Below are 179595 nucleotides of genomic sequence, written 5' to 3'. Positions count from 1 at the left end.
TGCCCGTCACGCCCAGCAGGTCCACATGCCATTGCGACGCCAGACGGCGCGCCAGCGGGCTGGCGAACAGGCGTCCGCCAGGAACGGCGGCGGTGGAGGATGGCACGCCAGCCGACGCTGCGGCAGGCGCTCCTGCGGCAGGCGTTCCTGCGGCAGGCGCTCCTGCGGCGGGCGGCGTAGCGGCAACCGTCGACGCGGTCGCTGCCGCAGGTTCGGTCGTGGCGGCCGTGGCCGCCCCGCCGTGTTCGGCCAATGCGCGATCAATCGCCGAGGCATCATCGCCGTCGGCCAGCAGCACGCCGATCACGGTGTTGATTGGCACCGACGCGGCGCCGGCCTGGACCACGATGCGGCCCAGCACGCCGGCGTGTTCGGCGTTGATTTCGACGATGGCCTTTTCGGTTTCGATTTCCGCCAGCGCATCGCCGACGGCGACTTTGTCGCCTTCTTTCTTCAGCCACTGGTGCAGGTTGCCGCCCGACGTGTCGGCGGCAACGGAGGGGAGCTTGATAAGGTGTGCCACGATGTTCGTCCTAGTTTGCGGCGGCGGCCAGATCGGGCCGGTAGGCGGCGGGGTCGTCGTACTCGACCAGTTCCAGCACATTGCCTTCGGGGTCGCGGAAGAACGCCAGCCAGGTGCCGGGGCGCACTTCCATCGGCGCGGGCGCGCTGTCGAACACGACGCCCTTGGATTCCAGGTTGCGCACCGCGCCGGCCAGATCGCGCACGATGAAGGTCAGGTAGGTGGTGCCCTGGCGGTCCAGGATCGCGGCGCCGCGCACGGCGGATTCCGGCGCCACGCCGGGCTGCAGCAGCTTGATGCGCTCGCCGTAGGAAGTCTGCAGACGCGCCACGCTGTAGCCGTGCTCCGTCAGGCCGGTCGCGCGGGCCATGTCGGCGGGCACGCTCACCCGGTTGACGAGCGTCAGGCCGACGACGTCGGTATAGAACGCCAGCAGCGCGTCCAGGTCCTTGCAGCAGATGCCGATTTCCATCGGCACGGTCATTTGCAGCGCGCTCATGCTTGTTCTCCCAGGTCGGCCAGCACGTCGGCCAGGCCGGCCAGCACTTCCTCGGTATCCGCGAACGCCGCGCGTTCCAGCACCTTCGAGATGCTGGGCGAGGCCTCGCCGCCGGTGACGCGCTTGATCGGCTGGTCCAGCCAATCGAAGTAGCGGCGCTGGATCTCGTCGGACAGCATGGCGCCGTAGGACGTGCCACGCACGCCCTGCTCGACGATCAGCACGTTGTTGGTCTTCTGGATGCTGGCGCCGATGGTCTCCCAGTCCAGGCTGGCCCGATCCAGCGTACGCAGATCGATCACTTCGGCGTCCACGCCTGCCTCTTCAGCAGCCTTGAGCGCGCGGCTGACCATCGACAGATAGGTCAGGATGGTGACTTTGCCGCCGGTACGGCGCACGCGGGCCTTGCCGAAGGGGATGGCGTAGTCCAGATCGCCTGCCGGCATCTCGCCCGACGACGCATACAGGTCCACGTGCTCGATGACGAGCACCGGGTCCTTGGAGGCAAGGGCGGTGTTCATCAAGCCCACGTACTCGAAGGGTGTGGACGGGGCCACGATGCGCCAGCCCGGCGCCGTGGCGAAGATGCCAGCCGGGTCCATCGAGTGCTGCGAGCCGTAGCCCGTGCCCATCGCGACCTTGGTGCGCAGCACGAAGGGCACGTCGATGTCGCCGCCGAACATGTGGCGGGCCTTGCCGATCTGGTTGAAGATCTGGTCGGCCGCGACCCACATGAAATCGGGATACATGAATTCGACGACGGGCTTGTAGCGGCCGTCCATCGCCAAGCCGCCGCCCAGGCCGGCGAAGGCGTTTTCCGAAATCGGGGTGCCCAGCACGCGGTCGGGATACTTGTCTTTCAGGCCGCGCGTGGCGCCGTTGGTGCCGCCCTTCAGGCGGTGCACGTCTTCGCCCAGCACGACCACGCCGTCATCGGTTTCCATGCGGCGGTCCAGCACGTCGGCGACGGCGTCGACGAACTTGCGTTCGGCCTTCTCGCCCGTGTAGCCGTCGACGTCCTGGTAGCGCAACCCGGCCAGTTCAGCGCCGTCGCTGCGCAGGCCCACGTCGCGGAAGTCGGGGCTGGGCCAGAGGTCGGCGCGCACGCGGCGCTTGCCGCCTTCGACGGCTTCGGTCAGGCGGCCGGACACGTCCTTCATGACGTCCTTGCAGCGTTGGCGCAGCGTGTCCACCTCAGCTTGCGTGATCAGCGCGCGGCCGATCATTTCGGACGCGATCTTGTCCAGCGGATCGCGGCGGCGCCATTGCGCTTCTTCGTCCTTGGTGCGGTAACCGAAGGCGCTGCCCGGGAACGGGCCGTTCTGGTGGAAGAAGCGGTACACGTCCACTTCCACGATGGTCGGGCCATGGCCGGCGCGCATGTGCGCCACGGCTTCCGACATGGCCAGGTGCACGGCCAGCGGGTCCATGCCGTCCACTTTCCACGACGGGATGTTGAACGCCAGGCCGCGTGCCGACAGGCGGGGTTCCGCCGTGGACTCTTCCACCGTGGTCGACACGGCGTAGCGGTTGTTCTCGATGAAGAAGCACAGCGGCGTCTTCCATGCGGCGGTCAGGTTCATCGTTTCCAGCACGGAACCGATGTTTACCGCGCCGTCGCCGAAGTACGTCACCGCCACCCGGTCGGTGCCGGCGTGCTTGTGCGCCCAGCCCGCGCCAGCCGCCAACGGCACGCCGCCGCCCACGATGGCGTTGGTGCCCAGCGCGCCTGCTTCCAGCCAGCGCAAGTGCATGCTGCCCCCACGGCCGCGGCAATAGCCCTGGGCCAGACCCATGATCTCGGCCAGCGTCTTCTGCAGGACGTCATCGATGGCGGGGGTAAGCGGGTTGCGCGGATCCAGGCCCAGCGGGGCGACGTGCTGCAGCGCCTTGGCCAGGAACTGGTGGTGGCCGCGGTGCGAACCGTTGATCTGGTCGCCGGCGCCCAAGGCCAGCACCGAACCGACGGCGCCGCCTTCCTGGCCCACGGACGAATGCGCGGGGCCGTGCACCAGGCCTTCGGCGGCCAGGTCCAGCACGGCCTCTTCAAAGGCGCGGATCCAGTGCAACTGGGTGAGCATGGTGTCCAGCAGGGCGGGGTCCGCCTGCTGCCAGTCCTTTGCCTCGACCGTCAGTTGCCGCCAGGGCGCTTGGGGCTCAAGCGGTTGGTAGGTGGCCATGAGTGAATCTCCAGAATGTTTTAAGCGTCGATGCGGTTAAAGGTAGCTGTAGCGGCTCCAACCGCCGTCGGCCACCAGGGTGTGTCCGGTGATGTAGGCGGCCTGGCGCGAGGCCAGGAAGACCGCCAGGTCGGCCATTTCGGCCGGCTGCGCCATGCGGCGCAGCGGGGTGCGTTGTTTCAGGCGTTCGGGGTCCAGTCGGCCGCGTGCGGCCAGGTCGCGCACCAAATCGGTTTCGACATAGCCGGGCGCCAGCGCGTTGACGCGCACGCCCATCGGGCCCCATTCCACCGCCAGCGTTTCCGTCAGCAGCACCACCGCGCCTTTGGTCGCGCAGTAGGCGGCGCGGTCGGGCGCCGCCACCACGCCATACATGGAGGCCAGGTTGATGATGCTGCCCGAGCCCGCAGGCACCATGCGGCGGCCGGCGGCCTGCGCGCACAGGAAGACGCCGGTCAGGTTGATGTCGACCGCGCGGCGCCATTCGTCGATGGTCACTTCCAGCGTGGGCTTGTTGGCCGAGATGCCGGCGTTGTTGACCAGCACGTCGATGCGGCCCCAGGTCTGTTCGACCTGGGCGAAGGCGCGTTCGACGGCGTCTGCGTCGGTGACGGAAGCCTGCACCGCGATGGCTTGGCCGCCGTCGGATGTCAGCTCGGCCACGGCGGCGGCGAGGGCGGCGGCGTCCATGTCCAGCAGCGCGATGCGGGCGCCTTGGCGCACGAATGCCTGCGCGGTGGAAAAGCCGATGCCTTTGGCGCCGCCGGTGATCACGACGGTCTGGCCGCGCAGGTCGCTGTGGATGACTTCAGTAGGGTTGTCCAAGGTGTTTGCCTGTAGAAGAGGTTGCGTGGCGGCGCGTCAGACGGCCAGCCATTCCTGCACGATGTCCTGGCGCTCATGCAACTGCGCGGGCGGCCCTTCGAACACGATGCGGCCGTGGCCCATGACGCTGATGCGGGTCGACACTTTCAGCGCGATGGTCAGCTTCTGCTCGACCAGCACGACCGACACGCCGCGCTTGTGGATGTCGCGGATCACGTCGGCGATCACTTCCACGATCTTCGGCGCCAACCCTTCGGTGGGCTCGTCGATCAGCATGACCTTGGGGTTGCCCAAGAGCGATCGGCACATGGTCAGCATCTGCTGTTCGCCGCCCGACAGGTTGCCAGCCTTGGTATTGCTGCGTTCCTTCAAACGCGGGAAGTAGTCGAACATCTGCGCCACGGTCCAGAAGGGCGCGTCCTCGCGCTTGGGCTGTTCACCCATGCGCAGGTTCTCGTCCACCGTCAGGTTGGCGAACACCTCGCGCTCTTCCGGCACGAAGCCCAGGCCGGCGCGTGCGATCTCGAAGGGGCGCTTGTTGGTGATGTCGCGGCCTTCGATAGCGATGCGCCCGCCGGTCACATCCACCAGGCCCATGATGCTTTTCATGGTGGTGGAGCGGCCCGCGCCGTTGCGGCCCAGCAGGCTCACGACTTCGCCGCGCCCGATGGACAGGTCGATGCCGTGCAGGATGTGGCTCTTGCCGTAGTGCGCGTGCACGCCTTGCAGGCTGAGCAGGGGGGATTGCGTCGTCATACCGTTTCCTCTCCCAGGTAGGCTTCGCGCACGCGGGCGTCGCCGCGGATCTCGGCGGGCGTGCCGGTGGCCAGTATTTCGCCGTATACCAGCACGCTGATGCGGTCGGCCAGCGAGAACACCACCTGCATGTCGTGCTCGACGATCAGCAGGGTGCAGTCGCGCGTCACGTCCTTGATCAGTTCGACCGTGTAGTCGACCTCGTGCTGCGACATGCCGGCCATCGGCTCGTCCAGCAAGATGACTTTCGGGCGCGAGGCCAGCGTCATGCCGATTTCCAGCGAGCGCTGTTCGGAGTAGTTCAGGTCGCCGGCGGCCGTGCCTTGCTTGGCCGTCAGGCGAACTTTCTCCAGCAGGCGGTCCACGTCTTCGTTGACGGCGCGGTGGCGTGCGATGGGCCGCCAGAAGTTGTAGACCAGCCCGTGCATGCGCAGCACGGCCAGGCGCAGGTTCTCGCGTACGGACAGGCGCGGGAACACATTGGTGATCTGGAACGAGCGTGCCAGCCCCAGGCGGTTGATGGCTTCGGGCGCCAGGCCGCCGATGGAACGGGACCGCAGGCTGATGTCGCCAGACGTGGGCGCGAACGAGCCCGACATCAGGTGGAACAGGGTGGACTTGCCGGCGCCGTTGGGGCCGATGACCGCATGCCGTTCGCCAGCGTCGATCGCCAGGTTCACGCCGCGGATGATTTGCGCTTCGCCAAAGGACTTGCGCACGTCGGTCAGGGTCAGGATGTCGTGGCTCATTTTGCGGGCTCCAGCACAGGGGCGGTGGCGCCGTCGTCGCGCCACAGGGCCAGCGCCCAGCGGCAGGCCGCCAGGCCCACGGCGAACAGCGCCAGCGGGATCAGCCAGGTGGACAGCGCAAGCGGCGCCCACGCCTGGCCGAAGAGCGGGATGGGCGGCCACCCGGCTTCGGGATTCATGGCCAGCAGCGAGCGGTAGTCGCGGGCGAACATGCGTTGCAGCAGTTCCACCGAGAAGACGGTGGCGGCGGTCAAGAGCAGGCCGCCCGCCACCGACAACGCGGCGCGCGGCAGCCAGTTGGCCAGCCCGCGCTCGCGCAGCGACTTGGCGGCGCGTTGCACCAGGCCCACCAGGCCATCCGGCACGAACAGCATCACCAGCACGAACAGGATGCCCTGGTACAGCAGCCACGACCGGGTGATGTCGGCCAGCGTCTGCGACAGGAACGTCAGGATGGATGCGCCCAGCACCGGGCCCAGGAAGGCGTTGACGCCGCCGATGTAGGCGAACAGCACCGCGTCGGTGGACAGTTTCACCTCGAACAGCACGTAGTTGCCGGCCTCGATGTTCAAGGCCTGCAAGCCGCCCGCGATGCCGGCGAACATGGCCGACAGCGCGAACACCATCGTCTTCAACGCATGCGGGCGGTAGCCCAGGTAGCGCAGCCGGTTGGCGTTTTCGCGCAGGCCCAGAGTTAACCGGCCCAGCGGCGTGCGGGTCAGGCCGTACAGGGCAGCCAGCGAGATCAGCACCCAGGCCAGCACCAGGAAGTACACCTCGATGTCCGACCCGAAGGTGAAGCCCCACGCCGGCATGCGCATGGCCGACACGCCGGCCTCGCCGCCGAACACGCCTTTCAAGTGCGGCGCCAGCGCGTGCAGCAGTTCCGCCAGCGCCAGGGTGATCATCGAAAAGTACACGCCGGAACGCATGGTGGCGAACCAGCCCGCGACCACGCCGAACAGCAGGCCGGCCACGCCGCCCGCCAGCGGCATCAGCGGCGTAGGCAACAAGCCCGCGCCGCCCAGCGCGTTCATGGCGTGGATGGTGGCGAAGGTGCCCACGCCGAAGTACGCGGCGTGGCCGAAGGACAGCATGCCGCCCTGGCCCGCCAGCAGATTGAAGGCGCAGGCAAAGAGCGCCGCGATCAGCATCTGCACGGCCGCCACCAGCTGGCCCGGAGGCAGCAGCCAGGGCAGCGCGCACAGGAGGCCCACGCAGACGATCAGCAGCAGGGCGCCCGAGGCGATACGGGTAGGATTCATGCCTGTTCTCCCTTCAGGCCGGACGGCTTGACCAGCAGCACGACCAGCATCAGCAGGAAGGGCAGGGTCGCCGCCAGGCTGGAAATCTTCACGGTCATCAGGCCGCCCACGCTTTCGGCCCACTCGCCCGCGCCGAACAGGCCGAACAGGGACGCCAGGCTGGCGTCGATGCCAACCGAGAACGAACTGATCAGGCCGATCAGCAGCGACGCGATCATCGCGCCCTCAAGCGAGCCCAGGCCGCCCACGACGACCACCACGAACACCAGCACGCCCAGCTCCAGCGCCATGTTGGGGTTGGTGGTGTAGAAGGCGCCGGCCACGGCGCCCGCCAGGCCCGCCATCGCCGCGCCCACGCCGAATACGCTCATGAAAACCAGCGGCACGTTGTGGCCCAGGGCTTCGGCCATGCGCGGGCGGTAGATGGCCGACCGCACCACGATACCGACGCGGGTGCGCGACAGCAGCAGGTAGATCACGGCGAACATCGCCAGCGACACGCCGCCCATCAACAGGCGGTAAAAGGGGTAGTCCGCGTCGAACACGCGGAAGGCCGCGAAATTCAGGAACGGCGGCACGCGGTAATCCACGGGAAAGTCGCCATAGAACAGCTTGATCAGCTCGGCCACGATGAACGCCAGGCCGAACGTCACCAGCAGTTCCTGCGCGTGGCCGAACTTGTGGACGCGACGCAGGAAGAAACGCTCGACGCCCATGCCCAGCACGCCCGCGATGACCGTGGCCAGCACCAGCGCCGTCCAGAATCCGGTGACGGGCGTCAGCGTGTAGGCGGCGTACGCGCCAATCATGTAGAACGAGGCGTGCGCGAAATTCAGCACGCCCATCATTCCGAAAATCAAAGTCAGGCCTGCCGACACCATGAATAGCAGCAGGCCGTAAATCACGCCGTTCAACAGCGAGACGGTAAAGAATTCCATGTCCGCTCCATATTTCTTGCGCTAGGACGCGTGGCGTCCCGCGAGCGATCGCGCACGTTGTTTTTCCGGCCCGCGCCGGTGTGCGCGTGTTCTTGCGGTGGACGACGACGGGTTGCGCGCGCGGGACGCCAGCGCGCGCAACCCATCACCCTTCCATCAATCCGGCCGCTGCATCTTGCACGTGGCCTGCACCGGCGCCGACACGTCCGCCGCCGCCAGCACCTTCACCGGCTCGAAGCCCATGTCGGTGCCGTCGGCTTTGTACTTGGCGTTCTTGCTTACCTTGGACACGACCATCGGCAATTGCACCTGATGGTCTTCGGCGCGCATCGTGTAGGTGCCCAGCGTCGAGGTGTAGGTGACCTTTTCCAGCGCCTTTGCCAGCGCCGGCACGGAGAGCTTGCCGTCCTGAGGCGGCACCTGCTTGAGCGCTTCGCCCAGGAAGCGCACGCCGATGACGGTCTGCGGTTCCGTGTAGCTGGGGTAGTGGCCGGTCTTCGCCTTGTAGTCTTCGGCGAACTTGGCGCCTTCGTCGCCCGCGGCTTCGATGTTGTACGGGTGCGCGATGTAATGGCCCAGGGCCACTTCACCCGCGTTGGCCAGGTTGCCCACCTGGTCCAGGAACACCGTGGCGAAGCGCACCTTCAGGCCGGCGGCCTGCGTGGCCTTCATCAGCAGCAACAGGTCGTTGGACCAGTTGCCCGTGATGACGGTGTCGGGCGTGGCTGAGCGGATACGCGCGACGTAGGGGGCGAAATCCTGGATCTTGTTGACTTCGTGCAGCGTCTTGCCCACCACTTCATAGCCGTACTGCTTGGCGAAGCGCTCGGTGGCGCCTTCCATGTCCTGGCCCCAGGAATAGTTCTGGTTGATGGCGTACACGCGCTTGCCCAGCGTGCCGTCGGCCGACATCACCGAGGCCAGCGACTTCACGCGCAGGTCGGCGTTGGTGGCGAAACGGAAATGGTAGAAGTGGCACTTCTGGCCCGTCAGCTCCAGCGCTTCGCCGCCCACGTTCAGGAAGACGACTTCCTTGCCCGGGTTGCGCAGATTGTGCTTGCGCACGTCTTCGGTCAACTGGCCCGAGATGGCGGAAGACGAGCCCTGCACCAGGACCTGCACGCCTTCGGCGGCGGCGGCGCGGAAGCGGTCGGACGCGCCCACAGGGCCGCCCTGGTTGTCGAATTCGACCAGTTCCAGCGGCTGGCCGTTCCAGCCACCGGCCGCGTTGATGCGGTCCAGTTCATATTTGACGGCGGCCCGGAAAATCAGGCCTGTCGAGGCCTGCGGGCCCGACAGCGTTTCGATCAGGCCGATCTTGACGGGCGCGGCGTGCGCCGATGCGGCCATGCCGGCCAGGCACAGCAGGCCGGTGGTGAAAGCCAATTTCATGTGTGTCTCCTCCGTGGGACGGGAGTGGTAAGTCCGTGAATCAAGCAAGCGCGCTTTGCTGCGGCTCTTCTACGCCCAGAAAGCGGGCAATTTCGGTGAGTTGTCCTTCCAGCATGTACAGGCCGGGATGCGTGCGGCAGCCTTGCGCGGCGGCGGCGCGCAGCAAGGGGGTGTCGACGCGGCTCATCACGGCGTCGGCCACGACCGTGCCGGGGGCCAGGGCGTCTACGGGGAAGGGCAGGGGATCGGTGTCTTGAAGGCCCAGCGAGGTCGCGTTGATAGCGATGTCGCAGGGTTCGGGCTCGGAATCCGCCACGCGGATGTCCAGGTCGGGGTATTGACGGGCCAGGTGCGCGGCGAAGGCGCGCGCCTTGTCGGCCGACCGGTTGTACAGGCGCAGGCTGGCGGGGCCGGCGTCGGCCAGGGCACAGGCGATGGCCTTGCCGGCGCCGCCCAGGCCGGCCAGGTAGACGTGGCGGCCGGCGGGGTCATGCCCCTGGCTGCGCAAGCCGGCCACAAAGCCCAGCCCGTCGAAGTTGCCGCCGGTCAGCACGCCGTCTTGCAGGCGCACGGCATTGACCGCACCGATCAGCTGGGCTGCCGGGGTCAGGGCGTCGCACAGGGTGGCGGCATGTTCCTTGTGGGGCACCGTGACCACGATGCCGCCCAGGTTGGCCAGGCCGCGCAGGCCGGTGAACAGGCCGGGCAGGGCGTCGACGGACACATGGAAGGGGACCATGACGGCGTCGATCGCACGTTCACGCAGCAGGGCGTTCAGCCGCTGGGGCGTCTTGACGTGCGCGATCGGGTCCGCCGCGATTGCGAATACGGTAGTGCTGCCGGTGATTTCCACCTGGTTGTCCCCTGCCTGTTTGTCATGCGGCCTGCGGCCGTGTTTTTCCGACCCTTCTTGCCTGAAAGCGCGACTTGATTTACGCTTTCGGAATAAGTTGTCAGGCAACTTTATTAAGTTGTCCGATAAATCATAGGGCATGCGTTTTTCTCGTGTCAAGCAGCGGATTCAGGAGTTCAATCCAGGAAGCCGCTGGCGCTTGACAGGCCGCCGGCCCGCCCATAGAGAGCTTTGGAGACAGGATGATTTCGTTCGAAGGACAGGTGGCCGTCATCACCGGCGCAGGCAATGGCATTGGTTTGGCGACGGCGCGGCTGATGGCCGCCCACGGCGCCCGGCTGGTGCTGACCGACATCGACAACGCGCGCCTGGAGGCGATCGCGGCCGAGCTGGATCCCAGCGGCCAGCGGGTCTACACCCACGCGCTGGATGTGTCCGTGTCGCACGATTGCGAACGCGTGTTCGAGTCGGCAGCCAAGCATTTCGGCGGGCTGGACCATCTGGTCCACTGCGCCGGCATCTACCCGGAACAACTGGTCAAGGACACCAGCGACGAGGCTTGGCGCACGCTGATGCGCGTGAATCTGGACGGCACGTTCTACGTGTGCCGCGCGGCCCAGCGCCACCTGCGCCACAATGGGTCGGTCGTGTTGTTGACGTCCTTGGCCGCCCAGCGCGGCAGCTACGCGCACGCCGCCTATTCGGCGTCCAAGGGCGCCGTGCAGAGTTTCACGCGCAGCCTGGCGCTGGAGCTTGCGCCGCAAATCCGCGTGAATGCGGTGGCGCCCGGCATCATCGCCACGTCCATGACGCATGACCTGATTGGCCAAAAGGGCGCGCAGCTGCTGGAAAGCACGCCCTTGCGCCGTTTCGGCACGGCCGAGGAAATCGCCGGATCGATCGCGTTCCTGTGTTCGCCGCTGGCGGGCTTCGTGACCGGCGAAGTCATGCAGGTCAACGGCGGCATCTATATCGCTTAAAGTGCAGGACGCCGCCATCACGATCCGACGATTTTCCATGCAACCTACCCAAGAACAGGACCCGCCGCGCGCCGCGCCCAAGAGTTCGCTTTCCGCGGCCTTGGGCGACGCGCTGGCCGAGCAGATACGCCAAGGGGTGCTGGCCCCGGGGGACCGCCTGCCCACCGAAAAGCAGCTGACCGAAACCTATTCCGTCAGCCGCGCGGTCGTGCGCGAAGCCCTGGCACGCCTGAAGTCGGAAGGGCTGATCACGTCGCAGCAAGGCAGCGGCGTGTTCGTCGATCCGAATTTCCAGCGCAACGCGTTCCGCATCGCCGCGCCCACGCCGGGCGACACCGAGGACCTGGAGCACATCCTGGAACTGATGCTGTCCATCGAAGTCACCGCCGCGCGCTACGCGGCGCAGCGCCGCACCGAGCAAGACCTGAAGAAGATCCGCCAGGCGCTGGTGGGCATGGAATACGCGCTGATCAACGACAAGCTGGGCGACGAAGAGGACTACCAGTTCCATCAGGCCATCGTGCAGGCCACGCACAACCCGCATCTGGTCGCGCTGAACGACTACCTGGAAGCCAACGTGCGCCGGGTGATCCGCAGCGCCCGCCACAACACGGCGCGCCGGTACGCCGAACGCATGGCTGCGGTGCAAAGCGAACACCAGGCCATCTTCGCCGCGATCGAAGGGTCGGATCCGGATGCCGCCGGCCGCGCGGCCGAACAGCACCTGCGCAACGCGGCGGACCGCCTGCGCCTGTTCCAGGCCGAACGCCCCGCGCCGGTCTAGGCGGGCGGGGCGGGCCTTGGCCTACGCGAAGGTCTGTTCCATCTCACGGCGGAATTGCACGGCCGTCGAGCGCTCGTCGTATTCCACGTCGCGCCAGCGTATCGCCTGCGATTGGCGCACCGGGTTCTTCAGCTTGACCTGGTGCGACAGGCCCAGCGGTAGATAGCCTTCTTCGACCGAATCCGGCGCCGGCATCAGCCGGCCGTACACCGTGTAGCCGCCTTCGCCGTCCAGCAACTGGCCCGCTTGCAGGTCGCGCTTGGCGGTGGCCACCACGTCGCCATGCCAGCCGGCCGGCGCGCCGGTGGGCTCGCGGCGCAGGCCGACGCTGGCCACGCTGATGCCCAGCTCCAGCCCGATCAGGTGATAAGGCTTGTACATGGCGGTGAAGTTCCCGCTGGGATCCGTGACCAGCCCGTACTCCTGGAAGCAGCGCCGCACGTAATCGCTGTCGGCGGCCAGCGTCACGTAGACGCCCCAGCGCAGGTCGCGAAAGACCGGCCGGCCGTCGCGTTCCAGGGACGAGATCACTTCCACCTGCCCGCGATGGTGCAGGATGCCGCCGTCTTCGCGCGGGCGCAGCACGCGGGCCAGATCGTCCACGCCGCACGGCGGGAAATGCAGGCCCGACGGTGACGGCAAAAGGCCCGTGGCGTTCGACACCGCCGCCATTTCGATGGCGCTCTTGGTGCCGTCCAGGAAGCTGTTGAACATCTGCGCATTGAAGTCGCCGGCGGCGACCATTTCGGCGGTGAACCCGTAGTAGGGCCACACCGTGTCTGGCGTGGACGTATGGAATTCGGGCAGGTACTTGGTGCCTTTTCCCGCCGCCATCACTTCAAAGCCGGCGGCGCGCGCCCAGTCCACCATTTCGCAGATCAGGGCAGGCTGGTCGCCGTAGGCCAGCGAATACACGATGCCCGCCTCGCGCGCGCGGCGCGCCAGCAGCGGGCCGGCCAGCGCATCGGCCTCGACGTTGACCATGATGATGTCTTTGCCGTGTTCGCAGCAGGCCAGCACGTGGCCGATGCCGGCGGCGGCCTGGCCAGTGGCGTCGATGACGATGTCGACGTCGGGGCTGGCGATGATGGCGTAGGGGTCGTCGCTGAAATAGACCTTGCCGTTCTTGAACGCGTCATTGGTGCTGGCGGCGTTCAGCGCGCTGGCCGGCCAGCCTACGCGGGTCAGCGCGGCGCGGGCGCGGGCGGGCGCCAGATCCGCCACGGCCACCAGCCGCATCCCCGGGGTGCGGGGGGCCTGGCTCATGAACATCGCGCCGAACTTTCCGGCGCCCAGCAATGCAACTCGCAAAGGCTTGTGGTCGGCTTCTCGCTGCTTGAGCAGACGGTGCAGATTCATGGTGCGGGCTCCTCCGGGGTGGGGGTACAGCCAGCACAGAATAGTCCTAAACCATGACCGCTGAACAGGACCCGCACGGACTCATTCGTCTGCCGTATAGAGCTCGCCCGCCAGCACATTGCGCCAGTTCGCCCAGGTGATGCGGGGGCGATCTGCGACCTGCCGGTTGTAGGGCGCGTCAAACAAAATGTGCTTCCAGCGCGGCTTGGTCGCGCCTTCGATCAGTGGCTTGTCGTCGATCAGCAGATGGCCGTGCACCAGGGTCTTGTCCTTGGTCAGGATCAGCCGGTTGGTGGCCTCGCGTCCCAGGTGTTTTTCCACCCACAGGTACTTTTCGGCCACGCAGTTCTCGAACTGCGATAGCGGCGACGTGCAGATCCGCACGTCCATCCCCAAGGCCAGCAATTCGTGCACGGCGTCCAGCGCGCCCGGCACGGGCGGCAGGTTGCGGATGAATCCCGGGGCGGTATAGATGGCTTCGGCCATGCCGCGCAGTTCCGGCGCGTAGTCCTGGCGGATATAGAAGGATTTCCGGTCTTCGAATTCGACGGGGGCGATGTCCGGGTGGCGGGTGCGCCAGGCGTCGATGAACGCGTGCTCGAAATCCGCCAGCACGCCGTCTTGGTCCAGCAGGATGATCATGGTGATCCCTGGTCGTTGCAACCGGGTGATTGTGCCAGAGCGGGGCTATCTGTCGGCGGGGCGCGATTGCGCGACGATGCGGTAGCGGCTGCCGCCCGTCAGGGATTCAGATGCCACCAGGACCATGCGGTCGTAGCGCCAGACAAGCGGCGCTGGCGTGGCGTCGGGCGGCGGCGCATGTTCGATGTTGCGCAGTAATGTCACGTGCGGACGGAAGGGCTGGGGCGGGGCGGCCAGGCCGAAACCGGCCAGCCATTGCCACAGGCCGTCGTGCGCGGCCTGCAGGCCGGCGGGCGTCTGGCGCGGGCCCGCCCAGAGGATGCGCTGGCGGGTGAAGACACCGTAGTGGTCCAGCGCCACCTCGTCCGCGGGCAACCGGTGTTCTGGCGTGGCGGCTGCCAGCACGTCCGCCAGTTGCACGTCGACCGGTCCCAGGAAGGCCAGGGTCAGGTGCAGCGTTTCGGTGCGCATGACGCGTCCGCCGGTGGTCGGCCGGGCCTGTTCCGCCCAGCCGGCCAGCGATGCGGCAAGCGCGGGCGACGGCCACAGGGCGAAGAAGAGACGGACGGTGGACATGCGCCGATTGTAGGCGCGGCACACGCCCTATGCGTAGTGCTCGTCGCCCAACAGCATGTCTTCGAAGAAGGCGCCGAAACGGCCGGCCGGATCGCGCAAGTGGATCTCCAGGATCCAGCGCATCTCCGACGGGGTAGCGGCCAGTTCCGCCAGCGAACCGGTGTGGATCGCGGCATGCGGAAAATCGGAAACGCGGTGGCCCGGCAGGTCGAAGTTCAGTTCCCATCCCAGCGAGCGCGCCTGGCGGTCGGCGTAGGCGTAGAGTTCCTGTCCGGTCAGCTGCTCGCGCCGCCATACGCCGCGAACGTCGTGGAACAGCGCTTCGGCGTCGCGGGCGCAGCGCGCATGGTCGGCATTGCCGCCCACGGTGAAGGACTTGCCGCCGTCGCCTTCCCAGGCGTCCAGGCGCGGCGCGATGTCCAGGAAGAATATGTCGTCGTCGCCCAGCACCACGCCGGGTTCGGACGGCTGGCGCATGGATTTCAAAGTGTTGGCGCCGAAGCGGACGCGCGTGGGGTGCCAACTGAGCGCCATGCCGGCGTCGATCAGCGTCTGCCGGGCAAGTTGCACGGCGTCTTCCTCGACCATGCCGGGCCGGATGCGGGCGGCGACGTCGGCGATGGCCTGGCGGGTCTTGTTGCGGGCGGCCAGCATGCCGTCCACGGAAAAGGCGGGGCCGACGCGTTCGCTGGCGAGGGTTGGGGGCATCGTCATGGCAAGGATCCTGGGGGGGTAAGGGTTGGGAGGGTTTGCAGGGCGCGTGGCGGGCGCGACGGCGCGCCGGGTACGACAGGGAGATCTTGCCGGTGGGGCGGGCTGCGGGACAGGGCCGGCATGAACGCAATCGCGCCAGCGTGGCGCGGTTGGCGGCCAAGCGCGCAGGCAGGGGCGGTTTCGGGCCGCGTTGCCACGCTTTCGGGCCAGGCTTGCCCGTGGGGGCGCGCCGGGGCCGCAGCGGTCGGCTAAGGTAGCGTTTTGCCGTCCGGCGCCGCGTCGCCTGCCTTGAAGCCCATGAAAACCGTCGCCATCGTCGTCTTTCCCGGCGTGCAATCGCTGGATGTCAGCGGACCGCTGGACGTGTTTGCCGAAGCCAACCGCTTCTTGTTGCCGGCGCAGCACTACCAACTGGCGCTGATCGGCCTGACGCGCGGCACGGTCCCGTGTTCCAACGGCATGGTGCTCGCGCCGCAGCGCTACTACGCGGACGTGGCCGATCCGCCTGACCTGCTGCTGGTGGCGGGCGGCCCCGCGTTGCCGGGCCAGCGCGAACCCGACGACACGCTGGCCTGGCTGCGCGCGATGTGCCAACGGGCGCCGCGCTACGGGTCGATCTGCAACGGCACCTTCCTCTTGGCGCGCGCCGGCCTGTTGCAGGACGCCACCGTCACCACGCATTGGAACGATGCGCCGGCGTTGGCGGCGCGTTACCCGGCGCTGCGCGTCGATGCCGACCGGCTATATGTGCAGGACGGCCGATTGCATACGTCGGCGGGCGTGACGGCGGGCATCGACCTGGCGCTGTATCTGCTGGCGCAGGACGTCGGGCAGGATGTCGCCCTGAATGTGGCCAAGCGGCTGGTGGTGTTCACGCAGCGCGCCGGCGGGCAATCGCAGTTCAGCCCGTTCCTGACGCCGTTCGTGGAAGAGACATCGGCCGTGGCGCAAGTGCAGCAGCACGTGTTGGGCCACCTGGATGCAGACCTTGGATTGGATGCGCTGGCCGCCGTGGCCAACATGAGCCGCCGCAACTTTTCCCGGGTGTTCCTGCGCGACGCGGGCGTGACGCCGGCCGAGTTCGTCGAGCGCGTGCGGGTGGATGCGGCGCGGGCGCGCCTGGAGCGCGAGGCGCGTCCGCTGAAAACCGTGGCCTACGAGTGCGGCTTTCGCGACGCCCGCCACTTGCGCGAAGTGTTCATGCGCCGGCTGGGCGTATCGCCCAGCCAGTACCGCGCCAGCTTCGGGTTCTGAGGCAGCGCGGGATTCAGCTGTCGGTGGTTTCCGATTTGCGCAAGCGGCTCAGCGCGGTGTCGAAGCGTTCGACGCCAGGCCGGGCGGGCCGGTCGAAGCGTTCCACGCCGGGGCGCGCCGGCTTGTCGAACCGTTCCACGCCAGGCCGGGTGAAGCGTTCGACGCGCGGGGGGCTTTGCGTCTTGGCCTGCACGCTCTGGGCCGCCGCCTGCTCGCGCTTGGCGATGATTTCTTCTGCACGCTGGTGGTGCGGCGCCATCTTGCGCACCATCACGCGGCCGTCACGCGGGAAGTAATTGATGCGGCGGGCGTGCACATCGCCCAAGTCTTGCGCCTTGACCGGAATGCCCTCGGTCCTGAGGTAGTTCAGGACGAATGCGCCGTTGCGCTCGCCGATGTTCATCTGCTGCATGGCGCTCAGCACCGCGCCGCCGCCGAACACCTTGGCTTCCAGGCGGTCGCGCACGGCGCCCGCCTTTAGCAGCTCGTTGATCAGCACTTCCATCGCGAAGGCGCCATAGCGCATCGTGGCGGACGCGGGCGACTGCATGTCGCCTTCCGGCAACATGAAATGGTTCATGCCGCCCACGCCCTTGACCGGATCGTGGATACAGGCGGCGACGCACGACCCGAGTACGGTCGAGATCATCAGGTCTTCGTCGGTGACGTAGTACTCGTTGGGGAGTACTTTCACCGCCTGACACTGGAACGCGCTATCGAAATAGTGGCGCGTTGCACGGGCTTCAAGACGGGCGACCATGGGACTTAAGGGGCAAGAACAGCGATTGGGACACGAAGGGCGGCGCTCGGCAAAACAACGAATGTTTCAAAAAGTGTAAAAAAATGTCGCTTTATTCTTGCATATCCCGGCAGACAACGGGAGAAATGCTTGTAACGGCGACAACGCAATGCGTCCCTGATTTCCATCCAGCATTCTCGCTTTTTCCTTTCCTGGCAGGGCGCCCAGCCGGTTGGGCAAGCGTCCGCAGGCCCGAACGGCCGCGTTCATCAAGACGGCTTGCAACCATCGTAGCCGGGCGGATGGCGCGCCTTTCCCCGGATCACGGGGAGGATCGGGCTTTATACGTGGCTTTAGGCGCGGCGTTTGGGGTGGCGTTTGGGGTGGCGTTTGCCGGGGCATCTGGGGCGGCGGCGGCGCCGCTCAGGGCCCGGCCGCTCGCCATTCGCCCACCCAAGGTCAGAACCGCGTGCTGCGCGTGACCGACCAGCGGGCCGACAGTGCGCCCAGGGCGGCCGAGGCGACGACTGCTCCGATCAGCACCGATGCGCCAGGCAGGTGCAGCGCGAATTCGGCGCCATAGCTGCGGGCGAGTCCCAGCAGCGCGTCGTTCAGCGGCGACAGCGCAATGGCCGCCACCCCGATGGCCAGCAAGGAAGCCAGGGCCCCCGACAGGGCGCCCAGATACAGGAACGGCCGGCGGACGAAGGATTCCGTGGCGCCCACCAGACGGGCTACGCCAATTTCCTCGCGTTGCGACAGCGCTTGCATGCGCACGGTGTTGAACACGGTGGCCAGCACCACGACTGCCACGCAAGCGGCCAGGAAACCCAGGCCGATGCGGGCGAACCGCAGGATGGCCTCCAGCCGCTGCACCCAGGCGCTGTCCAGCTGCACCAGGTCTACGTGATTCCATTGCTTCCAGGCGCCGGCCAGCTTGTCGGCGCGTCCGGCAAGGTCCTCGCCGTCGGCCAGCGTCACCACGACGGCGTCCGGCAGCGGGTTGCCGGGCAAAACGGCCAGCGCTTGCTGCCAGGCGGGGTTGGCGCGCAGGTCGGCCAGGGCGGCGTCACGCCCCACGACGCGCACTGCGCGCACGTCTTGCGAATAATCGTCCTTGATGCGCTTGGCCACGTCGGCGGCGGCGCCGGCGGGGGCGTCCACGCGCATGAACACGGTCACTTCGGGAGTGACGGACATCTCGCGCGCCACGGGCTGCACGGACACCAGGATGGCGCTGCCCAGCAGGGGCAGGGCCAGGGCCAGCGCCATCACCAGCAGGTTGGCCAGCGACGAGAACGGCTGCTTGGCCAGTCGGCGCAGGGTCACCAGGAGCGCATAGCGGTGTTGCCGCAACCAGGCGTTCATGCCGATTCTCCCGGGTGGCCGAAGCCAGGTTCGGCGCGGGCGCCGCTAGCGCGGGCCGGGGCGGACTGAGGTTGCCCGGCGTCCGGCGGCGAGGCCGGGCCGTTGGAATCGGCGAACTTGCCCGGATCGATGCGCAAGGTGCGGCTGGCGTAGCGCGCCATGAGGTCCTGGTCGTGCGAGGCGATCAGCGTCGTGACGCCCACGCGGTTGAAGTCGCGGAACACGTTCATGATGCGTTGCGCGTTGTCGTGGTCAAGGTTGGCGGTAGGCTCGTCGGCGATCAGGATGGCAGGCCGGTTCACGATGGCCCGCGCGATCGCCAGGCGCTGTTGTTCGCCGCCCGACAGTTCGATGGGGTTCATGTCTTCCTTGCCCGACAGCCCCACCTTGTCCAGCGCGGCACGGGCGCGGGAGGCGGCCGAATCCCAGGGGTGTCCCTGGACGGCCAGCGGCAGCATCACGTTTTCGAACGCGCTTCGATCGAACAACAGGTGGGTGTCTTGCAGGATGACGCCGACCGCGCGGCGCAGATACGGCCGGGCGCGCGCGGGCAGCTTGTCCAGCCGCTGGCCATTGACCTGGATGGATCCGCGGCTGGCGGGCTCCAGCCCGCCGATCAGCTTGAGCAGCGTGGACTTGCCGGCGCCGGACGGCCCGGATACGAAAACGAATTCTCCCGCGCTGACGCGGAAGTTGATGTCGGCCAGAATATTGCGGCCGCGACCATATGATTTGAATACGTGTTGGAATTCGATCATGGCGGCTGTCAGATGAAGCCGCCATAGTAACTCGGGGACAGTAAGGTGGCCTAAGCCTCTTGGTGGGCAGGCTGTGAAAAAGCGTATCCATGTGACCAGTTGGACACGTTTTCGCCAGAACGAAATGAATGCGTCTTGGGACAAATCGCTCGCGCTAAAACACGTCCCCGTTTTCTTGAGAAAACAACGTTTGATTTCGCCAGTGTCCCTATATTTCAAGGGAATTCCCGGATGCGCCGCGTGCTGCGTGGACGCTACCATCCGCCCCATGCGTCGGCCTGATCCGGCCCGCGTACGGCTCGATTTATCCCACACGGAGATCACGATGAAAGTACTGAAACTCGCTGCTATTGGCGCGGCATTGTTCGCTGCATCCGCGGCTGCCAATGCGGGCGCGACCTTCGATAACGTTAAGAAGAAAGGGTTTGTCCAGTGCGGGGTTTCGACCGGCATTCCGGGGTTCTCGATCGCCGATAGCAAGGGTGAATACAAGGGCATCGACGTGGACCTGTGCCGCGCCATCGCCTCGACGATGTTCGGCGACGCCACCAAGGTCAAATTCACCCCGCTGAACACGCAGCAACGCTTTACCGCGCTGCAGTCCGGCGAAGTGGACGTGCTGACCCGCAACACCACCGTGACGCTGACCCGCGACACGACGCTGGGCCTGATCGGCGTAGGCGTGAATTACTACGATTCGCAGGGCGTCATGGTCTCCAAGGACCTGAACGTCAAGAGCGCGAAGGAACTGAACGGCGCCACCATTTGCGTGCAGCCGGGCACCACCACCGAACTGAACCTGGCCGACTGGTTCCGTGGCCAGAAGATCGAATTCAAGCCTGTCGTGATCGACAAGTACGACGAAATCATCCGCGCCTTCTCGGCCGGCCGCTGCGACGCCTTCACGACCGACAAGTCGCAACTGGCCTCCACCCGCACCACGCTCGAGAACCCGGACAAGTTCGTCATCCTGCCGGAGGACTTTTCCAAGGAGCCGCTGGGCCCCATGGTCCGCCAGGGCGACGAGCAATGGTTCAACGTGGTCCGCTGGTCGCTGAACGCCATGCTGGAAGCTGAGGAATACGGCATCACCAAGGCGAACGTCGAAGAAATGGCCAAGAGCCCCAACCCCAACATCCAGCGCATCCTGGGCGTGACCCCGGGCATGGGCAAGAACCTGGGCGTGGACGACAAGTGGGCATTCAACATCATCAAGAACGTGGGCAACTACGGTGAAAGCTTCGAAAACACGCTGGGCAAGAACAGCGCGATGAAGCTGGAGCGCGGTTTGAACGCGTCGTATAAGCAAGGCGGTTTGATGTACGGCTGGCCGGTGCGCTAACACACGGCTGCCTGGCAAAACGGAGCCTCGGGCTCCGTTTTGCCTACCCCGCCGAAGAGCGGGCGGCAGGAGTGGGGGGCGTGGCCTTGCCGGCGTTGCCACCCGGTGTACGACTTCTGTAGATTCAACATGACGACTTCCAATAAAAACGCCCCGATTTCGGCGCCCCGCCGGCGGCTGAACTGGAACGACCCCGGCGTGCGCTCCGTGGTCTACCAGGTGCTAGCGCTGGCTGCGGTCGCCTGGGCCGTGTGGTTCCTGGTTTCGAACACGCTTCACAACCTGTCCGTGCGCAATATCGCCACGGGCTTCGGGTTCCTGAGCCGCGAAGCCGGGTTTGCGATTGGCGAAACGCCCATCGCCTACACCCCCGCAAACGATTACGGCCGCGCCATTCTGGTCGGCCTGCTCAACACCCTGCGCGTCGCCGTCATCGGCATCGTGGTGGCCACCATCCTCGGCACCCTGATCGGCATCGGCCGCCTGTCCAAGAACTGGCTGGTGGCGAAGATCACGTCGGTCTATGTCGAGGTGATGCGCAACGTGCCGCTCTTGCTGCAGTTGTTCTTCTGGTACGCGCTGATCACCGAGAACATGCCGGGTCCGCGCCAGGCGCACAACCCGTTGCCGGGCGTCTTCATTTCCAACCGCGGCCTGAAAGTGCCCGGCCTGGAAGGCAATTCGCTGGATTGGATGCTGGCCGGGCTGGGGCTGGCCATCGTGGCCATCATCTTCCTGGGCCACTACGGCAAGAAGCGCCATGAGGCCACCGGCCAAATGTTCCCGCTGGGCCGCTGGGCCATTGGCCTCTTGATCGGACTGCCGGTCATCGGCTGGCTCGTCAGCGGCGCGTCGCTGACGCTGGACATGCCGGAATTGAAGGGCTTCAACTTCTCGGGCGGCCTGACGCTGTCGCCGGAATTCGCCGCGTTGCTGGCGGGTCTGGTGATCTACACGTCGGCGTTCATCGCCGAAGTGGTGCGCTCGGGCATCCAGGCCGTGAACAACGGCCAGTGGGAAGCCGCCGGGTCGCTGGGCTTGCGCCGCAAGCAGGTGCTGCGCCTGGTCATCCTGCCGCAGGCGCTGCGGGTGATCATCCCGCCGATGACCAGCCAGTACCTGAACCTGACGAAGAACAGCTCGCTGGCGGTCGCCATCGGCTATCCGGACATCGTGTCGGTGGTCAACACCACGCTGAACCAGACGGGCCAGGCGATCGAGGGCATCCTCATCATCATGGGCGCGTACCTCACGGTCAGCCTGTCGATCTCGATATTCATGAACTGGTACAACAAGCGCATCGCGCTGGTGGAGCGTTGAGATGAGCAGCACTACGCATACCCCCAGCGAAGGCCTGCCGCCGCCCAGCACGCACGTGGGCGCATGGGCATGGCTTAAATCCCGCCTGTTCTCGTCGCCGCTGAACATCCTCATCACAGTACTGCTTGCGTGGTTCCTGTTGATGGCGGTGCCGGCGCTGCTGGAATGGGCCTTCTTCAAAGCGGACTTCAACGCGGCCAACGCGCAGGAATGCCGTGCCTCGGGGGGCGCCTGCTGGGCGTTCATCATCGAGAAGCACCGGCTGATCCTGTTCGGCACCTATCCGTTCGATGAACAGTGGCGTCCGCTGATCGCCACCATCATCCTGGTGGCGGTGATCGTCTGCAGCGGCATCCGCCGTTTCTGGAACTGGAAGCTGGCCGTCATCTGGACCGTGGGCCTGACCGCCGTGGCGCTGCTGATGTGGGGCGGCGTGTTCGGCCTGACCTACGTGGAGAACGCGCGCTGGGGCGGCCTGCCGCTGACGCTGATCCTGTCCACGTTCGGCATTGCCTTCGCGTTCCCCATCGGCGTGCTGCTGGCCTTGGGCCGGCGTTCGAAAATGCCCGCCATCAAGGCGCTGTGCGTCGTGTACATCGAGCTGATCCGAGGCGTGCCGCTGATCAGCCTGCTGTTCATGTCGTCGGTGATGCTGCCGCTGTTCCTGCCGGAAGGCTTCTCGATCGACAAGCTCTTGCGCGCGCAGATCGCCATCATCATGTTCGCCGCGGCCTACATCGCGGAAACGGTGCGCGGCGGTTTGCAGGCCATCCCGAAGGGGCAGTACGAAGGCGCGGATTCGCTGGGCCTGAACTACTGGCAGCAGATGCGCAAGATCATCCTGCCGCAGGCGCTGAAGATCGTGATTCCGCCGCTGGTCAGCATTTTCATCGCGCTGTTCAAGGACACGTCGCTGGTGGTGATCATCGGCATCTTCGACCTGACCCTGGCGGCCAAGGCGGCCTTGTCCGACGCGGCATGGCGCGGATTCGGCGTAGAGGCGTATCTCTTCATCTCGCTGATCTACTTCGTGTTCTGCTTTTCCATGTCCAAGTACAGTCAGGCGCTTGAAAAACGTCTTGCGACTGATCACAAACGCTAGCCAATGCCGCACGTCCGCCGCAAGGCGGGCGCGCACAGCGATATTTACGGGAGTACAGGCATGTCCGATGCCATTATTCGTTTGCAGGACGTGAACAAGTGGTATGGCCAGTTCCACGTGTTGCGCAATATCAACCTGGACGTGGCGCAAGGCGAGCGCATTGTGGTGTGCGGCCCCTCGGGGTCGGGCAAGTCCACGATGATCCGCTGCATCAATCGTCTGGAAGAGCACCAGAAAGGCCACATCATCGTGGACGGCACGGAGCTCACCAACGACCTGAAGCACATCGAGACGATCCGCAAGGACGTCGGCATGGTGTTCCAGCACTTCAACCTGTTCCCGCATCTGACCGTGCTGGAAAACCTGACGCTGGGTCCCATGTGGGTGCTGAAGAAGCCTCGCTCGGAAGCCGAGGCGACGGCCATGAAATATCTGGAGCGCGTGCGCATTCCGGAGCAGGCCAAGAAGTTTCCCGGCCAGTTGTCGGGAGGCCAGCAGCAGCGCGTGGCGATCGCGCGTTCGCTGTGCATGAACCCCAAGATCATGCTGTTCGATGAGCCGACGTCCGCGCTTGACCCGGAAATGGTCAAGGAAGTGCTGGACGTGATGGTCAGCCTGGCCCAGGAAAGCGGCATGACGATGATCTGCGTGACCCACGAAATGGGCTTCGCACGCAAGGTCGCCAACCGTGTGATCTTCATGGACCGCGGCGAGATCATCGAGCAGAACAGCCCGGACGAATTCTTCGACAACCCGCAGAACGACCGGACCAAGCTCTTCCTGAGTCAGATCCTGCACTGATCGCGGGAATCCCGCATTCTCAAGCACCTCAAGCGTTGGACACAGGTCCGGCGCTTGGGGTGTTTTTCATGGGTGTTGTTCTGAATGTGCCTTTTGAGCGACAATCCGGTATGTTCAGATTTCGAGAAACCGAGGAATTTTCCCGTTGGCTTGAATCATTGCGAGACGCCCGAGCGCGCGCTCAAATCCTGCGCCGTTTATCCCGTGCAACAAAGGGAAATTTCGGGGACGCTGAACCCGTGGGGCAAGGCATTAGTGAAATGCGGGTGGACATCGGCACCGGCTACCGCGTGTACTACGCCCGGGCGGGAAGGGTCGTGTATGTATTGCTTTGCGGTGGCGACAAAGGCAGCCAAGCCAGAGATATCGCGCTTGCGAAACGCCTCTGGACGCAAATAAAACGGAGTACCGATCATGACGAAATACCGTGACTTCGACGCAGCGAACTATCTGAAAGATGATGAAACGATCGCGCATTATCTTGCGGACGCAGCGGCCGAAGAGGATCCCGATGCGTTTCTTGAAGCGCTGGGCGATGTGGCCCGCGCTCGCGGCATTACCGAAATCTCGCGTGAAACGGGACTCGCGCGAACGAATCTTTATCGAGTCCTCGCCCCAGGGGCGAATCCCAGCTATCACACATTGCGCAAGGTGATGAACGCGCTTGGCGTGTCCTTGACTGCGCTTGTCAAAACCAAACGTGAACCCACTCCGCAGGGGTAAGGTCGGGAAGTATCTCTTTGTTACGTCAGTTTGCTTCCTGCGGTATGCTACTGACCGCAATCGATCCGGAGTGAGGAGAACAACATGATGACGAAAACCCCCCGCCGCGCTATGCGCCGCGCATTGCTGCAAGGCGCTGTGGCGCTTGCCGCGACCCTGCCTTTCGGTGCGCCCGCCCTGGCGCAAGCCACGGATTTCCCGACGAAGCCGATCCGCTTCGTCGTGCCTTACCCGCCCGGCGGCCCGCTGGACACCATGGCCCGCATGCTGGCGGAAAAGGTGCGCGGTTCGCTCGGCCAGGCCGTGATCGTGGAAAACCGCTCTGGCGCAGGCGGCAACATCGGCGCCGACCTGGTGGCCAAGGCGCCGGCCGACGGCTACACGCTGGTGATGGGCGCGGTGGCGACGCACGCGATCAACCCCTGGCTGTTTGCCAACCTGCCGTATGACCCGGTGAAGGATTTTGCGCCGGTCACGATCGTCGCAGCGGTGCCGAACGTGCTGGTGATGAACGTGGAATTCGCCGACAAGAACAACATCAAGACGCTGGCCGACCTGGTCGAGTACGCGAAGACGAACCCAGGCAAACTGAACTACGGTTCGGGCGGCAACGGCAGCGCCGGCCATTTGTCGGGTGAGCTGCTGAAGGCACGCGCCGGTATCAATGTGGAGCACATTCCTTACCAGGGCGCGGCGCCGGCGCAGTTGGCGCTGCTGTCGGGCCAGTCCGATTTCATGTTCGACAATCTGGCGGCGTCGGCGCCCTTGATCAAGGACGGCAAGGTGAAGGCTCTGGCCGTGACGACGGCGAAGCGTTCGTCGTTGTTGGCGGATGTGCCGACGGTCGAAGAATCGGGGATCAAGGGATTCGACCTGGGAACCTGGTTCGGCGTGTTCACGACCGGCGGCACGCCGGCGCCGGTGGTGGCGAAGCTGAACAAAGCCTACTCGGAAGCGATGCAGCAACCTGATGTGAAGCAGCGTTTGCTGACCATGGGGTCCGAGGCGGCGCCGATGACGCCTGAAGCATTTGCCGAATTCGTCAAGGGCGAGAAGGCGAAGTATCAGGAGATCGTCAAGATTTCTGGGGCGAGTTTGAATTGATTTTTGCTTGATCGATTGATTGGTTGATGTGCGGCGACGCGGATTTTTAAGACGCCCGTCGCGTCGGTGGCCCCTCGCACCCCGGGCCACCGACGCGACGGGCTTTGTCGTCTGCAATCTTCCGTCAGCGGGAGAGGCCTGCTTCCTAAGGGTGCTTGTCACCGGCGGAGCGGATAGGGAAGATTTGCGAGGCCCGCCCCATGCCGGCCGCGCGGGCGGCCTTGTGGGGCTTACGCGGTGTCTTGCGTCGCGGCGTTGACCGCTACGCGCCGGTTCTGTTGTGCCGGCGTCACTGCCCATTTTTCCTACATCTTGCATTCCGCTGCGTGCACATCGGTGTGGTCGCGGGCGAGAACCTTTTGGTTCTTGTAGACGAGCTTGCCGTCGGCGCCGGCTTCGATGTGCAGCAGGTACCAGTCCTGGATCGGGTGTTGATTGGGGCCGAACTTGAATTTGCCGCGTACGGTGGGGAAGCCGGCTTTCCGTAATGCGTTGCGGAAGTCGTCGGCCCGGCCGGTGACGTCGCCGTTGACGGCTTTGAGCGCCGAGGCGATCAAGTTGGCGGTGTCGTAGGCCTGCGCGGCGTAGGCGGTGGGCGGGCGCTGGTAGGCCTTGGTGAAGGCGTCGACGAAGTGCCTGTTCTGCGCGTTGTCCAGGTCGGCGCTCCAGAGTGAACTCAGATAAAAGCCCTTGCTTGCGGTGCCGGTTGCGGCCAGCATGCGGTCGTCCATCGAGTAGATGGGCGTGATCATCCGGATCTTGTCTGACAGGCCCGAGTTGGCGAATTGCTTGGTCAGGTTGATGCCGGCGCCGCCCGGGTGGAACTGGAAGATGGCGTCGGGGTTCAGCGAACGGATGCGGGCGAGTTCCACCGAGAAATCGGCCTGATCCAGCTTGGTGTAGATCTCCTCGGCGATCTCGCCCTTGTAGGCGCGTTTGAAGCCGGCGACGGCGTCGCGGCCGGCCTGGTAGTTCGGGGCCATGACGACGACGCGCTTGGCGCCCAGTTCGTTGGCCGCGATGCCGGCGGTGTCCGCATAGGAATCGTTCTGGAAGGCGACCGCGAAATAGTTGGGGTTGCACGCCTTGCCGGCGTAGTTGGAGGGGCCGGCGTTCAGGCTGACGTAGAAGCCGCCGGCGTTCAGCACCGTGGGGCCGACGGCTGCCATGACGTTCGAGAAGTTGACGCCCGTGAAGAGCCGCACGCCGTCCTGCACCATCTTGTCGGCGATCTGCTTGGCGTTGGCGGGTTTGAGCGCATCGTCTTCGACGCGCACGTTGACGGGCACGCCGCCCAGCTTGCCGCCGCCTTCTTTCACGGCCAGCATGAAGGCGTCGCGCTCGTCTTCGCCGATGTAGCCGGCGGGGGTGGAAAGCGTGCCGATGAAGCCGATGTCGACCGGCTTTTGCTGCGCGTGGGCCGCGGAAGCCGCCAACGCCAGCAGGATGGCGGCGGTGCCGCCGATAGCGCTCTTCTTCATGTTGTCTCCTCTTGTGCTTTTGTTATGCGGCCGCGAGGCAGTTCTCCACCTTCCAACCGTACAGCCACTGCAACGCGTCATAGAACTGGGACTGGCTGCGGCCGGTCCACAGTTGGTTGCGCACGGTGCGTTCCACGCCCCGCGCGTGATACAGGCGGCCCATTTCCCGGGTGGACCAGACCACGCGCGCGCTGCGCGGGATGCGGACCGACTCGTACAGGCGGAAGGCTTCCTCCAGATCATGGCCGCAATGGCGCACGGCTTGGCCCAGCGTCACGGCGTCTTCCAGCGCCATGCACGCGCCCTGGGCCATGTATTGCGTCATGGGATGGGCGGCGTCGCCCACCAGCGTCACGCGGCCCTGGCCCCAGTGCTCGACGGGTTCGCGGTCGGCGGTGGCCCAGCGCTTCCACGACGTGGGGCGGTCCAGCATCTGGTGCGGGCGCGGATGGATGCCCTGGAAGTACGACAGCACTTCTTCCTTGCTGCCTTCGCGCACGCCCCATTCTTCTTGTTCGCGGCTATGGAAGGTGACGACCAGGTTGTATTGTTGGCCGCCGCGCAAGGGGTAGTGCACCAGGTGGCAGTGCGGGCCGGCCCACAGCACGGGTGCGTTGATGCGTAGTTCTTCGGGCATGTTGTCGCGTTCGACCACCGCGCGGTAGACGACGTGGCCGGTCACGCGTGCGGGGTCGCCGACCGTGCGTTCGCGGATCACCGACTTGACGCCGTCGGCACCCACGACGGCATCCGCCCGATAGCGGTTTCCCTCCGTGTCCACGACCTCGACGCCGTTGCCGTCTTGCGCCATGCCGGCGATCTGGGTGGACGTGCGAAAGCGGATCAGCGGGTTCTGCTGCACGGCTTCCAGGATGGACAGGTGGATGTCAGCGCGATGGATCACGGCATACGGGCCGCCGAAGCGCGCGCGGAACGCGTCGCCCGTGTCGATGCGCACCACTTCCCGGGCATCCACCGCGTCCATCATGATGATGTGGTCGGTGAAGACCGCGCGCGTGCGCGCCGTCTGGCCCACGCCCAGGGCGTCCAGCGCGGCGAAGGCGTTCGGGCCCAGTTGGATGCCGGCGCCGATCTCGCCGATGTGCGCGGCCTGTTCCAGCAGTTGCACTGCGATGCCTTGGCGGGTCAACGCCAGCGCGGCGGCCAGGCCGCCGATGCCGCCGCCCACCACGATGACGGATCGGGCGGGCTGAGTAGATGTCTGGGATGTATTCATGGTTGTTGTCCGCGCCCCGTCATTCCTGGCCGCCAAGGAAGGAGCCTTGGCGCTTCAACTGGGCCTGCAAGGCCGCCACGGACACGTCGGCGGGGGCGATGCCGGCGCGCAGTGCCATGGCCGCGGCGGTGCCTGCGGCCTCGCCCATCACGAAGCAGCTACCGCTGACGCGCGCGGCTGACTGGCCTTCGTGCGTCATGGAGGCGCAGCGGCCGGCCACCAGCACGTTGTCCGCGACGCCAGGGCCGCGCTTGGGCACCATCATCCGGAACGGCAGCTGGTTGTAGCCACGCGATTCGGGAATGGGCGGCCACATCCATTGCACGTCGCCCGCCGTGTGCATTTCCAATGGCCAGCCGTTCACGCCGATGCTGTCTTCGAAATCGGCGCAGCCCAGCACGTGGTCCTTGGTCAGCACGGCTTCGCCCACGATGCGGCGGGTTTCGCGGATGCCCAACTGCGGCGCGATGTCCAGCACATACGCGTTCTCAAAGCCCGGCACCTTGGCACGCAGGAAACCCAGGTATTGCATGATCTGTCGGCGGCCTTCCAGTTCGCCCGCTGACAGCGATCCGGCATCGGTGCCGTCGGCCGCGCTGCCGTCGGCGTTGGCCAGCTGCGTGACGTTCACGCGCCATTCGTAATCGTGCTTTTGCGGACGGACGATGGCGCCCCGGCGTGGGAACGAGAATTCGCCACTGGCCGCGGCCTGGTCCATCAAGAGGGGAATGGTCTTCCAGGCTTCCTGGGCGCGCGCGCCGTCCACGTTGCCCACCTTGAACATCAGGGTGGGGTAGAGCATGTGGCCGTGCTCGTCGCCTTTTTCAAACGGCAGGCCGCCCCATTTCGCGATGTCGGCATCGCCCGAGCAGTCGATGAATACCTTGGCGCGCACCGCGCAGCGGCCGGACTTGGTTTCCAGGAACAACGCGTCCACGCGGCCGTCTTCGGCGCGCGCAAGGCCGGTGGCCAGGGCATGGAACAGCACGTGGGCCCCGCTGTCCTGCACCAGGCCGTCGGCCGCGCACTTGAACGCCGAGATGTCGTAGGCCTGGGCATGGATTTTGCCCAGGATCAGATGGGGATCGTTCAAGCCGTCCATGGCGCGCATGCGGTCAAGCAGGTCGTCGGTCATGCCGTGCACCACTTGCCGGATGTCGCCGTGGATGTTGGCGTGCAGCCCGCAGAAGTTCGACACGCCTGCCGCCGTGCCCATGCCGCCCAGGAAGCCGTAGCGTTCCGCCAGCAGCACGCGGGCGCCGTTGCGTGCGGCGCTGGCAGCGGCCAGCACGCCGGCCGGGCCGCCGCCCAGCACCACGACGTCATACTCGCCGTAGAGCGGGACCTGGCGCGCGGGTTCGTTGATGACCATCTGATTTTCCTTGCTTGTCATGCGTCGCTTGCTTGGCTGGCGCGTCACTGGCCCTTGATGCCCAGTTTCTTGATCAGGGGCTCCCAGCGCTTGAGTTCCTCGTCCATGTAGGCGCGGAACTCCGCGGGCGTGCCGCCGACAGGGTCCATGAATTGGGCTTGCAGCCGCTTGGTGACGTCCGGGTCGTGGATCGCCTGGATCAGCGCATCGGACAGCTTCTTCTGGATATCGGCGGGCACCTTGGACGACACGACGAAGCCGATCCACGCGGATCCCTCGATGCCCGGCACGCCGACTTCGGCCAAGGTCGGGATGTCCGGCAGCAGCGCGGAACGCTTGGACGAGGTGACGGCCAAGGCCTTCAGCCGCCCGTCCTTGACCATCGGCATGACAGCGATCGGGGGCAGTGCTGCGAATTGCGTATCGCCCGACAGCAACGAGGTCAGCGCGGCGGGCGACGAGGGGTAAGGCACATGCGTGGCGCGCGCGCCGATCTGCTGCAGCAGCAGCTCGACGGCAAGGTGCGATACGGTGCCTGCGCCGGGTGACGGGAAGTTGTACTTGTCCGGGTTCCGCTTCAGCGCATCCAGCAATTGGCCGACATTGCCGATGCCGGCGGATGCCGGCACGACCAGCACGTTGGGTTGGTGCACGGCCAGCGTCAGCGGCGACAGGTCGGTCGCGGGTGCGTACGGCAGCTTATCGAACAGCAGCGTGTTGTTCACCAGCGGACCGGTGATGGATACGCCGAAGGTATAGCCGTCGGGTTTGGCGTTGGCGATGGCGAAGGTGCCGATGTTGCCGCTGGCGCCCGGCTTGTTTTCAATGACGATGGTCTGGCCCAGGATGGCGCCGGCCTTTTCGCCGACGATGCGGGCGACCTGGTCGGGGCTGGAGCCGGGCCCGAAGGGCACGATGGCCTTGAGCGGTTGCGTGGGCCAGGCATCGGCGGCCTGGGCTGCCGATAGCGGTGCGGCGGCGGCCAGCGCCAGCATCAGGGCGCGCGCTGCGGCGTGGCGGGCCAGCGTCAGCGGACGGGACTTATTCATGCGTGTCTCCCACGTCTTTCATGGTGGCGAAATAGGTTTGCTCGTTGGCGATGAAGGCAGCGACCATCGCCCGGTAGGTAGCGTCCACCACCTGCTCAAGATTGGCGAAGCCCCGGTTATGCCGTTCGGCCAGCGCGCGGGCTTTGTCGAACACCTGGGCCTGGCGCGCGGGCGCACTCACCTGGAAGGCGTCGCGCTTGAACCGCGCCGCGTCCTTGACGTACATGGCGCGCTCGGCGATCAGGCGCACGATCTCGTCGTCCAGCCGGTCGATATTGGCGCGTACGTCGGCCAGGTTGGCGCACAGGGGCCGATAAGCCGGATCGGTGTATTCGCGCAGCGGCGCGCCGTGGGTGTCGGGTTCTTGCATGGGCGTCGTCATTGGGTGTAGTCGGGCTGGCGCGCGGGCGCGGCGGCCTGGAACGCGGGCTGCGCGTTGCAGTGGTCGAAGATCCGCAGAATGCGCGGGTAGGCGGACAGGTCGCAGCCCATCCGCTGCGCGTTGGCCACTTGCGGCACCAGGCAGCAATCGGCCAGCGTGGGCGCGTCGCCGAAGCAATACGGGCCATGTCCGTGGCGCGCCAGCAGTTCCTCGACGGCGCTCAGGCCCTCGCGGATCCAGTGGTGGTACCAGGCGGTCTTTTGTTCCTCGGTCGCGCCCAGCACGTCCTGCAGATACCGCAGGATGCGCATGTTGTTGACGGGATGGATGTCGCAGGAAATGGCGTCGGACAGCTCCAGCACGCGGGCGCGCGCCAGCGTATCGGCCGGAATCAGGCGGGGCTCGGGATGCGTGGCATCCAGGTAGTCGACGATGGCGAGCGATTGCGACAACTGCGTGTCGCCATCGATCAGCAGCGGCACGCCGGCGGACGGGTTCCGTGCCACATAGCCGGCGGCGCGCTGCTCCTGCTTGCGCAGGTTCACGGGCAGGTATTCGTAGGGCAGGTCCTTGAGCGCGAGCGCGATGCGTACGCGGTAGGACGTGGAGCTATTGAAGAAGCTGTGGAGTTGCATACGGGTTCCTGGAAGGTCAGACCATGCGCACGCTGAGCGTGCCCAGGCCATCGACACCGCCGACCATGGTGTCGCCGCGCACCACGGGCCCCACGCCCTCGGGCGTGCCGGTGTAGATCAGGTCGCCCGCTTCCAGGCGGAAATACCTGGACAGGTAGGAGATGGTTTCGGCGATGGACCAGATCAGCTTGCCGATATCGCTGCGTTGCTTGTCGACGCCGTTGACCTGCAGCCAGATGGCGGCCTGGCCGATGCCAGGGACGGACCCGGCAGGGTGCAGCGGGCCGATGGGCGCGCTCTGGTCGAAGGCCTTGCCCAGTTCCCACGGGCGGCCGGCTTGGCGCATCTTCATCTGCAGGTCGCGCCGCGTCATGTCCAGGCCCACGGCATAGCCCCAGACGTGTGTCGGCGCGTCGTCCACCGCGATATTGGCGCCGCCCTTGCCGATGGCCGCGACCAGTTCGATCTCGTAATGCAGGTTGGCAGTCTCGGGCGGGTACGGCAGGTCCAGCGTCTGGCCGTCGGCGACCGGCATGATCGCGTCCGCGGGCTTGCAGAAGAAGAAGGGCGGTTCGCGGTCGGGGTCGAAGCCCATTTCACGGGCGTGGGCGGCATAGTTCCGGCCCACGCAGTACACGCGGCGGACGGGGAAGGCATCCTGGCTGCCGGCGACGGGCACGGCGACCGGAGCGGCTGGAGCAAATACGAAAGGCATGGATCACCCTTGGGATACGGAGGGGAAAGAAAGACGAACGGGTGCGGGCGCCGGGTCAGGCGACGCGTTCTTCGCGCCACAGGCCCAGCGCGTCCTGGACCGGGCGGTCCGAATAGCTGAATAGCGTGGCGTCTTCCAGCGCGGCCAGTTGCACGGGAAGCCAGGACGGCGCCACGAAGATGTCGCGCGGGCCGAAGTGAAATTCCTGGTCGCCGATACGCGCCGTGCCGCGGCCTTCCACCACGCTGTAGACCGTGGAATCGGTACTGCGGTGGGTCTTGCCCTGGAAACCGGCGGGCAGCAATTGCATGAACGTCGCCATCGTCGGCATGGGGTAGCCGCCCGTGGCGGGGTTCAGGTAGCGCAGCTTCACGCCGTCCCAGGGGTCCAGTTCACCGTGCCGGTACAGCGCGTCCAGCGCCTCGCGGCTGCGTTCGTAGGGGTAGTTGAAGATGGGCGACGTGCCGCTGGTGGTTTTGTGGCGCACGGGCGCCATGTTGTGTCCGAAGCGCGCCATGCTGTCGCCCTCGGGCCGCGTGACGGGTTGGGTGGCCTGGGGATAGTTTTCGGCGAAGCCGGCGTCCAGGAACCGCAGCAGCGGGATGTCCAGGCCGTCCAGCCACACGACGGGTTCGCCGCCTTCGGCGGTTTCCGCGTTGCCGTGGTCGTGCCAGGTCCAGGACGGCGTGATGATGAAGTCGCCCGGGTGCATGGTGGTGCGCTCGCCGTTTACCGCCGTGTAGGCGCCCCGGCCTTCGACGATGAAGCGCAGCGCCGACTGCGTGTGGCGGTGGCTGGGCGCGATCTCGCCAGGCAGGATCAATTGCAGGCCCGCGTACAGGCTTTGCGTGATGCTCGCCTGGCCGGGCAGGCCCGGATTCTCCAGGATCAGGACGCGGCGCACGGCTTCTTCGGCGGTGATCAGCGAGCCGGACGCCATGACGTCGTCGCGCACGTCGTCGTACTTCCAGAGGGCGGCAACGCAGCGCGGGGCGGGCTGGCGGGGCACCAGATTGTGCAAGGACTCCCACAGGGGAGCCATGTGCTTTTTGGCGATGCGCGCGTAATAGGCAGCGCGATCAGCGCTGCGGTCAGCAGCCTGATCGGCGCCGGCGGTGTGGCCGTCGGGCATTGTTGTCTCCAGTATGTCCGGCTGATGCCGGCTTCTACGGGTGGCCGCCGCGTGGTTCGCGGCTGGTCCGGATATGGAGACGATTATGCGTAAGCAGCTATGTGTTTAATAATGAAATTATCTTATTATCCATACGAATAACAATATACATACGAGACAATCTCCATCCGACGAGGGCGCGCATGGACTGGACCCACCGCCTGCGGCTGCGCAATCTGAAAATGCTGCTGAGCCTGGCGCAGACCCGCAACATCAGCCATTCGGCCGCGATGCTCAACACCACGCAGCCGGGCCTGTCCAAATGGCTGAAAGACCTGGAAGACGATATCGGCCTGCCGCTGTTCGAGCGCCATGCGCGCGGCCTGCGTCCCACCCCGCACGGCGACGTGCTGATCGCCCATGCCCAGCGGGTCGAGTCGCAGCTGGACCGCGCCAGCGCCGACATGGCCGCGTTGCGTGAAGGCGGTGGCGGCCGGGTGGTGATCGGGGCGTCGGGCGCGTCGGCGTCCGACACGGTGCCGTTGGCGGTGATGAAGCTGCTGGAGCGGATGCCGCAGGCGCGTGTGAAGCTGGTCGAAGGCACGACGGACCGCCTCCTGGCGCAACTGGCGCAAGGCGACCTGGACATCGTGGTGGGCCGCTCGGCGCCTGAACATCACGACCCGGCGATCCGCTTCGAGGCACTGTATCTGGAACCCATTCATCTGGTGGCGCGTCCGCGGCACCCCTTGTTCGCGATCGAGCAGCCCACCTGGCAGGACCTGCTGTCGTACCGCTGGATCCTGTGGCCCAAGGGCACGCCCATCCGCAATGCGGTGGACGCCGCGCTGGCGGCCGCAGGGCAGGCGCCGCCGCCGGATCACGTCGAATCGAATTCAGTGACGATCAATCTTACGTTGATCAACAACAGCGACATGATCGGCGTGGCTTCGCACCGCGCGGCGCTGCGGTTTTCGCAGATGCGGGCGATGCAGATCATCCCGGTACGGCTTTCCGGCTTCGGTTCCGTGGCGATGTATTGGCGCGAAGACGCCTTCAGACCGCTGGCGGTGCAGGAAGCGATGGCGTCTTTGCGCAATACGGTGGCGGAACATGCGCCGGGCGTGACGAGGCTGTGATGCCATCCTCCGGCGCGGGCCTGAATGCGTTGATCGCGCAGTGCCGCCGGGTGGAGGCGGCGTTGGCCGGAAGCCCGGACCCGTCCGCGTCCGTGGCCATGCATCGGTTCGTGGCGGATATGGACGCCCGGCGGATCCCGCCGGGGATGTGGTCGCCGTTGGCGTTGTCGGTGCTGGTGATGACGGGCGGGTTGGGCGTCGGCATCGAAGTGCTTAGCCTGGTGCTGCGCGCCGTGGGCTCGGCCTGGGCGGCGTTTGCGCTGGTGGCGGTGTGCGCGGGGACAGCGCTGGCCTTGTCGATCGCGGTAGTGATGCTGATGGCGGGACGGTCGGCGGGGCTGGTGATCGTGAAGTGGCTGGCGATCGGGTTGGTGGTGGTGGGCGGTCTGGGCGTGATCGCCTGGACGCAGGGGGATGTGAGGGCGGTGGGGCCTGTCGTGGCGTTGCTGGGCGGGTTGGGGGCTTGGCTGGTGGCCAATAGTGGGGGGTTTTTTGTGTTTGTGGGGTATCGGGTGGCGAGGCGGTATCTGGATCTTCGGAGATAGGTTTTGGGTTCTTGAGGCGCCCGGCGCGGCGGTGGCCTGCGGTGCGCGGGTCAACGATTGCGGTCCGGAGCCTTCGCTCCGGACTGCCCCTGCGTCATCTTCGTTGTTGCCTGCGGCAACTGCCTTCAGATTCCCTCGGGCGCATCGACTCCCCGCGCACCGCAGGCCACCGCCGCGCCGGGCTCGGTCAGCTGCCATCTACTGATTGCCGGGGAGAGCGGGGTGCTTGCGGTTCCTGGTACCGGCGGGGTGGGGTGGAGGGGCTTGCGGGGCCCGCCGCCCGGCCGGCCGCGCGGGCGGCCTTCGGGGGCTTACGCGGTGTCTTGCGTCCGCGGGTGACGCTGCGCGTGTGGGTGCGGTCCGGGGGGCTGTCGCGCGCTACACCCGTCCTACTTGGCTGCTACCGCTTCCGGCGGGACGGGGTTTTCCCAGCCGCCGCCGATGGCGCGGATCAGGCCGACTGCCGAGCGTGCCTGTTCGCCGCTTAGCTGCACGGCCACGCGTTGTTGCAGCAGGACGCTGCGGTCGGCTTCGATCACGTCGAGGTAGCTGATCGACCCTTCGCGGTATTGCGTGTGCGACAGCTTGGCGGCGCGGGCCGAGGCTTCGACGGCGGCGTCCTGGGCCTTGGTCTGGTCTGCCAGGATGCGCAGGTTGGCCAGGTTGTCTTCGACTTCGCGGAAGGCGTTCAGCACGGTTTGGCGGTAGACGGCGACGTCTTCCTCGTAGACGGCGCGGGCGCGGTCCAGGCCGGCCTGGCGACGGCCGCCGTCGAAGATGGGCATCGACAGCGCGGCGCCGACCAGCGGGCCCAGCAGGAAGGTGCGGCTGGACCACTGGAACAGGTTGCCCAGGTCGGACGACTCGTAGCCAAACGCCCCGGTGATGTCCAGGCGCGGGAAGAACGCGGACTTGGCCGCGCCGACGCGCGAGTTGGCGGCGGCCATGGCGCGTTCCGCGGCGGCGATGTCGGGGCGGCGTTCAAGCAGCGTCGACGGCAAGCCGGCGGGGATCGACAGTGCGACCTTCTGGATCGGCTGCGGCGGCATCGTGAAGTCGGACGGGGCGCGGCCCAGCAGCACGGCCAACGCGTGTTCGGTCGTGGCACGGCGGCGGTCGATGCCAAGTGCTTCCGATTGCGCGGACGCCAGTTCCGCCTTGGCGCGGGCCAGGTCCAGTTCGCTGATGTCGCCGGCGTCGTAACGGCGCTGGATCAGTTGCAGGGTGTCCGTGCGCAGCTTGACCGTCTGGTTATACAGCTGCGATTCCGCGTCCTGCTCACGCACCAGGAAGTACGTGGTGGCCACGTCGGCCTGCAGGGCCAGCAGCACCGACCGGTACAGGGCCTCGCTTTGCTGGGCGTCGGCGGTGGCGGCGTCGGCGGTGGACGCCACGCGGCCGAACAGGTCGGCTTCATACGATACCGCGCCTTGGGCGCGCCACGTCGTCACCGGGTTGGTGGACGTGCCGTCCGGCAGGCCTTGCGACACGGCCGACGGCCGTTGGCGGTTGGGGCCGAAGGCCGCATCCAGCGAGGGGAAGAAGCCGGCGCGGGCCTCGCGCTGCAGGGCGCGCGATTGCGCCAGGCGGGCGGCAGCGGCCTGCAGGTTCTGGTTGGCGTGTTGCGCTTCGTCTTCCAGCTGGTTCAGGCCTTCGTCGCCGAAGACCTTCCACCAGGCGCCGCGCAGCGCGTCTTCCGACGGTTCGGCGGGCTTCCAGGTGCCGGCTTCGGAAGCGGGCAGGGCGGCTTCCTTGAATGCCGCCGGCGCGGCGGCAGACGGCTTTTCGTAAGTGGGGCCCACCGCGCAGCCGGCCAGCACGAGCAGGACGGCAAGCAAGGCGGAACCGCGGGTCAGTCTTTGGATCATGATGAAATCTCTTTGACGCGCGCCCCGCCTGCTTGGGCGGGACGCGCTGGCTTCTCTTTTGTCTGCCGGCCTTACGCGTGAGTCTGCGGGGCAGGCGGTGCGTGCGGGTCGATGTGCGGCGCGCACTCCGGCGCTTCATGCGGGGCCGCCGAGTGCAGCGGCTTGCCGCCCAGCGAACGCAGCAGCACGTAGAACACCGGCGTCAGGAACAGGCCGAACAAGGTCACGCCCAACATCCCGAAGAACACGGCCACCCCCATGGCATGGCGCATTTCCGAACCGGCGCCAGACGACAGCACCAGCGGCACCACACCCATGATGAACGCGATAGACGTCATCAGGATCGGGCGCAGACGCAGGCGGCTGGCTTCGATGGCGGCTTCCAGCGGTGTGCGGCCGCTCATTTCTAGTTCGCGGGCGAACTCCACGATCAGGATCGCGTTCTTCGCCGACAAGCCCACCAGCACCATCAAGCCGATCTGCGTGAAGATGTTGTTGTCGTTGCCGGTCAGGTAGACGCCCGTCAGCGCGGCCAGGATGCTCATCGGCACGATCAGGATCACGGCCAGCGGCAGCGTCAGGCTTTCATACAGCGCGGCCAGCACCAGGAACACCAGCAGCACGCTGATGGGGAACACCCACAAGCCGGCATTGCCCGCCAGGATCTGCTGATACGTCAGGTCGGTCCATTCGAACTTCACCCCGCGCGGCAGCGTTTCGGCGGCGACGCGTTCGGCCGCGGCCTGCGCCTGGTCGGACGAGAAGCCGGGGGCCGGGCCGCCGTTGATGTCGGCGGCGGTATAGCCGTTGTAGCGCACCACCATTTCAGGCCCGAAGGTCTGCTTGACGGTCACCAGCGACGACAGCGGCACCATATCGCCCGCGGCATTGCGGGTCTTCAGCTGCAGGATGTCGTCGGCGTGCGCCCGGAACGGCGCATCGGCTTGCGCACGCACCTGGAACACCCGGCCGAAGCGGTTGAAGTCGTTCACATACATCGAACCCAGGTAGATCTGCATGGTGTCGAAGACTTCGGTCACCGGCACGCCCAACTGCTTGGCCTTCACGCGGTCCAGGTCCACGTCCAGCTGCGGCACGTTGATCTCGTAGCTGGAGAACGACGGGCCCAGTTCAGGCGTCTGGCGCGCTTTTTCCAGGAAGGCCTGCTTGGCCTTGTCCAGTTCGGCATAGCCGAGTGCGGCGCGGTCTTCCAGTTGCAGCTTGAAGCCGCCCAGCGTGCCCAGGCCCATCACGGGCGGGGGCGGGAACACGGCGATGAACGAATCCTGGATCGTGGCGAACTTCTGGTTCAGCGATGCGGCGATGGCGTTGCCGGACAGCGCGGCGTCCTTGCGTTCACCAAAGGGCTTGAGCGTCACGAACACGATGCCGGCGCTGGAGCTGTTGGTGAAGCCGTTGATCGACAGGCCCGGGAACGCGATGGCGGATTGCACGCCGGGTTCCTTCAGGGCGATGTCGCTCATGCGGCGGATCACCGCTTCCGTGCGGTCCAGCGAGGCGCCGTTGGGCAACTGCGTGAAGCCGATCAGGTACTGCTTGTCTTGCGCCGGCACGAAGCCGCCGGGCACTAGGTACGACACGCCGATGGTCGCGGCCACCAGCACCGCGTACACGCCCATCGCACCGGCCTTGCGGCGGATCACGCCGGACACGCCCGAGCCGTAGGACTCGGAGGCGCGGCCGAACATGTTGTTGAACCAGTTGAAGAAGCGGCCGAAGACGCGGTTCATGCCACGGGTCAGCCAGTCCTGCTTGTCGTGATGGCTTTTCAGCAGCAGGGCCGACAGGGCGGGCGACAGGGTCAGCGAATTGAAGGCCGAGATCACCGTCGAGATGGCGATGGTCATGGCGAACTGCTTGTAGAACTGACCCGTCAGGCCCGTCATGAAGGCCAGCGGCACGAACACGGCGCACAGCGTCAGCGCGATGGCGATGATGGGGCCGCTGACTTCACGCATGGCGCGGTAGGTCGCGTCGCGTGGACTCAAGCCCGCCGCGATGTTGCGCTCGACGTTTTCCACCACCACGATCGCATCGTCCACCACGATCCCGATGGCAAGCACCATCCCGAACAGCGACAGGGCGTTGATGGAATAGCCGAACACCAGCAGCAGCGCGAACGTGCCCACGATGGAAACCGGCACTGCCAGCAGCGGGATGATGGACGCGCGCCAGGTCTGCAGGAACAGGATCACCACCAGCACGACCAGCGCAATGGCTTCCAGCAGCGTGTGCACCACGGCTTCAATACTGGACCGCACGAACTGCGTGGGGTCGTATTCGATGCGGTATTCCACGCCCGGCGGGAAGTCCTGCTCCAGTTCGGCCATCGCGGCGCGCACCTTGCTGGACACGTCCAGCGCGTTCGCGCCCGGCGATTGCATGATGCCCATGCCCACCGCCTGCTTATTGTCCAGGAGCGAGCGCAGACCATATTCCTGGGCGTCCAGTTCCACGCGGGCGACGTCGGACAGGTGCGTCACGGCGCCGTCGGGCGAGGTCTTCAGGATGATGTCGCGGAACTCTTCTTCGGTTTGCAGGCGGCCGCGCGCATTCACGTTCAGCTGCAGCGGCACGTCGCCTTGCGTGGGCGATGCGCCGATCACGCCGGCGGCGACCTGCACGTTCTGTTCGCGGATGGCGGCGACCACTTCGGACGCGGTCATGCCGCGCTGCGCGACCTTTTGCGGGTCCAGCCAGACGCGCATCGAGTAGTTGCCCGAGCCCCACACCGTCACTTCGCCCACGCCCGTGATGCGGGCCAGGCGGTCCTTGACGTTCAGGATGGCGTAGTTGCGCAGGTAGGTGATGTCGTAGCGGTCATTGGGCGAGATCAAGTGCACGACCAGCGTCAGCGTGGGCGAGCTCTTGGCGGTGGTTACGCCCAGGCGCTGTACGTCCGGCGGCAGGCGCGGCAGCGCTTGCGACACGCGGTTCTGCACCAGTTGCTGCGCCTTGTCCGGGTCCACGCCCAGCTTGAAGTTGACCGTCAGCGTCAGGTTGCCGTCGCTGTTGGCCTGCGACTGCATGTACAGCATGTCTTCCACGCCGTTGATGGATTCTTCCAGCGGCGAGGCGACGGTTTCGGCGATGACCTTGGGGTTGGCGCCCGGATACTGTGCGCGCACCACCACCGACGGCGGCACGACTTCCGGGTATTCGGAAATGGGCAGCTGGAACATGGCCAGCAAGCCCGCCAGCAGCACCAGGATGGACAACACGCCGGCGAAAATCGGCCGGTCGATGAAGAACTTTGAGATATTCATGAACGTTCTCTGTAGACGCGCCAGGCCTTACTTCAGGTCGGCTGCGGCGGTCTTGACCGGGGCGGCCTTGGCGGCAACCATGGGTACGACGGTCGGGGCCACGGCGTCGCCGGGGCGGATTCGTTGCAGGCCGTTGACGACAATGCGTTCACCGGCGGCAAGGCCGGAATCGACGACGCGCAGGCCTTCCTGGTTGGCGCCCAGCTTCACCTGGCGGTAGACGGCGTGGCTCTTGTCGTCCAGCACCAGTACGTAGCGCTTGTCCTGGTCGGTGCCGATGGCGCGTTCGTCGATCAGCACGGCCGAACGCGGGTCGCTGCCGCCCAGGCGGACGCGGGCGTACAGGCCGGGCAGGAGCGAACCGTCGGCGTTATCGAACTCGGCGCGCACGCGGATCGTGCCGGAGGTCGCGTCCAGGCGGTTGTCGACCGACTGCACGAAGCCGGTGCGCGAATAGCCGTCCTCGTTCGCCAGGCCCAGTTCGACCGGCACCGAACCCGCGCGGCCGTTGCGGGCCGGGTTCACGTACTTGAGGAAGGTTTGTTCGTCCACGTCGAACGATGCGTACATCTTCGACACCGACACCAGCGTCGTCAGCGGTACCGACGTGGCGCCGGCGGCGACCACGTTGCCCACAGTGACTTCAGCGCGCGAGACGCGGCCGGCCACCGGCGCTTCAATGCGCGTATAGCCCAGGTTCAGCTTGGCGTAGTCCAGGGCGGCTTGCGCGCCCTGCAGGTTGGCGGCGGCTTCGCGCGAGGCGTTCTGCTTTTCCTCGAAGTCGCGGCGGGCGATGGCGTTGTCCGTCAGCAGGCGCTGGCCGCGGGCCAGTTCCGTGGCGGTGTACGACGCCCGGGCCTTCGCGGCCGTCAGGGCGGCGGCGGCGCGGTCCACTTCGGCCGCGTAGGGGCGCGGGTCGATGGTGAACAGCACGTCGCCCTTTTTGACGATGCTGCCGTCCTGGAAGTGCACGGCGGTCAGGGTGCCGGATACCAGCGGGCGGATGTCGACGCGGTCGATGGCTTCCAGGCGGCCGGAATAGCGTTGCCAGTCGACGATGGTCTTGGTGACGACTTCGGCCACCTCTACGGGCGTGGCGGTGGGGGCGCCTTGCGCCATGGCGACGTTGCCGCCGGCGGGGCCCCGGGTCAGGGCGTAGCCGCCTCCGGCCGCGAGGACGGCGGCAAAGACGACGAGCATAGCGATACGATTGCGCGAAACCATGATGTTTCCTTGAGTGGTATAGGGGCGAAAGCGCGCTTGTTTGAGCCTGGGGCGGAGGCGGCTCCGGCGGTCCGGGGCATGGCAGTCCTTAGCGTCCGCTGGATATATGCATATGCTGCAATGCAACATGCAACGGGGTTGCGTTTCCTGGGCAGGGCGCCTTGGCGGGGCGGGATCACTGCGGTGTCGGAAGCTGAGGATTGACATGCCCTATGGAGGCGCCGGGAGGCAAGGGCACTTCAAGATGGTTTGCATTCTGAGTGTTTTGTGGGGCCGGATAAACACGTCTATCTCGGCAACACTGTTCGCCAGAAATGACTAATCAGCGGCAAAATCGGGTTATGCTCCGTTCACCCCGACTTATTTGCCCAAAAGGACACCGTCGCCATGGACCGTTTTCAGGCTATGCAGGTGTTTGTGCGCGTCGTGGACGCCAATAGCTTCACCCGGGCGGCCGACAGCCTTTCGCTTCCGCGCACCACCGTCACCACCATCATCCAGAACCTCGAACGCCTTCTGGGCGTGCGCCTGCTCAACCGCACCACGCGCCGTATCGGCCTGACGCCGGACGGCGCGGGCTATTACCAGCATTGCGTGCGCATCCTGGCGGACGTCGAAGAAACCGAGGCCTGTTTCCAGGAAGCCGCGCTGCGCCTGAAAGGGCGGCTGCGCATCGACGTCCCGACCTGCATCGGGCGGCTGATCCTGATTCCCTCATTGTGTGATTTCCACGACAAATACCCCGACGTCGAGCTGGTGCTCGGCCTGGGCGACCGTCCCGTGGATATGGTGCAAGAGGCCGTGGATTGCGTGATCCGCGGGGGCGACCTGGAAGATTCCAGCCTGGTCGCGCGCCGCATCGGCACGCTGCAGACGGTCACCTGCGCTTCGCCCACCTATATTGCCCGCCACGGCATGCCGCAAACGATCGAGTCGTTGCGCGACCACCACGCGGTGCATTACTTCATGAGCCGCACGGGCCGCAACTGCGCCTGGGACTTCAAGGTGGACGGCAAGCACCAGGAAGTGGACATGAAGGGTACGGTGGCCGTGAACGAAGCCGGCGCCTACCTGGATTGCGGCCTGAAGGGCTTCGGCCTGATCCAGGTCGCCCGCTACATGGCGCTGCCGCACCTGCAATCCGGCGAACTGATCGAAATCCTGCCCCAGTGGAAGCCCAGCTCCACGGCGATCTCCGTGCTGTATCCGCAAAGCCGCCAGTTGTCGCCCAAGGTGCGCGCCTTCACCGATTGGGTGGCCGAATTGTTCGCGGGTTGCCCGTTGCTTAGCGGCCGCGACGAAACCGATCCGGCCGCCGGGGCGTGCGGCGTCTTCCAGCGCCAACTGGGCATGCCCAGCGCGATGGCTCTTGCGCAGCCCCAGCCTCGGACCGAACCCGCGCTGGTTCAAACGACGCCGCCGCGCCGCCGCAGCGCGCGCGAAGAGGCGGCCGAATACGCCTTGTAAGCGGATTGCGTGGCGGGCCGGCCGGTCCGCCACGTTGAAAAACCACGGGAAACCCCGTAGTAAATACAGGGCTTGCGTCCCTCGTATTTCTTGAAACGTCTGTATAGTCCGACAGTCAAAGCCTACAACGCCCTTACTGTCGATCCGCTCTATGCAGCCTGTTCTACCCGCTTACCTGATCGCCCGTTGGCTGCTGCTGCTTGTCCTGTTGGCAGGGGTTTACTTTCTTAGCGGCTTTCTTGTTCCCGCGCTTGCGGCGCTGATCATTGGGTTGGCCAGCTGGCCGCTTTACCAGCGCCTGGTCAGGCGTTGCGGCGGCCGCACGGCCGTGGCCGCGTCACTGGCATTGCTGGTGGTGATCGTCGTGCTGATCGTGCCGATGACGCTGGCGCTGTCCTATGCCATCAAGGAAGCCAGCACCTTTTTCGCCTGGGCCATCGCGGCCAACCGCCACGGCGTGTCCGTGCCGAACTGGATCACGTCGATGCCGGTCGTGGGCGAGCGCCTGGGCCAGTACTGGGAATCGTATATCGGCCAGCCCCACGCGCTGGGCGCGCTGGTCGAAGCGGTCAGTGGCGAACACCTGGGCAATATCTACCGCATGGTGCTGGCGGCCACGGGTAACGTGTTCCAGCTGCTGCTGACTGTGCTGTTCATGCTGATCACGCTGTTCTTCGTCTATAAGGACGGCATCCGCATGGTTGCCCAGCTGGACGTGCTGGGCGAACGCATCCTGCCGGCGCGCTGGCAGCGTTTTTCGCGCGTGGTGCCGGCCACCATCAATTCCACCGTCACGGGCATGGGCCTGATCGCCCTGGGCGAAGGCCTGGTGCTGGGCATCGCGTACTGGGTGGCGGGTGTGCCGTCGCCGGTGCTGCTGGGCGTGGTCACGGGCTTCATGGCGCTGATCCCCGGGGGCGCGCCCTTGTCGTTCACGTTGGTGTCGTTGTATCTGGTGGGCTCCGGCCATCTGGTCGCGGGCATCGCGCTGATGGTCTGGGGCAGCGTCGAACTGTTCATCGTCGACAAGACCCTGCGTCCCCGTCTGGTGGGGGGGCCGGTCAAGCTGCCGTTCCTGCCGACGTTCTTCGGGCTGGTGGGCGGCGTGAAGACCATGGGCATCGTGGGGCTGTTCGTGGGCCCGGTGCTGATGGCCTTGCTGGTGGCGGTGTGGCGTGAATGGGTACACCACGAGGTGCAGGAACGCGACGCGGCCCGGCTGCATCCCCCGATTCCCCCGCCAGTCGAAAAAACACCGTCCACCTGACGCCGGCACGCCCGGCGCTTTGGTAATCTAGCCATCCCCGCGTATACCGGTGCCTGACCGGTACGCGCCTGCCCTGCACGCAGACGCTTCGCAACCGCCGCGGGGTGTGAGGATCGAGATGTCCGGGTTATTGCCTGATGATCAGATAGCCGTCCTGCGCAAGCAGGGGTTTGTGGTGGCGCGCCAATTCGTGGACGCCGACCGGGTGGCGGCGCTGCGGGCGCTGGCCGAACGCCATTTGCGCGAGCACGTGGCCCCCATTGAGTACGAAGCCGACCTGCGCTACCCCGGCGCGCCCGAGTCACGCGCCGCGGAAGGCGGCCTGACCGTGCGGCGCCTGCTCAGCGCCTATGCGCGCGACCCGCTGTTCGCCCGATGGGCGACCGACCCTGGCATCGGCCAGTGGCTGGCCCAGTACTTCGGCGGGCCGGCTGTGCTGTCGACGGTGCACCACAATTGCGTGATGACCAAGCATCCGGCCTACGGCAGCTTGACGGGCTGGCATCAGGACATCCGCTATTGGGCGTTTTCCGATACGGACCTGGTGTCCTGTTGGCTCGCCCTGGGGCCGGAAAAGCGCGAGAACGGCGGGCTGTCTTTCATTCCGGGTTCGCATGCGGCGGCGTTCACGCCCGATCAGTTCGACGATAAGAAATTCTTCCGCGACGACGCGCCCCAGAATGCCGATTGGATCGCGCAGGCGGTCTGCCCCGAGCTCGAGGCCGGCGATGTGGTCTTCTTCCATTGCCGGACGTTGCATGCGGCGCAAGGCAACCGCAGCGATCGCGTCAAACTGTCGGTGGTGCATACCTATCACCCCCAGTCCTGCTATCCGCTGCCCGGCACGCGGTCGGCCTCGCAGCCCGGGGTCACGCTGGAAAAAACGGGGGGCGAAAGCGCCTGAAGTAATTGATATTTGCTATTAATAATTGAATTACAATTACATTAAGCGCAATACGCGATGAGAGGCCGGCATATACCTCCGTCGCGGTGATTCTTGCGCGGCATCCCTAGAACTCAATAGGCTGTTCCCTGTGCGCAAAGCTACCCCCGACGACACGGAAAAACCGCAGGCGCCGACCGAGACCCGGTCTTCGCTGTTTGTCGGTTCCACTGAAAAAGCCTTTCAGGTGCTGCACGCGTTCGATGGTTCGAAACGCCACATGACGCTGGCTGATATCGCGCGTGCCTCCGGGCTGGACCGCAGCGCGACGCAACGCCTGGTCTATACGCTGGAGACGCTGGGTTACCTGCGCCGGATTCCGGATACGCGCAACTATGGCCTGACCCCGAAGGTGCTGCAGTTTTCGTACAACTACGTGCGCGCGAACGAGCTGATCGACAAGGCATCGCCGTATCTGCTGGACATCAGCCGGACGCTGGGTGAAACCACCAACCTGCAAGAGCTGGACGGCCACGAGATCGTTTTCGTGGCGCGCTTTCCGGGCCACCATCTGGTGAATGTGGATATCGCCGTGGGCAGCCGCCTGCCGGCATTCTTCACGGCGTCGGGCACGGCGATCCTGTCTCGGCTGTCGGACGAGCACCGGCGCGAGATCCTGGCGCAGACGCGGCTGGAAGCGATCACGCCATACACCGAGGTGAACCCCGAGAAGCTGCTGGACCGCGTGCAACGCGTGGCCGAGAAAGGCTACGCGATCATCGTGAACGAGACGGTGTTGGGGGATATTTCAGTGGCGGCGCCGGTGATTGATCATCGGGGGTTGGCGGTGGCGGCAATCAATATCTCTGTGCCGACGACGCGGTGGACCGTGGCGAGAGTAGAAGCAGAATTGGCGCCGCATGTGCAGGTGGCGGCGACTTCGATTTCCAAGTCTAAGTTTTCGGCTTATTCGAGGTAGGTCACTGGGGGCTTCTTGAGGAGTGTGCTGTAGATCTTCGTGGGACGCTCGGCGCCGGGGTCGGGTGGGTGGCGCGCGCCCACGATTGCGGTCCGGAGCCTTCGCTCCGGACTGCCCTCTCGTCATCTTCGTTGCGGCCTGAGGCCGCGGCCTTCAGATTCCCTCGGGCGCATCAAGGTTGCGCGCCACCCACCCGACCCCGGCGACGAGCTGCGCCGTCTGGGTTCGCGCGCTGCTAGAGCGGCGTTTACTGACGAGATTTTCGGGGCCCGCCGAATGCGGCCGCGCAGGCGGCCGCATTCGGCATACGCGTCGGTGATGCGTGGGTGCGATGGTCGCTTGCGCGCTTTCCGTGATGGATTTTCTATTGAGCCCCGCCGTCAGGTGGGGGAGGTGGAGCGACGGGTGGCGCGCGACAGACAGCTGCGTGCTGATTGAGACCCGTACGCGCGCCACCCGTCTAATAGGGAGACCGTCGTGTGCTTCAGCACCATCGCTTGTCCGACGAGCCTGCCCATACGAACAACGCCACCCACGCGCGAAGCGAAATCCAACACGACGCAAGACGACGCGTAAGCTCCCAAAGGCCGCCCGCGCGGCCGGCCGGGAGCGGGCACCGCAAGATTCTCCACCATCCACCACGGATGGAGGGAACCCTAAGCACGCCGTCCTACCCGGCCGACGTGAGATTGCCATTGCCCGAGCCCGTCGTGGTGGTCCCCTGGGGGTGCGGGGAGTCGATAAGCCCGAGGGAATCTGAAGGAACTGCCGCAGGCAGTGACGAAGATGACGATGGGGCCGTCCGGAGCGAAGGCTCCGGACCGCAATCGTTGACCCGCACCCCCAGGGGACCACCACGACGGGCGTCTGAAGAACCAATAACAAAGAAAAAGGACCGCCAAAAAGCAGTCCTTCCCCAAAAACCAAAAACCAAAAAACCGAAACCCTCGCCCTAAACCACTCCCTCGAACTCCGCCAGCAACGGCGCCAACTCCGCCCGCAACGCCGCCTGTAAGTTATCGGCCGGCGCCACCAACGGATCCAGCACTTCGGGCGCGTTCACGCCGATCATATCCATCACTGACTTCATCGGTCCCGGATTCGTTTCCGCAAACGCCAGATTCATCAGCGGAATCAACCGGCGATGCAACGCCATCGACTCGCGCGTGCGCCCTTCGGCCGCCAGCGCGTAGACCTTCCGCCACGCCGTCGGCAACAGGCTTGCCGTCACCACGATGCCGCCGCGCGCGCCGGCGGCCATATGTACCGGCAGCAGCGTGTCTTCGCCGCTGAACACCGCGAACGATTCGTCAACGCCCGCCACCGTACGCAAGAAATGGTACATGTCGGTGTTGCACGCCTTCATCCCGATGATGTTCTCGTGGCGCGACAGTTCGTGCAGCACTTCCGGCGCGATCGCGATGCGGGTGCGGTACGGGATCTCGTAGATCATCACGGGCAGCGGCGAAGCGTCCGCGTAGCGCAGGAAATAGTCGCGGATGCCGGCTTGCGTCGGCGTCGTGTAGTAGGGGGTCAGCACCATCAGCGCGTCGGCGCCGGCCTCGGCAAATTCGCGGCCGGCCTGCAGGGCGTCGTGGAAGCCGGGGTCCAGCACGCCGGGGATCACCGGCACGCGGCCTTCGACGGCTTCCACCGTCAACTTGCACATGCGGATGCGTTCGGCGCGCGGCAGGGCGCCGTATTCGCCCGTTCCGCCCAGCGGCACGATGCCGTCGATGCCTTGCTTGAGCAGGTAGGCGATCAGCGCGCGGGCGGCCGGGACGTTGATGGTGTCGTCCGCATTGACCGGGGTCGGGATGGCGGGGAAGACACCGTGAAGATGGGTTGCGTTCAGCATGTTGCGAATCCTAAGAGGTAAAACAAGCGCGCATGGGATCAGTTGGCCAAGCTGCGGCGGCGCAGCCGGTCGGCCAGCCAGATCAGCGCGGCAATGAAGATGAACAGGCACGTGGAGACGGCGGCGATCACCGGAGAAATCTGCAGTGTCACTTCGTCCCAGAACTGCTTGGGCAAGGTGGCGTTCAGGCCGCCCGAGGCGAACAGCGCAATCGTCAGTTCATCGAACGAGGTCGCGAACGCGAACAGGAACGACGACATCAGGCCGGCCCCCAGGATGGGGAAGGTCACGAAGCGCAGCGTGGCCCAGGGGCCTGCGCCCAGGCTTTGCGCGGCCAGGTCCAGGCGCGTGTCGTAGTTGCGCAGCACCGCCATCATGGTGATTACCACGTAAGGCACGGCGACGACCGTGTGCGCCAGGATCAGGCCGATGGTGGAGCCCACGAGGCCGACGCGGGCGAAGAAATAGAACATGCCCACGGCGATGATCATGCGGGGCACGACAATGGGCGACAGCACGAAAGCCAGCATCGCCGACTTGCCGCGCATGTTGGCGCGCACCAGCAGGAAGGCGGCGGGCGTGCCGATCAGCATGGCCAGCAGGCCGGTGCCCACGCCCACGATCAACGAACGGGTGATCGCCTGCATCCACACGGGCGAGGTGAACATCTGTTCGTACCACTGCAGCGAAAAGCCCTTGGGCGGCCACGTCAGGCCGGAGCCCGAATCGAACGACAGCGGGATCATCAGGAACGCGGGGGCGCTCAGGAAGGCCAGCACGCCAAGCACGATCCACCACAAGGTGCGGGACTGCCCGGTGCCTGACACCGAGCGGCGCAGCCGCTTGGGCAGCAGCGCGAACAGCGCGTCGGATACGTTGGCCAGCACGGTCAGCACCGCGTCGCCCGCGCGGCGCGACAGGCTTTCGCGGCCGGACGCACGCACGCGGGTGGACGCGCCGCCCGTCATGGTGGACAGGCCCAGCACCTTGTCGTAGATGGCGAAGACCACCAGCACCACTACCAGCAGCAACACCGACACCGCGCCTGCGAACTCCCAGTTCATGGTCTGCTGGATCTGGTCGATGATGATCTGCGTGATCATCGTTTCCTTGCGTCCGCCTAGCAGCGCGGGCGTGATGAAGAAGCCGATAGCCGTCACGAACACCATGATGGCGGCGGCCGCCACGCCCGGCATCGATAGCGGGAAGTAGATCTTCCAGAACGCCGTGCCGGGGCGCGCGCCCAGCGTGGACGCGGCGCGCGGCAGGTTGCGGTCGATGTTCTCCATGACGGACAGCATCGTCAGTACCGCCAGCGGCATCAGCGCATGCACCATGCCGACCAGCACGCTGCCGAAGTTGTAGAGCAGGTTGGCCGGCGCATCCAGGATGCCGAGTGCCTGCAGCAGCTGGTTGACCACGCCGTTGCGGCCCAGCAGCACTACCCAGGCGAAGGTGCGCACCAGGAAGCTGGTCCAGAACGACAGCAACACCCAGAACAGCAGCGACGTCTTGCGCTTGGCCGACAGGCTGGAGATCAGGTAGGCCACGGGGTAGCCCGCCACCACCGAGAAGAACGTCGTCCACAACGAGATCTTCAACGTGATTAGCAGCACGTTCACGTACACCGACGATTCGAACAGCCGGTGGTATTGCGCCAGGCTGAAGCCTTGTTCGCCGACGAAACTTAGCAACAGCAGCTGGCCGACCGGGTAGATCAGCAGCACCAGCAGCAGTACGACCAGCGGGGCCGCCATCAGGAAATGGCGGCGGCCCGCGCTCATGCGCTTGCGGGGATGGGCAAGGGTTGTCATGCGTTCACTCCGCAATGGCCACCGCGTCCGCGGCTTGCCAACTGACCGTCAGCGGCTGGCCGATCGCGTATTGCTCGGCCTGGCGCTGCGTGGGGTAGGCCACGACGATCGGCGCGGCATCCGTCACGCCCGAATCCAGATACAGCTTGGTCAGGCTGCCCGTCACCATCACGTCCAGCAGCTTGCCGGTCAGGCCCGGGCCGGCGGTGCCCACGCGCAGGTTCTGCGGGCGCAGCATTACCGTGACTTTCTGGCCGGCCTGGATAGGGGCGCCGTTGGACAGCGCCTGTCCGGTCACGCCCTGGTGGGCCAGTTTGACCGTCAGCGTGTCGCCGTCCACCGATGCGACTTCGCCTTGCAGCAGGTTCGATTCGCCCAGGAAGTCGGCGACGAACAGCGTGCGGGGGCGGAAGTACAGGTCGGCCGGCGTGCCCAGCTGTTCGATCGCGCCGCCGTTCATCAGGCAGATGCGGTCGGACATGGTCATGGCCTCTTCCTGGTCGTGCGTCACGTACACGATGGTGGTGCCCAGTTCGCGGTGGATGCGCTTGATCTCAAGCTGCATCTGGTCGCGCAGCTTCTTGTCCAGCGCGCCCAGCGGCTCGTCCATCAGGATGATGGCCGGGCGATAGACCATGCAGCGCGCCAGTGCGATGCGCTGCTGCTGGCCGCCGGAGAGTTCGCGCGGCAGGCGCGACGCCACATGCGGCAGGCGCACCATCTCCAGCGCTTCGTGGGCGCGGCGACGCGCCTCAGCCGCCGGCACCTTGCGCATCTTCAAGGGGAACGCGATGTTCTCCTCGATGCTCATGTGCGGGAACAGCGCATAGTTCTGGAACACCATGCCGATATCCCGTTCATACGGCGCGCCGTAGGTGACGTCGGCGCCGTCGATCAGCACGCGGCCCTCGTCGGGCTGCGCCAGGCCTGCGATCAGGCTCAGCAGGGTGGTCTTGCCGGAGCCTGACGGACCCAGCAGGGTCAGGAACTCGCCGCGGGCGACGTCCAGGTGCGTGGGCGCCAGGGCGACGAAGTCGCCGTAGCGTTTGCCCAGGCCCGAGATTTGCAGATTGGAAGAAGACATGGTGTTCATTCAGGAAAGAATTACTTCAGGACCCAGCCGTTGAAGCGCTCGAGCACGTCGCGCTGCTTGTCCAGCCAGTACGCCGCGTTGATGTGCAGGCCGGTCTTGATATTGTCGGGGTGGGTCGGGCAGTTGCGCGCCACGTCGGCCTTGATGTAGTCGAAGGCGGCGGGTTGCGTGACGCCGGCGGCGAAGAATTCGATCAGCGCAGCCTGGCGCTTGGGGTCGGATGCGAACTTGATGAATTCGCGGCAGGCGTCGGCGTTGGGCGTGCCTTTCAGGATGGACCAGTTGTCGCAGCCCCAGATGTTCTGGTCCCAGACGATCTGCACCGGCGCGCCGTTGGCAATCGCCGATTGCGCGCGCGACACCCACGTCGCGATCATGTCGACTTCGCCCGAACCCAGCATCTGTTCGACCTGCGCGCCCGTGTTCCACCACACGTCCACGGACGGCTTGACCTTGTCCAGGCTGGCCAGCGCGCGGTCGATGTCGCAGGGGTAGACCTTGTCTGTCGGCACGCCGTCGGCCATCAGCGCCTCTTCGATGGTGTCGAACGGGTGCTTGCGCAGGCCGCGGCGGCCGGGGATGTCCTTCACGTTCCAGAAGTCGGCCCACGAGGCCGGAGCGCGGCGGCCCTTGAACGCGTCCGTGCGGTAGGCCAGCACGGTGCTGTAGACGTTGTTGCCCACGCCGTAAGGCGACATGTATTGCTTGGGAATGGTGGCCACGACCGGATCGGATTCCAGGCCGTGCTTTTCCAGGTACACCTTGCCGCCTTCGGTCAGCATCAGGATGGCGGGCTGGCTGATCTTGGCCATGTCCCAGGTGTAGTTGCCGGTGTCCACCATGCTGCGGATCTGCGCCGTGGGCTCGGCGTTGGCCTGCACGCCCACGACCTGGATGCCGGTGGCTTCCGTGAATGGCTTATAGAACACGGCGCCATACGCCTTGCTATAGATGCCGCCGTCGTCGCGCACGACGATGCGCTTGGACGCCGCGCGCGACGGCGTCCAGATCATGGGCATCGCCAGCGCGGCGGCGCCGGCGGCAACGGTCTTGAGCGCGCTGCGGCGCGAAGCGTTGTGGGAGGTCGATTTCATGGAAGACTCCTGCGGGTCGGGTCAGGGACGACGGATCAAGAACGACGGCTCAAGGCAGCAAGCGGCCGGGGTTGAAAAGGTTGGCGGGATCGAAGGTGGACTTCAGGGTGCGCATCATCGCCAGTTCGACGGGCGACTTGTAGTGCGCCATTTCGGCCAGCGACGTGCGGCCCACGCCGTGTTCGGCGCTGAAGGTGCCGCCCAGCGCGTCGGCCACGTCGTTGACGGCGCGGCGGATATCGGCGGCCATCGCGTCGCGCTCGGGCACGGCGTTCCAGGCGTCGAACGTGAAGAACGGGATGAAGTGCACGTTGCCGTCGCCCAGGTGGGCCACGATCAGCACAGGCAGGCCCGGCACCAGGCGGCGCACGGCGGCAGTGGCCGCTTCAATGAAATGCGGCACGCTGGCGACCGGCACGGCGCTGTCGGTGGTGAGGCCCACGCCGGCCTTCTTGTTGCCTTCGGACACGCTGTGGCGCACTTCCCAGAGCGCGGCGCGCTGGGTGTCATTGCTGGCCACGACGGCGTCGTGCAGCAGGCCCAGCTCGGAAGCTTGTTCCAGGATCTGCTGCAGCAGGTCTTGCAGTTCAGGGCCGTTGCCGGTGTCGGACAGTTCCACCAGCACATGCCAGGGATGCGCGCCGGCCAGCGGATTCTTGCGATCCGGCACGTGCGCCATCACGATGTCCAGCTGGTTGCTGTCGATCATTTCAAAGGCCGACAGGCGTGAGCCGCAAGCGCGCTGGAACAGGCCCAGGATCTCGAGTGCCGCCTGCGGGCTGTCCGGCGCCAGCCAGGCCACGGCGTGCGCCGTGGGCAGCGGGTGCAGCTTCAGCACGGCGGCGGTGACGATGCCCATCGTGCCTTCGGCGCCGATGAACAGGTGCTTAAGGTCGAAGCCCGTGTTGTTCTTGCGCAGCGCCGTCAGGCCATTCCAGATGGTGCCGTCGGGCAGCACCACTTCCAGGCCCAGGATGTTGTCGCGCGTGTTGCCGTAGCGCAGCACGCCCGTGCCGCCGGCGTTGGTGGCGATGGTGCCGCCGATCTGGCAAGAGCCTTCGGCGCCCAGGCTGATGGGGTACAGGCGGCCAACGTCGGCCGCGGCCTGCTGCACCGTGGCCAGCACGCAACCGGCCTCGACTTCCATGGAGTTGTTGGCGGCGTCGACGCGGCGGATCTTGCGCATGCGCGCCAGGTTCACGATGACCGGTGGCTTGCCGTCGGCGTCAGGCACCGCGCCGCCGCACAGGCTGGTGTTGCCGCCCTGCGGCAGCACCGGCGTGGCGTGCGTATTGCACAGGCGGACGATATCGGCGACCTGCTGCGTGTTGCCCGGCAAGGCGACACACAGCGCGGGGCCCTTGTACCGGCCGCGCCAGTCTTCCGTATAGCCGGCCGTATCGGCATCGGAATGAAGGATGGCGTCCGCGCCCAGGGCCTGGGTCAACGCGTCTAGCAGGGTCGTGCCGTTGGTCATGTCTGTGGTCCCCGATGGGGCTCGAAGATGGATGGAAATCCGAGCGCATTGAGGCACAGCATACGATTACTTAAATCTCTTTTCGATTTGATTAATCGTATTTCAATTGATTCTAGGGTATGTACTAGGGATGAATCCGTCTGATACGAGACGACGCGGGGGGTGAACGGATTGCCTTGAACGCTGCGGACCCGCATTCTGCCAAGCTTTGCCGGCCAGGGCTCGTCGCATGTCCACCCTTTGCCACTCCGAATTCGCCCCTAGTGGCTGTCCCGGATTGCGATTTTCAAAATGATCGAAATACAATCATATCGTGTGAAATGCAATTCTATTCGGCTCCTGCAAATCAAGGAAGGACATGCTTCCCAGCGTGATGGATTACCGGCGGCAGGCGCAAAGGCGGCTGCCCCGGCTGGCGTTTGATTACCTGGAGGGCGGAGCGGAAGACGGTCTGACCCTTGCCCGCAACCGGGCGGCTTACGCCGATCTGGAATTCCGCCCCGACGTGCTGGTGGACGTGACGGATTGCCGCCTGGACGCCACGGTGCTGGGGGCCTCAGCCGCCATGCCCGCCATCGTGGGGCCGACGGGCCTGAATGGGCTCTTCTGGCCGCAAGCCGACGTGCATCTGGCGCGCGCCGCGCATCAGGCGGGCTTGCCGTTTGTGCTGTCGACCGCGTCGACCTCGCTGCTGGAAGACGTACGCGCCGCCACGCCCGGCGAATTGTGGCTGCAACTGTATGTGCAGCGCGACCGCCGCATCGCCGAACACCTGATGGACCGCGCCTGGCAGAACGGCTACACGGTGCTGTTCTTGACCGTGGACGTGCCGGTGCATGGCAACCGCGACCACGACAAGCGCAATGGCTTCAAGCTGCCGCTGCGGCCGTCGCGCCAACTGCTGCTGGATCTGGCGGCGCATCCGGGCTGGTGCTGGCAAATGCTGCGCCACGGCGGGCCGCAGTTGAAGAACCTGGCCGTCAGCTCCAATGCGCGCGAGAACATCACTGAACAGGCCTCTGCGCTAAGCCGGCAGATGGATCTGGCGCTAAGCTGGAACGACGTGGCCTGGCTGCGGCGCCACTGGCGCGGCCGCATCGTGATCAAGGGCATTCAGGGCCTGGCCGACGCGCGGCGCGCGCAGGCGCACGGCGTGGACGGCATCGTGCTGTCCAACCACGGCGGCCGTCAACTGGAAAGCGCGCCGTGCCCCCTGGAAGTGCTGCCCGAGGTGGCTGCGGAACTCGGGCACTCGCTAGAGGTCCTGGTGGACGGCGGCGTGCGTCGCGGCAGCGATATCGCCAAGGCGGTGGCGCTGGGTGCGCGCGCCGTGCTGCTGGGCCGTGCGCCGCTATATGGCCTGGCGGGTCGCGGGCCGGCCGGGGCGAACGAAGTCCTGGCGATCCTGCGCACCGAGCTCGACAATACCCTCAGGCTGCTGGGCCGCAACCGCATCGGCGCGCTGGACGCCGCCGCGGTGCGAAAGCGCTGAACCTGTCTTGTCACCCATTCTTTTAAAAGCACAGCAACATGCGAGAAAAGATCGTTTTCATCGGCGGCGGCAACATGGCCTCCGCCATCATCGACGGCCTGCTACGGCAGGGCCGCGAACCGGCCGACTTCCTCGTGATCGAGCCCTACGCGCCCACGCGCGACGCGCTGTTCGAGCGCGGCCTGAACTGCCGCGAAAGCGTCGGTCCGGAAATCGCCGATGCCGCGTTGTGCGTGCTGGCCACCAAGCCGCAGGCGTTGCGCGAGGCTTGCGGCCAGGTGCATCAGCATCTGTCAGCGGCGGCCACCGTGGTCAGCATCGCCGCGGGGGTTGAACTAGGGGCGCTGTCGGCATGGCTGGGCGGCCATGCGCGCATCGTGCGCGCCATGCCGAACACGCCCGCCAAGGTGGGGTTGGGCATGACGGGGCTTTACGCCACGCAGGCCTGCAGCGACGCCGAACGCGGCCAGGTGGACGCCTTGTTCGCCGCGGTGGGCGAACGCATCTGGACAGACAGCGAAGCCATGATCGACGCCGTGACCGCCGTGACGGGAAGCGGTCCGGGCTACGTCTTCCACTTCATGGCCGCCTTGGAACACGGCGCGTTGGAGCTTGGCTTTTCTGCGGCCGATGCGCGCCGGCTGGCGGTGTCCGCGTTTCAGGGCGCGGCGGGGCTGGCCGCCAGCGAAGACGTGTCGCTGACCGAATTGCAGGACCGCGTCACCTCCAAGGGCGGCACCACCTACGCCGCGTTATCGCACATGCGTGAGGCCGGTGTCGCCGACGCGATTACGCAGGCGGTACATCAGGCTGAACGGCGCGCCCGCGAACTGTCGGCAGGGTAGTTCCCGCTGTGCGCGGACAAGCCGCCGCGCAGGGCCGGTTCAACGCCGCCGGCCCAGCCACCACAGCAGCATGGTCGCCGCCGCAATCGCCGCCACGTTGAACCGCATGGCCGACGCGAACGCCTGGGCATAACGCTCGGGGGCACTGGCGTCGGCATGCGCGTGCAGCGCGCCGCCAAACAGCATGCCCGCCGCCGACACGCCTAACGCGGCGCCCACCTGTTGCAAGGTCGACACCACGCCTGCCGCCATGCCGGCCTGGCGGTCTTCAACCAGGCCCAGCACCAGGTTCACCAGGGGCGTGTTCACCGCGCCTTGCGCCGCGCCCAGCCAGACCAGCGCCGGCACCAGCGACCATGGCGCCAAGGCCGCGCCTGCCGTCCCCACGTGCACCATCAGCGCGGCCGTGGCCCCGCCATACAACAGCGCCGCCAGCGCGATCGCGCCCGTGCCAAAACGCGCCACCAGCCGCGGCGCGATCATCGACCCCGCCACGAAGCCCACGCTGGCCGGCGCGAAAATCAGGCCGGCGGTCAGGGCGTCCAGGCCGAAGCCGGTTTGCACCAGCAGGGCATAGCACAGGAACATCGCGCTGGCGGTCGAGAAGACAAACATCACCAGCAGGCAGCCGGCCGCAAAGCGCGGTTGCGCCAGCAAAGCCATGTCGACCAGCGGCGCGCCGCCTTGGGCGCGCACGCGGCGTTGCATGCGCACGAACTGCGCCAGCAACACGGCCGATGTGGCGCCGCTTGCGATCGCCCAAACCGGCCACTGCCGCGCTGGCCCTTCGATCAATGCCAGCAACAGCAAGGCCAGCCCCGTGCCCGAGAGCGCTGCGCCGGGCCAGTCCATTGCCGCGCCCGACGCCTCGCGGGACTCGGGAATGTGGCGAGCCAGGCGCCACGCCAACAGGCCCAGCGGCACGTTGATCAGGAAGATGGTGCGCCACGCCAGGCCGAACACGTCCGCATGCACGATCCAGCCGCCCAGCACCTGCCCGGCAATGGCAGCCAGCCCCAGCGTCATGCCCATCAGGCCGAACGCGCGCCGCCGCGCATGGCCTTCGTAGCTGACGCGGATCAGCGCATACACCTGCGGGAACAGCATGGCGGCCGCCACACCTTGCAGGATGCGCGCGCCGATCAGCGTATCGGCCGTGGGGGCCAGTCCGCAAAGCGCGGACGCCAACGCAAAGCCGGCCATGCCCAGCATGAACAAACGGCGGCGTCCGTGGCGGTCGCCCAACCGGCTGCCGGCGATCAGCAGCACGCCATAGGCCAATTCGTAGGCGGCGATGATGAAGTTGATTTGCGCAAAGCTGGCCGACAACGTGGTTTGCATGCTGGGGATGGCCACGTTCACCACGAACAGGTCGAAGATCGTGATGAAGCCTCCCGACAGCAGCACGGCCAGGCCCAGCGGGCTGAGCGCAGGGGCGTCGGGGGCGCGTGGCGCGCAAGGGGCGAGCAAGGAGGTCGAGGTCATGAACACGCCATCGGAAACAGGATTGGCGCTATTCTGGGCGGGCCTTCAGCCTTATACAATTTAGCTGTTTATGCTATTACTGCTTGCAATAGCCTGCCCGCCAGGATGCTTATTCTCTTCACTTGATGACTGACGCTTCCATCCCCCACCGTCTGGACCGCACGCGCGCGGACCTGTCTGAATTCCTGCGCCTGCGCCGCGAACGGCTTCGGCCGACAGACCTGGGCCTGCCCGCCGGCGGTCGTCGCCGAACACCCGGACTGCGCCGCGAGGAAGTGGCGGCGTTGGCGGGCGTGGGGCTGGCCTGGTACACGTGGTTCGAACAGGGCCGCAACATCAGCGTGTCAGCGACCTTCCTGGAAAACCTGGCGCGCGTACTGAAACTGGACCCCGCCGAGCGCCGCCACCTGTATCTGCTGGCCCATCAACGCCCGCCTGCCGAACCGGGCCGCACCGTGTGCACCGTGCCGCCTCAGGTGCGCCGGCTGATGGACGACTTGCCCGCGCGGCCGGCCTACATCCTCAATCTGCGTTGGGACGTCGTGGTGTGGAATGCCGCCGCCGACCACGTCTTCGGCTTCTCGGCGCAAGCGCCCGGCCGCCGGAACCTGTTGTGGATGCTGTTCGTGGCGCCCGCGATGCGGCAGGTGTTCGTCGACTGGCAAGCGCAAGCGCCCGCCATGCTGTCCACCTTCCGGCGCGATTTCGCCAGCGCGGCGGGCGTGCCCGACATCGCCGAACTGGTCGACGAATTGGAAGGCGTGTCGCCGGATTTCAAGGCCTGGTGGCGCGAACACGACGTGCACGGCACGTGCCTGGGCGTGCGCAAGCTGCATATCGAGCCGCTGGGAGAGGTGGCTTTCGAGCACGCGACCTTGTCCGTGGACGAAAGCCGCCATTTGCGGCTGGTGGTGTACGCACCGGCGCCGGACGAACCGCGGGCAGAGGACTTTGCGCGATGGGTGCAGGGGCGTACTACGCCCATGGATTGCAGTCTGACAACGTTAACTGACAACGTTAACTGAAGCCGTGTCCCGATGCGCGCGGTTCGGCAGGTCGCCAGAAGGCGGGGGGCTACGCATTCACGATTGCTGATTGGTTTCGTTGCGCCGGAATGCCGGTCAAGAGGTCAGCGAATTCGACGCGATTGCGTCCTGCTGCCTTTCCTCTGTAGAGCGCCGCGTCGGCTTCTCGAAGCGCATCCTCCAGGCCATGCGCGCCATGGAAGGGGGGTGAAATTCCAATGGTGACCGTACAGTGCAGCGAATGACCAGAACCCGTCACGTTGATGGCGTGGCTTTCAACGCGGATACGTAGACGCTCTGCCAAGGTGTTTACCGCGTCACCGTCCGTCTCCAGGAAGATTGCCACGAATTCCTCTCCCCCGATACGACCTGTCAGGTCGCCACGACGAACGGTGGAGCGAAGCAGTTCCGCCACCTGGCATATGACTTCATCCCCGGCTTGGTGGCCATAGGTGTCGTTGATCCGCTTGAAATGGTCGACATCCAGCAGCAGCAGGCGAACGGGCGCGGAATGCCGAGAATTGAAATATCGTTTCAACGCATCCAGAAGCCCTCTGCGATTAAGCAGGTCTGTCATGGGGTCGCGTGCCGCGATGTCGCGCAGACTATCCGTCAGCCGTCGCAGTACCAGCCAGACAATGGAGGGCGGCACGATAGTAGCCAGGGTCGACATGTAGATGTAGAAGATCATTTGAAAGCGGCTGTCCATGTGCAGCGCATCCAAACCGTCATCTACGATTTTCAAAAACTTCAGCGCGTTGAGAACACAGATTCCGCCAATCAACAGGGCAAAGAAAACCATCTCTCCGTACAAGTCTTTTGCGAAAGTGCGCACACCGTAGATCACGGTGATGGTCATTGCAAAGAAAAGCAGGCTCGCCGTCGCCGCCAGCATTGCATAACGCGCTGTGGGCCCTGCGTTCCATTGCACCAATAACTGCGCTATGCCATAGGCCACGGAAAATATGATCAACGGGCGCCACAATCGAACTTGACGTCCAAAAAAACGCATGGCGCCAAGCCAGTAGGCGATGGGGGCAGCCAGCGTGAGGGTGTGGTTGACGACGCTCGTCACGCTCCACGCGGGTCCCCCCTCAAGCAGTTGCAGGATGTAGGCCAACGCCAGCAACAGATTGCCCACCGCAAAGAAATCCATGCCCATCCTGTTGCCGGGCAAGCGGCGACTGATAAGCAAAAACATGACCGAAAAGCACAACAAGTGTGCACACAGCATGGCGACGAGCGTGGAGGCAACCATAGTAGGACGTGGAGATAGGGCGAGAATTGCCTACATTCGTGAGGCTAGGCTCTAGGCAGCGACATTAAGTGGTGGAACTCGATCCAAGTCAAGTTTTATAGTCCCAACCCGGGGTGGCTCCAGGAAATCGGCGCGCCGTGGGTCTACGGGCAGGACACGGGGGGCTCCTATAGTCGGGACTTCCGACAACCCCTCCCGTCTCGCGGACTTTCGCCGCAGCACCGCACCGATGCCTTCTATTCCGCTGTCCCGTCGCAACGCCTTGCTACTGCTGGGCGTCGTGGTCCTGGCCTGGGGCTTCACCTGGGTCGTCAGCAAACTGCTGCTGCAATACATGACGCCGATCTGGGCCGTGGCCGCGCGCAGCGCGGTGGGTACGGCCGCGTTGTTGATATTGGGAATCGCGTTGCGGCGGATCGCGTGGCCGGTCAAGGCCGACCTGCCCGTGATCTTGAGCGTGGGTTTGCTGCACATGGGCGCATTCGCCGCACTGGTCAGCCTGGGCCTGCAGACGGTGCCGGCAGGCCGCTCGGTGGTGCTGGCCTACACCACGCCGCTCTGGGTCATCCCTGGCGCATGGCTGTTCCTGCGTGAACCCATCGGCCGCGCGCGCCAACTGGGGCTGGCATTGGGTGTGCTGGGGCTGCTTGTCATCTTCAATCCGCTGGCGTTCGACTGGACGCGCCGCGACGCGCTGCTGGGCAATGGCCTGGTGCTGCTGGCGGCGTTGTGCTGGGCCGCCAACATCGTCTATGTGCGTGCGCACCGCTGGGTGACGCCGCCCTTTGAATTGGCGTTCTGGCAGGCCCTGCTGGCCTCGGGGGTGCTGGCAGCGGTCGCGTTCGCGGCCGAAGGTCCGCCCGTTGTCGTCTGGACGCCGGACCTGGGCTGGCTGCTGGGATATGGCGGTGTCTTCGGCATCGCGGTAGCGTACTGGGCGGCGGTGAATGTGAACCGGTCGCTGCCGGCGGGCGTGACGTCGATCGGCTTGTTGGGGGTACCCGTCTTCGGCTTGCTGTGTTCGGCAGCGATCCTGCACGAACCGCTTGAGGCCTCGTTGCTGGTGGGCATGGCGCTGATCGTGGGAGGGATCGCGGCAGGGGTGTTCGATCGCGGCGCCTGACGGCAGCAGGCGTGCGCCAGCCGCCGCCGTCAGGCGTATGATTTCAGGCAGAGGATCAGTCTCGGCCTGGCCCGGGCCGCAGCCCGCGCGCCAGCTTTGCAGGTCACTGCTTCGCGTTGTTCGTCCCGCTCCGCGCGCGGAAGGGCGTAAAAGCGTCGCGCCATGGACCATCTACTGCTTGCTGCCTGCCCGAATGCCCCGGGCGGTACCGGGTCTGGGATCGCCGCCCGTTTATCGGCGCGTGATCACGATCTCAAGGTATTCACTGGGCACCACCATCCCGGCGTCGCCAGAGCGATTGAACCGGTCTATTTGCGCTATCAGATCGCTTTCCAGCGCGGCTTGCGCCGTGGGTTCCAACGCAGAAAACGCTTTAAGGAGCGGCCCGTAATAGGTCTTGAAGACCTGCAGCCAATGTTCGGGCGAACGATAGCGGAACACGAAGTGACGGGGTTCGGCCTGGATGGCGGAGGCGTGGCCTCCGAACATCTCGTCGATGCGCGCCCGGGTGCCCCACAGCGCGGGCGATTTGACGCCGGCCGGCGGGGGCAGATGCTTGCCGAGGGTCTTGAAGATTTGGCCGATGAAGCCCTCGGGCGTCCAGTTGGCCATGCCGATCTTGCCACCGGGGCGGCAGACGCGGACCAGTTCGGCGGCTGCCTTGTCCTGGTCGGCCGTGAACATCACGCCAAAGGTGGATACGACGGCGTCGAAGCTGGCGGGTGCAAAGGGCAGGGCTTCGGCATCGGCTTCCTGGAATTCGATCTTCAGCCGTTCGGCCGCGGCGCGTTCACGAGCGCGTCCCAGCAGCGCGGGCACGTAGTCGGTCGCGACCACCTCGCACCAGCGGCGGGCCGCGGCCAGCGAGGCATTGCCGTTGCCGGCTGCGACATCAAGCACCTTCTGTCCGGCGCGCAGGTCGAGGGATTCGCACAGCTGCTCGCCGACGATCTGCAACGTGGTGCCGACGACGGCATAGTCTCCGGAAGACCAGGTGGCTTGCTGGCGAGTCTTCAGGGCGGCCAGATCGGGCTGCGCGGGGGCTTGAGGTTGCGCAACGGCGGTGGCGGATATGGACATGGTCTGTCTCCATTAGTACGGGGGGTAGGCGTCGGCGGACATCGCCCGCGCCGAGCGGCATCACAGACAAGTGCGCGTTGGCATATGCGTGTCGTGCGATCCGAAGTCAACCGTAGTTCCCGTGCGTGGAGCGGGCCGTGGTAGCCGGCGTGGAATCTGCGGCCGCAAGGCATCCGGATTTTCCCCAGGATGCGGCCGCCATCCGTGTCCACATGCTTGGGCCGATGGCAATCTTCCGGGAAGGCGTCGGCTTGGCGTTGCCACCCTCGCGCAAGCTCCGCGCGTTGATCGCCTATCTTGCGCTTGCCCCGCATGCGGTGACGCGCACGCATCTGTGCGAGTTGCTTTGGGACGTTCCGAACGATCCCCGCGGCGAACTGCGCTGGTGTCTCAGCAAGGCAAGAACCTTGCTCGACGGGCCGGACCACCGACGCATACAGGCAACGCCGGAGACGGTGACGCTCGACCTGCACGACTGCGTTGCCGACGTCCTGGATATCGAGCAGGCGATGCGTCAGGGCATCGGCAGCGTCGGCGTGGAGCGGCTACGCAGGCTGGCCGGGCTATTCGTGGGCGAGTTCCTGGATGGCCTGCAGCTCAGGGCGTGCCCGGTTTTCGACAGCTGGATGGTGGCGCAACGGCGGCGATTGAGGGCCTGCCAGGCGGTGGTGCTGGAGCACCTGGCCGCGAGCCTGCCAACCGAGTCCGACGAGCGCTACGGCTGCCTGGACAATTGGTTGAGGCTTGCCCCGTTCGACCGGCGCGCCCACGCGTTGATGCTGCAGTCGCTAAGCGACCGGGGGCGGCTTCGCGAGGGTGAAGAACACCTGGCTGCCGCGATACGCGCCTTCGAGGACGAGGGGCTGGATTGGCGGCCCCTGCGCGATACCTGGCGGCAGCTTCGGCTATCGCCGGGCGACCCGCCTGAACCGGCGGCTGAGGCCGCGATGGCGCCGATCGCCGGCCCGCCCGACGGCGGCAGGGAAAGAACTGGACGGGCCTCGATCGCGGTCATGCCATTCGCGAACGCCGCGGCGCGCAGCGGCGTGCGGGGCGGGTTGGGGGACGGACTGGCCTTCGACATCATCACCCGGTTGGCCAAGCTGCGCAGCCTGTTCGTCATTGCGCAGGGCACGGTATTCGCCCTGGACCAGCGCAGCGTGGGGCCGGAAGAGGCCGGGCGGACGCTGAATGTGGACTTCGTGGTGAGCGGCTCGCTGCGCCAGCACGCCAAGCGGATCATCGTGGACGTGGCGCTCGTCGAGTCGCGAACGGCGCGCATCGTGTGGGCAGAGACCTTCGACCATACGCTGGACGATGCCTTCGTCGCGCTGGACGAGATCGGCAACCGGATCGTGGCATCGATCGACATCGAAGTCGAATCCGCCGAGCGTAACCGGGCCATTCTCACGCCGCCGAATTCGCTGGATGCGTGGTCGGCCCATCACCGCGGCCTGTGGCACATGTACCGGTTCAACCAGGCGGACAACGCACTGGCGCGGCATTTTTTCGAGATGGCGGTGCGGCTGGACCCCACGTATTCCCGGGCCTACGCGGGGCTGTCCTTTACCCACTGGCAGGACGCGTTCCAGCGATGGGGTGAGCAACAGACCGCGATGGACCTGGCGTTCAAGACCGCCGGCCAGAGCCTGATCGCCGATGACCGCGACCCCGCGGCGCATTGGGCCATGGGCCGGGCGCTGTGGCTGCGCGGCAGTCAGGTCCCATCGCTGGCGGAATTGCAGCGTGCCGTCGACCTGAGCCCCAATTTCGCCCTGGGGCACTACACGCTGGGGTTCGTCCATTGCCAATCGGGGGACGCCCTGGCGGCCATCGGGTCGGCGGACCATTCGCGCCATCTGAGTCCCTTCGACCCCCTGATGTTCGGCATGCTGGCCGTCCGCGCGCTGGCGCTGGTCCGATTGGGACGGATTGAGGAAGCGGCCGACTGGGCGGTCAAGGCGGCGATGCGCCCCAACGCCCATGTGCATATCTTGGCGATTGCCGCCCACTGCCTGGCCATTGCCGACCGGGTGGATGAGGCGCTGGGCTTTCTAGCCCTGATCCGCAAGTCGCATCCCGCCTATCGCGTGGGAGATTTCCTGGCTGCGTTCCGGCTGACGCCCGATGCGCAGGCCTTGTTCAGAGCGGGCGCCAGACGGATCGGGTCGGAGTAAAGCCCGCTGCGCACGGGGTTGAACGTCGCACTTGACGGCTGGATTTTCGTGGGTGTATCGTAAGATATATATCTAAAGATACATCTAAAGAGCGAAACGATGCGACATTCCCACTTTCAAGACGACCGCCATGGTCACCACGGTCACCACGGTCACCACGGCCATCACGGCCATCACGGTCATCACGGCCACCACGGCCATCACGGCCACCACGACCATCACGGCCACCACGACCATCATGGCCTTCATCCCCGCCATGCGGCCGCAGGCGGCGACTGGTTTTCGGGCACGCCCGACGGCCGGGGCGATGCCGACGGCTTTGGCGGCGACGGGCGCGGCTTCACGCGCGGCCGCCGCGTGTCCGCCGACGATCTGCAATTGATGCTGCTGGGCCTGCTTGAGCAAAGCCCCAGCCATGGCTACGAACTCATCAAGGCCCTGGGCACGCTCAGCAACGGCTTCTATACGCCCAGCCCGGGCATGGTCTACCCCGCGTTGACCTATCTGGAAGAGCTGGGCTATGCCACCGTGGAACCAGACGGCGCCAAGAAGCGCTACCACCTGGCGGAGCCGGGCAAGGCGCATCTGGAGGCCAACCGCAGCCGCCTGACCCTGATGTTCAACCGCTTCAAGCACATCGCCCGCAAAATGGACTGGATGCGCCAGGCCTGGAGCGGCGAGCCCCGCAACCTGGGCCCGGAAGGCGAAGACGTGCGCACCGGCTGGGTTCCGGAATTTGTGGAGGCCCGTCAGGCGATCCGGCAAGCGCTGCTGGATCGCACCGACGCATCGCCCGCCGAGCAACGGCGCATCGCCGCCATCCTGGCGCGCGCCACCGACGAGATCAACGGCAAGCCCTGTGCTTGACCCGTCCCCCCGATTTGGAGTTTTGATGACCCGTACCGATTTGAACGTGGAGCGCGTGCGCCACAACCTGAAGATGCGCGTGCTGACTGTCGCGCGCACCGAACGCATCGCGGGCCTGCTGGCCCGCATCACCTTCACCGGCGACGACCTGCAGGACTTCGTGTCCGCCTCATTCGACGACCATGTGAAGCTCTTCTTTCCCGCCGACCCGTCCCTGCCGCCGGTGGTCCCCTCCGTCGGCCCTGATGGCGTCAAGTTTCCTGACGGCGCGCCCAAGCCGGCCGCGCGCGACTACACGCCCCGCCAATTCGACGCCGCCCGTCGCGAACTGGTCATCGACTTCGTGCTGCACGGCGACGGCCCCGCGTCCACCTGGGCCGAGCAGGCCGAACCCGGCCAGACGCTGGGCATCGGCGGTCCGCGCGGCTCCTTCGTGGTACCCAAGGCCTTCGACTGGCACGTGCTGATTGGCGACGAAACCGCGCTGCCGGCAATGGCGCGCCGCTTGGAAGAGCTGCCCGCCGCCGCCCAGGCGCTGGTGTTGATTGAAGTGCCGTCCGCCGCCAACCAGATCCCGCTGCCGTCGGCAGCCAAAGCGTCCGTGCGCTGGCTGCACCGCGACGGCACCGCGGCGGGCTACAGCACCTTGCTGCTGGAAGCGGCGCGCGAATTGACGCTGCCCTCGGGCGAAGGCTATGTGTGGGTGGCGGCCGAATCCGCCGTGGCCAAGGCCGTGCGTGAAATCATGGTGTCGCAGCATGGCATCGACAAGGGCCGCATCCGCGCCGCCAGCTATTGGAAACGCGGCGCCGTGGCGGTGCACGAGTCGCACGAAGATTGACGCGATAGCGCGGGGCAATTCACGCGTCGCGAGGCTGTCGGGGCCGCCACCGTGTCACGCCTTGCGCGCCAGGCGAAGCAGGTTCTCCACTTTGCCACCGGCCCTGTCTTGGCGTACGGCCAGGCCCAGAACGGCGCGCGGCCAGTCCAGCGCGAAAGGGCGGTAGACCACGCCGTCGGGGCGCAGGTGGCGCAACGACGCGGGCACCACCGCCACGCCCATGCCTGCCGCCACCAGGTTCACCGCCGATGACAACTGCGGCGCGCGTTGGCCAATCAGCGGATTCAGGCCGTGCTGCCGGCACGCCGCCATGATGTCGGCGCTGAGGCCGTACCCCGACTTGCGGGAATACAGGATGAAGCGCTCCTGCGTCAGGTCCCCGGGCGCCAGCCGTTTCTTCCTCGCCAGCGCGTGGCCCAGCGGCAAGGCCACCACCAGGGGTTCTTCCGCCAGCTGCGTGAACGTCAGGCCGCCATCCAGCGCGAAGGGCGGCCGCACGAAGGCGGCGTCGATGGTGCCTTCGCGCAACTGCGCCACCAGCGTCTCGCTATCGCCTTGCGACAGCGTCATCTCCACATCGGGATATTGCTGTCGGTACTGGCGGATCAGCTCGGTCACGACACCGTTGAACGACGCGGACTCGGTGAAACCCAGCGTCAGCTCTCCCACCTCGCCGCGCGCGGCGCGCTGCGCCGTCTGCACGGCCGCTTGCGCACGTTGCAGGATGTCTTGCGCGCAGGCGAGGAAGGCGCGGCCGGCGTCATTCAGCACGACCCCGCGTCCCGTCCGATCGAACAGCGGCGTGCCGACTTCGTGCTCCAGCTGACGGATCTGCTGGCTGAGCGGAGGCTGCGCCATGCCCAGCAGTTCCGCGGCACGCGTGAAGTGCTGGGCCTCGGCCGTCACGACGAAATAACGCAAATGACGCAGTTCCATTTTAATATCTAAAAAATACTAATTATCAATTTTCCATATATTGGACATTCTATTGCATCGGGCCGATGATGGACGCATCGACGACTCGCCATCAAGGAACCCACATGGACACCCGCATCAAACCCAGCACGCTATTGCGCCAGCATCTGGCCCAGGACATCGTCGTGGCGCCCGGCGCCTACGACGGCATGTCTGCCCGGCTGGTGGCTGCCGCGGGGTTCAACGCCGTCTACGCCAGCGGCGGCGCCATCGCGCGTGCGGCAGGCTATCCGGATATCGGCCTGCTGAGCTTCACCGAAGTGATGGACCGGGTCGAGAAGATCGTCGACGCCAGCGGGCTGCCGGTCGTGGCGGACGCGGACACCGGTTTCGGCGGGTCGGCCAACGTCGAGCGCACGGTGCGCATCATGGAGCGCGCGGGCGTGGCCGCCTTCCATATCGAAGACCAGTCCTTTCCCAAGCGCTGCGGCCATCTGGACGACAAGACCCTGGTAGACGCCGACGAGATGTGCCGCAAGGTGCACATCGCGCGCCAGACGCTTTCGGATGCCGACGCGCTGGTCATCGCGCGCACGGATGCCATCGCGGTCGAAGGTTTCGACGCCGCGATCGCGCGCGCTGAACGCTATGTGAAGGCGGGCGCAGACATGGTGTTCGTGGAGGCGCCCGAAACGCTGGAGCAGATCCGCGCCATCGCCGAGCGCCTGCCGGGATTGAAGCTCATCAACATGTTCTACGGCGGCAAGACCCCGCTGGTGCCGTTGCCCGAGCTGGCGGCGATGGGCTATCGCCTGGCCATCATCCCGTCGGACCTGCAGCGCGCCGCCATCCATGCCATGCAGGCCACGCTGGCCGCCATCCGGCAGACCGGCGACAGCAGCGCGCTAGCGGACCGCCTGACGAGCTTCAAGGAACGCGAAGCCATCGTGCAGACCCAACGCTATCTGGCGTTGGACGCGCAATAGGCGCCCAACGCCAAGACGCGGGCGCTAGCGGCGGCAGCGCGCCGGCAGGGACAGCGGCCACAGGCGCTGGCCGGCACTGCCGTACAGGGTACGCATGCCGCACACCATTTCGACGCGGGCGAGCGCATTGCCCGCGGGGTCGATGATCTTCGACAGGTCCATCGTGGACACGACGGCGCGCTGATCGGCGAATGGCGTGACGGCGCTGTAGGCGGTCGGGATGATGAACTTGCCCTGGCTGTCCACATAGCCGAAGTCGAGGTCGGTGCGGGCGGGCGCCAAGCCGTCGTGCATCGTGCCCAGCGCGTCGAATGCCGGTCCGCTCAACGTGCCCTTGGCGTCGACCGCGCGCACCGCGCGGGTGGACAGCAGCGTGACCGCGCGGCCCTCCGAGAACGCAGATGCCGTGCCTTCCACTTTCATCCGCGGCTTGCCGTCCAGCCCGGCGTAATCGGTCATGGTCTTGCCGTTCGCGACGTAATGCCGCAGCAGCAAGTCGGAGCCCTGGGGCCAGCGCCAATCGCCGTCCGGCAAGGTGGCGACGGTCTTGCCCGTGGCGTCGATCAGCCGCGAACCGGAGTCGTCGGCGGACAGTGCGCGCGCGGGCGTGCCATGGAAGACCGAACCGATGGAGGCCGAAGGGGCAATTTGCCACGCGCCCTGGGCGTTCAGATAGCCGTAGCGCACGGCACGGCGGATCTCCAGCCAGTCGCCGATGCGGGAGTAGGTGGCATCCTGCAGGTCCAGCGCGCTGCTGCCGTCGGCCGACACGATCCAACGGTTCTGTTCGCTGTCGGCCGAGATGGATCCGCCCTGTGCGGCAGAGATCTGCAGGTGGGGCTGGAACGACGTCAGTGCGCGGCCCTGGTCGTTGAACACCGCGGCGGCGCGTTCGTAGTCTTCCGCTTGCCCGCCCGCCTGCAGCACCTTCCACAGCTTGTCGTTGACGCGGGCGACGCCGTGATGCTTTGCCGGCACGATCCAGCGCCCCTGCAGATCGATCACGCCCACGCGGTCCGCGCCCATCGAGGCGACGGCCTGGCCGTTCTGGAAGTGCCCGATCTGGTGGAAAGCGGGCGCGGCCAGTTCCTTGCCAGCCACGAAATCGTACAGGCCCCATCGCGCATCTTCGCTGGCGCTTGTCAGGAACCGGACCACGCCGGGCGCGACGATGTCGGTCTGGAAGGCGTCGGGCAGGTCATAGGTCTTGCCGTCGCGGTCGATCATGCGGCTGACGCCGATGGCGTAGATCAGCGCATAGCCATGGCGGAATGTGCCGATATGCTGTTGCACCGGCAGCTTCAACGGCTGCCCCCGGGCGTCCAGCAGTTGCAGGCCGCGCGGGGTCTCGGCGGCGTAGCGCAATTGTTCCGGCTTCAGCGCGTCCGGGCCATCCTGGTACTCCGGATCGTCGCTGCGGTAGTCATCGGAGCCGTCCAGCGCGATCAGGTCCGTCCACGACGGATCGGTGACCATGCTGCCGTCGGCCAGCAACAGGCCGGCGCCTGTCGCGCCGCATTGGCAATGCCCTTGGCCCAGCATGCCCAGCGGCCCGCCCGCGAGGTTCAACGGCAGGGCCTTCAGTTCCATGCTTTGCGTCGCTTCCACCGCTTCGGGCTTGAGCAGCACGCGGCCATCGGCGTCCACCACGTTCAGCAGTCCGCCTTCCTGCTTCCTGATCCATAGCCTGCCCTGGTGCACCTCGATCTGTCCGGCCTGGGGCAGCCAGGCCGGCGCGGTGTCGCCGCTCAGCCAGGCGCCCTTGGGCGTGAGCACGCCGGCGGGCGCGCCCGACGAATCGGTGAACATCACGAAGCCTTCTTCGTCCCGGCTGGGGGCCAATGCGCCGCCCAGCTTGATCGGCGCGGGCTGCCCCGGCACCAGGGCCATGAGCGTTTCGCCGACGGGATAGACGATGGTGTCCTGAAATCGCTGGGATGCCTGGGCTTCGTCCGGCTTCATGGTCGTGACGACCGCGCCCGTCGCGTCCAGCACGGCATAGCCCTTGCGGCCGTCCAGCTCGGCGCTCCAGAACGCGCGGCCCACCGGCTGCAGGCTGTTGTAATGCTGGTCCGCGCCGGCCACCTTGCCGTCCAGGCCGATCAGCACGGCGCCCTCGCGACCGTAGGCGACGGCCGGCCGGCCGTCGCGCTGCGTCAGGATGTCTTCGTAGGTCGGTTCGACCACCCAGTTCCAGTCGCCGTCCACAACGCCATAGCGGTGTTCGTCGTTGGTGGCGATGTACAAGCCCTGGCCATAGGTCTGCGTGACGGTGATGCCGGGCTTGGCGAAACGGCGCTCGCCATTGACGCCGCGGTATTCCTGCTTGTATTGCACGGCGGCGCGCGCCGGCACGCCGTCGGCCAGGAACAGGTTCTGAATGCCGGCGTCCAGCGGTTCGCCCACCGGCTCGCCCTGGCGGTCGATCAATTGCTGGCGCCCGTCCAGCGTGGCCACCGCCAGGCCGATCTCGGCGTAGTCCTGGACGCTGTCATAACGCGGCGGCACGGCCATCCGGCCCCGCGTGTCGATAAAGCCCCATTTTCCCTGCCATTGGACGGCGGCCAGACCGTGGCGGAAATCGCGCACATCCTCGAACAGCGGGCGGATCGCCAGCCGGCCGTTCTGGTCCAGAAAGCCCCAGGCGTGGCGACGCAGCGACTGGTCCATGGGCACGCGGTTGATGTTCTCCAGGGCCGAGGGCAGCAGCACCGCGGCACGACCATCCGACAGCGCGCGGATGCAGCCGTTGCTGAAGGGACTGCTGCTGGTGATGTCGTCGGCGTAGGCATCGGTACGGTAGCTGCCTTCTTCCAGGCAATATTGATGGCCGCTTTGCGCATGCGCGGACAGGGATGCGCCCAGCGCGGCAATGGCGCAGGCGAGTCGGGTGGTGCGGATCACGCGTGACGTCATGGTTATTCTGCTTTGGCGTTGTCGAGGGCAGGGGGAGGCACTTGCGTGGCTTCGGGGCAGGTCAGCGCCTCGTGCGGCCACGTGAGGTTTTCCTCCGCGTCAAAGATCACCACTTTGTCGCACAGCACGCCGAACAGGGCGGCCATCTTGCCGCGGGTGTCGATGAATTCGACCAGCCCGTCGCGGCGGACCATCGCACGCCCGTCATGGAAATCGTCGGCCCACGTGAAGGCTGGCGCAATCGCGTAGCGCCCGCTCAAATCGATGAAGCCATACAACTTGCCGGTGCGCTCCAGGCGGCGTGCGCGTGCCAGGCCATCTTTCATCGGGCCCAGTTCGCTGAAGTGCGTGCCGACGACGCGCTTGCCGTCCGCGTTCACGAAGCCCGAGCGGCCGCTTTCGTCGCTGTAGGGCGCGACGCCTTCGCTGGCGCGGCTGTACTCCACGGAATAGCGTCCTGCGAAACGCGTGATTTCCCGGCCTTGCAGGTCGGTCATGATGGTGCTGGATTCCGACGCGTCGGTGAACAGCAGGCGCTGCATCGACGCCAGCGGGAAGCCGTCCCCGCGTTTTTCCAGCACCGTCTTGCCATGTTGGTCGATCACGCGGTAACCCGTACCCAGATTGACGCGCGCCAGGCCTTCGGGCTGCACGAAGAACGGATTGAATTCGCCATACAGCGCGGGAACGGCGAAATTGCCCCGGGCGTCGATCGCGCCTTCGCGTTCGTCGTTGCGCATGATGATCCAGTCGCCGTACTGGTCCCGGCTTTCCGGCTTGCCCTCCGAGAGGCGGGTGGCGCGGCCCTGCGCGTCGAACAGCACGGCGCTGCCGTCAGCCAGTTCACCGACATAGCGTCCGTCCTTGATCTTGTCGGGCTTGCCGTAGATCGTGTCGCTGGCCTTGCCGGTGCGAAGGTTGATCAGACGGTAGGGGCTCTGCGCGTAGCGGTTGGCGGTGTCCTTGGCGTCGGGGTCGTCCACCAGCGTGAAGCCGTTGCCCAGATACTCCATCTTGTAGGCGCTATCGTGCGTGGGACGCACGACCCACTGGCCTTCGCGGTTGACGATGCCCCAGTGGTCCTTGTCCTGGACGCGGGTCCAGTCGTCTTCGAATTCCTCGATGTGCTCGTAGACGGGTTTCAGCGCCGGCGCGGCCAGGCGGATGTTCCAGATGCCCCAGCGGCGCGCGCGGTTCTCGTCCGGCGCGCGGTAAAGCAGCAGGTCGCCGTCAAGGTGCGTGGCGTCGGCCGCGACGTCGGCGGGGATCGGCACTGTCTTGCCGCGCGCGTCGATCAGCAGGGCGTCGTCGCGGCTCATCCCCGGCGTGCGGGCCCAGGTGTAGGCGCCGCTGAATTTGCGTATGCCGCTGTACTTGGGCGGCACCGCCCAGTCGCCCTTGCCGTCGATGGCGCCGAACTTGCCGCCGGTCGTGCGTACGATCAGCGGCATCGTCGCGTCATAGGCGTCGATGGCATCCCATTCCGGGTTCGAGACCACGTTGCCTTCCGCCGTCAGGATCGACGGGGGCTGCTGATAGTCATCGGTTCGCAGCAGCGCCAGCGGCATGGCCGCCGCGGCCCCTCCACGCAGGGCTGCCTTGCCAGGCGAAAAGGCGGTGATCTGGTAGGCGCGCAATTGCGCGACGGCGTCCGCGTTCAGCAGCGGCTTGCCGTCCTGGGCGTAGACCTGGACCAGGACTTCGACCCCCGGCGCGGCCATGGATGTCGTCTGGCTGTCGTCGTCGATCTGGAGCGTGGAGATGGTCGCGTCCGCAGCGGCGGCGGTTGCGGCAACCGGTTCGGAAGCCGCCTGCGAGCTGTCCACGGCGGGCGCGGGCGTCGCGACGTCCGTCATGACGGTCGCGGCGGTATCGGCGGCCGCGGATATGGCGGCGTCCTCGGCGGGGCCGGCTTCGACGGCGATGCCCGCCGCGTCGGCGGCCTCGGCAGCCTCGGCTTCGCCCGGGACGTCTTCCTTCGCGGCATCCGCCAGACCGGTCGCGCGGGCGGCGTCATCCGCCGCACCAGCCGCTGCTGACGACGCCGGCACGCCGTAAACCCAGGCACGCCCTTGATTGATCTCGACACGGCCATTGCCCAGCGCCAGCTGCTCGAGCGTGCCGGCGGGACTGATCAGCAGCGTCATCGAGACATCGGGCAGGTAGCGCCAGCCCTCGCGCTCCTGAAAGCCTACGTAAGGATTCGAGAAGGTGTGCACGGTCTGGAGCTTGGCGTCCAGCAACGACGGCTTGCCGTTTTCGGGCGTGACCAGCCACAGGCCGTCAGCCACCCGATCCACGCGTTGGTAGCGCGTCTGCGACAAGGCCGTGCCGCGCGGATCCACGAATTCCCATTTTTCGTCGCGGCGCACGGCCAGCACGCCGCCATCGCGGATCGGCGCCGCTTGCGAGCGCAGCACGTCCGGCGGCACGGCCCAGCGGCCGTTGTCATCCAGCAGGCCCCACCAGCCGTTGTAGCGGGATTCACGCAATTGGGCGGGCAGATAGCCGTCCGTGGGGGCGGCCAGCGTCATCACGCCCGCCGGCAGGGTGGCGGCCTTGCCCGTTGCAATATTGAACAGGCGCGGCGGCGTGGGCACTTCGATCGACGCGAGTTTCTGCCCTGGCTGGAAACCCCAGGTGCGCGTGCCCAGTTCGAACGTCTTGATGGCCTTGCCCTGGCGATTGATCAGTACGTCGCGTTCGTCTTCTTCGACCAGGGCCGTGCCTTCAGCATTGAAGCCCGACGCGCTGCCGAAGCGGGGCTTGATGACCCACTGGCCCTTGGTGTCGATATAGCCCCACCGGCCGTCCTGGCTGACCGCGGCCAGGCCGTTCTGAAACGGCGAGGCCTCGGTGTAGGCCGGGGCGATGGCCATGCGGCCTTGCTTGTCGATGTAGCCCCAGGCGCCTGCGCCGTCGTCGCGCGATCCGGTCAGCACGGCGGCCAGGCCTTCACTGTAGGCCTGATGGCAGTACGTGTCGGAGCCTTGGCCGTAGTAGCTGGTGGTGCACCGGTCGATCCACGAATCGGCTTGCGCCGCGTCGGGCAGGCTGGGCAGGGCAAGCGCCAACGCCAGCGTCAGGGGCTTGATCGCGGCCCTCATTGCACGAGGGCGCGGGAGGGGGCCGCGGGGAGGAATGCGCCAAGCCGGACGTGCCACATGTCAGGTGCCTGTCAAAAATGGGGAAGGCAGCACTGTAACCAGCAGTAGCAGTCAATGAAACGACAAATGTAACGATAAAGCAGGAAACGTTAATGCGCCGCCAGCAGCGCCAGCACCTGTTCGCCGGTGGCGGCCTCGTCCACGGCGCCGATGGGGGCCTCAACGCCTGCAAGCAGCATCCTCAAGCCCTCGCGCATGATGCCGTGGTCGTCGGCCAAGCAGGATGCGCAGCGGGGCAGGCTTGGGGATGAAGCTACTCGGGAAGGGGGCAGTATTTGTGTCAAAATGATGCTTCATTATAGGGACTCATCAGGCGCATGATCGCCCCAGCCGCGCTCTCCCCGCCCTCTGCGCTTTCCTCCCAGGACGCCGGCACGTCCCATCGGGCCGAATTGGCCCGCCTGCTTTACCGGCAGTCCTACGGCGTGCTGTTCGCCAACTTCGCCATCGTCATCCCCGTCGCCTACGTGATGCGCGCCAGCGTGCCCGTCTGGCTGCTGGCCGCCTGGGCTGCCGCGTTGTACCTGCTGACGGCGTTGCGGGTGGTCGTGAACCGCCGTTTCCTGCGGCGCCAGATCGCGGCAACGGACGTGCAGGGCTGGGTCTCGGCGTTTTGTGTGCTGTCGTGGTTGTCCGGCGTGCTATGGGGCCTGGCTGGCCTGGCGGCGGTGCTGTCGAACGATGACATGATGCTGGCGTTCGGCTGCGTGATGCTGGCCGGCATGTGCAGCGGTGCGGTGCCGTCGCTATCGGCCTACCCGCCCGCCTACGCGGGTTCGGCGCTGGGCATGCTGGCGCCGTTCACCGTGGCCTGCCTGATCCAGGCAGACACGCTGCATCTGGTGTATGCCGCATTCGCGTTCTGCCTGCTGGGCGTGAACATGTATTTCAGCGCCATCACCTACCGCAGCCTGAAGACCACCGTGTCGCTGCGGTTCGAGAACCTGGGCCTGATCGGCGACCTGCAGCGTGAACGCGACCGCGTGGCGGCCGCCGACCAGGCCAAGACGCGTTTCCTGGCAGCCGCCGGCCATGACCTGCGCCAACCCGTGCATGCGCTGGGCCTGTTCACCGACATCCTTGCCAGCCGTGCCCAGCAGGGCGACGCCACGCCGCAGGACGTGCTGCACGTCGCGCAGCGCCAGCAAACCGTTCTGGCCAGCCTGAACCGGCTGCTGGACGGCTTGCTGGACGTGTCCCGCATGGACGCGCACCTGCTGCGCATCGAACGCCGCCCCGTCAGCCTGGACGCGCTGTTCGACGAGATGCGGCAGGATTTCGAACCCCAGGCGCAGGCGCAAGGCTTGCGTCTGTCCGTGCTGCCCACGCATCTGGTGCTGGAGACCGATCCCACCTTGTTGCGCCGCATCCTGCATAACCTGCTGAGCAACGCGATGTCGTATACGCCCCGGGGCGGCGTGCTGCTGTGCGCCCGCCCGCGGCAGGGGGGCGCGCTGATCCAGGTGTGGGACACGGGCGTCGGCATCGCACCCGACGCGCAAGACGCCGTCTTCAATGAATTCACGCGGGTCGGCAACACGCCGGCGGGGCAGGGCCTGGGCCTGGGGTTAGGGCTGGCCATCGTGCGGCGGCTGACCGGGTTGCTGGGCTTTGAGATCCGGCTACGGTCCACGCCGGGCAAAGGCTCGGTGTTTTCGGTCCATGCGCCCGCGCAGGTGGGGGGTCACATTCCCCCGGCGCATGCAGCGAACAAAAAATAATCGGTTGAAGTCCGGGCCCGGCCCTTCTGTAATGGACGCCAGGCGCCATTGAATCCCGGGCGCAGCGCCAGACAGGAGCTTCGCCATGCCGTCCCCGCTTGCCAAGTCTTACCCGGAGGCCTCGCGGCTATGGCTGCTGGTGCTTGCCGGCGGCATCGTCATGGGCCTGGCCCTGGGCGTGCGCCACGTGCAGGGGCTGTTTCTGCTCCCGGTTTCGATGGACCGGGGCTGGAGCCGCGAAACCTTCGCCATGGCGATGGCCGTGCAGAACCTGACCTGGGGCGTCGCCCAGCCCTTCACCGGCATGATCGCCGACCGGTACGGGTCGGCCAAGGTCATTGGCGGGGGGCTGGTGTGCTACGTGCTGGGACTGGTCGGCATGGCGTACGCGGCGACGCCTGCCGCCTTCCTGTTGACGGCGGGCGTGTGCATCGGCATCGCGCTATCCGGCACCGCGTTCGCCGCCATCTTCGGCGCGCTGAGCCGGCTGGTGCCGCCCGAACGCCGGGGCTGGGCGCTTGGCGTGGCGGGCGCCGTGGGCGGGCTGGGCCAGTTCATCATGGTGCCAGCCGCGCAATCGCTAATCGGGGGTTGGGGGTGGGTCAGCGCCTTGCTGGTGTTCGCGGTGCTGCTCGCCATCGTGCTGCCATTGGCCCGGCCCTTGCGCGAACCGGCCCGCGCCGCGCACGAGCCGGACGCGCCGGATGCCGATCTGTCCATGCGCGCATCCATCCGCGAAGCGTTCGCCCAGCCTGGATTCTGGTTGTTGAACCTGGGATTCCTGGCTTGCGGCTTCCAGTTGGCGTTCATCGGCACGCATTTGCCCGCGTATCTGATGGACAAGGGTCTGCGCGCGTCCGACGCGGTAGGGGCGCTGGCGATCATCGCGCTGACCAACGTAATGGGAACGTACGTCTGCGGCATCCTGGGCGCGCGCCATCGCCGCAAGTACCTGCTGGCCGGCATCTATCTGGTGCGCACCGCGGCCATCGCGCTGTTCGTGTTGCTGCCGCTATCCACTTGGACCGTCTATGCCTTCGCGGCCGTCATGGGCTTCATCTGGCTGGGCACGGTGCCCCTGACCAACGGGTTGATCGCGCAGGTATTCGGTGTGCGCTACCTCACCACGCTGTTCGGCTTCGTGTTTTTCGGACATCAGCTGGGTTCGTTCCTGGGCGTGTGGCTGGGTGGCATCGTGTTCGAGGCCACCCGGTCCTATGACCTGATCTGGCTGGTCGCGATGGCGCTGGGCGTCTTGTCGGCCATGCTGCACTGGCCCATAGACGACCGCGAAATCACGCGTGCGCGGACCGCCGGCGCGCCCGGTTGACCGCTACAGCGGCCGATGCTGCGTGCCTGCGCCCATGGTGATGTGCAGCATGCGACAGGGCTCGATCACCTTCACCGTGTGCCAGGCGCCTTTCGGGATCACGTAGGCGTCGCCGCCCAGCATTTTCACCGCCTGGATGCCCGTCGGCCATTCCAGATGCAGTTCGGCCGCGCCCGACATCAGGCGCACGACCTCGTCCGCTTCAGGGTGCATCTCCCATTGCGGCCAGTCGGCGGCGAAGGTGTATTCCGACACCAGCCAGCCGCGGCCGTAGCGGTCCAGTTCTTCGGGGGGCTGGGACCAGAACGCCTTCCCGCCGTTGACGGTGGAAGCCGCGCCGGAGGCGTCCAGCAAGACATAGTGCGACGACAGATCGGTAGCCATGTTGCGCATCCTTTTGTGGGTGGGCGTGCCGCCATAGTAACGAAGCGATATCATGTCGCCCATCAGCAACCACAACGGGAACGGCGATGAGCCAGGGGTTCGATGGGGTCAGGCCCGCGTCCGAATCGTCCATCGAGATCGGCTTCTTCCATGACGGCAGGCACTGCGTTGAACGCATCCGCGTCAAGCCCACCGCCGCCAACCTGAAACGCGCCGCCGATCGCCGGTTGGCCATCCTGGAGGCCATCGCGCGCGGCGATTTCGATTACGACGCCGAATTCCCCAAACGCAGCGCGCTTCCGAAGCCATCACAGGGTTCCGCATGACAAGCAACTCGCAATTGGTCGTCAATGACCTGACGCCGCAGGCCTTTTCGGGTTATGGCTGGATGCTGGGCAAGCCCATGCCCGACGGCAATGGCGTGCCGCTGTTTTCCAATCCGGCCACGGATTTTTGGCAGGAGCACGTGTTCAACACGGGGGCGGGCGGCGACGCCGAACTGCTTTGGGTCAACTACCGCAGCCCGTCCGTGGAAATCGCCAACCTGGAAAAGCATCTGCTGACGCAACAGGCCATCGTGCCGCTGACGGGCCAGATCATCCAGGTGGTGGCCAAAAGCGCTGCCGACGGCAGCCCGGACCTGGCGACGCTTGCCGCCTTTCGCGTGCCGCAAGGGCAAGGCATCTGCATGCGGCCGGGTTGCTGGCATGCGACCCGCGTCGTCGCAGAGGAAGTCACCTGCCTGATGCTGACGCGGCGGTCCACCACGGTGGACCTGATCCAGCATCTGACCACCGATGCGCGTGCCACGGAAAGCGCCATTGTGGAGATTCCGCTGCAGCGTCTGGAAAGCCCGGGTGAATGGGGGCAGCAAGCTGCCGAACCGTAAGCGCGATGGTGGCCGCGGCGAAATCCGCCACCGTCATTCCACCGCGTTCATTCCGCTTCGCTGCACGCTACGCCCAGGCGCTTGAACAGTGGCCATTTGTTGCGGTAGCCGTCCGTCCAGCACATGGCGGTAAACGCCGCCAGCGGTTCATCCACTGCCTGCACCGCGATCTCTGCCGCCGCCGCATCGTCCTTGGGGCAGAAGGGCTGGCCTGGCGTCGGGTATAGCGCGCCTTCCCACACGGCGCTGCCGCAATGTTCGCAGAAGTTCGTCCATTCGCCATTGCGGTCGGGGTTCTGCCGCACGGTGGGGGCCAGTGCGTGCAAGGTGCGCACGACCGGCGCCGACAGGATTCCGACTTGCGACAGCAGCGCCGGCCCCTCGATGCGCTGCCATTGCGCCGGGCTGAACAGCCATTCGTGGAAGGCGCCGGCGTCTAGCCCGGTGCTGTCACCGTCCTCATCCCGCTCAATGTCGCCTTCCGTGCTTTCGTGGTCGGGCGGTACCGCCAGCGCGAACACGGGCGTAGATGCTCCGCAGTGGGCGCAGCGGTGCGAGGCCTGCAGCACGTAGTACGACGATGCTCGCAGATTTGCGCCCGATTCGTTCTCGTCGTCCGTATTTCCATTCCGCGTGTCCATGCCTGTTATGTTGCTCCTGTGCGAATGGGTGCTGAACTTGCCGCACCGGTTCTTTTTGATCACCGGGAAATATGCCAGAATCACTTCCGGATTTCCTGCTTAGCCCGCGACGCTGCCGCCATCAGGGCGTTGCCAACATCACCCATGTGTTGGAGCCAACCATGCGCGACCGCCAGAGTAGCACTGGATTTTCCACCGTCCTGCGCGGCAAGCCGGCGCGATGGTGCATCGCGGCGCTGCTGGCGGGCGGCCTGGCCGGCTGCAGCTTCACATCGCCAGACGAGGCGACGGGGTCGCAATCGGTGGGCATCCACGGTGTCACCGGGCAGCAGGCGCGCAGCATCGCCCGCGAGGCCTATCTGTACGGCACGCCCATGGTTGCCAGCTACCAGGCCATGTACGCGTTCAGCATCGACAAGAGCAACCCGCAGTACAAGGGGCCACCCAACACGGTCACCCACATCGCTCGCGCCTTCACGCCCGAAGACACCGCATTCCTCACCCCCAACGCCGACACGCCGTATTCCTTCGCCATCCTGGACTTGCGCGCCGAACCCGTCGTCATTTCCGTGCCTCCCATGGAAAAGCGCCGTTACTTCGTCCTGCAATTGATGGACCTGTACACGTATAACTTCGCCTATATCGGCAGCCGCACCACAGGCAACGGCGGCGGCAACTACCTGATCGCCGGCCCGCGATGGAAGGGCAGCGTGCCCAAGGGCATCACCAAGGTGATCAAGTCGGAAACCGAACTGGTCAACATGGTGGGCCGCACCCAGCTGTTCAACGCCTCGGACCTTGAAAACGTCAAGCGCATCCAGGCACGCTACAAGATCCAGCCCCTGTCGGCCTTCGCCAAGCGTCCTGCGCCGCCCGCGCCGCCAGCGGTGGACTGGATTGCGCCGGTGCCGGCAGGGGAAATGCGCTCGTCGCTGGAGTTCTACAACCAGCTAGCATTCCTGCTGCAATTTGCGCCCACCCACCCGACCGAGAAATGGCTGCGCGACCGTTTCGCCAGCATCGGCTTGAAACCGGGGCAGCCCTTCAAGACCGAGGGCATGAACCCCGCGTTGCGACGCGCGTTGCAGGAAGGCATGCACACGGCGCAGAACGACATCGACAAGAACCGCGCGGCGCTGGCCGGCAAGACCGACACGCTATTCGGCGACCGTAATACGCTGAAGAACGACTATCTGTCGCGCGCCACCGGCACGCAGGTCGGCATTGGCACCAACAGCCGCGAGGAAGCGCTGTATCCGGTGCTGGAAAAGGACAGCCGCGGCCAGGAGCTGGACGGTAAATACGCCTACACGCTGCGCTTCGCGCCGCGCAGCCTGCCGCCCGTCAACGCCTTCTGGTCCATGACCATGTACCGGCTGCCCGAGCAGTTGCTGGCGCCTAACCCCATCAATCGCTACCTGATCAATTCGTCCATGCTGCCGTCTTTGAAGAAGGACGCGGACGGCGGGCTGACGCTCTACATCCAGGCGAAATCCCCTGGCAAGGGCAAGGAATCCAACTGGCTGCCCGCGCCGGAAGGCCCATTCATGGTGACGATGCGGTACTACTGGCCGAAGCCGGCCATGCTGGAAGGCAAGTGGGAGTCGCCGGAAATACAGCGCGTGGCGCAATAGGCACATCCGCGCGCAGGGCCTAGAATCAGGCTCCGGAGAGCGACTGGCGCAAAGCCGGCCGCTTCTTCCATGGAGAGGGCTCAGGGGCATGAAGCGCAACTTCAACATCCACGATCTGCGGATCTTCTATACGGTCGTCATGACCGGATCGACGCGCCAGGCGGCGCAGGTGATGAACCTGACGCAGCCGGCGATCAGCCACGGGGTGTCGCGCCTGGAAAGCGCTACGGGCGTGCAGCTGTTCGACCGTTCGCACAAGACCCTGCGGCCCACCGAGGCAGGCCAGTACCTGTACACCGAAGCCAAGTTCGTGCTGGACGAACTGGTGCGCATCGACGAAGCCCTGCACAGCATCGAGCAGTTCGGCGGCCGTGGCTTGCGCATCGCGTCGTCGCCGGCGCTGGCGCTCTGCTATGCGCCCGAAGCGGTAAAGCGCTACCTGGACGAGCACGGGACGCGGCCGTTTTCGGTCGACGTGGAATCGTCAGTGCAACTGATCAGCGCGGTAGAGACCATGCGCGCGGATTTCGGCCTGGGCGCGGTCGGGGGCGATAGCCCGCGCCTGAACTTCACGCCATTCCTGCGCACCGACGTCATGGCCATCGCCCATCGCGACCATCCGCTGGCCGGGCGCGGCGTGGTGGCGGTGGCGGATATCGCGCCTGACACGTTCGTCAAGCCGCTATGGTCCGACTACGTGGTGGCGCAAGGCGACACCGGCGATTCGACGCAGTTGGAATTCGGCATGCAGGCGCACATGACGCTGGTGCCGGGCACCGTCCGGGCCGTGAAGGGCATCAGCCTGGTCAACGCGCTTTCGGCATCCGACATCGCGTCTGTCTACCCCGACCTGGTGGCGCTGCCGCTGGCGTCGCGACAGTGGTTCGAGTTCGTGCTGATCACCCGCAAGGATGGGCAGAACCAGGAGCTGACCGAGCGGCTCCTGGGGGCGCTGCATGCCACGGCCCAGGCGCGCCGCACGGGTGTCTATGCGGACACGATCCAGCTGATCGGCTAGCGCATCAGTCGGCTGGCGGTTGCCATGGCAAGGACTGCAGGTCGCCGTCGATGCTGATGGCCTGCCCGCTGATCATTGCACCGTAAGGGCTGGCCAGGAACAGCGCCATGTTTGCAATGTCGGCGGCGCGCACGAACTGGTGCAGGCTGACGCCGGCCAGCTCCAGCTTGGTTTCCTCTTCCACCGTCAGCCCCATGTTGCGGGCGCGGGCGGCGATCACGCGGTCGATGCGCGGGCCCGCCACCAGCCCCGGCAGCAGGGCGTTCACGCGGATGCCATATCCGCCCAGCTCCACCGCCAGCGACCGTGTCAGCCCGACCACGCCCCATTTGGTCGCGGTATACGGCGTGCGCATCGGGATGCCCATGCGGCCGGCTACCGAACTGATGTTGATAATGGTGCCGCCGCCCGCCTGGCGTAGCGCGGGCACCGCGTGGCGCACGGTATGGAATTGCGAGGCCAGGTTGATGTCCAGCGTGGCGCTCAGGTCGTCGGGCTGGATATCGGTAATGCTGGCCGTGGGGCCGGCGATGCCGGCGTTGTTCACCAGCACGTCCAGCCCGCCCAGATGCGCCAGCGCGGTCTCCATGTAGCGGTCGATGTCTTCGCGGCGGCTGACGTCGGCGTGGTCGCAGGCGTGGCGGCTGGCCGCCAGGGCGGCCTTGTCCACGTCGCACAGGTGGACGCGGGCACCGCGGTCGGCGAAGGCGTCGGCCAGGGCCGCGCCGATGCCCGCCGCACCGGCGGTGATGATGACGCGGCGGCCGCTCAGGTCCACCGGCAGGGCGGTAAGGTCTTGCTGGTTCATGAGGTTTTCCCGGGATGCGATTGGATCAGGGTTTCATCAGGCGGCAGGTGGACGCCTGCGGCGACGTGTAGATCTGGTCGCCGGGAATCTGCGCGATCAGCTTGTAGTAGTCCCACGGACCCTTGGATTCAGACGGCTTCTTCACCTGCATCAGGTACATGTCGTGCACCATCAGGCCATCGGCGCGGATGTGGGCGTCCTTGGCGAAGAAGTCGTTCACGGGGTTGGCTTTCAGCCATTTCATGATCGTGTCGCCATCGGTGGTGCCGGTGGCCTGCACCGCCTTCAGGTAGGTGGTCGTCACGGAGTAGTCGCCCGCCTGCAGCATGGATGGCTTCTTCTTCATGCGTTCTTCAAAGCGCGCGGCCCATTTGCGCGACGCGTCGTCCTGGTCCCAGTACCACGCCGTGGTCAGGTACATGTCTTGCGCCGCGGCCAGGCCCAACGCGTGGATATCGGTGATCAGCACCAGCAGGCCGGCGATCTTCATCCTGGGCGTCAGGCCGAATTCCGCCGCAGCCTTGACTGCGTTGCTGGTGTCGTTGGCCGAATTGGCCAGCCCCAGCACGGTCGCGCCGGATGCCTGCGCCTGCAGGATGAACGACGAGAAATCCGCCGAGTTCAACGGGTGCCGCACGCGGCCCTTCACCTGGCCGCCATCGGCCTGCACGACTGCCGACGCATCGCGCTCCAGCGCGTGGCCGAAGGCGTGGTCCACCGTCAGGAAGAACCAGTCCTTGTTGCCTTCCTTCAGCATCGCGCGGGCCGTGCCGCGCGACAGCGACACCGTGTCGTAAACGTAATGCACCGTGTAGGGCGTGCATTGTGCATTGGTCAGTTCTGACGCGCCGGCGCTGACCACGAAGAACGGCGTCTTCTTCTCTTCGGCCACCTTCGCCATCGCAAGCGCGGCCGCGGAGTTGGCGCCAGCGATCAGCATGTCGACGCCTTTCTGGTCCAGCCATTCCCGGGCGCGGGACGAGGCGATGTCGGCGCGGTTCTGGTGGTCGGCCACCAGCACTTCGATCTTCTTGCCCGCCACGGCGCCGCCCATGTCGGCCACCGCCATCTTGATGGCCTCGGCGCCTCCGGGGCCATCGGCATCCGCCGACAGGCCCGACATGTCGGTGATGAAACCGATGCGGATCACGCCGTCATCGGCGCTGGCGGCGCCACCCAGGCTCAGCAATGCGGCGGCCACGGCCGCGTTCAAGGTCTTCTTCATGATGTGTCTCCCCGCGAGGGTTTTGGTGTGGTTCCGGCACCGCGTCAGAACGCGACGTTGTCCCGGCCTTTCAGTTGCAGGATCTCGCGCGCGTCGTCCGGCGTGGCGATGGTCAGCGACAGGTCTTCAAGAATGCGGCGGATGCGCCGCACCTGATCCGCGTTTGAATGCGCCAGTTCGCCCGGCCCGTCCCACAACGAATCCTCCAGGCCCACGCGCACATAGCCGCCCATCGTCGCGGCTTGAGTGGCCAGCGGCGTCTGTTTGCGTCCGGCGGCCAGCACCGACCACCGGTAGTCGTCGCCGAACAGGCGGTCGGCCGTGCGGCGCATCATCATCACGTCTTCGGGGTGCGTGCCGATGCCGCCGCGGATGCCGAAGACGGACTGGATCAGGAAGGGCGGCTTCAGCAGGCCCTTGTCCACGAAGTGCGCCGCCGTGTACAGGTGGCCGATGTCGTAGCACTCGATCTCGAAGCGGGTGCCGTTGTCGCTGCAAGCCGTCAGGATGTGCTCGATGTCCTTGAACGTGTTCTTGAAGATCAGGTCGTTGCTGCCTTCCAGATACGGGCGTTCCCAGTCGTGCTTGAATTCCTTGAAGCGTTCCAGCAATTCATACATGCCGAAGTTCATCGACCCCATGTTCAACGACGCCACTTCGGGCTTGAACGTGGTGGCGGGCAGCATGCGTTCGCTGACCGGCAGCACGGGCGAACCGCCGGTGGTGATGTTGATGACCACATCGCTGGCGGCCTTGATGCGCGGCAGGAACTGCGCGTACAGCGCAGGGTCCTGGGTGGGCCTGCCGGTCTGGGGATCACGTGCATGCAGATGCACGATTGCCGCGCCGGCCTCGGCCGCCTCCAGCGCCGACTGCGCGATCTGGTCGGGCGTCACCGGCAGGTACGGCGACATCGACGGCGTGTGCACCGAGCCGGTAATGGCGCAGGTGATGATCACATTGTTTTTGCGTTTCTTCATGGGCCTTGGACGATTCGTGTTTTCTTATGGGCCCCGGCTGTCTCCTCCGGGTGCGGCCCATTCTGTCGCACGGTCCTGGCCTTGTCACCTGAACAGAAATTATCAACTGATAGGCTTTACGGTGCTGCGGCGCAACGTGAGCGTCAGGCGTTGTCGCCGCCCGATAGAAAGCCGCCGCCCATGGCGGGCGGCGGCCGTGATCGAAAACGCCGTCAGGTCTGGTCTTTGGTCGGCGACTTGGGGCCGTTCGTCTTGACGGACTCGATGCCTTTGTCCCGCGCCTGGGCCGTCGAATACATTTCGCTGCGCCCGACTGATTCGCCGTTCGCCGCCACCAGCGTGAAGTAGTGCGAGCCGTCTTTCGCCGTCTTGCGCATGTAGCGCGCCTCGTCGGACGAATATTTCTGCACCGCGGCAATGCCGCCTTCGGCCGAGGCCTTGGTCGTGTATGGCTCGCTGGTCAGGATCACCTCGTGATTACCCGCGTGCAGATTGAACATGAACTGCGTCCCGCTGCGCTTCAGTACAAAGTAACCGCTCATCGTCGTCTCCGTTCTTGTTGAAGGGGTAACGCTTGGGCAACTTGCAACACGCCGGGTGGCGTCTGCCGAGAATACTTGATGCGGGCGACTTTGGAACAGCAGGCTGAAATACAATCGGCCGCTATGTCCGACAGCACGATTTCCCTCCCGTCTTCCCCTCAAACGCCCCGCAGGGGATACGTCCTGGCGGTGGACCTGGGCGGTACCCGTTTTCGCGCGGCGCTCGTGGACGAACGCGGCGGCATTGCCCATTCCTGCGCCATCGACAGCCCTGCCGGTGCGGGGCCGCGACCGGGTTGGGACGATATCGATGCCGACGCCTGGTGGCGCGGCCTGCAATCGCTGTCCGACGCCTTGGCCGCCCAGGCCGGCGCTGCCTTCGACGCCGTGCAGGCGATTGCCATCTGCGGCGTCACGCGGACACAGGTCTTCGTCGACGCGCAAGGCGCCGCTATCCGCCCCGCCATCACCTGGCGCGATACGCGCGCGGCCGCCAACGTGGCCGAATGGTTGGCGGCCATGCCGTCTGGTCATCCCGAAAGCCAGCAGATCAACGCCTTCCACCCGTGGGCGCGCCTGGCGTGGCTGCTGCGCGCCGAGCCGCAGCATGCGGCGCGGGTACACGCCGTGCTGGAACCCAAGGACTACCTGAACTTCCGCCTGACGGGCAGGGCGGCCAGCGATACCGTCTCGATGGCGCGCCTGGCTGCCGCGGCCCGGGGGCACACGGCAGGGCCCGATCTGCTGACGGCCCTGGGCGCCGATCCCGCCTGGGTGCCCCCCTTGCTGAGCCCCCTGGATATCGTCGGCCCCGTGCAAGACGGCCTGCCGGGCGCACTGGCCCGTCTGGCGGGCCGCAGCGTCGTCGCTTGCGCGAACGACACCTGGGCCGCAGTGGCCGGCTTGGGCGCCTTGCGGGCGGGCTACGCCTACAACATTTCGGGCACGACTGAAGTCTTTGGCGCGGTCGGCGCCGAACCCGTGCAGGCCCAGGGCCTGATGACCGTGGACTGGGGCAACGGCCGCCACCAGATCGGCGGCCCCGGCCAGAACGGCGCGGACACGGTGGCCTGGCTGCTGCCGCTGCTGGGCCGTCTGGGCGCCGAGGGCATGGCGGGCGTGGGCACCGCCATGGATGCCTTGTTGAACGCACCCCGCGACCCGCAGCCCGCCTTGTTCCTGCCATACCTGCAGGGCGAGCGTGTCCCGTACTGGGATCCGCACCTGCGTGGGGCGTTCCTTGGCCTGAACCGGCGGCATGGCGCGGGCGACCTGGCGTGGGCTGTGCTGGAGGGCGTGGCTTTCCTGAACCGCACCGTCCTGGAGCGCGCCGAGGCCGCCCTGGGCGCGCCGGTTGGAGAAATCCGCTTTGGCGGCGGTGCGGCGTCCAGTCCGCAGTGGTGCCAGGTCAAGGCCGACATCTGCAAACGCGCTGTCGTCGTCGGCCAAGCGGAACAACCCGGTGTCGTCGGCGCGGCCGTGGCCGGCTGGACGGCGCTGGGGCGCTACGGCAGCTTCGCCCAGGCGCAGGACGCGCTGGTCCGCACCGCGCACCGCTACGAACCCCAGGCCGACCGCAGCGCCGTTTATCGCCAGCTATACGCCCAGTTCCGCGCAGCGGAAGCGGCGCTGACGCCGGTGTCGCACGCCCTGGCCGGAATGCGGTTGCCGTAGAAACCCTAGGTGCGCTGGCGCGGGCTGACGGCCCGGTGGCGCACCGCCCGGGTATAAACTCCTACGCCATCAGGGCGCGAACGCCCGGCAGGCGGTGGATAACCCTTGCACTACAACGAATACCAACGCAGCAAGGGTTGAGTCGATGCGCGGCATCCTGGAAAAGTACGGCACGGCAATCGCGGGATTGGTCCTGGTGGGCTTCTTCGCAATCGCCGCCCCGAATTTCGCGGCACCGAACAATCTGTTGAACATCGCCAAGGAAACCAGCTTCCTGGCCATCATCGCCATCGGCTTCACGCTGGCGCTGGTGACCGCCGAACTGGACCTGTCGGTGGCTGACGTCGCCAGTCTTGCGGCCGTCGTCACGGGCGCCCTGGTGCACACGGGTCAGCCGGTGTTGATCGCCATCGCGGCGGGCCTGGGCGTCGGCCTGCTTTGCGGCCTGGTCAACGGCATCGCCGTCACCCGCCTGCGCGTCCCGTCCTTGATCGCCACCCTGGGCATGGCCGCCATGGCGCGCGGCTTCGCCTTCATGCTGACCGACGGCGTGTCCTACGTCGGCCGTTGGCCCGCCACCTTCACAGACTTGGCGCGCGCCAAGCCCTTCGGCGTTCCTGCGCTGGTGTTGTGGATGCTGGGCGCGGTGCTGGTGGCCTATTTCCTGATCAAGTGGACCCGCACCGGCGCCCGCATGACGGCCACCGGCGAAGCGGGCGAATCCGCGCGGCTCGCCGGCATCAACATCCGGGCCATGAAAAGCATTGGCCTGGCGCTGTCCGGCCTTTGCGCGGGCCTGGCCGCCGTGCTGCTGACCTCCAGCCTGTCGTCCGCCGCGCCCAACATGGCCGGCGACTACTTCCTGTATGCGATCGCCGCCGTGTTGCTGGGCATGACCATGTTCAACCCTGGCCATGCCAACATCCCCGGCACGCTCGTCGCCGCCCTGATCCTGAAAGTGCTGGGCAATGGCCTGGTCCTGATGGGCGCGCCGTACTACGTGCAGGACATCGTGCTGGGCTTCATCATGATCGCGTCCGTCGCGGTGTCATCGGCCGTGCTGAAGAAAGCGGCCTTCAAATTCTGATCCGAAGGGGAAAACACCATGACCAAAACCTTGAAGCGCACGCTGCTGGCCAGCGCGTTCGCCCTGCAATCGCTGGTGGCCAGCGCTGCCTACGCCTTTGACGTTGGCATCGTCGCCTTCCAGATGTCGTCCGAAACGCACGCCCGCGTGGCCAATGCCGCCGCCGAGGCTGCCCGCGCCAAAGGCTGGACCGTCACGCAACTGAACGCCGAAGGCTCGCTGCCCAAACTGGCCGAACAGCTGGACACCCTGGTCAACAAGAAGGTCGACGCCATTGTCATTGCCATGGGCAAACCGGTGGAAACCGATGCCCAATTGCAAGCCGCCAAAGAGAAAGGCATCCCCGTCGTGGGCGTGATGTCCGGCGCCAGCCCGCACATGCTGTTCGACGTCGAAGTCAACGAATACGCAACCGGCGCGCAGTCGGTGCTGTATCTGCTGGGCAAGATGGGCTACCAGGGCAATATCCTGTCCGCCCGCTTCGACGGCAACTCCGGCACGCGCATCCGCGGCAAGATGCTGGACGCCGTCCTGACGGAAAACACCGCCGTCAAAGACCTGGCCAAGTTCAGCATGGCCCGCACGCAAAGCTGGCGCGACGACGTGCGCAACGGCATGCAAGCCCTGTTCCTGCGCCATCAAGGCCAGTTCAAAGGCGTCTGGGCCTCGTTCGACGGCCAGGCCTACGTCATCGACGACCTGCTGCAATCCCAGGGCATGAAAAAGGGCGACATCACCTTGGTGTCGGTCGACGGCGGCCCGGAAACCTACCGCCGCATCGCCGATCCCGACAGCCTGATCACCGCCACCATGATGATCCCGTTCGAACAGCTGGGCACAAGCGCCATCGACGCCATCGACCGCATCGTGGTGAAGAAGGAGCCCAAAGACAAGGTCGCCGCCGGCCCGTACCTGTTCATGGATTCGGTGCTGGTGGACGCCACCAACGTCCAGAAATTCCTGCAACCCGCAGCCAAGTAATTGTCGTGACCGCCGTGACCACCATGACCGCCGCGTTGTCGCTACGCCAGATCCGCAAGTCCTATGGGGCGGTCGAGGCCTTGAAGGGCGTCGATCTGGACGTGCCCGAAGGCCGCGTCATGGCCATCTGCGGCGACAACGGCGCGGGCAAGTCCACGCTGATCCGCATCATCTCCGGCGCGCAAGCACCCACGGGCGGCGAACTGAGCCTGAATGGCCAGAAAGTCGTGTTCGGGTCCCCTCACGACGCGCTGGTGCAAGGCATCGCGACGATCTATCAGGACCTGGCGCTGGCGCCGCGTCTGTCCATTTGGGAAAACGTCTTCATGGGCGCCGAACTGGTGCGTCGGGTGGGGCCGCTCGGCGTCCTGGACAAGCGCCGCATGGCATTGGATGCGCGCGGCTATTTGCAACGCCTGTCCGTGCCCATCGAAGACATGGACCGCCCGGTCGAACGCATGTCGGGTGGCCAACGCCAGGCCGTCGCCATCGCCCGTGCGCTGCGCTGGGACGCGCGCGTCGTCATCATGGACGAACCGACCGCGGCGCTGGGCGTCAAGGAAACGGCGCTGGTGCTGAACCTGGTGCGCAAGCTGCGCGAAGAAGGGCGCACTGTGATCCTGATCAGCCACAACATGGCCGACGTGGTGGCGCTGGCGGACCGCGTGGCGATCCTGAAGAGCGGCGTGAAAGTCATCGAACGCGACGTGGCCGGGCTGAATGCGGACGCCCTGGCGCACATGGTGATGACGGGGAAGGAATGACGGGGCGGGTCCGGCCCTGATTGACCCAAAAAAGGCCGCCGCCGGGTTTCCCCTGGCGGCGGCCTTTTCGTGTGCAGCAGCGGGACTTAGTCCTTGCGGCTGGTCACTTCAACCAGGTGATAACCGAACTGGGTCTTCACCGGGCCCTGGACCACGCCAACCGGGGCGCTGAACACGACGGTGTCGAATTCCTTGACCATCTGGCCCGGGCCGAAGGTACCCAGGTTGCCACCGTCACGGCTCGACGGGCAGCTGGAGTTTTCCTTGGCGACTTGTGCGAAGTCAGCGCCGTTTTCAATGGCGGTCTTGAGTTCGTTGCACTTGTCTTCGGTGGAAACGAGGATGTGACGGGCGGAGGCTTGTGCCATGGGGGCTCCTTGCGGGGAATGATTGGGGAGGGGGAGAGTAACGCATTCGGCGTTGCTCGCTACCCTGCAATGATAAACGGGCAGGACCGCAGCGCGTTGCGGCCCCATCCAGCAATGATTAAAATGCAGTCATTGACTAATGGAGGCTTCCCATGGCGACCATGACCATCCGCAATATTGATGACCAGCTCAAGGCTCGCCTGCGAGTCCAGGCGGCGCAGCACGGGCGTTCGATGGAAGACGAGGCTCGTGACATCCTGCGGGCGGCCCTTTCTACAGAACCTCCCCGTGGCCTTTCGCTCGTCGGGGCGATCCGTGCACGCGTTGCGCCGTTGGGGGGCCTGGAGCTGGATCTTCCGGCGCGTGACCCCATACGCACGCCGCCGGAGCTGGCATGATCATCCTGGATACCAACGTCATTTCAGAAATTTTGCGGCCAGCGCCCGAGACCCGCGTCATCAATTGGCTTGAGACGCAGCCGCGAGCGGCGCTGTTCACCACGACCATCACGCGGGGCGAATTGCTCTATGGCGTCCGGTTGTTGCCTGAAGGGCAGCGCAGGGGCTTGCTTCTGCAAGCCGTGCTGGCGATCTTTGCGTCAGATATGGTGGGTCAGGTACTTAGCTTTGATGGTGATGCCGCCGATGCGTATGCGGAAATTGCCGCCGAGCGCCGAGCGGCAGGAAGACCCGTCAGCCAGTTTGACGCAATGATCGCAGCCATTGCTCGATCGCGGGGAGCGAGCCTGGCGACACGTAACGTCAAAGACTTTATCGACTGCGGAATCAACGTGATCGATCCCTGGCGTCACTGACAGAAACCTCGTGGCTTTTTCCACCGATAGCGGCAGACACATACTGGCCCACCGCATCAGTCCCTGATGATCAATCTGCGAACCACTGCCTGAAGGGCTCCGGGTCCAGGTTGGCGGGCACATACCAGACCTTCCTGGTCTTATCCCACTGTGCTCCCAGCGCCTTCACCACATCCTTATTCTCATACGCGACCCGAAGATCCCGGTGTCCAACCGCCTGCGCAGGGGCCGCCGTATTTCGACGCACAGCGGTGTCCGCCCGCTTCTGAATCGCCGCCAGCTGCATCCGTTCGATAAACACGCTCCGCCGCGCAACCTCTTCCGACGAAACGAGCGTCAATCGCGTTTTCGTCCGTGTCGCCGCCACGTAGAACAGATTCTCTTCTTCCCCTGATTCCCGCAGCGGATTCGGAAATTCGCCTGCGTCCAGGAACGGCAGGACGACGTGTTCGAATTCCTTGCCTTTCACATTCACGATGCAGTCCATCAAGACCGCGTTTTTCCCGGGACGTCCACCGGCAAAGGCTTCGGCCGCGCCGATCCATTCGGAGAATTGATTCAGCGTCTTTGCGGAATCCCGGGCGGTGGTGATGAACCCGTTGACCGACTTGGTCACGACCGATGCTTCGTAGGGATGGATGTAGAGGCGTTTGGCCAATTTCTCCATGTCCATGATGTCGCAGACTTTCTCCAGCGCGGCGTGAGCCAGCGAGTCGGCGGGCAGGCCGCGCAGGTATGACACGGCATCCGCGATGCGGGTACGGGCCGAGAGGCTGCCTACGCGCTGGATCTGGCCGTCGAAGAAATGCTTCAGCGCCGACGGTTCCTTGGCCAGGGTGGCTTTGGCTTCGCGGAGTTCGTCCGGTTCCAGCGGGACTTCCGCGAACGTGGCCAGCGCTTCCACGATGGCCTCGCGCGTCTTCGGAGACGCGACGTGATGGAAGTCGTCCAGCGCAATGGCGATCATGCCGCGCAGGAACAGGATCTCTTCGCGCAACAAGTAGCTGTCCATCGTCAGCGTGCGGTATTGCACGCCGGCGTTCATCAGCGCGTTTTCTATTTCGATGGACTGGTGGGCATCGCGGAACAGGATGCAGCAGTTTTCCAGTTTCTCGCCATCCTGCTTCCATTGAATAACCGCTTTGACGACTTCGGCGCCGCAGGCGCCCGGCGTGCCGGCGTACGTCCGTTCGTGGATATCCGTGCGGACAGGCAGATTCGAGTCGACGGGTTTCTGTTTGAACGCTTCCATGGCGTAGGCCAGATGCGGCCCATGGCGGTAGGTCATCGTCAACGGAAAGCTGGCGCAGTCCGCAAAGCTGGATGCGATGCGATATTGCAGAAACGCTTCGTCGGCGCCCAAATGGGAATAGATGACCTGGTCCTTGTCGCCCACGCCGACGAAGTAGGTGGTGTCGATGCTGACCAGGGCTTCAACAATGCAGAACGAGGCTTCGTTCATGTCATGCAATTCGTCGCACACCACCAGCTTGTAGCGAGGCAGATCAAGACGAGAATCCGGGTTGGACCGCAGCCGGCAGGCCAGGTCATAAGTCGCGTCGAAAAAGCCGCGGGCGTCGACATAGCCGAACACGTCCACGCGCTGCTTCTCGTATTCGACGGCCCACAGGTAGTCCGTCAGCGGCAGCCTCAAGGTTTCTGCCGCGTAGATGGGATCGTCGCCGCCGTCCGGCGCGAGCGTCATCGTGGCTTTGAGCTTCAGCAGGTTGTCCAGGAACTGGCTGACGGCTGTGTTGTGGGTGCGGATATCCAGCAGGTCGACGTACTGCGGATGGTTGTTCGCCACGTTCTCCAGCACGGACAGCGCATAGTCTTGCTGTTGGCGCGTGGAGGGCAACGGTTCAGGCTTGCCGTCCTCGATGCCGGACAGGACGCGGCGCGAGAAATCTTCAACGGTTTGCACGTTGACCCGCTTGGCCGTGTTGTAGGCGATGCCGACTTCCGTCAGGCGCGCTTGCAGCACCTGCCGGGCTTCGTCGGTGAAGGTCAGGGCAAGGATGTCTTCGGGCGGCAACCCCCTGGCCAGCGCTTCGCCGATGCGCAAGGCCAGGGTCGTCGTCTTGGCGGCCCCCGCGTTGGCGATCACAAGGCTGGTCCGGTTCCGCGAGGCCTGGATCCTTTTCTGTTCCTCGGTGGGAACGAAGCCGGCAGGGAGGAACTGGGTGGAAGGGGAGGTTGTCGTCATCAGGGCGGTGAAGGCGCGAGCAGGAATGTCGCAGGGGTCAGACGCCAGTGTAACGATTCCCAAAACAGGCCCGCCCAATGCAAACGGCCGGCGGTCGCGCAGGGCGACCGCCGGCCGTTCAGGCCCCCGTTTCAGGCCTTCAGGCCGCGCTTAGCGCACCGGCCAGCCGTACATCAGGCCACCGTCGCGATACGACGCGTTCAGGCCGCGCGACAGCTTCAGCGGGCTGCTCGGGCCCAGGTTCTTTTCAAAGCTCTCGCCGTAGTTGCCGATGTGTTTGATGATGTTGTAGGCCCACTTGTCGTCCACGCCCAGGTTCTTGCCCATGCCCGGGGTCACGCCCAGCAGGCGCTGCACGTTGGGGTTGGTGCTTTTGAGCATCTCGTCCACGTTCTTCGACGTGATGCCGTATTCCTCGGCTTCCAGCATGGCGAACATCGTCCAGCGGACCACGTTGAACCATTGCTCGTCGCCCTGGCGCACCATGGGGCCCAACGGCTCCTTCGAGAAGTTCTCGGGCAGGATGTCGTACTTTTCCGGGTTCTCCAGGTTGGTGCGGGCCGCGGCCAGCTGGGACTTGTCGCCGGTGAACGCATCGCAGCGACCCACCGCGAAGGCGCGGATGATCTCGTCCAGGCGTTCCACGACAACCGGCTTGAACACGATGTTCTGCGAACGGAACCAGTCCGACAGGTTCAACTCGGTGGTCGTGCCCGGCTGCACGCACACCGTCGCGCCGTCCAGTTCCTTGGCGCTCTTCACGTTCAGGGACTTGTTCACCATGATGCCCTGGCTGTCGTAGTAGTTCACGCCGACGCCGATCAGGCCCAGGGTGGTGTCGCGCGTGAGCGACAGGGTGGTGTTGCGCGGCAGGACGTCGACTTCACCGGACTGCAGCGCGGTGAAACGTTGCACGGCGCTGACCGCCATGATCTTGGCTTTGGAGGCGTCGCCAAACATGGTGATGGCAAGCGCGCGGCACAGGTCGACGTCCAGTCCGATCCATCCGCCCTTGCTGTCGTTCACGGAGAAGCCCGCGACGCCGGTCGAGACGCCGCATTGGACGAAGCCCTTGTTCTTCACGCTATCGAAAGTCACGCCGGCGTTGGCAGCGGCCCAGGACGAGAGGAATAAGGCGGTGCCTGCCGCAACATGTTTGAGTGCTTTCATGGTGTCTCCGCGCTGGGCGCATAGGTATTCTGTCGGCGGGTAAGCCGAGGTGCGCGGAATGGTAGCCATGCGGCCTGGGCAGGAATATCAGGGAATTCCCGTTAAGTCCACTAGGCGGAATTTTGGGGGGATAATCCTTGCCAGGCCGAAATAGGGGCGATGGATGAACCAGCAAGAGCAACCGGAAGAGGCAGACGGCGAGCGGCCGCGACGTGGCTTCGTCAAGCAGCAGGTGCAAGGCACTTGGCGCGAGCTGACCCGGGTCAACACCAGCGACCGGCGTTGGGAGATGCCGTTTGCGGCGGCGCTGTCGTCCGGCCTGCCCTTGATGGTGGGCGCGTACTTTGGCCGCATGGACTATGGCCTGATGTCCAGCCTGGGCGGCATGGTGTTTCTCAGCTTGCCCAATTCGTCCTTGCAGCAACGCATGATGATGCTGCTGGCCGCCTCGTTCGGCATGGTCGCCTGTTATGCCGTCGGCGCGCTGACGCAATTCTGGCCTACCGCCATGATCGCCGCGCTGACCCTCATCGCCATCCTGGTGAACATGGTGTGCCGCTGCTATCGGCTGGGGCCGCCCGGCAGCCTGTTTTTCATCATGGCCACTGCGATCGCCGCCTATACGCCCGGCCGCATCGACGACGTGCCCTTGCGGGTGGGGATGGTGGCGCTCGGTTGCCTTGTTGCGTGCCTGGTGGCCTTTGCCTACAGCTTGCACATGACGCGCGTGGCGCCGCCCGCGCCGGATGCGCCGCCGCCCAGACCCACGTTCGATTTTGTTGTGTACGACTCGATCATCATCGGCTTGTTCGTCGGCATTTCATTGCTGGTGGCCGAATTGCTGGACCTGCCGCGCCCGTATTGGGTGCCGGTCAGTTGCCTGGCGATCATCCAGGGGGCCAGCCTGTGGGCGGCGTGGAACCGCCAACTGCATCGGATATTGGGTACGGCGATGGGCTTGTGCGTGGCGTGGGCGTTGTTGAGCCTGCCGTTGAATGTCTGGACGCTGAGTCTGGTGATGATGGCGCTGTCGTTCGGTATCGAGACGCTGGTGGTCCGGCACTACGCCAGCGCGGTCGCGCTGATCACGCCCCTGACCATATTCCTGGCCGAAGCGCCGCATCTGGGCCAGGGCTATCCCGCCGATGTGATCGGGGCGCGCTTCGTGGACACCGTCATCGGCGCGTTCATCGGCGTCCTGGGTGCGGTGCTGCTGCACAACCAGCGTATCCGGCCACGTCTGACCCGCTGGATGCGCGCCGTGCTGCCCACGCGCGTCAATTGAATCCAGGGCGGGGGCGGCGTCAAGCTGCTGGGATCAGCCCCGCTGCGCAATAGGGACAATCCGGTTCGGGTTGGCGCGTGTCGGGGACGCCTGGGCCGGACCCATGCAAGCATTCGTGCGACAGCCATTGGCTCAGGCGGTCGTAACTTTCCATATTGCTGCGCCAGTTTGGCGCACACAGGTAATACCCCAGCGGGCTTTCGAAACTGCGGTCGAATACGTCGACCAGTTGCCCGGTGGCCAATTCCTTCTCGATCAGGCAATGCGGCATCAGCGCCACGCCGAAGCCGGACGAGGCCGCCTGGATAACCATTGAAAACAGATTGAAGCCAGGGCCGAAGCGCGCGCGTTCATAATCGCCGAGATAGGTGGAAAACCAATATTCCCACGACAGCGGAATCTCGATGTGCTGCAACAGCGTGCACTGCTTGATGTCTTCCAGGCTGCTGATGGGATGCTGTTCCAGATAATCGGGCGAACACACCAGGCGGGTTTCGCGCCCCGTCAGGTACTTGGCGTCGCCGTCATGCCAATCGCCATAGCCATATTGGATCGATGCGTCGAAATCCAACTCGGTGCTTTTGTAATCCGCGACGCTGTAGCGCACAAAATTGACCGATATATCGGGATTGAATGCGCGAAAGGTCTTCAGCCGGGGAAACAGCCACTGCGCCGCAAAGGTGGGCGCGGCCGATACGTTCAATGATTTTGCCGACTGCTGTGTGGCCATGACCTGAGAGGTGGCGCTTTCCAGCGTATGCAGCGCCGGCCGGACCAGGCTGAGATAGGTGGCGCCCATGCGCGTCAGTTGCAGCCCGTTCGTCGCGCGGATGAACAGCGCATGGCCAAGATAGCTTTCCAGCGTGGCGATGTGCCGGCTGATGGCGCTTTGCGTCACGAACAATTCCTTGCCCGCCTTGGAAAACGACAGGTGGCGCGCCGCCGCAGTGAACGCATTCAATTCAGAGAGAGTGGGGCAGCGACGTCTCATAGCGGTATGAGGAAAGCGGGCAGGAAAAAATGCGAAAGGGGGAATCGCAGGGGGTATGAGTATTGCTCATAAGGCTGTTCGAATTTGTGTCGAACGCCTAAGGGGAGACCCGGTATCGGACGTTTGGATTGTACCGGTAGAGTTCGCCATGCTGAATTTCCTGCATGTTGAACGGATAGCGTGATTTATTTATGAAGCCGGTTGTTGTTAAGAATTGCAAGATCTTGAACACGCGCACGTTGGTCCTCGAAAAGGCCGCCAATGTGTTGATCGAAGAAGGGATGATTACCCGCATCAGCGCCGATGCACTGACGGCGCCGGACGCCGAAGTGGTCGATGCCCAGGGCATGACCTTGATGCCCGGCATGATCGACTGCCACGTGCACGTGGTGGCCTCATCCTTCAACCTGGGCCGCGTGGCGGCGCTGCCGAACGCCTTGGCGCTGCTGCGCGCGCTGCCCATCATGCAGGGCATGCTGGATCGTGGCTTCACGTCGGTGCGCGACGCAGGCGGCGCGGATTGGGCCCTGGCGCAAGCCGTGCTGGATGGCGTGATCGACGGGCCGCGCCTGTTTTGCTCGGGCAAGGCGCTGTCGCAGACCGGTGGGCACGGCGATTTCCGTCAACGCAATGATGAGCTTGATCCCTGCCCGTGCTCGGTCAAGATCGGCAATATCGGCCGTGTGGTCGATGGCGTGGACAACTGCCGCCTGGCGGTGCGCGAAGAAATCCTGAAGGGCGCTACGCAGATCAAGGTCATGGCTTCTGGCGGCGTGGCCTCGCCCAATGATCCGATCCAGAACCTGGGCTTCTCCGAGGCGGAACTGATCGCCATCGTGGAAGAGGCCAGCAACGCCAATACCTACGTGATGGCGCATGCCTACACGCCGCGGGCGATCTCGCGCGCCGTGCGCTGTGGCGTACGCACCATCGAACACGGCAACCTGGTCGACCGCGAGGCGGCGCTCGTCATGAAGGAACACGGCGCCTATATGGTGCCCACGCTGATCACCTATGAAGGCCTGGCCAACGACGGCGAGCGCTATGGCCTGCCATCGGACTCCGTCAAGAAAATCGCCACGGTGCGCACGCACGGGCTGAAGGCGCTTGAGATCCTGGATGAGGTGGGCGTGAAGATGGGCTACGGCAGCGACCTGCTGGGCGAAACCCACTACATGCAGGCCGACGAATTGGTGCTGCGCGCCCGTGTGCTGGGCAATGCCAAAGTCATCCAGCAAGCGACGCTGATCGGCGCCGAGATCCTGAACCAGGAAGGCTTGCTGGGCGAGGTCTGCGAAGGCGCCTACGCCGACTTGCTGCTCGTCGACGGCAATCCGCTGGACGACATCGCGCTCTTGACCCGACCCGATTCGATCAAGCTGATCATGAATCGCGGCCTGCTGCATAAGAACGCCTGCTGACGTTCACCACTTTCCTTTCTCCGGAACTCCTCCACCATGTATTCCGTATCAGACCGCCTGGAGCGGCTGCCGTTCTCAAGCTTCCATTTCAGGCTGCTGATGATCGGCGGCCTGGGGCTTGCCTTTGAAGCGCTGGACGCCGGCATCATCGCGTTCATCATCCCCTCGCTGCGCGTGCAGTGGGGTCTGTCCACCGGTCAGATCGGCTGGATCGCCAGCAGTACCTACGTGGGCTTTCTGGTCGGTGCGCTGTTCTCGGGGATCCTGGGCGACCGCTACGGCCGCAAGAAGATCATGATGTGGGCGCTGCTGCTGTTCTGCGTGGCGACCTTCTTCAACGCCTTCGCCCGCAACTATCACGAGTTCTACATCCTGCGCATGATCGCGGGCATCGGCATGGGGGCGGAAGGCGCCATCATCGCGCCGTATCTGGCGGAGTTCGTCAGCAGCAAGTATCGCGGCCGCTTCACGGGCGCGCTGGCCGGCTTCTTCTCGTTCGGCTTCGTGATGTCGGCCTTGCTGGGCTATTTCATTGTGCCGATGAGCGATGACGGCTGGCGCTGGATCATGATCATCGCGTCGGTGCCCGTCGTGTTCCTGCTGTGGTGGCGCAAGTCGCTGTTCGAGTCGCCCCGGTGGCTTGAGCATACGGGGCAGACCGTCGAGGCCGACCGCATCTGCTCGGCGATCGAAGCCGAAGTGCAGCAGAAGCTGGGCCGTCCGTTGCCCACGCCGATCGCTACCCGCAAAGCCGCTTCCGCCGCTGCCGAGCCGCAAGGCGCGATGGCCAAGCTGGCCTCGCTGTTCTCGAAGACCTATCTGGGAACGACTGTCCTGGTCTGGGTCTTCTGGATCACCGTGCTGTTCTGCTATTACGCCTTCCTGGTGTGGATTCCCAGCTTGCTGGTCGAGCGCGGCTTCACCATCACCAAGAGCTTCTCGTACACCATCCTGATCTACCTGTCGCAGATTCCGGGCTATTTCTCGGCCGCGTACTTCAACGACAAGATCGGCCGCAAGTACACGATCCTGATCTACATGCTGCTGTCGTGCCTGTCGGCCCTGGGCCTGGCGCTGGCCAGTGGCGAACATCAGATCATCATGTTGAGCATGCTGCTGTCCTTCGGCATGAATGGCGTGATCGCGGGCCAATACACGTACACGGCCGAGATCTATCCCACGTCGATCCGGGCGACTGGCATGGGCGCGGCGTCCGCCTTTGCACGGATCGGCTCGATCGCTTCGCCGACCATCGTGGGCGTGGCGTATCCGGTGCTGGGCTTTGCGGGCGTGTTCGCGATGATGACGGCGATTCTGCTGGTGGGCGGCCTGGGCATCCTGTTCTTCGGCAAGAACACGCGCGGCGTGGTGCTTGAGGAGATCAACGCATGACGGCGGCATCCGTGTTTTCGCCGTGGGCCGGGTATGCGCGCGCCTTGGGTCTGGCAAGCGGCCGCGAAGCGCAGTGGGACGTGGTGTCCGGGTTGCTGGAAGCCGCCTTCGGGCATCGGCTCTTCACCGCGCTGCTGTACCTGGAGGAACATCGTCTGATGAAGCGGCTGTACACGTCTGACGAGCGCATCAGCCCCTTGGGCGGCTTCAAGGCGACCGGAAACGGTCCGTGGTCACGCCATGTGCTGGAGCAAGGGCGCCTGTACGTGGCCAGTAACGAAGACGATGTGCGCTCGGTGTTTTCCGAAGCGCCGATGCTGATTGATCGCGGACTGCACTCGGCATTGAATATTCCGGTGCGCCACGAAGGCCGGGTGATCGGATCGCTGAACCTGCTGGCGCACCGCCATGCCTACGACGCGGCCGATCAAGACTTGGCGGCGGTGATCGCCGGCCTGTGCGCGCCGGTCTTCCTTGAGGAAATGCGGGCGGCGCAGTCGGTGGCCGCGCAGGTGGACCGGTCTCAGCTCGATAGCGTCTGAACCGGTTCTGCCAGTACGGCGCGGACCGCGTCGGGCGTGAAGGGCGCTTGGTAGAAGCGCCGCCCCGTGGCGTCGAAGAGGGCGTTTGCGATGGCGGCGGGGCCTGGAACAGAGGCGGATTCGCCCGCGCCCATGGGCGGTTCGTCCTGGCGCGGCATCAGCAGCACGTCGATGGGCGGCAGGTCCTTGAAGCCGATGATGGGATAGCCGCCCCATTCGCGGCTGGCCACGCCCGCCGTATCGAATTCCACTTTTTCCAGCAGGCTGCGGCTTAGCGTCTGGTTCACGTTGCCATGGATCTGGTGGCGAACGCCATCGGGGTTGACGACCATGCCGGTGTCTTGGCCGACGACGATGCGCTCGACGGTGATGCGGCCGGTGGCTGGGTCAACGCGCAGGTCGATGACCCACGCCGCCCACGCAGCGCCGAATCCGGGGAACTTGCTGTGCACATAACGGGCGTACGCGACGCCGCGCCCATGCAACTGGCCGTCGGCGTCGGGCGTGCCGCGGCTGCCTGGCGTAAACGGACGCCAGCGTGCGCGCTGGGCCGTGGCGTCGATCAGCGCGACGGCACGCGCGTCATCCAGATGGCGAACGCGGTATTCGACGGGATCCGCGCCGGCTGCGTGGGCGAGTTCGTCGATCATGCATTCATGCGCGAAGGAATTCGGCAGCGCCGACACGCCGCGCAGCCACGATGCGCGCACCAGCGGCGCCATGTCGTGGCAGACGACGCGCCGGTTCTGGTAGCGATAGGGCGGTGCCGCCGTGCGGTCGCCCATTTCCAGTGTGCGCGGTTCGCTGGAGATCGCACCCGTCAGCAGCAGCGCCAGGATGGGCGCGTCATTGGAGGGGTATCGCACGGCGAAGTCGTAGGCCAGCAGGTCGCCATTGGCATTGATGGCGGCGCCCACGTCCATCAATTGGCCGGTGCCCTTGGGTTCCCACTGATGTTCCTGTTCGCGCGTGAGCTGCACGCGCACTGGCGCGCCCACGGCCATGGACAGCAACGCCGCGTCGGCGCAGACGTCGTCGGCACAGTTGCGGCCGTAGCAGCCGGCGGCTTCCAGCCGGATCAGTTCGATCTGCCCTTCGCCCAGTTTCAGCAGGCGGTCCAGATCGGTGCGCAACATGTGCGGGTTCTGCGAACCCGTCCAGACCGTCAGGCGGCCCTCGCGGAAATCGGCGACGGCGCACGAGGGGCCGATGGAGGCATGCATTTGATACGGCCAGACGTAACTGCGGCGCAGATGCGTGGCGGCCTCGGCGCACGCGGTGTCGACGTCGCCATCTTCAATCAACGGCCGGGCGTGCGCCGGCTGGGCGCGGATGGCGTCGGCAAGGTGGTCCAGACGGAGCGCGGGCGGAATGGGCTTCCAGCGGACTTTCAGGGCGCGCATCGCCGCGATGGCTTGTTCTTCGCGATCTGCCACGACGCCGATGAAGTCGCCCTGCGCCACGACCTGCACGTTGCCCGGCAGGTGGGCCACGGACTCGCGGTCCACGGCTATCAGGCTATGGCCGATGAAATCGCCGGCGTCGCGTCCCGGGTGGGGCGGGCGGATGACCCGCCCATGGCGCATGCCGGGCACGCGCACGTCGTGCACGAAGCTGAGTTCTCCGGTGGCCTTGGCCGGGATGTCGACCCGAGCCACGCCTTGTCCGACGATCCGGTAGTCTTCGGCGGGTTTCAGGCGGACGGGCTGGTCGGGCGGCGGCAGCGTCAGCCGCGTGTGCTGGCCGCGCACCAGTTGGCCGTAATGCAGTTGGCGCGGATCGCTGTCGTCCCGGGGTTGGATCACGCCGTCGCGCACCCGTAGCGCGTCTCGCGGCAGGTTCCACTGCTGCGCCGCCATGGCAAGCAGATGCTCGCGGGCCTGGGCCGCCGCGCGGCGCAAGGGAACCGCCGATATCTGGATGGTGGCGCTGGCGATCGTCGGCCCCTGGTTGGGGGCGGCGTTGGTATGGCCCAGCACCATGTCCAGGCGTGCCATGGGAACATCCAGTTCTTCGGCGACGATCTGGGCCAATGACGTCTTGATGCCGGTGCCCAGATCCACGTGGCCGTTGAAGGCAAGCACGCGCCAGGCGGAAGGGTCTGCCCCTTCGGGGGGCAGACCGCTGCCGCCCAGCACCGCGATGAAGATTTCCGGTGTTTCCTGGACGTAATCGGTTGCGGTTCCGGGCTGGCCCGGCGCGGGGCGTGGGGGCGCCGAAGGCTCGCGCACGACCAGCAGCGCGTCGGGGTGGGCGAGCAGCGTGCCAACCAATGCTTGAGGCTGAGGCAGGGTCATGGGGCAGAGAGCATTCGGAGCCAGGGAAATGATTATGCCGGCATTACCTGGCGCCAGACAGCGGGGTTTGCGCCAGGGCGTCGGTATCGGAGATGGCCTGAGCCAGCGGCATGACGGCGGCGTACTTCTGCGCCATGTCGAACAGGTTGGCGTCGTGCGGCCCCAAGGCGCGGTCGCCGCAGCAGTCGGACACGACCAGTGGCCGGAAACCCGCTTGCATCGCGTCCACCACGCTGGCCCGCACGCAACCGCTGGTGACGCAGCCGGCCACCACCAGGGTCTGCACGCCGCGTTGCGCCAGCCAGGGCGCCAGCATGGTGCCGAAGAAGGCGGACGGGGTGCTCTTGCGCACCACGTATTCGCCGGCGGCGGGCGCCAGTTCGGGCACGATGGCGCTGTTGTGGCTGTGTTCCTTCAGGGCCAGCATGGCGGGCACTTTCAGGCAGAAAATGTTGCTGTCGGCGTCGTCGTCCGAGAACACGATGCGGCTATGCGCGACCGGCCAGCCGCGCGCACGGGCGTGGGCCAGCAGACGACGCGTTTGCGCAATGGCATCGGGGATGTTGCCGCCGCCCAGCACGGCGGGGTCGGCAAAGCCGTTGACGAAGTCGACGATCAGCAGGCCGAACGGGGCCTTCAGCGGCAACGGGGTACCGAAGCCTTGCCGAGAATAAGCGGAAACGTCGCCGTCGGTGCCTTGGGCGGGAATGGTCTGAGTGGAGGGGATCATTTGCTTTCCTTGCGGCGGGCGGCGCGGGCCAATCCCGATTCGTCCTGGACGACGCCGTTGATCACGACCGGGTGGTCGTCCAGCGCCACGCTGCAATGGCGCATCGGAATGTCGATGTGGCAGGCAGTGCTGCGGCTGCCGCCGGCTTCGTTGTTGGGGCCCATGGACCACAGGAAGTTGCCTTCGAAGGCGCGGGCGTCCATGCCGATGTGGGCTTCCTTGTTGTAGTGGGCCAGCATGGACCACTGGGCGCGCGGTTGCAGGCCCCAGCCAATGTGGGACACGGCATAGGCCTCGGGGTCTTCGTAGGCGGCCATGTATTCGTTCAGGATGTCGGCCTGCAGGCCGCCGTTGATGCGGGTGACGTAGCCTTTTTCGATGACGAGTTCGATCGGCTCGGTCACGTAGTCTTTCATGGGCAGCAGGATGTCCCCGCGGTCCAGCACGACGCGCCCTTCGCTTTGGCCTTCGTTGGGCCAGGTCAGCACGAAGCCGCTGGGCCAGTGGTCCCAGCGGCCGGGCTGGTCCACGAAACCGTATTCGGAGATCGCCGGAAAATCCCCCAGTTGGCAACGCAGGTCGGTGCCGGCCGCGGATGTGATGCGCATCTGGCGCGAGGCCTCGATCCGGCGTGCGGCGGCCTGCACGCGTGTGCGGTCCGCTTCGGTGGGCACCAGCCGGCACAGCACTTCGGGCGGCTCGATCGCCAGCAGGATCTTGGTGCCGGTCTGCAGGATCTGGTGCTGTTCCGGTGAAAACAGCAGCGTCATCAGGTCCAGCACCAGGTCGCTGGCCGTCAGCGCCGCGATGGCGGCGGGGTTGCCGGTCAGCGGCGTGGTGCCCAGATAGGCGAGGGCGTCGCGGCTGATGGACTTGTCGGCGTTGACGGGCGGCAGGTCCAGCCTGTTGACGCGGGCGCCCATGTCGGTGGCGGCGGCGATGGCGCAGCGCAAGGTTTGCGGATGCGTGTCGGCGCCGGTAAGCACGGTGACAGTCTGGCCGGCTTCAAGCCGGGAGAGCGCAAGCACCTGCTTCCAGGCGTGGATCAGGTCGATATCGCTGACGGACATGGGCGTTCCTTTAGGGCGGCGGAGTGGGGGGCGGGTGGCGGTGGTTCAGTCCACCGGGTGGCCGAGGAAGTCGCCGAAGGCGGCGTAGAACCCGGCTTCGTTGTCCCAGGGAATCATGTGGCCCGCGCCGGGCACCCGCAGGTGCTCGGTCTGCGGCGCCAGGCTTTGCCATTCGGCGACGTCGTCGTCGCCCACGACGCCGCCCTTTTCCGCGGTCATCAGCAGCAGGGGCACGGCGATGCCGGGCAGGTCCGCATGGATGTCGTCACGCCCGAAATCCTCGAAGCTCTGGACGATGGCCGGCTCATGGCAGGTGTGCAGCCACTGGGCGCGCAGTTGGCGCTGCGTGTCCGTCCAGGTGGGGCAGAACGCCAGCATGTCTTCGGCGGTCATGCCATGGGTGGCCTGGCGGATGGAATCCACGTACCAGGCCAGGTTGGCGGGGTAGGCGCGGCGCCCCGGGCCGGATACCGGCGGGTCGACGATGACCAGGCGCGCCAGGCCCTCGGGCTTCTTGCTGGCGGCGCGGACGGCGATGCGCCCACCCATGGAGTGGCCGACCAGCGCGTACTGTTCCAGCCCCAGCGCCTGGGCGAAGCCCGTCACGTCGGCCGCTTGCGCGTCCAGGCCGTAGTCCAGGCCGGGGCCGGACGCCGACAGCCCGCGTCCGCGCACGTCCAGCACATAGGTATCGAATTGGCGGCCCAGGTGTTCGGCCACGAAACCCCACGTCACGGCGGGGCTGGTGATGCCGGGGATGACGATGACGGCCAGGCGTTTGGCGCGTTCGCCGGCGTTACCGCCATAGCGTAGATAGTGCTGGCGGATGCCGTTGGCGTGGACGTGGCCGCCGTAGAGGTAGGTACTGGCGGGGTAGGTGCTGGCTGCGTGGTTCATTGCGGGTTCCTGGAATAGGGGTATGCGCCGGAGAGCAGGGCGCCCGCGCCGGGCACGACAGGGTCCAGGCCCAGCGCTTTCAGGATGGCGTAGGTGGTGGCGATGGAGGCCGTCAACACGGGCTTGCCGGTTTCGGCCTCGACTTGCGACACGGCGGGCAGCGACGGCATTTGCACGCAGGCGGACAGCACGATCACGTCGGCGTCGGCCACGTTCATGCCGGCGACGATGCCGGGCAGGCGGGCGGGATCGTGGCGGCCCACCTCCAGGTTGTCGGGGATTTCCAGCGCGCGCCAGTCGACGATCTCGAAGCCTTCAGCGGCGATGTAGTCCATGACCAGTTCGGTCAGCGGCACCATGTAGGGGGCGACCAGCGCGATCTTTTTCGCGCCCATGACGTGCAGCGCGTCGACCAGGGCGCCGGCGCTGGTGATGACGGGCGCGGCCGCGCCGTTTTCGGCGGTGCGTTCAGACAGGCGCTTCTGCGAGACGCGGTGGTAGCCCCGACCCATGGCCATGATGGCCACCAGGCAGGCGTAGCCCAGCACGTCGACCCGCGCGTCGCTGAGTTCCAGCGCGCAGCGGTCGCTTTCGGCATCCATGGCCGCCAGCTCTTCCTTTTGCACCTTCTTCATGCGCATCCGGCTGGAGTGGAAGGTGAAGCGGTCCTCGGGCCGAAGCGACGAATGCGCCTGCAGCATCGCGGGGACTTCGGTTTCCATGGTCGTGTTGGAACTGGGGACGATCTGGCCGATTCGAAAATTCTTCGTCATGGGGTGCCTTGGGGGTGGGACTAGGGTTTCCGATAAATTCAAAAGAAGCGTATACGCTCTATTCTTGCAAAGAGCGAGGCAGATAGCCAGCCTGGTTTTCGTAGTGGTTTTCACCTAATGCGGTGAAAAACATGCACTATTTTGGCGCTCTGCCTTCGGGTTTACGCGAGGATTGAAAATTTTGATATCAAAAAATGAAGTGTGTACTTCATAATTTTTCAAATTCCCAGGCCGTGGCCGTGTATCGGCCGAGCGGGGCCCGCAGCGTGTTCAAGCATTCACTTATTCAGTCATTCACCATCCAGCAAGGAGAAGCCCCGTGTCCACATCCCCCCGTATCGCCATCGTCGGCGCCGGTCTTGGCGGCGCCGCAACCGCGGCGCTGTTGCTCAAAGAAGGATTGAATGTCCGCGTCTACGAGCAGGCGCCGGGCTTTTCGCGGCTAGGGGCCGGCATCCATGTGGGACCCAACGTCATGAAGATCCTGCGCCGCATCGGCGTGGAAGATGCGCTGAACGCCCAGGGCTCCCATCCCGACTACTGGTACAGCCGTCACTGGCAAACGGGCGACATCCTGGCGCAGATTCCGCTGGGCGATTACGCCGTCAAGCACTACGGCGCGTCCTACCTCACGGTGCATCGCGGCGACTTCCACGCCTTGCTGATCGACGCCCTGCCGAAAAGCGCCGTCGCCTACGACAAGTCGTTGACCAAGGTAGAGGACCGGGGCGACGTGGTGGTGATGCACTTTGCCGACGGCACGTCCGAAGAGGCCGACATCGTGATCGGCGCCGACGGCGTGAACTCGCGGATTCGCGAAGAACTGCTGGGGCCGGAGCTGCCGAAGTACGCGGGGTATCTGGCGCACCGCGCGGTATTCCCGACGCCGCAGGTCAAGGGCGGCATGTTGCCCTTCGATGCCTGCGTGAAGTGGTGGAGCGACGACCGCCACATGATGACCTACTTCGTGACCGGCAAGGCCGACGAGCTTTACTACGTCACCGGTGTGCCCGTCGAACATTGGGACCTGAACGACCGCTGGCTGCCCAGCAGCAAGGACGAAATGCGCGAGGCCTTCAGCGGCTGGCATCCCACGGTGCAGGCGTTGATCGACGCTACGGTGGAAGTGACCAAGTGGTCGCTGCTGGAGCGCGATCCGCTGCCGCTGTGGAGCCGCGGCCGCCTGGTGCTGCTGGGCGACGCCTGCCATCCGATGAAGCCCCACATGGCGCAGGGCGCGGCCATGGCCATCGAAGATGGCGCGATGCTGGCGCGGTGCTTCAAGGAAGTGGGCGTGAACAACCATGAACTGGCGTTTGCGTTGTATGAGGCCAACCGCGCCGAACGCGCCAGCAAGGTGCAGCGCATCTCTCATGACAACACCTGGCTGCGCACCAACGAGGATCCCTCCTGGTGCTTCGGCTACGACGTGTTCAGCGAGCCGCTGGTCGAGCCCAAGTCGCGGGCGGCGGCGTGATGTTTTCCGCTGCGCCGGCCGGAAACGGGCTTCCGAAAAAGAAGGGGCTTGCTCCCCGGCCCGCGTAGCGGCAACCTTTCACCCTTTCAACCTGCAGCCACGCGTCACGCCCATGGGATCCTCAGTCACTCCAAGCAACGCCCCGCCTCCGATCCGCTTGACGGTCAACGGATGCGCACACGACGTGCCGGCAGCGCCCGATACGGCGCTGCTGCATGTGCTGCGCAATGACCTGGAGCTCAACGGCCCCAAGTACGGCTGTGGCCTGGGCGAATGCGGCGCTTGCACGGTGCTGATCGACGGCGTGGCGGCGCGCTCTTGCGTGATCCCGGTCAGGGCGGCGCAGGGGCGGGCCGTGACCACGCTGGAAGGGCTGGGCACGCGGCAGCATCCAGGGCCGACCCAGCAAGCGTTCATCGACTGCCAGGCGGCGCAGTGCGGCTATTGCCTGAACGGAATGATCATGACGGTGGAAGCCCTGCTGCGCCGCGATCCCTGCCCCACGGAACAAGTCCTGCGCAGCGAACTGCACCACAACTTGTGCCGCTGCGGCACGCACGTGGAAATCATGCAAGCGGCGTTGCGGGCCGTGCAATTGCGCGCGGCGCGCGCTGCGGAAGATTCCCCACGATGAGCGCGAACGCTTTCGACGCGGCCTTGGCAAACGCCGGCCCGACGCTTGCTCTGCCTGCTGATCTGCTGCACGGCATCGCCCTGCGTCCCCCCGAATTGGCCTGGGACGGCACGCGCTATCGCGGAAGCCGGTTGCTGAGCGTGCGCCTGGCTGAAGTCCGCGCCTTGGCCGGCGTGGTCGCGACGGTGCGGCATGACCACTTCGCGGGCGTCGTGGCGGTCACGCCGCTGTATGCCCGGCAAGCGGCAGTGGAATTGGCCCCGGTCTGGCAAGCGTTGGATCCGACCGAGGCACCGCGCGTGTCTGCGTCCGGGGCTGATCAACGTCGCTACAGCTTGCGCCTGCCGTCGGGCGAATCCAACGGGCGCGCGCGGGTCACGGCATGGAGCGTGAACGGGCATACCGGCGTGTGGCTGCCGGCCTGCACGCAAGAGGTTCAACAACAACTGCGGCGCGAGCTGTCCGCGTTGCTGCACCAACCCGAGGCGGCGATACGGCTGACGGTCATGGGGGCCGGCGGCACCGCCGCAACCGAACCCAACCCGCCGCATCCGCTGGACTTGCTGGATGCCGCGGCCGACGCGGCGCTGCTTTCGCAGGCGGCAGGCCGGCCGGTCTGCGTGGCCTGCGATGCCGGGGCGGCGGATGAACTGGTGCTGCATGTGTCGCAGTCGGCGGCGCCCTCGGAAGCCGCCTTGGATTCAGCCACCCAGGTGTCTGGGGTTGATCCCAATCAGGCGCCGTCCACGGGGTTGTGGTCGGAGGCGCCCTGGGCGATGCGGCCCAGCCTGGCGCGGCTGTTGAGCCAGCCCGGACACGCCCGCGCATCCGCGCAGGCGACGGTGCGCAGTGAGGTGGCGGTGCAGGCCAGCAAGGGGCCGTCCCGGCCGCTGCACGCCAGCGTGGACGAGTTGAATGCGGCGCAGGTGTTCGCCGAGGAAAGCCTGTGGCACGAACAGGCCTTGGCCCAGGGTGAAGATCCGGTGGCGTGGCGGTTGCGGCACATGCCCGAGGGGCAAGGGCTGGCGCTGGCGCGTCAAGTGGTGGCAAGGGCGGATCTGCCCGCTGCGGACGATGAGGACGTGCCAGGAATCGGCACGTTGCGGGGGGCCGGGTTCGCCGCCGCCCAAGTGCAGTGCATGGACGAAGCCGGCGCTACCCGCATGGTGTGGAGCGCCTGGGTGGCCGAAGTCGCCGTGCAGCCTCAGACGGGCCGGGTCGAGGTGACGCGAGTGGTGGCGGGGCACGACAGTCAGCAGTTGCAGCCGGCGCAGAGCGCCCCGGTCCTGCCTCAAATCGAGCAACAGACCCCGTGGTTGCTGGCCAACGCGCGCCGCCTGTTGGCAGGGCCGCCCGCGTTCGATGACTGGACCCGCCCGGGGGCGAACGCCGTCGACGAACACGGCGGTACGCTAAGCAGGCACGAGGGGCAAAAGGGACTGTCCCGCAACGCTCCCGCCGACGGCGTGGTGACGCAGGGGCAGTTGGGCTTGGACGGCGTCGTGACGCTGCCCGCCGCGGCCGCCATCGCCAACGCCATCCAGGACGCCACCGGTGTGCGCCTGCGGCAAGCGCCGTTTGACACGGAACAGCTGCGGCTGGCGCTGGCAGGCCGTCGTGCCGGGCGGCCGCGCAATCCGTTGGCGCGGAGTTGGGGTTGGCTGGCGGCCGGCATGGCGGGCGTGGCAGGAATGGCCGTTGCGCTGTGGCCAATGAAGCCCGCGCTGCCGCTGACGGCGGGTCCGGATGTATCGCTGTATTCCATGCGCGCAATCGAGCGCGGGCGCCTGGTGGCGGCTGCCGGCGATTGCATCGCGTGCCATACCGCGCCTGGCGGCAAGGCCAACGCGGGCGGGTTGGCGTTGGACACGCCATTCGGCACGATCTACACCACCAACATCACGCCCGACAACGATACCGGCATCGGCCGGTGGTCGTACCCCGCGTTCGAACGCGCCATGCGCCAAGGCGTCCATCAGGACGGGCGGCAGCTGTACCCGGCGTTTCCGTACACGGCCTACGCCAAGCTGAGTGACGCGGACATGCAGGCGTTGTACGGCTATCTGATGTCGCAACCCGCCGTGCGCGCCGAAGCGCCCAAGACGCAGCTGGCGTTCCCCTTCAATTTCCGTCCGCTACTAGCGGGTTGGAATGCGTTGTTCCATGATGCTCGACCGTTCACGCCGGATCCGTCGCGCAGCGCGGAATGGTTGCGTGGCGCGTATCTGGTGCAAGGCGCCGGCCATTGCGCGGCGTGCCACTCGCCCCGCAACCGCCTGGGCGCAGAGAAGACGGGCGTGAACTACCTGGCGGGCGGCGAGGCCGAAGGCTGGAGCGCGCCCGCGCTGAACCAGTTGGCCACGGGCGCCCGCGCCTGGACGGGCGACGAATTGTTCCAGTACCTGCGCACGGGCTACTCGCCCCGTCACGGCGTGGCGGCCGGCCCGATGGCGCCGGTGATCCACGGCTTGGCCGAATTGCCCGACAGCGACGTGAAGGCCATCACCACGTATTTGCTGGACCTGCCGCAAGCGGCGGATGCTGCCGTGGCCAGGCCGGAATCGTCGGCACCCGCCCCGGCTGCGCAATCGGTGCCAGCCGCCACGATCCAGTCTCTTCAGGGCCGCCGCGCGAACGGCGAGCGCGTCTATCAGAACGCGTGCGCCGTCTGCCACGAAGCCGGTAGCGGTCCCACGCTGTTCGGCGTGAAGCCCCTGTTGAGCTCGAACACCAATTTGCATGCCGCAACGCCCGACAACCTGATCCAGGTGATCCTCAACGGCATCCAGACGCCCGCCAATGACGAGCTGGGCTACATGCCGGGGTTCAAGGACGCGCTGGACGACAGGCAGATTGCGGATTTGGTCGGCTATTTGCGGGAACGCCATGCGCCAGGCAAAGACCCCTGGCCAGACCCGACGGACACGATTAGCAGGCTGCGCGAGCACGCGGAGCTGAACTAAAGGAAGCGCGGCCACAACGCGTGCAGCAGTTTGTGTTGATCACAACAAGGGGTTTTTCATCTATGTCAGCTTCATTGGTTTCAGTGGACAAGGCCATTCAGGTGGCAGGTGTCGGCAAGTTCCAGTACCGGTTGTTCGTGATATTCGGCCTGGTCTGGATGGCGGACGCCATGCAGGTGCTGTCGATCGGGTTCAGTGCGCCCTCTATCGCCAAGACCTTCGGCATCACCGTGCCGCAGGCATTGCAGAGCGGCACGTTCTTCTTCATCGGCATGTTGATCGGCGCGTTCGTCTTTGGCCGGATGGCCGACCGCATCGGGCGCCGTCCGGTCCTGATGATCGCCGTGGTCATCGACGCCTGCGCCGGCGTGGCATCGGCTTTCGCGCCGGAGTTCACATGGTTGCTGTTCCTGCGTTTCCTGACGGGCATCGGCGTGGGCGGCACGCTGCCTGTGGATTACACGATGATGGCGGAATTCCTGCCCAGCGACCGTCGCGGCCGCTGGCTGGTGCTGCTGGAATCGTTCTGGGCCGTGGGCACCATTTTCCTGGCGCTGCTGGCGCTTGCCGCAGCCTCCTGGGGCGATGACGCATGGCGCGTGATCTTCTTCGTGACCGGGCTGCCCGCCCTGATCGGCGTGGTGCTGCGCTTCTATATTCCGGAATCACCGATGTATCTGAACCGGAACGGCAAGTCGGATCAGGCGCGCAAAGTGTTGGAGCGCGTGGCGCGGGTCAACCGCCGCGACGTCGATCTTCCCCACCTGCAGCCGGAAGTTCCGGTGCACAAATCGATGTTCGCGCTGTTCTCGCCGAGTTACCGCCGCCGCAGCATCGGGCTGTTCCTGGCATGGGCGCTGATCTCCATCGCCTACTACGGCGTCTTCGTCTATCTGCCCGTCAAGCTCAGCACCGAAGGCTTCGCTTTCATGCGAGGCCAGGAATTCCTGGTGCTGCTGGCGCTGGTGCAGTTGCCCGGCTTCGCGCTGTCGGCCTATGGGGTGGAACGGTGGGGCCGCAAGCCCACGCTGGTTGGCTTCCTGATCCTGAGCGCCGTGGGGTGCATGCTGTACAGCCTGGGCACGTCGCCGGCGGTCGTGATCGGTTCCACCTTGTTGATGAGCTTCTCGTTGCTGGGCACGTGGGGCGCCTTGTACGCCTTCACGCCCGAGGTGTACCCGACCGACCTGCGCGCAAGCGGCATGGGCATGGCGGGCGCCGTGGCGCGTTTTGGCGGGTTGTTTGCGCCGGCCATCATCGCACCCATCATGAGCAGCCACTTCACGCTGTCGCTGGTCGTGCTGTCCAGCATGCTGGTGGCGGGTGCCGTCGCCATCTGGTCGGTGGACGTGGAATCGCGCAACCGCGCGCTGGAGTGATCCGGGCTTGATTGATCGCCTGGCGCATTGCCAGGCTGAATGCGCAACGGCGGCGAACGGGCCTTAAGCCTGTTCGTCGCCGTTCAGCATTTTGGTCAGCAGAAAATCCAGCGCCAGGCGCTCGGCGGGGTTCAGGTTGCCGTACGTGCTTTCGGTGATCTGCTTGGCGAACGGCTCCATCTGCGCAACCAGTTCCTGCCCGATGGGCGTCAGATTGATGACGACCTTACGGCGGTCGATGGGGTCGTGGTCCACCTGGACCAGTTCGCGCTGCTTCAACCGGTCGACCACGCCGCGCACGGTGGCCTGGTCGATGACCGTTGCCTTGACCAGATCAGCCAGCGAGCTCGCGCCATGGTCCCGCACCGAACACAGCACGACGAACTGCGCCGCGGTGAGTTGGGAGTCGGGAATGTACTGCTGGAATAGGGCGGTATGCCGCTGATAGACCCGCCGCAGCAGGTGACCTATCTGATCAGAAAACAAATAGCCATCCTTCGTGGACGAGGACTTGCCTTTCATAGTGCGCATAAGCCTATCTGAAGTGCTGCGTTGAATATCATGACTTTTATCAACGGTACACGGTTTGAGCGGTAGCGGGTTTTGCCAGAACCGAAAATTAGTCAGCCAGCAGCTTCACCGTTTGTGGATTGAACGCACTGAAGGCGCCGCCGCAGCCGGCATAAGCGGCCGCCCGCGCGGGCACGCCGGTCGCGCGTATGGCCAACTGATTGCGAGACTGGCGGACCTCGACAAAACGTTCGCCCTCGACGGTGCCGTCCGGCAGGAAATAGAGTTGGACACGCAGTAGCGTCGATTCCCCGTCGATCCGTCCAGGTTGGCGGAATGCGGGAACCTGCAACGTGGCCGTCTGCCAGATCTGCGGCGCATCCACCGTTTGCCAGCGCACGGTCAACGGTTGGTCCAGATCCATGAATGCCTCGCCCACCGGGTAGGCGTAGTCGTGGCAGGTGGCGGGTAGCGGCGCAACCGACGCGAGTGCGCGTTCACCGACATCCAGCGTCCGCCCATTGATCTCCAGCCGGGCGATACCGTTTGGCGTGTAGTTCTGGGCCTTGAACAACACCAGCCCTTTCAGCTTCTTGCCGTCCAACTGTTGCTCCGTCATACCCGCCAGACGTTGCAGCGCGGGCGCAACCTCCACATGGTCGGGGTAGTGGAAATAGAGGTGCCTGAGCATCGTCGCTTCCCTTTTCCCAAGGATCGGAAAGAACGGCGATACGTCGGGATAGGGCAGACGGGTCAACGGTAGCGAATCGCCGGTTTCGCCGGACGCCACACGATAGGTGTATCGCTCCAGGTTGTCGTTCAGGCGCGCGCCCGTATAGGGAAACGTATTGGAAGCACTGTAGTTCGTTTCAGGGCTGGGATAGCGGATGAAGGCGGCGAAACGCTCGGGCTGGGTGGCTGCAAGCGGCATGTTCGGGCCCGCTCCCGACGCCGAGCTGGCATAGGGCTTCGTATCGATCCACAGGTCCTTGCCGCTCAGGTTCACATGCGTTTCGGCAATGGGGGGATGAGCGGCGCTGAACGAATCGTACTTTCCCCGCTCGATGGATTCGCTGATGGGATAAATCAGCAACGCCGCCAAGGTCGGCAGGAAAAGCACCGCATGCACGCGTCCCGGCATCTGCCCACGGTCGCGCGCCAGGTAGGCGAACCAGGTGATCACGAGCACGATCGCAAGCGGCCCACCCACCCAGATCGCCGCCGTGATCAGCGCCACGATGCCCCAGCCCAGGTCGGGCGAGGTGACGGCGACGATGCCCAGCGCGGCAAGCCAACCCGCCAACGCGATCGAGATAATGATGCCGAAGAGGTAGTGCCGGTAGGTTTTTGTCGTCATCGCGCAGGGAGCGGAATGTCTGGGGCATGCGCCACATTACGGTACTGGAACTGTACCTGACACTACGGGGATGTCGTGCGGCGCAACGCTCGGGATCGGCCCGCGCTCTTCGCGGCATACAGGGCGGCATCTGCCTCCGCGAGGAGCGAATCCAGGTTTTCCCCGTCTATCGGAAAGACCGAGATACCGACGGACGCACTCACTTTGGCAGTCACTCCCGGGTACTGTTCGGACAGTATCTTGACCAAGCCGTCTCCTGCGGATAGCGCAATCTCCGCGTTGGCGTCGTCCATCAACACGAAGAACTCGTCGCCACCAAATCGGGCGATGACGTCCGATGCACGGAATGCGCTCTTCATGCGTTGCGCGACAGCCTTCAGCACGGCATCGCCCATGGCGTGCCCCTGGGTATCGTTGACGTCCTTGAAGTGGTCCAGATCAATGGCAAGGATAGCTACCGGGCGGTTTGCCCTGGCCGCAGCCGCCAACACCTGATTCGCGACCTCCTGGAACAGAACGCGGTTGCACAGCCCCGTAAGGGGGTCGTGATAAGCCATCTGTTGCGCGCGCGCCAACATATGCGACGTTTCTGTCAGGGCTGCCCCGAGTGCAGCGGTTTCCACAAAGTGCGTAGGCGGGGCGACAAAGGCCGCCCCGCGGCCAAGGTCCACGGCTGGCTCGATAAGCGCCGTGATGGACCGTTCGATTGCACGTGCCATCCAAGCTGCCAGCGCCACGCCCAGACCGATGAGGGCGGCGCCAGCCAGGATGATTTTGAGCAAAGAGGCAGTAAGTTCTTCTGACAGAACGTTCGACGGCGCGCCAACAGCGACCGCCCACTTGCCGTCCGACGTATGCGTGAATGCCGTAAAAACCGGGGTGCCCTCTTTGGTAGTGCTTTCCAACGTGTCTTCCGCTCTTGCTATGACGGCGCGTCGGAGCGATGAAACTGCCGGTTGCCCTATGAACTGAGCCCCATCGCGTGTTCGGCCCGCGATAATGCCTTGCGAGTCGAGCAATGCTGCAACCCAACCTTCCCCCAGCGCCTGACGCCCCAATATCTTTCCGATGGCGTCGGGGCTGATGCCCGCCTGTAAGCTGTAGCGCACCTCGCCGTCGAGGACAACAGGCACGCTGATAGCAATCAAGTAGCGGTTTGTGGTGGTTTTGAATAAATCCGTTTGCTCCACGGTGCGGTACGAGAACACCCGGTTTAGCGCCTCTTCGGGCGCGGATGCGCGTACTGCGGGACGCGTGGAGTCGTGCGCGGTATTCAGTATTTGCATACGGCGACCGTCAACGAGCACGTAGCTATCGACGTTCTGCAATTGAGCTATCTGGCGCGCCTTCGCGTGAAAAGCGCGCAGGTCGCCGCGAGACAGTTCTTCAGAAGCGGTCAGCACTTGCAGACCGGCCGTCACACCATGAATCTCCCGCTCCCAGTCGACGGTAATACTCCGAGCAATCGACACGGTGGCGTGGTAGATCCGTTCCTTGTGCAGACGATAGTCTTCATACACAGTCAGAGACGCAACAAGCACCGCCGGGAGAGAGCACGCAAAGCCGAGTAGTACGAGCGCTTGGCGCAGAGACAACCGTCTCAAGGGGCGGGTAGGGATCGTGCGTGTGGCGGCCAATCATGCGCTCCACAGAGTGGCGTGTGTATATAAACGTATTGTAACGATGGCCGGGCGCCGCCGTCGCTTTTTATCGATGTTCGTACTACACGCCGCAATGTCTTGACCGTCGTCCGCCGTGTGCGGTGTCGCCTTCGCGCGGCTTCCACGGGGTCTCTGATTAGAGCTGTGTAGCCTTGCCCTCGATGCCTCTGAAGGTCATGTAGCGTATCGGCAACCTGGCAAGACCGGACCAGTTCTCGCGCGTCACGCTGGGCGTCGGGCAGGACGAGGTAGTTTTCGACACGGGTTCGGCTGAAATGGACGCTGGCGGCGATTTCGGTTCTGTCCAGACCCGGGCCTCGGAAGCGCTTGAACCCGCGCGCGGCCTCCAGGGGGCGCAGCTGCGAATTCTTGTTGCTGGTATATACGCGCGCCATGCGATCAATCTTGTTGCTCTGGAAGGCCACGATCGAGACCCAGTTGATCGGGAAGCCTTGGGCGATGGCGCGTCCCATGGCGTCGATGCGTCGATGCCTGTCTACAAGCTTTACGCCAGAGCCGTCAGCCGTTGCAACGACCTCCAGCGGCGGCAGCAGGCCCCCGGCCCCGATGTGGGCGGCGGAACTGAAATGCGGCCGGTCTACGTTTCTGATTTAACCTAAGCTGGCGCGTCAAGATTGAGCGATACCCCAAGGAGACTATATGTCTTTAGAGTTCGCTAGAGTGATGCTTGTCTTTATGCTAGCTCCGTTTTCCAGCTATATCGTCTGGGCGGTTTACGCATTGACGTGGTATTGGGGCAAGCAGCCCGGTACGGAGCCATGGGTTTCTTCTGCTGTCCTGACGTCTGCCACCGTTATCATTTATCTTCCCATGGCCGTCGTTGTTCTCGGACTGTGGGTTTATTGGACGCGAAAGGCCGTGAACACGTTTCCACGGCTGATAATCAGTGGGTTGGTGTGTGGCGGGCTGGCGGGCCTTGCATTTGCAAGACACTATGGCGTGCTTCTGCTGTATCTGGGGTTATCTGTCGGTGCCATTGTTGGCATTACGCTGGCGCTGGGCACTTGGTGGGTTCAGCGTCACCCCGCGCGCGGGGCATGAGCCGGGATAAGGTGTGACCGGGATAAGGTGTCAGACTGCAATTTCAACGCGATAGATTCGAAATTGCAGTCTGACACTGAGGTTTGAATTCCATTCTGCTACCTCTGGAATGCATGGCGCAGCCTTTAACGGCCCGCCCCACCTTTTGCTGCGGTGTTTCTGGCACCGCTGGCGCCCGCTCGAAAAATGAAGACAGCAAGCGGCTGTCAAGGCGGTTTGTATCAGGACCTTTGCCACTCGCCCGGCCTTCAACCTGGTCCAGACACTCACCCCTCGGTTACGTCGGTAGCGGACTCCCAAAGCGCTTCGGCCGCGCGCCCAATCATTGCCCGATCTCGGTACAGGCGAATCTCCAAGTCCACCATCCAGTCTGTGCTTGCTGCGACGACGAGCCGCTGCGCGTCAAGGTCCTCTTGGATCAACGATTTTGGCAACCAGGCAATGCCGCGTCCGTCCAGGGCCATTGAGCGAAGGACAGACGCCAGATGGGCGGTGAGCACGATGTGAACCGGGATGGATTCCAGTCGTCGGCCTTGCACAGCGCGCAAGATCCTCCCCAATCCTGACTCATCGGTATAGGCCAGCACCGGAACGGGGTCACGTTCCGTTTTGTCCAAACGGTGCTGGGGATGCCCCTTCAGCGTAGGCTTGGACACAGGAAGCAATTGGTCATGACCAACCACCGCCGACAGGTATGTATCGGAATCCATCTCACCATACATACGACTGTGCGCGTGACTCAAAAGGAAATGAACCTTGCCTTGCTGCATTTGAAACTCGCAGCGCGCCAGTACATCTGACATCAGTTCCACGGCGCCCAACGTCAGCCTCGACTCAAGACTTCTAAGCCAGCGCGGCAGGAAGGTGAAGGAAAGAGCGTGCGTGCTCGCGATGCGCAAGGTTGTCGAACTGGCTTCGGCCACCTGCTTGGCCTCCCCGGGCATTCGGGCGGTTCTGGCCACCAGATCCTCCGCAACTCCCTTGAACCACTCACCGACTTCGGTGAGCTGGGCAGGCTGGCTGCTGCGATCCACCAAGGGAGCGCCGATCCATGCCTCCAGTGCGCGAATTCGCCGGCTAAACGCGGGCTGCGAGCTATGCCGTTCCTCCGCCGCACGGGAGAAGTTACCGCTGGCAGCGAGCGCGAGAAAATCACCGAGCCAGATGAAGTTCATCGGCGGTTCTTCCACTGCATAGAAGTAGCCAAAATGAACATTGGGGTAGGAGGCTCCAGAGGTAGAAAATCAAAGCCTCAACATCGTTAGTACAGAGGCAACATGAAGATCGTCGAAATCCGCGAAAAAACCGTCCCGATCAGTTCGGCTATCCGCAACGCCTATATTGATTTTAGCAAAATGAATCTCAGCCTCGTGGCCGTCATCACTGACGTTATCCGCGATGGCAAGCCTGTGGTCGGCTACGGATTTAATTCCAACGGCCGCTACGGCCAGGGCACGTTGATGCGCGAGCGGTTCATTCCCCGCATTCTCGAAGCGAAGCCCGAATCGCTGGTGGACAGCACCGGCAACAACCTGGATCCGCACAAAGTCTGGCAGACGATGTTCACGAACGAGAAGCCCGGTGGGCATGGCGAACGTTCTGTGGCCATCGGGACCATCGACATGGCTATCTGGGATGCGGTTTCGAAGATCGAAGATAAACCGCTGTTCCAACTTCTAGCCGACCGTTATGGCGATGGCAATCCCAATCGCAAGATCTTCGTCTACGCCGCTGGCGGCTACTACTACCCTGGCCAGGACTACCGCAAGTTGCAGGACGAGATGCGCAGCTACATCGATCGCGGCTATACGGTAGTGAAGAAGAAGATCGGCGGTGCGTCGCTAGACGAGGACTTGCGCCGGATCGACGCAATCATGGAGGTTTTGCAGGACGGTCAGAAGCTGTGTGTGGACGCAAACGGTCGCTTCGACCTGGACACTGCCGTCGCTTACGCCAAGGCGCTTTCGCAGTACGACCTGTTCTGGTACGAAGAGCCGGGCGACCCGCTCGACTTCGAGTTGCAGGCGACGCTACGCAATTACTACAAGAACCCGATGGCAACTGGCGAAGATCTGTTCTCAATGCAGGATGCGCGCAATTTGATCCGCTACGGCGGCATGCGTCCTGACCGCGATTGGTTGCAGTTCGACTGCGCTTTGAGTTACGGATTGGTGGAATACCTGCGCACTCTGGAGATGCTCAAGGAGCACGGTTGGTCATCCAGTCGCTGCATCCCCCATGGTGGGCACCAGATGTCGCTCAACATTGCGGCTGGGCTGGGGCTGGGGGGCAACGAGTCGTACCCGGATCTTTTCCAGCCCTATGGCGGGTTCCCTGATGGCGTCAAAGTCGAAAACAGCTACGTCACGTTGCCCGACTTACCCGGCATTGGCTTCGAGGGGAAGGCCGATCTTTACCGTGAGATGCAGACATTGTCTGCATGAAGCTCAAGTCAACGTCAACAATAGAGGGGACACAAGCCATGAAGAAGCTTTGGTACGTTGCTGCGGGCATTACTCTGCTTGGAAGCACAGTTGCCGCTCATGCCGATTTTCCGAACAAGCCCATCACGTTGGTCGTTCCGTTTGCAGCGGGGGGGCCGACCGACAAAATTGCGCGGGACCTGGCCGAGGCGTTACGCAAGCCGCTGGGCGGCACGACTGTGGTTGTCGAAAACGCTAGCGGCGCGGGAGGCACAATCGGCGCCGCCAAGGTTGCCCGGGCCAACCCGGACGGTTATACGCTCCTTGTACATCACATCGGCATGGCTACCGCGCCATCCCTGTATCGCAAGCTGAGTTTTAAGGTGCCGGACGACTTCGAGACGCTTGGCCTGATCAACGAGGCGCCGTCGGTCATCATTGGACGGCCTGGCGTGCCGGCCAATACGTTTGCGGAACTCAGACAATGGATCAACGCGAGCGGCGGCAAAGTCAACCTTGCCAATGCCGGCCTGGGCTCTGCATCCCACTTGTGCGGACTGATGCTTCAGAGCACGTTGAAGGCCAGCATGACGACTGTTCCATACAAAGGAACTGGGCCAGCTATGAACGATCTGCTTGGCGGGCAGGTCGATATCATGTGTGAGCAGGCGACCAATGCTGTTCCACAGATAGAGGGCAAAAGGGTAAAGGTCTTTGGCGTGACTAGTCTGCAACGTCTCTCACTACCTGCTCTCAAGGACACGCCAACGCTGGATGAGGCTGGACTCACCGGCTTCAATGTGCAAATCTGGCACGGGTTGTACGCACCGAAAGGCACCCCGCCGGAGGCTATCGCCACGCTGAACACAGCACTTCGCACCGCCTTGAAGGACCCGGCATTCATCAAGCGCCAGGAGAGTCTGGGCGTGACGATAGTGACCGATGAGCGCCTGGAGCCTGCGCAACATCGGAAGTTCCTTGAAGGCGAGAAGACGCGCTGGGCTAAAGTCTTCAAGGACGCAGGCGAATATGCCGATTAGAGCGGAAACGGACCGCTTCGTTATTTGAAGATGTGTCTGGCGAAGCGGCCCCCCACGCAGATCGCCGCCGTGATCAACGCCACGATGCCCAAACCCAAGTTCGACGAGATCACCATAATGATCCCGAGCGCGCCAAGTCAGCCCGCCAAAGCGATCGAGAGAATGATGTCGAAGAGGTATTGCCGGTGGGTTTTTGTCGTCATCGCGCAGGGAGCGGAGTCCCTTCAGGGCGTGTGCCATATTGCGGTACTGGAACGGTACCCGACACTACGCTGAGGATCTCCCCGATACGGGGTTTGTGCGTTTGAGCTGCGTGCGATGACTTCCAGCGACGTGCATGCTGAAAGCTATTTGATGGTGCCCGGGGCCGGAATCGAACCGGCACGCCTTGCGGTGGGGGATTTTGAGTTGGGGATCTACAGTGTTTCTACAGGGGAATGGGGCGAATTCTAGCGTAGGTTGAAATAGGTAAAACCAGTTCCAAATCAGTAGGTTAGCGTATTTTAGCCAAATTGGTGAAAACTGGTTACTGTACCTGTACTGTACCTCGATTCGGTACAGAGTTAAGCCGACACGTGATCTTCAGGCTGCATGGTCATTGGTCATTTTTAGCCAACCAGTCCTCGAAGCTCTCTCGCGCTGAGATTGTCAATATACTTTCAAATGATTGTCTGTCACCTAGAAAAAGGCAATGCCGTATTATGGTGTATGGATTCAGTCTATCATTTTGGTTTGAGCTTTCGAATGCCTCTTGGTAGCGCTTAGCTTTTGCAATGTTTTCCTTCATATAAAAGTTGAACTTTCCCCTGCTGATGCCCGACTTGAGTCTAACGATTTCTTGAGTAAATCCGTCAACCTTATGTGGTTCGAACTCAAAGTCTTTAAAGAAGTGTTGTGCAATTTTCAGAAAACTGAAGGCATTTAGTTTCGAATGCTGGGGCTTTCCTTCGCTGGGGTTGATTTGGATCTCATCTGTCTCCTGCTTCAGAAGTTCATCCGAAATCTCTTCTTTTTCGATTTCTTCTACCGTAGATTTTCTGATCTCGCGAAACTCTCGGTCAGCAAGTTCAAACAGCGCGGCGAGTGTATTAATACGTCGTTTTAGTCCTATAGGGATTGATTTTTTATACTTAATCTTGTGATCAAGCACGCTCCATGAGTCTTGGATGATTGTTCTAACCTGAATCTCGAATCTGAACTCAGAGTACTTGGCATACTCTGGCATAGCTTTTCTGTTTTCGTTGAGTCGCACGTCTAGATGCAGACCTTTATAACCAAAAGAACCCTCTGTGTTTTCTATCTGTGCGCTCTTGTCTGTTTTATCAATTATTTCAAAGTGTTCTGAGAGACATTTTTCGACTTTTTCAACATCGTCTTCGTAAAGGCATACGACTCGCAAACCTATAAGGTCGGTAATATGATCCCGTATCGTGTAGGGGGTTGAGTTTGATTCGAGATCCGTGCGGTATTTTAAGTTGAACTTCTTGATGCACTCTTCCCGATCTTTAACACGGCCCTCTATTTTCGATACAGCTATAGCGCCAGCATGAATCAGGAGCGAGTTCGTAAGCGCTATAAAAGATTTCTTTGCATCTTCAAGTAGATCACGGTTTGAATTGTGAAAATCCCTAAATTGCGCTTTCTCTGATTCGAAATCCAAAGTGGGCATAAATAATCCTTGTTTTTATAGAGGGCGTCAAAACTAAGCCGCTCCGTGACGGAGCAGTCTTTTCAAATCCAAACTTAATCCGAGGCGGGCTAAATGTTGTGATTGATGGTTTCTAGTCCTTTTGACCCTAACTGACCCTAACCCCGAATTAGTCCGGATCAGAAGTAGAGATTTCCGGCTCATGACCCTAACCCCGAATTAGTCCGGATCAGAAGTAGAGATTTCCGGCTCATTGAGGTTGGTACTTTGGCCGCTGGCCAAGTGCTGGCGCGCGTATTCAGCAGGTGCCTGCCACTTCAGCGCGGAGTGGGGACGAACCTCGTTATAGTACGTCCGCCAGGCATCGATTTTCTCCTTGGCATCAGCAAATGACAAGAACCAGTGGCTATTCAGGCATTCCTGACGGAAGCGGCCGTTGAAGGATTCGCACTGCGCATTGTCTGTCGGCTTGCCGGGCCGGCTGAAGTCGATTTCCACCCCATTTTCGTATGCCCATTTGTCCATGGCTTTGGAGATGAACTCGCTGCCGTTATCGGTTTTGATGACGCGCGGCAAGCCGCGCAGTGCGCATACGCGACCGAGCGTCGCCACCACATCGTTACCCCGCAGGTTTTGCCCAATGTCAATGGCCAGACACTCTCTGGTGTAATTGTCGACCAGAGTCAATGCACGCAGGCGGCGACCATCGAACAATTGGTCCATGACGAAGTCCATGCTCCAGATGTCATTGATCGCTTGTGCGACCGCTTTGGGCTGGCGACGTTGCGCCGACTTATTGCGCTTGGGGCGCTGGTGCCGCAAGGACAAGCCTTGTTCGCGATACAAACGGTAGACCCGTTTGTGATTGTCTCGATAGCCTTCGCGGCGCAGCATCACGTGTACACGCCGGTATCCGTAGTGAACGCGCGTATGCGCTATCTCGTGGATTCGCATGACCAGCGCGCCACTGTCGCGTCGACACGATTCGTAGCGATACAACGACCGGGAAATCATGACTGCGGCGCATGCCTTGGTCACGCCGACGCCGTAGCGCTTCATCAGATCATCCACGAGTACGCGACGCCGCGAAGGCTTCAGAGCTTTTTTGCCAGAACGTCCTGCAACATAGCCTTGTCCAACGACAGGTCCGCGACCAGGCGCTTAAGGCGATTGCATTCCTCTTCAAGCTGGCGAAGTCGTCGCAACTCCGAGGGGCCAAGCCCGCCGAATTTCTTCTTCCAGTTGTAGAAGGTGGCTTCGCTCACGCCCATCTTGCGGCAGACCTCAGGTACGGCCGTTCCTAGTTCGGCCTGCTTCAGCGCAAAGGCGATTTGCTCTTCGGTGTATTTCGATCTCTTCACGGCATGGCTCCTATTCCATATGGTGAAATCATGCCGGATTTCTCTAATTTAGATCGGTACTAAAAACTGGGTTAGGGTCACATGCCGGATTTCTCTAATTTAGATCGGTACTAAAAACTGGGTTAGGGTCAAGGGTCAAAAACTCCATGAAGAATGCCATTCTCAAATTAAAGTTGAGAAGAGCTTTTTCAGATAGGTGCTGGCACCATCCTCCATGAACAACACGTTGCGACTTTCGAGATCGGCTTTCTTTGCCGGGTCGCCCACGTTAAGCAGGTCAGAGAATTTCGTCGGCGACAACACGAAGGCATTCAAGACCAGCGGCGCTTCGCCAGCCTTAGCTTGCGCTGCCAACGTTGCTTCCAGCGTCTTCACTTCTTTGTAGAGGCCCAGCTTGGGGTGAGACATATCGAGATTGCGCAAACCCTTCGGATCGACGAAGGTCAGCCATTGTTTGCCGCTGGTATCGTCCACCAGCCAAAGCAGGAAGTCCGGGTAGAAGTTGCCCGCCAACGCGAAGCCCAGACCTTTATCTTCCCGGTCTGCATTGCGCAATAGATAGAGGCTGCGCTGGCCAACCGCTTCCTTGCCTTCTGCCGAGTTATAGAACGTTTCCAAGTCACGAACAAACTCCCACTCGCTGGGCGCGTCAAAGGCAAGCGGACGCAGTTTCAGCGGCACTGCATCCTTGTCCTCCAATGCCAGCAGCGGGTAGTACAAGTGGCGGTCGAAGCTGATGGCGACCATGTGCGGCGCGTTCCATTTACTGGCCTCGCCGATCTTGCCGTCCGCCACCAGCTTCTTCAGCACCTCCAGCTTCGCCTGATACTCCAGTCCGTCGTCGCTGTTATCGATCTCGAATTGGTACAGCTTGAGCATCGACCCATGCTCTTCATCGATGTGGGTAATGTCGTAGAACTGGCCTTCATAGCCTTTTTTCAAGGCGTTATAAAAGCGGTCGGTGTAGTCGGTCAGTAGGCGTAGCAGGATATCTTCCTGCTTGCGGATATCGACGAAAGTCGTGACGGCCAATTCCGCTGCCGGTATGAACAACGTGTACCAATCCTGCGCGCCTGAGCAGAAGTCGATCAGCCGCTGTCGTTCCAGCCGCAGATTGCTCCAGCTTCGTTGAATTTTGTACTCCTGCAACGCCAGATAGATGTGATCCCAGTTGAAAGTGGCAAACAGCGCCTGATTTAGCTTGGCTTTGTTGCGCGCTTCCGTTGTAGAGACGGCGACCCCGCCCTTACTGGATAGCGCTTCCACACGTGGGTACAGGTCAAGCGCCACGTGGGGTGGCTTGATCTTCCCTTGAAACTCGGCGGGAATCTCGTACAGCCAAGGGAAGTGCGTGCGCTTAAAGCCTTGCTTCTGGTTGTCTTTGTAGCCGTCCTTTAGCGCCAAGGTCTTGAGCTTGCCCTTGGGCAGGTTGGCCCGTGTCGGGAAGTCCAGCTCCAGCACTTCGTCACTGGGCGTAATGCCTTCCTCGCGCAGGTAATCCTTGAACGCCGCCATGTAGCTGGCACGCACGCCGAAGATGTTCAGCGCTTCCAGTTTGTCTAGGTGTACGCCTTTAGGCCTGTCCTGCGGCAAAGTGCGCTGGAGCGAAAAACCCTTGCCCTTGAGGCGTACTCCGCGCCCAAACAACTGGATAATCTGCGAGCCTTCGCCCTGGCCCATGTTCAGTAAGCCCATGGTAGACACGCGCCAACTGCTCCAGCCTTCGGTGAATTTGCGTGAGCCGATGAGCACGTTGAGGCGGCTGTCCTTGTTGTTCAACGTGCCGAAGAGCGCGCCGCCGAAGTCATCGCGTTCACTGTCAAAAGTATCAGCGCTCTCCGCCATGCTGAAGAAGCCCGCGTCATCGCCAATGTTGATCAGGCCGAAGGGCTCCGCATCGCCCACGCGCAGGGCAAGCTCACCCTTACTGCTGCGGATGTTGACCAGTTTCAAACGTTGGCGGGCCGAAGCATTAAACACACGCTGCAGAATGTCGGCGTACAGTGCGTCCACGCGACCATTGAATCCCATCAAGGGCGTGAAGCGCCCGGCGAAGATGTTGTTGCCCTTGGCGTCCAATATTTGAGCCTTGTCGGCAATCAGGTCGGCCAGCCAGGTTTTGATCTGAGCATCGCTGTTCAGGAAGTCGGCAAGAAAATTCACCACTTCCAGAATGTCCGACTCCTCCCCGGACACTGTGTTGCCCACGAACACCCATAGTGGCTTCTCGATGTTGAAATCGGCCAACTTGTCGCGGTGCGTGCTCCACAACCAAAGCTGCTGGTAGTAGGCCAGCAGGCAGGCGGTGAAATACTTGCGCGCATTGTCCGCCTGCTCATAGGCCTCGCCATTCATGTTGAGGATCAGCGACTCTTTGCCGTAGCCGTCCTCATAGAAGAACTTGTACGAGTAGTCGAAGAGGATGCACTTGGCGTAAATCTCGCGGGTGGCGATGATCCGCGCGCGACGCTTGTCCTCTGCGCTCAAGGCAAGGGCTGTGTCCGCTTTTGCTGACGCAAGGTTGAAGCGCTGCCCAGGGTAAGCCAGCTTCCATTTGGACTTGAGCTGTTCTTCTTCCGCTTTTTCAACTATCAGTCCCTTGGCTACCGCCTGCCCGAACGTGGCCGAGTACTCAAAGGCAAAACCGCCGCGTACCAGCGCATCACGCCGCGCCATCCACGCGCCCGCTGCCGTTCCCGTACCACGATGGCCTTCGTCCACTAGCACCAGGTTGTTGCCCTCGAAGGCACCCACGGCGACGGTTTTATCGCCCATTTCATCGCCCAGCTTGTTGATGTCGATGATTTCAATGGTGCCGCGCGGCGGCGTCTGAGCCTTGTTGAAGAACTGCGAGAAGCCGAAGCCCGATAGCTCCAGCTCCTCCAGGTGCTGACGGCTCAAGCCTTCATTGGGTGTCAGCAGGATGATCTTGTCGGGATAGCTGCCGCTGCGCCCTGCCCGGAAATAGTGCAGATACTGGTGAATATTGACGTGCAACAGTAGGGTCTTGCCGCTGCCGGTGGCATTCCAGAAGGCGATCTTATTCAGGTCGTCCGCCTCGAAATCGCGGAACGGTTCCGCGCTCGTCTCGGCGCGGTAGCGCGTCATTTCCTCGTTCAGGCCGTCGAGCAAATCCTGACGGTGGTTGAAGTACCAATCCAGATACAGCTCGGTGAACAGCAGCGAGAGGTACTGGAAGTACTTCATCTGCAACTCATGGCCTTCCAGCTTGTTGCGCTGGGCGGTGATGGACTGCCAGTGGGCGACGACGTTCAAGTCATAGCGCCGCAGGTCAGCCTCCGGCACCTTGTTGGGATCGAACAAGCCTCGGATCAGTTCGTGGAAGAACTTGGTCTGGCCGTCCTCGTCAACGCCCTCGAAGCGGTCATCGCCCAAGCGCATCTTGAGTGCCGCCAGCGTGCCGCCCTGAAAGAACCCCAGCACCCATCTATTGAGCACCAGTTCCTGATGGAAACTGCGCTTTTTAGGTTTCGGTTTTGCTGCCCGCGCCATCAGATGTCCTCCACCGAGAACATACGCTCCAGAAACTCCGGTTCGATCTGACGCAGCTTGAGCACGCGAGTAGCACCGCCCTCTTCCGCCGTTTGCGTCAGCACGGTAGGGATGTTGTGGTCGCCGTTGAGGTAGACCACGTCGAACTCGTTGTCCGCCGGATTGATGGCCAGCTTGTCGCAGAGCTTGCTGATGCCCTCGTAGTCCAGCATATCGCAATCGCGCCACAGAACAAGGCAGCTTTCACCGCTGGGCAGCGTGCCGGTGACGGTGACGAAGCCGCGCTGCGGCTGGGCATCGATGTGCTTCACACGCAGGCCGATCAGATAGTTGAAGGTTTCGACCAGATCGATCTTGCGCGGCTCGAACGCGCCCGCCGAATCCACGGCCACGTTGAGGGTGTAGTCGAGGGGCCTCCTGAAATCCTCTACCGACAGCAACGAGCCCCGGCTTTCCACGTCCAGCTGGTAGTTGAGCAGGTAGTCGTCCTTAGCCTGCTGCGGTAGCGCGTTCAGCAGATCACCCTGCGCGGACGTGCGGCGCAATTGCAGGTTGTTCAGTGTGTCTTCGTAGCTTTCGAGCTTGAGGACTTTGAAGCAGTGGGAAATACCAGTTTCAGGAGAAGTTGGTTTGCCATCCTTCCAGTCAACGGAATATACGGCTTTCAGAATACGTGGCTTTATGACCGTATCAAAGTAGGTTCCTTGCTCAATGAGAATATAGCGATGATTCGCTTTCGTTTCTCGCCCAATTTTTAGCACTGCTTCCCCTGTGGTGCCTGAGCCAGCGAAAAAATCCAATGTAATGCTTTCCGGCTCTGCAGCACCGCAGGCGCGAATTGAGTCCTCTACCAGCTTCTTTGCCTTCGGAAAATCGAATAGCTTCTCTCCAAAGAGTTCCTTTTGCTCAGGAGCTCCGTAATTTGCAGAGGCATACTCTCCCTTATCCCACCAGGTTACAGGTGGTGCTTCGTCGTCCATTCTGGTCTTGAAGTCAATGCTGATATCTCCGTCTGCACTACGGCGAACGCGATACTCCTGATACTCACCACTGACCCGAATATGGCCACGCTGCCAGTTTTTTTCAACAAGGAGCCCGTCCACCTCTCGATTGGGATAGACAAGAGTTTCGTCGCCGCTTGGTTGTTCTAGCAAGTCATAGGCCTGCTTCTCCTCACTCCACTCCATCTTCAGTATTCTTATCTTGCCAGCAGCATCAACTGCGATCGGGTAATAAAGCCTTGGGCGATCAGTCCGCAAATCGTTGCTGCCTGCACGGATGAAGTTCATCCATGAATATCTTCCTTGTTCGTCCTCCAATGGATATCTAGCGGCTTTGCTGGCACCGTACCCAATGGTGTAAGGCACGGCCTTGTCGCCTTTCCCATAAAAGAACGCGTACTCATGCACAGGCGAAAATTTGCCCTTTGTTTTTCGGCTTTGAGGGTTTGACTTGACTACGGCAACACCCACTTGCTTCTCGAATGTTGAGTTAAGCAATTGAACTAGCGGTGATGCTTCTTGATCATCAATCGCAACGCTAATCAGGGAGTCCCCGCCCATGAGGCGCTTTGCTAGATCAAGCCTTGTCTGAATCAAGGAGAGCCAAGAAGAGTCTTTGTACCCGTTCTTGTAGGTTATTGCTGATGCATCGGTGTTGTAAGGTGGATCAATGTAAATACAACTTACACACTCACGGTACTTTGCCTGTAGCAGGGATAAGCCTTGAAAGTTGTCACTATTGATAAGCAGGCCGCATGCAGTCGCATCAATGTTCTCAATGCCCGCCACTAGCTTCTGTGCAACTTCAGTATCAAACAGACTTGTATCCACCATCAGAGATGGCACAGCTTTCAAGTCCTCCACTGCCCCTTGCGCATCGCTATCCCAAACGCCAAGTTGTTTCCATTGTTCCCACTGCCGCTCGTTCGCCGCCACTTCGGGCCATAGCGCATCCGGCACCCGATCCAGTGTGATGCAGTAATGGCTTGAGACAACGAACTTCTTTTTCAGCCACAGCTTCTTCTGGAAATCCTCCAACTGCGCCAGAAAGGCGATCAGCTTCAATGCGATGCTGCGTAGGCACTGGATCATGCGCAGGTTTTTCTCAATGTCGGCAAACGCGCCTGCGTTCTGCACGTCGTCGAGATGCATGACTTCGTTCTTTACGTAGAAGTCCAGCTCGCGCCGAAGAAAGCCACCCAGATCCTTGTGGATGAAGTAGTCCGCCGTATTCTTGGTGGTGTAGTCGCTCAGGTGCTTTTCCAGCAGGGTACGTTGCGGGCTCTTCTCCGTAGGAGCGCGGTTGCCCAGGGCCAGCCAGCGGGCCTTAACAGTTGAGTCCCCCAACACGGCTTCTACTGCCTTGGTAACCAGCGCATCCTGCTTGGTGCCTTTGGGCTGGGCGGCATACTCGAAGCGGATGATTAGCTCCTGGTTGCCGTCACTGCCCGATGCTTCCTCCACTGGCACCAGCTCTTCTTCGTATTCGTCGCCGTTTTCATCCAGTCGGGTGACGGTCTTCGCCGCCACTAGGGCAAATCGACGTTCCTTGTCGTTGTCCTTGCGATTGTCCTTGGCGGTGTCGGCGGCGGCGAGGCGGAAATGCACCGTACGGCCGTCTTCAAGCTTGAAGCTGTAGTTGCTGAAGTTTTCGCCGCTCTTTGTGTAGTACTGATCCTTGTTGGCCCAGTGCAGCATTACCTCCTCGCCAGCGTAGGGGATGGCGTAGGTGTCGCCCTTGTATCGGCGCTGGCTAATAAAGTCGCCGTCTTGGTAATAGCGTGAGAAGAAGGCCAACAGGTGGGAGAACACGGCGTTTTCGTGTTCATTGGCACCGGCGCTGTACTGAGCCAGTTTCTGCCGAAGCTCCAGTACTTTGGGCACGGTATCCGGGTTGATGCCATCGGCCTGGTACTGGGCTTCCTTTTCCTTGAGCTCACGCACCACTTGCTCACGTTGCGACTCATTACCATTGCTCAGGGCTGCCTGTACCTTTTCGGCCAATCGGTTTTCCAGATAGTCGTTGATCTCGCCTGCGCGGGCGTTGAGGATGCGGTAGATGCCGAAGTCGAGTTCCGGGCGGTCGATTTGGAAGATCTCGCGCAGCTTGGCGACGAGCTCCTGGAATTTGGGGTTCTGTTTATTGGTCATGGCTTGCCCTGGTTTCGGGATACTTGAATCGGGTTAGAGCACCTGCCAGCGCACGCTGAACAGGGTCTCGTTGCTTGTTTTTTCTTGCAGGCGCTGCTGGAGCAAGACAATTAATTCGTCGCGCTTGGCAATGATCTCGTCCTCGACGGCGAAAATTTCCTGCCGCAGACGTCGTTGCTTGCGCTCCAGTTCAGACAGTTCGCGCTGGATGCCGTCTTGCTCCTGCAAGGTGCAAGCCTTGCGAGCGTCGCGCTTCAACTGCGCGATGCGTGCCTTGGTGTTCTTCAGGGCTTCCTCTGAGGCCAGCAGCTTGTCGTCAGCCCAGCGTTCCAGCTTGTCGCGTTCTTCATTGAACAGGCGTTGGTTGGCTTCCAGCACCTGGACAATGGTGGCGGCGACCGCGCGCTGGCTGTTGGCCAGCAGGCCCTCGGGCACGGTGGCGCTCAAAGGCGTGGGTTTGCCCGCTGCTGGAATGGTCATCAGCTTTTCGCAGGTCTCCTGATCCAGTACCTGACCATCGTCAATGAGGCCGGAGAACAACAGTGCCTCTGTGGTCTCGAAGGCGGTCACTTCCAGTCGAGCCAGCGTCAGCCAGCCGGACTTGCCGCGCAATTTCTCGATCACGGAGACGCGCGCGCCGTGTTTGTCGTAGTCGAGCTTCAATGTGGCGACGGGCGTAGCCGCATTAAGGCTGGCTTCAATACTCCACTCCCCAAGCGGGTGGTTGAGGCGGTAGGCGTGCGCCAGCATGTCCGGCTGCGCCGCCCCACGGATGAGCTGATAGCGACCTGTGGCAATTCCAGTTGGCGGCGCGTTCAGAGAGAAGGCGTAGGACTGCTCGTCGAAACGTGCCCGCTCGCTCAATGCATAGCGGGTGACACCCCAAAACCAGCGGCCCAGCTTGTCGAGTCGGGCTTCGGTTTCATCCAATCGCAGCTTGAGGCGGTCGTGAACGTCTTCGTCGAAGTGCTCCAGCAGCTCGGACTGGGTGTCTTTGATGCGGTCGGCGATAACTTCTTCCAGCTCCGCTTGCAGGGCGTTGAAGGCAGCTTCGATCTGATCGGGCTGGCGGCAGGTGTCGTAAATCTGGAGGATGCGCTTCTCGAAGTCGAGGCCGCCTTCAATGCGGCCCAGCACTTCATCGCTCGCACCGAACACGCCGGAAAACAAGTTGAACTTATCGGTGAGCAGTTCCAGCACGCGATGGTCGGCCTGATTTCGGGTGTTGAGGAAGTTGATGACGACCACGTCGAAACGCTGGCCGTAGCGGTGGCAGCGGCCAATGCGCTGCTCGACGCGCTGCGGGTTCCACGGCAGGTCATAGTTAATGATCAGTGCACAGAACTGCAGGTTGACACCTTCGGCCGCCGCTTCGGTAGCGATCATGATTTCCGCGCCGGTACCGTCGTCCTTGCGGAAGTGGTCGATCAGCGCGGTGCGGCGATCTACTTGCGGTGAGCCGGTAACACTATCCGTGCCTTTGTGCTCTTCCAGCCAGCGCTGGTAGATGGCCGTGGAGTCTTCATGGTTGTTGGCACCGCTGAACAACACCAGCTTGCCTGCATGACCGTTGGCGGAAAGAAAGCGGTGCAGGTACTCCTGCGTGCGCCTGGACTCCGTGAAGATGATGGCTTTGCGTGGCGCGCCCAGCTCGGCCATTTTGTTGAAGCCCAGAGTGAGCGCCTTCAGTAGTGCCTGCGCCTTGGTGTCAATTTGCAGCGCTTGCGCGGCATCGATGAGCGCGGTCAGTTCCGCAATCTCGGCGGTGATGACGGCGCGCGCGGCATAGGCATCTTTTGCAGTGCCCGGCTTGCCGTCTTCGGATGGCTCAGTCGTGGGTGTTTCGGTGTCTTCGTCGGCCTCGATGGCTTCCTCTTCCAGATAGTCCTGCTCCCAGTCGTCCTCGGCGATAAGCCGTTCGACCAGTTGGCTGCCATCGTCTTCCGTTTTGTCTGCCGTGAGCAAGCCGTGCAGGCGCTCGCGGATGGCGACCAACGTGGCAGCGACGGCGGGCGCACTGGACGCCAGCAGCTTGCGCAAGATCAACCCCGTGAGATGGCGCTGCTGTCTGGGTAGGGCGTAGGAGTTTTCCTTTTGCAGAAATTCCGAGATGCGCTCGTACAGCACCTGCTCATCGTCAGTGGGATTGAACGGCTGGGTTAGGGCCTTGCGCTCGGTGTACTTGATGTACTCCAGTACGTCACGGCGCAGCGTGCGCTTGGCGAAGCTGGCAAGTCGCTCACGCAGCTCATCCAGGCCCGTTCCGCTGTTCATGAATTGCTTGCGGAAGGCGGTTTCGCCGCCGAACAGGTGCTCGTCAATCAGCGTGGACAGGCCGTAAAGTTCTATCAATGAATTCTGCAGCGGCGTGGCGGTGAGCAGCAGCTTCTTGCGACCTTGCAGTGCACGCTTGAGCGCCTGCCCGGTACGGTTGCTGGCGCGGTGCGCATTGCGCAGCTTATGCGCTTCATCGATGACCACCACATCCCAAGGCACGGCGCGCAGCTCAGCTTCCAGCTTGGCGGCAAACTGGTAGGACATGATCACGACCGCCTTGCCAACCTGCCGTTGCAAGGTGGCGAGCATGTCACCAGCGGACTGCTTGCGCAGCGAAACCGCATCGACCACGGTGGTGGGCACAGCGAACTTGTCGTGCAGCTCCTGCGCCCATTGCTTGCGCAGGCTTGGCGGGCAGATGACCAGGAGCCGACGGCGGCGCTCAGCCCAGTATTGGCAAACCACCAGCGCAGCTTCGATGGTCTTGCCCAGCCCCACCTCGTCAGCCAGCAGTACACCTTCCTGCAATGGGTTCCGAAGGGCGAACAGCGCCGCCTCGATCTGATGCGGGTTCAAATCGACGCTGGCATCGAACAGCGATTGGGAAAGGCGATCTATGCCATCGGCGGCGTGTCGCCGTGTCAGCTCGTGGGCGTAGTACTTGGCGTGGTAGGCTGAATACATCGTCAGCTGTCTCGCTTATTCGGCGTGACTACACCTACGTACTTATAGAGCGTTGTCCGAGAAACGCCATAACGGCGCGCCACATCAGCCACTTTGATGTCAGGTGAATTCAGGAGTGCTTTGATTTCTCGCACATCCTTTTCCCCCAGCTTTGGCTTGCGTCCACCCGACCGGCCACGGGCACGAGCAGCAGCCAAACCGGCTTGTGTCCGCTCACGGATCAAGCCACGCTCAAATTCGGCCAGCGCTGCGAATACATGAAAAATCAGCTTGCCTGCCGCGCTGCCGGTTTCGATCTTTTCTGTCAAACTCTCAAACCCGACGCCACGCTGCTCAAGATCGGTCACGATCTGCACTAGGTCGGGCAAGCTCCGGCCAAGGCGATCCAGCCGCCAGACGACTAGGGTGTCCCCAGCCCGGAGCGCCTTTCGGCATTGCCCGAGCTCGGGGCGAGCCGCATTCTTTCCGCTGGCCGCTTCCTCGTAGATCGCGCCGCACCCCGCCTGCTGGAGCGCATCACGCTGCAGGTCAAGGTGCTGATCATCGGTCGATACGCGGGCGTAGCCTATGCGTTGATTCATGGACGCATCCAGGACATTGAAAACTTGACGCCGATATTAACACTCATAGGCGGCTTTCACGGACACAAGTGCGCCACTTTGATCTGTTCAGAAAACCACCGTTTGATGGACACATTCCGAGCTGCACGGAAGCCTGCAAGCGAATAACAAGAAGTTGACCATGAGTGGAAAGAAAGCCGAGCACTCGTTTTTAAACAGCGCGCCTGCCGTGCCTCCGCACTGCTCGGTTCCCCTGATGGGTAGTGGGCCTTGAACTTGGGGCATAACCACGTGTGGTCGTGGCCTCCGTATGCCTACTTCCGACTCCTGATCGGTCATAGCAAACCGTTTCACCCCATTGACCGCGATGGGTCGTTATCGGCCGGTCGGCGAGGGCAGTTCGCGGCCAGGCGCCGACATTCACTTTCGTTGCCAAGGTCCCATTGAAGATCGCCTGCGGTCGCTCAGTTTTGGTAGGTGGTTATCAGCATTGACCGAAAGCCAATTTCTATGCGGCTACATCTCCCGAGCTACTCGAGGTAACATACTGTTTCTTATCGTAGGCTGGCATGGTTTTGAAGCGGCTTTTGGAAGGACAACAGTCAGGCGCCAGGAGTTGAGACCTGTGGAAGTTGGCATTGCTAGCTTTGCATACATAGGATCCTATAAGGGATGATTCTCATTGGAATCCAGATATGGGCCGAGAATCGACCAGCCTGGCAACATATACGGTTGTTGTGCTCCACGCCTACATGGTTTAAGGGGAGACATTCGTGCTGCCAGAATTCAATGCTTCCGGCGTGCTGCCACCATTTGTTGGTGAAAACCCGGGCATGGAGCGAAATCTCGCGTCGCCATACGAGACGACGATGCGTGGTTTCGTCAACCAATTCGGTCAGTCGCCGCCAAGGCGAAACATCCTGCGACGGCTGCTGGCATATCGCCAGGCCCTGCGGAACATTGGCATCATCACAGGATTCCAAATGTTCGATGGCAGTTTCGTGGAAGACTGCGAGCGCCTGCGCGCCCGCCCGCCATCTGACCTTGACGTCGTCACCTTTTCGCACCTGCCTGTGCTCCCGCACCAAGTCATGGAGTTTGTCCAGCAGAATGCAGCGCTGTTTGATCGGGACACCGTGAAGGAAGAGTATTGCTGTGACTCTTTCTTCATTGACCTTACCAAGGACGCAAGATACGTGGTTGCAGACACCATGTATTGGTATGGTCTCTTCTCGCACCAGCGTGACACTTTCATGTGGAAAGGGCTTGTCACCGTACCCCTGATGAGCGACGACGCTGACGCGCTTGTCTTGCTTGACACAGTCGAGGCAGGCCATGCTCAAGAAACTTGAACTTCAGTCACTGCGAGCGGACATCAGTTCCTTGGATCGACTCTTGCAAGGCCGCACTGCGGAGAACGACCCCATCGGCTTTCTGCAGTTAAACAAGAGACGAGCCGCCCTGGCGGCAAAGTTGGCTGAGGTCGAAATGGCAGCCCAACACAAAGCGGCGGTGGCACTGTTCTTTGCCGGTGGGCCTGTAGTTGGCTCTAGGGGTATCGACGCGACGTTCGCAGGCAAGACGGTTGCCCTCTTCCAGGACTTAGTGTCCAAGCAGTTCGCGATGGAGGAGGTTGGGGAGGTTGGCCGTCGGGGGCCGGTGGCGATGCAGGCGAACTCCGACTTGCTCGTTACCAATGTTGTTCGTGGCTCTGTAGGCCTGTTGCTCGAGGAAGCGGATCAGAACGCCGCCTTCGCAGACACGCAATTGAAAGTCGTCGTTGATCATGTCATTGATACCTTGGCCGCCGCCACTGCGCCAGCAATGGATGCTTTCGAGCAGGCGCTCGATGGCATGGCGCCGCGCTTTCTCACTGCGCTGGGAGACTTCTTTGAAGTCATGGACGAGAGGCGTGCATTGCTCAGGGTAGTTGAAAGTGACCGTGAGATTGAATTCAATAGCGAAGCTATCCAGCGAGGTCGAGAACGCGCTCGCGCCGCTGATATTGACGAGCAAGAGCACGAGGAATTCGTCGGTAAGGTCTTTATCCTGCCGGATTCGCGACGATTCGAGTTGCGCATCATCGACGGTGAGCCGCCGATAACCGGCATGGTTGCGCGGGAGTTTGCTCGCCGTGACTTGGAGGCTCTGCTTGCTGCCGGCAATGCCATCGGTGAACGTTGGCGCGTGCGGATCAGGACCCGCACCCTCACCCGCCCTGCGAGACCAATGAAGATTACCTATACCCTTCTCGGGATGATCGAGCGCGTGGATTGAGCCAAAAAGGCCGCCGTTGATTGAATTTTGAGCTTGGGCAGTCACTTTGCAATCTTCATTGTCTCTAATCTGACAGCGACGACGGGCAGGGATAGCTCCAACAGATGGTTTGGATTGCTCATCGTCTCAACCACCCAGTCATTGATGTCATTGACGACACGTTGGCAATACGGCCCGTACCGACCGCTCTTTGTTGCAAACTTGTTGACCGCTATGACACCGGGGGGTGTTCATTGGGTACTCGGGGTGAGTGGCCAGAATCCGCAGCAAAGCAATCGGGCATTTAGTTGTCGAACTTCCGATTCGGGTCGTTCTGCGACCCTTCAACCCCCAAGATGGCGTAGAACCAAAGAAAAGGCCCTTCACTCATAGGTGAAAGGCCTTTCGTTTAGAACTGACTCAGCGTCGTTTATCCGCGCTTGAACAGGCGCTCGTGCATCCATCCATCGTTGGTCAGGATGACAGCCGCCTTACCCTGGATATCTCCCTGCGTCTGTTCCGCAAAGTTCTTGTAATTGGCACGCATGCTTTCCGATTTGGCCCAGTCATCTGCACCTTCTACCTTGTAGCGGTAGTTCACCTGCGACAGCTTTACGCCCATCATGTCGCTGGGTTCAGTGAAGTTGCTCACTTCCACAACGGTGTACTTGCCGGTGCAGAAGGCATCTTGTCCAGCCATCGTATTGGCACCATTGGCGACGAGGAATTTCTTGCCGGTGTCAGTGATTTGGTACTCGGTGGCCGGCTCCATCTTGTTGCCAAACATGGCTTTGACTTCGGTGTCGCGCTTCGTCAGCAGCCCGGCATCGACCAGGGCGTCGGCGCGCTTCTTGCTCTGACCGCCCAGCATGTCTTGATTCGCCAGGGTGAACGGCAAGCCCTTAGCAGGAATCGCAGCGCATAGGCCCTTTTGAGTGTCCAGGTATGCCTGTATGGCCTTGCTGAAGTTGCTCTTGTTGGCGTCCTTGGCGCTGCCGCACGCGGTAAGGGTAAGGGCAAGGCTGCTGATGGCGACGATCTTGATAGCGGTATGCAAAACTAGCTTCCTCTGTAGGTTAAGACAATCGGTTGTTCATTATGGCAACGCGATGGAGCGATTATGCGTTGTTCTCTGTTTGGGAGTCGGCTTCACCTCGTTGTTTAGAAGCGGACGGCGCGCGCCGCGCGATGCGGTCCAGCTTCTGCACCAGGTCTTCGGCGCGAAGATGCGTATAGCGCTTGAGCATCTGCATCGATTTGTGGACGCTGATGGCCGACACCTCCTGATCGCTCAAGCCGGCTTCCACGAACCGGCTGACAGCCTCGTGCCGCAGGTCGTGAAAGCGGAAGTCTTCAAGGCCCGCTGCTCGCTTGGCATCGGTCCATGCTTTGTCGAACAGGTAGGGGCGTCGTATGCCATCCCGGCCGGGTTCGCCGAAGAACACCAGTTCGGTTTCGGCTGGGCGCACGGGGTTGGCAAGGGCTTCGGTGAACACGCGCGTTGCCTCGGCAGTCAGAGGAACGGTGCGGGGCGAAGAGTTCTTGGTGTGCTCCAGCCGCACGACGCGCCGCTCGATGTCCACTTGCCGAATACGCAGCGTCGCAATCTCGGACAGCCGCATGCCGGTTTGAACGGCAATGCGGACGATCCATCCGAACATCGGGTTCGAGTGCTTATCGACGGCTTGTAGCAGGCGGGTCTGTTCTTCGGGAGTCAATCGCCGGTTGCGGCCCGAGCCCGGGGCCGGGCGGCGAATGTTGGACACGGGATTGAAGAGCAGGCCGATGCCCCATTCTTTGATCGCGACGGTGAACAGGTGGCCCAGCAGTGCCAGTTCCAAGCGTACCGTGTTGTTACTGCGAGGCCGTAGCTTGCCATTCTTGTCCGGCTCGCCGGCCAGTCGCATGTCACGGAACTGCGCCACGATCTCGGCGTTCAGAGCTGCCAGCGAGTACTTGCCAAGATGCCGGATGATGACCTGCGCCTTCTTGTGTTCGCCGGCTTGGGTCGATTCCCGCTTGGTGGGCGTGACTTCCTTGAGGTAGCGGGTCAACGCCGCTTCGACGGTCATGCGCTCGGCCGGCGCCCGCTGGATGTATACGCCGCGCACCATTTCGTCTTCGGTACGGCGCGCCCAGTCTTCGGCGTCCCGCTTGGTGCGGAACGTCTTGGCCGTGGCCGGCCAGCCTGTCTTGCGAATGAGGGCTTTCCAAGTGCCCGAGGACGTCTTAACAATCGTAGCCATGAGTACTCCGTATGAGGCTAGCGCCGCATCACTGTACCGAAACTGTACCTGACCACAATTTTAGGAAAATCCCCCGGTGCGGGGTTTGTACTGAGAAATCTTCTAACGGCTTGAATTGGCAGAAGATTTGGAGATGGTGCCCGGGGCCGGAATCGAACCGGCACGCCTTGCGGCGGGGGATTTTGAGTCCCCTGCGTCTACCAATTTCACCACCCGGGCAAGGGGGTCGCGAACACGTCCAGATGACGGCTGCGGGAGAACGAAGACAGCGATTATATGCGGACTTTCGTAAATTGTCAGGCGGCCCGGAATCGGGGCCTTCCGACGGGGCCGATTTGGGTGCTGCCCGCAGGCGGCAACCCGGATCGGCCCCTTCAAAAACTTACTTCTTCTCGGGAAGGAACCAGTTCATCACCAGGGCGCAGATGCCGCCGGTAGCTACGCCCGACTCCAGCACGCTTTTGACCGCATGCGGCAGGTGCGACAGGATTTCCGGCACTTGCGACACGCCCAGGCCCAGGGCCAGGGACACGGCGATGATCAGCAGCGCGCGGCGGTCCAGATGGATGCCGGCCAGGATGTTGATGCCGGAGGCGGCCACGGCGCCGAACATGACCATGGCGGCGCCGCCCAGGACGGGTTCGGGCACGGCTTGCAGCACGCCGGCCACGCCCGGAAACAGGCCCAGCAGGATGAGCATGCCGGCGATCCACACGCCAACATGGCGGCTGGCGATGCCGGTCAGCTGGATCACGCCGTTGTTCTGCGCGAAGACCGAGCTGGGGAAGGTGTTGAAGACGCCGGCCAGGAGCGAATTCGCGCCGTTGACAAGGACGCCGCCCTTGATGCGCTGCATCCACAACGGGCCTTCGACGGGCTGCTTGGACACCTTGCTGGTGGCGGTCACGTCGCCGATGGCTTCCAGGGACGTGACCAGGTAGATGATCAGCATCGGCACGAACAGGGCCCACGAGAAGCCCAGGCCGAAGTGCAGCGGCACGGGGATCTGGAAGAGCGCGGCTTCGCGGGCGCCGGTGAAGTCCAGGCGGCCCATGTAAGCGGCGGCGATGTAGCCGACGGCCAGCGCCAGGACGAGTGCGGTGCTGCGGATCCAGACGACCGGCACGCGGTTCAGCAGGATGATGGTGCCCAGCACCAGACCCGACAGGGTCAGGTTTTCTGCGCTGGCGAAGGTGCCGTTGGCCATGGCGCCGAAGCCGCCGCCCATGCTGATCAGGCCGACCTTGATCAGCGTCAGGCCGATCAGCAGCACGACGATGCCGGTGACGAGCGGGGTGATCAGGCGTTTGACGAAGGGCAGGATGCGGCTGATGCCCATCTCGACGAACGAGCCGGCGATGACGACGCCGAAGATCGCGGCCATGACGGCTTCGACCGGGATGCCTTGCTTGACCATGACCGAGCCGCCCGCGATCAGCGGTCCGACGAAGTTGAAGCTGGTGCCCTGCACGATGAGCAGCCCCGCGCCCAGGGGGCCGAAGCGCTTGCACTGCACGTAGGTGGCGATGCCGGAGATGACCAGCGACATCGACACGATCAGCGTGGTGTCGCGCGTGCTCACGCCAAGCGCCTGGCAGATCAAGAGGCCGGGGGTGACGATGGGGACCAGGATGGCCAGCAGGTGCTGAAGCGCGGCGACGAAGGCGACGGGAGGCGCGGGGCGATCGTCGGGGCCGTAGACCAGGTCATGGCTGGGCGCGTCGTCGGCGGCGCTATGGGGGGCGGGTTGGGAGAGGGAGGCGGGTTGCATGGCGGAGGGCCGGCCGGGTGGGGTAGGAGGGGAAAGTGCGGGATTTTAGCGGGGAAGGCTCGGGCCCGCCCGGGGAAAGGGACCGCGCGAGCCTCTGGGCACGCCTGCTTGCTAGAATTTGTGCCGCCAACTTCATGCCGCCAGGCGCCCGCCGGGCCGAATTGTGATGCAGAAACCGTAATGCAGAAACGCACGAGATGGATCGGGATCGTTTTGGCTTTGGTCATCGCCGGTTTGCCGATGTCGCTGCTGATATTCGTCTTGGACGACGATCCGTACGCCGCGGCCGATAAGGGCGAATCGTATCGGGCCAGCATCTATAAGCACTATCAGGGCGGGGTCTACGCCGCCGTGCCCAGCAACGGCTATTACCGGATGGACGAGGCGCACCCGGAGAGCTTCAGGCCGTTCGACACGCCGGTCTACGACGGCCGCCAAGCGGCAAAAGACGCCCGTCACGTGTATTGCGGCAACCGGATCCTGCCGGGCATGTCGCCGGCATCCACGCAATACCTGGGCAACAGTTATTTCGGCGACGGGTCGACGACCTATTACTGCTCGCTGTTCTCGGTGGTGAACCCCGACTTGAGTTCGGTCCAAGAGGTCTGGCAAACGATCCTCTTCGGGATGGGGCGCGGCGCCAAGCCGCAGAACTATCTGTATCCCTTTGCCGCGTTGCCGGCCAGCGCGCGGCCATACCGGGCGCTGTTGGACCGTGACCTGGCGACCGACGGCGCCAAGGTGTTCTACCGGGGCCGCGAAGTCCCGCAGGCGAATCCGGACACGTTGCGGCGGTTGCCCGCGTCCCGTGATGGCAGGGAGCTACTAAGCGATGATTTCTTTGGTGACGGGCGCCGGGTCTATTTCCATGAGTCGTTGCTGCCGCTGTCGGATGACCCGGCGCTCCGCGCGTTCAAGGTGGGGGACCTGGATCGCGAGCCGTATCTCTACGACCCACGCGACGGCATGGTGTACGTGGGCACCCACGCGTTTGACGCGGCGCACGCGCCATACCGGTTGCTTAGCAAGGACGGGCAGCACGTGAAGCAGGCGCTGTTTGCCGGCCGCGATGGCATTTATTTCTATAACGGCCAAAAGCGGCGGATGGAGCGGGCCGGCGATGACCCGTTCGCCTCCGGCGGGTTTACCGCGCTGTCGCCCTTCGTGTTCTGGGACGGCAAGCAGGTGCTGTTTTTGAAGGGGGCGGAATCCTGGCGTTCGTCCCGAGGCGGCGGCGGGCTGATTTCCCGGTCTACGCTGATCAAGCGCTTGAAGGATGCACCGAGCGGCGAATGGAAGAAACTGGGCGACGTCTATCACCAGTTCGGTTCGGTCTGGCAGAACGGCGACCAGCGCTATTACCTGGACCAGACGGGTAGCAGCCAATTGGTCTTCAGCCCCATTTACCGGATCATGGATCGCGAAACGGCGGATTTCCTGCTGCGCTCTCAGCAGACCCTGGATATCCGGATGGACGATATCCGCAAGCTGCTTCGAAGCGGAAAACTGGCGGTGCCGGCCAGTGACGAGGTGCTGGAGGCGAAGGTCCGGTATCGAGGGTTCCTGTCATGGTTTTGACCCGTCTTGAAAAGTGCCCGATAGCCCCCACAACTGTAGGGTTTCCGGGATGCCGCGCAGCATTGCCGCCCCGGAACTTGCATCGTTATTTGTCCCTAATTTTTTCGACCTTCCCGTAAAACTATGAGCCAAACCGCCACGTCTTCCACGTCCGAAACCCTGGGGTTCCAGGCCGAGGTGAAGCAACTGCTGCACCTGATGATCCATTCGCTGTACAGCAACAAGGAAATCTTCCTGCGCGAGCTGGTGTCGAACGCGTCGGACGCCTGCGACAAGCTGCGCTTTGAAGCCATCGACCAGCCCGAGCTGCTGGAAGGCAATGGCGAACTGGCCATCACGGTCAGCTACGACAAGGACGCCCGCACGATCACGATTTCGGACAACGGCATTGGCCTGTCGCGGGACGAGGCCGTGGCCAACCTGGGCACGATCGCGCGTTCCGGCACGCGGGAATTCTTTTCCCAGCTGACGGGCGACAAGCAGAAGGATGCGCAGCTGATCGGCCAGTTCGGCGTAGGCTTCTATTCGTCGTTCATCGTGGCGGACAAAGTCACGGTGGTCAGCCGCCGCGCTGGCGCCACGGACGCGATCCAGTGGGAATCGGACGGCCAGGGCGAATTCACGATTGCCGCCGCCGAGAAGGCCTCGCGCGGCACGGACGTCACGCTGCATCTGCGCGCCGACGAAGACGAACTGCTGAACGGTTGGAAGCTGCGCGAGATCCTGCGCCGCTACTCCGACCACATCTCCTTGCCGATCCGCATGGCCAAGGAAGAGTGGGACCAGGAGAAGGGCGAACAGGTCAAGACCGACGAACTGGAAACGGTGAACCAGGCGAACGCGCTGTGGGCCCGCAGCAAATCGGACGTGACGGAAGAGCAGTACCGCGAGTTCTACAAGACGGTATCGCATGACTACGACGCCCCGTTGGCCTGGACGCACAACCGCGTGGAAGGCCGCAGCGAATACACGCAGTTGTTGTATGTGCCCAAGCATGCCCCGATGGACATGTGGGACCGCGACGGCCGCCATGGCGTGAAGCTGTACGTGAAGCGCGTTTTCATCATGGACGACGCCGACCAGCTGTTGCCGTCGTACCTGCGCTTTGTGCGCGGCGTGATCGATTCCGCCGACCTGCCGTTGAACGTGTCGCGTGAAATCCTGCAGGAAAGCCGCGACGTGCGCGCGATCCGCGAAGGCTCTGCCAAGCGCATCCTGTCGCTGCTGGAAGACCTGGCCGAGAACAAGCCGGAAGACTACGCCACGTTCTGGTCGGAATTCGGCCAGGTGCTGAAGGAAGGCGCGGGCGAAGACTCGGGCAACCTTGAGCGCATCGCCAAGCTGATGCGTTTCGCCTCCACGCATTCGGGCGATCAGGCGCAGACGGTGTCGTTCGCCGACTACGTGTCGCGCATGAAGGAAGGCCAGGACAAGATCTACTACGTGACGGCGGATACGTTCGCCGCGGCCAGCAACAGCCCGCATCTGGAAATCTTCCGCAAGAAGGGCATCGAAGTGCTGCTGCTGTCGGACCGCGTGGATGAATGGATGCTGTCCTACCTGCGCGAATTCGACGGCAAGTCGCTGGTGTCGGTGGCCAAGGGCGGCCTGGACCTGGCCGAACTGGCTGACGAAGAAGAGAAGAAGCACCAGGCCGAAGTGGCCGAAGACTTCAAGCCCTTGGTCGAGCGCTTGCAGAAGACGCTGGAAGAGCAGGTCAAGGAAGTGCGCGTGACCTTGCGCCTGGTGGATTCGCCGGCGTGCGTGGTGGTGGGCCAGAACGAACTCAGCCCGCACCTGCTGCGCATGCTGAAGGCCGCCGGCCAGGAAGCGCCGAATGTGAAGCCGGTGCTGGAAATCAATCCGGAACACCCGCTGCTGGCGCGCATCCGCGCGGCCGAAGACGGCGAGTTCGACCAATGGGCGCGTCTGCTGCTGGACCAGGCCTTGCTGGCCGAAGGCGCCCAGATCGCGGACCCGGCCGCCTTCGTGAAACGCTTGAACGCGCTGCTGCTGAAGTAAGCGGCACGCGGAGTGAAGAAATGGGCGCCTGTGAGGGCGCCCTTTTCGTTGGGTAGGGAATTAGAAGTGCAAGTGGTGCACAAGCCTCCCCGCCTTCCATGACACGCTAAGCGGTGGGAATAAGCACCGCGTCCAGGGCCAACGCGCCGCTGCCTTCCGGCAAGGCCAGCAGCGGGTTGATCTCGACCGAGCTGAAGTCGTTGCGCCGCGCGTAGGAGAAGCGCGACAGCGCGACCAGCGCATCGGCCAGCGCCTCGATATCGCACGGCGGCGTGCCGCGTGCCCCTTGCAGCAAGGCATAGCCTTTTATTTCGCGGATCATCGACAGCGCCTGCTGGCGGCCAAACGGCGCCAGGCGGAAGCTGACGTCTTTCAGCACTTCCACGAACACGCCGCCCAGCCCGAACATGACCACCGGTCCGAACACCGGGTCGCAATGCACGCCGGCGATGCACTCCACGCCCTTTTTTGCCATCGGCGCGACCAACACGCCGTCGATGCGCGCGTCGGGGCGGTGGGTACGGACGCTGTCCAGGATGGCGGCATGGGCGCCGCGCACGGCATCGTCGCCGGACAGGCCCAGCTTCACGCCGCCCACATCGCTTTTGTGAAGGATGTCGGGCGACACCACTTTCAGCACGACCGGGCCTCCCATTCCGGCGGCGGCGCGCGCGGCCGCGTCGGCGTCGGCAGCCAGCGTGCAATCGGGCACCGGCAGGCCGGCTTGGCGCAGTACGTCCATGGCTTGCACTTCGTTGTAGGACGCCAGCAACGGCGCTGTGGGTTGAGCAGAGGGGATGGCGTGATCCGGGTCGGCATCCGACTGCGCAGCCAGGCCCGCTACCGCGCCGATCGTACGGATCGCGGCGCTGGGGTCCGTGAACACCAGGGTGCCCAGCTTTTCCAGTTCGCGGCGGCGTTCGGGCGGGAACAGCGCGCTGATGGCCAGCGGCACGTCCGGCCGGCGGGCCCGCATTTCCCTAGCAAAGGTTTCAAAGGTGGGCCACAGGGCGTCGGAAGATCCCGCCGCGGCCAGGAAGACCGCCAGCGCGTCATAGCGGCCATCGGCCAGCATGTCTTCGGCGGTGGCCAACAGCAGCCCGGGTTCGGAAACGACCTGGCCGGTGACGTCGACCGGGTTGCGGCCGCTGGCGAACGGTACCCGTTCCAGCAGTCTGGCCTGGGCGTCCGCGGCGGGTTCGGGCAGCGACAGCCCCGCGTCCTGGGCGTCGTCCGCCATTAGCGCGCCCACGCCGCCGGATATGGTGAAGATGCCCAGGCGTTTGCCTTGGGGTCGTTGCTTCCAGGTGTCCAGCGCATAGCCCAGGTTGAAGAATTCTTCGATGGTGCGAGCCCGCACCGCGCCGTATTGGCGGAACAAGGCGTCGTAGACGGCGTCGTCGCCCGCCAGCGCGGCGGTGTGCGAGGCGGCGGCCTGTGCGCCGGCCTGGGTGCGGCCGATCTTGGTGACGACCACAGGTTTGCCGGCGTCGCGCGCTGCGGACAGGGCGCGGCGCAGCTTGTCGCCGTCGCGGCAGCCTTCCATGTACGTCATGATGACTCGCGTGTCGGCATCGCGGGCCAGCCATTCAATGCAGTCTGCCACGTCGACGTCGGCCTCGTTGCCCGTGCTGATCCAGTGCGACAGCCCTAAGCCCCGGTCGCGCGCCATGCAGTAGGCATAGGCGCCGAACGCGCCGCTTTGCGACACCATCCCGATGCCGCCGGGGGCGACCGTGCCGTTGGCGGGGGCGGGGGAGAACGTGGCGTAGATGTTGCGCCGGATGTTCATGTAGCCCAGGCAATTGGGGCCCAGCAGCCGGATGCCGCGTTCGCGGGCGATGGTGCACAGCTGTTCTTGCAGGGCGGCGCCGGCGGCGCCCGTCTCCGAAAACCCGGAGGTGAACACCACCGCGCCGCCGACCTGGCCAGGCCGCGCCTGTTCCAGCGCCTGCGCGGCAAGTGCCGCGGGCACGGCCAGGATGACCAGATCGGCCTCGGTGTCCAGCGCCGCCAGGTCAGGCGCGGCAGCCAGGCCCTGGATGGATTCCGCGCGCGGGTTGATGGGCAGGATGCGGCCGTCGTAGCCATGCTGGCGCAGCAGGCTGACCGGCATGGCGCCGATCTTGCCGGGCGTGGCGGAGGCGCCCACGACGGCGATGCTGCTGGGGTTGAACAGGCGGGTCAGCGAGGAATCGGGATTCTGGGTCATGGTCTGGGCAAGAAGGTTCAGCGAACGCAAGCGGGAGGCGCGTTCAGGAAAAGCGCACGACGCTGCGGCCGGTGCTGCCGCGTTCAAGCATGGCGGCCAGCGCCTGGGGCAGGTCGCGGGGTTCGATCACGCGCGAGGCAAGATCCAGGCGCGCAGGGCGGTAGTCGGCGGCCAGCTTTTGCCATAGCGCGCGGCGCAATGGCATCGGGCTGTTGGCGTTGATGCCCAGCAGCTTGACGCCGCGCAGGATGAACGGGATGACCGAGGTGGGCAGGTCGGCCCCACCGGCGTTGCCGAAGGCGGCGGCGACGCCGTCAGGCCGTAGGCTGGCCAGGGCGTGGGCCAGGAGCTTGCCTCCCACGGAATCGATGATGCCAGCCCAACGGGCGCTCATCAGCGGCTTCTGCGGACCCGACAGATCGGGCGGCGCGATGACCTCGGAGGCGCCGAGCGACCGCAGATAATCGCCGGCATCTGGTTTGCCGGACATGGCGCACACCGTGTAGCCGCGCTGGCTGAGGATGTCGATGGCAATGCCGGCGACGCCACCTGTGGCGCCCGTCACAAGCACTTCGCCTTGTTCGGGTGTCAGCCCGCAGTGCTCCATCCAGTGCAGCGACAGGGCGGCGGTGTAGCCGGCGGCGCCCAGCACGGCAGCGTCGCGCAAGCTGATGCCGGGCGGCAGCGGTAGCACCCAGTCGTGGCGTACGCGCGCATATTCCGCGTAGCCGCCGTCGCAATCCACGCCGATGCCAAAGCCGTGCACCACGACTTCCTGCCCGGGTGGCAGCGATGGGTCTGCGGAATGCACGACGGTGCCCGAGAGGTCAATGCCGCCGATGCGCGGATAGTCCCGGACGACGTTGCCGCGCCCCGCTTGCGCCAGCGCGTCCTTGTAGTTCAGGCCGGCGTAGGCCACCTTGATCAAGGTATCGCCGCCGGACAATTGATCTACCGTCAGCGTGTCGAAGCGGCCTTGCGGGGCCTCGCCGGCCGGGCCGGCATGCAGGCGATAAGCCTGGAATTCTGGAATGCTCATGGGGGTCTCCCTCAGACGGTCAGGCGCGCGCCAATAGTCGGCGCGCCAGCGTGGCGCGGTGCAGCTCGTTGGCGCCGTCGTAGATGCGGAAAGGGCGCATTTCCTGCCAGATCATGGCCACGGGGGTATCGTCCGACAGCCCGGATGCGCCCATCATCTGCACGGCGCGGTCGGCCACGCGGTTGACGGCTTCGGACACGAACACCTTCGTCATGGCGCTGTGCTGTTTCACGGACAGGCCTTCGTCCATGCGTCGCGCACAGTCCAACGTCATCAGCCGGCTGGCGTGCAGGTCGATGTGCGAGTCGGCGACCATGGCCTGGATCTGCTGCAGATCGGCCAGCCGCGAGCCGAAGGACTCACGTTGCGCGACATAGGCCTGCGCGGCGTCCAGCGCGCGGCGGGCGCGGCCGATGTAGCGCATGCAATGCGACAGGCGCGCGGGCTCCAGCCGCAACTGGGCATATTCCAGGCCCCGGCCGGGTTCGCCCAGCACGGCGTCGTCGCCCACGTCGCAGCCGTCCAATTCGATCTCGGCGTGGCCGCCGATCTGATAGCCCGTGACCATGCCGATATCGCGCACGACGCGATAGCCCGGAGTGTTTGCGGGAACGACGAACAGGGTGACGCCCGCGTCTGCCTGCGCCAGCACCAGCGCGAAGTCCGCGCCCACGCCGCCGCTGATGAACTGCTTGTGGCCGTTCAGCACCCATCGCTGGCCGCGCCGTTCGGCGCGCGTGCGCAGCATGGACGGGTCCGAGCCCGCGCCTGGCGCGGGTTCGGTCATGGCGAAGCAGGCGCGCTGTTGCGCCCGGACCAAGGGCCGAAGGAAGCGCTCCTGCTGGGCGGGCGTGCCCAAGCGCAGCAACGTCAACATGTTGGGCTGGTCGGGCGCCGCGCAGTTCAGGGCGGCCGGGCCCAGGAATCCGCGTCCCGCCTCTTCCAGCACGTGGGCCAGGGCGTGCCAGCCCAAACCCAGCCCACCCCATTCGACGGGCAACTGCGGGGCATACAGGCCGGCCTGGCGGGCCTGATCGCGCAGGCTTGCCACGCAGCGGTCCAAGGCGGCCACGTCTCGGGCGATGGCGGGGGACTCCGCGGGGATGGCGATATCGTCCACGAACTGGCGCACGCGGGCGCACAGGTCTTGCAGCGCGGCGTCGCCGCTGGGTTGCTTGTCGGGTCGCATGGGGGTTATTCCTCGATCTTCACGCCGGCCTGACGGACCACGGCGCGCCATTTGTCGGTCTCGGTGGCGATATGCCGGCCGAACGCGTCCGGCGTGCCGCCGACGGCTCGCATGCCCAGCCCGGCGAAGTAGCGGCGGACTTCGGGATCCGCCAGCACGGCATTGATCTGGCTGTTCAGCAAGGTGATGGTGGCGGGCGGGGTGCCGGCAGGGGCCATCACGCCCCACCAGGACGAGGCGACCAGCGGCACGCCTAGTTCCGTCAACGTGGGCACGTCTGGCTGTTCCGGGTTGCGTGCCGCCGCGGCGATGGCGACGGGCCGCAGGCGGCCGGCTTGCACCTGCGCATAGACCGGGGCCAGGTTGTCGAAGCTTAGTTGCACCTGTCCACCGACGAGCGCCGTCGCGGCTTCGCTGCTGCCCTTGTATGGAATGTGCCGCAACGGGATGCCGGTCTGATGGGCGAACTGCTCGCCGGCCAGGTGCGGGATGCTGCCGGTGCCCGCCGTCGCGAAGGTCAGTCCCTGCTCTTGTGCGGCTGCCACCTTGAGCGCGTCCAGGCTGCGATGGGGGCTGGCGGCCGGCAGTAACAGATAGACCGGCACGTCGGTGGCCCACACGACCGGCGTCAGTCGCTTTTGCGTGTCGTACGGCAGTTTCTTGTAGAGCACGCTATTGGTGGCCAGATTGGCGGTGCCCATCAGCAAGGTGTAGCCGTCGGGGGCGGCCGCGGCGACATAGGCGGTGCCGATCTGCGTGGCGCCGCCGGGCTTGTTCTCGACCACCACGGTCTGGCCGATCAGCGGCGCCAGTTTGCGGGCGATCATGCGGGCGGCGGTGTCGGCGCCACCGCCCGCGGCGTAGGGCACGATCAGCCGGATGGGCTTGTCCGGGTAGGCCGCGGCGGCCACGGGGACGCCGGTCGCCCCGGTCAGCGCGATGACGGACAGGGCTCGCAGCATAAAGGCGAAGGGATGCATGGCGTTCTCCGTCCGGCGCTATTGGATTTTGGTGCCGGTGGACTGCACCAGCTTGCCCCACCACACGGTCTCGTCCGCGATCTGCTTGGCGAATTCAGCGGGCGAACTGCCCAGCGGTTCGGCGCCCAGTTCCTGGAAACGGGTCCGCAGCTGCGGATCCTGCAAGGCCTTGACCACCGCGGCGTGCAGGCGGTCGACCACGGCGGGCGGGGTGCCGGCCGGGGCCATCAGGCCTTTCCAGGCCATGACCACGAATCCGGCCTGGCCGGCTTCGTCGAAGGTCGGGATGTCGGGGGCTGCGGACGCCCGCTGGTCGCTGGGCACGGCCAAGGCGCGGATGGTGCCCGCCTTCACCTGCGGCAACAGCGCCGGCATGTTGTCGATCATGAAGTCGATGTGGCCGGCCACCAGATCGGTGACGGCCGGGCCGGTGCCCTTGTAGGGCACATGCTCGGCTTGCAGCCCGGCTTTTTGCTTGAGCAGTTCGCCTGCCAGTTGCGCGGGCGACCCGTTGCCTGGCGACCCGAAAGAGAGCTTGCCGGGATTGGCGCGGGCGTATTGCAGGAATTCCTGTAGCGTTTTGGCGGGCAGGGACTTCGTCACCACCATCAGGTTGTGCTCTTTTTCTAGGCAGGTGATTGCCACCAGGTCCTTGGCCGGGTTGAACGGCATGTTGGCGTACAGGCTGGGATTGATGACGGTGGGGCCGGCTGCGGCCAGCAGCAGCGTATAGCCGTCGGGGGCGGACCGGGCGACGAAGTCGCCGCCGATGTTGCCGCCGGCGCCGGGCTTGTTCTCGACGATGACGGGCTGGCCCAGGATGGGGTGCAGCGCTTCGGCCAGCAGGCGCCCAAGGATGTCGGTGGAGCCGCCCGGGGCAAACGGGATGATCAGCCGGACGGGCTTGTCGGGATAGGCGGCCGCGGCGTGGGGGGCCACTGCGGTGAACGCCAACGCGGCCGCTGTGGCGGCGATCCATTTGGGCAGGTGCTTATGCAGCATGTCAGTCTCTCCTTTGGTTCAAGGCCTGCTTCGTTGAACAGGCCGGGTGGGCCGCGCGCTTCTACTGGCTGCGGTCCCGGGGTTCGCCCAGGCCTAGCGGCCGGGCGCGTAGCCCGCCTGGGTCAGCGTATGGCGGGCGATGGTCAGTTGATGGATCTGGCTGGTGCCTTCGTACAGGCGGAACAGGCGCACGTCGCGGTAGAAGCGTTCAATGCCCTGGTCGGCGATGTAGCCGTATCCGCCGTGCATCTGCACACAGCGGTCCGCCACGCGGCCGCACATTTCCGACGCGAAGTACTTGCAGATCGAGGCGTTCAGCGTCACGTCCTGACCGGCGTCGCGTTCGCGCGCGGTTTGCAGCACCAGCGCCAGTGCCGCCTGGATTTCCGTCTGGCAGTCGGCCAGCATCGCCTGGATCAGTTGGAAGTCCATTAGCGGCTTGCCGAATTGTTGACGCTCGGCCACGAACCGCATGGTGTCGTCCAGCATGCGGATGGCCGGCCCGATGCACAGCGCCGCCAAATGAATGCGCTGCTTGTTCAGCACCTTCATGGCCGTCTTGAAGCCCATGCCTTCCTGGCCGCCGATGATGTTGGCGGCGGGCACGCGGCAGTTGTCGAAATGCACGGACGACACGGGCGACCCGGCCTGGCCCATCTTGTCGTAGGGCTGGCCGGTGGACAGCCCGGGCGTGCCGCGTTCCACAATGAAGGCCGAGATGCCGCGCGCGCCCGGCGCGTTCGCATCGGTGCGCGCCATGACGGTGAACAGGCCAGCCAGCGGCGCGTTCGTGATGAAGCACTTTTCGCCGTTCAGCACGAAGCTGTCGCCGTCGCGCACGGCGGTGGTGCGTAGCGCCGTGGCGTCGGATCCCGCCTGCGGTTCGGTCAGCGCGAAGCATCCCGTCAACTCGCCGGACGCCATCCGGGGCAGGTAACGTTCCTTTTGCTGCTCGGTGCCGTCAGCCACCAGGGCCTCGGAACCGATGCCGGTATTGGTGCCGACCCGGGCGCGGAACGCCACGGAACATTGGGACAGCTCGAGCGCGGCCCGGATCAGTTCTTCGGTGCTCATGCCGGCGCCGCCGTAGGCTTCGGGGATCGAATAACCGAACATGCCCTGGCCGGCCATGGCGCGCACCAGATCATCCGGCACCTCGTCCAACCGGGCCACTTCGGCCTCTCGCGGCACCAGCTGTTCGCGGACGAAGCGGCGCAGCGAATCGAGAAAGGCGGGAAAGCCGTCGGGGTCTCTGATCATGAAGTGTCTCCATTTTTCTAATTGCGGCGCCTGCCGGATCGGGAAGCCTGGTCCGGGGCGACTGATGATTCAGGCTAGCAAAGCGCCGCCGAATGCGAGACAAGTGTTTCGCTATCTTGAACGCGCGGCATGCCGGAACCGCGTGACCTTGCTCTATCATCGGCAGCAAAGGCCCCGCGTATCCGACGTGGCGCCGACTTCCGGATTGCGACCATGACCACGCCCCTGGGCGGCCGCCACCCTGACCCCGCATTCGCCACGACGCTGGCCCACGGCCTGTCGCTGTTGCAGACGTTCCGGCATGGCGAACCGGCGCTCAGCAACCGCGAACTGTCCGACCGCACCGGCTTGTCCAAAGCGACGATCTCGCGGCTGACCTCGACGCTGGTCCAGCGCGGCCTGCTGCGATACGACAGCAGCCTGCGCCGCTACCGGTTGGGCACGGCGCTGTTGTCGTTGAGCTACCCGTTGCTGGCCAGCATCAAGCTGCGCCAGCTGGCGCGCCCGCTGATGACGCGTCTGGCGAATACGGCGGGCGGATCGGCGTCGCTAGGCATGCACCACGGCATGCACATGGTGTATCTGGAGACTTGCCGCGGCCATGACGCCGTGGCGTTCCGGCCGGATATCGGGGCCATGCTGCCCATGCTTCAGTCCGCCATGGGGCGCGCCTGGCTGGCGCAGGCCGAGGCTGCAGAAGCCGACGCGCTGCTGGACGCGTTGCGCGCCCAGGATCCCGCCGCGTGGCAGCGGAATGCGGCGGGATGGGAGCAGGCGCGCCAGGATTACGCACAGCACGGCTATTGCCTGGCCGAAGGCGATTGGCACACCGATGTGCACGCCGTGGCGGTGCCGATGCGCCGGCGCGTGGACGGGCAGGTCTTCGTGTTCAATTGCGGCGTGCCGCTACGGCGACTGCGCGGACGCGACCTGCGCCAGCGCATCGCGCCACGTTTGCTGAGCCTGGTGGCGCGCGTTGAAAAATTGCTGGAGCGTCAGGATGGCGCCTGACCGGGACCGCGATTTCGCCACCACCCTGGCGCACGGCATCGACATCCTGGCGTGTTTCCGGGCGGATCGACCCGAGCTGGCCAACAAGGATTTCGCGCAGCAGACCGGCCTGTCCAAGAGCGCCGTGGCGCGCTTGACGCACACGTTGGTCGAACTGGGTTTTTTGCAGCGGTCGGGGCCGCCCGCCCGATATCGGCTGGGCGCGTCCGTGCTGGCGCTGAGCTATCCCTTGCTGGCCAGCATGCAGATCCGCCAACTGGCGCGGCCCTTGATGAAGCAATTGGCCGACCATGCCTGTGGCGCGGTGTCGCTGGTCGTGCGCGACCGGCTGCAGATGGTGTTCGTGGAAACCGCCCGGTCCAACGACGCCTTGCAGACGCGTCCGGACATCGGCGGGTCGTTGCCGCTGCTGGCCAGCGCCGCCGGCAAGGCCTGGCTGTGCCGGGCGCCGGATAGCGAGCGGGCGGCCGTGCTGAACCAGTTGCGCGTGGCCGACGCCCGCTACTACGCGGAACATTTCCCCAGCCTGGAGACGGCTGGCCGCGATCTGGAGCGCAAAGGCTATTGCGGCAACAACATGCAGTGGCGTCCTGATGCCTACGGGTTTGCGGCGCCGCTGTGCCGCCCCTATCAGTCGCTGTTGTACGTGTTCAACTGCGGCGTGCCGTCAGGCGATGGACCCTACCGGGAACGCGCGGCGGATATCGGGCCCCGATTGGTGGCCCTGGCGCGGGAAACGGAACAACTTCTGGGGCTTTCCTGACCGGATTCGTGACCCCAAGTCAAAAGTGTTTACCCGTCAGACGGCTTTTTCCGCAAGGATACGGCCGTCATACTGCACGCCTGTCTAGCCGATATGCCCGCCAATTCTGGCCGGCCACGCCTCAGGGACACCCTGCCGGCGCCATCGAACCCGAGGAATCCGCATGAACCCGCAAGATACCCAACCGGTGAAAGCCGGCCTGCCGTTGTTGGCGCTCGCCGTCGGTGCGTTCGGCATCGGCGTGACCGAGTTTTCCCCCATGGGCCTGCTGCCCGTCATCGCCGAGGGCGTGAATGTGTCCATTCCCAGCGCGGGCATGCTGATCAGCGCCTACGCGATCGGCGTGATGGTCGGCGCCCCGCTCATGACCTTGGCGTTTTCGCGCTGGTCGCGGCGCAAGGCGCTGATCCTGCTGATGGCGATCTTCACCATCGGCAATATCCTGTCTGCCCTGTCCCCGAATTACACGACGCTGCTGCTGGCGCGTCTGGTCACCAGCCTGAACCATGGGGCGTTCTTTGGCCTGGGTTCGCTGGTAGCGGCCAGCGTGGTGCCGCGGCACAAGCAGGCGAGTGCGGTGGCAACCATGTTCATGGGCCTGACCATCGCCAACGTGGGCGGCGTGCCTGCCGCGACGTGGCTGGGGCAGGTGATCGGCTGGCGCATGTCGTTTGCGGCCACGGCGGTGCTGGGCCTGGTCGCCATGCTGTCCCTGTGGTTCGCGTTGCCGGCGGGCGAAGCCGGACGCCGGCCCAACGTGCGCCATGAACTGGCCGTGCTGAAGAGCCCCGTCGTGCTGTTGGCCCTGCTGACCACGGTGCTGGGCGCGGGCGCCATGTTTACGCTGTACACCTATATTGCGCCGACCCTGGCGGACATCACCGGCGCATCGCCCGCTTTCATTACCGGCATGCTGGTGCTGATCGGCCTGGGCTTCACGCTGGGCAACGGCCTGGGCGGCCGCATGGCCGACCGCTCGCTGGACGGCACGCTGATCACGTTCCTGGTCATCGTCATCATCGATCTGCTGGCGTTCCCGTGGATCGGTTCCACCCCTGTCGGCGCGGCGATTTCGCTGCTGATCTTCGGTGTGGCGACGTTCGCCGTGGTGCCGCCCTTGCAGATGGGCGTGATGCGTGCCGCGACCGACGCGCCGGGCTTGGCATCGTCGGTGAACGTGGGCGCCTTCAACCTGGGCAATGCGGTCGGCGCCGCAGCGGGTGGCGCGGTGATTTCGGCCGGCATGGGCTATGCCGCCGTGCCGATCGCCGGTGCGGTCATCGCCATGGCCGGCCTGGCCCTGGTGTTGGTCCAGCGCGCCGCCAATCAGCGTCGCAGGCTGGCGGTGCAGGGCTGCTGAACAAGCGGCCCCCGGGCTGCGTATTGAAAAGCCCCGGTAGCGGATCCGCTGCCGGGGCTTTTCCATGGACGCCGTCTACAGCTTGAACACGTCTTCCAGGTCGACCGACTCTTCCACGGATTCCAGCTTCACGCTCTGTTCGATGTGGTCCAGGTGGTGCAGCGTCAGTTCCGCCGCACGCTGGCCATCTTGGGCGGCAATGGCTTCGGTGATGAGCTCATGTTCATCATCGCGGCAACTGGTGGCAGTGGGGAGGTTGTACAGGAAGATGACCAGGCAGGTCAGGGTGGACAGTTCGCGCATGGTGCGCGCCAGTTCGCCGTTGCCCGCCAGTTCGCTCAGCAGAATGTGGAACTCTCCAGCCAGCCGGATGATGGCGCGCTTGTCGTCCCGTTTGCGGGCGTCGTGTTCCAGAATGACGTGCTCACGCAGGCGGGCGAGCTTTTCGGGCGTCAGGTTCTGTGTCAGGCGACGCACCACCGCAGGTTCGATCAGCCGGCGGGCCTCGAAGACGTCGCGTGCCTTTTCAATGGAAGGCTTGGCCACATAGGCGCCACGCTGGGGGAACAGTTCCACGATCTGTTCATGCGCCAGGCGCGCCAGCACCTCGCGGATGCGGGGGCGGCTGACCTCGAAGATCTCGGCCAGGCGCTCTTCGACCAGTTTGGTTCCGGGCTTGAGGCGGTTGTCCAGAATGGCGCGATAGATGCGCTCGTAGATGCCGGTGACCGTGTTTTCGCGTTTGTCTGATGCCATGGGCTCGTTGTTGGTTTGCGCGTGTAGTGCCAGGGCGGGATCACCGCCTTGGGAAATGAGCGGTTCTTTGCCGCCTGTAGACGTCACGTTGACGACAACCTGATCGTTGAACGTGAAGATACCCGATTGGCTGCCGTGATTGCCAGACGGTGCGTTGGATCGTCAAAAATAATGTTAACAATTTAAAGTTGAAATGTATATTTTAGGGTAATCACTGACGTAATCATTTTTGTATTCCGCCTAGAATCCGCTCACAACTTGCCCTTCCGGAACGCGATGCTGCCCGGAAAAACGGGCGGATCAGACAGGCTGACGCATATGACGAAGCAGGGTTTTGATCTGGTGCTGCGTGACGCAGTGCTGGCGACGGCCGGTGATACTTGCCGGGCGGATCTGGGGATTTCGGACGGCCGGATCGTGCAGATCGGCCTGGGGCTGGCCCGGGGCGAGCGCGAAATCGACGTGGCCGGACGCGTGGTGACGCCGGGCGGCATCGATGCGCACTGCCACCTGGATCAACCGATGGCGCCGCCCGTGAAGCTGGCCGACGACTTCCATACGGGCACGCGCTCGGCGGCCTGCGGCGGCACCACCACCGTGATTCCTTTCGCGGCGCAACGCAAGGGCGGCACGCTGCAGGCCGCCATCGACGACTATCACCAACGGGCCGACGGCCGCGCCTGCGTGGACTATGCCTTCCACCTGATCTTGACCGATCCGACGGCAGCCGTGCTGAACGAAGAACTGCCGCGGCTGATCGCGGCCGGCTATACCTCGTTCAAGCTGTACATGACCTACGACGCGCTGAAGCTGTCCGATGGCCAGATCCTGGATGTGCTGGAGGTGGCGCGCACGCATGGCGGCATGACGATGATCCATGCCGAGAATACGGACTGCATCGCCTGGCTTACCCGTCGCCTGGAGGCCGCAGGCCGTACCGCGCCGCGCTTTCACGCGCTTTCTCGCCCGAGCCTGGTGGAGCGCGAGGGCGCGCACCGTGCGATCGCGCTGTCCGAACTCATCGACGTGCCGATCCTGCTGGTGCATATCTCTGGCGGGGAAGCCGTGACGCAGATCCGCGAGGCGCGCGCCAAGGGGCTGAACGTCTACGCCGAAACCTGTCCGCAATACATCCTGCTGACGGCGGCGGACCTGGGCACGGACGACAGCTACTTCGGCGCGCGATGCGTGTGCAGCCCGCCGCCGCGCGACAAATCCAGCCAGGAAGACATCTGGCAGGGACTGGCGGACGGCCTGTTCACCGTGTTCTCGTCAGACCACTCACCCTTCAACCTCACCGGCGAAGATGGCAAGACGCCCGGCGGCAAGGAAGTGGCGTTCAGGCATATCCCGAACGGCATCCCGGGTATCGAGACGCGCATGCCCTTGCTGTATTCCGAAGGCGTGCTGGGCGGGCGCATCAGCCTGAACCGCTTCGTCGAACTGACGGCGACACAGCCGGCCCGCGCCTACGGTCTGTATCCGAAAAAGGGAACGCTGGCCATCGGCAGCGACGCCGACCTGGTGATCTGGGAAGAGCGCGAATTCACCCTGGCCAACGAACACCTGCATCACGCGGTCGACTACACGCCATACGCCGGCATGACGCTGCGGGCCTGGCCCGCGATGACCCTGCTGCGCGGACAGATCGTTTGGGACGGCGCGCGCTTTGCGGGCACGCCGGGGCAAGGACAGTTTCTGCCGCGCGGCTTGCCGAACGTGGCGCCACCCAGCGCCCGCAAGGGTGCGCAGCCCGCTTGGCGCTGACATGCGCCGCACGGATACCAGTGACTCATTTCGGAGGAAATTGCGTTGAAAACTACCCTGATCAAGAACGCCGATGTCGTGGTTGCCTGGGACGAGGCGCGTAAGCGCCACGTCTACATGAAGAATGCCGATGTGGCGTTCGCGGATGGGCGCATCACGCATGTCGGACCCGGCGCGCAAGCCGCTGTGCCGGACGCGGACATCGTCAGCGGCCAGGGCATGATGGTGATGCCTGGCCTGGTGGATATCCACAGCCATCTTGTGCATGAGCCCATCAACAAGGGTTACACGGACGAGACGGGATCGGCCGGCCTGTATAACTCGAACCTGTACGAGTACATGCCCACGATGGAAGGCGACGACGAGGCCGCGCCCGCCCAACTGACGCTGGCCGCCGCCGAGCTGCTGATGTCCGGTGTGACGACAGTGGTCGATATGTCGGTCGCGCACGAGCAGTGGATCGACATCATGGTGCAAAGCGGGCTGCGCGCCTACATCGCGCCCATGTTCCGCTCGGCGCGCTGGTACACGCGCAACGGCCACGTCGTCGAGTACGACTGGAATGAGAAGGCCGGCGAAGCCGGCATGGAGCGCGCACTGGCGCTCATCGACCGCGCCGAGGCGCATGAGTGCGGCCGTTTGACGGGGATGCTGGTGCCGGCGCAGATCGACACCTGCACACCGGAACTGCTGAAGGCGAGCCACCAGGAAGCCAAGCGCCGGAGCATCGGCTGGCAGACGCATGCCGCCCAATCCCTGCCCGAGTTCCACGAAATCACGCGCCGTCATGGCCTGACGCCGATCCAGTGGTTGCATAGCCTGGGTGTGCTGGACCCCGGCAGCATCGTCGGCCATGGCATTTTCGTGGACGATCACCCGAACACGCACTGGAGCACCGCCACCGATCTGACCATCCTGGCCGAGACGGGCGCCAGCGTGGCGCATTGCCCCACGGTGTTCATGCGTCGGGGCATGGCGTTGCGCGACTTCGGGCGCTATCGCCGGGCCGGCATCAACCTGGGCATCGGCACCGACACCTATCCGCACAACATGATCGAGGAAATGCGCCACGTCGGCTATCTGGCGCGCCTCATGGCGCAGACGCCGCGCGCCGTCAGCACGGGCGAAGTCTTCCATGCCGCCACCGTCGGGGGCGCCACCGCATTGGGGCGAGAGGACCTGGGCCGTATTGCGGTAGGCGCGCGCGCCGACCTGGTGCTGGTGGACATGACCCATCATTTGATGCGCCCGTCGCGCGACCCCGTGCGCAGCCTGGTTTACGCCGCGGCTGACCGCGCCGTGCACACCGTGTACATCGATGGCCAGCGCGTGGTGCATGCAGGTCAGGTGCAATCGCTGGACTACCGCAAGGCAGCCGAGCAGGTGGACGAGGCCCAGCGTCGCGCCGAAGCGCTGGTGCCTTCGCGCGACCTGGTGGCGGGCCGCACGGCCGAACAGATGTCGCCGCTCTCGTTCGACATCGTCTGACCCGGTTCAACCTCAGGGGCCGGCGACAGGCCCCGTTCATCCATAAAAAACTCAAGGGAATGAAATGGCTTATCTCAATGAAGAAAGACTCGAAGCCCGTTTCGGGCTGAGCCGCGTTGGCGCCATGCTGGCTTGCGCCGCTGCGATGGCCTGGGCGCCCGTGCAGGCCGAAACGCTGACCGTGGTGATGGCCAGCAAATTGACCGTGCTGGATCCGGTGTTGACCGCGTCTCACCAGACGCGCAACCACGCCTACATGATCTACGACACCTTGCTGGCCACCGACGCCGACAACAAGATCCAGCCCCAGATGGCCGACAAATGGGACATCTCGGCCGACGGCAAGACTTATACCTTCACCCTGCGTGACGGCCTGAAGTGGCACGACGGCGCGCCGGTAAAGGCCGAGGATTGCGTGGCATCCATCCAGCGGTGGGCGCAGTCCGACAAGACGGGCCGCCAGCTGATGCCGCTTGTGGCGTCGATGAACGTCATCGATGACAAGACGTTCAGTATCGTGCTGAACGCGCCGGCCGATTTGCTGTCGGCATTGGGCAAGCCCAGTGGCCTGCCCAGTTTCATGATGCCCAAGCGGGTGGCGCAAACGCCGGTAGCGCAAGCCATCACCGACTACACCGGTTCAGGCCCATTCAAGTTCGTGCAGAAGGAATTCCAGCCGGGCGTGAAGACGGTGTACGAGAAGAACACGGATTATGTGCCGCGTAAGGAAGCGCCAAGCTGGACGGCGGGCGGCAAGGTCGTCAACGTGGATCGCGTGGAATGGGTGGCCATGGCCGACCCGATGACGACCGTGAACGCGCTGCTGGGCGGAGAAGTCGACTATATCGAGACGGTGCCGTTCGACCTGGTGCCCATGGTCAAGGGGGCGCCCGACCTTACGCTGCGCGTGCTGGACAAGATGGGATATCAGCCCATGTATCGCTTCAACCAGTTGAATGCGCCGTTCGACAACAAGCTGGTCCGCCAGGCCGCCATGTACGCGGTGGGCCAGGATGACATCCTGAAGGCGCAGGTGGGGGATCCCGAGTTCTACAAGACCTGCGGAGCGGTGTTCGGCTGCAACCTGCCGTATTCCAGCAACACGCGCGCGGACATGATCGTGCCGTCCAACATCGAAAAGGCCAAGGCGCTGCTGAAGGAAGCGAAGTACGACGGGGCGCCGGTGGTGATCCTTCACGCCACGGATATCGCGATGGCCTCGGCCATCCCTGTCGTGATGGCGCAGCAGTTGCGTCAGGCAGGCTTCAACGTGCAACTGCAGGCCATGGACTTCATGACCATGCTGTCGCGCCGCGCCAACCGCGATGTGCCGGCCAAAGGCGGCTGGAGCATTTTCGTGACCACGTGGCATAACAGCGAGATCATGGATCCGCTGCGCAACTATGGCGTATCGGCCAACGGCGAGAAGGCCTGGTTCGGCTGGCCGACCGTGCCCCAAGTGGAAACCCTGCGCGATAAGTTCCTGGTGGCGGGTTCCGAAGCGGAGCGCAAGCAGTTGGCCGAACAGCTTCAGGACGTGATGCTGGACGAAGGCGTGGCGATCACGCTGGGCCAGATCGAAACGGCGGCGGCCTACAGCAAGAAATTGTCGGGCGTGCTGGATTCGCCCGCGCCGGTGTTCTGGAACATCAAGAAAGCCAGCCGGTAAGCCAGTATGTTCAGCTACCTACTCAGACGCGTCCTGGCCACGGTTCCCGTAGTGCTGACGGTGGCGGTGCTGGTGTTCTGCTTGCTGCGCCTGACGCCGGGGGATCCCGCGCTGATCCTGGCGGGCGACGCCGCCACCGAGACGCAGCTTGCCCAGATCCGCGAGCACATGGGGCTGGACCGGTCCCTGGTCACGCAATTCCTGTTGTGGGGCGGGCAGGTGCTGCGGGGCGACCTGGGCGTGTCGCTGCATTCGGGCACGCCGGTCACGGCCATGATCGGCAACCGCGTCGGCCCGTCGCTGGCCCTGGCGCTGTCGACGATCTTGCTATCGACGTTGATCGCCGTGCCGCTCGGCGTGTTCTCGGCGTGGCGCCGGGGCACCCGCGCCGACCGGGCCGTGATGGCGTTTTCAGTGCTGGGATTCTCGGTGCCCATCTTCGTCACGGGCTACGCGCTGATCTTGCTGTTCGCGATGACGCTGGGCTGGCTGCCGGTGCAGGGCTATAAGTCGCCGTCGGCGGGATTGCTGGCCTTCGGCCTGCACCTGCTGCTGCCGACGATCGCCCTCAGCACGGGGTTCGTCGCGTTGATCGCGCGCATCGCCCGCAGCAGCGTACTGGAAGTGATGGGCGAAGACTTCATCCGCACGGCACGCGCCAAGGGCATCACCGAGCGCGCCGTGATGATGGCGCACGCGCTGCGCAACGCCGCCGTGCCCATCATCACCGTGATCGGCGTCAGTATCGCGTTGCTGATCAGCGGGGTTGTGGTCACGGAATCGGTATTCAACCTGCCCGGCCTGGGCAGGCTGGTGGTCGAGTCCGTGCTGGCTCGCGACTATCCGCTGATCCAGGGCCTGATCCTGCTGTTCTCGCTGGTCTACATCGGCGTGAACCTGACCATCGACGTCCTGTACTCGGTGTTCGACCCGCGCATCCGTTATTGAAGGAATCCGAATGTCGTCCTCTATACACTCCATGGCGGGAGCGGCCGTGGCTGCGCCCGTGCCACGCAGGCGTCCGCGACCGGCGCTGGTCCGTGCGCTGTCCTCCTGGCCGGTCATGGCCGCCCTGGTGATGCTTGCCGTCATCGTTCTGGCGGCCATCGCCGCCAATCTACTGGGGCTGGCCGACCCCATGGCCATCAACCCCATGCAGCGGTTGAAGGGATTCTCGGCCGAACACTGGTTCGGAACCGACGCCTACGGTCGTGACGTGCTGTCGCGCGTTGTCCACGGCGCACGCGTGTCGCTGATGATCGGCGCCGGCACCGCCGTGGCGGCGCTGGTGCCCGGGCTGGTGCTGGGCGTGATCGCCGGCTATTTCCGAGCGGCGGACATGGTCATCATGCGGATCATGGACGGCATCATGTCCGTGCCCACCATCCTGCTGGCCATCGCCCTGGTCGCCGTGACCGGCGCAAGCATGCTGACAGTGCTGATCGCCATCGCCGTGCCGGAGTTTCCGCGGGTGGTACGGCTGGTGCGCGGCCTGATCCTGAGCTTGCGCGACGAGCCCTACGTGGAAGCTGCAATATCGTTGGGTACTCCCACGCACACCTTGATGATGCGTCATCTGGTGCCCAACACGCTGGCGCCGCTGATCGTGCAGGGCACGTTCATTTTCGCGTCCGCCATGCTGTCAGAGGCGGTCATGAGCTTTCTGGGCGTGGGCATGCCACCCGAGTTCCCGTCATGGGGCAACGTCATTGCCGAGGGGAGGATGTACTTCCAGATCAAACCGGGGCTGATTCTGCTGCCGGGACTGTTCCTGGCGCTGACTGTGCTTAGTGTGAACATGCTGGGCGACGCCATGCGCGACGCGCTGGATCCGAAGATGGCGCGGAGGATTTGAGATGACCGATTCCACAATGCCCGTACTGCAAGTGCAAAACCTGACGGTGCAGTTGGTGGGCGCGCCCGGGGAAGAGGAGCGCGCGGTCGTGGAGGGCATCAGCTTTGATATCCACGCCGGCGAAACCTTGTGCGTGGTGGGCGAGTCCGGCTCGGGCAAGTCCGTCACGTCCTTTTCGGTGATGGGGCTGTTGGCGCCCGACGCGCTCCGGCCTGCTGCCGGCCGCATTCTGCTGGATGGGGAAGACGTGCTCGCGTGTTCGCCGGAGCGCTTGCGCGAACTGCGCGCCACCCGCATGTCCATGGTCTTTCAGGAGCCCATGACGGCGCTGAACCCGGTGCGCACCGTGGGCTGGCAGATCGACGAGGTGCTGCGCACCCATTGCGCCATGGATGCCGCAGCGCGCAAGCGCAAGATCCTGGACATGATGGAATCGGTGCGCCTGCCGGAGGTGGAGCGCATCTACCATTCCTACCCGCACCAGTTGTCGGGCGGGCAGCGCCAGCGCATCGTCATTTGCATGGCGTTGATCCTGAATCCCAAGCTGCTCATCGCCGACGAGCCCACCACCGCCTTGGACGTCACGACCCAAAAGCAGATCCTGGCGCTGATCCGGGAATTGCAACGGTCGCACAATACGGCGGTGTTGTTCATCACGCACGATTTCGGTGTGGTGGCAGAGATTGCCGACCGCATCGCGGTGATGAACCGTGGGCGGCTGGTGGAGGTGGGGTCGCGCGACGACATCCTGGCGCGCCCGAAAGAAGCCTACACCCGCATGCTGGTGTCCTCTGTTCCCGGCCTGGCGCCGCAGGCGAGGCAAGCGCCCACGGGCGAGCCAGTCCTGGTTGTGAATGGCCTGGAAAAGACCTATGCCGAGCGCGGCTTCTTCAAGGCTAAACGCACGGTGCATGCGGTGCGCGATGTCAGCTTTACCCTGCGCAAGAAGGAGATCGTGGGCATCGTGGGTGAATCCGGCTCGGGCAAGTCCACCCTGGCCCGCTGCATCGCGCGCTTGATCGACCCCAGCGCTGGCAGTGTGCGCCTGGACGGCACCGAGATCGCCACGGCCACCAAGCGTGAGTTCCAGCCGGTGCGCAAGCGGATCCAGGTGGTGTTCCAGGATCCGTACCGCTCTTTGAATGCGCGCATCCGCGTGGGGGACTCCATCGTCGAGGGCATGCGCAATTTCGGCGTGCCGGAAGGGGAAGCCCGGGCGCGCGCCGTCGAACTGCTGGATATCGTGGGATTGGGGGCGGACACCATGGACCGCTACCCGCATCAGTTCTCGGGTGGCCAGCGCCAGCGCATCTGCATCGCGCGGGCGTTGGCCCTACGGCCCGATATCCTGATTGCCGACGAGGCGGTGTCGGCGCTTGATGTGTCGGTGCAGGCGCAGGTGCTGGAACTGATCGAGGACATCCGTACCCGCACCGACACGGCTGTGCTGTTCATCACCCACGATCTGCGGGTGGCCGCACAGATCTGCAATTCCATTGTTGTGATGAAGTCCGGGCGGATCGTGGAGGCGGGGCAGGCGGTCGAGGTGCTGACGCGGCCGCAGGATGGGTATACGCGCCAATTGCTCGACGCCGCACCCGGAAGACATTGGGACTTCAAACGGTTCCGGCCGGTCCAGGCCGCGCCGCACTAGGGGGACCTGGCTCGTTGGCCGGAAAAAAGGGCGTCCGTTCATTGGACGCCCTTTCCATTCCGATCGTAATCGGCAGGTAAGACTGCATGCCCCCGTCAGGCTTCGATCCGCTCCACTTTCCCCACCAGCAGGATGTACGACAGCGCGCCCAGCAAGGCCAGCGACGACACGTATACGATGGCCGGCGCGAAGCTGTCTTTCGACACCAGGAAACCGATCACGATCGGCGTGCAGATCGAGGACAGGTTGCCGACGAAATTGAATACGCCGCCCGTCAGGCCCAAGAGGCGCACGGGCGCCAGCGTCGACACCAAAGACCACGTGATCGACGCCAGTCCGTTGCCGAAGAAGGCCACGGCCAGAAAGAAGATCACCCACGGCGTGGAATCGGTGAAGTTGGCACCGATCATCGACGTCGAGATCAACAGGCCCAGGATGATCGGCAGTTTGCGCGCCAGGCCGACCGTGGCGCCGCGGCGGATCAGGAAGTCGGACAGCACGCCCGAGCACAGCACGCCGACGAACGCCGCCAGGAAGGGCACCGACGCCAGGAAGCCCGACTTGATGAAATCCATGCCGCGGTACTTCACCAGATAGGTGGGGAACCACGTCAGGAAGAACCACAGCGTGGACGTCAGGCAGAACTGGCCCAGGTACACGCCCCACAGCTTGCGCTTGGTCATGACCAGCGCCAGGTCATTCCAGTCGAACGGCGCCTTCTTGGCTTTGGCGTTGCGGTCCAGATCGATGACGCCGCCGCCTTTCTGGATCAGCTCAAGCTCGGCCGCATTGGCGCCTTTGAACTGGCGCGGTTCGCGGTAGATCAGATACCACAGCACCCCCCAGACGATGCCGAGCAAGCCGGTGCTGACGAACACCATGTGCCAGCCGTAGTGGTGCTGCAGCCAGGCCAGCACGGGCGTCAGGAAAGCCAGGCCGACGAACTGCCCCGACGTGTAGAAGCCGATGGCGGTGGCGCGTTCCTTTTCCGGGAACCAGGTGGTGACGACGCGGTTGTTGATCGGGTAGGCGGGCGCTTCCAGCGCGCCGACCGCCAGGCGCAGCACGAACAGGATGACGAAGCTGCCGGCAAATCCCATGAAGAAGGTGGCGGCTGACCACAGGATCAGCGCCGCGGCATAGAGCACGCGGGGCGACACACGGTCCACCAGCCATCCTCCCGGGATCTGCATGGCGGCGTAGGTCCAGCCGAAGGCGGACAGGATCAGGCCTTCATGCACCGTGTCCAGGCCGAACTCGTCCTTGAGCGCGGGCGCGGCGATGGACAGGTTGCTGCGGTCCAGGTAGTTGATGACGACGGTGATGAACAGCATCACCATGATGAGGTAGCGGCTGCGGGTGGGCCGCTGGGTACTTTGCAGGCCCGCGTGGGTGGCGGTGGACAAGGGTGTCTCCTCTCTCTTTTATCCGATTACCACTCGGCGAAGCTGCCGTCGGCATGGCGCCAGACGGGGTTGCGCCAGCGGTGGCCCACGGCGGCGCGCTCCTTCACGTATTCCTCGTTGACCTCGATGCCCAGGCCAGGGCCTTGGGGAATCGCGACCATGCCGTCTTCGTACGCGAACACCTCGCGGTTGCTGACATAGTCCAGCAGATCGTTGGCGGCGTTGTAGTGGATGCCCAGGCTCTGTTCCTGGATGAACGCGTTGTAGCAGCCCGCATCGATCTGCAGGCAGGTGGCCAGCGCGATCGGGCCCAGCGGGCAGTGCAGCGCCAGTGCCACGTCGTAGGCCTCGGCCATGGCGGCGATCTTGCGGGTTTCGGTGATGCCGCCCGCATGCGAGGGGTCGGGCTGGATGATGTCCACGTAGCCTTCGGACAGCACGCGCTTGAAGTCCCAGCGCGAGAACAGGCGTTCGCCCAGCGCGATCGGCGTGGACGTCAGCGGCGCCAGTTCCTTCAGCGCTTCGTAGTGTTCGCTCAGCACGGGCTCTTCAATGAACATCAGCTTGAACGGGTCCAGCTCTTTCATCAGCACCTTGGCCATGGGCTTGTGGACGCGGCCGTGGAAGTCCACGCCGATGCCCACGTTGGGGCCCACCGCGTCGCGTACGGCGGCCACGTTCGCAAGGCACTTTTCAACCTTGTCGAACGAATCGATGTACTGCAGCTCTTCGGTGCCGTTCATCTTCACGGCGGTAAAGCCGCGGTCGACGGCGCTCTTGGCGGCGGCGGCGGTGTCGGCCGGCCGGTCGCCGCCGATCCACGAATACACGCGGATGCGGTCGCGCACGTTGCCGCCCAGCAATTGCGATACCGGCACGCCCAGATGCTTGCCCTTGATGTCCCACAGCGCCTGGTCGATGCCGGCCAGCGCGCTCATGTGGATGGCGCCGCCGCGGTAGAAGCCGCCGCGGTACAGCACCGTCCAGTGGTCTTCGATGTTGCGCGGGTCTTTGCCGATCAGGTAGTCGGACAACTCGTCAACGGCGGCAGCCACCGAGTGGGCGCGGCCTTCGACGACGGGTTCGCCCCAGCCGACGATGCCTTCGTCCGTTTCGATTTTCAGGAAGCACCACCGAGGCGGCACGATGTAGGTAGTGAGCTTGGTGATCTTCATGCTTGGGTCTCCTGGACGGGATAGGCGCGTTGCCAGGCCGCGATGAATGCGCGGGCGTTCTGGCCGACTTCGGTGGCCGACAGGCCGGGCTTGTACAGGGCGGAGCCCAGGCCGAAGCCGGTGGCGCCCGCCTGGGCATAAATGGAAAGGTTGTCGGGCGTAATGCCGCCGACCGGGACCAGCGCGATGGGCGGGCGCATCACGGCGCGCCAGGCTTTCAGCACGACGGGGCCCAGCTGTTCAGCGGGGAACATCTTCAGCACGTCGGCGCCGGCGGCAAGCGCGGCGAAGGCTTCCGTTGGGGTGGCGACGCCGGGGCAAGACGCCATGCCCAGCTGCTTGGCGGCGCGGATCACGGCGGCATCGCTGTGCGGCATGACGATCAGTTCGCCGCCTGCGTCCTGGACGCGGGCGCAATCGTCGGGATTCAGCACCGTGCCCGCGCCGATCAGGCAATCGGTGGGCAGCGCCGCGCGCATCGCGCGGATGCTGGTGAGCGGGTCGGGTGAATTCAGCGGCACTTCGATCAGGCGGAAGCCCGCGCCATAGAGTTCAAGGCCGATGCCTTCCGCTTCGGCGGGCTTGATGCCGCGCAGGATGGCGATCAGGCCACAGTGGGCCATGGCGGTGTGCAGACCAGGGTGATTCATGTTGGGTTCCTAGACGGAGGCCGAAGAAGGGGTTTCTGCCGCGACCAGCCCGGCGCAGACGGCCAGATGCCACAGGCCGCGCTCGGTGGCGTTCTGCGCTTGTTCAGGCGTGCCCAGGCCGTAGTGCTGCATGGCCAGGATGTAGCGCTGGCACAGGGCGGGTTCGCCGCACAGCACGATGCGGGGCGGCTCGCCTTGTTGACGCAGCATCTCGGCAAGGGCGGCGACTTCATGGCCGATCAACAGGCCGGACAGGTAGTCGGCTTGCGAGGCGGATGGCAGTTCGCCGGTCAGGCCCAGGGCGCGGGTGCTGAAGATGGTGGACAGCACGCCGGCGCGTCCTGCGGGGGCGCCAGCCACTTTCACGCCGCGCTCGAATGCGGCCATGTCGGCGGCGGGTGCTTCGCTCATGGTGCGACCCAGGATGGTGTGGCCACGCAGCGCGGCGTAGACCTCGCCGGTCATGAAGGTGTCGAAATGCGTGACGCGGCCACGGCGGGCATTGACCCATTTGGAGTGCGTACCGGGCAGGCCGATCAGGACGCTGTCGGCCGCGTGCGGGTCGGAAGTACGGGCTTGGTCGAACATCACGCCGAAGACCTGCGTCTCTTCGCCGCGCATGACGTTGGGCAGGCCGTGGCGCTGGATCAGGCCGGGCACGATGTGCACCGGCGTCGCGTCGCCGCGTTCGACTTTCGTCAGCAGCGTGCCGATGCGCTCCAGGTCGACGGGCACATCCAGATAAGCCGCTTCTTTCCAGCCTTGCGCGCTGCCGACCATGCCGCAGGCGATGACCGGCAGCGTCGGTTCAGCGCGCAGCCAATCGCCGCAGGCTTGCTCGAACGCCAGGTCGAAGCCGGACAGTGCGGTGCTGGCGGCGCCGTCCTGCAAGGGCTGCGGCAGGCGCATGATGCCCCAGGGCAAATGGCGGGTATCCAGCGTGCGGCCCTTGGCATCCAGGCGGTAGGCGCGCAACGATGAGGTGCCCCAGTCCAGCGCGATAAGCGCCGCGCGGGCGGGCGATCCGGTAGTCATCTGATCTGTCTCGTCTCCGGCCCCAACGCCGGCCGCCGGACCGCGCGGGGGCGGGGAGCGGGGCGTTGCGGACCTTGTTGTCGGACGCGCCCGCTGCAACAACGCGAGCGGCGCGTATTGCAAAAAATTCTAGATCAGCGCTTGAAAAATCTCAAAATATAGAATTAAATCCCACATACAGGGAATTTGTTGTTTGAACGGATTCCGCCGCTTTTGCTGCTTTTGCCCACGCTTCATGACTTCCGCCACTCAGTCTTCCGCTCGTTCCCCCTCGCTGGATCCCGACGCCGCCGCGCCCGCGGGCACGCAAACCCTGATGCGCGGCCTGGCCGTGGTGCAGGCCGTGGCCGACGGCGCGCGCGACTTGAAAGAGATCTGCGCCCGCATCGGCGTGGCGCGCAGCACCACGCACCGGCTGGCCAGTTGCCTGGTGCAAGAGCGCTATCTGCGCGCCTTGCCTGGCGTGGGCTATGTGCTGGGGCCAAAGCTGATCGAACTGGGCTTCCAGGCGCGCGAAGCGTTTCCGATGGCGACGCTGGCGCGGCCGTACCTGGATAGCCTGGCCGAACTGACGGGCGACACCATCCACCTGGCGGTGCGCGACAACGACGAAGTGCTGTACCTGGAAAAGATCCCCGGCAAGAAGGGGCTGGAGATGCGCTCGCGCGTAGGCCATCGCATGCCGCTGGCTGCAACGGGCGTGGGCAAGGCGCTGCTGCTGGATACCGAAGAGCCGCAATGGAAGGCGCTGCATCGCATCGGCGCGCCGGTGTCGTCGCGTGCGCCCGGCGGGCAGCAGACGTGGGAGGCGTTTCGCGACCGCATGCGCGAGTACGCGGCGCAGGGCTATGCGTTCGATCTGGAAGACAACGAACCCTCGATCCGCTGCGTGGCCGCGCCGGTGCGCGATGCGTCCAGCGGCATCGTGGCGGCGATCAGCGTGTCCAGCACCGTGCCCTACATGTCGCTGGAACGCATGCGTGAAATGGTCGCGGTGGTGCAGGGCGCAGCGGCGGGCATTTCCGCGGAGATGGGCTGGAAGGTGGACCGCGGCTGACGCCGCCTAGCGGGCCGGGGGCAGCGGCGGCAACGGCAGCAGTTGCGGCGCGATGCCGGCAATGACCGTCTCAAGTTGCGCCACCAGCGCCTGCGCGGCGGGCGACAGCGAACGGTCACGCCGATGCAGCAGGCCGATGTGCCGGCGTGCCGAGGCGTCGCCCAGCGGGGTGCAGCGCAGGCCCGTCAGGTTCAGTTCGGGCAGGGCCAGCCGAGGCAACACGCTGACGCCCAGCCCCTGGCGCACCATGCCCGCGGCTGTGCCCATGTTCGTGACGTCGTAGCGCAGCGCCGTGGCCGGTGCGCCGACTTCGTCCCGCACCGCGCGGTCGAATTGCTGGCGCGCATTGGACCCCTGCGACAGCAGGATCAAGTCATAGCGCAGCACGTCGCGCCAATGCAGCGTGCGCCGCTGCTTGCCCAGCGGATGGCCTGCGGGGTAGATCGCGCAAAAACAATCTTCGGTCAGCGGCGTGAAGGTCAGGTCGGGCGCCGGTTCGGCCAAGGCGCCTACCGCGAATTCGATCTGGTTGGTGCGCAGCAAGGCCACCAGCTCGTCGTTGTGCGCTTCCACTACGCGTACCTTCAAGGCCGGATGCGCCTTGCGCAACGCCCCTACGGCGGCGGGCAGCAGCGTCAGCGCGGTCGACGGCAAGGCGCCCAGCGCGACGTTGCCCCGGCGCATGGCGGCCAGGTCGGCCAGGCCGCGGTACGCCTCTTCCAGGTCGGCGATGGGGCGCTGCACGCGGGAATGGAAATCCTGTCCGGCAGAGGTCAGGCTGATGCTGCGCGTGGTGCGCTCAAACAGGCGCAGGCCCAGCACGTCCTCCAGGTCCTGGATCAACGCGGTGAAAGACGGTTGCGTCACGCCCAGCTGATTGGCGGCATGCGTGAACGAGCCGCTGTCCACCGCCAGCAGGAAGGCCTTGAGCGGTCGGTATTTGATATTCATAGCCATAGGCAAAGAATAGGGCAGAAATATCGATTTGTGTCTAAGAATTGTCCAGACCATGATGGCGTCTACCGATGAACCTCCCGGATTCGAGAGACGCCATGGACGCATCTAGCCATAAGCCATTCCGACTGGGCGCCAACTGGCGCCGCAGCCAAGACGGCGACGCCGTCATCACCTCCATCAACCCGGCCGACGGCAGCATTGCCGGCATCGTCACGCGCGCCCTGCCGCAAGACGTGGATACGGCCGTTGCCATCGCCGAGGACGCCTTCTTGCGCCAGCCGTGGCGCAAGCTGCGTCCGGACCAGCGCGCGGCCACCTTGTACGAGATCGGGCGCCGGCTGTCGGCCGAGCGCGAACCGCTGGCGCGGCTGCAGATGCAAGACAGCGGCAAGCCCTGGAAAGAATGCCTGAACATGGTGGATAGTGCCGCGGGGCACTTCCGCTATTACGCCGCCGTGTGCGAGACCTGGCAGAACGAAATGACCTCGCCGCGCGGCGAGTACTTTTCGATGGCGCTGGCGGAGCCGTTCGGCGTGGTCGCGGCGATCACGCCGTGGAATTCGCCCATCATGAACGAGGCCCAGAAGGCCGCGCCGGCCTTGGCCGCGGGCAACGCGGTATTGATCAAGCCGTCTGAAGAAACGCCCCAGTTGGCGTTGGAACTGGCGCGCATCTGCACGGAGGCCGGCCTGCCCGATGGCCTGTTGACCGTGTTGCCGGGCCATGGCGAAGACGTGGGCGCGGCGCTGGTCAAGCACCCCGGCGTGCGTATGGTGTCTTTCACCGGCGGAACGGAAACCGGGCGCGCCATCGGCGGCATCGCCGGCCAGCGCCTGATCCCGGTGGGCTTGGAGTTGGGCGGCAAATCACCGCACATCGTGTTCGACGACGCGGACCTGGACCGCGCCGTGGCCGGCGTGATTTCGGGGATCTTCGGGTCGGCCGGGCAGAGCTGCGTCGCCGGGTCCCGCTTGTTCGTGCAGAAATCCATCTACAAGCGCTTCATGGAAACGCTGGTGGCGCGCACGGCGCAAGTGCGCGTCGGCCTGCCCGACGACCCGGCCACCCAGATGGGGCCGCTGGTGTCCCGGGCGCATCGCGACAAGGTCGCGGGCTATGTGGACATCGGCCGCGCCGAAGGCGGCCATGTGCTGGTCGGCGGCGCGGCGCCGGCGCAGCCGGAATTGGCCAATGGCTGGTTCTACCTGCCCACGGTGATCGACGGCCTGGGCAACCAGGCGCGCGTTTGCCAGGAAGAGATCTTCGGACCGGTGCTGGTGGCGCTGCCCTTCGATGACGAAGAAGACGTGATCGGCCAGGCCAACGACACGCCCTTCGGCCTGGCCGCCGGCATGTGGACGGGCGACTACACCCGCGCCTGGCGCGTGGCGCGCGAGATCGAGGCCGGCTCCGTCTGGATCAACACCTACAAGCAATCGCATATCGCAACGCCGTTCGGCGGCTTCAAGGCCAGCGGCATCGGCCGCGAAAAGGGCCTGCACGGCCTGCGCCTCTACAGCCAGGTCAAGAGCCTGTACTGGGGCATGCACGACAAACCCATGGGACTGTGAACCACATGACGACCGACAAGAAAAGCGCGGCCCTGCCGCTGAACGAATCCCGCATCCTGATCGCCGGCGCGGCCAGCCTGGTGGGTTCGCACACCGCCGATGCGCTGCTCGCCGCCGGCGTGCGCGAAGTGATCCTGCTGGACAACTTCGCATTCGGCACGCCCGAGGCCATCGCCCATTTGCAAGATAATCCGCGCGTGAAAGTCGTGCGCGGGGACCTGATGCGCCTGCCGGACCTGCTGGCGGCGACCGAAGGCGTGGACGGCGTGCTGCATCTGGCGGCCTACATGACGCTGGGCTTTTCCCAGACCCCGTGGCAGGCGGTCGACGTGAATATCCGCGGCGCGCAGAACATGCTGGAAGCCTGCCGCGCGAACAAGGTGAAGAAGATCGTTTTCGCGTCGTCCAACGCGGTCTACGGCTACGGCACCGGCATCGCGGGCGCGCTGGTAGAAAGCGGCCCCTTCCATTCGGTGGGCGCGCCGCCGGCCGCCATCCTGTACGGCGCGTCCAAGATCATGGGCGAACAGCTGTGCCGGCAGTATTACCAGAAGGCGGGATTGGACTACGTGGTGCTGCGGTATTCCACGGTGTACGGCGAACGCCAGCACTATCGCGCGGCCAACTCCCTGTACATCATGGAAACCTATGACCGCGTGCGCAAAGGCGAACGGCCCGTGCTGCCCGGAGACGGCACGGACACCAAGCATTTCGTGCATGTGTCGGACGTGGCGCGGGCCAATGTGGCCGCGTTCCAGAGCGCGGCTACGGACGTGGCGGTGAACGTGTCGGGCCCCGCGCCCATCACCACCGGCGAACTGGTGCGGCTGGTGCTGGACTATTGCAAGAGCGACCTGCAACCCGAGATCAAGCCGGACCCGCCGGGCACCGTGCGCCTGACCTCCGGGGGCGCGTTCCACATTCCGCATGACCTGGCCGGACAGCACATCGGCTGGGAACCCAAGGTGGGCATGGTGGAGGGCGTGGCCCGCCTGCTGGCCTGGCGCGAGGCGCAGGCGTCCGCTTGAGCCGCCGCGGCACTTGAAAAACAAATAACGAGGAGACAACCATGTTCTTGATACGCAAGGCGGCCGTTTGCGCCGCGCTGACCGTGACCGGCCTGTGCGCCGCATTGCCGGCGTGGGCCTGGCCCGATCATCCCATCGAGCTGATCGTCGGGTTCGCGCCGGGCGGCGGTACGGATCTTACGGCCCGTTCGCTGGCGGTGTTCCTGGAGAAGGAACTGGGCGCGACGGTGGTGGTGCAGAACAAGCCGGGCGCGTCCAGCGCCATCGCCTTGTCCTATGTGGCGCGCGCCAAGCCCGACGGCTACACGCTGGCCATGACGAACATGCCGGGGCTGGTGTCCCTGCCCATCGAACGCAAGGCGGGCTTCGCCACCGATGATTTCACGTATCTGGCCAATCTGGTGCGCGACCCCAGCGCGTTCAGCGTCGCCAACAATAGCCCCTATCAAACCTTGGAGTCGCTGATCGCCGTCGCCCGCGAAAAGCCGGGTTCGATCAGCTACGGATCCACCGGGGTCGGCACCGACGATCATCTGGCGCTGGTGCTGTTCCAGTCGCTGACGGGCACCCGTCTGAACCACGTGCCCTATAACGGCGCCGGGCCGCTGCGCAGTTCCGTGCTGGGCGGGCACACCGTCATTGGCGGGTTGAACCTGGGCGAGGTCATGCCGTATCACGGCAAGAACATGCGCGTTTTGGCGCAGGCCAGCGACAAGCGGTCGCCGTTGGCCCCCGATGTGCCGACGTTCAAGGAGTTGGGCGTGGATCTGGTGTTCGCGTCTGAGCGCGGCATCGTCGCGCCGAAGGGCTTGCCGCCCGAGGTCTCCGACAAGTTGCGCCGCGCGCTGGGCAAGGTCGCCGCCAACCCGGATTTCCAAGCTCAGATGAAGCAGCAATTCACCGAGATGGACTACGTGGACGGGCCGCAGTGGCAAGCGCGGCTGAAGGGCGACGACGCGCGCCTGCGGCAGATCTGGGCGAAGACGCCTTGGGTTGAATAGGGCGGTTATTCCAGGGGCAGCGTCAGCACGCCTTGCGGAGCGGGGCGCATCATGACGCGGCGGTACCAGGCGGACAGCGCCGGCGTGTCCGGCCGTTGGATCGGCAGGGCCAGCCAGCGGTGCGCCGAACCGACCAGCGCGATGTCGCCGATGGTCAGGTGGCGGCCGGCGATGAATTCACGGCCCTGCAGGGCTTGATCCAGGATCAGCGCGCGGGCGTTGGACCGTTTGACCGAGTTGTCGATCGCGGCGTGATCGCGCTTGTCTTCCGGCGTGCGGATCAGGCCCAGGAAAGCCGGGACCATCGCGCCCTGCCATTCCGTCGTCTGCCAATCCATCCAGCGGTCGGCGTCCGCGCGCATGCACGCGTCTTCGGGCCATAGCGTGCCCACGCCGTAGCGCGCGGCCAGGTAGCGGACGATGGCGTTGGATTCCCACAGCACGAAGCCGCCGTCATCGATGACCGGCACGGTGCGGTTGGGATTCAGTTTGGCGAATTCGGGCGTGTCCACGACGCCGAACGGCCCGCCGGCCTGGATAAAGGTGTGCGGCAGCGCCAGCTCGCGCACGGCCAGCATCACTTTCTGCACGTTGACGGAAGTCAGGCGTCCCCAGATCTTCAACATATCCAGTCCTTGAGTTGTGTGTCAGGCGGGCGGCAATTGCCGCCGCGCAAAGCCGCTGTCGCGCGAAAAGCGCGTCCAGTTGAAAGCGGGTCCGGGGTCGGTCTTGCGCCCCGGGGCAATGTGTTCGTGGCCCCAGGCCGCGGCCAGGGGGTAGCGCGTGCGCAGCACCGGCGCCAGCCTGCGCAGCGCCAGGTATTGTTCGTCGGCGTAGGGCAGCGTGTCGGTACCTTCCAGTTCAATGCCGATGGAGAAGTCGTTGCAGCGTTCGCGCCCGCCAAAGCGTGACACCCCGGCGTGCCAGGCGCGCTGATCGGTGGACACGAACTGGATGATGCGCCCGTCGCGGCGAATGAAGAAATGGGCCGACACGCGCAAGCCGCGCAGGCGTTCCAGCCAGGGGTGCGAAGAATAGTCCAGCGTGTTCAGGAACAGCCCTGCCACCTCGGGGCCGCCGAACCGGCCGGGTGGCAAGCTGATGTTGTGCAGCACCAAAAGCGATACCTGCGCGCCAGCGGGACGCGCGTCGCGGTTGGGCGAAGGCAGGAGGGTGACACCCGGGGCCGGCGCCAGCCAGCCATGTCGATCCAGAAGCAGAGCCATGGGAGAGAACATGCGTGGTGAATCCAACAGGCATTATGCCGTGGTCGCCGCCGCCTCCCAAATCCGGAGTGGGGGCTTACTTTTTGCCTAAGGCTGCGTGTTCGGCGCTGCACCACGTCAGGCCGTTCTGCAGCACGGCTTCGGAGCGCGGCAGGTGAATGCCGCAGTGCGCGCAACGCACCATGGACTCCGGCGCGGCCGGCGCAGGCTGGCTGCGGCGGGCGCTCGTTTGCGCGCCCGCCTGCCTGGCCGCGGCCATGCGCGCGGCGATACGGGCGACAAACAGCACCGCGATGATCAGAACCACCCAAAACAGCAACTTGCCCACGTCAGCCTCGATGCAAAATCATTTCCAGCACGAAACGGCTGCCGGTATACGCCAGGATCAGGAAACCAAAACCCGTCAGCGTCCAGCGCAGGGCCACACGCCCGCGCCAGCCCCAGACGTGGCGGCCAACCAGCAGCACGCCGAACGTCAGCCAGGACAACAGGGTGAAGACGGTCTTGTGGTCGAACGGCAGGATCTTGCCGGTCAGTTTCATGGACGCGACCGACCCCGAGCCCACGGCCAGGGTCAGCACGATGAAACCGATCCAGATGATACGGAACAGCAATTGCTCTTGCACTAGCAGCGGCGGCTGGGAGTCCAGCACGCGGCCGATGATGCTGCGTTCGGTGGGCGCGTCCAGCGGGCGGTGCAGGTGGCGGTCCAGCAGGGCCATCATCATGGCGTGCAGAGCGGCGATGGTGATCAGGCCGTAGGCGGCCAGGGCGATCAGCAGGTGGACGCGCAGCCAGGCATCGTCGGCGTGGGGCACGAATTGCCCCTGCGGGAACAAGGCCGCCAGGGCGCTGGCGATGGCGGCGGCGGGCAAAAGCAGCAATTGCAGGCCGTCGATGCGTACCAGCAGGCTTTCCAGCCAGAACACCACCATGCCCAGCCAGATGGCCGCTGACAGGGCGAGTGCCCACCCAATGAACAGATGCTGGGCGCCCAACATGGCCTGTTGCAAGCCGATTCCATGGAGAACCAGGGCCCCCAGCAGGCACAGACGGGCGATTTTGCCCGTCTTTTCCACTTCCCCGGCGCCGGCCAGTCGGATCCAAAGTGACCCCCCTAGCACTGCGTACGCCAAGGCAGCCGCTGTGTGAAATACAATGCCTAGTGACATAGAAACCGTTGTCTGGATGGGGCCTTGGGGTGCATGTCACCCGAAAGCGCAGAATCCGCGCCTGCGGCCACCGTTCAATCAACTAGTTTAAGCGGAAACGCCTCTCATGCTCGATAACCTAACTACACGCCTGTCGCGCGTCGTCAAGACGCTGCGTGGTGAAGCCCGCCTGACCGAGGCCAACACCCAGGAGATGCTGCGCGAAGTGCGCATGGCGCTGCTGGAAGCCGACGTGGCGCTGCCCGTCGTGCGCGAGTTCGTCGCCCGCGTGAAAGACAAGGCGCTGGGCGAAGAAGTCGCCGGCAGCCTCAGCCCGGGCCAGGCCCTGGTGGGCGTCGTCCACAAGGAACTGACCGCCTTGATGGGCGGCGACCTGGGCGCCGATTCCAACGAATTGTCGCTGGCCGTGCAGCCGCCCGCCGTCATCCTGATGGCCGGCTTGCAAGGCGCCGGTAAAACCACCACCACCGGCAAGCTGGCCCGCTGGCTGTCCGAAGGCCAGCACACGCAGCACGGCCGCAAGACAGGCAAGAAGAAGGTGCTGGTGGTGTCCGCCGACGTCTACCGCCCGGCCGCTATCGACCAGTTGAAGAGCGTCGCGGCGCAGGTCGGCGTGGATTTCCTGCCGTCCGACCCCAGCCAGAAGCCCGAAGACATCGCGCGCGGCGCGGTGGACCATGCCAAGCGCCATCACTACGACGTGCTGATCCTGGACACGGCCGGCCGCTTGGGCATCGACGAGGCCATGATGCGCGAAATCCGCGCACTGCATGACCTGGTCAAGCCCGTTGAAACGCTGTTCGTCGTCGACGCCATGCAGGGGCAGGACGCGGTCAACACCGCCCGCGCCTTTGCCGATGCGCTGCCGCTGACCGGCGTGGTGCTGACCAAGCTGGACGGCGACGCTCGCGGCGGTGCGGCCTTGTCGGTGCGCCACGTGACCGGCAAGCCGCTGAAGTTCGTCGGCGTCTCGGAAAAGCTGGACGGGCTGGAACCGTTCTATCCCGACCGCATGGCGCAGCGCGTGCTGGGCATGGGCGACATCGTGTCGCTGGTCGAACAGGCGCAGAAGAACATTGATATCGCCGAAGCCCAGAAGCTGGCGGCGAAGATCAAGTCGGGCAACAAGTTCGACCTGAACGATTTCCGCGACCAGCTCGGCCAGGTGAAGAAGCTGGGCGACATGGGGTCGCTGCTTGAAAAGCTGCCGGCCCAGTTTCAGCAGGCCGCCGGCCAGCTGCAAGGCGGCCAGGCGGAAAAGCAGCTGCGCCGCACGGAAGGCATCCTGAATTCCATGACGGCAGCCGAACGCGCCAAGCCCGAACTGATCAAGGCCTCGCGCAAGCGTCGTATCGCGACCGGTTCCGGCGTGCCGGTGCAAGAGGTCAACCGCCTGCTGGCCCAGTTCGAACAGATGCAGGGCATGATGAAGCAGATGAAGAAGGGCGGCATGGCAAAGATGATGCGCGCCATGGGTGGCATGAAAGGATTGGGCCGCTTCGGCATGAAGTGAGGCCCCCCCGCGCACGCATTGCGTGCGCTTGCTGCCAAAAAAATGGCCAGACGTTGCGTCTGGCCAAGCAATCGCGGCAGGCAGGGGGCGCCTCGCCGCGACACAAGCCGGAAAACGCATGGGTGTTTTCCGGGTTGTTGGATTCTCGGGGCGGTTTACGCCAAGGGCGGGATGCGCAGCACCTGGCCCGGGTAGATCTTGTCGGGGCTGGTCAGCATCGGCTTGTTGGCTTCGAAGATCAGCGAGTTCTTGGCGCCCTGGCCCTTGCCATATTGCGCTTCGGCGATCTTCCACAGGTTGTCGCCCTTTTGCACCGTGTACATCTTGGCTTCGGGCGTGGCCTGCTTCACTTTCAGCTGATTGTCCACCGCGGCCACGCCGACGGTATTGCCTAGCGCCAGGGAAATTTTCTCGGCGGCTTCGGTGCTGAGGGCTTCGCCCGCCACCGTGACCTTGTCGCCATCCACCGTGATTTGCAGGCCGTCCGCGTTCAGGCCGTGCTTATCCAGCTCTTTCTTCAACTCGTCTGCCGTCGCGGCCTTGGCCTCGCTGGCGCCGAAGAGCTTTTCCCCAACGTCCTTGATGAAATTGAGCAGACCCATAGTGTTTCCTTTATCTATGTTGCGGTGAGAAAACCAGTAGTGCCTTCAGGGCGCGCGGCCCACAAACATCTTGCGCACGATCCCGACGATAAGGGTAAGCACGGCGCCACCGACGCCGCCGCCCACCACGTCACCGGCGATCGCTGAAAGATCCAGTCCGGTATTGCCTGCCGTTGCCGCCGCGCCTGCGCCGGCCGTGATCATGGGTGCCAGCCACGAGCCGCCGGCCAGGCCGCCGATGGCCCCTGCGATGGTGTTGCCGAGTGGGCCAAGGTTGAACTGCTGGAGCATTTTCCCCAGTCCATTGCCAGCGGCTGCGCCAGCGACGAGCTGGATGAGAAGATTGATGATGACCGCGGTGTTCATGATGCCTCCTTGCCCCGTGGGGCGATGTGCAACGCTAGAACAACAACACGACAACGTAACAACGCCAGCAGCAACGATTATGACTCGCGGACTTGCCGGCAGACGAGGGGTTAACGTGTAACAGGTTGCTATTGCCGCGGCAGACTACGCAAGAATGCTCGTCAGTTTGCAGGCAGCGTAGCGCGGCAGTCGCAAACCCCATCACGCGCATGGTGCCGTGCGTCAGAATCTGATGGAAAACGCATAAGCAAAAGGGCCGCTCAATCAAGCGGCCCTTCGTCTTGAAAACGCCTGTTTGCGGCGCGATAAATGCGGCGCAGACACGTCGCAGAATCAGCCGCCGCCCACCGCGACGACGATCTCGATCTGGTCGCCGTCGCTCAGCGTGGTCTGTTCGTGCTGGCTCTTGGGCACGATTTCCCCATTGCGCTCCACGGCCACGCGTTTGCCGGCGTAGCCCAGCGTTTGCAGCAGTTCGATGACGGTGGTGTCCAGGGGGAACTCCCGCGCGTCGCCGTTCAGGGTGATGTGCATATCAGGTCTCCTCACTGTTTCGCATAGGCGTCGGTGGCGCCGATCAGGCGCGCCAGCGTGCCGGGTTCGTCAAACGCATGCCCTGCGTCGGGCACCAGATGGAAATCGGCTTCCGGCCAGGCGCGGTGCAGGTCCCACGCGGTGCGCGCGGGCGTGCAGACATCGTAGCGGCCCTGGACGATGGTGCCGGGGATGCCCCGCAGCTTGTGTGCGTCGCGGATCAACTGGCCCTCTTCCATGAAGCCGGCATTCACGAAGTAATGGTTCTCGATGCGGGCAAAAGCCAGCGCGGCGCGGTCGGCGGCGTGGCTTTGTTGGTGGCGCGGGCTGGGCAGCAGCGTGATGGTGCTGTCTTCCCACTTGCTCCACGCCTTGGCGGCGCGCAGCTGCTCGGCGGCATCATCGCCCGTCAGGCGCTTGTGGTAGGCCGTCACCAGGTCGCCGCGCTCGGCTTCGGGGATGGGCGCAAGATATTCTTCCCAGCGGTCCGGGAACAGCCACGACGCGCCTTCCTGATAGAACCATTGGATTTCCGCGCGGCGCAGGCCGAAGATGCCGCGCAGCACCAGTTCGCTGACGTGCGATGGATGCGTTTCCGCATAAGCCAGCGCCAAGGTCGACCCCCAGGATCCGCCGAACACCAGCCACTTGTCCGCGCCCATGATCTCGGTGCGCAGGCGCTCGATGTCCGACACCAGGTGCCAGGTCGTATTGTTGTCCAGGCTGGCGTGCGGCTTGGAACGGCCGCACCCGCGCTGGTCGAACAGCAGCACGTTGTAGCGCTGCGGGTCGAACAACTGGCGATGCACGGGCGAACAACCGCTGCCCGGGCCGCCATGCAGGAAGACGGCGGGCTTGCCGTTCGGATTGCCCGACATTTCCCAATAGATCTGGTGGCCATCGCCGGTATCCAGGATGCCGTGGCGGTAGGGTTCGATTGGCGGATATAGCATCAGGCGACTCGCTTGAAGATCAGGTCCCAGACGCCGTGGCCCAGACGCAGGCCGCGGTTCTCGAATTTGGTCAGGGGGCGGTAATCGGGGCGGGGCGCGTAGCCGTCCGCCGTGTTGGCCAGTAACGGTTCGCCGCTAAGCACTTCCAGCATTTGCACCGCGTAGTCTTCCCAGTCGGTGGCGCAATGGATGTAGCCGCCCGGCGCGATCCGGCTGGCCAGCAACGACACGAACGCGGGTTGCAGCAGGCGGCGCTTGTGATGGCGCTTCTTGGGCCACGGGTCCGGGAAGTACACGTGCACGCCAGCCAGCGAATCCGGAGCGATCATGTCACGCACCACTTCAACGGCGTCGTGCTGGATGATGCGCAGGTTCGGGATGCTGGAATCTTCAATGCGGCGCAGCAGCGAGCCGACACCGGCATTGAACACCTCCA

At 64.6% G+C, this 179595-nt stretch carries 155 protein-coding genes and 1 tRNA gene (1 of these 156 cut by a window edge); 66 read left to right on the top strand and 90 right to left on the bottom strand.

Annotation, left to right across the window (positions count from 1 at the left end; genetic code table 11):
• The 10 genes from HG262_RS03625 to HG262_RS03580 all read right to left on the bottom strand — a co-directional run.
• The coding region (locus tag HG262_RS03625; protein ID WP_169269737.1) for a biotin/lipoyl-containing protein at positions 1–523 on the bottom strand (523 nt) is incomplete at its 3' end.
• A gap of 10 nt (positions 524–533) precedes the next feature.
• Positions 534–1022, bottom strand: coding sequence for a VOC family protein (locus HG262_RS03620; protein WP_169269736.1), 489 nt, complete (start codon positions 1020–1022; stop codon positions 534–536).
• Positions 1019–3202 (bottom strand): dehydrogenase E1 component subunit alpha/beta, encoded by a 2184-nt coding sequence (locus tag HG262_RS03615; RefSeq protein WP_169269735.1) that lies wholly within the window; start codon positions 3200–3202, stop codon positions 1019–1021. The genes HG262_RS03620 and HG262_RS03615 overlap by 4 nt, the downstream gene beginning before the upstream one ends.
• A gap of 36 nt (positions 3203–3238) precedes the next feature.
• Entirely contained in the window at positions 3239–4027 is a 789-nt protein-coding gene (locus HG262_RS03610) for an SDR family NAD(P)-dependent oxidoreductase (protein ID WP_169269734.1), read from the bottom strand.
• A gap of 36 nt (positions 4028–4063) precedes the next feature.
• Positions 4064–4783, bottom strand: a complete 720-nt coding sequence (locus HG262_RS03605; RefSeq protein WP_169269733.1) for an ABC transporter ATP-binding protein — start codon at positions 4781–4783, stop codon at positions 4064–4066.
• Positions 4780–5532, bottom strand: a complete 753-nt coding sequence (locus HG262_RS03600) for an ABC transporter ATP-binding protein (RefSeq protein ID WP_169269732.1) — start codon at positions 5530–5532, stop codon at positions 4780–4782. The genes HG262_RS03605 and HG262_RS03600 overlap by 4 nt, the downstream gene beginning before the upstream one ends.
• The gene (locus HG262_RS03595) at positions 5529–6797 is read right to left on the bottom strand and encodes a branched-chain amino acid ABC transporter permease (RefSeq protein ID WP_169269731.1); all 1269 of its coding nucleotides are present in this window, start codon (positions 6795–6797) and stop codon (positions 5529–5531) included. The genes HG262_RS03600 and HG262_RS03595 overlap by 4 nt, the downstream gene beginning before the upstream one ends.
• The gene (locus HG262_RS03590) at positions 6794–7735 is read right to left on the bottom strand and encodes a branched-chain amino acid ABC transporter permease (protein ID WP_169269730.1); all 942 of its coding nucleotides are present in this window, start codon (positions 7733–7735) and stop codon (positions 6794–6796) included. The genes HG262_RS03595 and HG262_RS03590 overlap by 4 nt, the downstream gene beginning before the upstream one ends.
• Positions 7736–7891: 156 nt before the next feature.
• Complete coding sequence (locus HG262_RS03585; protein WP_169269729.1) at positions 7892–9127, bottom strand: branched-chain amino acid ABC transporter substrate-binding protein; 1236 nt, start codon at positions 9125–9127, stop codon at positions 7892–7894.
• Between the two features lie 40 nt (positions 9128–9167).
• Complete coding sequence (locus tag HG262_RS03580) at positions 9168–9980, bottom strand: shikimate dehydrogenase (protein WP_169269728.1); 813 nt, start codon at positions 9978–9980, stop codon at positions 9168–9170.
• A gap of 242 nt (positions 9981–10222) precedes the next feature.
• Here HG262_RS03580 and HG262_RS03575 point away from each other — a divergent pair, with 242 nt between their 5' ends.
• Entirely contained in the window at positions 10223–10960 is a 738-nt protein-coding gene (locus HG262_RS03575; protein ID WP_169269727.1) for an SDR family NAD(P)-dependent oxidoreductase, read from the top strand.
• Positions 10961–10997: 37 nt separating this feature from the next.
• Positions 10998–11744: a FadR/GntR family transcriptional regulator gene (locus tag HG262_RS03570; RefSeq protein WP_169269726.1), complete on the top strand. Its 747-nt coding sequence runs from the start codon at positions 10998–11000 to the stop codon at positions 11742–11744.
• 21 nt (positions 11745–11765) lie between these two features.
• Here HG262_RS03570 and HG262_RS03565 read toward each other — a convergent pair whose 3' ends face one another.
• The 4 genes from HG262_RS03565 to HG262_RS03550 form a co-directional block, all read right to left on the bottom strand.
• Complete coding sequence (locus tag HG262_RS03565) at positions 11766–13103, bottom strand: flagellar biosynthesis protein FlgA (protein ID WP_169269725.1); 1338 nt, start codon at positions 13101–13103, stop codon at positions 11766–11768.
• Positions 13104–13184: 81 nt separating this feature from the next.
• Positions 13185–13745: a 5'-3'-deoxyribonucleotidase gene (locus HG262_RS03560; protein ID WP_169269724.1), complete on the bottom strand. Its 561-nt coding sequence runs from the start codon at positions 13743–13745 to the stop codon at positions 13185–13187.
• Positions 13746–13790: 45 nt separating this feature from the next.
• Positions 13791–14321, bottom strand: coding sequence for an RNA 2',3'-cyclic phosphodiesterase (gene thpR / locus HG262_RS03555; RefSeq protein ID WP_169269723.1), 531 nt, complete (start codon positions 14319–14321; stop codon positions 13791–13793).
• A 27-nt stretch (positions 14322–14348) separates the two neighbouring features.
• Positions 14349–15035 carry a M24 family metallopeptidase gene (locus HG262_RS03550; RefSeq protein WP_169269722.1) on the bottom strand — a complete coding sequence of 229 codons (687 nt, stop codon included), beginning with the start codon at positions 15033–15035 and terminating at the stop codon, positions 14349–14351.
• Positions 15036–15332: 297 nt separating this feature from the next.
• On the opposite strand from HG262_RS03550, the gene HG262_RS03545 reads away from it, so the two are divergent.
• Positions 15333–16289 (top strand): DJ-1/PfpI family protein, encoded by a 957-nt coding sequence (locus tag HG262_RS03545; protein ID WP_169269721.1) that lies wholly within the window; start codon positions 15333–15335, stop codon positions 16287–16289.
• A gap of 13 nt (positions 16290–16302) precedes the next feature.
• Here HG262_RS03545 and cheD read toward each other — a convergent pair whose 3' ends face one another.
• The 3 genes from cheD to HG262_RS03530 form a co-directional block, all read right to left on the bottom strand.
• Positions 16303–17049 (bottom strand): chemoreceptor glutamine deamidase CheD, encoded by a 747-nt coding sequence (gene cheD, locus HG262_RS03540; protein ID WP_169269720.1) that lies wholly within the window; start codon positions 17047–17049, stop codon positions 16303–16305.
• A 438-nt stretch (positions 17050–17487) separates the two neighbouring features.
• On the bottom strand, positions 17488–18396 hold the full coding sequence (locus HG262_RS03535; RefSeq protein ID WP_169269719.1) for a permease-like cell division protein FtsX: 909 nt from the start codon (positions 18394–18396) through the stop codon (positions 17488–17490).
• A complete protein-coding gene (locus HG262_RS03530; RefSeq protein ID WP_169269718.1) occupies positions 18393–19154 on the bottom strand; it encodes an ATP-binding cassette domain-containing protein in 762 nt (253 codons plus the stop codon). Before HG262_RS03530 ends, HG262_RS03535 begins: the two co-directional genes overlap by 4 nt.
• Before the next feature lie 325 nt (positions 19155–19479).
• Here HG262_RS03530 and HG262_RS03525 point away from each other — a divergent pair, with 325 nt between their 5' ends.
• The 7 genes from HG262_RS03525 (at position 19480) to HG262_RS03495 (ending at position 25546) form a co-directional block, all read left to right on the top strand.
• Entirely contained in the window at positions 19480–20496 is a 1017-nt protein-coding gene (locus HG262_RS03525) for an amino acid ABC transporter substrate-binding protein (RefSeq protein WP_169269717.1), read from the top strand.
• A gap of 129 nt (positions 20497–20625) precedes the next feature.
• Entirely contained in the window at positions 20626–21816 is a 1191-nt protein-coding gene (locus tag HG262_RS03520) for an amino acid ABC transporter permease (protein WP_169269716.1), read from the top strand.
• Position 21817: 1 nt separating this feature from the next.
• The gene (locus tag HG262_RS03515; protein WP_169269715.1) at positions 21818–22918 is read left to right on the top strand and encodes an amino acid ABC transporter permease; all 1101 of its coding nucleotides are present in this window, start codon (positions 21818–21820) and stop codon (positions 22916–22918) included.
• A gap of 60 nt (positions 22919–22978) precedes the next feature.
• Complete coding sequence (locus HG262_RS03510; protein ID WP_169269714.1) at positions 22979–23719, top strand: amino acid ABC transporter ATP-binding protein; 741 nt, start codon at positions 22979–22981, stop codon at positions 23717–23719.
• A gap of 68 nt (positions 23720–23787) precedes the next feature.
• The gene (locus tag HG262_RS03505) at positions 23788–24150 is read left to right on the top strand and encodes a type II toxin-antitoxin system RelE/ParE family toxin (RefSeq protein WP_282436992.1); all 363 of its coding nucleotides are present in this window, start codon (positions 23788–23790) and stop codon (positions 24148–24150) included.
• The gene (locus HG262_RS03500) at positions 24134–24442 is read left to right on the top strand and encodes an addiction module antidote protein (protein ID WP_088591049.1); all 309 of its coding nucleotides are present in this window, start codon (positions 24134–24136) and stop codon (positions 24440–24442) included. Before HG262_RS03505 ends, HG262_RS03500 begins: the two co-directional genes overlap by 17 nt.
• 87 nt (positions 24443–24529) lie before the next feature.
• Entirely contained in the window at positions 24530–25546 is a 1017-nt protein-coding gene (locus tag HG262_RS03495; protein ID WP_169269749.1) for a tripartite tricarboxylate transporter substrate binding protein, read from the top strand.
• A 305-nt stretch (positions 25547–25851) separates the two neighbouring features.
• Here HG262_RS03495 and HG262_RS03490 read toward each other — a convergent pair whose 3' ends face one another.
• From HG262_RS03490 to gtdA, 8 genes are read right to left on the bottom strand one after another with little or no spacing between them, the layout of a single operon-like run.
• Positions 25852–27027, bottom strand: coding sequence for an ABC transporter substrate-binding protein (locus HG262_RS03490; protein WP_169269713.1), 1176 nt, complete (start codon positions 27025–27027; stop codon positions 25852–25854).
• 22 nt (positions 27028–27049) lie between these two features.
• Positions 27050–28264: a 3-hydroxybenzoate 6-monooxygenase gene (locus HG262_RS03485; RefSeq protein WP_169269712.1), complete on the bottom strand. Its 1215-nt coding sequence runs from the start codon at positions 28262–28264 to the stop codon at positions 27050–27052.
• Positions 28265–28283: 19 nt separating this feature from the next.
• A complete protein-coding gene (locus HG262_RS03480; protein WP_169269748.1) occupies positions 28284–29636 on the bottom strand; it encodes an FAD-dependent oxidoreductase in 1353 nt (450 codons plus the stop codon).
• 44 nt (positions 29637–29680) lie between these two features.
• Complete coding sequence (locus tag HG262_RS03475; RefSeq protein WP_169269711.1) at positions 29681–30685, bottom strand: tripartite tricarboxylate transporter substrate binding protein; 1005 nt, start codon at positions 30683–30685, stop codon at positions 29681–29683.
• Positions 30678–31067 carry a chorismate mutase gene (locus tag HG262_RS03470; protein ID WP_169269710.1) on the bottom strand — a complete coding sequence of 130 codons (390 nt, stop codon included), beginning with the start codon at positions 31065–31067 and terminating at the stop codon, positions 30678–30680. Before HG262_RS03470 ends, HG262_RS03475 begins: the two co-directional genes overlap by 8 nt.
• Complete coding sequence (gene maiA, locus HG262_RS03465) at positions 31064–31702, bottom strand: maleylacetoacetate isomerase (protein ID WP_169269709.1); 639 nt, start codon at positions 31700–31702, stop codon at positions 31064–31066. The genes HG262_RS03470 and maiA overlap by 4 nt, the downstream gene beginning before the upstream one ends.
• 16 nt (positions 31703–31718) lie before the next feature.
• On the bottom strand, positions 31719–32417 hold the full coding sequence (locus HG262_RS03460) for a fumarylacetoacetate hydrolase family protein (protein WP_169269708.1): 699 nt from the start codon (positions 32415–32417) through the stop codon (positions 31719–31721).
• Between the two features lie 55 nt (positions 32418–32472).
• Complete coding sequence (gtdA, locus tag HG262_RS03455; RefSeq protein WP_169269707.1) at positions 32473–33549, bottom strand: gentisate 1,2-dioxygenase; 1077 nt, start codon at positions 33547–33549, stop codon at positions 32473–32475.
• 182 nt (positions 33550–33731) lie between these two features.
• On the opposite strand from gtdA, the gene HG262_RS03450 reads away from it, so the two are divergent.
• Both HG262_RS03450 and HG262_RS03445 read left to right on the top strand, forming a co-directional pair.
• Complete coding sequence (locus tag HG262_RS03450; protein ID WP_169269706.1) at positions 33732–34667, top strand: LysR substrate-binding domain-containing protein; 936 nt, start codon at positions 33732–33734, stop codon at positions 34665–34667.
• The gene (locus tag HG262_RS03445; RefSeq protein WP_006222492.1) at positions 34667–35212 is read left to right on the top strand and encodes a hypothetical protein; all 546 of its coding nucleotides are present in this window, start codon (positions 34667–34669) and stop codon (positions 35210–35212) included. Before HG262_RS03450 ends, HG262_RS03445 begins: the two co-directional genes overlap by 1 nt.
• 389 nt (positions 35213–35601) lie before the next feature.
• Here the strand turns inward: HG262_RS03445 and HG262_RS03440 are convergent, their stop codons facing one another.
• The 3 genes from HG262_RS03440 to HG262_RS03430 all read right to left on the bottom strand — a co-directional run bounded on the left by HG262_RS03440 (position 35602) and on the right by HG262_RS03430 (position 41591).
• A complete protein-coding gene (locus HG262_RS03440; RefSeq protein WP_169269705.1) occupies positions 35602–37080 on the bottom strand; it encodes an efflux transporter outer membrane subunit in 1479 nt (492 codons plus the stop codon).
• A 71-nt stretch (positions 37081–37151) separates the two neighbouring features.
• Positions 37152–40367, bottom strand: coding sequence for an efflux RND transporter permease subunit (locus HG262_RS03435; RefSeq protein ID WP_169269704.1), 3216 nt, complete (start codon positions 40365–40367; stop codon positions 37152–37154).
• Positions 40368–40394: 27 nt separating this feature from the next.
• Complete coding sequence (locus HG262_RS03430) at positions 40395–41591, bottom strand: efflux RND transporter periplasmic adaptor subunit (RefSeq protein ID WP_169269703.1); 1197 nt, start codon at positions 41589–41591, stop codon at positions 40395–40397.
• 387 nt (positions 41592–41978) lie between these two features.
• On the opposite strand from HG262_RS03430, the gene HG262_RS03425 reads away from it, so the two are divergent.
• From HG262_RS03425 to HG262_RS03410, 4 genes are all read left to right on the top strand, one after another.
• Positions 41979–43058: a LysR family transcriptional regulator gene (locus tag HG262_RS03425; protein WP_169269702.1), complete on the top strand. Its 1080-nt coding sequence runs from the start codon at positions 41979–41981 to the stop codon at positions 43056–43058.
• A gap of 151 nt (positions 43059–43209) precedes the next feature.
• Entirely contained in the window at positions 43210–44325 is a 1116-nt protein-coding gene (locus HG262_RS03420; RefSeq protein ID WP_169269701.1) for an AI-2E family transporter, read from the top strand.
• Positions 44326–44443: 118 nt separating this feature from the next.
• Positions 44444–45229, top strand: coding sequence for a phytanoyl-CoA dioxygenase family protein (locus tag HG262_RS03415; protein ID WP_169269700.1), 786 nt, complete (start codon positions 44444–44446; stop codon positions 45227–45229).
• A 130-nt stretch (positions 45230–45359) separates the two neighbouring features.
• Positions 45360–46187, top strand: a complete 828-nt coding sequence (locus tag HG262_RS03410) for an IclR family transcriptional regulator C-terminal domain-containing protein (protein WP_169269699.1) — start codon at positions 45360–45362, stop codon at positions 46185–46187.
• A 952-nt stretch (positions 46188–47139) separates the two neighbouring features.
• Here HG262_RS03410 and dapA read toward each other — a convergent pair.
• The 5 genes from dapA to HG262_RS03385 are packed head-to-tail and all read right to left on the bottom strand — an operon-like array spanning position 47140 to position 53523.
• On the bottom strand, positions 47140–48045 hold the full coding sequence (gene dapA / locus HG262_RS03405) for a 4-hydroxy-tetrahydrodipicolinate synthase (protein WP_169269698.1): 906 nt from the start codon (positions 48043–48045) through the stop codon (positions 47140–47142).
• A 38-nt stretch (positions 48046–48083) separates the two neighbouring features.
• Positions 48084–49859: an ABC transporter permease subunit gene (locus HG262_RS03400; RefSeq protein WP_169269697.1), complete on the bottom strand. Its 1776-nt coding sequence runs from the start codon at positions 49857–49859 to the stop codon at positions 48084–48086.
• Between the two features lie 4 nt (positions 49860–49863).
• On the bottom strand, positions 49864–50943 hold the full coding sequence (locus HG262_RS03395) for an ABC transporter ATP-binding protein (protein ID WP_169269696.1): 1080 nt from the start codon (positions 50941–50943) through the stop codon (positions 49864–49866).
• Between the two features lie 20 nt (positions 50944–50963).
• Positions 50964–52046, bottom strand: a complete 1083-nt coding sequence (locus tag HG262_RS03390; protein WP_169269695.1) for an ABC transporter substrate-binding protein — start codon at positions 52044–52046, stop codon at positions 50964–50966.
• Positions 52047–52095: 49 nt separating this feature from the next.
• Entirely contained in the window at positions 52096–53523 is a 1428-nt protein-coding gene (locus HG262_RS03385; RefSeq protein ID WP_169269694.1) for an FAD-binding oxidoreductase, read from the bottom strand.
• Positions 53524–53881: 358 nt separating this feature from the next.
• Here HG262_RS03385 and HG262_RS03380 point away from each other — a divergent pair, with 358 nt between their 5' ends.
• Positions 53882–55015, top strand: a complete 1134-nt coding sequence (locus tag HG262_RS03380) for an alpha-hydroxy acid oxidase (RefSeq protein ID WP_169269693.1) — start codon at positions 53882–53884, stop codon at positions 55013–55015.
• 38 nt (positions 55016–55053) lie between these two features.
• Positions 55054–55860: a pyrroline-5-carboxylate reductase gene (gene proC / locus HG262_RS03375; RefSeq protein WP_169269692.1), complete on the top strand. Its 807-nt coding sequence runs from the start codon at positions 55054–55056 to the stop codon at positions 55858–55860.
• A 39-nt stretch (positions 55861–55899) separates the two neighbouring features.
• On the opposite strand, the gene HG262_RS03370 is transcribed toward proC, so the two are convergent.
• Positions 55900–57345, bottom strand: a complete 1446-nt coding sequence (locus HG262_RS03370) for an MFS transporter (protein WP_169269691.1) — start codon at positions 57343–57345, stop codon at positions 55900–55902.
• Between the two features lie 125 nt (positions 57346–57470).
• Here HG262_RS03370 and HG262_RS03365 point away from each other — a divergent pair, with 125 nt between their 5' ends.
• On the top strand, positions 57471–58370 hold the full coding sequence (locus HG262_RS03365) for a helix-turn-helix transcriptional regulator (protein ID WP_169269690.1): 900 nt from the start codon (positions 57471–57473) through the stop codon (positions 58368–58370).
• 49 nt (positions 58371–58419) lie between these two features.
• Here HG262_RS03365 and HG262_RS03360 read toward each other — a convergent pair whose 3' ends face one another.
• Positions 58420–59628: a GGDEF domain-containing protein gene (locus tag HG262_RS03360; protein ID WP_211186939.1), complete on the bottom strand. Its 1209-nt coding sequence runs from the start codon at positions 59626–59628 to the stop codon at positions 58420–58422.
• 229 nt (positions 59629–59857) lie between these two features.
• Here HG262_RS03360 and HG262_RS03355 point away from each other — a divergent pair, with 229 nt between their 5' ends.
• Entirely contained in the window at positions 59858–60751 is an 894-nt protein-coding gene (locus tag HG262_RS03355; RefSeq protein ID WP_169269689.1) for a DMT family transporter, read from the top strand.
• A 231-nt stretch (positions 60752–60982) separates the two neighbouring features.
• On the opposite strand, the gene HG262_RS03350 is transcribed toward HG262_RS03355, so the two are convergent.
• Positions 60983–61831 (bottom strand): class I SAM-dependent methyltransferase, encoded by an 849-nt coding sequence (locus HG262_RS03350; protein WP_169269688.1) that lies wholly within the window; start codon positions 61829–61831, stop codon positions 60983–60985.
• A 224-nt stretch (positions 61832–62055) separates the two neighbouring features.
• On the opposite strand from HG262_RS03350, the gene HG262_RS03345 reads away from it, so the two are divergent.
• From HG262_RS03345 to HG262_RS03330, 3 genes are all read left to right on the top strand, one after another.
• Entirely contained in the window at positions 62056–64008 is a 1953-nt protein-coding gene (locus tag HG262_RS03345) for a transcriptional regulator (protein WP_248293215.1), read from the top strand.
• 99 nt (positions 64009–64107) lie between these two features.
• Entirely contained in the window at positions 64108–64875 is a 768-nt protein-coding gene (locus HG262_RS30925; protein ID WP_248293214.1) for a PadR family transcriptional regulator, read from the top strand.
• Between the two features lie 25 nt (positions 64876–64900).
• Positions 64901–65716, top strand: coding sequence for a siderophore-interacting protein (locus tag HG262_RS03330; RefSeq protein WP_169269686.1), 816 nt, complete (start codon positions 64901–64903; stop codon positions 65714–65716).
• 54 nt (positions 65717–65770) lie between these two features.
• On the opposite strand, the gene HG262_RS03325 is transcribed toward HG262_RS03330, so the two are convergent.
• Positions 65771–66652 carry a LysR family transcriptional regulator gene (locus HG262_RS03325; protein ID WP_169269685.1) on the bottom strand — a complete coding sequence of 294 codons (882 nt, stop codon included), beginning with the start codon at positions 66650–66652 and terminating at the stop codon, positions 65771–65773.
• Between the two features lie 104 nt (positions 66653–66756).
• Here HG262_RS03325 and HG262_RS03320 point away from each other — a divergent pair, with 104 nt between their 5' ends.
• Positions 66757–67617 carry an oxaloacetate decarboxylase gene (locus HG262_RS03320; RefSeq protein ID WP_169269684.1) on the top strand — a complete coding sequence of 287 codons (861 nt, stop codon included), beginning with the start codon at positions 66757–66759 and terminating at the stop codon, positions 67615–67617.
• 24 nt (positions 67618–67641) lie between these two features.
• On the opposite strand, the gene HG262_RS03315 is transcribed toward HG262_RS03320, so the two are convergent.
• The 3 genes from HG262_RS03315 to HG262_RS31120 all read right to left on the bottom strand — a co-directional run bounded on the left by HG262_RS03315 (position 67642) and on the right by HG262_RS31120 (position 73918).
• Positions 67642–70533 carry a WG repeat-containing protein gene (locus tag HG262_RS03315; protein WP_169269683.1) on the bottom strand — a complete coding sequence of 964 codons (2892 nt, stop codon included), beginning with the start codon at positions 70531–70533 and terminating at the stop codon, positions 67642–67644.
• 2 nt (positions 70534–70535) lie between these two features.
• A complete protein-coding gene (locus HG262_RS03310) occupies positions 70536–73640 on the bottom strand; it encodes a WG repeat-containing protein (protein WP_169269682.1) in 3105 nt (1034 codons plus the stop codon).
• A gap of 149 nt (positions 73641–73789) precedes the next feature.
• The gene (locus HG262_RS31120; protein ID WP_282436991.1) at positions 73790–73918 is read right to left on the bottom strand and encodes a hypothetical protein; all 129 of its coding nucleotides are present in this window, start codon (positions 73916–73918) and stop codon (positions 73790–73792) included.
• A gap of 99 nt (positions 73919–74017) precedes the next feature.
• Between HG262_RS31120 and HG262_RS03300 the strand changes: the two genes are divergently transcribed.
• Positions 74018–75421 carry a HAMP domain-containing sensor histidine kinase gene (locus HG262_RS03300; RefSeq protein ID WP_169269681.1) on the top strand — a complete coding sequence of 468 codons (1404 nt, stop codon included), beginning with the start codon at positions 74018–74020 and terminating at the stop codon, positions 75419–75421.
• Between the two features lie 85 nt (positions 75422–75506).
• Positions 75507–76751 carry an MFS transporter gene (locus tag HG262_RS03295; protein ID WP_169269680.1) on the top strand — a complete coding sequence of 415 codons (1245 nt, stop codon included), beginning with the start codon at positions 75507–75509 and terminating at the stop codon, positions 76749–76751.
• Between the two features lie 3 nt (positions 76752–76754).
• Here HG262_RS03295 and HG262_RS03290 read toward each other — a convergent pair whose 3' ends face one another.
• Positions 76755–77135, bottom strand: coding sequence for a cupin domain-containing protein (locus tag HG262_RS03290; protein WP_169269679.1), 381 nt, complete (start codon positions 77133–77135; stop codon positions 76755–76757).
• A gap of 86 nt (positions 77136–77221) precedes the next feature.
• On the opposite strand from HG262_RS03290, the gene HG262_RS03285 reads away from it, so the two are divergent.
• Complete coding sequence (locus HG262_RS03285) at positions 77222–77461, top strand: DUF3596 domain-containing protein (RefSeq protein ID WP_169269678.1); 240 nt, start codon at positions 77222–77224, stop codon at positions 77459–77461.
• Positions 77458–78024 carry an ureidoglycolate lyase gene (locus HG262_RS03280; protein WP_169269677.1) on the top strand — a complete coding sequence of 189 codons (567 nt, stop codon included), beginning with the start codon at positions 77458–77460 and terminating at the stop codon, positions 78022–78024. Before HG262_RS03285 ends, HG262_RS03280 begins: the two co-directional genes overlap by 4 nt.
• 47 nt (positions 78025–78071) lie before the next feature.
• On the opposite strand, the gene HG262_RS03275 is transcribed toward HG262_RS03280, so the two are convergent.
• Positions 78072–78665 (bottom strand): hypothetical protein, encoded by a 594-nt coding sequence (locus tag HG262_RS03275; RefSeq protein ID WP_169269676.1) that lies wholly within the window; start codon positions 78663–78665, stop codon positions 78072–78074.
• A gap of 161 nt (positions 78666–78826) precedes the next feature.
• Here HG262_RS03275 and HG262_RS03270 point away from each other — a divergent pair, with 161 nt between their 5' ends.
• Positions 78827–80299, top strand: a complete 1473-nt coding sequence (locus HG262_RS03270; protein ID WP_169269675.1) for a DUF1254 domain-containing protein — start codon at positions 78827–78829, stop codon at positions 80297–80299.
• Positions 80300–80387: 88 nt separating this feature from the next.
• Positions 80388–81317 carry a LysR family transcriptional regulator gene (locus tag HG262_RS03265; RefSeq protein WP_169269674.1) on the top strand — a complete coding sequence of 310 codons (930 nt, stop codon included), beginning with the start codon at positions 80388–80390 and terminating at the stop codon, positions 81315–81317.
• Between the two features lie 4 nt (positions 81318–81321).
• Here HG262_RS03265 and HG262_RS03260 read toward each other — a convergent pair whose 3' ends face one another.
• The 4 genes from HG262_RS03260 to HG262_RS03245 form a co-directional block, all read right to left on the bottom strand.
• Positions 81322–82125: an SDR family oxidoreductase gene (locus HG262_RS03260; RefSeq protein WP_169269673.1), complete on the bottom strand. Its 804-nt coding sequence runs from the start codon at positions 82123–82125 to the stop codon at positions 81322–81324.
• A 25-nt stretch (positions 82126–82150) separates the two neighbouring features.
• Entirely contained in the window at positions 82151–83350 is a 1200-nt protein-coding gene (locus HG262_RS03255) for an ABC transporter substrate-binding protein (RefSeq protein WP_169269672.1), read from the bottom strand.
• A gap of 44 nt (positions 83351–83394) precedes the next feature.
• Positions 83395–84330 (bottom strand): 3-keto-5-aminohexanoate cleavage protein, encoded by a 936-nt coding sequence (locus tag HG262_RS03250; RefSeq protein ID WP_169269671.1) that lies wholly within the window; start codon positions 84328–84330, stop codon positions 83395–83397.
• A gap of 212 nt (positions 84331–84542) precedes the next feature.
• Positions 84543–84872 carry a YegP family protein gene (locus HG262_RS03245; RefSeq protein WP_169269670.1) on the bottom strand — a complete coding sequence of 110 codons (330 nt, stop codon included), beginning with the start codon at positions 84870–84872 and terminating at the stop codon, positions 84543–84545.
• 123 nt (positions 84873–84995) lie between these two features.
• Between HG262_RS03245 and HG262_RS03240 the strand changes: the two genes are divergently transcribed.
• The 4 genes from HG262_RS03240 (at position 84996) to HG262_RS03225 (ending at position 89378) form a co-directional block, all read left to right on the top strand.
• Positions 84996–86546, top strand: a complete 1551-nt coding sequence (locus HG262_RS03240; RefSeq protein ID WP_169269669.1) for an FGGY-family carbohydrate kinase — start codon at positions 84996–84998, stop codon at positions 86544–86546.
• A gap of 145 nt (positions 86547–86691) precedes the next feature.
• Positions 86692–87633, top strand: coding sequence for an ABC transporter permease (locus tag HG262_RS03235; protein WP_169269668.1), 942 nt, complete (start codon positions 86692–86694; stop codon positions 87631–87633).
• 18 nt (positions 87634–87651) lie between these two features.
• Positions 87652–88614 carry a substrate-binding domain-containing protein gene (locus HG262_RS03230; protein ID WP_169269667.1) on the top strand — a complete coding sequence of 321 codons (963 nt, stop codon included), beginning with the start codon at positions 87652–87654 and terminating at the stop codon, positions 88612–88614.
• 23 nt (positions 88615–88637) lie between these two features.
• On the top strand, positions 88638–89378 hold the full coding sequence (locus tag HG262_RS03225; RefSeq protein ID WP_169269745.1) for an ATP-binding cassette domain-containing protein: 741 nt from the start codon (positions 88638–88640) through the stop codon (positions 89376–89378).
• An 86-nt stretch (positions 89379–89464) separates the two neighbouring features.
• Here HG262_RS03225 and HG262_RS03220 read toward each other — a convergent pair whose 3' ends face one another.
• Entirely contained in the window at positions 89465–89746 is a 282-nt protein-coding gene (locus HG262_RS03220; protein WP_169269666.1) for a peptidylprolyl isomerase, read from the bottom strand.
• A gap of 152 nt (positions 89747–89898) precedes the next feature.
• Here HG262_RS03220 and HG262_RS03215 point away from each other — a divergent pair, with 152 nt between their 5' ends.
• On the top strand, positions 89899–90144 hold the full coding sequence (locus HG262_RS03215) for a plasmid stabilization protein (RefSeq protein ID WP_169269665.1): 246 nt from the start codon (positions 89899–89901) through the stop codon (positions 90142–90144).
• On the top strand, positions 90141–90560 hold the full coding sequence (locus HG262_RS03210) for a type II toxin-antitoxin system VapC family toxin (RefSeq protein ID WP_169269664.1): 420 nt from the start codon (positions 90141–90143) through the stop codon (positions 90558–90560). Before HG262_RS03215 ends, HG262_RS03210 begins: the two co-directional genes overlap by 4 nt.
• 70 nt (positions 90561–90630) lie before the next feature.
• Here the strand turns inward: HG262_RS03210 and HG262_RS03205 are convergent, their stop codons facing one another.
• Positions 90631–92766, bottom strand: coding sequence for an ATP-dependent helicase (locus tag HG262_RS03205; RefSeq protein ID WP_169269663.1), 2136 nt, complete (start codon positions 92764–92766; stop codon positions 90631–90633).
• Between the two features lie 150 nt (positions 92767–92916).
• On the bottom strand, positions 92917–93936 hold the full coding sequence (locus tag HG262_RS03200) for an amino acid ABC transporter substrate-binding protein (protein ID WP_169269662.1): 1020 nt from the start codon (positions 93934–93936) through the stop codon (positions 92917–92919).
• Positions 93937–94099: 163 nt separating this feature from the next.
• Between HG262_RS03200 and HG262_RS03195 the strand changes: the two genes are divergently transcribed.
• Positions 94100–95221 (top strand): FUSC family protein, encoded by a 1122-nt coding sequence (locus tag HG262_RS03195; protein ID WP_169269661.1) that lies wholly within the window; start codon positions 94100–94102, stop codon positions 95219–95221.
• Between the two features lie 19 nt (positions 95222–95240).
• Here HG262_RS03195 and HG262_RS03190 read toward each other — a convergent pair whose 3' ends face one another.
• On the bottom strand, positions 95241–96212 hold the full coding sequence (locus HG262_RS03190; RefSeq protein WP_248293213.1) for a LysR substrate-binding domain-containing protein: 972 nt from the start codon (positions 96210–96212) through the stop codon (positions 95241–95243).
• Positions 96213–96403: 191 nt separating this feature from the next.
• Between HG262_RS03190 and HG262_RS03185 the strand changes: the two genes are divergently transcribed.
• The 3 genes from HG262_RS03185 to HG262_RS03175 are packed head-to-tail and all read left to right on the top strand — an operon-like array spanning position 96404 to position 99567.
• The gene (locus tag HG262_RS03185) at positions 96404–97633 is read left to right on the top strand and encodes an amidohydrolase family protein (RefSeq protein WP_169269660.1); all 1230 of its coding nucleotides are present in this window, start codon (positions 96404–96406) and stop codon (positions 97631–97633) included.
• A 36-nt stretch (positions 97634–97669) separates the two neighbouring features.
• Positions 97670–99025 (top strand): MFS transporter, encoded by a 1356-nt coding sequence (locus tag HG262_RS03180; protein ID WP_169269659.1) that lies wholly within the window; start codon positions 97670–97672, stop codon positions 99023–99025.
• Positions 99022–99567 (top strand): GAF domain-containing protein, encoded by a 546-nt coding sequence (locus HG262_RS03175; RefSeq protein WP_169269658.1) that lies wholly within the window; start codon positions 99022–99024, stop codon positions 99565–99567. The genes HG262_RS03180 and HG262_RS03175 overlap by 4 nt, the downstream gene beginning before the upstream one ends.
• Here the strand turns inward: HG262_RS03175 and HG262_RS03170 are convergent.
• From HG262_RS03170 to HG262_RS03150, 5 genes are read right to left on the bottom strand one after another with little or no spacing between them, the layout of a single operon-like run.
• Positions 99549–101864, bottom strand: coding sequence for a molybdopterin cofactor-binding domain-containing protein (locus tag HG262_RS03170; protein ID WP_169269657.1), 2316 nt, complete (start codon positions 101862–101864; stop codon positions 99549–99551). The genes HG262_RS03175 and HG262_RS03170 overlap by 19 nt on opposite strands.
• Positions 101865–101907: 43 nt before the next feature.
• Positions 101908–102594 (bottom strand): N-carbamoylsarcosine amidohydrolase, encoded by a 687-nt coding sequence (locus HG262_RS03165; RefSeq protein WP_169269656.1) that lies wholly within the window; start codon positions 102592–102594, stop codon positions 101908–101910.
• Positions 102591–103664, bottom strand: coding sequence for a 2,5-dihydroxypyridine 5,6-dioxygenase (locus HG262_RS03160; protein WP_169269655.1), 1074 nt, complete (start codon positions 103662–103664; stop codon positions 102591–102593). The genes HG262_RS03165 and HG262_RS03160 overlap by 4 nt, the downstream gene beginning before the upstream one ends.
• A gap of 45 nt (positions 103665–103709) precedes the next feature.
• Positions 103710–104561, bottom strand: a complete 852-nt coding sequence (locus HG262_RS03155; RefSeq protein ID WP_169269654.1) for an alpha/beta hydrolase — start codon at positions 104559–104561, stop codon at positions 103710–103712.
• Positions 104558–105334, bottom strand: a complete 777-nt coding sequence (locus HG262_RS03150) for a hypothetical protein (protein ID WP_006222427.1) — start codon at positions 105332–105334, stop codon at positions 104558–104560. Before HG262_RS03150 ends, HG262_RS03155 begins: the two co-directional genes overlap by 4 nt.
• Before the next feature lie 319 nt (positions 105335–105653).
• Here HG262_RS03150 and HG262_RS03145 point away from each other — a divergent pair, with 319 nt between their 5' ends.
• From HG262_RS03145 to HG262_RS03130, 4 genes are all read left to right on the top strand, one after another.
• Positions 105654–106811: an FAD-dependent monooxygenase gene (locus tag HG262_RS03145; RefSeq protein WP_169269653.1), complete on the top strand. Its 1158-nt coding sequence runs from the start codon at positions 105654–105656 to the stop codon at positions 106809–106811.
• A gap of 112 nt (positions 106812–106923) precedes the next feature.
• A complete protein-coding gene (locus HG262_RS03140; protein ID WP_169269652.1) occupies positions 106924–107445 on the top strand; it encodes a (2Fe-2S)-binding protein in 522 nt (173 codons plus the stop codon).
• The gene (locus HG262_RS03135; RefSeq protein WP_169269651.1) at positions 107442–110408 is read left to right on the top strand and encodes a cytochrome c; all 2967 of its coding nucleotides are present in this window, start codon (positions 107442–107444) and stop codon (positions 110406–110408) included. Before HG262_RS03140 ends, HG262_RS03135 begins: the two co-directional genes overlap by 4 nt.
• Before the next feature lie 62 nt (positions 110409–110470).
• Positions 110471–111787, top strand: a complete 1317-nt coding sequence (locus HG262_RS03130) for an MFS transporter (RefSeq protein ID WP_169269650.1) — start codon at positions 110471–110473, stop codon at positions 111785–111787.
• Between the two features lie 63 nt (positions 111788–111850).
• On the opposite strand, the gene HG262_RS03125 is transcribed toward HG262_RS03130, so the two are convergent.
• The 3 genes from HG262_RS03125 to HG262_RS31180 form a co-directional block, all read right to left on the bottom strand.
• A complete protein-coding gene (locus HG262_RS03125) occupies positions 111851–112318 on the bottom strand; it encodes a MarR family transcriptional regulator (RefSeq protein WP_211186937.1) in 468 nt (155 codons plus the stop codon).
• An 88-nt stretch (positions 112319–112406) separates the two neighbouring features.
• Positions 112407–113654 (bottom strand): hypothetical protein, encoded by a 1248-nt coding sequence (locus tag HG262_RS03120; RefSeq protein ID WP_169269649.1) that lies wholly within the window; start codon positions 113652–113654, stop codon positions 112407–112409.
• A gap of 62 nt (positions 113655–113716) precedes the next feature.
• Positions 113717–115174, bottom strand: a complete 1458-nt coding sequence (locus HG262_RS31180; protein WP_169269648.1) for a sensor domain-containing diguanylate cyclase — start codon at positions 115172–115174, stop codon at positions 113717–113719.
• A 416-nt stretch (positions 115175–115590) separates the two neighbouring features.
• Here HG262_RS31180 and HG262_RS03110 point away from each other — a divergent pair, with 416 nt between their 5' ends.
• Together HG262_RS03110 and HG262_RS03105 are read left to right on the top strand one after the other, a co-directional pair.
• Positions 115591–115935 (top strand): hypothetical protein, encoded by a 345-nt coding sequence (locus tag HG262_RS03110; protein ID WP_169269647.1) that lies wholly within the window; start codon positions 115591–115593, stop codon positions 115933–115935.
• Positions 115936–115975: 40 nt separating this feature from the next.
• Positions 115976–116377, top strand: a complete 402-nt coding sequence (locus HG262_RS03105; RefSeq protein WP_169269646.1) for a hypothetical protein — start codon at positions 115976–115978, stop codon at positions 116375–116377.
• A 266-nt stretch (positions 116378–116643) separates the two neighbouring features.
• Here the strand turns inward: HG262_RS03105 and HG262_RS03100 are convergent, their stop codons facing one another.
• Complete coding sequence (locus tag HG262_RS03100; RefSeq protein WP_169269645.1) at positions 116644–117552, bottom strand: LysR family transcriptional regulator; 909 nt, start codon at positions 117550–117552, stop codon at positions 116644–116646.
• A 102-nt stretch (positions 117553–117654) separates the two neighbouring features.
• Here HG262_RS03100 and HG262_RS03095 point away from each other — a divergent pair, with 102 nt between their 5' ends.
• Positions 117655–118821 carry a mandelate racemase/muconate lactonizing enzyme family protein gene (locus HG262_RS03095; protein WP_169269644.1) on the top strand — a complete coding sequence of 389 codons (1167 nt, stop codon included), beginning with the start codon at positions 117655–117657 and terminating at the stop codon, positions 118819–118821.
• A gap of 38 nt (positions 118822–118859) precedes the next feature.
• Positions 118860–119840, top strand: coding sequence for a tripartite tricarboxylate transporter substrate-binding protein (locus tag HG262_RS03090; RefSeq protein ID WP_169269742.1), 981 nt, complete (start codon positions 118860–118862; stop codon positions 119838–119840).
• 595 nt (positions 119841–120435) lie between these two features.
• On the opposite strand, the gene HG262_RS03085 is transcribed toward HG262_RS03090, so the two are convergent.
• The 6 genes from HG262_RS03085 to HG262_RS03060 all read right to left on the bottom strand — a co-directional run bounded on the left by HG262_RS03085 (position 120436) and on the right by HG262_RS03060 (position 133056).
• Complete coding sequence (locus HG262_RS03085; protein ID WP_169269643.1) at positions 120436–121509, bottom strand: (p)ppGpp synthetase; 1074 nt, start codon at positions 121507–121509, stop codon at positions 120436–120438.
• A 198-nt stretch (positions 121510–121707) separates the two neighbouring features.
• Positions 121708–122849, bottom strand: a protein-coding gene (locus tag HG262_RS03080; RefSeq protein WP_348984357.1) for an IS3 family transposase whose coding sequence is annotated in 2 segments (ribosomal slippage) — positions 121708–122597 and positions 122597–122849 — 1143 coding nt in all. Because the reading frame shifts where the segments join, the coding sequence is not laid out codon by codon here.
• A 162-nt stretch (positions 122850–123011) separates the two neighbouring features.
• The gene (locus HG262_RS03075) at positions 123012–126362 is read right to left on the bottom strand and encodes a DEAD/DEAH box helicase family protein (protein ID WP_169269642.1); all 3351 of its coding nucleotides are present in this window, start codon (positions 126360–126362) and stop codon (positions 123012–123014) included.
• The gene (locus tag HG262_RS03070) at positions 126362–129514 is read right to left on the bottom strand and encodes a DNA methyltransferase (protein ID WP_169269641.1); all 3153 of its coding nucleotides are present in this window, start codon (positions 129512–129514) and stop codon (positions 126362–126364) included. The genes HG262_RS03075 and HG262_RS03070 overlap by 1 nt, the downstream gene beginning before the upstream one ends.
• Before the next feature lie 33 nt (positions 129515–129547).
• Positions 129548–132475 carry an SNF2-related protein gene (locus HG262_RS03065; RefSeq protein ID WP_169269640.1) on the bottom strand — a complete coding sequence of 976 codons (2928 nt, stop codon included), beginning with the start codon at positions 132473–132475 and terminating at the stop codon, positions 129548–129550.
• Positions 132476–132477: 2 nt separating this feature from the next.
• Positions 132478–133056 (bottom strand): recombinase family protein, encoded by a 579-nt coding sequence (locus tag HG262_RS03060; RefSeq protein ID WP_111825961.1) that lies wholly within the window; start codon positions 133054–133056, stop codon positions 132478–132480.
• A 752-nt stretch (positions 133057–133808) separates the two neighbouring features.
• Between HG262_RS03060 and HG262_RS03055 the strand changes: the two genes are divergently transcribed.
• Positions 133809–134387 carry a hypothetical protein gene (locus HG262_RS03055; protein ID WP_169269639.1) on the top strand — a complete coding sequence of 193 codons (579 nt, stop codon included), beginning with the start codon at positions 133809–133811 and terminating at the stop codon, positions 134385–134387.
• Positions 134371–135312: a hypothetical protein gene (locus HG262_RS03050; RefSeq protein ID WP_169269638.1), complete on the top strand. Its 942-nt coding sequence runs from the start codon at positions 134371–134373 to the stop codon at positions 135310–135312. Before HG262_RS03055 ends, HG262_RS03050 begins: the two co-directional genes overlap by 17 nt.
• Positions 135313–135721: 409 nt before the next feature.
• Here the strand turns inward: HG262_RS03050 and HG262_RS03045 are convergent, their stop codons facing one another.
• From HG262_RS03045 to HG262_RS03030, 4 genes are all read right to left on the bottom strand, one after another.
• Complete coding sequence (locus HG262_RS03045; RefSeq protein WP_169269637.1) at positions 135722–136348, bottom strand: hypothetical protein; 627 nt, start codon at positions 136346–136348, stop codon at positions 135722–135724.
• A gap of 61 nt (positions 136349–136409) precedes the next feature.
• Entirely contained in the window at positions 136410–137537 is a 1128-nt protein-coding gene (locus HG262_RS03040) for a site-specific integrase (protein WP_169269636.1), read from the bottom strand.
• A 134-nt stretch (positions 137538–137671) separates the two neighbouring features.
• Positions 137672–137756 (bottom strand) — tRNA-Leu (locus tag HG262_RS03035).
• Positions 137757–137919: 163 nt separating this feature from the next.
• Entirely contained in the window at positions 137920–139308 is a 1389-nt protein-coding gene (locus HG262_RS03030; RefSeq protein WP_169269635.1) for a nucleobase:cation symporter-2 family protein, read from the bottom strand.
• 213 nt (positions 139309–139521) lie between these two features.
• On the opposite strand from HG262_RS03030, the gene HG262_RS03025 reads away from it, so the two are divergent.
• Both HG262_RS03025 and htpG read left to right on the top strand, forming a co-directional pair.
• Positions 139522–140886, top strand: coding sequence for a DKNYY domain-containing protein (locus HG262_RS03025; RefSeq protein WP_248293212.1), 1365 nt, complete (start codon positions 139522–139524; stop codon positions 140884–140886).
• A gap of 123 nt (positions 140887–141009) precedes the next feature.
• Positions 141010–142908 (top strand): molecular chaperone HtpG, encoded by a 1899-nt coding sequence (gene htpG, locus HG262_RS03020; protein ID WP_169269633.1) that lies wholly within the window; start codon positions 141010–141012, stop codon positions 142906–142908.
• 106 nt (positions 142909–143014) lie between these two features.
• On the opposite strand, the gene HG262_RS03015 is transcribed toward htpG, so the two are convergent.
• The 6 genes from HG262_RS03015 to HG262_RS02990 all read right to left on the bottom strand — a co-directional run bounded on the left by HG262_RS03015 (position 143015) and on the right by HG262_RS02990 (position 150590).
• Positions 143015–145120, bottom strand: coding sequence for an acetate--CoA ligase family protein (locus HG262_RS03015; RefSeq protein WP_169269632.1), 2106 nt, complete (start codon positions 145118–145120; stop codon positions 143015–143017).
• Positions 145121–145163: 43 nt separating this feature from the next.
• Positions 145164–146159, bottom strand: a complete 996-nt coding sequence (locus HG262_RS03010; protein WP_169269631.1) for an acryloyl-CoA reductase — start codon at positions 146157–146159, stop codon at positions 145164–145166.
• A 19-nt stretch (positions 146160–146178) separates the two neighbouring features.
• A complete protein-coding gene (locus HG262_RS03005) occupies positions 146179–147348 on the bottom strand; it encodes an acyl-CoA dehydrogenase family protein (RefSeq protein WP_169269630.1) in 1170 nt (389 codons plus the stop codon).
• Positions 147349–147353: 5 nt separating this feature from the next.
• Entirely contained in the window at positions 147354–148328 is a 975-nt protein-coding gene (locus HG262_RS03000) for a tripartite tricarboxylate transporter substrate-binding protein (protein WP_248293211.1), read from the bottom strand.
• 18 nt (positions 148329–148346) lie between these two features.
• Positions 148347–149330 carry a tripartite tricarboxylate transporter substrate binding protein gene (locus tag HG262_RS02995; protein ID WP_169269629.1) on the bottom strand — a complete coding sequence of 328 codons (984 nt, stop codon included), beginning with the start codon at positions 149328–149330 and terminating at the stop codon, positions 148347–148349.
• A 93-nt stretch (positions 149331–149423) separates the two neighbouring features.
• On the bottom strand, positions 149424–150590 hold the full coding sequence (locus HG262_RS02990) for an acyl-CoA dehydrogenase family protein (protein ID WP_169269628.1): 1167 nt from the start codon (positions 150588–150590) through the stop codon (positions 149424–149426).
• 213 nt (positions 150591–150803) lie between these two features.
• Here HG262_RS02990 and HG262_RS02985 point away from each other — a divergent pair, with 213 nt between their 5' ends.
• The 3 genes from HG262_RS02985 to HG262_RS02975 all read left to right on the top strand — a co-directional run bounded on the left by HG262_RS02985 (position 150804) and on the right by HG262_RS02975 (position 153724).
• Positions 150804–151601: a helix-turn-helix domain-containing protein gene (locus HG262_RS02985; RefSeq protein WP_169269627.1), complete on the top strand. Its 798-nt coding sequence runs from the start codon at positions 150804–150806 to the stop codon at positions 151599–151601.
• On the top strand, positions 151591–152364 hold the full coding sequence (locus HG262_RS02980; protein ID WP_169269626.1) for an IclR family transcriptional regulator: 774 nt from the start codon (positions 151591–151593) through the stop codon (positions 152362–152364). Before HG262_RS02985 ends, HG262_RS02980 begins: the two co-directional genes overlap by 11 nt.
• A 163-nt stretch (positions 152365–152527) precedes the next feature.
• A complete protein-coding gene (locus HG262_RS02975) occupies positions 152528–153724 on the top strand; it encodes an MFS transporter (protein ID WP_169269625.1) in 1197 nt (398 codons plus the stop codon).
• A gap of 75 nt (positions 153725–153799) precedes the next feature.
• Here HG262_RS02975 and HG262_RS02970 read toward each other — a convergent pair whose 3' ends face one another.
• On the bottom strand, positions 153800–154480 hold the full coding sequence (locus HG262_RS02970) for a GntR family transcriptional regulator (protein ID WP_169269624.1): 681 nt from the start codon (positions 154478–154480) through the stop codon (positions 153800–153802).
• A gap of 318 nt (positions 154481–154798) precedes the next feature.
• Here HG262_RS02970 and hydA point away from each other — a divergent pair, with 318 nt between their 5' ends.
• From hydA to HG262_RS02940, 6 genes are all read left to right on the top strand, one after another.
• A complete protein-coding gene (hydA, locus tag HG262_RS02965; RefSeq protein ID WP_169269623.1) occupies positions 154799–156247 on the top strand; it encodes a dihydropyrimidinase in 1449 nt (482 codons plus the stop codon).
• Positions 156248–156292: 45 nt separating this feature from the next.
• Positions 156293–157735, top strand: a complete 1443-nt coding sequence (locus tag HG262_RS02960) for an amidohydrolase family protein (protein ID WP_169269622.1) — start codon at positions 156293–156295, stop codon at positions 157733–157735.
• Positions 157736–157799: 64 nt separating this feature from the next.
• On the top strand, positions 157800–159404 hold the full coding sequence (locus HG262_RS02955; RefSeq protein WP_169269621.1) for an ABC transporter substrate-binding protein: 1605 nt from the start codon (positions 157800–157802) through the stop codon (positions 159402–159404).
• A 6-nt stretch (positions 159405–159410) separates the two neighbouring features.
• Complete coding sequence (locus HG262_RS02950; RefSeq protein WP_169269620.1) at positions 159411–160352, top strand: ABC transporter permease; 942 nt, start codon at positions 159411–159413, stop codon at positions 160350–160352.
• Between the two features lie 10 nt (positions 160353–160362).
• A complete protein-coding gene (locus tag HG262_RS02945; protein ID WP_169269619.1) occupies positions 160363–161259 on the top strand; it encodes an ABC transporter permease in 897 nt (298 codons plus the stop codon).
• 1 nt (position 161260) lies between these two features.
• Positions 161261–162913: an ABC transporter ATP-binding protein gene (locus tag HG262_RS02940; RefSeq protein ID WP_248293210.1), complete on the top strand. Its 1653-nt coding sequence runs from the start codon at positions 161261–161263 to the stop codon at positions 162911–162913.
• Between the two features lie 95 nt (positions 162914–163008).
• Here the strand turns inward: HG262_RS02940 and HG262_RS02935 are convergent, their stop codons facing one another.
• Genes HG262_RS02935 through HG262_RS02920 form a run of 4 tightly spaced genes read right to left on the bottom strand, consistent with a single transcriptional unit; the run spans position 163009 to position 167179 of the window.
• Positions 163009–164319, bottom strand: coding sequence for an MFS transporter (locus HG262_RS02935; RefSeq protein WP_169269618.1), 1311 nt, complete (start codon positions 164317–164319; stop codon positions 163009–163011).
• A gap of 26 nt (positions 164320–164345) precedes the next feature.
• Entirely contained in the window at positions 164346–165494 is a 1149-nt protein-coding gene (dgoD, locus tag HG262_RS02930; protein ID WP_169269617.1) for a galactonate dehydratase, read from the bottom strand.
• Positions 165491–166144: a 2-dehydro-3-deoxy-6-phosphogalactonate aldolase gene (locus tag HG262_RS02925; protein ID WP_169269616.1), complete on the bottom strand. Its 654-nt coding sequence runs from the start codon at positions 166142–166144 to the stop codon at positions 165491–165493. The genes dgoD and HG262_RS02925 overlap by 4 nt, the downstream gene beginning before the upstream one ends.
• 9 nt (positions 166145–166153) lie before the next feature.
• Positions 166154–167179, bottom strand: coding sequence for a 2-dehydro-3-deoxygalactonokinase (locus HG262_RS02920; RefSeq protein ID WP_169269615.1), 1026 nt, complete (start codon positions 167177–167179; stop codon positions 166154–166156).
• Positions 167180–167414: 235 nt separating this feature from the next.
• Here HG262_RS02920 and HG262_RS02915 point away from each other — a divergent pair, with 235 nt between their 5' ends.
• Entirely contained in the window at positions 167415–168236 is an 822-nt protein-coding gene (locus tag HG262_RS02915) for an IclR family transcriptional regulator (RefSeq protein WP_169269614.1), read from the top strand.
• A 6-nt stretch (positions 168237–168242) separates the two neighbouring features.
• Here the strand turns inward: HG262_RS02915 and HG262_RS02910 are convergent, their stop codons facing one another.
• On the bottom strand, positions 168243–169187 hold the full coding sequence (locus HG262_RS02910; protein ID WP_169269613.1) for a LysR family transcriptional regulator: 945 nt from the start codon (positions 169185–169187) through the stop codon (positions 168243–168245).
• Between the two features lie 101 nt (positions 169188–169288).
• Here HG262_RS02910 and HG262_RS02905 point away from each other — a divergent pair, with 101 nt between their 5' ends.
• The 3 genes from HG262_RS02905 to HG262_RS02895 are packed head-to-tail and all read left to right on the top strand — an operon-like array spanning position 169289 to position 172793.
• Positions 169289–170764: an aldehyde dehydrogenase gene (locus tag HG262_RS02905; protein ID WP_169269612.1), complete on the top strand. Its 1476-nt coding sequence runs from the start codon at positions 169289–169291 to the stop codon at positions 170762–170764.
• A gap of 5 nt (positions 170765–170769) precedes the next feature.
• Positions 170770–171792, top strand: coding sequence for an NAD-dependent epimerase/dehydratase family protein (locus HG262_RS02900; protein ID WP_169269611.1), 1023 nt, complete (start codon positions 170770–170772; stop codon positions 171790–171792).
• A 41-nt stretch (positions 171793–171833) separates the two neighbouring features.
• A complete protein-coding gene (locus tag HG262_RS02895) occupies positions 171834–172793 on the top strand; it encodes a tripartite tricarboxylate transporter substrate binding protein (RefSeq protein WP_169269610.1) in 960 nt (319 codons plus the stop codon).
• Between the two features lie 5 nt (positions 172794–172798).
• Here HG262_RS02895 and HG262_RS02890 read toward each other — a convergent pair whose 3' ends face one another.
• The 4 genes from HG262_RS02890 to ccsA all read right to left on the bottom strand — a co-directional run bounded on the left by HG262_RS02890 (position 172799) and on the right by ccsA (position 175191).
• Complete coding sequence (locus HG262_RS02890; protein ID WP_169269609.1) at positions 172799–173419, bottom strand: glutathione S-transferase family protein; 621 nt, start codon at positions 173417–173419, stop codon at positions 172799–172801.
• 21 nt (positions 173420–173440) lie between these two features.
• Positions 173441–174019: a 1,6-anhydro-N-acetylmuramyl-L-alanine amidase AmpD gene (ampD, locus tag HG262_RS02885; RefSeq protein WP_169269608.1), complete on the bottom strand. Its 579-nt coding sequence runs from the start codon at positions 174017–174019 to the stop codon at positions 173441–173443.
• A 76-nt stretch (positions 174020–174095) separates the two neighbouring features.
• Positions 174096–174347, bottom strand: a complete 252-nt coding sequence (locus HG262_RS02880; RefSeq protein WP_169269565.1) for a PP0621 family protein — start codon at positions 174345–174347, stop codon at positions 174096–174098.
• A gap of 1 nt (position 174348) precedes the next feature.
• Positions 174349–175191 carry a cytochrome c biogenesis protein CcsA gene (ccsA, locus tag HG262_RS02875; RefSeq protein WP_169269607.1) on the bottom strand — a complete coding sequence of 281 codons (843 nt, stop codon included), beginning with the start codon at positions 175189–175191 and terminating at the stop codon, positions 174349–174351.
• A 106-nt stretch (positions 175192–175297) separates the two neighbouring features.
• On the opposite strand from ccsA, the gene ffh reads away from it, so the two are divergent.
• Positions 175298–176704 carry a signal recognition particle protein gene (ffh, locus tag HG262_RS02870; protein WP_169269606.1) on the top strand — a complete coding sequence of 469 codons (1407 nt, stop codon included), beginning with the start codon at positions 175298–175300 and terminating at the stop codon, positions 176702–176704.
• A 155-nt stretch (positions 176705–176859) separates the two neighbouring features.
• On the opposite strand, the gene lysM is transcribed toward ffh, so the two are convergent.
• The 5 genes from lysM to trmB form a co-directional block, all read right to left on the bottom strand.
• Complete coding sequence (gene lysM, locus HG262_RS02865) at positions 176860–177306, bottom strand: peptidoglycan-binding protein LysM (protein WP_006222391.1); 447 nt, start codon at positions 177304–177306, stop codon at positions 176860–176862.
• 45 nt (positions 177307–177351) lie between these two features.
• Positions 177352–177672 (bottom strand): hypothetical protein, encoded by a 321-nt coding sequence (locus HG262_RS02860; protein ID WP_169269605.1) that lies wholly within the window; start codon positions 177670–177672, stop codon positions 177352–177354.
• A 333-nt stretch (positions 177673–178005) separates the two neighbouring features.
• On the bottom strand, positions 178006–178206 hold the full coding sequence (thiS, locus tag HG262_RS02855) for a sulfur carrier protein ThiS (RefSeq protein WP_169269604.1): 201 nt from the start codon (positions 178204–178206) through the stop codon (positions 178006–178008).
• An 11-nt stretch (positions 178207–178217) separates the two neighbouring features.
• Positions 178218–179159, bottom strand: coding sequence for a prolyl aminopeptidase (gene pip, locus HG262_RS02850; RefSeq protein ID WP_169269603.1), 942 nt, complete (start codon positions 179157–179159; stop codon positions 178218–178220).
• Positions 179159–179595, bottom strand: partial view of a tRNA (guanosine(46)-N7)-methyltransferase TrmB gene (trmB, locus tag HG262_RS02845; protein WP_006222387.1) — the 3' portion only. 388 nt of this gene lie beyond the right edge of the window; the window shows 437 of its 825 coding nt (coding positions 389–825); its start codon lies beyond the right edge, outside the window; it ends in the stop codon at positions 179159–179161. Before trmB ends, pip begins: the two co-directional genes overlap by 1 nt.

Source organism: Achromobacter sp. Bel (assembly GCF_012928505.1).
GTDB lineage: Bacteria > Pseudomonadota > Gammaproteobacteria > Burkholderiales > Burkholderiaceae_B > Achromobacter.
The sequence above is the reverse complement of the archived record's forward strand: the minus strand, read 5'-3'. Positions and strand labels throughout refer to the sequence as shown.

Coding starts and splice junctions, on each gene's coding strand:
- HG262_RS03620 (WP_169269736.1), bottom strand. CDS start 1,022: ATGAGCGCGCTGCAAATGACCGTGCCGATGGAAATCGGCATCTGCTGC.
- HG262_RS03615 (WP_169269735.1), bottom strand. CDS start 3,202: ATGGCCACCTACCAACCGCTTGAGCCCCAAGCGCCCTGGCGGCAACTG.
- HG262_RS03605 (WP_169269733.1), bottom strand. CDS start 4,783: ATGACGACGCAATCCCCCCTGCTCAGCCTGCAAGGCGTGCACGCGCAC.
- HG262_RS03600 (WP_169269732.1), bottom strand. CDS start 5,532: ATGAGCCACGACATCCTGACCCTGACCGACGTGCGCAAGTCCTTTGGC.
- HG262_RS03595 (WP_169269731.1), bottom strand. CDS start 6,797: ATGAATCCTACCCGTATCGCCTCGGGCGCCCTGCTGCTGATCGTCTGC.
- HG262_RS03590 (WP_169269730.1), bottom strand. CDS start 7,735: ATGGAATTCTTTACCGTCTCGCTGTTGAACGGCGTGATTTACGGCCTG.
- HG262_RS03585 (WP_169269729.1), bottom strand. CDS start 9,127: ATGAAATTGGCTTTCACCACCGGCCTGCTGTGCCTGGCCGGCATGGCC.
- HG262_RS03575 (WP_169269727.1), top strand. CDS start 10,223: ATGATTTCGTTCGAAGGACAGGTGGCCGTCATCACCGGCGCAGGCAAT.
- HG262_RS03570 (WP_169269726.1), top strand. CDS start 10,998: ATGCAACCTACCCAAGAACAGGACCCGCCGCGCGCCGCGCCCAAGAGT.
- HG262_RS03565 (WP_169269725.1), bottom strand. CDS start 13,103: ATGAATCTGCACCGTCTGCTCAAGCAGCGAGAAGCCGACCACAAGCCT.
- HG262_RS03560 (WP_169269724.1), bottom strand. CDS start 13,745: ATGATCATCCTGCTGGACCAAGACGGCGTGCTGGCGGATTTCGAGCAC.
- thpR (WP_169269723.1), bottom strand. CDS start 14,321: ATGTCCACCGTCCGTCTCTTCTTCGCCCTGTGGCCGTCGCCCGCGCTT.
- HG262_RS03550 (WP_169269722.1), bottom strand. CDS start 15,035: ATGACGATGCCCCCAACCCTCGCCAGCGAACGCGTCGGCCCCGCCTTT.
- HG262_RS03545 (WP_169269721.1), top strand. CDS start 15,333: ATGAAAACCGTCGCCATCGTCGTCTTTCCCGGCGTGCAATCGCTGGAT.
- cheD (WP_169269720.1), bottom strand. CDS start 17,049: ATGGTCGCCCGTCTTGAAGCCCGTGCAACGCGCCACTATTTCGATAGC.
- HG262_RS03535 (WP_169269719.1), bottom strand. CDS start 18,396: ATGAACGCCTGGTTGCGGCAACACCGCTATGCGCTCCTGGTGACCCTG.
- HG262_RS03530 (WP_169269718.1), bottom strand. CDS start 19,154: ATGATCGAATTCCAACACGTATTCAAATCATATGGTCGCGGCCGCAAT.
- HG262_RS03525 (WP_169269717.1), top strand. CDS start 19,480: ATGAAAGTACTGAAACTCGCTGCTATTGGCGCGGCATTGTTCGCTGCA.
- HG262_RS03520 (WP_169269716.1), top strand. CDS start 20,626: ATGACGACTTCCAATAAAAACGCCCCGATTTCGGCGCCCCGCCGGCGG.
- HG262_RS03515 (WP_169269715.1), top strand. CDS start 21,818: ATGAGCAGCACTACGCATACCCCCAGCGAAGGCCTGCCGCCGCCCAGC.
- HG262_RS03510 (WP_169269714.1), top strand. CDS start 22,979: ATGTCCGATGCCATTATTCGTTTGCAGGACGTGAACAAGTGGTATGGC.
- HG262_RS03505 (WP_282436992.1), top strand. CDS start 23,788: ATGGGTGTTGTTCTGAATGTGCCTTTTGAGCGACAATCCGGTATGTTC.
- HG262_RS03500 (WP_088591049.1), top strand. CDS start 24,134: ATGACGAAATACCGTGACTTCGACGCAGCGAACTATCTGAAAGATGAT.
- HG262_RS03495 (WP_169269749.1), top strand. CDS start 24,530: ATGACGAAAACCCCCCGCCGCGCTATGCGCCGCGCATTGCTGCAAGGC.
- HG262_RS03490 (WP_169269713.1), bottom strand. CDS start 27,027: ATGAAGAAGAGCGCTATCGGCGGCACCGCCGCCATCCTGCTGGCGTTG.
- HG262_RS03485 (WP_169269712.1), bottom strand. CDS start 28,264: ATGAATACATCCCAGACATCTACTCAGCCCGCCCGATCCGTCATCGTG.
- HG262_RS03480 (WP_169269748.1), bottom strand. CDS start 29,636: ATGGTCATCAACGAACCCGCGCGCCAGGTCCCGCTCTACGGCGAGTAT.
- HG262_RS03475 (WP_169269711.1), bottom strand. CDS start 30,685: ATGAATAAGTCCCGTCCGCTGACGCTGGCCCGCCACGCCGCAGCGCGC.
- HG262_RS03470 (WP_169269710.1), bottom strand. CDS start 31,067: ATGACGACGCCCATGCAAGAACCCGACACCCACGGCGCGCCGCTGCGC.
- maiA (WP_169269709.1), bottom strand. CDS start 31,702: ATGCAACTCCACAGCTTCTTCAATAGCTCCACGTCCTACCGCGTACGC.
- HG262_RS03460 (WP_169269708.1), bottom strand. CDS start 32,417: ATGCCTTTCGTATTTGCTCCAGCCGCTCCGGTCGCCGTGCCCGTCGCC.
- gtdA (WP_169269707.1), bottom strand. CDS start 33,549: ATGCCCGACGGCCACACCGCCGGCGCCGATCAGGCTGCTGACCGCAGC.
- HG262_RS03450 (WP_169269706.1), top strand. CDS start 33,732: ATGGACTGGACCCACCGCCTGCGGCTGCGCAATCTGAAAATGCTGCTG.
- HG262_RS03445 (WP_006222492.1), top strand. CDS start 34,667: ATGCCATCCTCCGGCGCGGGCCTGAATGCGTTGATCGCGCAGTGCCGC.
- HG262_RS03440 (WP_169269705.1), bottom strand. CDS start 37,080: ATGATCCAAAGACTGACCCGCGGTTCCGCCTTGCTTGCCGTCCTGCTC.
- HG262_RS03435 (WP_169269704.1), bottom strand. CDS start 40,367: ATGAATATCTCAAAGTTCTTCATCGACCGGCCGATTTTCGCCGGCGTG.
- HG262_RS03430 (WP_169269703.1), bottom strand. CDS start 41,591: ATGGTTTCGCGCAATCGTATCGCTATGCTCGTCGTCTTTGCCGCCGTC.
- HG262_RS03425 (WP_169269702.1), top strand. CDS start 41,979: ATGGACCGTTTTCAGGCTATGCAGGTGTTTGTGCGCGTCGTGGACGCC.
- HG262_RS03420 (WP_169269701.1), top strand. CDS start 43,210: ATGCAGCCTGTTCTACCCGCTTACCTGATCGCCCGTTGGCTGCTGCTG.
- HG262_RS03415 (WP_169269700.1), top strand. CDS start 44,444: ATGTCCGGGTTATTGCCTGATGATCAGATAGCCGTCCTGCGCAAGCAG.
- dapA (WP_169269698.1), bottom strand. CDS start 48,045: ATGCTGAACGCAACCCATCTTCACGGTGTCTTCCCCGCCATCCCGACC.
- HG262_RS03400 (WP_169269697.1), bottom strand. CDS start 49,859: ATGACAACCCTTGCCCATCCCCGCAAGCGCATGAGCGCGGGCCGCCGC.
- HG262_RS03395 (WP_169269696.1), bottom strand. CDS start 50,943: ATGTCTTCTTCCAATCTGCAAATCTCGGGCCTGGGCAAACGCTACGGC.
- HG262_RS03390 (WP_169269695.1), bottom strand. CDS start 52,046: ATGAAATCGACCTCCCACAACGCTTCGCGCCGCAGCGCGCTCAAGACC.
- HG262_RS03385 (WP_169269694.1), bottom strand. CDS start 53,523: ATGACCAACGGCACGACCCTGCTAGACGCGTTGACCCAGGCCCTGGGC.
- HG262_RS03380 (WP_169269693.1), top strand. CDS start 53,882: ATGCTTCCCAGCGTGATGGATTACCGGCGGCAGGCGCAAAGGCGGCTG.
- proC (WP_169269692.1), top strand. CDS start 55,054: ATGCGAGAAAAGATCGTTTTCATCGGCGGCGGCAACATGGCCTCCGCC.
- HG262_RS03370 (WP_169269691.1), bottom strand. CDS start 57,345: ATGACCTCGACCTCCTTGCTCGCCCCTTGCGCGCCACGCGCCCCCGAC.
- HG262_RS03365 (WP_169269690.1), top strand. CDS start 57,471: ATGACTGACGCTTCCATCCCCCACCGTCTGGACCGCACGCGCGCGGAC.
- HG262_RS03360 (WP_211186939.1), bottom strand. CDS start 59,628: ATGGTTGCCTCCACGCTCGTCGCCATGCTGTGTGCACACTTGTTGTGC.
- HG262_RS03355 (WP_169269689.1), top strand. CDS start 59,858: ATGCCTTCTATTCCGCTGTCCCGTCGCAACGCCTTGCTACTGCTGGGC.
- HG262_RS03350 (WP_169269688.1), bottom strand. CDS start 61,831: ATGTCCATATCCGCCACCGCCGTTGCGCAACCTCAAGCCCCCGCGCAG.
- HG262_RS03345 (WP_248293215.1), top strand. CDS start 62,056: ATGGCAATCTTCCGGGAAGGCGTCGGCTTGGCGTTGCCACCCTCGCGC.
- HG262_RS30925 (WP_248293214.1), top strand. CDS start 64,108: ATGCGACATTCCCACTTTCAAGACGACCGCCATGGTCACCACGGTCAC.
- HG262_RS03330 (WP_169269686.1), top strand. CDS start 64,901: ATGACCCGTACCGATTTGAACGTGGAGCGCGTGCGCCACAACCTGAAG.
- HG262_RS03325 (WP_169269685.1), bottom strand. CDS start 66,652: ATGGAACTGCGTCATTTGCGTTATTTCGTCGTGACGGCCGAGGCCCAG.
- HG262_RS03320 (WP_169269684.1), top strand. CDS start 66,757: ATGGACACCCGCATCAAACCCAGCACGCTATTGCGCCAGCATCTGGCC.
- HG262_RS03315 (WP_169269683.1), bottom strand. CDS start 70,533: ATGACGTCACGCGTGATCCGCACCACCCGACTCGCCTGCGCCATTGCC.
- HG262_RS03310 (WP_169269682.1), bottom strand. CDS start 73,640: ATGAGGGCCGCGATCAAGCCCCTGACGCTGGCGTTGGCGCTTGCCCTG.
- HG262_RS03300 (WP_169269681.1), top strand. CDS start 74,018: ATGATCGCCCCAGCCGCGCTCTCCCCGCCCTCTGCGCTTTCCTCCCAG.
- HG262_RS03295 (WP_169269680.1), top strand. CDS start 75,507: ATGCCGTCCCCGCTTGCCAAGTCTTACCCGGAGGCCTCGCGGCTATGG.
- HG262_RS03290 (WP_169269679.1), bottom strand. CDS start 77,135: ATGGCTACCGATCTGTCGTCGCACTATGTCTTGCTGGACGCCTCCGGC.
- HG262_RS03285 (WP_169269678.1), top strand. CDS start 77,222: ATGAGCCAGGGGTTCGATGGGGTCAGGCCCGCGTCCGAATCGTCCATC.
- HG262_RS03280 (WP_169269677.1), top strand. CDS start 77,458: ATGACAAGCAACTCGCAATTGGTCGTCAATGACCTGACGCCGCAGGCC.
- HG262_RS03275 (WP_169269676.1), bottom strand. CDS start 78,665: ATGGACACGCGGAATGGAAATACGGACGACGAGAACGAATCGGGCGCA.
- HG262_RS03270 (WP_169269675.1), top strand. CDS start 78,827: ATGCGCGACCGCCAGAGTAGCACTGGATTTTCCACCGTCCTGCGCGGC.
- HG262_RS03265 (WP_169269674.1), top strand. CDS start 80,388: ATGAAGCGCAACTTCAACATCCACGATCTGCGGATCTTCTATACGGTC.
- HG262_RS03260 (WP_169269673.1), bottom strand. CDS start 82,125: ATGAACCAGCAAGACCTTACCGCCCTGCCGGTGGACCTGAGCGGCCGC.
- HG262_RS03255 (WP_169269672.1), bottom strand. CDS start 83,350: ATGAAGAAGACCTTGAACGCGGCCGTGGCCGCCGCATTGCTGAGCCTG.
- HG262_RS03250 (WP_169269671.1), bottom strand. CDS start 84,330: ATGAAGAAACGCAAAAACAATGTGATCATCACCTGCGCCATTACCGGC.
- HG262_RS03245 (WP_169269670.1), bottom strand. CDS start 84,872: ATGAGCGGTTACTTTGTACTGAAGCGCAGCGGGACGCAGTTCATGTTC.
- HG262_RS03240 (WP_169269669.1), top strand. CDS start 84,996: ATGTCCGACAGCACGATTTCCCTCCCGTCTTCCCCTCAAACGCCCCGC.
- HG262_RS03235 (WP_169269668.1), top strand. CDS start 86,692: ATGCGCGGCATCCTGGAAAAGTACGGCACGGCAATCGCGGGATTGGTC.
- HG262_RS03230 (WP_169269667.1), top strand. CDS start 87,652: ATGACCAAAACCTTGAAGCGCACGCTGCTGGCCAGCGCGTTCGCCCTG.
- HG262_RS03225 (WP_169269745.1), top strand. CDS start 88,638: ATGACCGCCGCGTTGTCGCTACGCCAGATCCGCAAGTCCTATGGGGCG.
- HG262_RS03220 (WP_169269666.1), bottom strand. CDS start 89,746: ATGGCACAAGCCTCCGCCCGTCACATCCTCGTTTCCACCGAAGACAAG.
- HG262_RS03215 (WP_169269665.1), top strand. CDS start 89,899: ATGGCGACCATGACCATCCGCAATATTGATGACCAGCTCAAGGCTCGC.
- HG262_RS03210 (WP_169269664.1), top strand. CDS start 90,141: ATGATCATCCTGGATACCAACGTCATTTCAGAAATTTTGCGGCCAGCG.
- HG262_RS03205 (WP_169269663.1), bottom strand. CDS start 92,766: ATGACGACAACCTCCCCTTCCACCCAGTTCCTCCCTGCCGGCTTCGTT.
- HG262_RS03200 (WP_169269662.1), bottom strand. CDS start 93,936: ATGAAAGCACTCAAACATGTTGCGGCAGGCACCGCCTTATTCCTCTCG.
- HG262_RS03195 (WP_169269661.1), top strand. CDS start 94,100: ATGAACCAGCAAGAGCAACCGGAAGAGGCAGACGGCGAGCGGCCGCGA.
- HG262_RS03190 (WP_248293213.1), bottom strand. CDS start 96,212: ATGAGACGTCGCTGCCCCACTCTCTCTGAATTGAATGCGTTCACTGCG.
- HG262_RS03185 (WP_169269660.1), top strand. CDS start 96,404: ATGAAGCCGGTTGTTGTTAAGAATTGCAAGATCTTGAACACGCGCACG.
- HG262_RS03180 (WP_169269659.1), top strand. CDS start 97,670: ATGTATTCCGTATCAGACCGCCTGGAGCGGCTGCCGTTCTCAAGCTTC.
- HG262_RS03175 (WP_169269658.1), top strand. CDS start 99,022: ATGACGGCGGCATCCGTGTTTTCGCCGTGGGCCGGGTATGCGCGCGCC.
- HG262_RS03170 (WP_169269657.1), bottom strand. CDS start 101,864: ATGACCCTGCCTCAGCCTCAAGCATTGGTTGGCACGCTGCTCGCCCAC.
- HG262_RS03165 (WP_169269656.1), bottom strand. CDS start 102,594: ATGATCCCCTCCACTCAGACCATTCCCGCCCAAGGCACCGACGGCGAC.
- HG262_RS03160 (WP_169269655.1), bottom strand. CDS start 103,664: ATGTCCGTCAGCGATATCGACCTGATCCACGCCTGGAAGCAGGTGCTT.
- HG262_RS03155 (WP_169269654.1), bottom strand. CDS start 104,561: ATGAACCACGCAGCCAGCACCTACCCCGCCAGTACCTACCTCTACGGC.
- HG262_RS03150 (WP_006222427.1), bottom strand. CDS start 105,334: ATGACGAAGAATTTTCGAATCGGCCAGATCGTCCCCAGTTCCAACACG.
- HG262_RS03140 (WP_169269652.1), top strand. CDS start 106,924: ATGGGATCCTCAGTCACTCCAAGCAACGCCCCGCCTCCGATCCGCTTG.
- HG262_RS03135 (WP_169269651.1), top strand. CDS start 107,442: ATGAGCGCGAACGCTTTCGACGCGGCCTTGGCAAACGCCGGCCCGACG.
- HG262_RS03130 (WP_169269650.1), top strand. CDS start 110,471: ATGTCAGCTTCATTGGTTTCAGTGGACAAGGCCATTCAGGTGGCAGGT.
- HG262_RS03125 (WP_211186937.1), bottom strand. CDS start 112,318: ATGCGCACTATGAAAGGCAAGTCCTCGTCCACGAAGGATGGCTATTTG.
- HG262_RS03120 (WP_169269649.1), bottom strand. CDS start 113,654: ATGACGACAAAAACCTACCGGCACTACCTCTTCGGCATCATTATCTCG.
- HG262_RS03110 (WP_169269647.1), top strand. CDS start 115,591: ATGGACGCTGGCGGCGATTTCGGTTCTGTCCAGACCCGGGCCTCGGAA.
- HG262_RS03105 (WP_169269646.1), top strand. CDS start 115,976: ATGTCTTTAGAGTTCGCTAGAGTGATGCTTGTCTTTATGCTAGCTCCG.
- HG262_RS03100 (WP_169269645.1), bottom strand. CDS start 117,552: ATGAACTTCATCTGGCTCGGTGATTTTCTCGCGCTCGCTGCCAGCGGT.
- HG262_RS03095 (WP_169269644.1), top strand. CDS start 117,655: ATGAAGATCGTCGAAATCCGCGAAAAAACCGTCCCGATCAGTTCGGCT.
- HG262_RS03090 (WP_169269742.1), top strand. CDS start 118,860: ATGAAGAAGCTTTGGTACGTTGCTGCGGGCATTACTCTGCTTGGAAGC.
- HG262_RS03085 (WP_169269643.1), bottom strand. CDS start 121,509: ATGCCCACTTTGGATTTCGAATCAGAGAAAGCGCAATTTAGGGATTTT.
- HG262_RS03075 (WP_169269642.1), bottom strand. CDS start 126,362: ATGGCGCGGGCAGCAAAACCGAAACCTAAAAAGCGCAGTTTCCATCAG.
- HG262_RS03070 (WP_169269641.1), bottom strand. CDS start 129,514: ATGACCAATAAACAGAACCCCAAATTCCAGGAGCTCGTCGCCAAGCTG.
- HG262_RS03065 (WP_169269640.1), bottom strand. CDS start 132,475: ATGTATTCAGCCTACCACGCCAAGTACTACGCCCACGAGCTGACACGG.
- HG262_RS03060 (WP_111825961.1), bottom strand. CDS start 133,056: ATGAATCAACGCATAGGCTACGCCCGCGTATCGACCGATGATCAGCAC.
- HG262_RS03050 (WP_169269638.1), top strand. CDS start 134,371: ATGCTCAAGAAACTTGAACTTCAGTCACTGCGAGCGGACATCAGTTCC.
- HG262_RS03040 (WP_169269636.1), bottom strand. CDS start 137,537: ATGGCTACGATTGTTAAGACGTCCTCGGGCACTTGGAAAGCCCTCATT.
- HG262_RS03030 (WP_169269635.1), bottom strand. CDS start 139,308: ATGCAACCCGCCTCCCTCTCCCAACCCGCCCCCCATAGCGCCGCCGAC.
- htpG (WP_169269633.1), top strand. CDS start 141,010: ATGAGCCAAACCGCCACGTCTTCCACGTCCGAAACCCTGGGGTTCCAG.
- HG262_RS03015 (WP_169269632.1), bottom strand. CDS start 145,120: ATGACCCAGAATCCCGATTCCTCGCTGACCCGCCTGTTCAACCCCAGC.
- HG262_RS03010 (WP_169269631.1), bottom strand. CDS start 146,159: ATGAGCATTCCAGAATTCCAGGCTTATCGCCTGCATGCCGGCCCGGCC.
- HG262_RS03005 (WP_169269630.1), bottom strand. CDS start 147,348: ATGCGACCCGACAAGCAACCCAGCGGCGACGCCGCGCTGCAAGACCTG.
- HG262_RS03000 (WP_248293211.1), bottom strand. CDS start 148,328: ATGCATCCCTTCGCCTTTATGCTGCGAGCCCTGTCCGTCATCGCGCTG.
- HG262_RS02995 (WP_169269629.1), bottom strand. CDS start 149,330: ATGCTGCATAAGCACCTGCCCAAATGGATCGCCGCCACAGCGGCCGCG.
- HG262_RS02990 (WP_169269628.1), bottom strand. CDS start 150,590: ATGATCAGAGACCCCGACGGCTTTCCCGCCTTTCTCGATTCGCTGCGC.
- HG262_RS02985 (WP_169269627.1), top strand. CDS start 150,804: ATGACCACGCCCCTGGGCGGCCGCCACCCTGACCCCGCATTCGCCACG.
- HG262_RS02980 (WP_169269626.1), top strand. CDS start 151,591: ATGGCGCCTGACCGGGACCGCGATTTCGCCACCACCCTGGCGCACGGC.
- HG262_RS02975 (WP_169269625.1), top strand. CDS start 152,528: ATGAACCCGCAAGATACCCAACCGGTGAAAGCCGGCCTGCCGTTGTTG.
- HG262_RS02970 (WP_169269624.1), bottom strand. CDS start 154,480: ATGGCATCAGACAAACGCGAAAACACGGTCACCGGCATCTACGAGCGC.
- hydA (WP_169269623.1), top strand. CDS start 154,799: ATGACGAAGCAGGGTTTTGATCTGGTGCTGCGTGACGCAGTGCTGGCG.
- HG262_RS02955 (WP_169269621.1), top strand. CDS start 157,800: ATGGCTTATCTCAATGAAGAAAGACTCGAAGCCCGTTTCGGGCTGAGC.
- HG262_RS02950 (WP_169269620.1), top strand. CDS start 159,411: ATGTTCAGCTACCTACTCAGACGCGTCCTGGCCACGGTTCCCGTAGTG.
- HG262_RS02945 (WP_169269619.1), top strand. CDS start 160,363: ATGTCGTCCTCTATACACTCCATGGCGGGAGCGGCCGTGGCTGCGCCC.
- HG262_RS02940 (WP_248293210.1), top strand. CDS start 161,261: ATGACCGATTCCACAATGCCCGTACTGCAAGTGCAAAACCTGACGGTG.
- dgoD (WP_169269617.1), bottom strand. CDS start 165,494: ATGAAGATCACCAAGCTCACTACCTACATCGTGCCGCCTCGGTGGTGC.
- HG262_RS02925 (WP_169269616.1), bottom strand. CDS start 166,144: ATGAATCACCCTGGTCTGCACACCGCCATGGCCCACTGTGGCCTGATC.
- HG262_RS02920 (WP_169269615.1), bottom strand. CDS start 167,179: ATGACTACCGGATCGCCCGCCCGCGCGGCGCTTATCGCGCTGGACTGG.
- HG262_RS02915 (WP_169269614.1), top strand. CDS start 167,415: ATGACTTCCGCCACTCAGTCTTCCGCTCGTTCCCCCTCGCTGGATCCC.
- HG262_RS02910 (WP_169269613.1), bottom strand. CDS start 169,187: ATGAATATCAAATACCGACCGCTCAAGGCCTTCCTGCTGGCGGTGGAC.
- HG262_RS02905 (WP_169269612.1), top strand. CDS start 169,289: ATGGACGCATCTAGCCATAAGCCATTCCGACTGGGCGCCAACTGGCGC.
- HG262_RS02900 (WP_169269611.1), top strand. CDS start 170,770: ATGACGACCGACAAGAAAAGCGCGGCCCTGCCGCTGAACGAATCCCGC.
- HG262_RS02895 (WP_169269610.1), top strand. CDS start 171,834: ATGTTCTTGATACGCAAGGCGGCCGTTTGCGCCGCGCTGACCGTGACC.
- HG262_RS02890 (WP_169269609.1), bottom strand. CDS start 173,419: ATGTTGAAGATCTGGGGACGCCTGACTTCCGTCAACGTGCAGAAAGTG.
- ampD (WP_169269608.1), bottom strand. CDS start 174,019: ATGGCTCTGCTTCTGGATCGACATGGCTGGCTGGCGCCGGCCCCGGGT.
- ccsA (WP_169269607.1), bottom strand. CDS start 175,191: ATGTCACTAGGCATTGTATTTCACACAGCGGCTGCCTTGGCGTACGCA.
- ffh (WP_169269606.1), top strand. CDS start 175,298: ATGCTCGATAACCTAACTACACGCCTGTCGCGCGTCGTCAAGACGCTG.
- lysM (WP_006222391.1), bottom strand. CDS start 177,306: ATGGGTCTGCTCAATTTCATCAAGGACGTTGGGGAAAAGCTCTTCGGC.
- HG262_RS02860 (WP_169269605.1), bottom strand. CDS start 177,672: ATGAACACCGCGGTCATCATCAATCTTCTCATCCAGCTCGTCGCTGGC.
- thiS (WP_169269604.1), bottom strand. CDS start 178,206: ATGCACATCACCCTGAACGGCGACGCGCGGGAGTTCCCCCTGGACACC.
- pip (WP_169269603.1), bottom strand. CDS start 179,159: ATGCTATATCCGCCAATCGAACCCTACCGCCACGGCATCCTGGATACC.